We start from the raw sequence: 230,686 nt of genomic DNA on the forward strand, positions 1-230,686 counted from the left end.
TGCAGCACGTTGAACAGCAAAACAGGTTGTTGCAATTCGCGGGCAGCAAGCTGTCGCTTCAAGAAGATGTAAGCCGCTTCCCGCGCTTCCTGGAATGCCTCGTATTGTTGGTAGAAGGTTTCCAAGTTTCTGAAATTGAGTGCGAGCAAGTGACGTGCGTTGTGGACGCCTTGCTCGAGATTGGCACGGTCTCGCGTGACAATTAGCTGGGCAGATCGCAGTGTGGCCCGTTCTTGACGGAGGAACAAAGGAACAGAAAAGTTCACGCCCAGGGCCCAATCGGTCGCCTCATTGCCGCCGGTACCCAGGCGACCACCGTTTGGCATCTCACCTTCCAGGCCATTCCACCGGTAGAGTGCCACGAGGTCGAGGTTGGGCTGGGTTTGATTCTGCGCAAGTAACAAACGCTGCTGATCGGCTTCGATCACCAGCTTCAGCTCGATGAGGTCGGGGCGTCGCTGCTGGGCGATTTGTGTGATCTCGTTCCAATCGAATTCAATGCGATCATTTGTGGGTGGAGTGCTAGGCACAAATCGATCGACGGCACTGGGCGGAATCCCAAGCATGTTTTGCAGCGCTGCCTCGCGCGTTAATAGGTTTGCACGGGACGAGATCAGACTAGCACGAAACTGTGCAAGCGCGGATTGTGATTGGGCTACTTCCGTCACATTTGCGAACCCAGTCTTCTTGCGTGCCTCAGAATACTTCAGCAGCGCTTCGGCTTGTTCTACTTGAATCGTTCGGGCCCACACATCAGTCCGGGCGAACACGACTGCCCAGTAGGCTTCGATGGTTCCACGTACGAGCTCCTGGACGCTATCCCGAAATTGAAAGAAGGAGCGTTCGGTATCGATCCTCGAGAGCACAATGGGCACACGATTTGCCAGGACGCCACTACCACTCAATAGCGGTTGCGTATAACTCAGCTCCGTGGCGTAACGATTCTGCGGACTTAATGCAAAAATCCCTGGAGAGAACGTTGAGGCATCGTTGCCGAAGCGAACACTGGAGGTGCCGCCCGAAAGATTGCGTTGCGAAAGGTCAATTGCGACGTTGTGGTTCTCCGTCTTTATACCACCGAAGACAGCGCGATTGGGGTCCCCCGGATCAATGATAGCTACGGGCGGTTCGTTCTGAGCCCAGGTGTTTCGCACATCGAGTTGCGGATCGAACGCCGCCCGCTGTTGGTCTACTGAGTTATTCGTAATTGCCGGATCGTAAATCGTACGGCCGCTGGAAACCGCTATCGATCCGGCCAGGGTGCGAACCACTTCCGAATCGGCTAGCGCCAGCCGGATCGCCTCGTCCAAAGAGAGCAGCCGATCGGCATCGGAAGGCAAAGGCGAGCTAACGGTTGGAGGTGGCGGGGTGAGCGGTACGTACACGTCCGGCAAGCAAGCCGGATCGCGATAGCGCACGCGACGCTGCTCCTGCTTGATGAATGGGAGAATCGAATCATCATTCTCCGCTTGGCCAATGGACGAACAGATCAGGCACAGCAGCACGGAAAGAAACAGCCGGGACTTCCTGGTGCGGAACCTACCGGATTGGGCGATGCTGACGACGGACCTTCTCATAATCCTGTCAATTCGTCGCAATATGCCGAAAAGACCAGTTATGCAGCCTAAATCCGTACAATCGTCCTAACCGGACCCACGATATCGCCCAGAATCGTAATCATTCACGCTTAGGCTGTCCTAAGCTGCACATTCGCCAAGTTTTGGGACTTTGGGTCTGAAGTCGATTTAGCAGCACACCAGATGTCTTGAGTCGTTATTTCATACTTTCGTTCGTGCCGTCCCGAGGCGGAATGTTCTGGGACTACTGTTAGACGCATAGAAGTTTCAAGGCGACGCTGCAATCTAGTTGCGAGAAGATAAGTCAGTTGGATTCGCCGACTGCCCGAGAGAATGGTCAGTCTGGCTGAGTCGTCGTATCTAGCTCAGCAGCTTGGCACCAAACAGAATCTGCCTCGGCTTGTCCAACTCCAGCAGATTCACACCGCCCCCTAACTGCAGAGGTGCGAAACCCTTAGCTTCAATCAATCACTCTCAATATTGTGCTGTTTGAGCTTCTTCTTAAGCGTGGTGCGATGCAAGCCGAGGGCACGAGCGGCTGGAGCACATTCATTACCAAAACGTTCCATCGCACGGCTAAGCAGCGGTGCTTCCGCCTCCTTAAGTAACGTTTCGTAGACCATGCCCGATGCGGTTGGATCGTCGAGCAGTTCGTTGGCTCGTTGATTGGAGGCATCTGTTAGGCTTGCGCTTCTTGTTGGCGTTGCTTCTTCAGGATTCCAACTCGCTTGTTCTAGGGGTAAATGTTCGGGCAGGATGATCCCTGTGCGTGCCACAACACTAGCATGCTCTATTGCATTGCGTAGCTCTCGCACGTTGCCATGCCAGGGGCGTTGTTTCAAATCAGCCAGGGTGTCTTCAGCCATCGAGAGGGAACCGCCACCTACCTGTGCAGCAAAATAGGATGCTAACAGAGGAATGTCTTCGACCCGCTGTCGGAGTGCCGGGATTTCTATTTCAAATGCAGAGATTCGATAAAACAGATCGTGTCGGAACGCCCCCGCTTTCACCTGACTGTTCAGATTCTGATGAGTTGCCGAAATCACGCGAAAGGAAGTCTTGACTGGCTCGTCAGCCCCGACTGGCAGGACTTCTTGTTGTTCGATTGCACGCAGGAGTTTCACTTGTAGTTGTATCGGGATGTCAGCTACTTCATCCAAGAAAAGTGTTCCACCATCGGCTTGTTGCAATAGTCCAACTCTTGTGCCTTTAGTTCCCGTAAATGCACCGTCGACATGACCAAACAATTCTGATTCGGCAAGATTGGAATTCAAGGCAGCAACATTGACGGCGACGAATGGAAATTCGGTTCTTGGGCTGTAGCGATGGACGGCAAGAGCGGCTAGTTCTTTGCCGACTCCACTTTCGCCGGTCACCAGAATATTCGCTTCCGATTGAGCAGCCAACGCGATTCGCTTGAATAGCGACTGCATAACCGGGGTTGCTCCGACCATTTCACCATGCAAGGCATTGTCCGAGGCATCATGCGAAGGAGCGACAGCAATGTCATCAACACTGCGTAGTGCTCGCTCAATTGCTGCACGCACATCCGCTAAGTCAAAAGGCTTGATGAGATATTCAAATGCACCTCCGCGAACTGCCTCAACTGCAACATCTAGAGCGCCAAAAGCTGTGATGACAATAACGGGAGCACTGCCGATCAAAGCCCGGAATTTATCCAAGGCTGTTAGTCCGTCCATGCCAGGCAATCGCACATCGAGTATCAAGAGATCAGGAGGCAACTGGGCTGCTAACCGTAGTCCTTCTTCAGCAGAGGCTGCTGTCGTAACTTGGTGCCCCATGTTCTCGCCGAGTTTGACGAAGCCCCAGCAAATTGACTGTTCGTCATCGACGACCAAGATTCTAGACATGGTTTACTCCTGCTGTTGCCAACGGCAATCGCATCCGAAATTTTGTGAGACCAGCGGCACGGGTCCAACCGATTTGACCGCCACAAGATTCGACCACTCGTTTGGCGACCGCCAATCCAATGCCAACGCCCTCTGGTTTACTGGTAACGAAGGGCTCAAAAACATTGTCGGCGGCTTTGCCACTGGGGCCGCTGCCGGTATCAGAGACGATCAATTCCGACTCGTCGGCGAAACGATTGACTTCCACTTGGACCGAGCCCACTTGCTCACCCCTGGCTTGGTTCTTGGCGGCAGCGTCGAGGGCATTGAGCAAAAGATTCATGATTGCTTGACTCAGCTGTTCCGCATCTGCTTGGATGGTTACCTCTTCGTCGGGTGGGTCCCAGCTGAGATGAATTCCAGCATGCCGTGCGGCGGGCTGAATCAGGCTGATGGACTCCGAGACGAGCGCCGAAAGATCCGTGAGCCTGTCAGTCGTATCGACCGACGGACGGCCTATTTGCAACAGTTGCTGCAATTTATTCTCCATCAACACCAGCTGACGCCTAGCAACTTCCAGGCTGTCGTCATTTTGCTTTTCACGACATTCTTCAGCATGCAAATCGAGAGCTAGGCGACACCCTGTTGCTGCGTTCCGCATTTCGTGAGCCAAACCAGCTCCCAACATGGCAACTGTTTGCAATCGCTCTGTCCGTCGCAGCTCGACTTCATATTCTGCCAACTGACCAGCTGCTTGATTGATTGAAGTTGCTAAATCTCTTGTTTCGTCGTTCCAAGCAGGTTGTTCAATATCAGTATAGTCTCCTTGTGACAAACGCCTCACATCGCTGCCTAGTTGTGCCAAGATTTTACTGACCCTGCCTGCTACAAGATGGATGACGATGGCAACAGCAGCCAGAGTTCCTACCCCAACTAGAAACGGTGGGAAGAATGCCGCCCGCCAGGCCGCATCGAACTCTTCCTGAGCGAACAAGATATGCAGCACGTTCGGCTCGGCAAGTCGTGTCCGTCTCTGCACCCAAATCGAAGAGTGCAGGTAGGGTTTGGAGTCGATAAGTAGCGGTGGCCCTAGCGTGACGTCCTCGGCAGTTCTGCTCGTCAATCCATTTGGCTCTTGCGTATTAAAACTTGACAGGCCACTAGCCGCCCGTCTTTTCCCGTTGGAGTCGGTCAGTACGAATTCCGCGTTAGCCAGCCCACCCATCTGCTTCAGGACTGAGTTAGTCAGTGGATAGCTACTGTTGGTAAGAACGGAGACGACTCCACGAAGCTGCTGTTCGATACGATTTCTCGTTTGTTGTGTGGCCCAGCGAGCATTGATAATGCCTATTGCCACCAAGCTTGCGACAGCAACTCCCAGCAGCGGTAGCATGAATTGATAGCGAATCGGAATGCGCATCGCTTCTTATCCCTCTACTGCTTTCTTGGGGAGTGTCGATTAAATCGACACTAAGTGTCGAATCGACTGACGCCACTTGCTGCGGACATCATACTGCGGACATCATATTGATGGAAACATTTCATTGTAGATGCTGCCAACGTAAACGAACAGTATGTGAAATCGTCGTATGGCACGAGGATTGCTGGGCATACAAATCCACTATTGGGAACATGCTATGTTCCAATTCTTGAGAACTGTCAGAGGATCAGATGAAGAACAAGAGCACGAGGCTACATCGTAATGCTTTCACACTTGTCGAACTCTTGGTTGTGATTGCCATTATTGGCGTCCTGGTAGGTTTGCTACTCCCCGCTGTGCAAGCTGCGAGAGAGGCAGCAAGGCGTAATCAATGCAAGAACAACATGCGTCAACTAGGAATTGGAATCCTCAACTACGAAAGCACTAGAGGCTACCTCCCCCCAAGTGCTTTGGTCGACCTGAGTGTTACCAGCACTGGCAATAACGGTTCTTGGGGCGTTCACGGTCGCATCCTCAGTTACCTCGAACAAGACAACTTGAGAGATTTGGTGAACATCGAAGCTGCCTGGGATGATCAACAGGCAATTAGCGATGTTCGAATTGCAGTCTTTCAATGCCCCAGTGACTTCAATAGCAATGAGTCCCGTACCTTTTCGGACAATCGTCCAACACTGTGGCCTACGAACTATGGGTTCAACTTTGGAACCTGGTTTGTCTTTGATCCGACGACTCAAGAGGGGGGCAATGGCATCTTTTATCCGAACAGCAATTTGCCACTCGCTCGCGTCACCGATGGAACGAGCAACACGCTGCTCTGCGCCGAAGTCAAAGCTTGGACGCCTTACACACGCAACGGTGGTCCTGCAACAAATGACATCCCCAACACCATCGCCGAAGCGATTGCTGCCGTTAAATCAGGTGCTGACGAAAAAAACACCGGGCATACCGAATGGCCAGACGGGCGAGTGCACCACACCGGTTTCACGGCAACGATGACACCCAATACGGCTGTACCGTACACGATGGGCGGCGAAGAAGTGGATGCGGATTACAACTCTTGGCAAGAAGGTAAAAACGGCAGTGCTGGCGACCCTACCTACGCGATGATTACCTCACGCAGCTTTCACCCAGGGCAAGTGCAAGTCGCTCTTCTTGATGGTTCGGTACAATCGATCGCTGATGAGATTGCCACTGAAGTCTGGCGTGCCATGGCCACTCGTGATGGTGGTGAAATAGTACCTCCGCTTTAATACAGCTTGGTTGAAGCTGAAGTTCACACACCACAACGGCGTGTATTCCCGACCGTTCAAACCTCAGTTAGCTATTCAGCGTCGGAGTGACTCACCAAGGCGGATGACTGCATCCTGCTGCCTAAGATTCCTAGCGTGAGTTCTTTCCTGAATTCATCGAGAGCCCGCAGGAGGGCTACCGATAGCCTGAATCGCGGGTTCCATCAATAGGGGCACTATGTGGGAGCGAACTCTCCGTCGTGCTCATGCAAAGCGGATAGCGCCTCGGCGAAATCGGCCGTATCGCAAATGATCTCACCATCTCGCAGGACCACGGTCCGTCGGGCATTGCGGGCGACCTCTTGATCGTGAGTGACCAGAATCACTGTCAGGCCGTCCTCCTCATTCAACTTACGAAACAGCCCAATCACCTCGCGACTGGTGGTCGTGTCGAGATTACCTGTAGGCTCGTCGCCCATGAGAATGTCGGGCTCGTTGACCAAGGCGCGTGCGATGGCGACCCGCTGTTGCTGCCCGCCAGAAAGCTGACCGGTGTGATGATCAAGCCGGTCGCCAAGCCCCACCTGCTCGAGTAAAGAAATCGAGCGATCCCGTCGCTGCTTGGGCGAGAGGCCCTTGGTGTACAAGAGCGGCAACTCTACGTTTTCAATAGCAGGAGTGCGGGCCAGCAGATTGAAGTTCTGAAACACAAAGCCCATGCGTTTATTGCGAATTTTCGCTCGCTCGTTGCGCGACATCGTAGCGATTTCTTCGCCCGCCAATCGGTAACTACCCTCGGTGGGCCGATCTAAGCAACCGAGGGTGTTCATGAGGGTTGATTTCCCCGAACCTGAGGGGCCGATTAGGGCAACATACTCGCCTTGCTCAATGTTTAAGGTTGTCCCCTTAAGCGCATGAACCTTGACCTCGCCAAGGTCGTAAGTTTTCGATACGTTATTGAGCTCAATGAGTGGCATCATTCCATTCTACTCGCCACACTGATCAGAAGTGTGAGTTCCTGCGTGGCTCAAAAGGCGAGTTGGTGCCTTCCGCCTTGGAAAGTAAGTTCGACTGGCTCAGAATCGATTTCGCAAAGCGGGTGGGCTGCGACTTCCTCACGTAAGTCTTCGCTCACGTAAAGGTGGTCGAGATGCAAGGTATTGGGCACCAGCATGAATCGTTCTGCGCCATAGCGCTCAAATATCTTCTCGAACACAGTCTCGTCGTCGGCAAGGGTGGCGGGGATTTTGGCACGTTCCATGTCGCCTGTGGTATACACGTTCAAGAACGTTTTGGATTCGTCAATTTCGTCACGTAGACGTTGTGTAATGAAATCGGCCAGGCCGACACCGATCGCGTTTCCCTTGGACGCTTCAACGAGCGAGAGAGCCGCGATCACGCTGATGTTTGGTCGGTCGAGATCCTCGTAGCCCTTAACACCGCGATAACCGATCACATTGGTGTCCATGCCGGTTCCGCTGAAAGTCTTGCCGATCGAATCAACGACCAACGTGTTGAGCTCATCAATGGGAATGCCTGGAAAGTACTCGCGGTGCTTTTCCAGCAGTTTGGGTTCGCGATCGAGAATCTCGCCCGGTCGCAATGCGTGTAGTTCGGCAGTCTCATCGAAACCATCTTCAAGGATCGCAAGCCCGGCGAAGATTTTCCCTGAATCGATAAGCACCTGTCCCATCTCTAATAGCATGTGCTTCATCTGTGGCGTCGGGCTGGAATGAAAGGTCTGGGCGGAGGGGGTCTTGCCCATACCGACGACCATCATTTTTGTGATGCCGCTTTGCACGGGACCTGAAAAGCAGGTGTGCAGCTTCACACGATTCAAGACCAGCACGCCAGCCGACTCGTAACAATGGCGATCCATCCACACGTCGCCCGTCTTGACCGACGCGAGCTTCACGCACTCCATGCTACTGCGAATAGGCATGCCCATGGCTGCTTCGCTCATGCCGAGCGACTCGACCATCTGCTGCTGTCCCTCGGCAGTCCCGCCGTTGTGCGAACCCATCGCGGGCACGATGAACGGCTTTGCGCCGTGATCGGCGAGCCACTCGCCCGTGGTTTTGACAATTCTCGGAATGTTAGAAATCCCTCGACTGCCTACAGTAATTGCCACATCGCCTTGGGGGACATCCAGATTGAGCGAATCTAGCTGCTTGCGCACTTCACCGGCCACGTCGGCCAGTGGATTCGCAGCGAGCTTCTGACGTACAGAGAGCAACTTCATAATTTCTCCAACACCGGGTCCTGCGAGTGATCTTTCGTAGCTTGAGTCTCGGGCTGAACGACTTCTACCCAATGCTTCGCTTCGACTCCGAGAAAATCGCTCAGCTGTTGCCGGCACGAGGTTCCACTAGCCAGGATCTGCTTGCCAGCGGCTTTCGCTTCGCGAACGGCAGGGAAGAGCCGATCCTCGCCGATTTGCTCGGATAATTCGTAGTGCGTGTAGCCAAACGAACCCGCCATACCACAGCAACCTGAGTCTACTTCTTCCAGATTAGTTCCATCGACACGGGCAAACAATGAATGAATCGCCTGTGTGCCGAAAATAGCCTTTTGATGGCAGTGCCCGTGCAACAATATTTCATCTGCATCACAGGAAAGGTCAATACCTTCATCCAGCAGGAACGTCTCCAGGAGTTGAATCTGTCCAGCGACGCGTTTGCCCAGCTCTGCATCGTCAATCAAATCAGGCAAGTCCCCTGCCAGGGAGCTAGCGCAGGACGGTTCTAAGCAGAGGATCGGTAAACCTTCGCGGGCGAACTTGTCGAGATTGGTGAGTGTTTTCGTGCCGTGTTCTTTCGCTTCCCGCACGAGCCCCACCGAGATGCGTGGGCGTTGGCAGCAGCCCGCTTGGGCGAGTATCACCTCGTAGCCGAGGCCCTCTAGCAGGTTCACTGCCGCCAAGCCAATGCTTGGCTCCAGGTAATTGGCAAAGGTGTCGTCGAACAGCACGACGCGGCCCCGGGTTGGCTTGGCCGCGGACGTAGAGAGCGAACGCTTTTTGAGCAGCGACTGAAGATTCTCTGCTGCCGGAGCAGGCAGTGGGCGGCGCGGATCGACTCCTACCAATTTATTGATCAACCAGCGAGCCCCTGGCAGCTTGGTGAATAGTGCTGCGACCCTGCCCAAACGCCCAGCAAGTCGGACTTGATCTGGAAAGCCACCAAATAGCCGTGCCGCGCGAGGTACGCCTCGTTGGTCGTAGCGCATCTGCAGGGCATCGGCCTTCATCCGCGACATATCAACCGCATTAGGACATTCGGATTTGCATGCTTTGCAGGACAAACACAGCGAGAGCACATCATGAACTCCGTCGGAGGCGAGCGCAGAGGTTGCGTCCGCCCCCAGCTGACCCGACATCGCCAATCGCAGAGCATTGGCGCGGCCCCGCGTACTGTCCTTTTCGTCGCGAGTCGCCATGTACGAGGGGCACATCGTGCCGGCGTCGATCTTGCGGCACGCGCCGACACCATTACATTGCTCAACCGCCAAGCGAAAGCCGCCCTGGTCGGCGTAGCGAAACGAGGCTGGAATTTCTGCTTCTTGGTAGTTCGTGCCGTAGCGTAGTGTCTCTGGATCGATCATCGAGGGGGCATCGATCACCTTGCCAGGGTTCATCAGGTTGTCGGGATCAAACAATCCTTTGACTTGACGAAACGCTTCGTAAATTTTCTCGCCATAGAATTTCGGAACGAATTCGCCGCGAACTTGTCCGTCGCCATGTTCCCCGGCAAAGGCACCGCCGTATCCGACGACCAAATTGAAAGACTCTTCGGCAATTTCATGCATGTAACGCCGGTGTTCTTCGCGGTGGAGATCAAGCACCGGGCGGAAGTGAATCACACCGACCGACGCATGGGCGTACATCGAGCTGTCTACACCGCGGTCTTTGCAAACCTGCTGCATCTTCGCGATGTACTCCGCGAGGACTTCAACTGGCAGGCAGGCGTCTTCCACGAAGGCTTGGCCTTTGACAGGCCCCTTTACGTTGGAGATCAGTCCCAGACCTAATCGACGTGTATCCCAGACCGCCGTCTGTGCTAGAGGTTCGATCACTACGGGGCAAGAATACCCGTAGTTATTCTCGATGGCCCACTTGGCGAACGTGAGAGCCCTAGGCCCTGCAGCTTGTGGCTGATCGGAAAATTCCACGATCAGAACTGCATTAGGTGCTCCCTCAATCCAGCCAGCAATGTGCTTTGTGGACGCATTAATTTTGGCTTCAATGAGCATCTTGCCGTCGAGCAGTTCCACCGTGGACGGCTTGTGCTCAAGAATTCCTGGCACAGCTTCCAGCGCCGCAATTTCGTCCTCAAAATGCATGAGGCACATAGCAGTGGCGGCAGGCAGGGGAACGATCCGCACCTTCGCTTCCAAAATAGTAGCCAGCGTGCCCTCAGAACCGACCACGAGGTTGGAAAGATTCCAGGGCCGCGTTCCAGCGTTGTCGCGGGGGCCAATCGGGCCCGTGTATCCAGCGTCATCGACGAATTCATCGAGGTTGTAGCCGGCAACTCGCCGCATCACATTAGGATAGCGCTCTAGAATCTCGTCGCAATTCTCAGCAACAATCGTCGACACGCCGCGCTGCAATTCTGCCAATCGCCCCTCGGCAGTATGTTGCCACGATTCGGGAGAGCCTGCAGTGAAATCTAGAATTTCGCCGCTGGCGAGAGCGACTCTCGTTTCAAGCGTGTGGTCGATCGTCTTACCATGAACGATTGATCGCGTACCGGCTGAGTTGTTGCCGATCATGCCGCCAACTGTTGCCCTCGAAGAGGTTGCCGGGTCAGGCGCGAATTGCATGCTGTGTTTGGCCAGCTCGCGATTCAGTTGATCTCGCACCACGCCCGCCTGAACACGCGCCCAGCCCTCTTCGGGATTGATCTCCAATATCTTTGTAAAGTGCCGCGACAAGTCGAGCACCATCCCCGGGCCGAACGTCTGCCCCGAAAGTGCCGTTGCGCCGCCACGGGGAGTAATCGGCATGCGGAAGCGGGTAGCCAGCTCCAGGGCCGCGGACACGTCCGCTTCGTCTAGCGGCGTGACGACGCAAGCCGGATTGATTTGGTAGTGGCTGGCATCGGTAGCGTGAATGCCGCGGATGACTGGATCGAATGAAACGCCTCCGCGAATGCCGCCTATTAGGGCTTCCTTGATTTCCTCAGTGAGGGTCGTGGTCTGCATAGTACGTCAATGGCCCTTGGCTTTACCAACTTAGCTAACAGGCAGAATGATTCGGCTGCCTACGACAGTATCGAACGGGGTGGAATGGATTCATCGATTGGAAGAGCTATCATATCGGATGTGCCCTTGATATTCTACTAATGCTGTGCGTCATCAGAGCCCTCGATTTGCGTACATTGAGTTGAGTAGGCGACTCTACCGAAGCGAGAGAGATCGGCGAGACTAGATCCGTCTGCTATTTAGAACATAGGAGCGACAGCTTGAGCGAACCACGCCCGTACTTGCTGATGGAAGCCAATCACAGGCAACTGTCCGCCGAACCTCCCACCGTCGCCATTCTTCCTTGGGGCGCTACCGAAGCCCACAATTGGCATCTGCCCTACGGCACCGATGTAATCGAAGCAAGCGCTATTGCGGAGCAAGCGGCTGAGCAAGCTCATCAGTCGGGTGCGAGGGTTGTTGTGTTGCCAACGATCCCGTTTGGCAACGACGAACAGCAGTTAGACCAAGTGTGTGCTGTGAGCATTCGTACGACCACAGCACTGGCGATCCTTGGCGATGTGGTACGCTCGCTCAAGAGCCAGGGCATTGACCGGCTAGTAATACTCAACGCCCACGGCGGCAATCAATTTCAGCCCTTGGTGCGCGACTTGCAAAGCGAGCACGGCTCGCTCATTGTGGTTACCAACTTCTTTCAACTGATTCCCGAAGTTAAGGCCAAACTCTTCGAACTGCCCGGCGATCACGCGGACGAAATGGAAACGAGCCTGCTGCTTCACCTGTGCCCAGAACTTGTTGAACTCGATCATGCAGGCGAAGGGCCACGCACGCCATTTGCAATCGATGGCCTCGCACAACCGGGTGTGTGGACGCCGCGACCGTGGTCGCGTGTACACTCTGATACTGGCAGCGGAGATCCCCGCCAAGCAACAGCTGCGAAGGGCGAAAAGTATTTGCAAGCAGTCGTTACCTGCATTGCAAAATTGCTCGTGGAACTGGCAAAGGCGAAAAAAGGAGATTTGCCTTATGTCGATTGAGCTACAGGGGTACGTTTTCTAAGCGATAACTTCTTCGATCACATCGCCATGCACATCGGTCAGGCGCATGTCACGTCCACTAAAGCGGTAGGTCTGTCGTGTGTGATCAACGCCCAACAAGTGCAACATCGTGGCGTGAAGATCGTGCATTCTTCGCTTATTCTCGACTGCCTTGTACCCATACTCGTCGGTAGCACCGGTAATGACACCACCCCGCACGCCGCCACCGGCCATCCACAGGCTAAATCCGAATGGATTGTGATCGCGTCCGTTGGTTCCTTGCGCGAACGGGGTACGCCCGAACTCTCCTGTCCAAACGACCAATGTCTCGTCGAGCATCCCGCGCCCCTTGAGATCGCTTAGCAAAGCTCCGATGGGCTGATCGACAGCTAGCGCATTTTCCGTATGTCCTTTGAAGAGATCGCCGTGCTGGTCCCAACGGTCGTTGCCCTTTGTCTGCGGGCAGGTCAACTCAATAAAGCGAACGCCTTGTTCAACAAGTCGTCGTGCGAGAAGGCACTGGCGACCAAATATTGCAGTGTGCTCATTCTTGCTATCCAAGCCGTACATACTCTGCGTGCGCTGCGTCTCGTCGGAAGTATCGGCCAGCATCGGCACAGAAGCCTGCATGCGAAAGGCGAGTTCATAGTTCGCGATAGCCGACTCGATCGCATCGTTGGCTCCCAATCGAGCTAGGCGATGCTGATCGAGCTGACTGAGCAACGCAAGCTTACTGCGTTGCAAGCTAGGTCGCTTCTCCAACGGCACGACATTCGCCAGGGGAGTAGCGCCCGCCTGGAAAATACTCGCCTGATGGCTGGCTGGCAAAAAGCCACTGTTGAAGCAATCGAGCCCACCGGGCGGAATCAGTCCACCGTTCAACACGACAAACGAAGGTAAATCTTTGCACTCACTGCCCAGCCCATAGCTCAGCCAAGCCCCCATGCTGGGACGGCCTTGCAGGCCGCTACCCGTGTGCAGAAAGTAATTGGCGTTGGTATGCTCAGAGAAATCCGAGGTCATCGAACGAATGACGGCCATGTCGTCGACATGTTGGGCAATGTGTGGAAACAACTCGCTGACCGGGGTGCCGCACTGGCCGTACTGCTTGAACTTCCAAGGACTGCCGAGCGTGAATCCATTGTTGTCGAACTGAGTCGGTTCCATCTTCATCTTAAAGGGCAAGCCGTTGTCTCGCGAAAGCAGGGGCTTCGGATCGAAGGTATCGACTTGCGAGGGGCCGCCATCCATGTAGAGGAAAATTACATTACGAGCGGTCGGCTTGAAGTGTGTACCGTAGGTATCGGTTGGCTCAGCAAGGTTGGCGGCCTGGACTTGTTCCGCCAGTATCGCGGAGAGCGCAACGCCACCAATGCCGCATGCCGCTTGGTGTAGCATGGCACGACGCGTAAGCGGAGGACTCACAAGTCGATGGCAGGGGAACTGGGTCATGGATGGGCAATACGCTCGACTAATCGAGGTAGATGAACTCCTTCACATTGAAGATCACGTGGCACAAATCCGTCCAGGCTTCTTCGGGAACCGATTTCTTGCCTGCGATCGCCTGATGCTGCGCAGCTTGCACCACGAGAAAATCCTGAGCGGCTGCCGCTTCGGATTTTTCTGGTAGGCGAGCAAAAGCTTCGAGATACAGCCGGTCGATGCGCCGCCGTTGATCGCCTTCTAATTCGATGAGTCGCTTGGCAAAGCGCTGAGCCTGCTGTGCGACAAACGGATCGTTCAACAGAACCAGTGCCTGGGCAGGCACGTTGGATACGCTGCGACGTCCCAAGGGTCCGACAGGCTGAGGGGTGTCGAAGGTGAGCATGAAGGGAGAGAGGAAATTGCGCCGTACAGAGATATAAATCGTACGACGTCCTTCCCCGTCGAGCGGCCCGCTGTGAGCCGGACGCCCACGACCATTCATGAACTTCGTCAGATAAGTTGGCACGCTTGGTCCAAATTGCTGTGAATCGAGATGGCCAGCAAGCTTGAGCATGGAATCGCGAATCGCTTCTGCCTGTAGTCGTCGAATAGGCATATGGTGTAACAGCAAGTTCTGCGGGTCCTGTTCGGCTGCGTGAGAGTTCGAAATGCTCGACATCTGGTAGGTTTGACTGAGCATGATCTCGCGCACGAGTGACTTGATCGACCAGTCGTATTCAATGAAACGCGACGCCAAATTGTCAAGCAACTCAGGGTGGGTTGGCGCCTGGCCGAGAACTCCAAAGTTATCAACAGATGGAACGATCCCTCGACCAGTGAGATGATGCCAAATGCGATTAGCCATGACGCGTGCTGGGAATGGGTTACCCTCGTCTAGCATCCGGTTTGCCAATTCCAGTCGGCCGCTGCCACTGGTAATCTTGGTCTGCTGGTCCCCTGCGATTGCACTCAGCAATCGCCGCTCGACCAACGGACCAGGAGTGCGTGTGTTACCACGGATGAGTAGCTGCTCGTTTTCTGAATCACCGTCCCAGATAGCTGGGGCAAGTGCGGACGCCCGCCGCAAATCTTCCAAGACATGCTGTCGCCGCTGTTGGTATTCAGCAAGCGCTTGCTCGACTTTCATGCGACTAGCGGCTGGCCAATGTTGTGGATTTTGCAAAATCCAATCCGCAATCTTGCGATGTGATTCGTCCTCGTCGAGCGTGCCCTCAACGAGCGAGCGCAACGCCTCGCGAAGGGTTGACTGGCTGGGCTTCGTATCAGTAGTACCAGCTGGCAACTGTGGGGCGATATCCCCCTCAACTACCATCGCGATTTCTAAGGGATGGTCTTGATTGGGGCTGATCTCCACATGAACTCGATGCCCGCGATAGGCCCGCAGGTCATGCTCAACCCAGCGCCATCGGTCGGCATTCTTGAAGGTTTTGATTGTGTTTCTATGCAGCGGACCATGTAAGAGTCGATGAGAGTCCACGACAACCTGGACCTGCGCTGCTCCCCGCAGGAGATAGTAGACCTTTCCGCCACGGAGTTCGAAGAGCGGAGTACGTAGCACCCGACCAGGACGCTGGTCCCAATTTTTTCGATGAGCCTCCTCCTTACTCGAGGAGTTCGCGGGATCCGTCTGGCTCTCCGCGGGGATCGTGAGATCAGCGAGATCAGGTCGCAGACGCGCCTGCCCGCGGCCGACTACCTCTGCAATCGTTGAAGTTCCTTCAGTACCGAGCACTAACTGCCCGCGCCGCAAGGGACCTGCGCCGTAGGCGGGGCCATCCGTATACCAGGGAGCGGCTGGGTCCTCGAAGTCGATCACCAACTGCGAAGTCTCCGGCAACATTGGCAGCTTGCTTTTCGGGTGACCTTGCGTGGTGGGCTCAGAACTGTCACATGCAAACTCAACTTGAGCAGCTTGCAAGATTGCTTCCATCTCATCCGCTGAAATGAGCAGCCCCTCGCTTGTAAGTTTTGCAATTCTTCCGGCGTATTCGCCTTGTAGCTGGTCGAGTCGGCTGGCAATCTCGCGATTGTGCTCCAACGATTCGAAACGGACTTGCCGATAGCAGGAGCTTTGCAAGAAGCCTGCCAATGCGTAGTAGTCCTCTTGAGAGATTGCATCGAACTTGTGATCGTGGCAACGCGCGCAGGAAACGGTAAGCCCCAGGAAGGCTTTGCTTAGCACGTCAATCGAGTTATCGATGCGGTCGGCCTCGTCCTTGCGAGTATCCACTGGCGAGTGAATCCAATCACCCAGATACCAGAACCCAGTCGCAAGGATCGATTCGTTACGGTGTTTCGTAGAGTCTGCTCCTTGAGAACTCCTACGCGGTGGATCAAGTAAATCGCCCGCAATATGCTCGGTCACGAATTGGTCGTAGGGAACATCGGCGTTGAGTGCACGAATCACGTAGTCTCGGTATTGCCAAGCATTCGGAGTGTCGTAGTCAAACTCATGCCCACGAGACTCCGCGTAGCGCATTAAATCGAGCCAGTGCCGGCCCCATCGCTCACCGAACTGGGGCGAAGCAAGGAGTTGATCGACAACATGCGCGAATGCATCGGGAGACGAGTCCGCGGCAAACTCCGCGATTGCCTTCGGAGAAGGCGGCAAACCAATCAAATCAAAGTAAGCCCGCCGCAAGAGGGTATGTGGCTGCGCGCGATCCGCCGGAGACAACCCTTCCGCTTCGAGCTTGGCGAGCACAAAGCGATCCAGTGGTTGCTTCACCCAGGAGCTTTTTACTACGTTCGGCAGAGCTGGATTTCGTAAAGGCTGCCAAGCCCAATGCTCGGATTTTCGCTTTTGCAGATCGAATGCCTCGACGTGCGTGCCCCCTCCAGCAAGCTCTTCTTGAGGCCAGGGCGCGCCACGTTGGACCCATTCCCGCAGCACAGCAAGGCTAGCGTCAGGAAGTTTGTTCTGCGGTGGCATTTCGTAGAGATCACCATACTCCACTGCATCAATCAGGAGGCTCTCATCGGGATCGCCTGGAACAATCGCGGGTTGCGTATCGCCGCCCGCCAGGATCGCAGCTCGCGAATCGAGACGCAGGCCTCCTTCAATCGTTTCACTCTGCGAGCTGTGGCACTGGTAGCATTGCTCAACCAACAACGGCCGCACTTTGCTCTCGAAGAACTCGATATCCGCATCAGAAAAGTCTGGCTGCTCGGCTACTTGAGCTCCCATAGCGAAACTTGTGGACAATAAGAAGCTACAACCTGCAAGGATGACCAATGAGCGCACAGCCAGCCTCGCTAGCTGGTGCGTGTTTGCCCATCGAAGGTGAGGTGATCGCTGCGACAACTGCCTAGGATCCGATTGGAATGAAATGCTATTGGGGAGAACTAAGGGGCAATCTTGCCGCCGTTCACAAGGATGTCTTGTCCGGTGATAAACGACGAACTCTCGCCTGCTAGGAACGAGATCAGCCCGGCTAGGTCGTCGGGCACACCGAATCGTCCTGCGGGGACTTTCGTCAGGTATTCGTCCTTGTCTTCTTGAGGATCTTTCTCGTGGCGTTCCACGGGGATCCAACCTGGTGAGACCATGTTGACGGTAATGCCATCGGCAGCAAGTTCAGTCGCCAGGGAACGCGTCCAACCATGCTGGGCGCCCTTCGCGGCAGCATAGGCACTGAAATTGGGCCACGCCTGATGAAACACCTCGCTACCGATATTGATGATCCGTCCCCACTGCTGCTCTTTCATGTGGGGGAGCAGTGTTTGGGCCAGCAAGAACGGGCTCTTGACGAAAAAATCAAGCAACTGTGCGTAAAACTCCCAGTCGTACTCTTCGATGGGCTTGAGCGGCTGCTCGGGTGTCGCACTGATCACAACGATGTCGATGGGGCCCAGCGCATCGCGAACCTCATCGGCCAAACGCTGCACTTCTTCGGGATCGATGACACTTGCGCGAAAGAGCTCGACTTGGAGGCCTGCTTCACGGAATTCCGTAAGCGTCTGCTCCGCTCGTCGTTGATTGTTTGCATAGTTGATCGCGACCCTGGCCCCTGCTTTAGCGAGACTGCGCGCCATCGCTTTGCCCAACCCAGTGGTTGAACCTGTGACGAGCGCCACCCGACCTTCAAGTGAAAGGTGGTCGAAAGTACTACCAGCAGGGTTTGGGGCGATCTCGGCCATCACAAGTCTTATCGTAGATTGATTGTTTTAAGGAATCCAGTAGCGAGTCAGTATAAGCTGCGCGGGCTCTCGTTAGTAGTTAACCACTTAGAGCGATATGTCGTGCAACGCTCATCTCATCGAGGAAATGACGCACGGGCATTCAATTGGCACCGTAGGCGTCGGGAAATGCATTGCGCAAAAAATCAATTGCCTCGCGATTGATCGTCTTGATTGGTCCCAATGCCCGGCTATCGATGAGTGTTTCCGCTGTGGCTTCCAAGACTTCTAAGCGATCAAATACATCCAAGAGGCCCTTCCCAGTAATTAATGCCCCATCGTTGGCAAGAATCGCTATTGGACGTTTAGGGGAAACGAGATGTGCCAGCTCGTGCGGCGATTCAAAGGGTAATTCAAACGGCGCTTGCTGGATATCACGCAATACGAGTAGGCTTTCGGGAAACGCATCGGTCTCAATGGGAACGTCGCCTAGGCTAAACGCTGACACATTCACTGGGTGGGCATGGGCTATAGCTGAGATACCCGGGTTTGTTTCGTAAATCGCCCGGTGACAAGTGACGGCATCACTCGGCTCGCATCGTCCGTAGGCGATGCCGCTTCGTACAGATGTCATGTCGTCGGCATATAAGTCACGCCAATCAACTGCCGCTGGAGTGATCAAGAATGCCGCGTCGTCGATGCGTACGGAAAGGACGTCGGCGGCGGTGACCAGGAGATTGCGTTCGTATCCCCGCCGAGCGAATTCGCACAGCTCACCCCGCAACTCTTGCTCGCGAAGCAAAGGCTTTGCCTGTTGCTCCCCTCTCTCCCATGGAATCGCTTCGCCCTGCCTATGCAATTGCTGCTTGTTAAGTGCCTTCGGTTTGCCTATCGCAGCGGCCCGAATGAGGATTCGCGAGAGCCTCTCCAATGCCTCAAAGCGTCGGTAAGCAATCTCCGGAGTCGCCCCACCTACGACTACACCGTGATTTTCCAAAACTACGCAATTGGCACCGGCTGCAAAGGCCTGGGCGATTTCTTGCCCCAGTTCGGGCGAACCGGGCATACGAAATTTTGTGAATGCCACCTCACCGCACAGCCGATAAACGTGTCGCATCACCCTGGTGTCGGGTGCTTGCTCAACGATGCTGAAAGTAACCAGTGCACTGGGGTGAGCGTGTAACACACAGTGAATATCTGGGCGCACTTGGTAGATTGCCTGATGGAAAGGCAACTCAGAAGATGGCTGCCGCTGGCCCTCACCAGCATCGCCATTGTTGCCGATTTCGACAACATCCTGTGGGCGGAGCTTTCCTTTGTCGAGCCGCGCTGGGCTGATCCAAAGCTTGCCGTTCTCATCAAGGATCGAAACATTGCCGCCAGAGGCAGTGGTCATTCCACGCTGATAGACGCGTGAAAGTGTTTCCACGATAGCCTCTCGTGGGCCCCTTTTTAATTGACGCGACAAGCTTCTCTCCTACGGTAGCTCGAGTGCGAGTCGCTCATCGTTGCTTCCACCCTGCAAAGTGTCTTCTTGTGAGGCTCGAAACAGCAGCGAACCTTTGAGAGGGAAGAGTCACCCAGGCTCGGGACTTCAAGTGCTCGAGGCCTCGTCGCGTGTTTGGTCGCGCTGGGCCTCTGCGCTCGAGTCTACACTGGGTAGCGCGCCGCGGAGCTCCATGTCGTTATTGACCATCTCTTCGGCGCCAGCCTTATCGACAACAGCCTCGTCGACCGACGCATCTTCATAGAGCGTGTTCTCGTCCAGCGAGTCGTCTCGGAAGTCGGGGTGGTACTCTAAACGCGGAGAATCCGGTTCGCTGTTGAACGCTTCTCGGAAATCGTTTTGTACGCCTGTGAGATTACGACGAAGATCGCTAAAAGTCTTGCCCCACTCTTTCGCCACGTCGGGTAGCCTGCCGCCATAGAGCAGCAGCGCGATCACGCCGATGAGCAACATCTCCGTGGGTCCGGGGCTCCAGAAGGCGAGAAACGGAAATGTGATCGGGTCAGTGCCCATAAAACTTGGTCAGCTCAAAATCAAACAGTGCGTTGGAAATCATCGCGGTGGGCAAGTAACTAAGATGGGGATTCTGTCTTTTCCTCGATCTTCTTGCCCTCATCATCGCTGCTCACGCCCTTCTTGAACTCAGTGATCCCTTCGCCGAGAGAGCGCATCACTGAAGGAAGACGATTTCCGAACAGGAGCAAAACGATCAAACCAACGATAAACAATTGCAGTGGACCGGGAGTAAACATGGCAAACTCTCACTTCAGGAGGCGGTAACGTAGCGGCAAGCCAACTACTGTAGGGCAGCTACGGGTGCGGCCGGACTTGGGCTCTCTTTTTACCTAATTCCCGTACTGGCAATGATTTCGAGTGCAGTGGATCGCACGCTATTAATTTTACTGTCACTGGGGTGCAAGTCAAACGAGAGAACGTTAGCAACCGTGTTTCCTAGTGTTTGTCTGCCTGAGAATCACCTCCGACCAGCCCCACCAGCCCGCCAGGGGCGTGCTACTTGCGGGCGAGCGTCTTGCTGCGGCGTTTCACTGACTGGGGCATAGCGGTAGTAGACCTCCAGACATAAGGCGGCCATCGACGTCGTATAAACCCGCCCGCCGTACCCACCCCACACCGTATCGGCTGGCCAACTGCCATCGTTGTTCTGTGAAGTCAACAACTCCGCTACCAGTGCGTTGTTCCACTTCACCCAGGCCTGACGGTGAGGATGCTCCTCTGGCAAATCAATGGACGCTTGGGCATGGTGCAGGGCAAGCGTGGCGTAGTACCAGAAGTAGAGATTCTGCTTCCCTCTGCCGGGCAGACTCCTCAGTAACGAATCGGTTGCCTCGGCTGCGGCCGAATCGGCAATGCCGCCTCGATAACGTGCTGCTATTGACTGGCGGCAAAAGTACGCCTCAGCGGTCATTGTCCGTGAGGGGCGACTATTGGGTGTATAGGAAGCAAGCCCGCCGTATTGGCCTCGTCGCACGTGACGTAGGAAACGATCGATGCGTGTCCATGTCGTTTCCGGCACATCGACTCCGGCAAGTTCCGCACTCTTGAGCGCCATGAGTTGCCACCCCAACTGGCTCGTATCGCCAGCGTCGCCCGGTCGGTAGCGCCACCCCCCATCCACCGGATGTTGAGCGGCGAGCGAGTAACTCACTGCTCGACTTGCCACGGGCAGCAGTGCCTGGTCATCGCTCATGGCGAGTGCTTCATTCACGGCGAATGAAGCCATCGCATGGCAATACATGCGGGCAAAGATTTGTGCGTCGCCATGCAACGCACCGTTAGGTGCCTGGACTCGCTTCAGCGAATTGAGTGCGCGATCGATTTGTACCGCGTAGGGTCCTTGTTGATGCGTGTGTCCCGAACCAAGAAAGGCCAGCAACGCTAGCCCCGTGATGCCTGTATCGCCCTTGAGCCCGGCTCCGTGGCGATTGTGCCCGAGGACAACCTCCTCAGTGCCTGCGCCGTGCCGCGACGCGTTCCAATGGCCCTCTCGTGATTGGGCACCAGCAAGCCAAGCGAGCGCAGAGCGAACCGCCCTTTCACTTGCTTCGTTACCCCCACCGCGAGCGAGTGCTTCAGCGCGTTTTTCCTGGGATCGCTGTTGATAGATCTGAGGGCGTGCTTTAGCTCGTTGAACCGGTAGGGTTCGCGGCGTTGACGGCTCTGGCGAAGTTGTACGTTGCTCTACAGGTTCCTTCGATGTCTGTTCGACGACCGTTTCTTCTGGCGGTGCTGGCTCTGGTTCGTCTTGGGCAACTGCTTCTGGAGCAGGCTCGGGGGGCGCTAGCAACTGTGGCGATTCAAGCGGTGGGGCAGGGGAGGGTGGGGTGGAAGCCTCAGCCGTTTGTTCAACCGTTTCTTTGATTACTTTCTCGATGGTTTCGTCCAGCGCGCTTTCTGCAGGCTCAGTGATTTCCTCGGGCAATGGAATTTCGTCCGGTGCGACCAGGGGCGGATCGGCTGATTCCTCAAGCGGCGGAACTTCTGGGTCGGACTCTTCGGGCACCACTTCGGCGGGTTCGGTAATCGTCTCAATGGCTACCGCGATGCGAATGGACTCCTCAGGGCCCAGCCCTGCGGAGCCAGACACGATACGAATCATCATGGCGAAGCAGGCCAGCAAGACATGGACCCACAGCGAGAGCACCGCACACTTTTTCCAAGCGCGCACATCACGCCAGCGGGTGCGAAACAACACGACCAGCGTCACCGTGATCGCGCCAAGCACAACCCACAGAGCCATCCAGATTGTGAAGTAGCCGACCAAAGGCTCGTTCCTGTGCTGTTCAATACCAATAGCATCACGTTACAATCACCGCGGCGTAACGTGATAGGTTAATGGCGAAGGGTTTCCAAAATGCTGCTAGCGTGTTGTCGTCGTCCCAGCCGCAAGACGCACGCTTACGTTGAGTTGGGTGATCCGCGCCTCTTTACAGGCCGCCATGGCCTGAGCGATGTAGCGGTACTCGCACGAGCCGTCGCCGCGAATAACCACTGCCAGGGCTGCGTATTCCTCCCGAGCCGCAGCAAGTTGACGGGTAAGCTGTTCGGGCTGGACTTCCTCGCCATCGAGTGTGATCTGACCGCTGGAGAGAACAACTACCTGACGCGCATCAGGCTTTGCCGTCAGCGTGCTCGCCTGAGCAACTTCGGGGAGCTGCAATTCGATATCGCGTTCTAACTCCGTGAATTTCGTGGCCACCATGAAGAACACAATCAGCAAGAACACCACGTCGATCATCGACGTGAGGTTGATCTGCGGCTGCTCATCATGTTGCGTTTTTAAGGGCATCGAATTTCTAAACTAGGTTTCAAAAATAGCCGCGGGCTCACAGCCCGCCGGAAAATTGCTGGTGAGGATTCCTACCGAATCCGTTTTCAATTTTGGTTTGACGATTCACTGCCCGTGTGGCTTGCATCGCGGTGCTAGCACCGTGGCGCAATGTAGGATGTGAGTGCTTCGCTTTCTTCTGATGCTCTAGTTTTTAAGCTGCTTTCTTCTTCACCGCACTCGTACGTTTAGGTCGGTTCTTACGATCTTCCACTCCTTCAGCCGAAATCAGGTTCACCAGTTGCTGCCCCTTGCGATCGATCTCCATGGTGAGCATGTCCACGCGTCCCACAAAGAACAGGTACAGAATCAAGGCAGGAATCGCTACGAACAAGCCGGCAGCGGTCGAGAGCAATGCACCACTAATACCGCCGGCAAGCAATTCGGGCCGCCCCATGGCTGAGCTGCCGGCAATTGCGTTGAACGCTTCCATCATGCCCCACACAGTTCCCAGTAGTCCCATTAACGGGCAAACGGTGGCCACTCCGTTGATAACTCTCAGGAATCGCCGCATTTGGTTCGTGGCGCGTTCTCCTTCGTCGAGTACCGCCTGCTCGACTTCCACAGCCGGTTTGCCCCACTTGCGAACGGCCGATTCGAAGACCTCAGCGATGAGGCTTCGATTTTCTCGGCAACGCCTGAGTGCTTCTTCGCGCCCCAGGGCGTCTTCCTCGATTTGCAGTAAGAATCTCTCTACAAACAAACGCGGCGAAACGCGGCTGCGGCGCAAGCTCATGAGCCTTTCAAAAACGGCAAGCAGGAGCACGAACGAACAGACGGCAATCGGAATGAGCAACGGTCCGCCCGCGAGTAGCATTTCCCATAGGCTCGTAGTGGGAATTGCTTCGGCAGCTGCGTTGGCTTGTTCTTGCGCTAAGGCGGTGGCCGGTGGTAGCAGGGCTAGTGCGGCAAAACCACAAGCGTAGCGGAATATCGGTTTGGTATTGGGAACGTTCATGTTGTTCTCGCGATTCTATTTCTTGCTCAAGTGCTGCTGAGTCCAGCGGAGTCGTGCGGCTAGCTCGTCGCTTGCTGTGACTTGCGAATCCTTGGCGAGCGTTTCCTGGTAGAAACTCTGGGCGAGTTCCCATTCTTCGAGCAGTTCACAACACTTACCCGCTTGCAGAGCGGCACGCACGCGCCACTGGGGGTAGCGGTGCTTGTCGATGACCTTTTTGTAAGCGGCTTTTGCGTTGGTGTAGTTTTCCTGATGAAAGTACGTCTCGCCGATCATCCACTGAGCGCGAGCGGCGGTCTCCGAGTCGAGCGCCATGGGGTTGTTGATCGCTTTGCGATAAGCTGCTCGGGCGTCGCTCATCCCCCCCCGGCCGGCCAGGGCCCGGCCGCGCAGGTAATCTGCTTCGTGAATGAGGGCAAACTCCGGATGCTGCTCTTCAAAGTCTTCAAGCAACGAGAGCACACGTTGCCATCGTGCCTTGCGAGCAGCCAATTGTGCGAGCCGCAGCGGCGCCATCGCCGCCCAAGCCGCGTTGAAACTGTGGGCGCGTCGATCAACGATTTGGAAGGCCGCCTCGGCTGCCTCGTCGTTGCCTAGCCGGAACTCACTCTCGGCAAGCCAAAACTCTGCTGCGAGGCGAAGCGGACCCTCGGCGATTTGTTCCAATTGCCTAGCAGAGCGCTCTCGCACCACTGCCCAATCTTCTGACTCCGCAGCTAACTTGATGGATAGTGCCAATGCGTGTTGATGTAGTTCTCCGGCTCGCAGATTGTCGCTCAGTTGGCTTCCCTGTGCTTGCGAATGGGTAATCAACTCGTTGATCCAGGCTTCTGCCTTCGAGGCTTTACCCGTCTCGGCGGCAAGCGTTGCGAGTCGGAAGCGAGCTTCCTGCGCCGCAAGCGAGCCTGGGAAATCTTCGCTCACGGTCTTGTAGCGACCGGAGGCATCTTCCGATTGACCAGACTGCTCATCGAGTCTTGCAAGAGCCAACTGCGCGTCGGCAACTCGGCGATTTGTCGCGCCGCCGGCAACAACTTGCTCGTAGCAGTCTCGGGCATCGGCAATCATGCCCATCTGAGAAAGTAAGTTCCCCTGCTGCCAAGCAACTTCTCCGAAGGCCGTCCCGGGCGGTTGACTTTGCGCCTCAAGTTGGCGATACGCAGCCAAGGCAGCTCCGTGCCGCCCGTCGCGTTGGTGCTTGATTGCTTCCATGTAGAGATGTGCTCGCTCGCTGTGTTGTTGAGCAAGTTGCGAAGAAGCGTAGGGACTGTCAGGAAATTGCTCCCTCAACTGATTTGTCCGCCGTGCCGCGGCAACCAGATCACCCTCGCTGGCAGCCATTTGTGAGAGTGACCACAACGCATCGTCGGCCCAGGGGCTTTGGGAGTCTACCTGGAGTAGTCTTTCCAACCACACACTGGCCGCTGCCAAGTCGTTCTCTCGACGCGAACACTCCCCGGCGTAGTAAAGCACATGGGTGCGCTGCGGAAGGAGATCGGCAACCTCTGCGAATTTCTTGCTCGCCAGCTCCCAATCTTCCAATGCGTAGTCGGCCATAGCCTGCAGGAGGAGCATTTCCGGGTCGGAAGCTATTTTTGCATTCGTTTGGGAGGGCAGCCGGCGAATCGCTTGGTAGTCTTCCAACTTCCAGTGCGCCCAACCAGCGACTAGCGTCGCTTGGCGAGTTTCTTCAGCATTGGGAAAGCGGCGCGTAAGTTTCTCCTGTGCCTCGATGGCTAAGCGATAGTCTTGGGCTAGAAAATGAGCTCGTGCGACCAGCAATAGGGCGTTACAGGCCAGAGGTTCTCGCTGGAGTTCTATAACGTGATTTGCGGATGCGATAGCAGCATCAAATTGCCCCAACTCAAGCAGGGCCCTCGCCAGCTCAACTTGCGCCTTCGAGCGCAACGCGCTGGTGGGGAATTCCTCAACTAGTCTGTGATAGACAGCTACTGCTGTTCGCCAGTTTGCCTCGCTGCTAGCGATTTCGCCCTGTAACAGCAATGCGTAGGGCTCGTAGTGGGATTCTTGTTCGCTACGTAGAAATTGAGAGAGCCTTTGCTTGGCACGGGCCGGGTCCTCTGCTCGCCAAGCGGCCTCAGCCGATCTGAAGAGTGCGTAGGAGAAATAAGGTTGGCTTACTTCCGATGCGATCAGCCGGTTGTAGCGAGCTTCGGCCTCTGCGAATTTGCCTAGCTTAGTTTCCACTTCAGCCGCGAAGAACTGAGCGGCTGCACTTTCTACAGGGCCAAGTGGCTCTTGCAGGCAGCCCTCAAACGCGAGGAGCGATTCTTGCCATTGGCCAGCTACGTAGGCTGAGCGAGCTTGCTCAAACTTCGTGTTATCGACCTCTGTGGCCAGGCCCACCGAACTGGCGCACAAATCCACGCAAGCATAGACTAGCAATAGTCTCAGGTGATGCGTATATGGCATGGTGGTCGCCGCCGTGGGCTTCAATAACACAGAATAAGCTTGCTGAAACTTCCAATGAGAAGTCTCAGCAAGCCGTTCAATTTTCCGGTTTGCACTACCTCAGCTGAGGTTGCTGCCGTTGAAGCAACTCCCGAGCCACCTGAGCAGTTCAATATTCGTGCGAAGCGTAGCTCGCGGGCTCGTGCCAGTGTAGCTCGCACGGTGAACTCGATTACTCACTAGTAGGGACCGGAAGCACCCGAATCGACATTGCCTACCATGTGAAGATGGTTATGGTCGACGTAGATCACCTCGCGGGCGTCCTCGTCTCGCAGCGTGTGCGGAACAGGCCAGCCGATGCGGCGAACGTCTTCGTAATAGACGGTGCATTTGTAATGAGCATGGTGTTGCTGAGCAGGACCGATCATCGGATAAACGCGTGGCGGATCGATGTAGTCGGCAATCTTTTCCTTGACGATGCGTACGTCGTTACGTTGACGTTCCCACAAGAAGGGAATGCCACCCTCTACGGGCTGAGCCTTTTCCAAGGCACGCATGACTTCATCGTCCGAAGGCGGATCTAAAGCGATGATTGTGCCGGAAGTGAGCGGGCCTAGGATCGGTGCCCGATCGTAGCGTTCATGCTCCCAAAAGGCATCTTCCTTTTGTTTTTGGAAGTAAGGGCTGACTGGCGTCGGAAGCGCGAGCAATCCGATATTAGGCCCAAATTGAGTTAGGCCCCAGAAGCAACCGGTGTTGCTCAGGCAGGCGAGTACTAGCGCTGCCGCTAGCGATTTTTGAGTAAGCAGTGAAAAGCGTTTTGTGCTGTCCATCAAATAACCTTGAATCTTGTAGGCTTTTGGACCAATTCCGTGGCGACCCGACGCACCATGCGCTGTGTCACTGTGAATAGTTATCGAGATAGTTTGGGCAAGACTTGCGGGTAAATCGGATTATTCCGAAAAAAGCGAGACTAAGGCCTGCTAGCAGTCCTTCAGCAGGTAACGAGTCGAGAATTACGCAAAGGTCACCCCGAGGGGTACGCAAGCATTCGGGCTGGCGATCCTCGATTGTATAAGCCGAGAGCCGAGGTAACTCGCCTCCGGGGCCAGTGTTCGTGAGACTATCTTGGATTTGCGGTAGGACTACGAAAAACCCCTCGCAGGCATAGAGCTTGCGAGGGGTCGGATGCGAAATTTCGGTCTCTTGCTTCGTAACTGTACGGGCTGCTAGTGGCAGTCTTTGCAGTCCTTGAAGTCGAGAAACCACCAACCGTCGTCCCATTCGAGTGTCACCTTGCGCCAGCCCAGCGGGACCTGCGGATAAGGATAGAACGGGCCGATGTAGGGCCAAGCGGAAGCAGAGTACTGCTTGGGATACGTCAGGGCCGCGTAGTTAGGGTTGGCAGCATAACTTGGCCAAGCGTAGTCGGGCATCTGTGGGTTTTCGTAATTCGTCTGGCCGCCACCAGGCATCGGTCCCATGGTGGTTTGACCCATTGGGGCTCCGCCCATTCCGCCACCGGGGGGGCAGTACTGGACAGGCTGAACTCCGCCCCCAGCACGGCTGGCAAACGGACGAGGCATGTTGTTGCGTGGTGCCGCTTGGCGAGCCTGCATTGGGAGTGCTTGTGGCATGCCTACCGACTGCATCGCGGAGGTAGGCTGGATGTTGCTAGCTTGTTGGTGCTCAACAGTGTTCTCAGGGCTGCCGTTTCCTTGTCCGGTGATCTTCAAACGGTTGACCACTTTTTCGACACCGGCACAGCGTATTGCTAGCTGTTCTGCAGTGGCTTTCTGCCGCGCGTCGGTCACGTTGCCTAGCAACCAGGCAACGCCATCCTGGTACTTCACGCCAACGCGAAAGTCTTCAAGCTGGCCGCTTCCCTTGATTGTTTCTGCAATCTTCTGTGCTGAGTTGCGATCTGCATCGGCATCGGCAACTGCCGGCGCGGCAACACACGCGAGTGTGGCAACCATCGCAAGGCTGAAAAATAGTTTTCGCATCATCCCCTCCAAGATAGGTCGAGCCACGTGTTTTTTCGGTCGCGAATCCCCTCGCAGCCGACGTGCACTCGTGTGCATGGCATAGTTTCGCGAAAAGACATGAGTCGTTCCGCAGGCAGTCGCAGCTCAGGCAGTTTGGACAATTGATCGTCCGCGTCGCGCAAGCAGGAACTACTCAGAAGAAAGGTTTCGGCAATCGAGAGTAGCGAGAAGGAGTATTTTTCCGATTTTGACGATGATTCTGCTCTGGATCGTAAACTGCGCAGTTTAGGAATCCTGCCAGGCAGCAATCAGTCGGTCGCGAATCGTTCCACACCGCCGAATTCGACCAGCACGGCAACGATCATTAGCCCCAAAGTTACGGCAGAAACCGTCCACAAGGGCCAACAGAATACGTGCCCTGCAAGTGTCGCTAGAGCGATGACTGCGAGCTTGAAGAGAAAGAACACCTGGCCCAAGGTTTCCAAACGGGAACCATTCGAAGCCCGAACTCCCCAAGCAGCAACCAGCCCCAGAGCATGGACAAGGAGCCAGAGAAGTTGCAGAGCGAGTTCAGATTGCATGCTGGGCCGTAACAGAAAAGCAGGAAGAAGAAACACGAAATCACGCGGGGCTGCGGATCGTAGTGCAGCGATCAGCGTCAGTCAATCTGAATATCGATCCTTCTGATTCTGGCACGCTAGCCAGCTAGTTATCTTATTCTCGATGCTGGTTTCAAGCTGAGCCTACTTCATGACTTTCTTCAGCTCAGTCTCCAGTTCGGCTGCTTGCACGCTGCGATTGGAAACCTTTCCATTGGCGTCGACAACCATCATGAGCGGTAAGATGTTCACGCCCATCTCATTCGCCAATCGGCTATCGAAGCCGCCCGATTCGTAGACTTGGGGCCACTTCAGCGGGTTTGATTTCAAGTACTGCTCGACTTCCTGACGTGTGTAGTCAAGATTCACGCCGATTACCTCAAAGTTCTTGCCGCCAAACTTGCCGTACAAGTCCTTCAATACGGCATGCTCCGCCTTGCAAGACTTGTAGCTACTGATCCAGTACTGGATGACGACCGGCTTACCTCGGAACATCTTCAAATCGATATCTCTACCATCGACGGTTTTCCCCTTCAGCGAAATTGCCTTCCCTTCGGACGTGAGACGAGTCATTGCCCCCTTGGCTTTACGAGCCTGTTGGCTGTTGGGGAAATTCTTGGCGAGCTGGTCGTACCACTCAAGAGACTCCTCCGTCTCACCGGAAATCTCGCTTGCCATGGCCAGTTGCAAGAGTGCCTCGGCGGCGTGTTCGCTGGAGCCGTGCTTGTCGACAAAGGCTTCCAACTGCTTTAGCCAGGCAGAGTGCACCTTGGAGTAGTCTGCTTTCGGTGCTGCCAATGCCGCACCATAGTCTGCCTGCATACTGCGGAAGATGAAGTACGTTTGGATGTTTTTCGAGGCTTTTTCCTTGGCGAGATGATCGACCCAGCGCTTTAGACGGTCCGCTCCCTCGGGGTAGTTGCGATCTTGTACTGAGGCGCTAAGCATGTCTGCCAATTGACGCAGCCACTGCTCCTTCTCTTCGCCAGGCGATGATTTCGCTACAAGTTCCTCAAGCACATCAGCCCTTTCAGCGATGAGCTTCTTCAAGCTCGTAGGCGAAGCGTTCCCCATGGCGACATCTAGTTTCTCCATTTTGACAAGGATTGCTTGCACTTCATCGCTAGCAGCCTCTCCTCCGCCAGCCATTTGTTGCGCTGCTCCGCCTCCGCCGGTATCAAAGAAGATCGGTGCGGCAGCCTGCTGTGTAGACCCTATGGTTGGGCCGTCGATCAACTTCCACGAATCGTTCACGCGAACCATCGTACCGAGCTGCAGCTGCTCGTGCTTCTGGCCGTCGGAAACCATGGCCCATACGTTCTCATAGACCAGCAAGTCGCCTTTCAGCCCTAAGGTTCCGGCAGGCACCATGCCGGGGCGCATCCCACCGAAGTCGCTGAATGTGCTTTGTTTGCCCACGTCACCTGATTGGACCAGTGCCTTGAAAGCCCCCGCAGAGGAGCTGGCTCGTTTGCGAATGCGGTTTGCTAGCGTTTTTGACATACCCAGTTCTTTGAGGTCCGCCTCGGTAATGAGCAATCGTGCGAACCGGGCTGGGTTTCTGCTGCGGGCCGCTTCGACCGCTTCCTCAGCGACTTCTTCTGGAGAAATGAGCTTCCAGGAATCGATGTTGCCGTCTTCATTCCTGTCGGATCCCCAACGAGAACCGGCCGTCTGGAACCAGCGATACTGGTCTGCTTTGCCGTTAAAATCGCCGTCAATGTCTCGGTAGACCTCCAGGCCATCGAGGAAGTAGCTCCAAGCATCCACGACATTATCGCCGTTGGTGTCGGCAAATTGACGCAATACGTTGCCATTGGGCCCACGGACAACCCAGGCAGTCATGCCGTTGATTTTCTCTGCCTTGATAGCACACTTCTCGATGTCGGAACTTTCCGGAGTATCGTAATCCACCTGGTTTTGCACGGGCTTGAGCTTCAGGGCATCTGCCACCGAAGGGGCAGCTTGAGCGATACCCGCACAAAGGGCGAGCATGCCCAGAGCCACAGTTAGCTGGCAAACCGGTCGGCGGAGTATTCCAACCGCGTGAATAGTAGTCGCATTCATATTATATCTCGTTCCCTGAATTCTCTATTTCCCAGCAAGAAGGCTTTTCTTCCCGGAAGAAAACCGTTTGCCGCCATTAAGGTGTTGAACCTCTCTTTATAGCGGTCCACGTCGAACCGGGGCTAGTCCGATCCGCTCCTGTTAGCGTCAATCCCGCAGCAGGACGTGAAATCCCCTCGGCAAACTCCGCCCAGCTTGTGAGGCTTTGCGTCACCTGAGCCGGAGGCACGTTCGCTACTAGGAAAATCTGTAGGTAGCTCCTACCCGAGACCTGAAGCATCCCTGGAGGTGCGATAGGCGAACTCTCGGCTCGGAAATATTTCCACCAGAGAGTTATGAGCTACACTTTGACAACAGGGCCTTTGACAGCAGAGCAAGGCTGCTTACAATATGTGGCCCGTGTGAGAGAGACGGCCTTGGCCGTCAAGCACGGGCGTGTAGCTCAGTTGGTTAGAGCGCAGCCCTGATAAGGCTGAGGTCCCAAGTTCGAATCTTGGCACGCCCACTATTTACGCTATTAGCTGTTGGCGATTGGCTATTAGTTTGCATTTAACGGCGAAAGCCTTGTGGTAAGGTCACACCACCTGTAGATTGCCACCCTCAGTAGTTGATAGCTAACAGCCAATGGCCAATAGCTAGCAGCCAATTGGGGCCGTAGCTCAACTGGGAGAGCGCCGGCTTTGCAAGCCGGAGGTTAGGGGTTCGATCCCCCTCGGCTCCACTTTGGATTTTAGCCTGCAATCATAGGCTTTTCTGCTACCTGCCGATGTCGGCAGTGCGGCGTTTTCCGCCGAGCGCAAAGCGGTACATACCGGTTTGGCTCCTCTCATGGAGAACGCCCCTATGCCGAAACTCTCAAACTCCCTCCCCAAGTACCGTAAGCACCGCGGTAGCGGACAGGCCGTAGTCACTCTATCTGGGCGAGATTACTATCTAGGCCCGCACGGCACCAAAACTAGCAAGCTAGAGTACGACCGCCTGATTGCCGAATGGCTCTCCTCTGGTCGTTCGCCCGCCTTCGGAACTTCGCAGGACGACCTCTCTATCGCTGAGCTACTCGCGGCCTATCTCCGCTATGCAAAGGACTACTACGGGACTGGCCCCAAGAGTGAGTATTTCCACATGAGGCGTCTGGCTCAACTGATAGCCCGACTCTTCGGACGAACTTCTGCTGCTGAATTCGGCCCGCTTCGCTTCAAGGCAGTTCGAGATGAATTGGTCAGTGGAGGGATCTCGCGGACCTACGCGAACTCATCCATGCGGAGAGTTGCCCGAATTTTCAAATGGGGGGCCGCTGAGGGGATCTTGCCACCAAGCGTCCCACAATCTCTAGCAATGGTCCCTGGCTTGCGGAAGGGAAGAAGTGAAGCCCGAGAAACGGCTCCTGTTGGACCAGTTTCCCCTGAAGTCGTAGAAGCCACCTTAGCTGAGCTTCCAGAGACCATCGCTGACATGGTCCAGCTGCAACTCCTGACCGCTGCCAGGCCCAAGGAACTATGTGACCTCCGCCCCTGTGATCTCGACCGGTCTGGAGAGGTCTGGGTCTACAGACCAGCTTCGCACAAGACCGAACATCATGGGCGAGATCGGACGGTACTCATTGGGCCTCAAGGGCAGGGCATTCTGCTCAAGTATCTGGCCCGCGATCCTGAAACTTGCTGCTTTCGGCCCTGCGATAGTGAGGCTAAGCGGCTGGCTGCTGCTCATGCTTCCCGAGTCACTCCGTTATCGTGCGGAAACCGACCGGGTAGTAAAGCGAAGCGAAGAGGCAAACGTAAGCTGCTGAAACAGCCAGGGGAACGCTACTCAACAGATGCCTACCGGCGAGCAATCCACAGAGCCTGTGATCGAGCATTCCCGCACCCAGAATTTAGCCAGAACCCAACAAATCAACTCACTACCGATGAGCTTGCAGAGCTTAAAGAATGGCAAGCCGCACATCGATGGTCGCCAAATCGTTTGCGTCATACAGCCGCCACGGAGATTCGACGAGAGTTTGGCTTAGAGGCTGCTCAAGTAATCCTTGGCCACAGCGCTGCGGATGTTACGCAGATCTATGCGGAACGTGATCTAGCGAAGGGTTTGGATGTCGCACGAAAAATAGGATGAGGGTCTACACCACATCGAGACTCTACCACTACACCACTAGCCTCTCAGACCTTGCGAGTACTCACGTGAACCAAACTCAGCTCGAATATGACTGCCGCAACAAGCTTGTTGAAGCATTCCATCAAATCGACGGATACCTTGTCATCATTGCAGAGCATCAAGAGTTTCTCGCCTACTCGCTTGAGAAACGCACAGACCTTTCGGTAAAAGGCAGTCTATTCGGTGACTTTGTTGGGATGTTGCGCTCACAAGAGAAGCATGATGAAGCGAAAGCTTTCGGTGAGCTAGTTAACGAAGTTCGCTTGGGACATCATTCTGTGCTTGAAGCGTTAGACGGGATGCCCAGCATCCTGGAAAAGAAATTATCGTCGCTAGCTGGAAAACCCTGGCGAGCTATGGTGCTGGCAGACGCAATCTATCGCATTGCGATCTGGGGGGAGTGCGATCCACACGAGGACTGGTCTGCCATTCGCCGTAACCTCTATCTGTATCAGCGTGATTTAGATGCCGTATTAGCTGATCCATTGGCTGACGGTCCGTTAGATATCGGCCAGTGGGTTCTAAACGGAGAGTTGCTTGAGGCAGAGATGGCCAACGCGTGCTGGAAAATGACTAAATTCCTATGGGATCAGCCCAACAAGCGTTCCAGCTTCGACGACCTAAAGCGGCCGGTCTACGACGATCCGGATCACGTTGCCGATGAAAGCGCCTATGGCTCACTCCGCAGAAAGGCTAACCGCTATTTTTCAGTCAACGGAGTACCTTGGCGGGTGTCACTGAAACAGAACTTCGTACTGTTGAAGCCTCTAGATTCCTAGAAAAAGATCTCCGCAATTGAAAAAAGCCCGCGTTTGGCCCGCGTTTGGCCCGCCCAGATTGCGACACTTTGCAACAGATGGTCCAGATTTCCACTGATCCACTGACTGCGAGGTTTCATAGTGATCCAAGACGAAAAGCTATTCCCTCTCCCCACGGCCTACGAGAAGGCCACAGGGATACGCCCCCATCCCGCCACCTGCCATCGCCACAAAACCTGTGGCATCAAGGGCGTAAGGCTCGAAACGATCAAATGCGGCGGTCGTCGTTTCACCAGCGTCGAGGCGGTCCAGCGTTTCAACGCTGAGATAACCGCAGCCGCTGATGGAGGGCTACCCAAGCCACGCACTGAGCGGCAGCGTGTAACCGCCATCGAAAGAGCGGAACGCGAGCTAGCAAGCGAGAACCTCTAAGCAACTACCGGTCAGGCTCCCATCGCTTCAAACACTGAGGCGATGCGTGCCTGCTCGTTAGTCGAGCCGACCTGGGTCAAAGTCTCTACGGTCGTTAAACCTTGAGCCTGAGTACCTAGACGGACCAGTTGCCGTCTCTAAAATCACGCCGCCTGAGGGCTGGGCTTCTCGCTGTGGTCGTTAAGAGCGATGAGCTGCTATCAGTCGTGTTTCCGATCAGAAAGCCGGGATCACATCCGGTGAAGACTAAGGCCAGGACGGGTTCAGTACTATAAATCGCTTGCACTGCCCACCGCCGCAACAAGCGCCTGAGGAGCTGCCGTCCGCACTTAGCGCGGAGACCAACTACGTGCCGACTTGATGGACCCTCAACAAAGGGGCCCCCTCAGGGAAGGCGGGTGATATGCGCTGGCTCTAGGTTATTCGATGAGTCTATGAAACTAGGCCAGGTGGCCCTGGGTGTTGCCACCCAGGGCTCCCACAGACCCGTACGTGCCCACATTAGAGCATACGGTTCCTCTCATGTTGGATTCGCCATACAGCTAAACGCTGCATGCCCGGAATGCTATCCTGAGCCGTGTCGTTAATACGTAATTCCAAGTTCGAAGCCTCGGACGTATTTCCCGACCCAGGGTCCAACATCAGGCACCCCCTTTCGGTTTTGCCTTCCCTCCACCGGGTCCTGCGGGACCAGTTCCCCGGCTTCATCAGTACTATGCGGGTGCTACGACATCCTACCGCCATCTCGCCGCACTTCGTTTCCTTCGCTTAGCGATACCTCGGCTGCACTCGTTATTTTCGTTCTCTGGCAGACGAGTGCACTGCCAGAGCCTGGAGTTGGTAACCCGGTAGCTCCAGCCGGGAATTGCCGAGGAGCAAAAAAGTAGGACTCTCCCAAGTTCCTGGGAAACCTCAGTTATCCGTTTGCACATGTTCCAAACCGACTCCGGCAGGACTGCTTGCGTCAAACCATTACGACGCAGCAGCGTGGCCCTTGGTATGCAAAAAGCAAAGGCTCCCACGAAAGGCCTTTCGAAGCTCAATAGCATGGCTTTCGGATTCGCTGTGTACGCTTCGTGGAGTGAGTTACCTCAGTACCACGCAACACTCGCTTCCAGTTGCTGGTCAAGCTAAACTGGACGGGATTCTCACCCGCAAGGCTTCGATAAAAGGTTTCAAAGTTGTAATCTACATCTTATTCCCCTTTCCCAAGCTTTGCTTGACGCAATCGCATCAGCTTTGCAATCTCATGCTTACGCTCCGCGCCTCAAAGAAATCATTGTCGGATTGCGTGCGAGGACGCCCGCCCAAACGTCGAAACATTTTTACGCAACTCCACTAGGAGGAGCGTCTTGGAGCGCAAGCTGAAATTGCTAAGTCGCACGGCTGAGGAACTCCTCGTGCAATTCGATCACTAGCTCGAAAGCCCAAGATGATTCAGCCTCTGGCAGGTATTAATTTGCGGAACTTGCAGCGGGCTTCGAACTTAACTGGCCCAATTAGCGACCAAGTATGATTGGCTACTCAAATTACAGATGGCTGACGTTGGCAAAACTTTGCTGTCATCAGAATTGCCCTATCCGCCTCCTGCATACTTCTAGTGGCAGTTGGGATGTCATCGAAGTGACAGCAAGCCTACCCCCTCGGCTAGCCAGCAGGGCAATCGCATCTAATTACGCTTGAATACTCGTGAGAATGGCTTGCAGTGTTTGGTTATTCCAACCTGCGCGGAGTCGTTTACCGCGCAGGCTTTCTTTGAGCGTAGTGTCTCGCTTGAGAATGGAGAGCGCCAAGCGACGCATTCCGGCAGCGATTTCTTGGCCGTTGCCTTTCCGAAGACGGCTTTGATCTTCTGAAAAAGTTACATCCAGCGACCAATGCAGTGAGTTCTCCACGCTCCAATGGTTACGAACATGTCCTGCTAGGGACCTGACCTTGGGGGGCAGGCTGCTGATGAAAAAGGAAGTCTCTTCGCTCAGCTTCTCTCCCGATTTACGATAGCGAAAAACCATGCCAACCGAGCGAAGGTCACGCCACTGCTCAGACAGTTTTGGGGGCGCGGGAGCGACGTAATACTCGCGACGCTCATCGCGGCCGTGATTCTTCTCCACCGTGACATGCCGACGCACGCCACGATAATCCTGATCGCCGTAGTCAATGAACAACTGGAGCAGTTGCTCATGCATCTTTTTTTGATTGCCTTTCACTTGCAAAACGTAATCAGCACCCGCTAGGCGAATCTTCTCAGCAGTTTGCTTCTGGCAATGCATCGCGTCGAGCGTGATGACTGCTCCTTCGATGGCCAGTATCTCCAAAAGCCGTGGTACGGCAGTGATTTCGTTGGACTTTTGCTCCGTCGCGAGTTGTCCGAGCGAGAGATGAAGATCACTGGCCCACGCGTTGACCAGGTGCAAGGCTCCTGTGCCGGACGCTTGGTCGAAAGACCGGCGAAGTGTCATGCCGTCGATAGCCACGGTCTGGCCTTGCAGATCGAGTTGCAGGCTGGCAACCCAGTTCGCTAGGCAGTGGTAGAATTCTTTGGTGTCCAGCAGCGAGAATACGCGACCCAACGTGTCGTGCGAGGGAATGCCATGCTCCAGAGGCAACCAGGTGCGGAACCAGTCGATCTTCTCGTTGCCAAATCGCTCGACATCGGCCCACGAGTCGGCTCCACAGATTGCGCCGCACAAGGCGATAGCCACGATGTCGCTGAGCCGATGTCGCTTGGTCCGTTCCATGCGAGGATCGGTAAGTTCCTCGAAGTGTGTAAGAATGACAGGGGATTTTGTAATCGCCATACGTCGACCTCCGTGCTAGAAATGCTATCGGCGGTTAGATTCCGACCCAACCGCTGAAATGACTTCTACGCAGAGATCGATGTATTCGGTCATTTAGATGCGATTGCCCTGGGCTAGCCAGCCATCGTTTCTTGGGAGTGGTCAAGAACATTTCACGGCTCTCTATCCGGCGTCGGAGAAATCATTCGAAGCGTCTAAATGCAAGCTGCAAAAAAAACCAGCTCTCGTCTATTCCGTTAGTTTTGCGGTCCCTGGCTTGCAGGCGAGGACAGTTAGGTGTTCAACATCTCTTGGCGATATCGTAATTTCGTTTGCAGCAGAGGGAATCAAGAAGCAAGAGCCCTGCTTTAGATCAATGGATTCGTCTTGAACGGTGACTGTTCCCTTACCTTCGGCTACAACGCAGAGGTGAAGGCTGTCATCCTTCGTGAGCCTCGACAAATCTCGACAAGTCCACCGGTCTATCTCAAAACAATCAGTGTGATTGGGGCCAATTAAAGACTCAACAGAATGCGTGGGGCACTCATGAAGCATGGTGGGCACGATTCTGCATTTCTCGGCAATCTCTTCAGCCGAGTAGTTTGTGTGATCAAAAATTGTCATTGCAAACGCGGGGTCCCTTCCCATGAAGCGACCTTCTGGTGGAACTACAATTCCTTCTCTCTCAAACTCGCAGCGCACTACAAGATCGGAAGGTTCCATCACTTCCAACACGAGTAGCCCCTCCCCGATAGCGTGTGGAACTCCGCCTGGCACCAACCAGACTTCACCTGCTTTAACGGGAATTCTCTCAAAACAAGCGTCCATGGCAGGGATATCCTGCTCGAAGACAATTCGGTTCCAGTTTTTAATGTCCTTGAGATTTTGAAAACCAAGTCGCAGGTGCCCTTCGCAGTCATCTCTGACACTGAGAATCACGTAGGTTTCCAGTTTTCCCCAGCGCGAACCCAAGTGTGCTTGTGCGAACTGAGATGTGGGATGCGCTTGCACGTGTAAGCGCATCGAAGCGTCCAATAGCTTTGCCAGGAAGCCTAGTTGCGAGCCCAATTCTTGGTAATGCGCTTTACCTAGATAATGTTCTGGAAATTGCTCAAAGAGGTCCCTTAACAGCAGGGTTTCTCCGTCATGTGTCGTAACGTGTGCCAGTCCTTCATTTTCGATCTCTGGCATCCCCGGGTTACGTGCCAGGATTGTGGAAGCAATCCAGTCTTCAGGGCAGTCCGTGTCACTTGGATTCGGATTGCCTGCGAATTCATCGAGTTGCAATCCTCCTTTGTAACTGCGACGTACTCGGTTGGGCGGCAATTCTATGATCATTCGTTTCATTCGATTATATCCCACACTAGTATCTGGCTCTGCCAGCCCTGTAGGGATGTCTTGATGACATCTCCTCCCGGAATCGTAATCCCAGTGACTAAGTCGCTTACAGTTGTCTCAGCGGGAACATTGTGTAGGACAACATCTTCATTATCACCGCACATATTCAAGACATAGACCAGGTGTTTGCCTCCGGACCTATGGAACCAGACTGAGACATTGTCTGATTTGCTGGCCCAGGGAGAATCTGCTGCGACAGTCAACACTTGCTCAAGAAAGAATTCTTGCTCTGCTGCCGTGATGTGCTTCTCCATCCCCAGCCCCATGAAATCGGCAAAGTAGAATGCTTTTCCTTTACCGTAATTGTGTGCAATTACCATAGGTCGGCCGTCAAGACTTCGACCCAGCACTTCAGCATCGGGCGCAGGCTTAATAATTTGAGACATGAACGAACCGTTTTTCTTTTCGTTGAGAAACTCGAATTCAACAGGCCCATCGACGTCCATCTCATTGAATCCAAACACCTCTGAAAGAATCTTGCCGGGGACACCTTCGGCTGGCACAACGCCGTCATCATCGACTGTTCCGCATCGACAGTCTGCTATTAGTACTCCACCTGCACTGACATAATCAGCAAGCTGTTGTTGCTGTTTCGTGCTCAGGCTTATAAGCGAAGGCAGCACCAAGATCGGAGCTTGTAGGTCATCATCCGAAAGGTCCTTTATTTCCGTAAAAGTTGTCGGGATCGCAGATGACCAAAAGAGGCGATACCATCCGGTCATAGTTTTAGGGTGAAAGCTTGGTGCCCACTCGCCGATGGGTTTTGGTCTGCTGAGGAACGAATCAAAGAAGAGACGCGAGCGGTAACTTGAAACAACTTTCACCGCAGGCGAAACAGGTAGAGCGTTCTTGAAAAGCTCACTATTGTCATTTAGGACGGTAGCGATTGTTTTCATCGCTTCCGCTCTCGCTCCAGGAGTGCCATCAATATGGGTGACTCCTCTGCCTGTTGACTGATAGCCGTGCAAGAATGGGCGCCATCGCCAAAGCTGGAGCCCTCTGGCTCCCGAACCAAAACCTGACCAAACCCACGAGTAGAGCCGCTCAGGAGTTACTTCGGAACCTGGGCTTAATGGAGACGTGGTATGAGTTTGAATCTCATTGATGTAAAAGTCCTTTTCAGCCTTTGCCGCAGCACTGGCGGAAAGGCTGAAATACATCGAGAGATTCCATGGCAAATATAGCTTTTGGCCCCATGATTTGGGATAAAAAGTCGCACCATAGATATCGCATGTCTTGGCGAGATCGAACTCGTCCGAGTTCTTTTCCGTAAGATTGGGTGAAAGCAATGCGTCTGGCAATCCGTCCACAATCACAGGGTGGTTGGTGTCAAACTCTTTAGCGTAGTCTACGTACCGTTTGCAGATGGCTGACAGGTTCTCGCTGCGAAAGCGTTCATACTCCACACCGGGAAGCATGCTGCTCCAAAGACTATATCCTGCATTCCGATCATCAGGGTCTATTTGAGAGAAGTCACGATATCTTCTGTGCCAGCGATAGTTTAGGTTCTCTATCGATTCATACTTTTCTTTGAGCCATTGTCGGTAAAGCTCGGTTGTCCATGGATCGTCCGTGGATAACCTGGCTTCATTAAAAACGTCCCATGCGAGTACCGCGGGGTGATCCTTTAAAGAATTGATTGCTAGTCCGAAGAATTCATAGACACATTGATCCACTTCTGGGTGATTCGGGTTTGCCCAAAAGCAGTTCTTGGGGTGCAAGGCAAGCATTTCGGGTTTCATCAAGCAGTCCGGCATATACTCCTGGCTCTGATTTTGGCCGATCAACTGCATGATCGCTGTGAGTGATCGCTCTTGGCACAAGTCGAGCAACTTGAGTGTGTCATCAAAAACAAATTCGTCAGGTTGTTTTGCGAGCCATGAATTTGCCAACGGCCAAACCGTGATCGTCTCGAACCCTAGGTCCTGTATGTTATCCAGATCCCGTGCGATCTCTCGAAAACTTCTGCCTTGCTCAAGAATGTAAACGGTCCCAAAGACAATATCACCCATGTAAATCTTCCCTTATAGCTCAATTTTGATCTCTTGTTTTGTAGACATAATTAGCCCTTAGACCTTACACGCAGAACCGACGGTAAAGTTCTACTCGGGTGTGGTGGAGCTTTCTCAACCCTCACCACTTCTATCTATCTCCACCTTATTGCTGGCTCCAGGACTGTTGTCCTACCGCATTTCGCACTTCCGCCAAGAATTTTTCCATAAGGGTGTACGGACCATAAGGCGTGCCTTCGAAAGGAAGCGTCTTGATCGGCAGATCTGATGATGTCTCACAAACCGATTCTCATCACTCTACCTAGGAGTTACGGCTGGCTCTTATCAAACTATTCAGCGGGATTCATTTGAGAATGCCTCTAAAATCGACGGAGAAATGCTGATAGACCGTATCCGAAGTACTATTCTCATAAATCCAGTCCTTATAGTCTGCTTGCGTATTTTGGAAGCGAGCCTTTAGAATAGCGCTGCCGAATCCTGGAGAATTCAGGGCGCTTTTCCAAACTTGGGAACGCGCTGTTGAGCTAAGGGATGATAGAACGCTCTCGCGACTGGCAGGGTCTTCATTGTTAAGTACGCGAGTACAGATCCAGGCAGAGAATTCTCTATCGTTTACAGCTGTCTTGAATTCGTCGCTATCCATTAGTTCGAGTAAGACCTGGAATCTGCTTAGTTCTCCAGTTGTGATCTTATTGAGGAAGGTGCCAAGAAGCTGTTTGCTCTCTCCTTGGTCGACAAGTAGTTGAACCAAGAGGGCTGCCACGAAATCGGAGTCGGAAATCCTTGCTACAAATTCAGGGCTGTTTATAGCAGCGGCCAAGACAGAAGATACTTCTGTGTTCTGAAAATTTGCCAGGAGAACGTTCAACTCTTTTTCTGTTGGATTCTTACCTAGAAAGAGTCGGTAGACATCTCTTTGGCAGACAATCTTTGCGAGTGCTTCATGATGAGCCATGTAAGACTCAGTGAGGCTACCGTCCTTTTCGACCATGTAATGATTATTAGTTGGATAGTTAGGTATGATGCACCAGTACAGCGTAAAAGGACATCCCCAACTTGCTGCCGCATTAATACACTTGGTTGTCTCCGCGCCCTTTTTTCGGCCATATTCGCCGACGAAAACCGCCTTTTCAAAGGGCCATTCTCCAGTGAATTGCGCGTGGTCTTCAATAAACTGGAGGTGCTTATGCAATCGACCTGGCAACTCTTTTGTCTGGTTTGTTCCGTTCCACGCTGAGTAAGAGACGGCATCCACTTTTATGTTGGGCAAGACGGCGTTGACTAGACGTGCATCCCCATTGTCTGGAATGTCGTCCATCGCATTCTCAAAGTGATTGACTTCGACGTAGTGATAGACATGAACTCCTTTCGCGTCGGGCAATGAATTTCTAGCGTCTTCAATTGCTTTTTGGCGGTTTGCGAACCAGGCACGCATGGCTTCAATCTTTTCTTGGCTAGGTTCAAACGCTCTTTTATTTTCCTTGCCTTTGTTTTGTGGCAGATGCTCTTGATCTGCCAAGAGAACCCAGTCCCCTTCCCAATTGCCAATAAGAAAACTTCGTCCGGTATTCTGGTACTTTTCAATGAGATACCTGGTGAAATCATAGAGCTCTCTGTACTCAACCTTGGCCTCGGCTTTCGAATAACCGTCGCCCAGATTGATCCCGGCAGCCTTGCCGGTATAAATACCCGTCTGGTCGTTGTTCAGGCCAGCCACAGGAAATGCCCAAATCATTGTGTATCTAAACGGCATGTCCAGGATTTTTCGAAAGGATTCCACATTCTTGGCGCGATCGACCAAAGAGTGAACCGGTTCGCTATGCGGAGGACCTTCCTCGGTGTGAACGTCAGTTCCAGCGTACTTGTTCTTGTACGGCCTGAGCATGAACTTGAAGGTATCGCTGCCTAAGGCAAGCTGGTATTCCGCTTCCTGAATAACCCAGGCTTTCTCTGGATCCATGGTATATATTGCCGTAGATCCCTGGCCCCCGATGCGCGTACTGTATTCGGGGAACTCTACATCACCTGAAACGGTAAGGAGTCTTTCCACCGCACCGCACTCAAGCACTGGGAGCGTTGACGTGCAAGTGAGAACGAGTAGTAAGAATCGACAGCGCTGCAACATTTGTTTCTTCTCTTTCTGTAAATGAGCCCGATGTTCTTGTCTAACTGCCAATAGACAGAGCGACAAAGAAGAGCCCAACAATCCCGAAGGCTGTCAGGACAGAGAGCAGGAATCCGATAGCATCTACTTTGCTCCATTTGCAAAATTCCCAATTCGATTTCGGAAACAATTTTAGGTGATCAAAACGATTCGGCGTTGAGTATGATTTCTCCAAATTCTCTTGATCAGCCTCGTGGTCAGGCAATACTTCTGTTTTCATCTTGACGTAAAACCGATCGATCAATTGCTGATCGTCAGAAGGAGTAACCAGAGCTACGACCACAAATATTCCGAATGGCACAAGTATCCGAAGCACGATTCGCAGCGTTTCGTTGAAAGCATAGGAATTGGCAGACAGATCACAACCAAGCTTGTCGAGAACCACGAGGCCTAGATTTAGCAATCCATGGCCCTCAAGGACCGCTTCCTCATTCGATTGGACTCCTCGTGACCAAAATATGCTCTTTTGTGGCAACTGATAGACTTTGGTGAATCTCTTTCCAAGTTCTATTGGCTCTGGGCGAGGTCCGTTTCCTTTCCCTTCTGCTTTCAACTCGTCCCAGTGGGCGATCTCTGCCTCTCTGGCTTCAATATCCATTTCATGTGCTACGTACGATCTTGAGATTGGCGCTGGGTTCGTGTGGGCAGCAAGATAAGGGTTGGAACTAATCGCTGGATCAATAATAGGTAGTAGAAGTGGCACGACGAAGAATATACTGCAAGTCACAAAGATGGATGCCCACGCTGCCTTGCAGTTTGCCTTGCGCCAAATCATTCCCATCCAAAAACTGGCTGCAAAGATAGAGTTGATTTCCCAGCTTAGTTTTAGCTGTTCAAAGATGCTTGAGCATGTAATCGCTACATAGCCGCCACCTATCACCACTCCAGCACCGAAGATTCTTCCCGCCCATACGTAGTGCATTTCTGAGAAATTGGGAAATAATGGACGGTAGACGTTCTGAGTGATGAGGCCTGCACTTGCAATCATTTGGAAATCCGCACTACTCATGAGCGCCGCCATGAGGCAGGCTATCATGAGCCCCACCAATCCTAATCCAGGCGGCCCCAAAAGATCCAATACGGCATGCCCATAGATTAAGTCGGGGTCTCGTATCGTTTTGCCGTAGAGGAGGACTGCTGCCAACGCAAACATGCCCCAAAGCACAGCACACAGCCGTTTCATGTAGAGACCTACAGTGAATCCAAAACGAGCTGAATACTCGTCTTTGGCAGATCCCGAGCTGACCAACTGATTGGCCAAGACTCCAAAGTTAATTGAGATCATGAATGTCAGTGCGATAATGTAATACCACGTAAAATCGATCGATGTAGGCGATCCTAATATCTCGAAGTAGGATTCCGGCAGACGCTCGTGCATGGTTCTTAGGGCGTCGAACACGCCCTCGCCACCGTAGATCGTGTTTATCTTCGCCCATGCGAAGGGAAGTAACATGATGGACAGAGCCAGGATGAACATACCCTGAATCAGGTCGGTAATGAAAGCAGCTTCTAGACCGCCCGCAGAAGCGTAGAGCAAGACAAGTGCACATACGAAACAAATGAGTGCTTCCCTGCTGATATGAGAAAACACTTTTCGAGGGTTGAGCATACGCAGGTTTGCTAGCTGGTCACGTTGTTCCATGCTCAAGCTAGTGAAATCTGATTGCTCTAGTGATTCCAACTCAAGAGCCTTGTTGTACTCTACTTTCTCTACTTCTGTTAAACGCTCTACGGATTTGGGAGTGAGTGCGACGACAGTCTTTCCCATAGCGTTGAATCCAAGTGAGATCATTACCATGAAGCCCAGGCAGCTCACGATCGCATAAGTACCACTCATGAGCTTTGAACCAAAGCGGTCTTCAAAGTAGTCTCCCATAGTCAGCAGGCGAAGTCGTCGGTACCACACACTAGTAAACCAGTAGAGTGGTGTTCCGAATACGTAATTCAAGGAACTCCAAATGCCTGACGCGCCATTTGCCGCTGTGGTCGTGGTAGCACTAACGGAAGAAGATGTGTTAACGGATTGGCCAAAAGCCGCGAACACCAAGACTAGCTTGCCAAATCGCCTTCCCCCCAGGAAAAAGTCTTCCTTATTCTTGATGCGTCGCATTGCCCAAAGCCCAACGAGTAGGACCGCAATGAAATAGGCAGTGATAACGACGATATCTATTGTGGGAAGACCAAACAACTTTTATTTCCTTACTGAACCTTCAGCATCAGCGCGAGTCGACGGCGCGAATCGCATGATCACATCACTCAAGACAAATCGTCCATTGAATGAAAACAAGTTGCCATCGCCTAACGATAGAGTGGGACTGCCACCATCCCCAAGGCTAGCAAGAGGATTGCAGACGGCTCAGGCACGATCTGCGAGTGTGTTAACGACGAGGGGACAAAACCGTAGTACGTTTCCCAGTCCGTCAATTCAGTATGACTCAGTCCATCTCCTTGCCAAACAAGAAAGTCGAATCCGTCAACGTCACCGTCGAGATCAAAGTCTCCTGGTTGCGTCGTGCTGTCGAGAAATAGCAGTAATTGTGGTCCGCTATTGCCGGCACGCTCTTTGGATGCGATTTGTAGAGAACCGAGACTATCGTCAACGTCTTCACCATCCCAACGTACTTCGCGTGCTACGAGCAACGAAATCAGTTGATCTCCGTGATCGACAAGAAACTCCGTTATATCCAACTGTAAAAGGTCTTCCGAGGAGCTAGAAGTGAGATGGCCTAGGAAGGAAGCTGAGGAACCGATGCCCTCAACGAAATTGTCCTCAATCCCATTCACAGTTCCACTAGACGATTCCAAGTTCGGAGCCGTATTCCAGGTGATCGAGTCTTCATCCCAAGTGTCGTCCATGATGCCATAGACGTGTGATATGACTCCGTTACTACTGATCGCGTCCTCTCCAGTCACTTGAAGTATTGCCTGGTCAATCAAGCTTGTGTCCGTCGCGCCAAGGTCGAACTTCATGAAACTGACGTTTCGGGCTCCAGCGTTTGTTGGATGGTTCTTCACAATGAGATTGTCGCTAGTGCCGAAATTGGAATTCGCGTTGGATCCTGCTTTCACCATGGCGTCATCCGTCGCCCCAAAGACGACCTGCTGCCGCGGGGCACCATCCGGAATTGTGATGAGCCACGTACTCTCCGACGGTTGATCAAGCGAGAGAAGACCCGAGGCAGGAACAGTCAGTAGATGAGCCACTTCACCATGCAGATTTCCGCTTACCTCCTCGACCACAACAGTTGTTCCCGGCATTATGTTCCAAGCGTTCAAGTCGATATCGAGCGTTGTAGATCCACTGGCATTTCCGTTGTTGGCGAGCAAATAATACCGTGCCGCCTCCGCATCATGAGAGGCGGAAAGATCGAGCTCTCCTGCACCAGAACCTGAAGGGCTTGGCGTCCCAAGTAGTGACTTGGCGCCCTTAAACCCCTTCGCAACGAGCCGCGTAACACCTGCCCCTTTTGTTGCGCCACCGACATTATGTGGAGCGTTGTTGTTATCGACGTAATGAGTCCCGTTCTTCTTGATGGTTTCGCCGCCCTGATTGTCCGTTTGGCCAAATTTGAAGACATACATCTCATCGGGTTGGTTATTCAGGTAATTCGTAAAGATTGCCCCAAGCTCCTGTAGCTTTGAGGGAGAGTCTAGCGTCTCACTCATGCCGGCAAAAACCGCTGCACTGTGTACGTTGAGCTCGCCCACCACAATGGGAATGGTGTCCTGGCCCCCGTTGACGTCAATCACGTCTTCCCTGACATCCACAAGCTTGTCACCCGCCTCAGAACCCGTCTTGTTGTAGAGGTGAAAAGTGTACTTTTGCCAAACTTCGTTATTCGGATCAGGGTTGCCGAACAAGTCGGAGTACCTATTGTCTATGACGAGCTCACCCCAGCCAGTAACATCATTGCGGGGTTCGCCGCCAGGTACTGCTTTCACCTTGTTGCCGTTCGAATTTACTGGGGAATGCACTTCTGCAGAGAGCGTTTTGCCAAACATCTGGTTGACATCGGCAAGGGCTGAATTGATTGCGTCCGAAGCCAGTTGCAGACGCTCTAGATACTCCGCTTGGCTCATGTTGATGTTTTCCGACAGATCGGGCTCGTTGTACATTTGATAGCGCTGAACATCATAGTGTCGTCCCATATGAAACGCTTGGGCATAGAAATGCTGCCAGTGCTCCCAGCGATCCTCATAGCCGGTCTGCGTCCCCGTCGCAGCAAAAGGATAAGAGTTTACGCCGCGATGCATTGTGGCCAAGATCTCGATGTCATTAGCCCGCAAACGCTCCATCGCATAGTCCAGATTGACAATATTTCCGGTCGTTGGACTGTTCGCGAACTTGTCTTCGAAGTAGTTCCAGTTGATATACGAAGGGTTCAGTGGATCGGCACGCAAGCTTGCTCGTCGGGCAAGGAACGATGACTCGTCAGTCACGCCGTCTCCCCAAGGCCCACTATCATCATCACCAGGTGGTTCAACTATATTGGGAGTAGACCAGAGACGTGCTCCGTTGACACCCGAATACTGCCACCAGGACTCTGTGTTACTGCCGAACGCAAAGTGGGCAACGTTGTAGCCTATGGTTTTGGGAGTAGAACCAACCACACTCGCAGAAAGCAGAACTTCGGCAGCTTGAGCCGTCGTTGGAGCAATGCTATGTAAGCAGTGGGCGATAAGACTTACAGAAACAATGGCAACGATACGCACTTCAATATTCCTAAGTGAAATCATAAAGCAACCGCCGCGATGCCATACATGTTGTAGCCGGGCAGTATGCTGACACCGTTTCGCATGACCCTCTTCTTGGGTTTCTTGACCGGCCCCAAAGTAATGCTCAACGGGCTAACCACCTCGCGCTTCCAAATTGAGAACAGGGTATCTATGCTTTTTCCGGGACCATCGTCTAAAGCGAGGTCCATTCGGTACGGATTTACACCTTCGTCTAGCCCGATGTCTCGCCCCGTGTCAACATAATCCTTAGAAATCCATTCTGGAACAACTTCGTCGTCGCTGAGAAACAGGTACACAGTAGCAGGCCGCTCCAGAGTCAGCACGACTTCTAGATCTGCGATGAATTTGTCTTCGTTAAACGGCATTACGTAGTCAGCGCCAATAAGGTCCTTAGGGATTCCCGTTGCATCGATTCCGTTCCACTGATGCAAACGGTCTACGAACGCTTGGCTGTCTTCCCTCAGGCCAGATCGTACAATATGATAGTAGTTTCTCATCTCCAATCGTTCTTCACTTATGTTGTCGTAGACAGTGGATACTACAGAATGCTGAATATTAACGGGCGGCAACTGACGAACTTGTGGAAGCTTTATACTGTCGATGGAAAAGAGACGTGAAGACATTCCAAATTGATCAATTCGGAGTCCTTCACCCTGAGTGAGTCGATTCTTCTTAGCGCGAAGCGGGACCCCCGCTTTCCCAGTCGGACTTCCGTATTCCAGATCAACCTCTCCTTCGAATACCGCGATTGATGTCTCGCCGGTTTCCTCAACTTCTACCCCAAAAGCAGTTCCCAAATCAGTCACGCGTGCTACTGAGGTCTCGATCACGAAACCCTTGCCGCGCTCACCAACTCTTGCCGTAATTCGACCATACTTGGTTGATATTTCCCCCGCCCCTTGTATCGTCATTTGGCATGGAGCAATCGCAATCGCCTCGACCCCCGAGTCAAACACTATTTCAGCGCTGCCCTCAAGAAGGCGAAGCTCCTGGCCAATCTTCAGTCGAGTCAAGTCCGAAAGATCTCCGCTGGTGGCGTCGCACACTATGTCAGCGCCATGGACCAATGTGGCTACTTCGGTCGCACTGCTGTCACGCACCGCATGCAGAATGTTTTGACCGCCTTGCACTGTGTGGGCGATGCCATCAGTCGTATCGGAGTCGTGAACCTGGCCATACCAGAATAGCCCTGATAGGAGTAGCATCGCAGCGGTGGCCAAAAACAAAAGCTGCTTGCCGGGGAAGAGTAGGCCTTTCAGGGAATACCTTTCTCCAGAGTGTTTAGTTGCGGGTTGAGAGGAATCAGGTGGGATGCCATCCAGAGTAGCATCGTGGGTGGGCGGTGCAAGTCTGGAGGCAATGCGATACGATTCTTGCATGTATTGCATATACACACGACGGGCCTCAGCATCGCCAGTGACAAGTTTGTGAAGAGCTTGCGCGTTAGCACCTTGCGCATCTTCCTCTAACTGGCAGGTCACCAGTTCGTGGATTCTATCATGCAATTCACTTCGATGGTCAGTCATGCACGTCCTTCCTTCTGGAGACGCAATTCAATGCACCTTCGTAAATCGCTGCGTATTCTCTGAACTGCCTTGTAGATAACGCCTACACTGCAGTTCATAACCGAAGCGATATCCTGAACCTCTTTGTGAGGGGTATAGAATTGACCTATAATACGACGTTTACGGTCGCTTAGTTGTTGTAGGCATTCATCAAGCGCTTTGAGTCGATCTTGATTCTCAGAGGATGCAACATACGTCTGCTCGACTGCTATATCATCAATAAAAGACTGGTCGAACACTAGTTTGTTACGCCCAGCTTTGGTTCTCCAAGTGAGTATTTCGTAGTAAGCTACGCGGATCGCCCATGCCACAAAATTCGATTCTGGTTCGAACTTCTCAAACTCTAACCAAAGGCGAACGCAGGTCTCTTGCCATATCTCATCGGCATCGCCCCAATTGACAACATTCGCGAAGATGTAGCTCTGGATCTCACGCTGATGGCTGGCTACTAGTCTCGCGAATTCTTCGTGTTGCTCACTGAGCGCCATAGATATCCCCTGATCCTTCTAAAGTCATTTGGGTTTCTGTGCCGTCGTCTCCAAAATCTATACTTAGGTTCGACAGACGCTACACCTAACCACTCATAATAGATCAGGACGTTTGATCGGTTTTTAGGACACTTTTTCTGACACGTAAGTACAAAATAGCAGGCCAGCATCACATCTCGACAACGCACAGTGCAGACCCCTCACCTTTTTTTTGTGAACGAGCATAGCGAGAAAAGTCACAATCGCTGCCACTCAGGAGGGTGATACTCAGAACAGCACTCATTCAAAGCACTCGCATTTCGGTTTCGGATTTTCGGATTGTTCCCGAAATCTTTTTGTTTTGTTGTCCTATTGAGGAGAATTCTGTCCTTACCAGCACGAGGCTTCCAACACCTTGCAGGGATTGTAACCCGATGTTTGTCGCAACGCGTGTTAGAGCACTACGTTGGGATAGCGGTTGCAATAAAGCCCTTTCGGCAAGTTAGATGGCCTTTTTCGCTACTTGAGTCGATGTGAGAAGCAATCGCGTGTAGCGCAGATTAGTAGTTGCATTTTGTGAAGACCCGTTAAGGAAGGCTGTCTAATCGGGTTCAGGTGAGATTTCCTTCCGGCGGCAGCTGCTGGCTATGGAAGTGTCCGGCCAGTAAACTAAATGGTGGTGGTTCGCTCGCGGCACCAATGCATTCCATCTTTTCGTCTTTCTCTGAGCGCCAATTCGTATCCAATACACCTCGTCTCTGATCTTATGCAGTGCAAGCTTCTAGGAGAATCGCATAATGATATCCGAATCCAAGCATGATCGTTGCCTCAGGATACTGGCTCATAATCTGTTGGCAGCTTGTGTGCTCTTATCGTGCGCCTCTTCTTCCTTGGCTGCAATTACGATCGACGTCGATGACGTGACATGGCCAACAGAGGGGACGGGCGTCGATATGGCCGAAGTTCTTACTGCCGATCTCACATCAAGCTTTAGCTGGCAATCAACCGCGGATCCTACAGACGTTCCCATAAGTCTTTCTCAAACGTTTCAGGTGACTACTGGCTTTGATCTAAACAGCATTTATATGAATTACAACAGCCTGAGTGACGGCACTCCTATCAACCTGGGGCTAGAGATCTACTCAGTTGCCGATGTCGGCGCGACCCTACTGGAAGATTCCAATGTAAATAACCTCCTCCTGACCGAAATGTTTGCTGCGCCTGACGAAGGTGGCAACACCATCATGAGACTCTTTCTGGATAGCCCACTTACGCTGCCCAGTACTGCAGGAACTGCCGGCTATGCTTTTCGAATTATTGACCAACCTCAAACAGATTTTGAGTGGAGGCGTTCGGGGAATTCGGCAGGCAATGTGTATGCGGGGGGATCGGGCTATATCGGTCCCGATGAGATAGAACCGCTGCTCGGGGGTAGAGATTTCTCCTTGGGCCTTTCTTCGCAAGCTTTGCCACCACCGCTGCCAATATTCGTGTCTGTTCAATCAGGCAACATCAATGATGCATCCACATGGAGTTCAGGGGCAGTGCCTGTCGCCACGCATGCTTACAACATTGTCGGTGGCCACACTGTTGCAGCGAACACCGCCAGCTTTTCTGGAGGCGAAGTGGTAGCTCAGAGCGGCGGAACGCTTGATGTTACTTTCGATGCGGCTGATATACCAGAAATGATCGTGGAAGCAGGGGGAACTCTCGTGAGCTCAGCATCCGGCGATTTCGCACTCGGCAAACTCTCGGCGACTCCCCTCAATGACCTTGATTTAGATGGATCTGCAAATTTTACGCCCGATGCCGGTTCAAGCGTCTTTATGGATGTTGATTTATCCGGTGAAGGCGTCGTCAATTTTCAAGGAAACGGTTCATCTTCGCATCTATGGCTTACCGCTACCGATGGCTTCAAGGGCACCGTAAATTTTAATGGCAATGGAGATGAAGTTCATTTCGAAGATGGTGAGGGAATTGGTGGAACGCTCGTAATGAACTCGACTGGGGCGAATCGGGTCGTTATCGATGGCAGCGCATCTTCGGCAGGCGGTACTTTCGCCTTTAATCAGCCAGGAGAGATCGAGCATAAATCGGACATCGCGACTGGGCGACTCCAGGGGCCTGACAAAATTGTCGCGAATGCGGAGGTGACGGTCAATTTGACCAATTCTCCTCCGGTTGACGAATTACGGCTATTCGTCACCCAAGGCTTGACGGGTTCTGCCAACATCATAGTAAACGGTACGGCAGCAGATCCGACCTTTGCGACACGAACCCGCAATGAATTTGAAATCGGCTCAACAGGTGAGCCTGAGACTCTGCCAGTTGATGACTACTCAGGTACGATTACCACCAACGACTATGTAGATGTAGAGATCCGTCGCAGCCAGCCTAATGCCCAAGTTGTAGTCAACAACAAGGGAACGCTTGAAATGGGGCACGAGTCCGTGACACCCGATCATAGCGTTGCAATCGGCGAAGTGGTTGTAAATTCCGGTGGGATCCTGGAAGTGGGGTATCAGGCGAAAGAGACAGGCGATTGGCGCTACCCCTACCAATTAACACTCACCGATAGCGGTACTCGTTCCGGCGATCTGACGCTTGCCAACGGCACTTTTACCCGTATGCAGGTAAATGGCACGGCAGCTGGGGAATTCGATTCGATTGTTGCAGATGGAACCATCACTCTCGATGGTACTCTGCAAATCTATGTCGATCCGGATAGTAGGCCTGGCCTGCCATTGGAGATCAATCCTGTGTACGACCCCATTGTCGGTGACACGTTTGACATTATCAACATCAGTGGAGGCCCTCTGCTGGCAGCAGACTTCGACGGCAGCGGAACAGTCGATGGACTTGATCTGGCGGATTGGGAAACGGCTTACGGTGTCGATGATAATGCCGATGCCAACGGAGACGGTCTCTCCAACGGACTGGATTTCTTGGCTTGGCAACTTCAATCTGGCGAGAGCAGCTCCGGTGGTAGTGGATCAATCGTGGGCACCTTCGATGGTTTTACCATCGTCGATCCGAAAGGAAAGATGGCAGGCTTAACGTTCCAGATCAATTATGTAAGCTCAACGCTGGTGCAGCTGGAAGTTATTTCGGTATCCATTCAGGCAGTTCCGGAACCCAACACTCTGGTAATGATGAGTATGGCGATTGTCTCTCTTGTTGTAAGGCGACGTCGCTAGAAGTGAGGTTTCTCACGTGTTGCACGGACAATGCTACAGGAGACATCCTATTCCAAAACGATCGATGGAAAGGAAGGATGAGTTAATCATGAGTAGAATGTCGAGAGTTTCTCAGAAGGCGTTTACCCTAGTTGAGTTATTGGTTGTGATTGCCATTATCGGCGTTCTGGTGGGGTTACTACTTCCAGCAGTCCAAGCAGCTCGAGAAGCAGCCCGCCGAACCACATGTCAGAACCAACTTCGACAACTCGGCCTGGCATGCCAGAATTACGCTGACACAAATGAGGGATTCCCCTCCTCGACACGAAATTTGAGCAATGATGCCGTTGGTCAACCTCGCTGGGGATACGCGGTTTCGCTCTTGCCGTTTATGGAGCAGGCAAATCTGTACGATAGGATCAATCCACTACTTAGCTGGGAAGAGGCGGATAACCTGAACCTTTTGCGCAGCACTGAGATGACCCAATTAAAGTGCCCCAGTTACCAACCAACACAAAGACTCAACTACGCCCCATCGGGTTCAACTGTCTGGGAAGACGGGCCGCATGCAATCCATTACATAGGCATCCTCGGAGCAAATGTCACCGAAGACCCCGTGATGCCTCCTCTGCTGTCTGATTGCGATGATCCGGGAAGCCCTTACACCATGCAGAAGGAGGAAGCTACTGGAAGAAGAGAGCCTGATTGCTTCTCTGGTGGTGGTGGGTTCTTTGCCAATAACGGCGTAATCACTCCCATACAAGGTGCCGATTTCCGTAGCATTGCTGACGGTACTACCAATACTTTTGTTATTGGGGAAAACGCTCACGGAGATCCGGACAGGCTTGTTAACCGTCCCTGGTGGGTAGGCGCGCATGTTAGGTATAGTTACTCGGCAAAGAACGTTACTTATCCAATCAACACTGCCCCTGAAGGTAACCTGCGAAACGATGTACCGTTCGGTTCGTCGCATCCGGGGGGGGCCCATTTCGCTATGGCGGACGCGTCAGTGCAGTTTCTTAGTGAAAACATTGAAATGAGAACACTCTTTTACTTTGCTTCTCGCCAGGCGGCAGAAGTCATTCCCGAGTTTTGAGAGATTGTGCTTGCCAAAAGAACGTAGATTCGCAGACGTAGTGAACGTTGATTGAAACCGAATTGATACATTTTTTCGTAAGAGAGCCAGAATGGGACAACTATGTCTGCAGCTGCAGCTACTCCGATCGTGGTGCGGCATTGTAACGGTTGCGTTTCTGGTATTACTCCCCGGTTGCGGGGGCTCTGGTCACGAGTTGAGCGTTGCCCCAGTAAGCGGAGTTGTGACACTCGATGGTGAACCACTTGCGGAGGGGTACGTATCGATCCTTGTTGGAAAGGGGCGGATGGGCAGAGGTGCAATTCAGTCTGACGGAACTTTTGTGATTGGCACGTACGGGGATGCTGACGGTGCACAAGTTGGCAGCCACACAGTTGTCATTAAACCAGTCCCACGAGACGAAGGTGGAGGAAAGAAGAACAGAGTTCCTATTCCGAAGAGATACGGTAAGTCGAATACTTCTGGGCTATCGATTGACGTGAAACCCGGAGAACAAAATAAACTTGTACTGGGACTCACGACTAAGGAGTGAATTCTTACCTACTACGCTGGAAATACTTGCTGGCTGTTAATGCTGTCTGAATGTGGTTAGTGTAAGACGGTAGTCGTAGAGGATGCGCGGTTGCACGTGACTTTGTGAGACTGAATGATCTCAGTGACATCAGTTTTTTGATGTGGAATTCGAGTTTTACCCGCAGAGATATTGTTTTTCTTGTCCTATTGGCCAGGTTTCGGTCCTGTTACTAAGGAAGTGAGCGCACACACTAGTGAGATCTTTCCACCTGGTTGAGTGTTCCTCATTTTCTTTGTGTAAAGGAGTTTTCTTTTCACGCGGAGATCATTCCGCTACTTTTTGGGAGGAGTACTAATGAAGCGACATCCTTATCAAGCGTCTTACCTGGCTTTCCTGGCGGTTCTCTTGCTAGCGGCAGACGCTAGTGCCACAAATGTAACCACCGCGCACGAACCTATTGTATGGTGGCCTGCCAGCCCTGAAGTTGAGACAGCTAACCCGAATATCCACTCTGTCACGCCGGATAGCACTAGCGGTGATCAGTTCGGCACCCTCTCGCAGACATTTCAAGTAAACGCAGATTTTGACCTGCGTTCCATCTACTTGAGATACAAGAACAACGACGGATTTACGGGAGACCTAACTGCAGATCTGACCATCTATGAAGTAGACGACGTGGTTCCAGGTACTCTTACGCTCGGAACACCAGTCCTGACTGAATCTGTGGTGTTTCCTGAACTGTTTAATAATGATACTTCGAATCGTATTGCCAGTATCGTCCTCGACACTCCTCAAACTATTTCGCAGAGAGACAGTGGAGTAACAGGGTATGCACTTCAATTGACTAACTTTGACTCGGTCGATAACCCCGGCGCGACAGGTGGGCTCGCTTGGTATCGCACCGGTAGCACTAGCAACAATACTTATCTTTTTGGAGCAGCCTATGAAGATAGCTCCCCAATAAATTCTGGACAGCGTGAGTTTTCTTTGGCTCTGTCCAGCCAACTTCCCGTACCCGAGCCTAGCACGTTGATGCTCTCAGCGCTACTTTCGCCACTGGCGCTGCTCTGCCGGCGACGACGTGTTTAGCTCAGCGTTTGGACTTCTAGTTCCCCTCACAGGCAACTTGATTTAGGTCTGTGAGATAGGTACATCTATTCAGACAACGGCTCGCGACGAGGGCAGGTCGCGTGCCGTTGCTTTTGATTTCTAAATCAGAGTTGCATGACCTTTCGAGGAATCGTCCAGGTGGCAATCGGATTGTGCGCGAAGGAATCACTATTCGTGGCGGGTCAGGTAAAGGGTTGGGACGTGGGCTGCTGGAGTAAGTGCGTAGCCCGAACGGAAGCAGGGCATCGGACGCGGACTCGAATGGGCTTCCTGCATCCAGCTTTGCAATCCACATTAGTCGGTTCGAGAAGTCGACCTCCTGCAGTTTGAGTTTCTTGCTTTGTGTGAGCGGTTGGGCAACCCGCTGGGTCTTGCAATCTGCACAAACGGCATGAGGTGATCTTCACCTTAGCAGAATATGCAAATTGCTTCGTGCGGCAGGAGCCCCCCACCGAAGTCACGAAGCTGATTCCCTCCCTGCTGGCCGTTGCACCAACGTCTGCAGGTTGCGTGAAACGCTAACTCGCGTCGCTGGTCACAAAGGTTGGGAACGGCAATTTGTTACGCGTGTTGGTGACGCTCATTGGCGCGAAGAGATTCCTTTCCACGCAAATCAATGATGTGCGTTGAACTCACAGAATATCTAGCTCAAGAAATTGCAAACAGTTGCACTGAAAGCTTGCCGCCTTGAAAGATAGCTCTTAGACCTGCCATACTCTAACCATCAACACCAAGAGCGGAATTGTACCCAACCTAGTGACTGGGCAAGCGCGTGGTGAAGAACCTCGGGGCCAGAGTAACCCGCCAAGTCCGACTCACCTTTCTGAGGCTACGGGAGGCGTCGCAGTGCCAAGCAGAAAGAAGCGGAAACGAGACCGTCGAAGGGCGGAGGCGACCGCAAGCTCCTCAAGAACGCATGGGGGCTGGGGGAACGGTTTGCCAGTAGATCGCGGAGACCTGCTCCTAGTTCGTAGAGCAATCCGATACGGATGGCCCGTGCCGCCTGAGGTCAGACAAGCCGTGGTCGATGATCTTTGTGCGAGTTTCGATAAGTGCAACGAAGACGATCGCTTCGCCATGGCCGTGTGCCGGACTGTGATCGCTATGGAAGGCGAGAACCAAGCGCTTGAGCACGCGGAACAAGATCGCACCTGGGCTACGGATTCACCACCCACCGCGAGTGGGTAGGAGGCTGCCTACAGGAGCTGCGCAGAGCCGCTCCAGACCGCTCAGCACTCTGATAGTACATCTCACACTCCTGCAGTGTACGGGCGGCTCTGACGCCCCTAGGCGGCGTCCCTCGCGTACCGCTTTGCGCGATCCGGCTCCATGTAAATACCGCGATTCCCCGATGTTTCTTGCATCCCGCTGCAACTGTTTGCAAGTGCATCGGCATTGGCTATATTGGGCCTAAACACCGAGGGAAACGCCAAAAACTCGTGGTTCTAAGACTATTTTTGCAAGCCGGAGGTTAGGGGTTCGATCCCCCTCGGCTCCACTTATATATTTTGGCTGGTTCATTTGGCTGGCTGTCCTTCTAGGCTGGCTATCTTCGCCGACTGCCTATTTCTACCGTCTCTTTGAGCGTCGGTCCCCGCTATCTGCGGCACCTAGTGCTATGGCGCGGGCTGTTTGACTATTGCTCTGCTAGGAAAAACGTCGATTTTTGGGTGCAAAAGCCGGATGTCTTCGGGGGTTTTTTTCTGTCGTACTGAGGTGGCCCTCTACAACGACCAGTACGGCACGAGCGTCACCCCGGGGACCGGGGATGAGTTTGTAGGTGGTTAGGCGAGCAAGCGAGAAACTGCCGTAGCGGACCAAGCCTTGCCGCGGCGCGGGCACGAAGTGGTACGAATCGACGCTGAATCCGGTCGCTACCGTCCTAATCTTCTTCGTGCAGCTAGAGCACGGAAACACGACCATCGTGCACTTGTCGCACCTTGCATCCTAGTGACTGAAGGATGAACTAGATTATCAGAATTGCACTCCAGGAATTCAGTACGCAAGAATTGAATCTAGTGGCTAGAATTGTAGATGCGGTTACCCCGTTACGATGAAATCGGCTGGGGCGGGAAATCTCGCCCATGCTACATCTCAACTCTGTCTCTCAACTTTGCTTTTCATCGCAAGTCACAGGCCCAGCTAATAGTGAAATCCATGTCAGCATTCGGCTCGCTTCGAGAATACGTAACCATTGCCTTGGTCGTAGCAGGAGTCTTCATGGCGTTTGCAACCGAGCAAGCGACGGCCGTGGTCATTTTTACAAACGACTTTGAAGATGATCCGGTCGGCATCTATACCGTTGGCAATCTAGAAGACGACTGGAACGGCACGACTTCCAACAACGGTGTAGACGAGGGGCGCGTAGCGATCACCGACGATGCCAATGCCTATGGTACGAAGTCGTTGGTGGTGAAGTATCCCCAGGGTGAATCCAACAATGGGAAGTCGCAGTGGAAAGTGCCTTTGGGTACCGACTACGAGGAACTGTTTGTGAGCTACCGCATCCGCTTTGATGACAACTTCAACTTTGTGCGTGGGGGGAAACTGCCAGGTTTCAGCGGCGGTGCGGACAACACGGGTGGCAACAAGCCGACTGGCTTTGATGGCTGGAGCGCAAGAATGATGTGGCGAACTAATGGCTCGGGAGGATCGCCGCAGGGTGATACCACGGTGGCCAAGATCGTGCAGTACGCTTATCATCCGGACCAACCGACGGAATTCGGTGAAGACCTACGCTGGGACGACAATACCGCTGGCCAGTGGCAGGAGTTTGAGTCTGACCAGTGGTACCACCTGCAACATCGCGTGGTGATGAACACGCCCACGCAGCACGATGGTATCGTGCAGGCTTGGCTAGATGGGGAAATGGTCCTCGACAGACAAGACATCCGCTGGCGCGATACAACTGCTTTCGGAATCGACAATTTTTACTTTAGCACGTTCTTTGGTGGCAGTAGTACTATTTGGGAAGCCAGCAAGGATGAGTTCGTTTACTACGACGACTTCATCATCTCCACAGAGTTTATCGGCTCCCCCGGTGACTTCGACCTCGATGGCAATATTGATGGTGATGACCTCACCGAGTGGCAAGCTGCTTACGGCATTACCGATGCTGCGGACGCCGATAGCGATTCAGATTCCGATGGCAGCGACTTTCTCACCTGGCAACAAGCATATGTGGGTGCACCGCAACTCAGCGCCGTGCCCGAACCGACTAGTGCAGCGCTTCTGCTTTTACTTCTTGGTGCCGGATTTTGCTCGCGAGCCCTACACAGCTGAGCTTTGCGATTTAGCCTTGCGCCAGAATTGCACGGCCAGCACTAGCAAGATGTATGCGCCGGCGAACGCGAGCCCCTTGTAGCCGGCGTGCTTCATGATCGCTGAAATGCCCGCACCCGTGGCTGCCAGGGCGGCAACGGCCATGAGCGCGTTCCACACAATCCGTTTCCCGCCGCGGGGGCGTTCTTTGCCGAGCAACAACTCCTGGTTCATGAGCAAGTAGAACGTAACGTACGCAACCGGCAACAACATGGCACCGTAAACGCCTGCCACAATGGTAAGCCACGCCTTGGTTTCGTTAGCCCAGATCAACGGCCACAGCACTCCATTAGCCGACGCTAAGCAGCCGATGCGGAACAACCAACCGATGGGTGGACGATCGGCGAGCTCGCAGATGACAAACCCGGAGATCAGCATCATCAATGAGATGGAAGAAAGCGTCATGCCCACAACACCGACGCCAAATACGATGTTGGAGAACAGCCGGCCCCCGCTGCCTTTGCCATCGGAAAATAGTGTCTCGAGCGATTTCGCGAGGTCATAGGTGTCTCTCTTTACGAGCATGGCCGCGAGTTGCTGCTCTGGCAGCGAAACTTCCTCGGGGAGTTCTCCTGCAGAGAGTGATTCTGAAGACTGCCGCATTTCGAGTAGCTTGCCGTACTTTTCTTCCATGTGCTCAGGCACCTCGATGGTCGTCCCCTGCGCCGTTGCGCCTTCGGGTAGTTGAGCATGAAACTGCGTCGCCGCTGCGATCACGATGCACCCTGTGGCAAGGACGAAGGGTATAAACGTGCCGGTGGCCATATCGAAGATTGTCATGCCGCGAAAGTCTTTTTTCCAGCCCCGCGATAGCAGGTTGTAGGGAAGCAAGAAGGTCATGTTGATTCCTACCGCAGCCGAGCCAGCGCTAATCATTACGTCACGCTGCTGACTCACGATGTAGTCATACCAGTAGGTTCGCGCAGCCGGATCTGCAATGGCATCTAGAAAGGGTGAAAAGGCTTCTGAGGGGGCGTACAAGTGGTGCAGTTTGGGGATCATGCCGGAGAGTACGCCAGCCCAATCTACTCCGTCGCCAATCATGGCCATGCGCGCAACGACGCCAAAGAAACAGACTACAATCACTGCAACAACGACTTTTAGTAGCCCCTCATACAGTTTTATTCCGAAGCTACCGCTGCCATAGCTCCAAGTTACAGATGTGCACAGTACGAGAATGGCGATTGACACTACCCACTTGCCCAAATTGGGGTAGTTTGCCGTTGGAGCGAGCAGCCCATCGCCTGAGAAAACCTCAGGAAACAGGTTTTGTTCTGCCACTGCAAAGCACAGCGAGTACTGCGGCATCGACCACACCATGTTCGCCATAAGTGCGGCGATCAGCCACGACCAGCCGAGCACCGGGTTGATGTGTTTGTTGATCGAGCGGAAAGGCCGCTCACCCGTCGAAAGTGTCACATAGCTGATTGCGCTAAGCATGATGACGCCCAGTGCCATGGCAAACGGCTGAAGCCAGATCATGCTAACTCCAGCGAGTGCGCCGAGATACAAACTGCTACCCATCGTGCCGCCACCCAGGGTCAGAGCACTTTGCATCCATCCGGGACCAGACAGCTTCGTGAAGGCTCCAAGCGTAGCGAGCTTGCCGCGTGAGCGAGCCGATAGGATTGTTTGGCGATCGCGTTCGACGTCTCGGAGGCTTGAGTCGTCAGGGTTTCCATCAGGCATTTCAGACTCAGGAGAATCAGGTTGAGGAGGTCAGCAGTCCGTAGCAGCCTATGCCGGCCATGACCAAGGCGAACAGAACAATCAGGCCTAAAACAATATTCTCAGTCCAACGGTTGCAATGCTCGCCCATGACGGCGGGCTTGTTGAGCAAGTAGAAAAGGCAGATCACCGTAGTAGGCAAGAGCACCGCCCCGAGAGCTTGGGAGGCGAGCATGATCCACACGGGCCGCGCATGAAAGATTGGCACGACAAGCCCGAGCGTCGCCATGCCGGCAACCAGCCAGCGGTCGACAGACGTGGTAACTTCCGCTCCCTCACCGCGATAGTCACGTCGAAGCCAAGCGAACGCGACCACATTGGGGGCCTGCGAGGAAACTCCGGCTGCAGTAATGCCGATCACAAAGATCACGACCGCCAAACTGCCGGCTAACGGCTTGAGCAGTGGGATCATTTCCTTCGCATGCTGCAAGGAAGCTCCTTTAGCGTGTAAACTCCCCGCTGCTGAGGCCATGATCGCACCACTGATCACGAAGATGAGCACGGAGCTAATCGCTGCATCGCGTTTCTGTTGCTTCAAGTCTGTAATACTCCAGTTTTGTTCGCGGACTAATAGCGAGCGGAAGAATAATACGATCGGCGCCACAGTCGTGCCCACCATGCTCGCGGCTACCAGAAAACCAGACGAGCCGTTGCCGTCACTGGTATCCTGTGGAATGCGCGGCACGAATCCTGCTGCGATATCACTGAACGCAGGCATGGTGAGCGCTGCATTGGCAAGAAAGCAAACTCCCATGATGCCAGCGAGAGACGCGAGCAGCACTTCAAAGCTCTTTGTGTTCCCTCGCCAGAGGGCAATAACAATGCGCACGCTTATCAGCGCCGCCCAAACCAGCGCGGGAATGGGGTAGGGGCTCCAGCTCGTAGACCATTCTTCCAACACTTCCGCAATGATTCCCATGACGCCCATGATGCTACCGCTCACGCATACTACCAGCGCGATCAAGATAAACAGGGATACGCCCGGGTGAATGTGCAGCTTGATGGCTTGCAATGCCGTAAGCCGACTTATCGCTGTCAGCTTGCCGAATGCAGTGAACAGCACATACGAGGCAAGGCAGGAAAGCAGCAAAGCCCACAGCAAGCTCATGCCGTGATCGGCCCCGGCCTTCACCATCGAGGTGACGCTACCTGTGCCGATCGTGAACCCGACGAGGAACAAGCCGGGGAGTGCCGAGCGGAAGGTGCGGAGTAGAGATTGGATCAAGAGAAGCGACTCGGGGGTCGGCGTTTATATTGGTAGACGTGACCTAACAAACGGTTTGCATGCCCATGCCGCCGTCAATGGCGACGGACTCGCCCGTTTTCAATTGGTTGGTCGTGAGCGAGCGCACCACTTCGGCCACATCTTCGCTGGTGCCCTCGCGATGCAACTGAATACGATTGGCGAGGTCGTATCTCGGTTGATCGGTGGTCATCTTTTCGTGGAAACGCGTGCGAATGATGCCCGGATTCGCGTGTATGTTGTCGCCTGCCAGGTCGGGGGCCAGCTTACGTGTAAAATGGTAAGATGGCACCTTTGACTGTGCCGTAGGCTAACTCAGCCACTCGCGTAGCACCTTCAAGTCGCGACGCAGAGCATCGATATTCGCCTGGGTGCCTTCCTTGCCGAGGTACTCCACGTGCAGCGAGATCGGTCCTTGGAAGTTGTCCTCTTGGACCAACTCGAAGAACTTGGGATCCACGCGACCGGTGCCCAGGGGAACGTGCTTCGCTTTCTTGCCATCCCACTGGAAATCTTTCACGAATAGCGCACCGATGTGCGGCTTCATGATGTCATAAAGCACAGGCCAAGAGAGTCCGGCTTCGATTGTCGCGTGACGAATGTCGAACGCACTGCCGACTTGGTCCTTGGGGATGCCTTGCAGCAGCGAATGCAAATCCCACAGCGTCGCACCCACAAACTTTGCATCGGAATGGTTTTGATACAACGCGCCAATACCCAGCTGACGATTGAAGTCCGCAAGCTCTTCGACTTGTGGGCGAATGGCGTCGAGCTGCGGCAGGATCGGCTTCTTTAGGTCGTACTGGTAGAAACCCATACGGTAGCTCTTGATTCCTAAACCTGCTGCGGTTTGGAGAACCTTTTCAGTCAGCGGCTGCTGCGGGTTCAGCACGTCTGAGGCCATCGTGGTGACTTCAAGATCCCGTTTTTTGAGCGCCTCAACCAGCTTAGGCAGGTCCTCTTCAACACGCTCTGGCTGGACGTGCCCCTTGTTACGCACGGTTGCCTCAACGCCCACGAAGCCCAGTTCGGCAATCGTGTCCGCGAGCTCGTCGTAAGAGAGATCTTGCAGGAACTTCTCGAAAGCACAGATCCGATAGCTGCCGACGTTAGTCGCTGAAACGCTGGCGGATTCCTTCGCTAAGGTATCGCTTGCTACGCTTAGCGGCCCTGCCAAGGCTACGGCACCGGCGGAAAGGACACCCTGGGAAATAAACTGGCGACGCTCTAGGTGACGACGCTCCATGGACTGGATATCGGACATAGTGACTCTGCGTTGAAGGTGCGAGGAGTTTACGCAGACGCATTGGCTGCGATTTGCTTGTGGCTGATTCTTATGACGAATCCCTTGCGATTGGCTATTGCCACACTAATGCAACTTAACAGGCAAACGAGTGCGAAGAGAGCTAAAAAAACGGCAGCCGATTCAGAAATTTTGACAGCAGCAGTCCCGCCTACTCCTGCACGTCTTGGCCACTCTAGGTGAGCTCAGACTTATCGTAGGGTACTATCCTCACCACGAGAAATGTAGAAAATACGGATGCAAATGCTGAAAAACAGGATTCCCTCAGCTAGTATCTACTGTAGATTCGGCGCATCTTCTCCTTTCTCGCGTTCCTACCATGGCGGATGGACGATCGTGGCTTCAGGCAAAATCCCACACGTGGCACTACTCATCGAAACCTCGCGCGAGTACGCGCGCGGCCTCTTGCGTGGCGTCGCCCGCTACCACCAAGAACATGGACCCTGGTCCATATACTTCGAACCTCACGGCCTGAACGACCCAGCCCCTACTTGGCTAAAGAACTGGCAGGGCGATGGCATCTTGGGTCGCATCCAAGACCGGCACATGGCCGACGCGATTATCGAATCGGGAATTCCTGCCGTCGATCTGCGCGGCGTGCATCCCGATCTGGAATTCCCATTTATCGGTGTCGATAACCGGCCCGTGTCCGAACTCGCTTTTGATCACCTCCAAGATTGCGGACTTCGGCACTTCGCATTTTGTGGTACGCCGCGCGGCGAGAATCCGAACCAAGACCGGCGCTGCGATTACTTTGTCGATCATGTTGAGCAGGCCGGCTTCCAGTGCCAGGTATTCCTCGACGAGCAAAAGCCTGGAAGCTCAATGAGCTGGGAGCGTCAACAGGAACGCATTGCCAAGTGGCTCGTCAAATTGCCCAAGCCGGTTGGAATCATGACGTGCCACGACGATCGTGGGCATCAGGTTCTCGATGCGTGTCGTCGGGCGGAACTGCGGATCCCCGATGAAGTCGCCGTGCTGGGGGTCGATAACGACGTGTATCTTTGCAAGTTGGCGACACCTCAATTGAGCTCCATCGATGTGAACCCCAGTCGTATTGGCTATGAGGCCGCAGCGCTACTGGCTCGAATCATGGATGGCGAGAGTCCTCCGACTGAGCCCGTACTACTTGGTCCCCCGCGGGGCGTGGCGGCTCGGCAATCGACCGACATGCTTTCGGTTGAGGACGAGGAGGTTGCTATCGCCATTCGTTACATTCGTGAACATGCCATCGAAGGCATCAAGGTGAGCGAAGTCGTCCGTCGTGCCAAGAAGTCTCCGAGCACGCTCGAACGCCGCATAAAGCGGCTTCTTGGTCGTACGATCAAAGCAGAAATCACGCGTGTGAAGCTAGTTCGTGCCAAACGCCTGCTAAGCGAAACGGAACTACCAATCGCTAAGATTGCCATCCGCAGTGGCTTTAGCGAGCCGAAGTACTTTTGCGATGTGTTCCGCAAGAACGAGGATATGACTGCGACGGCTTATCGGAACAAGTTCCGCGATTTGGAGTGAGCCCAGCGACAGAAATTGCCGTACTTTCCGCGACAAACAAAAAAAAGCCCGACCCCAGCTAGCTGAGGTCGGGCTTGCGTAGTTAATGGATTAGACTCTTGCCTACTTGCGACGAATAGCAGGAATCGCAAACATCGCACCCATCAGCAGAATCATGCTCGAAGGCTCAGGAACTTGCGAGAACTCGATCTTGATGTTCGAGAAATCGATACCGTTGTCAGCATCACCTGCGGAGTTTGACGAACCAAACTTGTTCGAGTTCGTGTGGAAACCGAGGAAGCCAAATGAGTCCGAGTCGAACTCATCGGTTGTCGTGTGACTTGCACTGAATGCTCCGCTTGTACCAACGCTCGTACCGGACAATGTTGCTGTCAGTTCAAATTCGGTTGCACTGATGCGAGTGACCATGAACGAGCCCTCGTAATCCGTGTTTGGAGAGAACGTGTAGCCCACGTCCGGACCACTGCTTGGCACACTGTCAAAGCCCGATGTTGTAGCCATCAGGCGACCTGTTCCGGTAACCGTGTTGCTAGCGTGTGCGCGGAAGTTTAAGTCCGACTCGGTGGCATTGGCTGCTTCTCCGTCGTTGAAGACGTCCATATCAAGCATGTAGCCTGGTATAGCTAATGTGCCGGGTCCACCAACAGCTATTCCCCAGCCGTAGAGATCGTTAGGGCTGCCGGAAGAAGCACTTATATCTGCATCGAGTCCAGCGCGACCCAAGGTGTCGTATAAGCCGATTCGAAGAGCACTGCCATTGCCGCCCGAAGTGTCAATGGTCGCAGGCGTGGTAAAGCTGTAGCTCGCCTTGAGACTGTCGCCGATATTCGTAAGTGATTGTGTTGGGAAGACTGTGTGAATACCTCGACCCGAGGTGCCAGTTACCAAACCGAGCGAACCGACCGAGATTTCCTTTCCTGAACTGGAAGAAGAGGTCCACCAGTTGGTGTCCAGAGCGCCGGTCTTGGCGAAATCGCCATCGGCAAAGCTATCGTCGACGATCGTGGTCGTCGCAGCTCGTAGAGAAGTGGCGAGCATGCATACAGCGATGCAAGCCGCCAACGACAAAAAGAAACCCCTGCGTTGTGCACTCATTAGAACAATCTCCCTTGGAACATGAGAAAACAAGACCGTGTGAATCGCATATGCGAACACACGTGGCCACAGATCTGTGAAAAACCTCCCCCAGACGCGGCTTCCGATAAGCTTCCCTTTCATTAAGTGCTGCAGCTCGGAATGCAGCAATCCAATTTTACAGATTGGTACTCCGATTTTCCCGTTATTTCCCGCTAAACATCGTCGCCCAGTGCCTTCCAGTCGAGAACTTCCCCTGCATCCACTGCACCCGCGAGGAGAACATGCGCAATTACTAGCCTCAACAGGGCCAAGATTATGATTCACCGCAATTCCAGGCACTAGATTAGCAGCGGAGCCCCTAGCGGCAATCAATTGAAAGGGCGAATCTGCCACTGTCCGCCCCGTGAAATACAGGAATCTGCTGACTTGTTTTCTGTATAATAATCGGAAGCGCAATCCGTGTAATTGGATTGCTGCTTTTGTAGTATTCAAGCAATCTAAGGGTACGGAAATTATCTTCTCCTGTAACTTCTCCTGGACAGAGTTCTACGCAGATTAAATCAGTTGTCAGCCTGGGTGCGTCTTGTCGTCTCCTGGTGTCGAGCTGAATCCGAATTTGCACCTATACTTTGAAAGGCTTTTCCCGATGCGCGTAATTCACACTCCGATTCTGAAATTCTCTGGTGTCGTCCTCCTCGCGGTCGTTGCATTCGCCGCCGTCACACCTACGCAGGCGTTGGCTGGTGTCGTCATTTACGATGGCTTCGGCGATGGAGACATCAATAACGATGGCTTGGCATTTGAGGGTGACGACGTGTACGGCGACTACATACCCTTCTATGACACTGTGAACATGGTGCAAAATGATTCACCTGCTATCTATGCCCCTAACACGATGGTTGTCGGCCCTGATATTACCGACAGTGTGTACGATGCCAGTGACACAGGAATTCGTTGGCTGACAACAGCCGGTTTCGGGTCTACTGGTTCGGGATCGCCATCGGCTCAGGCAAGGATCATCAACGACTCGGCAGGTTATCTCCCCGAGACAGTTGGCAATCAAGGGTTCTTGAACACGATCCCGAGCACCAACGAAATCCAGCATGTCCCAGCTCTTGGCAAAGGTTACGCGCTCACCGCTGAGGTGAGAGGGCGTGGTCGTTCCTTTAGTGGATTTTTCGAAACCGATGGCGACTACTCCAACGGCAAGCAAGGCACTATCGAACTTGGCCCCAAAGTGGGTGACGAGGTTAAAGTTAGCTTTGATTTTCGAGTGTGGATGAGCGCCCCGAACTACAACGGAGCCAACGCAACGAATCAAGTCCCCGATTTTGGTCAACTGCGATTCGGTTTGTACGAGGATACTGATAACGAGTTGGGGCAAAGCAACGCGTTCGCAGGCCTCGGTTTTACCCCAGCAGTTTGGGGCTTAGAGAATGGGTTGTTCCGGGGCGACCTTGCGGTGTTTGGCGGTGGCAATCGGCCCGATGGAAGCGGTGACGCGGGCTGGTACGTGCGGCTTCCGTTGCAAGATGAGGCTAGCACCAGAACGGACATCGACTTAATGACCGGCATCGATCAGCAAGCCAATGGTAATTATGCTCGCATCAACGAAGAGACCAATGAGGGGGACGCCGAAGAGTGGCTGTCGGGTACTGATAATCAGACAGTAGCCTTGCCAGACGATGAAGCGCCGGTCCCTGAATTCCTCAACATGTCCAACACCAGTCGCTACAATATTTCACTCTCTCTGGAGCGTTTTGACGAAACGGGCGGTAGTACCGATCCGATGGTTGATGGCGATAACATCAGAGCCACGGTGACCGTCACCGACCTTGATGATCCTGCTGAGACTTACTCACTCAGTGGCTTTGATTCACTGAGCGAAGGTATCCTCTCAGCTGGATTTTCTAGCGAAAAATGGGATTACTTTACTATGGCGCTCGCCGGTGCCTCGGACTCAGATGAGTTCGATTTTCTGATCGACGATTTCACTGTTGAGGTGAACGGTAGCAATGCCCCTGAGGGTGGAATTGATACCGAGCCAGATGGTGATGTGGATGGTGCGGACTTTCTGAATCTTCAAGTCAATGATTCGAGCCTCATCCCTGACTGGCAAGCAGGCTACGGTGCACCACCAGCAACCGCCAGTGCAGGAGCGGTCCCTGAACCCTCATCACTCATCAGCTTCTGCCTCGGCACCTTGCTCTTGATGGGCACTCGCCGTCGTCAACATTGAGTCGCCCCAATACGAGGCGACTGTGTTGGATCCAACTCCGCACCTACCACGTTAGTTGCGACTCGGTAGAAAACACGAATTGAACCCGCATCCTTAGCCAAGGATGCCAACAAAGGATTAACCATGAAGAAATCCAAAGGCTTTACGCTCGTCGAATTGCTTGTCGTGATTGCGATCATTGGTGTATTAGTTGGCTTATTGCTACCCGCTGTGCAGGCTGCGCGTGAGGCCGCGCGGAGGATGACTTGTCAGAACAATCTCAAGCAAGTTGGGCTCGCCGATCTCAATCGCGAAAGTGCCGTTGGTCATTTGGTCCCTGCTCGCCTGGGTCCGGATTCGACCAGCTCAAAGGAGATGGCGCATTTAACAACTGCCGTGGGTCGCTCTGGTGCGAGCGGCTTTGTCTTGCTGCTCCCGTTCCTCGAGCAAGAAAACCTTTTCGACCGGTTGGACATTTACAACAACGAGAGCATCTGGCCAGCCAAAGACTATAGCTCCGGGGTGTGGAGAACCGATGCGCGTGAGGAGGCGATGTCTGAAGTGGTTGGATTCTTCGTTTGCCCCTCTGAGGGAAGCGAGTCGCATTTAGAAACTTATACGGGTTCCGGACCAGCGCCCGCTGTTGGGTCTTACGCATTTAACGGCGGACACCGAGGTGGCAATGGCAACAGCCTGTATAGCTCAGTGAATGCATGTATGGTGAAGCATCATAATACGGGTCCGCATCTGTATTACACGAAAGTCAAACTCAAACAAATTCAAGATGGCACAAGCAATACCTATTCTGTGGGTGAAGTCATCGAGACATCCGTTGGGGTAATGAATCCAGATGATGCAGCACTGGTAGTCGACTCACGAAATGTTTGGACTAATACGCTTCGTTATCTCGACAGTTTTCGATTCACTGCCGTAGCACTGAACTCACCGCCATGGGCTGAAGCAGTCGTCCTCGATGAAAACCAAAAGGCGAACGGCGCGTTTGCTAGTCGTCATCCTGGGGGTGCTCATTTTGTCTTGGTGGATGGTCATGTCGAGTTTGTTAGCGAATCGATTGATTTCCAACTGTATCAGAACATGTCGACCATCGATGGCGATCCTACCGTGACTGATACGGGAGGGCCGTTCCCGACTCCTCCGCAGATTGATGTGGACGACAAAGAGTTCTGCGCTGGCGATTGACGCAACCATAACTGGAATTTTAGAAGTCACTGCAAGACCCGTGAACTGCGTGAAATCATGAAACAGAAGAGCGACGCAAATTGCCTATTCTGGACTGTCTTTGTGTCTTTGCTTTTCTGCTCATTCACAGCGGGGTGTTCACGGAACAATCGAAATGAGGGACGTGTCCCCGTTGCGGGTGTGGTACTTCTTGACGGCAGCCCACTAGAGAGTGGATCCATTCGATTCGTTCCCACCGGCGGAAGACCTGTTTCGAGTCCCATCGGTAAAGACGGGTCGTTCAAGTTGCAAGAACTCTCCGTCTCTAACCCTGACAATGAACTAGATATCTTACCCGGGCGCTACCAAGTTGCTGTTTCAGCGTCTGAAATGATTGGCGAAGAGGCAAAAGAGATGCGCTGGCTAGCGCCAAGCCACTACGCAGATTATCGAACTTCTGGAATAGAAGTAGAGATCGTATCAGCCAAGAGCGATTTGCAAATTGAGCTGAGCCAGGTCGTCAGAGAGTTCCCTGAACAATCTGAAGGAGCGGTTGAGACAGAACCAATTGCTACTGGAATCAATGAAGCGCCCAACAAGCAGAAAAATCAAAAGGAGCTGCAAGAAAAATGATAGGAGAAACGCAACTTCATTCCCGAGACTCGTGCCTAGCAGGTCTGACAACTCCTAGAACGGCGGCGGCCCTGCTTTCATTAGGTCTATTGCTCTCCGTGGGGTGCGATGATGGTCGACCAGAACGAGTGCAGGTCTCGGGGCAAGTGCTTATCGACGGGCAGCCCTTGAAATCAGGCAACCTGAAATTTGTGCCCGAAGGTGCGCGGCCTTCGACTGGCCGATTAGACGATCAGGGAAGATTCAAACTCACGTGCTACGACGGTAATGATGGTGTGGTTCTTGGGACCCACCGTGTGCAAGTTTCCTCTTACGAATTAGCAGGCCCGGCAAAGGTCCGGTGGCTTGCGCCGCCGCAATACGCAGACTTCCGCACTTCTCGGTTGAAGTACGAAATCACTGAAGCGACCGATGACCTAAAGATCGAACTCACTTGGAACGGCGGCAAGCCGTTTGTCATGAAATAGTTATCATTGAAGGCATAGCACTTTGCGGAAACGTCCACGACCTACTGAATCACCAACAAGGCAACTAGTACTGAGCACAGCCCTCGTACTGTGTCTCGCTACCTGTGCACCCGCAGCTGACTTCTTCGTTTCCAGCGCCTCTGAAATCACCAGCGTGCTCAACACCCAAGCCGGGCCGGGTGACACGTTGATCATGACCAACGGCACGTGGACCAACCAAACGATCAACTTCTCTGACGATGGCACCTCGGCCAATCCGATCACCCTCCGTGCCGAAACACCCGGTGGGGTGATTCTCAACGGCAACTCCACGCTCAACATCTCGGGCGATTGGCTCGTGGTCGATGGGCTGCGGTTTGAAGGAGGGGCCCTCAACGACGGCTCCAACGCCATCGTGGAGTTTCGCGGCAACAATGGCGAGGCGACCAATAGCCGGTTCACCAACTCAGCCATCGTCAATTACAACCCGACCAACGTCGACGATCGCTACCACTGGTTGGAAATGTTTGGGCAGAATAACCGGGTGGATAACAATCGCTTTGAAGGGCAAAACCACTCGGGCGTCACGGTCGTGGTGCGTCTAGACGATAATTTGAGTCTGTCCCAGAACCACCAGATTGATCGCAACCACTTTGTCGATCGACCGGAGCCTACTAACCCCAGCAGCTCCAATGGTTTCGAGACCATTCGGATCGGTACGAGTGCGCGTTCAATGGGCAATTCGAACACGGTGGTCGAGAACAACCTGTTTGAACGCACCGAGGGCGAAGTCGAGATCATCTCCAACAAATCGGGCAGTAACACTTACCGCTACAATACCTTTCGCGAGTCGGCGGGTACGCTGACCTTGCGACATGGCAACGATACGCTTGTGGAAGGCAATTTCTTCCTTGGCGAGAATAAGAATGAGTCGGGTGGAATTCGCGTCATCGGCGAGCGGCAGACGATCGTCAACAATTACATTGCGAATGTTGATGATCGAGCCGGTGCCGCGATTTCTATCTCTGCAGGGGTGCCCAATTCGGAGTTGAACCAATACTTCCAGGTGAAGGGTGCCCTGATTGCTCACAATACGATTGTGAATACCCTCGGCAATCAAATCACTTTCGACGATGGGCTAGGCAGCAGCGGTCGCACGCTATTGGCAGAGGATGTAACCATCGCCAATAACCTCTTGAGAAGTTCCGGGGCCACGATCTTTGAAGGCAACGAAGGTGCCAACTGGACCTGGGAAGGCAACATCGCCTTCGGTGGCAACCTGGGACCCAAGGCAGGTGACTCGGGCATTAGCGTTGTGGATCCCCAGCTACAACTCGCCGCCGATGGACTGTGGCGGCCCAACAGTACCAGTCCCGCAATCAACGCCGCCCAAGGAGATTACTCCGCCCATTTGATCGACGATATGGACGGTCAACCGCGGATTGGCGTGTACGATGTGGGTGCGGATGAATTTTCCATGTCGACTATCGTGCGCAAGCCGCTTTCCGATGGCGACGTTGGTCCTTCTTGGATCACCGACCCGATCAATCTACCTAGTGGCGGCGGCTGCGGCCCCAATGGTTGTGCGATTCAAGCAGAGGACTACGATGCGCTGCTCGACCCTGATAACAACAGCCTCACTTGGACCGTGGAAAACGTTGCCGAGGCACTCGGCGGCGAGGTCCTTAAGGCCCCAAGTGGCAATCGGACTGACTTGCCCAGCGACACTCACGATGCGATAGCCGTTTTCGATGTTACCTTCGAGCAGGCGGGCACCTACAAAGCTTACTATCGGGCCCGTGGTTTTAGCGGCAGCTCGGACAGCATCTTCACACCCGATGATTTTGGGACGGATCCAGACAACCAGCAGTCGCTTTCTTCAGACGGAGAATTTCTCTGGGAAATAGGGGATTCTTTCACGATCTCTTCTGGCGAGGTTGATGTCCCGTTGGAGTTTCGCATTGGCAGGCGCGAGGGGCTGGCCGAACTCGACGCACTCGTTTTGAATTTAGATGCGAACCTAACGCCCTCAGAACTCGACGCCCTGTTCGACATTACGATTGCCGCCAGCGACTTTGATGAAGATGGCGATGTCGATGCGGACGATCTGGCCGCTTGGCAAACAGGCTTCGGCACCGCTAGTGGTGCGTTGCAGGGCGACGGCGATGGTAACGAAGATGGGGCCGTCAACGGGATTGATTTCCTCAATTGGCAACTCGACTTCAATCCAACGGCAGCCACGGCTGCGAGCTCCAGTGTGCCCGAGCCTTCAAGCTTGATCCTGCTGATATGTCTCGGAGTCAGCGGTTGCCTAAAGCGGGGGCAACGCCACCCCGTGCGAATGATTCTTGAACGATTCGAAACTCGAAAATAGGAAGATCCTTAACGATGCAAAATCCAGCAAAAGACAACTCACAGCGCCAAGCTGACAGCACTCTGAACCGTCGTTCGTTCTTGAAAGACTCCGCGTTGAAGAGCTCGGCTCTAGCTGCCGCGGCGGCAACGCCCTACTTTGTGCCGTCCTCGGCATTTGGTGCTAATGCGCCTAGCAACCGCGTCACCATGGCATGCATTGGCGTGGGCAATCAGGGCTTCCCCGTGATGCAGCGGTTCCTGGGCTACGACGATTGCCAAGTGCTGGCTGTGTGCGACGTGAATAAAGGTAGCAACGGCTACAAAGAGGAAAAGCACTATTACGGACGCGAGCCAGCCAAGCAAGAAGTTGAGAAGCACTACGGAAAGCAGCGTGAGAGTGGCACCTACAAAGGTTGTGATGCCTACAACGACTTCCGCGAAATCTTGGAGCGGAAGGACATCGATACGGTCGTCATCGTCACGCCCGATCATTGGCACAGTGAAATGACGATCCGTGCGGCTGAAGCTGGCAAAGATATTTACTGCGAAAAGCCGCTCGGCCTGACCATTACTGAACAGCAAGCGATGATCGAGGCTGTGCGGAAGAACAATCGCGTTTGTCAGACCGGCAGCCACGAACGTTCGAACCCCAACGTGATGAAGATGATCGAGTTGGTGCAAAGTGGTGCCATTGGCGACGTAAAGCGAGTCATCTGCAACATTGGCCGGCACAATAAGGTGGGTCCGGGCCCCGGCTGGAAAGAGATGCCGGTGCCTGAAGGGTTTGACTACGACATGTGGCTTGGCCCCGCGCCTCACGCACCTTTCCACGAGGACCGCTGCTTGTATCGGTTCCGGTTCAATTCGGACTATGCGGGCGGACAAGTGACCAACTTTGGAGCTCACTCTCTGGACATGGCTCAGTGGGGCCTGGGAATGGATAAGTCCGGGCCAGTGAAGGTGAAGCATGTCTTCGCGGAATACCTACCCGAGGGGAGCCTTTATAATGCTCCGACCTTCGCACACTTCGAGGCGGAGTACGCCAATGGTGTGCAACTGGTTTGTCGCACCGCCGAGCCCTCAGTCCGTTGCCAGTTTGAAGGGACCGATGGAATCGTTCGCATTGAAAACCAGGGGCGGAACTTTGCCACGATTCCTTATTCCATCAAGGAAAAGCGATACGGCTCCGATGTGCCCGAGGTCTACAAGAGTAACGACGACCACCAACGCAACTTTATTGATTGCGTGAAATCGCGTGATGAGCCAGCAGCACCGATCGAAGTAGGGCATCGCAGCGCGACCGTCTGTCATCTGGGCAACATTGCGATACGCCTGAAAAAAGAACTGAACTGGAACCCTGAGAGTGAACAATTCGTTGGCAACGACGCAGCAACAGCTCTCATGAGTCGTCCTGCCCGCAAGACTTGGCAAGCTTAGAACGTAATTTTTGATTTACCTGAACCCCACGGCGCTAGCGTCGGGTAATCAAGCTATCCGGACATGAACCCGGGCCAACCGAGGCTAGCGCTACGGCTCCGTATTTTATTTTGCAATTTAAAACGCCTACTTACCACTAAACCTTAGTAGCGAGACAAGCCCGGAAAGCGAAGCACCAGTGAATCCTCAGCCGCTCGAAATCGATGCACAAAAGAAGAATCCCGTGGCGAAAGTCACCGATGTGCACGTGCGCGGTGTGGAATTGTTCTTCCTACCCGTACGCACACGTGTCCCGTTAAAATTTGGTCCGGAAACTCTGACCGAAGTTACCTGCGCGCGGGCTAGAGTATTCGTTGAATCGACCGATGGTAAGCTGGCCGAAGGCTGGGGCGAGACTCCACTAAGCGTACCTTGGGTGTGGCCGTGTGATATGAGTTACACCTCACGCGACCAAGCTTTGCAAGACTTTTGCATTCGCCTGGCCAGCGCCTTGTCAGGGTTCGAGGTCACCGGCCACGCGATGGAGATTGGCTACGATTTTCAGCAGTCGATCTTGCCGGTACTTCTCGCCGAATTCAATCAAGATCGCGACCCGGCCGAGCACATGCCCTTGCTGGCAGCACTGGTTTGCTGCTCGGTATTCGATATCGCGATACACGATGCTTACGGTATCGCAAACAAGGTGCCTGTCTATCAAACTTATAACCGTCGGTACATGAATCGCGACCTCTCGCGCTACCTGGCAGCGGCCGACGATGTCAACATTGATTTTTCTGATCGTTATCCCGAAGACTACCTGATCATTCCTCCCGAGAAGAAGTTGCCCGTGTGGCATCTCGTCGGCGGCCTCGATCCTCTGGAGGTATCGGAACTGAATGGCAATGCACCGAACGATGGTGAGCCTTTTCTGTTAGAAGATTGGATTAAAAGAGATGGAATCACCTGCCTGAAAGTGAAGCTGCGAGGGAACGACCAGGCATGGGACTACCAGCGTCTCGTTCAAGTGGGGCATATCGCCAAGAGTCATGGTCCCTTTTGGCTCACTGCCGACTTCAACTGCACGGTCACCAACCCTGACTACGTGAACGAAGTCTTAGACCGACTACGCGAAGAGCAACCAGCCATTCACGACGCGATCCTCTATGTCGAGCAGCCATTTCCTTACGATTTGGAAGCAAACCGCATCGATGTGCACAGCGTTTCCGAGCGCAAGCCGCTGCTCATGGACGAAAGCGCACACAACTGGGAACTCGTGAAGCTGGGACGAACGCTTGGCTGGACGGGGGTTGCTTTAAAGACCTGCAAGACGCAAACGGGCGCACTGTTGAGTCTCTGCTGGGCACGTGCACATGGCATGGATTTGATGGTCCAGGACCTGACCAATCCCATGCTTGCACAAATTCCTCATGTTCTGCTGGCGGCTTATGCGGACACACTCATGGGGGTCGAATCCAATGCGATGCAGTTCTACCCTAGCGCTTCGTTGCCCGAGGCGAAGGTTCATCCGGGCCTCTATCAGCGACGCGGTGGGCAGCTTGATTTAACCTCCATCGAGGGCCCCGGCTTCGGCTATCGATTGAGCGAAATCGAGCGTGAGCTTGGAGCGCCTGCCGCTAGCTTCGGCGTCGCCTCTGCTTAACATCGTCTCCCCAAACCATGCCTTTCTCGAACTGTTGCTTCTCGAGTCGACTCCTCAGCTCTTGAGGCCAGTTTCTCAGGAAACTATCATGCACCGCATACCCCTTCGCTGCTGGCTAGCCTTGGCCAGCATGGGATTTCTCGCCTGCGCCGCTCAAGCAGAAGATCCGCGAACCGTTTATTGGGAGTCGTCGCATCTCGTTGCAACTAAGAGTCGCCTGTTAAAACTCGATGAGGAGCGGCAGCCCGCGGTCTTGAAGAGGCTGCGTAAAAGTGCCGCCCTCGCTCTAGAGCGAGGCCCTTACTCCGTCATGAATAAGAGGGAAGTGCCGCCCAGTGGTGACAAACACGACTACCAGAGTTTTAGCCGCTACTGGTGGCCCAACCCCGATACCCCGGATGGCCTGCCGTATGTGCGGCGCGATGGCGAAACAAATAGAGAGATTCGAGCAAGGGGCGATCGTGATGCCATTGGCAAGCTGGTTCGAACTATTGAAGTACTCTCCCTTGCTTACTTCTTTTTCGAGCAAGAGGAGTATGCGGAACGTGCAATACATTTGATACGCACGTGGTTTCTCGAAGAAGAAACCCGCATGAATCCTCACTTGCGGTTTGGTCAAGCCGTGCCGGGTAGAAGTGATGGGCGTGGCGTAGGGATTCTTGATACACGAGGATTCATACTATTGCTGGATTCGGTTGCTCTGCTGGAACATTCCCGTAGTTTCACCACTAAGGACAAGCAGCAATTGCAAGCTTGGTTTAGCAAGTATCTCCGGTGGCTTCGCGAGAGTGAACTTGGGCGTGAGGAGCGATCGGCAAAGAACAACCACGGAAGTTGGTACGATGCACAAACCGCGCGGATCGCGATATTCGTTGGGGACAGGAAGTTAGCACGAGAGATCGTTGAAGAGGTCAAAACGAAACGCATCCCGATGCAGTTCCAATCAGATGGCAGCCAACCGGCCGAGGAAGCACGAACTCGATCCCTGCACTACAGTTTCTTCAACCTCACGGCGCTGGCCGTGGTGGCCCGCGTTGGAGAACAGTTTGGTATTGATCTCTGGCAGGCGGATGCACCGGAAGGTGTCAGTCTTTCGGACGGCTTAAGTTACCTTCACCCCTACCTTCAGTCGCCGGGCAATTGGCCCCACCAGCAGATTGGTCAATTTACACTCTCACCTCATGTGATCGAACTGTTGCGCATGGCTTCAGTCAGACTAGGAGAGCCGGCTTATCTTAAAATAGTTTCAGATGCCAAACAGCGGAACAAGGAAGGAAATTACGCGGAGCTGCTCCATGCAGCTCAGAAGGCAGAAGGCGTCGGTGTTCCGCGAGACAATACTGGTCGAGTCCGCATTAGGAAAGGTAGTTTACTGACAGGCGACGAGCACTCTATTGATTCACCCAAGGAGCTAGCAGCCCTCCTTGAGTCGGGCAAGTTAACTCCAGGAGATACTATTCTCTGGGCGAGCGGCGAGTATCAGGACATAGCGATCAATATCGAGGGAATCGACGGTACGAAAGAGCAACCGATAACTCTGCGAGCCGCCACCCCAGGCGGAGCCATATTTCGGGGGGCATCGCAAATGCGAATCGGCACCCAGTGGTGGGTCATCGAGGGGTTTCACTTCGATGGCACGACCGGGAGTGCCAATAGCTACAATCCGTTTCAATTTCGATCTCTAAGCGGAACAGGCGCCCAGCACGTGCGGCTGATCAACTGTGCCATGACCAATCTGACAACCGATGAGGAAACCTCCAAGTGGGTGCTCTTCTATGGACGCAACAACTCTATCGAGCATTGTCACTTTAGCGGAAAGCGCAGCAAAGGTGCCTTGATTACCGTAGAGTTGGGCGACTTGAAGGGAGACGAAACGGCTGAGCACCGAATTGAGAATTCGTATTTCGGCGATTTCGCGTATCAAGAAGGAACCGACAACGAGACGATTCGCATCGGCTCAAGTGGCGATCAAAACAAGCCCGCATCGTGTCTGGTACAGAGAAACCTGTTCGTCGGCTGTGACGGCGAGAATGAAGTCATTAGCAGCAAATCGAGTCACAACAGGGTTCTAGCCAACACTTTTCGACAGTGCAACGGTGCGTTGGTTCTCCGTCATGGGCATCATGCTCGCGTGGAGGGAAACTATTTCTTCGGAGACGGGGCACAGCACTCGGGCGGCATTCGTGTGGTTGATAGCGACCATTTGATTATCAATAACTATTTGCAGGATCTGGAGGGTGACGGTTGGAACGCAGCTCTCTCGATCATGGGCGGCAAGCAGCGTTCAACCGGCTCCAGCGACGGTTATCAAGCAGTAGACCGAATCGCAGTGATGCACAACACGATCGTGAATTGCAAGCGTAGCATTCTGCTCAACGACGAAAAAGGCTCGCGTGCTCCTACCGGTACACTCGCAAACAATCTCATCTCCAGTTCAAACGGGCCGTTGATCAGTGGGGAATTCTCTCCCAGCAAACTTGTATGGGTGAGAAATCTTCTGCATGGAGCCTCTGTGGGAGCTTCCGTGGGAGCGGCGACTTCAGATCCCGAACTGTCGTTGAAGCACGGATTACTGCGACCGTCACCAACAGGCCCTGCCGCCAACGGAGCGGTTGACACTCCCCTAGAGCAGCTACCGGAACTGCAGCGTGACATCGACGGCCAGCTTCGACCCAGCACGCAACGAGACATCGGGGCAGATGAGGTTTCCGGAGCTCAAGGGAAAATCACTTCCCCGCCTCTTACTCCGGAAGACGTGGGGGCGAATTTCCTCACAGGCGAAAGCTCACATCAACCGAACAAGGAATAACTACAATTAACAACTATTTCTTCATCGCTGTTTTCATCAGTCTTATGGCCCCGCTCTCGCCGTCAGCAAATGCGAAAGAGGCGGTAGTCGTCAATTCTATAGATGAATTGCGGGAGGCGATCAAAGAGACGTCTCCTGGGTCGGTCATCGAGCTGGCCGACGGTGTTTACGATCTTCAGCGTGATCTCGAACTCAAGAGACAAATAGGCACGTCCGCCGCACCAATCACGATTCGTGCTCAACATCTCTTGAAGGCTGAGTTCAGCGGCAATCACATTGTGAAATTACGGGACTCAGAGTACCTGGTGCTGGAAGGATTCCGCTTCACCTTGAAAGCGGACGTCCATGGAAAAGGAGGCGCTCTCAGCGTACGAAACTGTCATCATTGCCGAATCACGCGCAACGACTTCGAGCTAGCCGAACAGGACACCGGTGACAAAAACCAAACCTGGCTGACCCTGGACGGGCTCAAGAGCGGACACAATCTCATTGATCGGAATCGATTCTCAAACAAGAAGAAGCCAGGGCATTTCATCTTTGTCACCGGTGAAGATGAGTACGTCTCTCAGCAAGACATCATTGAGCGTAATCACTTTGCAAATCGGGCGTATGGAAACGACTCCAATGGGTTTGAGACCATTCGTGTCGGCGAGAGTCGTATCGGGAACGCGGGGGGGAAGTCATCGACGACCATTCGAGACAACCTTTTTGAAAAGTGTCAGGGCGAAGATGAAATGATCTCGTTTAAAGTCGGCGGAGGCTCGTTTACTGGCAATACCATTTTGAATTGCCACGGGAGCGTCGTCTTTCGGAACGGCAACGATGGAGTATTTGCTAACAACATGATTTTGAATACCTATGCTAAGCGTCCCTTCGAAGCCTATCGCTCAGGAGGCATTCGATTCTATGGCTCTGGGCATCGCGTGTTTAACAATTATTTTGAAGGGCTGGATGGCACTTCGATGAAAGCGCCCTTGGCGTTGATGCACGGAGCGCCGGCAGGCAGTGGCTCACTGGGGGTCGCTGACGGACTACCGGCGGTCGATTGTCAGGTGGTCCACAACACTTGGGTGCGCTGTGCGCAACTTCGTATTGGTATGTCTTCGAAAAAGCGTCCGCTCAAACCTCAGGATTGCATATTTAGCAACAATCTCGTGTCCGAGACGAACGATGATCGCCTGCTGGAACTCTACGAAGCCGAGGGCGTTCAGTTTCGCGGAAATATTCTTCACGCCACGAACGGCAAAGAAACGGGAGTCGAAGGGATGACCGACAAGCAGGCTTTCCAAATCGCCGATCCTAAGCTGAATCGCACCGGCAAGGTAATGCGCCTCGCACCTGGCTCGCCGGCAATTGACAACGCATGGAGTGCTTTTCTTTACGTCCATGAAGACATGAATGGTCAGCCGCGAGACGATAAACCTGACGTTGGAGCTGATGAGTATTCCCCGGGATCGAGCGTTGAAAGAAATCCACTTACTCCAGATGAAGTCGGGCCTCACACCGTCGAGTAGGCGTCTAACCCCACGATAGCCGGCCTGTAAAACAAGCAGATCACGGTGTTCTCCACCGTAGCCTGCCCCTAGGAATCCAGATTCTGCGTTGACTAGCGGCGTCGGCGAGCGACTCCTTGACCACCGCAAACCCAGTAGTAGTGCACAGGCCGGTTAAGGAACGCTAATCGTGTCGATAGCTACCCCAACGAGGTCGTCGGCAATGGCGGCCAAACACAGAAATGCCAGCTACGAGCCGCCAAAAAGCACGAGACCACACTATGCCATCACTGATCCCATCAAGAAAGTGAAAGTAGTGCAGACGCCTGCTTGCAGACGCTGAGCCCCCCTCCCTCTTTAGCCCAATTGCTGAATTCCAAAACGGCTTGCCGCACCACGCCATAACATGATCAGGGGGGGAGTACGAACATTGCTGCTGTAAGCAGCCGATCTGGCCCCAAAATCACGGGCCAACAGGCACGTGGATATCGGTGAGGGCTCATCGCTTCTGCACCAGCCAGCCTCCGCTCGCTCTGGGCCACGGGTAGCCGCAGTAGGTGCGCTGGTGCGACCGGTCTAATCCCACCACAGAAGCCGAGAACGTGTCGAGTTTTTCATCAGTGGTTTTCCGTAGATTTGACTCACTAACACCGCAATCTATGGTTTCACATGGCATTCGGCACCAGCTGACTGCTTCTCGGAAACCCGCAGTTACGCACCAAACGAGCCCGCACCATGCTTCTCGGCATTGCCTTTACTAGTGTATTGATCGACGTCGGCCTCTCTTTGATTGCCGTCGTGGTCGGATTCTTGGGCGCGTATTTCTACCTACAACACACGGCTCATGCTAACCTGAAAGAGGGCGTTTCGGACCTGACCGAAGCTGAGCAAGCGCAGGCGGAGAATGATGCGGAACGCGCCAGCATGGCGGTCGATCAAGTTCGTGACCTCACCCGTGCCGTGGCAAGCGACGTCACTGAGCACAGTTCAGTAATCGAGGGCATAAGTAACCAGCTCAATGCCATCGACCAGACGAGTAAAGACTCCAGCCTAGCAATAGCCAATGCGATTGCCCAAATGCTGGGGGCCAACGGACAATTGCAAGCTCGCCTGGAAGAAGCAGAGCAAAAGATTAAGAACCAAGCCGAAGAGCTGCGAACACAAGAGACCGAGGCTCGCACGGACTCCCTCACAAAACTGGCCAATAGAAGAGCCTTCGATCACTCCCTAGAGCACAATCTTGAGAAGTTTTGCAAAGAGCGAGTTCCGTTCGCAATGATCTTGCTCGACGTAGATCACTTCAAGAAATTCAACGACACCCACGGCCACCAAGCAGGTGATGAAGTCTTACGTGTGGTGGGTCGGACACTCAATGACGTCGTCAAAAAAACCGACTTACCATGCCGCTACGGCGGGGAAGAGTTCGCCATTGTGCTACCTAGCACGAATGCTCAACAGGGCCGCGTGGCTGCTGAACGCGTTCGCAAGGCCATTGAAGCGGCAACCGTGCCATTTGAGGGCAAGAACCTCAAGGTGACCGCCAGTGTAGGCCTCACCGAAGTGGCCCGGGGCGACCAAACAGATCAAATTATTCGCCGTGCCGACGATGCGGTTTACGCTGCCAAAGATAACGGACGCAATCGCAGCTACTGGCAAGACGGCCTAGAGTGCCTGCCTATCGTTAAAGGAGGCGGGCAGCTCCACTCGACTCAATCCACCAAGAAAACTGCTACTGTGAATAGTGGCAGTCTAGCTTCCCTCACCGATTCGGATGCTTTTGTTGATGAACTCAGTCGCCGCGTGGCTGAAAACAATCGCTATGGGGTATCTCTCTCGGTGATGCACCTGCAGATCTGTGACTTCGCGGAGCATCAGGCCAAATTTGGTGAAGCTGTGGGCGAGTTGCTGATCGAATCCGTCGGTGGCTACATTAGAAGCACGTTGCGCGAGATGGATCTACTGGGCGATCTCAGCAACGGTCATTTTACGATAATGCTGCCGGGCAGCGGCGAACACGAAGCAAAGCTAGTTGGCAAACGTATCCAAACTGCGATCTCCAACTGCGTGATTCCTATGGGCAAGAATCCGTTGCGACTTGAGATGAATCTCGGAGTTGCAGTTGTGGAACCTGACGACGATGCCGTCTCGCTGTTGGACCGCGCCAGAGAGCTCATGGAACGAACGGCCAAGGGTTTACCTATCGACGTCTACGAACAGGTCGCGGCAAGGGTGTGAGGGCAATAGTCAGCCCTTCGCTTCTGCCTTCTCAGTCACCGACTATTCCATAAGACACTGATTATTCTTCGGCAGTTGCTATAATCTCGCTATGCCCAGCGAAACCAATCCGCCGCCAATGCTCCCGCCAGAAGCGAAGATGATTGGCACGGCGGCCTCAAGAAAGCCGGGAATTCGGTTCAGCATGAAGTCTTTGCTGATTGCAATGACCGGCGTAGCTGTGATTTGCGGCCTTTCGATTGCTTTGCCAGCCGAGATTTCACTAGTCTTCGTTGGCCTGATTTGGTTCGCGATCACCGGATTGATCTTTACAACTCTTTTCTTCGCGAGCGGGGAAATGCGCGCCTTTAGTATTGGTGCAGCAATTGTGGCCTCCTCGATGTGGACCGGCATTGGTGGGCAGTTCTTCCAAGGAATCCATCGAGTCCTCTACTTCCTGCTGGGCGGCACTGAGGTGCCACGTGGCTTAGCCGCGTGGGTCGACCTGCTGGTAATCATCGTCGCAGCAATTGCCAACGCAGTCTTCTGCGTTCACGTCAAACGCTTCATTGATCGACACAACCAAGGTGAGAAGTAGCTGTAAAAGCTTACCGCTTTTACCATCGCCGCACGGCTCCGGGAAAGCTTTCTGTAAATTCTTCCTAACTCCCCTTGAACGATGCTCACATGCCCCTACAATTCGAGCCGATGAACGGGGAACGCTAGCAAAACTTGCTGGCCCCGATCATCCCAAGGCTTGGAGGCCTTCTTGCGACCACTCTGGTTCGTGAAATTTTCTCCAAAAAACTTTCTGCGAGGGGTTTCACTCCCCGGACAGATCGCTAAGATTTAGGATTCCCGCCCACAAGTTGGTGCAAGCAGTAAGAGTCGCGATTTTTTGAAATCGACTCTTCCCGCTTCCCCTCACTTGTGAGAGGTAGGCTCTCCCTGAGAGCCACGGCAACAGCCAATAGTGTTACTTCAACTGTACGACTTCCGTCGACGACTTTAGTGACATGCGGCTTAGCCAAACGATCTTTGACAATTTGGTGTTTTAAGCAAGAGTGGCATCTGAAGATTCACGATGCTTCTGGAGCGGCGAGTTTCACGACTCGTTTAGCAAGAGAAGCGTTAAGTGATTTTCCTTTGTCCTTAGACAAGATAATTTGAAGCGTTACTCAAGAGATCAACAGTGGCTTAGGCGCCACTGCCAAATCTCTTTGTAGCTTAATCATTTGTCGAATTGCTGGATGCTCACTGCGGAGACCTTCGGGTTGATGGAGTGCTAGCGGAGAGCTTTTGATAAATGTGGTCAAGCTATGAAGGGCGTATGGGGGATGTCTTGGCATCAGAAGGCGATGAAGGGCGTGGAAGTCTGCGAAAAGCTCGGGGGAGTTGACAAACAAATGATGATCCCGAGATTCCTGAATTGACGCATTGTGAATAAATAACTTTGCGTGGCTAACGTGGGGAACTGAAACATCTAAGTACCCACAGGAATAGAAAGAAAAATCGATTACGTCAGTAGCGGCGAGCGAACGCGTAATAGCCCAAACCGCGGGGGTTTCCCCTGCGGGGTTGTAGGGCTCTTCACATGGGAGTCATAAACTTGCTCATTAATAGAATGGTCTGGAAAGGCCAACCACAGAGGGTGACAGTCCCGTACATGAAAGTGAGCAAACTCCCGAGGAGTACCTGAGTAGGTCGGGCCACGTGGAATCCCGACTGAATCTACGAGGACCATCTCGTAAGGCTAAATACTCTCTGATGACCGATAGCAAACTCAGTATGGTGACTGAAAGATGAGAAGAACCCCTGTTAGGGGAGGAATGTGAACCTGAAACCATACGCCTACAAGCGGTCGGAGCACTATGCCCTTCGGGGAATGTGTGACGGCGTGCCTTTTGCATAATGATCCGGCGAGTTACCGTGTGCGGCTCGGTTAAGGACTTACGGTCCGAAGCCTCAGGGAAACCGAGTCTGAATAGGGCGACAATTGGTCGTACGTGGTAGACGCGAAACCAGGTGAACTACCCATGAGCAGGTTGAAGCGCGGGTTAAACTGCGTGGAGGACCGAACCCACTTAGGTTGAAAACTGAGGGGATGACTTGTGGGGAGGAGTGAAAGTCTAATCAAACCTGGAGATAGCTCGTTCTCTCCGAAATAGCTTTAGGGCTAGCCTTGAGCAACTATGTAGCGGGGGTAGAGAGACTGATTTGGTTTGGGGCCCTTCCCGGGGTACCCTGCTGAGCCAAACTCCGAATACCGTTGCAACTATCTCAGGAGTCAGTCCGCGGGGGATAAGCTTCGCGGTCGAGAGGGAAACAACCCAGACTATCTGCTAAGGTCCCGAAGTCATACTCAGTCACTAAGGAAGTTGAATTGCTGAGACAACCAGGATGTTGGCTTAGAAGCAGCCACCATTTAAAAAGTGCGTAACAGCTTACTGGTCGAGCAATTCTGCGCCGATAATGAACGGGAGTAAGTATGACACCGAAGCAGTAGATTCAGTGATCCTTCGGGTGATCTGAGTGGTAGGAGAGCGCTGTACATCAGATACAAGGCGTACCGTAAGGAGCGCTGTCGGGGTGTACAGGTGATTATGCCGGAATGAGTAACGATAAGGCAGGTGAGAATCCTGCCCGCCGAAAGCCTAAGGTTTCCTGGGGAAGGTAATTCCGCCCAGGGTTAGCCGGTACCTAAGTCGAGGCCGAAAGGCGTAGACGATGGATAGCAGGTCAACATTCCTGCGCTACTAATGTGGACCGATGGAGGGACGGCGTTTGAATGGTGAGGGGACGACTAGAAATGTCCCTCGACGGGTGAGGCCTAGAGCATAGTTAAATGCGTGCTCGTTCCGGCCGATCCCGGACAACCTCATTTATGTTGGGTATGTCATCTGAAGAACGTCCAAGAAAAGCTTCTAAGGGTTGAAGCATTGGTAACCGTACTAAAACTGACACAGGTAGGCGAGACGAGTAGTCTAAGGCGCTCGGGAGAACACTGGTTAAGGAACTCTGCAAAATGATCCCGTAAGTTCGCGATAAGGGATGCCCCTGGTGGTTTACGCTGCTGGGGGCCACAGTAAATCGATTTCTCCGACTGTTTATCAAAAACACAGGTCTCTGCTAACACGTAAGTGGATGTATAGAGACTGACGCCTGCCCGGTGCTGGTAGGTTAAGGTAAGAGGTTAGTTATTTATAACGAAGCTTTTGACCGAAGCCCCAGTAAACGGCGGCCGTAACTATGACGGTCCTAAGGTAGCGAAGTTCCTTGTCGGGTAAGTTCCGACCTGCATGAAAGGCGTAACGAGAGAAATACTGTCTCAACCAGTGACCCGGTGAAATTGTAGTCGTGGTGAAGATGCCACGTTCCCGCAGCTAGACGGAAAGACCCCGTGAACCTTTACTGTAGGCTGATATTGGGCTGTGCTATGTACTGTGTAGGATAGGTGGGAGGCTTTGAACTCCGGTCGCCAGATCGGAGGGAGCCATTGGTGAAATACCACCCTGTTCATGGTTTAGTTCTAACTTTGATTCCCGTGAAACCGGGCAAAGGACAGTGTCAGTTGGGCAGTTTGACTGGGGCGGTCTCCTCCTAAAGAGTAACGGAGGAGTCCAATAGGCGCACTCAGCCTGGTTGGCAATCAGGCATCGAGCATAAAGGTAGAAGTGCGCTAGACTGCAAGACTTATCAGTCGAGCAGGTGTGAAAGCAGGGCTTAGTGATCCGGTGGTTCCGTATGGAAGGGCCATCGCTCAACAGATAAAAGGTACTCCGGGGATAACAGGCTTATCGCTCCCGAGCGTCCATAGCGGCGGAGCGGTTTGGCACCTCGATGTCGGCTCATCACATCCTGGGGGTGGAGAAGCTCCCAAGGGTTTGGCTGTTCGCCAATGAAAGTGGTACGTGAGCTGGGTTCAGACCGTCGTGAGACAGGTCGGTCCCTATCTACTGTGGGCGCACGAAACTTGAAGAGGTTCTTCTTTAGTACGAGAGGATTTAGAAGGACGACCCTCTGGTGTTCCTGTTGTCGCGCTAGCGGCACGGCAGGGTAGCTAAGGTCGGAACGGATAAACGCTGAAAGCATATAAGCGTGAAGCCCGCTCTGAGATTAGGTTTCGTAACCCAATGGGTGAGAGTCCCCTGGAAGACGACCAGGTTGATAGGCCGGATGTGTAAGTACAGCAATGTATTCAGCTAACCGGTACTAATGGACGAACGCTTGACCACATTTATCAAACGCTCTCAAACTTTGTTTGAGGACGAAGGATAAGAAGGTCCACTCTTGCAAACAAAACACCAAAACGTTAGGTGGCATCGGTCGACAGGTCGATGTCATCTTTTCTGGTGACCATATGTACGTGGAGACACCTGTTCCCATTCCGAACACAGTAGTTAAGCGCGTCCAGCCGATGATAGTGAGAGCACTCGCGAAAGTAGGTATCGCCAGGTTTTATAAAACCCACCCGGGAGAAATTCCGGGTGGGTTTTTTTATTGCGCTGAGGTCTCGAAAACAGCCGCTCGCCGGCTTAGCCGCTAACCAAGGCGCTCAAGTCCCGTTGGTTAGGAAGCTCGCAGAGTGCAAGGGCAAAGTATTGTAACGCTCAAATAACCCGTTAGGATGGGGGGGGTTGGTGGAGTTCTGCAAAGACCTGCTGTCTTCCGCTATTCATACAGGGGCAACATCTTTTATACGGAGCAGGCTAATGACACTCAAAACAAGCAATTCGACGGCAAGACTCACTCTCGTGCTGATCGCCGTGGCAATCTTGACATGGATTCTAACTTCTAGGGCTGAGGCAATCGTCGATGGGCAGCTAAACCTTCGCTACGCCAACCCGGCCGACGAATCGGCAGGCGGAACGTGGGACTTATTATTTCAAAGCACTGCTCCCGGTGGAGTATCAGGAATCCAGGCCCTCATCGGAGGTGCAACCGGCGTCACCGGGGTCGATACCCCGATTAATGCAATCGTTCCCAACACCGACGTTTGGGACAATTCGGGGGACACGATTTTTCGTTTTCAGCCCATTTCTGGTGGTGCTGAAGTCGCCGCTGGCGACGCACTCTCGGGAGTCCTGCTCACGGGCATCGGCACTGGTGGCATGACTGCGGGCAACATTCCCGAGGACGATCTCTTCCCCAATAACGTCGTAGGCGATGATCCTTGGGACAATTCCGCATTGATCGCCTCGGGCACATTCGGTTCTAGCCGACCCAGCCTCACGATCGTCGCCAATGAGTTTGTGGGAGGAAGTGCAGTCTCCGCCACGATCGGCGATGTTGCAGTCCGCGGCGATGCTGCCATTGATGGCTTTGGAGCAGAAGAAATGCTCCTCGGAGATGCGGATCGCAGTGGCACTATCGCCAACAACGACTTCAACATCGTCATCAATAACTTCAACACTAGCGGCAAGGGCTGGGACACGGGTGATGTCGACGGGACCAGCACGGGGCTAGTCAACGAAGATGATCGAAACATCGTCCTCGACAACTTTTTCCAATCAGCCGCAGATCCGAGCAGCGGATCTCTGGCATTGAATTCAAGTCCAGCCAACACTGCCGCGGCAGCTTTCCCAGTTCCATTTACCTTGGACGCCAAAGTTACTGCTGCATTCGATCTGAGCAACACCCCCGTTGCGCTGCCGAATTTCAATCAGCCGGTCGGAACGCCCCTGGTTTATCAGGTCGAGTTCAGTGTCGAGACGTTGGCAGTTTTCCCCGGCGAACTTGGTTTCGCCAATGTCGGGTTTAGCATTGTCACGGACAATCTGGACGACAGTTCTTCCGACTGGACACCGTCTGCGGAATCCGCCTTACTTCTCGAAACCAATCTGGATGCGGGTCTCCCTGACGACCTGGAAGGCATCCTCGCCTCGATCGCAGGTGGGTTGGACGATCCCTTGGACCTACGCACTCAGATCGGCCAGAACGGAGCAACCGTCATCGGATCGATTCTTGTCGAGTGGGATGGCGTGACGCCAGCCTCGTTATCCACTGCCGGAGTCTTATTCTCCGCTAACTCATTCAACGGTCAGTTCTTGCCATCAGTAGGCGGTGCCTCGACCACAATTCTGTTTGGATCCGTGCCCGAGCCCAGTTCGCTGATGTTACTCGTGACGACCATTTGTGGATGCCTAGTGACTGGTCGCAAGAGATCGTAGTTGGTCATGCCTAGCTTCTCATGAAACTGGAATTACTCTCGGAATGCGTTAGCATTACTTCCGGAGAACGATTCCCGAAATTCAATCGTGCTTGAGTTGCCCCGCACTGCCCAGCGCCTCATAATGCGTTTGAAATGGTGGTCGGATTGAATTCACCGGGGCTACAAGTCAGGGGGAGAAATCGTGAAGGACTGGTCAGAAAGTGATATCCAAGCACTCAAATCGCAACAAGCCAAAGATTTAGCGATTGAATTCTTGCAGCAACTTCATGCCAAACAGCAGGGACCACATCTGGGCATGGGACTTCATGTTTAACAAGACCAGCGGCGGCAGCCAGTTGAAGTGGCTAAGTATCGTGGACGAGTACTCGCGAGAATGTCTCGCGTTGAAGTGCGGCCGTAGCATCACCAGCGAGGATGTGATCGATACGCTGGCGGAGTTGTTCGCGATGCGTGGCGTTCCGCAGCACATCCCTAGTGACAATGGACCAGAGTTCACGGCCCAGGCAATTCAGCGTTGGCTGAAGCAGCTTGAGATCGAAGCGTTGTACATCGAGCAAGGCAGTCCGTGGGAAAATGGCTATGCCGAGAGTTTCCACAGCCGCCTGCGAGATGAGTTTCTCGCGTTGGAAGAGTTTGAGAGTTTGGCCGCAGCACGGCAGCTGACCACGGCATGGAAGGACGATTACAACCATCATCGGCCACATGGCTCACTGGGGTACGTTGCCCCAGCGGAGTACGCGGCCCGCTTGGCAGCTTCCGTTCGGACTTCGGCTACGCCTCAGTCCTCAATCCAGCTGGCACGGGTGAAATAGGCATGTTTTTTTGCGGAACTCATGGCTTAATACCAGCTGTTGGTGAGTATCATAACTCATTGAGCCTCAATCATTCCTAGTAATGTCTATGCAGCATGAACCAAGTACTACCATCACGATTGGTCTTGCTTCTGGCTCTCCTACTCGCTGAGCAGGCGATAGGGAGTGAGCTTGTCACCATGACCGATTGGGGGTCTGCAACTCTACAAGATGGCGTCTACGGCAATTTTTCTGGGATCTACAATCCCCGAACCACTTATTCCTACGACAGGGAAGTCTTTGATAGAGACCCGTTGAGAAATCGAATCGACTGGGCCTTCACTGTCCAAACTCCTGAGTACCAGCGGATGGAGTGGAATTTCGATGCCTACAGCACATTTTCTCCTGAAAGAACACTCACTGATCGGTTTGGCAATACAACCACCTATCCTGCTCATTACGATTCCACAGAGCTGACTGCTGAGATCCCACTCGGTTTCAATGAGCCTGTGTATGTACGTGTCTCTTTGGAAGCCGCAGGAATTCGTGGAGTTGAGCGGTTGTCCGTCAACTACTTCGGAAGGTCTTTCACCTACGAGGCATCTCCCGCTACGCAAGAACTACTACCCTCGACCACTTTGATTCCAGACGGCACAACGACTGATCCACTAGACGTGCATAATTTTGTTGACTGGTTCGAAACTTCTGAGGATGGCGTGATCAATGTGGAACTTGAATCCGCCTATACCGAGGACGGAACTTTCCTTGATGGCGAGCTACGCCTAATGTTCGATTTTGCGCAAGCCATCTCCTGGCAGGGCGACTATAATTTCGACGCGTTAATTAACGGCAGCGACTTTCTAGAGTGGCAGCTACGCGATAGTAACACTACGGCACTACAACTATGGCAAACTAATTATGGAATCTTGGGGCCGCCGTCTGGCGGTGGTCCGGCGGCCGCTATGCTCGTACATCAACGGTCTGTGCCTGAGCCATCACAGATGGGGTTACTCGCCTTAGCTGCCTTGCAGCTTATCTTTCCGAGAGCTAAGAGACGCAACCTTTTTTTCTAGGGTAGATTCTAGTTTCGGGAATCTCCCTTAAGTACCAAATCTCCGCGGCTCGTTGCTAGCAAAGCAAGTATCGCGGCAGTGAGGCAGTTGCATTAAAGTGCTATTCGCACGTTCACTACTTTTTTCGTGTTCCGACGTAGCATATTTCGCCGAACTATTGGGAATATGTCGCTTTCCCCCCTTAGCCCGGTTACTGATTATCAGTCGATGCTCAATCGCATCTTTTGGTTCACTTCAGGCGCTGCGCTAGCGGCGGTTTGGTTGTTGCGTACGAATCTGCCTTGGCTTGATGTGGCTTTGAAACAGGTAGATTTTTCGTTGGAGTTCGGTGGCGACAAAATTTTGCCGGTGCCAGGGGGTTACCTGCTGCCGGCGCTTGCCGTTGGACTGTGCTCGCGAATCTTCCGCATCCATGGCAAATTGGCAGATTGGCTAGGCATTCGCGAACGGTTTGACTTGGATGTGATCATAGGCGAATTGGCTCATCGCACAGGTGTTGAACTCGAAGGATATTCAGACGAGCAACTAGTTTCTCATCGGCACGATCTCATGCGCGGCGCTTTCTATCCGTTCGTGAGTGGGCGCGATCCACAGATAGACGAGACGCTCATTTACCGAGCTCGCGATCTCTGGTCGTGGCTATGGATTGGACTGGAAGCGACGACCATTTTCGTTGCCACGGGCATGATGCTCGTTGCCACGGGTGCCCAGCAGCCAGGAATCACCGTGATGCTCACGACACTAGCGTTTGCTGCGGTAGGCCTACCGGCAGTGAGAAATGAATGCCGACGTCACGCTGTTGCTCAGGTGAGGGAGATTGTGCGCGATCCTGTGCGAGCGGAACTAGTACGACTGGCATTTCATGCGACGCTGTCTCAGCCGTTTGCCGCTAGGTTAGCCGCGTAGGGTCCGCTGTGAGCTTGTGAATTATTCAGCTACCTACTCGGCAGCTAAGAATTTAGAATCGGTGACTGCTTTGATTCTAACATGCTTTACGATGGAGGTTCTTGATGGAACGTACCACACAGACCGGCACGGCCCGTTTTCAGCGTGCTGAGCGACGACAGATCGAGTTTCGCCCGCTCGCACTCGATCAATTGCTTGCTGAAGATCACGCAGCGCGACTGATTTGGGCCTACGTGGAAGGACTCGACCTGACGCTCTTGTATCAGAAGATTAAGGCGGTGGATGGGAATGCTGGTCGCAATCCGATCGATCCAAAGATTCTCCTCTCGTTGTGGCTCTTCGCCACCGTCGAGGGAGTCACCTCCGCTCGTCGACTCGCTAAGCTCTGCCAAGAACACTTGGCTTACCTGTGGATCTGTGGCGAAGTGAGCGTGAATTACCATACGCTGAGCGACTTTCGCACCCAACACCATGAGTTTCTCGACGACCTGCTCACTCAAAGCGTGGCCACGCTGCTGCACCAGGGACTCATTGAACTCAACAGCCTGGCCCAAGACGGGATGCGTGTTCGCGCATCGGCCAGTTCGAGTTCCTTCCGCAGGAAGCCCACCCTCGATGAATGCCTCGCCCAGGCGGAGCAACATCTGGAAACACTTCAGAGGGAGAGCGAAGAAGATGTCGGGGTTGAGAACCGTCGTGAACAGGCAGCACGGGTGCGTGCGGCTCGTGAGCGGCAGGAGCGTATTGAAGCGGCTTTAGAAGAGCGTGAAACGCTCGTTCCGAAAATGGAGCGTCGTAAGAAGGGTTCTGGTAGCGAAGCACGCGCTTCGACCACCGACCCCGAAGCACGCAAGATGAAGATGGCCGATGGGGGCTTTCGTCCGGCCTATAACGTACAGTTTGCGACGACCGATACGCTGGTGATTGCTGGTGTGGAGGTGGTCAATGCGGGGACTGACGGCGGTCAGATGAAGCCGATGATTGATCAACTTGAGCGGCGCTACCAGCAGGCTCCCGAGCAGTACCTGGCCGATGGGGGCTTCGTGAAGCTGGACGACATTACTGCCCTTGAGCAGGCGGGGGTCGAAGCGTATCTGCCGATCATGGAGCAAACACGTAAGGAGTCCAAGGGGATCGACCCGTTTGCTCCGGTGAAAGGCGATAGCGAAGAGGTCAAGCGGTGGCGTGCCCGGATGGGCACTTCCACAGCGAAAGAGATCTATCAGCAGCGCAGTGCGACTGCTGAGTTCCCCAACGCCGGCTGTCGGAATCGGGGGCTGGGTCAGTTCCCGGTTCGAGGGTTGCTGAAAGCCAGAGCGATCTGTTTATGGCAGGCACTAGCGCACAACTTCCAGAGAACACTTGATTTACGGCGGCAAGCGACCGGGTAAGCTTGTGATGATCAGGCAAGGATGCCAACGCCATCGGGTCGTCAGCATCCCAAGCAACTTTAGCAAACAGGGGTGTTTAACAACGACACAACCAACCTTTCAAGAAAGCCCCCCCCGAGCACTAGGACCTCAGGCCCGGTTGAGAAAAATTCACGGCCTCTGTGCGGACCATCTGCTTCACGCAAAGCAAAACGTTGCTTTATGGCTCTCCAGAGCTCTTGGTCCGCACAGCGGACCCTACTTACCTATTGCAGCTAAAAACTCCTGTCGCTTCCCATCGACCATTTTCGTGTAGCGGTGATACAACCGCCCATCGGCAGGCGTCGGAGTGGCGAAGGCTTCATCGCCGAGCTGGTTTTCGCCAAGAGATTGAAACTCTTCTGGGTTGGCCTCGTACACGAAAATCGTACCCTTTTCGCTCGCAACGTAAATCTCGCTGCCAACAAGAACCGGCGAAGAACTGAAGCTACCACCGATACGCTGCTTCCACATTTGCTCGCCATCTCTGGCTCGCCAGCAGTAGGCGACTCCGCGATCCGTCACCGCGTAAAGATAGCCATCGGCGAGGAGTAGCGATTGCTCGTAGCACCTCGCCTGATTCTTCCAAACAATCTTGTGCTCGCCGCTCATTTCGACAGCTAAAGTAAACGTTTCAGGAAACCCGCCGCTAGCGAATGCTAGGCCAAGCCCTTCGTCCCAGACCATGGTGCCACAAGTAGCGTAGGTAGTGCCGGGCGTGCTCCACAACTCTTCACCTGAGGAGGGCTCGTACGCTGCGATCTGCTGATTGCCACTGAGCATCAATTGCAGCTTCCCGCCTGTCTGGACGCGGGCTACAGATGAGTAAGAAAGTGATTCGGGCCGGGGTGTTTTCCAACGCTGCTCTCCACTGGCACAATCAAACGCCACGAGACCGCTCTCTGGGCCATCGTACTCGCTGGTTACGATAACGAGCCCGTCGGCCACAACCGGCGAAGAACCAAACCCGAACTTGAACCGCTGCGGGTCGAACTCGAGGGCTCGTTTTTGCCAAATTTGCTGACCCTCTAGAGTGAATGCTGTGATCCATGCCGCGTTGTTGTTATGAAAGAGCGCAAACACACGTTTGCCGTCGGATGCCACGGTTGGACTGGCGTTGGTGTTATTCGGGTGGACGTTCTGGGAAAGCCCACCCTCGTGAACTACTGGCTGGGCGAGGAGCTCGCCGGTTTGCCGATCAAAGATCAACAGCGATTGCGTGCCCGCCGCATCGTCGGCCGTCGTTAAGTAGATGCGATTTCCAACCAGAGTAGGAGAGGAGTGCCCCCGCCCCAGCACAGGTGTCTTCCAAGCCAGCCCTTCCGATTCGCTCCACTGGTTAGGAGCTGTCGCTCCTGCGGCCGCGTGATTATCGCCTGTGGGCCCCCGCCATTGGGGCCAATCTTCGGCTGCTAGCTGACTTCCCAACGTGATAAAAACCGCAACAAAGTAAGCTGGTAGAAGTCGCATTAGTCTTTCGCCGAAGGGGTGTACCGCCGTTTTATACCGTTTCCTTTCCCTCGGATAGTATCGTGGTTCGCCGCAAGAATGGCTGCACGAGTGCCGAGAAACTGCTATCACCCGGGGCGATTGACCTTGAAGGGTGCCGGAATATTGTCTCGAATCCTTCGACCCTGAGCCTCGCTACGGTTTGTCGTGTGAGCTCCTATCCATGTCCCCGGCTACAAGGCACCATGTTCTTAAACGCTCCATTTCAGTTTCTCTCCACCACTTCCTGTCGCAAGCTGGTTGTTGCGGCGTGCGCTGCTTACTCTTTCACATGCCTAACTCCGACCATATCGTGCCTCGGGGCAGAGCCAGATTCGCCACAAGTATTGCCAGCGAAAACAGAGGCAAAGCCTGAAGTGAAGCCCGAGGCCGAAGCCGCTCCCAAGAAGCAAAAGCAGGTGATAGGCGCCATCGCAAAGGTAGAAGAGAAGCAAAGCGATCTGACCTTCACCGCCCGCGTCGACACTGGGGCTACCACGTCCTCAATACACGTCGAGCAGTGGAACATTGCCGACAGCGCAGAAAAGATGACCAAGAATCTTGGCAAGAAGATCCGCTTCCAAATCAAGAATGGCGACGGCGATAGAAAATGGCTCGAACGGAAAATCGAAGCCATCTCCGTAGTAAAGACTTCGGAGCGCGAAGAAATGCGTTATAAGGTACCGGTCACGCTTACCTGCAACGGAGTGAAGAAGCGAGTGCTCGTATCGCTGAACGACCGCTCCCACATGAAGTTTCCCGTACTCCTGGGACGCAACTACCTGGAAGGCGACTTCCTAGTGGATGTTGAGCTGAGCAAAGAGTAATGCGTAGCTGCTCAAGCGGTGTAAAAGCACTTTCTGAATGTGCACACTGCCTGCGATCTTCTAGCTGACCCCCGAGTACACGGTCTTTGATGGACTGTGAACTTAGGTAATTCACGTCGTGATTTCTCAATATCACGGTCGTGCGTCACATACTGGAAAGTTCGATATTTTCGTTCGTAATCTCCGATGCGAATAGTACGGCCGTATCACTCGGTCTTGTTGCGTTCGTTCAGTCCGACGATGAGGTCTGGTTTGTGAATGCTCGCTTGTAACGACCCTGCGTTCGTTTCTTGGAGATTGTATCGATGAAAGCCAGCAAATTCACTCAATTTAAACGCGTGTTAGCTCCGCTGACTCTTTCCGCAGTACTGGCAACGCCAGTGGCAGCTCAGCAAGCGTTTTCTTTCGTAGAGGCAGAGCCTGCCGCTGAGCCGACACTAGCAGACACAAGTCCTGCAGAGATTTCATTCAGTCCTAGTACTATTGAAGATGACTTTGAAAATGCATCGGCGGGCGGAGAGACGGAGACATTTATTGAACGTTATCCCGACGGCAAGCCTCATATTGAACGTGAAGTGACTCTCGATCCACAGGGCAACTATATCAACCACGGACAGTGGAAGATGCTCAATCACGAAGGTGCCGTGGTCGCAGAAGGCCGCTACGAGATGGGCCAGCGCGTTGGTGTTTGGTCGCGGTGGCAAGACCGCAAGTCCTCGCCTGCGTTTAGCCAATCACCTTACAATCGCTTCAAGGCGCCGTTTCTTTCGCAGGCGACTTTCACCAACGGGCAGCTCGACGGCGAGTGGTTGATCTTTGATTCCAACCAAAGTAAATGCAGCCAGATCTCAATCAGCAACGGCCAGCGCCATGGCATGGCCGTGCTGTGGGACGCAAGCGGCAAAGTAATCCGAGAAACGCAATACAAGCAGGGTGTTCCCGTGGGCGATGTTATTCAGCTTGATCAACAAACTGGCCAGCCAAAGAAAGTAGCCACCTACCTAGACGGGCGGCAGATCGTGTCGAAGAACACCAACTTCGCACGCCGCGGTGGCAAAAAAACGGAAGCCCAGTACCTAGCACCCCGAACCGTCGTGACCACACCAGACAGTTTCTGGGACATGGAGTTCGCTAAGTATGAGAACACAGGCGAACCCCTGCGTCATGGTAAGAGCCGAGCGTGGCACGCGAATGGTCAAATACAACTAGAAGGCCAGTACGAACACGACAAGCGAACCGGTCACTTCACCTACTGGCACCCCAATGGCCAGAAAGCGGCTGAGGGGACGTTCCGCAACGATGTGAACGAAGGCACTTGGGTCTGGTGGCACGAGAACGGACAGAAGGCAGCCATCGGTCACTATGACGGCGGATCACTCATCGGCCAGTGGCGTTGGTGGAAGGAAGACGGCAAACTCGCCAAGCAGAAAACCTACGATACACCTCAGCAAGTCACATCCGCTGACGAGTTGAAGGATCGGGTTGACGTGGGTGCGTTGCCTAGTAACGACTTGCGATTAGTGCGCTAGATTCGTTTAATTTGCCTACGATAGTAGGTAGACTAGAACGGCGAACTTCCAGCGATGGAGAACAAGAGCTTGTCGAGCGATAATCGCTCGACAAGCTTTTCTTATTCAGTTCCTATCTCGGAGCCTGATTCTGGAGCAAGACTCACGTCGCCATCAGTTCGGAAAGCCAATGGCACCTACGACGAAGGATCCGTCACCCTAATTCACTCTTCCTGTTTTTCAAGCACCCAGCGAGTGAGAATTCCCGAGGCGTCCTCGAAATATCTCCAAGAAGCGGCGAAGAAAGTTACGTAGCGATTGTAGGTCTTCACATCCACAATCTTCAGCGCCGCTTCGCGATTCTCCACAAGCCGATCAAACCACGCTCGTAGGGTAGGGCGGTAGTCGTGGACTGAGCAGTGCGCCACGCGAAAACCGGCTTGCTCAAAGGACTCTCGATGATGCCGGAACGGCGCTCCCATCGAACCGGGAAAATATATCTGCGAAGCAGCGGCTCCCGCGATCAGATTATCTTGAGTACGACAGAAGAAATGATGCACCATTCGTCCGTTGGGCTTGAGCGATCCGTAGAGTTTCTCCACGAGTTGGGGAATCTCACCTTGGCGAACATGTTCCCAGGCGCCTATCGAGTAAATCGCATCATACTTATTCGGCTCGTAGTCACGGGTCACAAAGTTGTCGTATTCGACATTGAATCCATTGTGTTGCTCGTTGTAAGCCAGTTGCTCACGAGAGAGGGTAAGCCCATAAAGGTTCTCCTTATCGCCAGTCTCTTCGGCAATACGCTTGAGCATCGGGCCCCAACCACAACCGAGTTCCAAGATTCGCTCGCCCGGCTTGGGATCTATCAAACCTAGTATGTGATCCGCTTTGTGTTGCTGAGCCTCTTCGATCGTTTCGTCCGGGCTGTGAAAGTCGGCACACGTATAGAACATGTACCTGTGATCTAGAAACAGCTCATAAAAGTCATTGGACACGTCATAATGCTCGGCAATGCCCAAGGCATGATCTTGCTTCATTTTTGCACGGACCAACAGCGGGCGCAATGGTGCCAGTGGCCAGGCGGTACGTATCCACCTCAGTCCATAGGGAAGCTCTGTCGTCAACGCCGTCCACGCCTTCTCTTCGTTGAGCGGCTTGGGAGAGCGAATGAGAAATTGCAAGTACGCGTAGGAAATGCCGTAAACAAACCACTCGATGAAGAAAATCGGAACACGCAACATGGAACACTCGGGGGGCCGAAGGCGACTTGAGAATGGCAGTATGGTTCGGGCAACCGCAATGAACAAGTCATCAGTCCAGAGTTTCTAGCGAATTTGATTGCGGAATGAGAAAGAAAATATTTGACGAAGCTATGCCAACATGCAACATTGCATCCACACCCCCCCTCGGGATAGGTCTATCGTAGCTTCAGAGAGCGAGAAACGGATGAGCATGCCCAAGAATGTACTTGGTGAGGAACTCCAACCTTGTTGTGGGGATCCGATGACTGGTTTCTATCGCGACGGCTATTGTCGTACGGGACTCGGCGACGATGGTGTTCATACCGTGTGCATAGAAGCGAATGAAGGATTCCTGGAATTTTCCATGGCCTGCGGCAACGATCTCTCGACGCCTATCCCTGAGTACCAATTCCCGGGATTAGTCGCAGGCGATCGTTGGTGCCTCTGTGCCCAACGTTGGCAGCAGGCGTTCGAGGCGGGCATGGCACCGGCTGTGCTGCTTGCTTCAACACACATTTCGACACTCGAATTCGTCGATCTAGAAAACCTGGAAGCACACGCCCTGGACGCTGAGAGACGTTCTTAGCACGACAAACGTGACATTCTTGTGAGAAGTAGCCCGCGCGAACTACGCCCCATGCTACATGCCCTGGGTACTTCACACTGAAGGTGGAAAAACCCACCTCGGCTTGAAAATGCCGGAGAGTGGAGATCATGGGGCCGCTACGTATAGTGATCCACAGGGAGAGCTGTTTAAGCTGCCCGACGGAGAGATCGAAATGCGAGCACCCTCAGATGTCTCGGTCATGCCAGCAGGTCTGGAAAAAACTCTGTCCGTTGAAGATTTCCGCGACTTGCTGGCGTTTTTATCTGGCGAATCGAATACTTCTGAATAACCCATTTAGACGCTGAGCTTGCTCTCCGCTGGTACCAATCCTCGAACTAATGGCAGAGCGAGCTCAGCCGCTAAATTCGACTCGCCCGTTGAGAGATTATCGCTCACGGAATAGAATTCTTCTTTAGGCGTTGCAAGTTCCCCCCTGCCTCCCACTCTCCACGTCTGGCTTCCCCCCCCGAATGAGCGAATTGCACCACGAATGTGGCGTTGCGGCGATCTATCACTTAGGTACTCAGCAGCAAGACGGACCCGTCAGCGACCTTAGCCCTCCGCAGGGGCCGGCCGAGATCTCTCGGCTAATGCCGCGTATGTTGCTGGATATTCAAAATCGCGGGCAACTTTCGGCAGGTATGACGACTTACAATCCGGCTCGTCAGCAGTTGATCGATACCCATCGTAAGCTGGGCACGGTGAGCGAGGCGTTTAGGTTGAATCACCGCGGCAAGTGCGAAAGCCTCATGCAACAGTATGCCGGCTGTGCGGCCATCGGTCACGTTCGCTACGCCACCTGCGGGAAAGAGGACGAGAGCTACGCCCAGCCGTTCGAGCGCCATCACCTGCAGAAGCACAAATGGTTTAGCTTCGCTTTCAACGGACAATTGGCCAATTACGCTCAGCTGCGCGATAAGCTACTCGCCGAAGATGATCATCACCTCGCGCGTGCGACGGATACAGAGATCATCATGCACGAGATCAGCCGCGAATTATCTGGTGATCGCCGTATGCCGCTGATCGACGTGATGCGTCACTTGGCCACTCGTTTCGATGGAGCTTACAGTTTGGCGCTTCTCAACGCGCAAGGCCAGATGCTCATCGCTCGCGATCCACTGGGCGTGAAACCGATGTGCTACGCAATTGAGGGGTCGTTGCTGGCTGCTGCGAGTGAAAGCGTGGCGTTACTAAACCTTGGCTTTCAGGCGGAGTCGATCAAGTCGCTGGAGCCTGGCACAGCCATTGTAGTGAACGGGAATGAGAAGTCTGGCAAAGAAATAACCATCGAGCGATTCAGCGACAACCCACGTCGTGCGCATTGCTTTTTTGAGTGGATCTATTTTGCCAATGTCGCCAGTAACATGGACGGACGCAGTGTGTATTTGTCTCGCAAGGCACTTGGCGAGGAGCTCGCCTTGCTAGAAGACGTGCCCAGAGACGAGGACACCATCGTAGTACCCGTGCCGGACACCAGCAAAGCGGCGGCCGACGCGATGGCCTACAAGCTGGGGATACCGAGCATCGAGGGGCTCATCCGCAATCGCTATTCGGGGCGGACCTTTATCGAGGGGGGGGCAAACCGCAAGGCGAAGGCCGCGATTAAATACACACCGCTCCCTGAGGTACTAGCCGGCAAACGCGTGCTATTGGTTGAAGACTCGATCGTACGCTCTACAACCATGCGAGTCCTCATTTCCAAGATCCGCGAAGTGGGCCGGGCCAAGGAAATCCACGTGCGCGTGGCCTGTCCGCCGATCACCGCCCCCTGCTTCTACGGCATCGACATGTCCACGATCAGCGAGCTTTTTGCGCCAGCCTTTCTACCCGTAGGGAATGATCATTTAGCCGAAGGAAAAGACCGCGAGGCGATGTTCGCGGAAATGGCTGAAGAACTGGGGGCAGATTCTGTTCGTTTCCTCCCCGTGGAATCAATTGCGCGAGCTATTGAGAAACCAGTGGACAGTCTTTGCCAAGCTTGCCTCACCGGGGAGTACCCCACGGCTTGGGGTCAAAAGCTGTACGACATTGCTTTGACTGCTGAGAAATCGAGCGACGATGATTCAACACGCACTTATGAAGTAGCGACGACTTAATCCCTTCTCCCGTTCTCCGGCGAGCCGTTGGCTCGCGGCTACTTTGCGAACCGAGAATTGAAGAATAGCCGCGGGCCAACGGCCCGCCGGTGCCCCTTCGCAAACGCCTACCTCTTCACGAACTCAGCCCGATAAACAGGCTCGTCATTGAGCCGCGTGCGTCGCTCGAAGTGCGTGCGATAGTCGAGATCGTGCTCTGCTGGTTTTTCGTTAACATCAACCGGCCCCTCCAGCGCTATCTTCTCCGCGATGAGTTCAAGTGTGGCGTCGAAATACCTCTGAACATCGGTCCAAAAGTGTAAACGCCCGTCGGGCAGCAGCGTGCGTACAATATCGTTGAGAAACGCCTCGTTGAGTATGCGACGTTTGCGATGACGAGTTTTCCACCACGGATCGGGGAAGTAAACGTGCACCGCCGCCAGGGACGCACTGGGGATGCACTCGCGAAACATGCGCAAGCCATCGCCATACACCGCCATGCCGTTCGTCCGACTCCCGCGAGCCAGCCGGGCGGCAGCGTGTAGGGCATATTTTTGCCTCACCTCGACACCTAGGAAATTGTGCTCGGGGCACACCCCTGAGGCCGTCTGCAAGAAGAGCCCCTTGCCGCTGCCCATCTCTACTTCTAGGGGCTGCTCTTTGGCGAATAACTCAGCAGGGTTCCACGGTGCTGGCAGCTCCTCCACGGTACGGAAGTGCCCAGAGAGGTCGATCTTGGGATCAAGTTTTTTGAGCGCACGGCGACCCATGAATCAATACTCTTTTAATGTCGCAATACTTACTACAAGCCCGCAGCGCAAGCGAGTGAATTGAAAAACTCTGACTCGCTCGCTTGCGATTCGGGCTGGTACCATTGACTAGAGACTATCAACTGGCAGCGGGATTCCGCTCAGCTCACCGTCGCATTTGAGATCCGTACCCACGAAACACTGGAAGCGACAAGTGATCATGCGACCGCGACGCAACTTCAGTTTCTCGCACATCACGAGCAGGCGATCCCCTGGACGGACAAGTCCGCGAAACCGCACCTTATCCAATCCGCCGAAGCCCACCATCACCGCGCCTAGCAAGTCGTGCCGCTGCGTGTGAAAGGAGCAAACTTGCGCCGCCGCTTCGCACATTACTACGCCGGGCATCAGAGGCATTCCGGGCATATGCCCAGCGACCCAAAATTCATTCGGCGTTAAATCGCGATAGCCGGCACAGATGCCGCGCTCCGGGTCATCGACCACGATGGCCGAAAGCTGCTCCATGTCGCCGCGTTGCGGATTGTGCGAGCGAATCTCGTCGATATCAGCAACGATGGTTTCGTAGTCGATCTCAGCAGGATCGAGAATTGCGTCACGAACTGGCACTACCGAGAGAACTCCCAACAACTAAAACCGATTCTGCGGGGAAGGCAACGGCTCAGGTCTTCACCTTCTGGCGACGACTCTTACGTGGGCGGCTGCAAGCTGGGCGCTTGCCGTGGTTCGCTTTTTTGACTTTTCGTCCTGGCTTAGCCATGGGACACTCTCCTCTGGATATGGACTTAGTACTGAATTGGTCGCGTAAGTGTACCAGTTGAGACGTTCTGGGGAAAGCGGCGGTGAAGCTGGGTAGAGCCCCCCATTCATTTCAGCCCGACAGCCATCTCAGCGGCGGAGGAATCGGCCCGACCTCATAACCGACGCTGATTTCTCGGTCGCCGGCCCTTGGCTGAAATGACAAGACTTGCCTCTATTTCCCCTTCAAATCCCAGGCATCGAGCCATTCGATGGATATGGGGACCATCTTAAAACGCTTCTCCATGCGATCGTGCATGTCCGAAAGGTGCCCGGCACCGTAGAAAATGGCCAGTCGCTGCTTGCCTTCAGCCAGTTGCTTTTCCAAGACATCCAACGCGCGGATGTTTCGCTCCGTGATAATCGTCGAGCCATCAGGGCCAGCGAAGCCCATCATTACGGTTTCCATCCCTTCAAACTGCTTAGCCATGGCGATCTTCAGCTTGCGAGGCCGGTCTTTGGAGAAAAAAGCGGCAAATAGTTCGGCATCCGTCGACTGTCCTTGAGCCGCTTGCTGGCTTTGCTGCGCTAACGATGCACCCATCATTTTGGTGAACATGGTTAAAAAGCTCTCGTCGCGGCTCGCCATCTTTTGGCTGAATTCGGTGGGCGAAAAGTCGGCATGTACGAAATTCGGCTTCGTGTAATCGATCTGCTCCAGCTGATGCTCAACGAGCAGCATGTTCTTCATGCCATTTTGGACGGCACCCAGCGGGTGGGCACTGGAAGTGCCTCGCCCCTTCTGCACGACAGTTCCTTTGGGAGCCACCAACTCGTACAGCACGCTATCGTACTCTTCAAATCGCTTGTTGAGGGCGTCGTAGTAGCTCTGATCCCCGATGTGGACTGCCCCAACCAAATCCACGAAGCGAGACGGCTTGGCACCTTCCTTCTCGTCTGCAGGGATGTAACGCACGATGGCCGTCTGCATCGCTAGCGGCTTGCCAGCTTTGTCCTCTAGCAACCGGACCCACTGATCGCCCAGCTTAGGAGCCTCTTCGGAAGACTCAACCTTCGCCCCCGTGGCTTTCACCGCGGCCGGGGGCTGTGAATGAGCCTGCTTGGCAAACAGGCCTGTGGCAGCAAGCACCGCCACCAGTAATCGCACGGCCAGTCGAAAGGAAGCAAGACGCCTCAAGAGGTGGAAATAGTAGCTGCGGTTCTCTCTACCCATCAGATGGGGTCCTTCAAACGGGGGACATTGGTGACGCTAGCGAAAGTATATCTTCAGCAAGCACTGGGGACAAATCGATGTAGGGTCCTCTGTGCGGACCAATGGGACCCGCAAAAACATCGGAGTGCGGGCTCAATTTCTAGCGCGGAACCATTTGAACTCATCAGTCCCCACAGTTTGAACCAACTGGTCCGCTACTAGCCGCGTTTCAATAGTGCCCCCCCGAACAAGATGCTAGCACCCATCGAACATTAAAACCGTTAATTTCGTCAGAGTTTACCACTCTTTCTCAACCGGAGCTTCCGAAGGGGACGATACTACCGGCACAGATGATCTCTTTTTCCTTATGGAATCGTCCATCAGGGGAGCGGGAACCGACCATTGTTTCGCGGTGCAAAAGCCGCGTCCACGAGGGGAAGCACGAATCTTATGACTGCTCGAAACACTAATTTACTCTTGGCCACCACGCTCTTGTTGCTCTCCGCACGGACAGCCACAGCCCAAGTCGAAGACGGCTTTTGCGAACCTGCCTGCTACTCAGACGCGCAGTACTTCGCACCGGTCGACTTCGACTACGACTGCAACCCGATTCGCAAGGATTGCGGTTACACCTTCTCCTACGATCGCATCGCGTGGTACGGAACGGGCGAACGGCATCCACTGGGGCTACAAGGGGGCCAAGCCGACGGTTCATTTAATCCGTTCCGAATCTTCGAGACGGGCCAGCAAGTGGTGCCTATCGACCCGGCCGATCCGGATAGCGACTTGGTATTGATCCCGGGCACCGTCGTCGATATTCCTACCCCGTTCCGACCTAACGGAATCATGAATGCGGCCCCACGAGCAGAAATGGGTTATGGTCACCGCTACGAGCTGGGCTACTTCAGCGGCGATGCGGGTTGGTTGGTCGGGATACTCGATGGGCCTGATATCTTATCAGCTCAGGACTTTGGTTTCGGCTACACTCCCCAGGACAACACGAATGCAGGAGATTTGGGATTACCAAGCGACATCCCCAACAATCCGAATAACCAATTGCTCAGCCCCTTCGGTTCGGTCCATATTGTATTCGAAGACCCGGACGACCTGATGCTGGGCTTCATCGACGTGTACGATGCCCTGAGCTTTGGTAACCAGCCTGGCAATATTCTCGCAGCTGATACGGACGGCGATGGTGTTCTCGACGGGGACGGTTTTGCCGACGACATCGACAACGATGGCGTCCACGGTCCAGATGGCTTCGATTCAGAAGAACCCGGTGATGTCCCAGATAGTGTTGGCCCAGGCGTAGCTCCCGACTTCGACGATCTCGTACGCTTGCCGACGTCCTGGCAGTCGGTTCAGGTGCGGAACCGCACTCAAATCGATGGAATCGAGATCATGCGGACCCATCGGCTCAGTAATCGTCACAAGATGGCCAAGAACCAGAACAGCTATATGCAACTTGGCTACGGTGTGCGTTACTACCAACTCGACGACAAATTCCGTGTCGATGGGCAGGGGGGTGTCATGGGCGATAGTTTCTGGGACACCTCGATTGTGAACAACATTGTCGGGCCACAGGTTGCTCTGAACTACAAGGTCCAGAAGAAGCGATTTCTGTTCGACTTCAATGGTCGCTGTCTGCTCGGGTACAACATTCAGAACATGGATCAGACCGTCGGCATGGGCGAAGATCTGATCTACGCCCAGAACAACCACCCATTGAACCTCCACCCCACCTATGCCAACCACGGCAAACAGGAAGAAGACTTCTCGCCGGTGGTAGAAATTAGGGCCAACGCCAGCTACCAAGTCACCGGGGCCATCGCCCTGCGACTCGGCTACACGGGCACCTTTGTGGACAACATCCGCCGGGCATCGCAACACGTTCGCTACCGCCTACCCGACATGGGTTTCCGAGAAGGCGCCGGCACGCAAGACATATTCATAAACGGTGTGAACGTGGGGGTCGAAGCGGTTTACTAGGGGGTAGCGGTTATTAACACTCAATTGACGGGCCTCGTTCAACTCAGTTGAGCGAGGCCATTTTTCATTACCACTGAACGGTGTTCTATTCGAGAGAGCCAAAGGACAGTGCCCGAAGAATTGGCAAAATTGATATGCCGTGAACCAAAAGCTTCTGTTTCCCCAGTCGGCGATCTTTGCCCCGGTTGCCTAGCCTCACCTCTAGTTGATAATGGAAAAACCAAGGGGTCACCCTCGGAGCGTTGACATATACCCAAGCAGGAGCGGCTTTCAGGCCGGCCAGATTGAAGCCTAAGATTGACTACTTCTCAAGCGAATCGCTTCGTCACGATCTGAAGGGCAAGACCATCCGGGGGGGACTGGCCACGGGTATCGCCCAGGCGCTTCGCATTGTCATCGGGCTTGGTACCATTCCTGCGCTGGCCCGCTTACTGCAACCAGAGGACTTTGGCCTAGTCGCCATGGTAGGTTTCTTTACAAATTTCGGTGCAATGTTTGTCGACGCCGGATTGTCCAAGGCAACCGTTCAGCGCGAGGACATTACTAAATCGCAAGTCAATACTCTGTTCTGGATCACCACGTCCCTTGCTATAAGTCTTGCCCTTGGGGTGGCTGCTATGTCACCGCTGATTGGCCGATTTTATGGCGAACCTCGACTAGTCCCTATCACCCTCGCATTGACGATTTCATATCTTTTGAACGGGCTGACTGTACAATCACAAGCGCTACTCCGACGGGGTATGCAGTTTAAGAGCCTTGCGTTTGCGGATGTATTTTCTCAGTTGATTGGTCAATCCGCAGGCATTGCCTGGGCATGGCGCTATTACCAGCAGCCGAATGACTACTGGGCATTGGTACTGATTCCTTTGGTGATTGGTTCGGCGCGTTTGGTAATCATATGGATTGCCTGTGGATGGCTACCCTCGAAACCTGGTTACGACAAGACGGTCTGGCCTATGCTCTGGTATGGGCTTAATCTTAGCGGCGGCAACTTTACTAACTACTTCGCGCGTAACGGAGATACGGCGATCATAGGTTGGTATTGGGGAGATACACCTTTAGGTTTTTATGAGCGTGCCTACAAACTGCTGCTTTACCCTCTGAACCTGATTAACGGTCCTCTGACAAGTATCGCCGTACCAGCACTGAGTCGACTGAAAACGAACCCTGCTGGGTACCGTAGATTTTTTCGTCGTGGTGTGCAGCTATCAACTAGCATTTTTATTCCACTTGTCATAGCTTCGTTCGTATTGGCTGAACCACTTGTGCTCACACTGCTCGGTTCTGGATGGGAAGAGTCGATCCCCATTTTCCTCGCCCTATGCCCAGCCGCGTTAGCTACCGCGACAGCCCCATCCTCCACTTGGGTTTATCAGTCTTGGGGGCACACTGGCCTGTTTTTCAAGTTCGTCCTAGTAAACACCTTTTTTACTTTGCTAGGGTTTGTGATTGCCGTGCCATTCGGAACCTTTTGGGTTGCGGTAAGCTACTCCGTAGTTACTTGTGTTCTAAGAGTTCCCTACGTTTTCCTCTGTGTACGGCCAACTCCCTTGAAACCATCCGATCAATTCGGCCCAATGGTCATTCCAACCGTTGCTTCCATCGTTGCAGCTCTGGCGGTGTACTTAGCCCAAACGTGGTGGAGCGATTTTGAACTAAGTTTCGTGCAACTCATCGCAGGATCATCCGTATTCGGTGCCACCTACATGGGGAGTTTCGGAATCACCCCAGCGGGAAGAGAGTACCTACGCGAGATGATTTCGACCTTTCGCCCTAAAAAACGCACGCAAGCCTAGTACAATGCATCGTTTGTTTGCTCGCATCATGCCTAACCGCCACTCCAGATTGGGTCATCCATGCTGAGTTCCGCCACTAAAAGCCTGAAACGATTCGTAAAGCCATGGTTTGCGAGTATCGACCTTCGACTAATGGCCCTCTGCGAGAAGTTCCCCTACTTGGCAAACATCTATTTCTGCCTCGATCGCAGCTTCGAAAGAGAGCACCATGCTGTGGTTGCCGGACGCCGACGCTATGAGAGGAGTATACAAGGAGCCTCAACAGCAAGCCATGTTTATCGCTTGCGCCGGAACACCCACCGACTGGAGAAGGGCCTGATCTCGCGCCCGCTACGTGAAGTCTTTGCCTTGACATACCTTCAAGAAACCATTGAGTCCTTCGTCACACTCTACCAAGACCACCCTACCGAAGCTGACGATCCTCTCTTGCAGTGGTCCCGCTCAGTGCTTAGTGAATATTTCCGAGCTACTTCCCAGAGCAACGCACCGACGCTCGAAGAGTGCCGCCACAATTACGAACAACTCATCGAGCGTCTTCATCCGTCAACGTGTGAGAAAAAACCTCAGCGCCGAGATACTACACCACTCTCAACGTCCATAGAAGATATGCAAAAGTTGGCGATCCGCCGCCGTAGTGTCCGCTGGTACGATTCGACACCAGTGCCTCGCGATGTAATAGACAAGGCGGTCGAGGTCGCAGGCCTTTCGCCCAGCGCATGCAATCGACAGCCATTCAAGTTCCGCATCTTTGACGATCCCAAGCTGGTCACCAAGTTGGCAAGCATCCCGATGGGCACACGCGGATTTAGCCACCAGTTCCCGGTCTTCATAGTCATAGTTGGTGAACTCCACGCCTACCCATTTAGTCGCGACCGTCATGTAATCTATATAGACTCCTCGCTTGCCGCGATGGCCTTGGAATTCGCCCTCGAAGTGCAAGGCATAGCTACTTGCTCGATCAACTGGCCTGACATTCCTCACCTTGAAAAAAAAATTGCCGAGGCGCTCAATCTATCTCCCGATGAACGCGTGATTATGTGCATGTCTGCTGGCTACCCCGACCCCGAAGGGCTGGTTCCCTATTCTCAGAAGAAAACCTTAGACGAACTCCGGAGCTACAACCAGCAATGACCATCGAAATCTTTGGGGCTGGATTCACTAATAAGGGCGCTGAGCTAATGCTGCGGACGACAGCGCAGAGGCTCCGCCAACAGAATCCCGACTTGCGACTCGCGATTGAGCCCGATGGCAATACGCCTTACGAACGCACTAGTGAGCTTCAACTGGCGCAGATTTTTCCCGCAAAGGCAACTTTCTCCCCTCGGGTTCGCCAGTTGATAACGCGGTCGTCCTGGGCGCAAAAACTGATCTACTCCGTTTTAAACGCGGTGATGCCTGACCAGTCTGAGCGGGTGCTTGGGTTAGTCAACCGAAAGCACGCGGATGCACTTGTGGACATTTCGGGCTATGCTTTTGGTGATGGGTTCTCGCCACTCAAATGCAGGAACGCGGCAGCACGCACAGGCATTTACGCTCGTCGGGGTAAGCCGGTGATCCTCATGCCGCAGATGTTCGGGCCGTTTGAGAATCCGAACACGCGACGACATTTTAAGTCATGTTGCGACAACGCCACTCTCATCTACGCGCGTGAGCAGGCTTCTTTTGACGCGGTCCGCGAGGTGATTGGAGACGACCCACGCCTGAAGATCGCGCCGGACATTACAATTTTCAGCTCGCCACCTCAAGGACTCAAAACTTCCGATCTACCGACCACTAATCGGCCGTACGCCGTAATCGTCCCAAATTTGCGAATGCTGGATCAAGGTTGCCAAGAGTGGGGAGAGAGCTACATTGCCCGATTGGTCGCTGCCGGTAAGCGTATGATTGAGCTCGACATCGAGCCGATCCTGTTAGTTCACTCCAATGAAGCTGGCGACTACGACCTTGCGAAACAGGTGGGCAAGACGATTGATGGTTCAACTGACCGCGGACCAGCAAGGATCTTTACTCATCCCAATCCGTACATATTAAAGAAATTCATCGCCGGAGCTCGATATCTGATCGGATCCAGGTTCCACAGTCTCGTGGCTGCCCTTTCTAGTGGCGTGCCTGGGGTTGCACTTGGTTGGGCTCATAAGTACGACATGCTAGCCAGCGACTTTGGAGTCCCGCACCTTATCCATCGCGGCACTGACAAATCGAATGCTCTAATCGCTCTGATCGATAGTCTCTCAGTTGAGCAGCAAAATGCAGAAATCCGTACTATTTTACAGCAGCAGAAGGACGCGATGCAATTGCAATCAGACTCGATGTGGGCGGAAGTTTTTCAAACGCTTAGCGTTGAGGGCTCTTCTTCATGAAACGCCTCGCAAGCGCTCCGCAAAGCTCATTATAATTGCGAATTGAGCCGGTTGTGCGTGGAGCGTGATACCCTTCGCATAGGGAGTAAGTGCCAAACCAAGAAGCGCGTACCGGCACCTTTCCTTACTCAGCACACCAATTTCCCTCTAGTCGCCGCAAGTATATGTTATTCGAAGATACTAACTCCCTAGCTGATCAGACGTTCGACCCGAACCGCGTAGTTATAATCGGCGCCGGGACCGTGGGAATTCACCTCGCTGTTCAACTTGCTCGGCAAGGGCGATCAAGTTTAGTGCTTGAGTCAGGCGACCAAACACTCGGCAACTACTCTTCGGATAGCTACGCGGTCGTTGGGCGAAAGAACGAGGGAATTCGGCTCGGGCGAAGCGTTGCCCTTGGGGGCACTTCGAACCTGTGGGGCGGTCAGCTTGTCGAATTCAATCCAACCGACCTCAACGGCAGGCACTGGCTGGAAGGCTCGAAGTGGCCAATCAGCTATGAGGAATTAGCAGCCTACTATCCCGCAACCTATGACTCGTTGGGAATTGATACAAGCCTGCAAAATGACGAGGACGTCTGGAGAGAATTAGGGACGGAACCTCCTGTACTGGGTGAGGGAACTGAACTGTTTCTATCTCGATGGATGAGAATTCCAAACATCGCAGCGCTATTTCGTCATGAAATTGAGACCAACCCAAAACTGCAAGTTGTGCTTAATGCAACAGTGACTGGGTTCGAGGGAAACGGCAGTCGCATCACCGGAGTCCAGATACTGTCCAGTAACGGCCAAAGAGAAATTATGAGCGGTTGTGACTTCGTACTTAGTGCAGGTACTGTAGAAAATTCCAGATTGTTGCTTCACACCGCAAGCGATCCGACCTGGCAATGTCCGTGGCGTGAGAACGACAATGTCGGGCGTTATTTCCAAGATCATATTGGTGGGCGTGTTGCCATGATTAAGCCCCGCAATACCAAAAATTTTTATGATCTCTTCAGCACGATCGTCTTGCGCGGACATAAATTTCAACCCAAAATCCGTCTTCAAAACGAGCTACTAGTCGAACAACCGACACTCAACACCCAGGCATGGATTGCCTTTGAAAATTCAATTAAAGAGAATTTTGTATTTCTAAAGCAGTTTTTCCAAGCAGCTGTATACAGCAGGAAAATTGGCTCTCTTGGTGATTTTCTACGCAATGTGTTCGCGTGCTCTCGTCACATGATACCCTTGATGTGGAAGTATGTTGTCGAGCATCGCATTCTCATACCGAGTGGTTCGCGAATTGCCCTAACGGTTCAGTCTGAAGTTGAACCATTGCGTGAAAGCCGCATTACGATCGATCCAAACACTTGCGATGAGTTCGGACTTCCTCAGGCAATTCTCGACTGGAATCTAGGTGGCCGTGAGTTCGAGTATATCATGGATTTCACGCGCAGAATTGACAAGGCATTGAGAGATTCTGATCTAGGCGAGCTAGTCCTCGACGAACAGCTAGCCGCAGGAGACCCAAGCTTTCTCGATAAGCTCCACGACACGAATCACCACTCAGGGGGCTGTGTCATGGCAGACTCAGCAGAACAAGGCGTAGTCGATCTGAACCTTAAAGTCTTTGGGACGGATAATCTGTATGCCAACGGCGCCTGTGTCTTTCGTACCAACAGTAATGCCAACTGCACTTTTACCGCCATGGCTCTAGCCACTCGATTGGCAGACCATCTGGGAGTAGCAACCGATGCAACAGGTTGAGTTCAAAGCACTCGGAAGAAGAGTCTCCTGCTTGGGATTTGGGTGTGCTGGTTTGGATGGACGTCTAGGGCTACGTCGATCGACGAAGCTGCTGGAAACTGCCCTGAAACTAGGAATCACCTATTTCGATGTCGCTCCTTCGTATGGGACAGCAGAAGAGGCCATTGGTCACGTGATTGGCAATTCCAAGGAGGTTGTGATTGCCACGAAAGTGGGTCCGCCACGACGCCCTTATGATCTCGTCAGTGCCTACGCCAAGTCCGTTCTCAAACCAAATATCGATCGAATTCGAAGGCTAAAAATCCTCTTGCGTGGAGTCGTAGCACCACCCCGGAATCAAAAAGTTCGACCTCGCTACGATTTTTCTTACGAAGCGCTGAACCGATCAATCGAAACGAGTCTCAAACACCTGCAACGCGACCATATAGACGTCTTTCTAGCACATGAACCTCACCGAGAAGACTTAGTTCCTGAAGTGGAAGAACGATTTCAATCGTTAGTAAACGGCAAGACGATCGGGGCTTTCGGCGTGGGAATCGGTGCTCGTGAAGACTCTTGGACTAAATTCGGGTCCATTTGGCAGTCAGCATGGCCGGCGGACCACATCTCTACCTACGACAAGGATATCTCGTACCTATTCCATCGGGTGATACACAATGCTGCTCAGGATCGCTTCGGCCAAACGCAGGTCCCCGTCCCAAAACTTATCCAAGCTGCTCGCCGTCAAAGCCCCAATTCGGTGTTGATTGTTTCGGCATCAACGCCAAAACGTCTTGAAGAATTGGTGAATGCGTCCGAGTTGATGGAGTAATGCCGTTACATCTATGCCGCGATTCTCTCCCCGGCGTGCCTAACCGGCTACTCAGACTTGGGGCGAGGCCCCTTCCAATGAAAAACAGAACCAGCTGCAACACGAAAGGCAGACTGCAATGTCATCAAAGCATGCATCTACTATCACCCTTTCAGTGATCATCCCCGTATATAACCAAGCTGACTACCTCGAACAATGCCTTGACGCACTCGCGCATCAGACGTTGCCAAGCGACCAGTTTGAAGTGATTGTAATTGATAACGGTTCGGACGTTCCTCCTAGAGAAATAGTAGAGAGCCATAACTTTGCACGGTACGGCGTTGAACCACGCCCCGGTTCATTTGCTGCGCGAAACCATGCGATACCAATGGCCAAAGGAAAAATCTTAGCTTTCACGGACTCAGACTGTTTGCCTCACGCTGATTGGCTGGAGGCCGCGATCACTGCACTGCAATCTCCAGCGAGTATTGATGTTGTCGCAGGACGCATTGATGTGGTCAGTAAGGACCCCAATCATCCCTCCTCAATAGAACTTTTCGATATTGCGATCCGACTTGACCAAGAGTCACGAGTTGCTGCGAGCAATGGTGTGGTCACCGCCAACATGGTTACTCGTCGTGAAATGTTCGATCGAGTTGGGCAGTTCGACGACTCGCTCATGAGCGGTGCAGACGCGGAATGGTCTCAGCGTGCCGCCGAGAAAGGCTACAATGTGAAATTCGTAGATGAGGCTGTCGTGGTCCACCCCGCTCGAACAAGCTTGACTGAGGTTTTAACCCAAGTGCGACGGAGGGCTGGAGGACGGTTTGATATGCATTCGGGTAGAACGAGAAAGCTGACGCTGTTCGAAACGGCTCGATCCGCAGCAAAAAAATTAATGCCTCGGATAGCAGGCCTATGCGGCGCGCGACGACGCCTTCAGCAGCGAGGCTACGGTTGGTGGTCCTGGCTTCGTATCATTCCTATCGTCCAACTCGTTCATTACTCGGCTTTAATAGAAATCGTACGGCGGAAGTGTGGCTTTGAGGCAGAACGTCGATAACCCCACAGCCCACGCTTCAACTTTTTCCACAATGCGTGCTCCCGTAACGCTGAAACAACGCTCTGCACAAGCCGTGGCCGTAGTCGCGGCTGGGGGGAACCAGTCGATCAAGGATCGCCGGCATGTCTTCCTCCAGGCCGGGCTCGAACTCAATCGTGCCCACCACCCCTGTGCTGCCTACGTTAAACACATGCACCACGCCAGTCGAGATACCGCTGGCAGTAACCACTTCACCGATTTGCTTCGTCAGATCGTGCATGTGACCGTGGCCACGGTTTTCGACGGTAATTTCTTGCTGGTAGGTCATTTGCTTAGCTCGCTCTGTGTGAAAATACCGAAAGCCGAGACGTGTAGTCTTACCATGCCGCGCACGGTATCTTGGGATACAGAACTCCTGAGCCGACCGTGCGACAATTGACTATTCTTTGCCCTTTTCTACACCGAGACAACCCAACCAACTCATGCACGTTGAACCGCCAGCCACAATTGCCATCATCGGTGCTGGCCCCATCGGCCTGGAAGTAGCCCTCTACGCGCGGTATCTCGGCTACAAAGTAACGATTTTTGAGCGAGGGGGATCGCCGGCGGCGAATGTGCGCGAGTGGGGCCATGTGCGATTGTTCACGCCGTTTGGCATGAACGCCTCGCCACTGGGCGTGGCCGCCTTGGAGGCCCAGGACCCGGAGTTTCAGTCACCTAGCGCTCAAGAGGTTCTCACCGGCAACGAACTTTGTGATTCCTATCTCGATCTCCTGGCCGCAAGCGACTTGCTGATCGATTCAATAAGGCTCGACACACGAGTGATTTCGATTGGGCGACCGAATTACAGGAAAGGGCAGGGCACGGGCAAGCCTGAGCGAGCAGAGCACGGCTTTCGACTGCTGGTTGAAAACCGAGCAGGCAACGACGGAGAACACAATGAGGAGTTCTTCGCGGCTGACATCGTGATCGATTGCAGCGGCACCTTTGGCAACGCCTGCGCGATAGGGCAGGGGGGGGTGCTTGCTAAAGGTGAAAGGCAGACACGGGAGCGAATCGAGTTCGGTTTGCCTGACTTGCTCGGGGCGCAGCGTCAGCAATACGCCGGCAAGCACACACTTGTCATCGGCGCGGGCTACTCGGCTGCCACCAATGTGACGCTACTGGCAGACCTCGCCGAAGGCGATCCCAGTACGCAAGTCACTTGGCTGACACTCGCTAGCAACCAAGAGTTGCCCATCAGCAGAATCCCAGATGATACCCTCATCAAGCGCGATTCGTTGGCGCAACAGGCGAACCATTTCGCATCAAGCCCTGGCCCCGTCACTTGGAAAACAACTGCCGGGATCACTGCCGTCACGTATCGTGAGCAATCTTCCGACTTCGAGATCCAACTGGCGGAAGAAGAACCTCCTATCATCGTCGACAACATCATCGCGAATGTGGGTTGCCAACCAGACAGCTCCTTTTTCCGTGAGCTCCAAGTCCACCAATGCTACTCCAGCGAAGGGCCCATGAAGCTGGCTTCGGCGTTGCTAAGCGACAAATCGGAAAGCGATGATTCTACGGATTGCCTAACTCAAGTGTCGCATGGCGGGGAATCTTTGCTTACCTCCGAGCCCAATTTCTATATTCTCGGAGCTAAGAGTTACGGCCGCGGCTCCAACTTCCTTCTACGCACCGGGCTGGAGCAAATCCGTGACCTGTTCACGCTCATTCGTGGCCGCGAAGACCTCGATCTTTATGCGACAATGCCTGCGATCCGAACCTGACCTAACTTCAACAAACTAACCACGAAGAGCACAAAGGACGCGAAGAAGCCTTGTATTAGTGTTCAATGCAACAATAGGCTTAGTGCTCTTTGTGTCCGTAGTGGTTACCTAGTTAATGACCGAGCGAGCAACTCCCACCGTTGAACTTTCGCACTTAGACCACCTGTGGTTTCAAGTTGCTGGGACGCTTTGCAATTTATCATGCCACCACTGTTTTATAAGCTGCCATCCGAAGAACGACTCGTTCGGATACTTATCGCTTCAAGAAGTTAGACGACGACTGGAAGAATCAGTACCGCTGGGCGTGAAGGAATATTACTTCACGGGGGGCGAGCCATTTCTGAATCGTGACATGACCGACATCCTCGTCGAGACGCTCCGCTATGGGCCTGCCACGGTGCTCACCAATGGAACGGTTCTCAAGGAAGAATGGCTGACCCGCTTGGCCGAGGCGGAAGCGATCAGCCCCTACTCGCTGGAGTTCCGCGTTTCGATTGATGGCTTCTCACCGGAGACGAACGACCCGATCCGTGGCGAGGGCACGTTCGAGCGGGCAATTGCTGGCGTACGCAAGCTTGTGGAGCACGGCTTTCTGCCGATTATCACTGCCGCCCGGACTTGGCCGGATGAGGACGATCAACGGATTGTCGCCGAGTTCGTCGATGTGCTCAAAGGCGTTGGCTATTCGCGACCACGCTTGAAAATTTTGCCCGCCCTGCAGATGGGAGCCGAGGAAGAACGCACGCATGGATACCGCGAGAGTGAGCGGATCGACCAGGAGATGCTCGCCGACTACGACATGAGCCAACTTGTTTGTGAGCATAGCCGCATTGTTACGGATCGCGGCGTGCATGTGTGCCCGATTCTCATCGAATCGCCAGACGCCTTGCTAGCGGATACACTTGCCGAAGCGGATCGCCCCTTCGCGCTCAGCCACGGTGCCTGTTATACGTGTTACCAGTACGGAGCCATTTGCTCCAACGCTTCAAGTTCTGTTCAGGGAGATAAGTGACCGCCGTGGTTCATTCACACGTGATTCAATCAATAAAGCCAACTCTCACAATCGCTTTCCTGTTTTCGATCGTAATGGCACCGTTCTGCAAGGCGAAGGAATCAGCTGTGGCTTATCCAGAAACTAGACGTGTCGATCAGACCGATATCTACCATGGCCGCACTGTGCCCGACCCGTACCGGTGGCTGGAGGAAGATGTCCGCGAGTCCGCAGAAGTTGCCGCGTGGGCGAAGGCACAGAACGAAGTCACGCGCAAGTATCTCGACGCGATCCCCCAAAGGCAGGCGATTCATGATCGACTTACGGAGTTGTGGAACTACGAGCGGCAGTCCGTCCCCTGGCAAGTCGCCGGGCAGTACTTCTATTTCAAAAACGATGGTCTGCAAGACCAGCCGGTGCTGCTTACCGCCAATTCCTATGACGAGGAAGGTCGCGTGCTGATCGACCCCAACAAATGGTCAGAAGATGGCACAGTCGCGTTGGGGCGGACGGTGGTCAGTGAGGACGGCCAGCGAATGGCCTACACACGCAAGGAAGCAGGCTCCGATTGGTCAACCGTGCGGTTCATCGAGATCGACAGCGGCAAAGTCCTGGAAGACAAGCTCGAATGGGTCCGCCACGGCAACTTGGTCTGGAATGCAGCCTGCGATGGGTTGTACTACACGCGTTACCCCGAGCCACCGGAGGGAGAGAAGTTTCAGGCGCTATCGCTCAACCCAATGATCTACTTCCATAAGCTGGGCACGCCTCAGTCGGAAGATACGCTCATCTTCCGCCGACCAGACGAGCCGAATTGGAGCTTTTGGCTGCGGCGCACAGAAGACAATCGCTACCTGGTACTCACTATTCACCGCAGTACCGATCCGCAGAGTCGTGTGTACTTGCGAGAAGTGGGTGCCGCCGCCGATGCACCTTGGAATAAGCTGATCGATAACTTCGACCACGAGTACAGTCTGATCGGCAATCGCGATGCGACGCTCTATTTCTATACAGACCGCGACGCACCGCGGAAACGTGTCATTGCCATCGACGCCAATGCGGAAGACTCGTCCTCGTTCACAGAAGTCATTCCCGAGCGAGAGCAGGGGGGTACGCTCGAATATGTTGCACTTTTCGGTGACGAGCTCATCTGCAATTACCTGTCTGATGTGACCACTCGTCTTTTCCGCTACGACCTTGAAGGTGAGGAACTGGGCGCGATCGAGTTGCCGGGCTTAGGTAATGCCAGCGGCTTCGGTGGAAGGCAGGACGATACGGAGACTTTCTATTCATTTACTAGCTACACCATGCCGACCGCGATCTACCGTTACGATGTGACCAGCGGCAAGAACGAGCTGATCCGCAGCTCGAAAGTCGACTTTGATCCCAAGCTCTACGAATCGAAGCAAGTCTTTGCCACCAGCAAGGATGGCACTCAGGTACCAATCATTGTTTCTTACAAGAAGGGCCCCAGTGGCGCGGCTCGTAAGCTCGATCACAACAATCCCACACTACTCTACGGCTACGGTGGCTTCAATATCTCGCTAACGCCTTCGTTCGCGGTTACGAATGCTGCTTGGATGGACATGGGGGGAATCTATGCCGTTGCGAATCTGCGTGGTGGGGGCGAATACGGCGAGGCGTGGCATGCCGGCGGAAAAAGTGTGAATAAGCAAAACGTATTCGACGACTTCATCGCCGCCGCGGAGCATTTGATATCCACCGGCTACACCAAGCCTGAGAAGCTGGCCATCATGGGCGGCAGCAATGGCGGGCTGCTCGTGGGTGCCGCCATGACGCAACGGCCCGAGCTATTTGGTGCCTGTTTGCCAGCCGTTGGCGTGATGGACATGCTCCGCTTCCAGAACTTCACTGCCGGCCACTTCTGGCGACACGAGTACGGCACAGCAGACGACCCAGAAGAATTTGCCGCGCTGATTGCTTACTCTCCCTACCACAACCTGAAGCCCGATACGCACTACCCGGCAACGCTCGTCACTACAGCCGACACCGACGACCGCGTGGTTCCCATGCACAGCTTCAAATTCGCCGCCGAGTTGCAACATGACCAAGCGGGTGATGCACCGGTCCTGATCCGTATCGAAAGCAAAGCGGGCCACGGAGCCGGCACGCCGGTGAGCAAGCGAATCGACCTCGTGGCCGACAAATGGGCGTTCCTGTGGAAGTCTTTGAAGATGGCCGAGTAGCCCGTAGGGTCCGTTGGGCGGACCGAGAGCCCTACCAATCAAAACTGCACAATGCTGGCTAGAAGCTGGCTCGATTTGTTCTTGTGCGTTCAGAATGGTCCGCACAGCAGACCCTACACCCGCAGCTCGCGCGGCAACGGAAACGAGACATTCTCTTCCCGTAGGGTACGCACCTCGACTTCTGCGTGAAAATTTTCGCGAAGATAGTCAAGTACGGCTTCGACGACGACTTCCGGCGCACTTGCACCAGCAGTCACGAGCACGGTATCCACACCGGTGAGCCACTCGTCCTGGATACACTCCTGGCCATCGATGAGATGTGCCTCCACGCCAATCTCCCGAGAAAGTTCTGCCAGCCGCTGGCTGTTCGAACTATTTTGGCTGCCGAGCACCAGCGTCAGTTGAGCCTGCCCGGCAAGTTGAGCTACCGCTTCTTGGCGGTTCTGCGTGGCGTAGCAGATATCGTCCTTCGGGGGCGAGTGAATCTGCGGGAAGCGTGCCCTCAGGCGATCAATGATTCGGTTGGCATCGTCCACGCTGAGCGTTGTCTGCGTAAGATATGCCAGCTTAGCCTCGTCGATGACCTCTAGCGTGTCGACGTCCTCCGGCGTTTCCACCAGGACAATGGCCTCTGGTGCTTCGCCCATGGTACCGATGACTTCGTCGTGGCCCTCGTGACCGATCAGGAAAATCGTGTAGCCGAGTCCCGCGTACTTAATCGCTTCGAGATGAACCTTGGTTACCAGCGGACAGGTAGCGTCAATGGCTTTGAGGTGCCGGTCGCGAGCCAATTGGCGAATCGCGGGTGAGATGCCGTGGGCAGAGAAAAGCAGCGTCGAGCCCTCGGGCACTTCCTCAAGTTCATCGACAAAGGTCACGCCACGATCGAGGAAAGACTCCACAACGTACTTATTGTGGACGATCTCGTGATAGACATAAATTGGCGGCGGCAGGCGTTCCAGCGCCAGATCGAGCGCCTCGATCGCCATATTCACACCCGCGCAAAATCCTCGTGGGCTGGCAAGTAAGACTTTCATCGGAGGCGTATCTCATGCGAAGGGCAGGGGCCCGGTACGAAAAACCGAACAGGTCTACTATCCTACCCTCGAAACTGAGACCGCCTCAACCGGTCGCTCATCAGGTTGACTAGCGAGGCTTGTTCGGCTTGGGCTGCCAAGACTTGCGAAACTCACTCGGCCCGAGCTTCGCAACGACCCCGTGGTGGTCTTCCAGTTCGTGCAGGCTTTCGCTTAGCTTGTGGCCAAATTCGGCCAATGCCTCGGTATTCACCGGAATAGGCGGCAGCATCTGGCTAGTCCGACTGTGTAGCGGTGCGTATGCGCTCATGGTGTTTTCTTTCCAAAAGCACCGCAATCTATGCGGCTGCCTGACATGTCTTCTCTGGACCGTGGCAGGCTATTTTCGTGGGCAACAATCCCGATGCCCACAAGTAATGGAAGAGAGCCCTCACGTCAATGAACGCGGTGCTCCTGCTAACCGCTGGACAACTCGTCTCTTCCAGTGGTCGGTACTCTCATGCCTTCTATTACGAGGGACTCCAATAGTCAGTTCGTGGTTCGCGACGTTTAATTCCTGAGATAATGCAAATCGTTTGGGTTGTGAGATTCACGAACACATCCTGATTCCCCGCTATTTCAGCTTAATCAAAGGTGATCATTTCGTATCTGAATTGTCATCGCGATGGCAGCGATTTGCGGAAAATACTTAATTCGGGGCTTATTTCACCGCATTCGTGGAGCCACGAAAGCGCTTTCGATAAGAAACCCACGATCAGCTATCAGTCGATGATTCGCCTTGACCCAAGTTTCGAGCTGCCGCTACGATCTGTGACGATACCGTTCTTGAGCGACCTTCTGACGTAAGATCAGCCCAGTAGTAGTGAACCTCGTAAGCTTTGTGCCGTAATACAATTAACTGCTGACTTACAATCAGTTCGAGAGTTGCCGGCGGAATAATCTGCTCTAGCTGAACACCAGCACTTAGAAATGAACCCGAAACGCAACAGAGAATCGTTCGAGCCGTCGCACGCTGACCCCAATCGCGACTGACGCAGGCACGATTGGCACATCCCTTACAAAACTTGCTTGCGTAGCGACCCTACGTTTATAGCATTAGTTGAGAAAACACAGCACCTAGCGACGATCTCACCTTTAGTCACAAGTCACACCCAACGAAAACGCTTCTCCCCCAACCAATCTTCTCACAAAAAGCCTGATCCATTGCCCGCAGCAATGTTTCACTCGGAGACCCAACACCATGCAAATTCACGGTCCCAGCCAAGTTCACGGTCCTCAAGGCATCCAAGGTCCACAGGGTAGCCGCCCAGTAGGCAAAGCCCAGCCCGCTACTCCGACTGCTAAGGCAGACCGGGTGGATATCTCTCCCGCGGCCGAAGCGGCCGCCAGTGCCGCCGAAGGCGACATCCGTGCTGACCTCGTGTCACGCGTGAAGAGCGAAATCGCCTCAGGTATGTACGAAACGCCTGAGAAGCTTGATGCAGCACTCGATGGCTTTCTGAATGAGCTTGTGTAGAGTCGCCTCTTGTCCTATCAAACGAGCGGCAGCGACCGAGAAATCTAGATCGCACTCTAAGTTGAGTTGCGCTCCGAGGACTTGCCATCCCTTGAGGAATGACTGCCAAGCAGCAAATACCCGGTCTATTGAGACTCAGGCCCCGAGCGGGTAGAATCAATAAGCAGGGCACAGAGGCGTTTTTTCGCTGTGCCGTTTACTATGGGCGGGAATCGCGTGTTCTCAATAACGCCCATAACCATTGCTTACTGAGACAAGCCACCGCCAATTGACGGGGAAGAATCATGGATACTGCGAGCGCCGATTCCGCGCAGAGCGCCTACGCCCTTGGGGCCGTGACTGTTGCCAGCTCGCCCCAGGAACGATTTAGCGAGTATCTGCAGAGCAAAGGGAAGAGAATCACCCAGCAGCGTCGGATCCTGGTCGATCACGTGTTTGAGCGGCACGACCATTTCGATGCGGACGAGCTAATCGCCAATCTCAGCCGAAGCCAACAAGAATGCGAAGAAGGCCGCAAGGTAAGCCGCCCGACGGTTTATCGCACGCTTAACGAGCTCGTCGAAGCGGGTCTATTACGGCGCATGACCCTCAGCGGCCGCAGCGTGTACGAGCACGACTACGGCTACCCTCAGCACGATCACCTTCACTGCACCAAGTGCGACAAGCTGATCGAATTCCAAAGCGAAGAGCTAAAACAGCTCCGCCAAGCGGTGGCCAACGAACACGGCTTCCGCGTCACCGGCCACCGACTCATCGTTAGTGGCATCTGCGAACCGTGCGGGCGGAATCGGCACCGTGGGAAATCGCCGCTTGATTTGATTTAGAGTTAGGCTCAAGCCAAATACGTCGTTGCCTTCGATGTACAAACTCACACCTTTAACTCGGCCGCTCCAACTTGGCTGCCCTTGTAACGCTCGCGAATTGGCTCAACGACATCTGCGATAAATTCATCGACCTGCTCCGGACTGCGGCCCACAAGATCAATCGAAGCTGTAGCTGCGTTCAAGTCCACACCTGCAAAGGCTTCATCAGCAGCAAGGCGCGCCATTAGGTCGTTCGGCTTGCCCTTCTGCTTCACTTCAGCGGCAGCGGCTTGGGCGTGTTGGCGGATAAGCTCGTGAAGCTCTTGGCGATCTCCTCCTGCGGTAACAGCGGCCATGAGAATGTTCTCGGTGGCCATGAAGGGGAGTTCCTCGCCAAGATTCTTCGCGACGACTTCCGGGTACACCACCATGCCGCTCGCTACGTTGTGATAAATCGTGAGTACGGCATCCACGCCAAGGAAGGCCTGTGGGAGCGTCAGACGGCGGTTGGCGCTGTCGTCCAGAGTGCGTTCCATCCACTGCACAGCATGCGTTTGCACGGCGTTGGGGGCGAGGTTCATGACAAAGCGAGCGATACCGCCGATGCGCTCGCTACGCATCGGGTTTCGCTTATAGGGCATGGCGGAAGAACCGATCTGAGACTTTTCGAAAGGTTCTTCAAGCTCTTTTCGCATGGCGAGAATGCGGAAATCGGAGGTTGCTTTATGAGCACTGGCAGCAACGCCGGCTAGTGCGTCGAGAACGAACTGATCTACCTTGCGAGAGTAGGTTTGCCCAGTCACCGCGTAGGCCGAATCGAACCCCATCTTTTGCATGACCAGCTTCTCCAACTGGCGGACCTTGTTGTGATCGCCATCGAAGAGCTCCAAGAAGCTCGCCTGAGTACCGGTGGTGCCCTTGGTGCTCCGTGCCTTGAGCGTGGCGAGACGGTGCTCAATCTCTTCGAGGTCCATGACCAAGTCATAGCACCACAGTGTAGCTCTTTTGCCAACCGTCGTTGGCTGGGCGGGCTGCAAGTGTGTGAAACCGAGGGTCGGCAGTGCCCGATGTTCCGCGGCAAACCTAGCCAATGCATCAATCACTGCGGCTAGGCGGCGCGCCACGAGCTGTAGCGAGTCTCGCATCAGCATCAGCTCGGTATTGCAATTCACGAACTGGCTGGTCGCACCAAGATGGATAATACCCCTGGCCGAGGGACACTGATCGCCATAGGCGTGGACATGTGCCATGACGTCGTGCCGCAGTTCGCGTTCGTACTTAGCGGCTGCGTCAAAGTCGATATCGTCTACGTGAGCTTTCAGCTCAGCGATTTGCTCAGGCTTGATCGGTAGCCCCAGTTCAGCTTCCGCTTCAGCCAGCGCAATCCATAGTCGCCGCCAAGTGCTGTGCTTGCGCTGGGCACCCCAAAGCTGGGCCATCTCGGTAGAGGCGTAGCGCGTGATCAGCGGGTTTTCGTAACGGTCATGCGACATGGGAATTTCTAGAGTGTCTGAGGAAGTTTTTACGCAATTTGAAATGCTTCGTTAGCCGTTGAGCTTGCTCGCCGTGGAGTCCCCGCGCCGAGCAAGCTCCGCGGCTAATGAAAGTTTCCACGACTTCAATACCACTCACATATTCGTCAAATCATCTTCGCCTCGACTACCGAGCAATTCATCAACCGCTCGTCCAACTGCGGCTGCTTGCTCACGTGTCGCATCTTTTCGCAAATAGACGCGACACATCTTGTGGGTCACGGGCATTTGGTTGAAAAGTTGATCATCAGTCAGCGGGCGAATGGATCCAGTCGCAGTATGGAACAGGAAGTTCTGCCCCGCGGTAGCAGCACGTGCGTCGGGTCGATAGATGTGACGCGGCAAATCGATCTGCATTTCCAGCTCGCGATTTTCCTCTGGCAACTTGCCTCGGATAGCTTGCGTCACCAATTCCACACTACTAAAGATGCTACTCTGCTCCGAATCGTCCGCCTTGAAAGCAAGATTTCGTTCATAAACAGATTCCCATTCCACTTGCCGACTCAATAGCTTCTTCCAACGTTCGCCAACGCTGCGCAAAGCCACGTTGTCGCTCTTGTGCCAGCGAGCCACATCGATCAGCAACGACCACTCGGTGAAGCCTTGATAGTCGTCTAAGTCATCGAGCGGATTGCCAGGGAACAGGTGCTCCTTGCTATCGCGAAACAACCCTTCGAGTGTCTTATCGATCGCTCGTACCGTGCGATGGAAGTAGACGGCGCGAAACAATTCGCTCTTTGTCTGCATGAATCGCAGCAGGGCGTTCAAACCGCGTTGGTGGATCGTGAGACCTCGCTCACTGAAGAAACTGTATCGCAGCAGTCGATCAAGATCGTAGGCTTTCTCGCTGTAGCCGCTCATGTACGCGTCCCGGAGTACGAAATCCATGTTGTCCACGGTATACAGACCGCAGAAGAGACTACGAAGCATGACTAGCCAACGAGGCTTACCGTCCGTGTCATCCCCTTTAGGGCGCATGATGAGCCACGCGATTTGCTCAGGGTCAAGTTGCTCACCGGCTTCGAGTTCACTGTTGGGACAACGCCGCACCTCGGCTAGCAGCTCTCCTAACTCTTCACGAATGATGTGAGCGCCAAGTGTTTCGTGCGTGAGCCCGTGGTCCTTGAGGAAGTGCGTATCGAAAAAATGTCCGAATGGCCCGTGTCCCACATCGTGTAGCAACGCGGCCATGCGACACAGGCATTCCACGTACCCACGACTGGGCACGTCAGGGCAGATCTCCTGGAGGCTTGGGTAGAGCGACGCAACCGCCCGCCCGGCCATGTGCATGGAACCAACCACGTGTTGAAACCGTGTATGTTCTGCCGACGGGTAAACCCACCAGGCGGTTTGCAGCTGATGAATCTGCCGCAAGCGTTGCAACCAGGGATGGTCAAGCAGCTGACGCTCTGAGGTCTCGCCGGGCTCGACCACAGAGATGAAAGGGATGTACCCGTGAATCGGGTCGTGGCAAAGGCTTTCTCGCTGAATATGCTTCATCTTTTCTATTGTGAAGCTGTTAGAGTAAATCGGCAATGGGCTAGTAGATCGATGCCTCTGGCCTACATGATTTCCTACTCAGCCAGGATGGCCGAGCTACTTGCTTGCCACGTTCGCCAAGGGTGATAATCTAGGGAGTATGCAACTCTCCCAAATGAACACTTATCAGGTGAACAAACGGCTGTTTCTACTGTGTGCTATAATGTGTGCCGCTGCGTGTACGGCATCCGCGCAAGACACAATCACTCGGCTGCGGCCGATCGATGTCTCTGGCACACTTCGAAGCATCGAGCCTGGCAAGCTGGCGATCGTGGATGCCCAGGGCAAGACCTATGCCTGCAAGATTCAGGAAGCCGACGCCAAGTTCGTTTCCCTAGCCGGGCTGAAGTTCGGCGTGAAGCTGCCGCCTGAAGTCAAAGTGACCGGCCAGCGAGCACTTGACTCACTGAAGCCGGGTGTGCTCCTGCAGTGCACTGCTGAAGTCAACCGGCTCGGAAACAGCAAAGGTGTTGTCACGACACTAAAGCTACTCGACGATGGCGCGGTCGAGCCTGGTATCAAGCTACAAGGAAAGCCGGCCTCTCGCCGTGAGCATACCTCGGCAGAAGTTACCGGGAGGCTCGCGAAAGTACGCCGCGATCGGGTAACGCTCGATGTGGGCAAGTCTGAGATCAGCCGTAGCGGCCAAATCACTCTGCGAGTTGGCTCAGAGATGGCACTCGTCAGCAGCAAGAATCACCAGCGAGCAGCGGCAGGCGATCAGGTTGTCGCTGCGACACTCATTCCATTTAGTAATGGGGAGTATGTCGTCCGGAGCCTTGAAATCCTGCTTGGCTCTGAGCAAGCGATCGATAGCGCGGAAACAGCCATGCTGCGCAAATACCAGAATCTTTCCGACGAGAGCACAACGCCGCGAGATGAACGCTCGAAGCACTTTCTCCTCCATACGGATATCTCGCCACGCAGCTCCGCCATCCTGCTGGAGCGGTTGGAGCGCATGCTTGAGCTTGTGTCGCGCTACTTCGGGCGGCCGCCTGATCGCTTGATCGAATGCTACGTGGTTGCGGATCTGAAAAAGTGGCCACCCGACGCGATAGATCCGGCAGGCGTGGCGAAGATCGCTAGCGGCGAAGGGGTAACGCTCTCACGAAGCTTGGGTAAGCAGCGGCGCTCGGTCGTGTATTCGAGCAAGAAGCATGGCATCGTGCAGCATGAGGCAGTTCACGCGTATTGCTTCCAGACATTTGGAAGCACAGGCCCCACTTGGTTTGCAGAGGGGGTGGCCGAGATGGGCAACTACTGGAAGCAGGGAGAGCTGGCGGTGAATATCAACCCTGTGGCGATCGATCTCATCCAGAATGGTCAGCCCGAACCGCTGCTAAAGATCGTCGCTCCTGGACAAGTGACAGGCGACTCCTGGAAAGCGTACTGCTGGCGTTGGGCGTTGTGTAACATGCTGGCAAACAATCCCAACTACTCCGGTCGTTTCAAGGAATTGGGCATCGCGATGATGTCCGGTAAGCCGGTAAGCTTCGAGACGGCTTACGGCGCGGTCGCTAAGGAAATCTCGTTCGAGTACCTCCAGTTCGTCAAGCATGTCGAGAATGGTTACCGGAGCGATCTAGCCGCCTGGCAATGGGGGCGAAAGTTCTCGCCGGTGGGAAGCACTCGCCCACGTCGAGTGAAAATACGAGCTGCCGCGGGGTGGCAGGCCTCAGGCGTGAGCGTCGAGTCCGGCGGCCAATATAGGATAGAGACCAAAGGCACCTGGACAATCGGCCCCGGCACGACAGTCACCCCAGACGGCGCCGCGGGAGGTAGAGGGCAACTGCAGGGTGTCGTTATGAACGACTGGAAACTGAGCAAGCCGTTTGAGCTAGGCACAGAAGCGACCTTCACAGCTCCAATCGACGGCAATCTTTACTTGCGCTGCCGCGATGCCTGGAATGAACTGGGCGACAACGACGGAGAAATCCAAGCGTCAGTTCGGCGAGCGAAGTAGATTGTCGAGCCTTCGCTCCGTGAATCTTGCATCACTGTAGAAGGGTTCCCGAGACTCGCGGAGCGAGTCTCGACAATCACACCGCTGGCGGCGGATCATCCAAAGAGCGAACCGCCAACACAACCACCAACGCCGTAATGCTGACCAACCACAGGATGCCAGCACCGCGTCCGATCTGGTTGACTACATTGGCTGTTGTCTCATCGCCAATAGAAGTGAGCAGCCCGGCTACCCACACCAGCAAGGTCTGCAGCACGGGCAAGCCGAGGGTTGTGATGAGCAGAAATTTTAGTGCGCCGCGCAGGTTCATGGCATAATCGTGTGCAAAGTTGTCCAGCGGAGGCGCCCGTTCTAGCGAACCGGCTGACAAACCGTAAAAACGGAAAATTCCACCCAAGCGGCCCAATCTTCGAGCGGTTTGCCAGCAATGTCAAGCGCCTAGCTGTTTTCAGGCCCATGAGGGCAATGTTTTCCGTGATTCGCCAGCTTGTTGACTCCTCAGAGCAGCTAGCAAAAGTAAGATTAGAGAGTCACCTCCAAGTACTTCGCCTGCAACTCCACATGCCCAGCCAATATTCATCCTGGAAACTCGTAACACGAAAAGCACTCGCTAGGTGGCTTTTCGTCGCATTGGTGGTAGCCCTGGGTTCGGGAGAGCTGGCTTTTGCTCAGAGATTACAACTCAAAGATGGTCGCGTGCTCACCGGCAGAATCGCTAAGACGAGTGGAGTGGGCGACACTTCGGACTCGGCCCCCTCGCACGCTGGAGAAATCGCCACCCAGCCAATCTACGTGATCGACGACGATTTGCGCCGGGTGTTCATCTCGAATCAACAAGCCAATCGCCTGATTGATGAAGCACCCGAGAAACAGGTAAGCATCAAGCTTTGGCAAAACATTGCCCAGGGATCCTCTGGCATTGCAAGCGTAGGCCCCAGCTTGGGCATCACGCCGTTTGATGAGTACGGTCGTCGCATCTACAAAATGCAAACCGGCCGGGGCCCGCTTTCGGTCATCCAAGGAATCACCGAACTTACACCACGCTATGCCCGCGTAGAGGCTTTACTCGGCCAGCCACGATCACCGGTATGGGATTGTCGGATCGCTACAAGCTCAATCCCAAGCGCGACCGTCGCGGCAATCCTCAAGCAAACGCTCCCTCAAGACGATCCCGAGGCGCGTCTGCAAGCGGTGCGATTTTACGTGGACTCCCAGAAGTACGCCGATGCAGGCAAAGAATTAAAAGCCATCATTGCCGACTTCCCAAAGATGAAGGACCTTGAAAGAGAGCTGAAACAGATCAACCAGTTGGCCGCTCGTCGCATTCTTACAGAAATCCAACTCCGCAAAGATGCCGGCCAGCACCAGCTTGTCCATGCGCTACTGCAGAACTTCCCAACGGAAGAGGTTGCCGGCGAAACTTTGCAGCAGGTCCGCGAGCTCATCAGCAAGTACGACAAGGCCCAGCTGCGAATCGATGCCACCAAGAAAAACATAGCCAGCATCGTGGCGGACATCTCTGACCCGGATGACCGCGGAATCGCGGCTCCGTTGATGGCCGAGATCACCGGAGAGTTGAGCCATAATAACATCGATCGCCTCGCGCCATTCAGCCAGTTTGTCGACGACGCTTCCATGTCAGCCGAAGAGAAGGCGGCCCTCGCCCTCAGTGGCTGGCTGTTAGGCGCCGATCAAGCGACGCAAAAACTGGCAGTGGCGATCTCGCTAGTAAAGATTCGTGATGGGGTGATACGCTACCTGCGCGAGCCTTTGGCTCACGAGCGTTCTACCATTGTGGACAATCTGCGCAGCCTGGAAGGTGCCTCGGTCGACAGAGTAGCGAGGCTGCTATCGATGATCAAGCCACCTCTCCATGACAACGAGTTGGTGAAACCTCCTTCGGCTGAAAATGGTTTTGGCTCGCTCAGCCTTGCCGCCCCCGGGCAAACCGAAGATGGAGACTTTCAGTACCTGATTCAGCTTCCACCCGAATACGACCCCCACTTGCGCTATCCGACCATCATCGCGCTCAACGGCGCATACAACAGCCCCGTGCAGGAACTCGATTTCTGGGCCGGTTCGCCGCGAGTAAACCAAGCGGGCCAAATCGTCGGTGCACGACTCGGCCAAGCAATGCGGCGCGGGTACATCGTGATTTCTGTCGATTGGCAAAAACCACAACAGTATCGCTACGAGTACTCCGCCCGCGAACATGTTGCCGTGCTCACGTGCCTGCGGGATGCTTGTCGGCGGTTCAGCATTGATACAGACCGGGTGTTTCTCACAGGCCACGGTACGGGGGGCGATGCCTCCTGGGATTTGGCCCAGTCGCACCCCGATGTGTGGGCCGGTGCCCTGCCGTTTGTAGCACAGATCGGTAAGTACGGCAGCTACTACTGGGAGAACGCTCGCTACGTGCCACTCTACTTCGTGGCTGGCGAGTTAGACGGTGCGAAGATGAAGCAGAATTCGACGCTGTTCGATCGTTTTCTAGGACGCCGTTTCGATGCCACGGTCGTGGAGTATTTGGGACGCGGACACGAGCCATTTCACGATGAAATCCACTACGCTTTCGAGTGGATGAACCGACGCCGACGCGGGAAGATTCCTGAAGAGTTCACCTGCTCGACATTACGCCCCTGGGACAACTTCTTCTGGTGGATCGAGTGCCAAAAATTCCCGGTGAAGTGGATGATTCATCCAGCAGAATGGACTGGTCGCGGAGCCCGCGCCACGGAAGTCGAAGGGAAGTTGCTCGCCGGCAATCGCTTGCTCGTAAAGACGGCCGCAGAAGGAGCTACCATTTGGCTCAACCCAGAGATGGTGGACTTCGACGAGCCAGTGCGGGTCACCATCAACGGCAACAACGTGCGCGGAGCGAGAGAGTCGATCAGCCCGCAGATCGATGTGCTACTGGAAGACGCCCGCACCAGGGCGGATCGGCAGCGGCCTTATTGGGCGAAGCTCGTGTGGCCTGCGGAGGAGAGGTAAGCCCCTCAACCAAACACCCTCTCCAATAGCTCATCGGAGAGCCACGCCGACTCAGTACCTTCCTCAGCCTCGCTCTCGAAAGGTTCCCGCTCGCCGGCCGCAATAGCCGTCGGCGCAAGCCGTGCGGTTCTGAATCTGCTCGCGGGGATTAGCTCGCCAAACGCACCAGTCCCTTCAAGAACCGCAGCCTCGTCTTCGGTCTCCGCCCCAAGCCACACGGTGGCTAGTGCTGCATCGACAAGCGCGGCTCGGTTGGCTTGCAGTGTCGAGACAGGCGGCGCACTACTTGCTGCCGCTACGCTGGTGATCCCTGTTGCTACGCCGGAGAAAACCGTGCCGTAGTCGGTTTGCCAGATGCCGAGGTCTACCGCATCGACGCTGCCATCATCATTGGCATCGCCATCGGCTAGCGCAGGGTTGCTGGTGCCGAAGCCGAGTTGCCAGGCGAGGAAGTCGAATCCATCGACGCTATTGTCTTCATTAAAGTCGGCCGACGCAACGCTCGTGACATCGAAATCGGACTCGAACGCTCCGATATCGACCGTGCCGAATTTGATGCGCGCCTCGCCCCGCTGATCGGTCGTCACCCCTGCGGCGATTTCGGCATTGCTGCCGCGGTTGATGGCCAAGCTTCCAGGAACCAAAGCATGTGTCAGCGTAGGTCCACCGTTGTCGGCGAGCGTCGTGTTCAGGATCGTCGTAATCGGGATCGTCCCCCCTCCGTTGACTCCGACGATGTTGCCGTTAATGCCATGGAAAATGCTTCCGCTCTCGACGTCTGCGGAGCCGATCAGGTTGTGGGAGAAATCGTTGAAGAGGGCTTCGGTGCCCATATCACTGGGCGTGGTGCCCGTGCCCTTGAAATTGCCAGCGACGATCGTGTTGTGCATCGTCAGTTGCGCGACGGGTGCGTTGATGCCGCCGTTGAATCCCGCGCCGTTGCCGTCGGAGTCCGCTCGGTTGCCGGTGAAGGTTGAGTTGCGAATCACCGTGGGGCCGCTAATGACTCGCAAACCACCGGTATCGCCTTCGGCTAAGTTGCCACTAAAGGTTGAGTTGATGATGGTCGTGCTGCCTGTCGATTCCAGTCGATAGAGCCCGCCGCCAGCTACTCTGGCCTTGTTGCCGGCGATCGTGCTACGATCGATCGTAATTACAGTCGTCAGCTGAGCGAAGATCGCGGCACCGAGGTTGCCTTGGTTGGCTTCGAGAGCTGTGTCTCCGCCCAGCGTGCTGCCGTTTTGAATATTCAGCGTTCCGGCGAGCATTGTGATTCCGCCACCATTGGTATCGGCAATGTTGCCGCTGACGGTGCTGGCGTCGATCGTGACCACCGAGCCGCCTTGTGCGAAGATCGCTCCGCCATTACCCACGGCGTGGTTGGCTTCGAGAGCTGTGTCTCCGCCCAGCGTGCTGCCGTTTTGAATATTCAGTGTGCCGCTGATCATGACGATTCCGCCGCCGTCGGTATCGGCGATGTTGCCGCTGACCGTACTAGCGTCGATTGTGACCACCGCGCCGCTTTGTGCGAAGATCGCTCCGCCATCGTCCATTGCCTTGTTTCTTTCGGCTTCCGTATCGCCGCCCAGCGTGCTGCCGTTTTGAATATTCAGTGTGCCGCTGATCATGAAGATTCCGCCGCCGCTGGCATCGGCGATGTTGCCGCTGACCGTACTGGCGTCGATTGTGACCACCGCGCCGCTTTGTGCGAAGATCGCTCCGCCACTGTCCATTGCCTTGTTTCTTTCGGCTTCCGTATCGCCGCCCAGCGTGCTGCCGTTTTGAATATTCAGTGTGCCGCTGATCATGAAGATTCCGCCGCCGCTGGCATCGGCGATGTTGCCGCTGACCGTACTGGCGTCGATTGTGACCACCGCGCCGCTTTGTGCGAAGATCGCTCCGCCACTGTCCATTGCCTTGTTTCTTTCGGCTTCCGTATCGCCGCCCAGCGTGCTGCCGTTTTGAACGTCCAGCGTTCCGCCAGATATAAAGACGCCGCCGCCTTTGTCATCCGCGATGTTGCCGCTGACCGTGCTGTTGTCGATCGTGACCACCGAGCTTGCGTCCGCAAAAATCCCGCCTCCGTTGACCCCCGCTTTGTTGGATTCACGCGGAATAACGACACTCGCATCCCCCCCCACGACGCTGCCGCCCGTTATGTTCAGTGTTGCACCGGTGACGACAATGCCGCCGCCTTTGTCATCCGCTTCGTTGCCGCTGACCGTACTGCCGTCGATGTTCACCAGAGTGCCCGTCGATGCAAAAATCCCTCCGCCATCGTCGGATGCCGTGTTCAGCTCGATCGAACTGCCGCTCATGACATTGACGGTCCCGCCGGTCACATAAATTCCACCACCATCGGTATCGGCGATGTTGCCGCTAACCCTGCTGCCGTCGATCGTGACCACCGAGCTTGCGTCCGCAAAAATCCCGCCACCGTTGACCCCCGCCTTGTTGGATTCAAGCGGAAGAATGGCATCCGCATCCCCCCCCACTAGGCTGCCGCCCGTTACGGTCAGTGTTGCACCGGTGACGACAATGCCGCCGCCTTTGTCATCCGCTTCGTTGCCGCTGACCGTACTGCCGTCGATGTTCACCAGAGTGCCCGTCGATGCAAAAATCCCTCCGCCATCGTCGGATGCCGTGTTCAGCTCGATCAAACTGCCACCCGTGACGTTGACGGTCCCACTGGTCACAAGAATTCCGCCACCATCGACGTTCGCCGAGTTATCGCGGATAGTGCTGTTGTCGATCGTCACGCTGCCACTGCTGACTGCGATCGCTGCCCCGTTTTCTGCCGAGTTATCCGAGAACGTGCTGTCCGTAATGAGTAATGTGCCGATGGAGTGAAAAATCCCGCCACCGTCTCTTTCAGGGATCGTCGCGCCTGCACGGAGCGTGGTGTTGGAAGTCACCGCGACACCGTCGAGCGTCAGGTTCTCCGTGTTCCTGATTCCGGCTCCCTCTTCGCCATCCACGATATTGGAAGGCCCCGGTGCGGTATTGCCATCACGAATCGTCAGGTCACGGAGGGTGACAGCGATCTCGGTGTTGTCGTTGCCGTTGTCAATCAAGAACACGCGGCTGTTGTCATTGCCGCTGACGGTGACCAGATTTGCACCCAGCCCATTGATGACAACCGAGTCGGTGATCTCCAGCTGGTTGGTTCCCGGCACGCTGAGCGTAATCGTTCCGCCAGACGCGAACACGCTCGGCTGGAACGTGATCGTCTGAGAGCCAGCGGTATCATTGGCAAACGCGATCGCTTCCCGCAGCATGTTGTGGTTATCGTTAGCGGCAAGCGTGCCGGTGTTGGTGTCGCCGGTGGAATCAACGTGCAGGCGGTCCTGAATATCGATCGTATAGGAGCCCGTCGAATTGCCATCGGTGTCGCCCAGGCCGGTATTGATATCGTAGCTGCTGTTTTGGTAGGCGGAAACGCCCGCGTAGTAAATACCTGGGGCCAGCGACATGCCGAGGAAGGAATCTCGGGGAAGAGCGCCGGTCTCGCCGGGCGCATTGGCGTCGTCATTAGCGGCGATTTGCACACCATTGGCATCGAACAGTCTCAGTAGCGAGTCGACCCCGCCCGTGGGTCGATCGACATCAATCTCAACAAACGAACCAGCGCGACCGACCTGGAACTTGTACAGATCGACATCCGCAGCGGAGTCAATTTCGCCGCCGTTAAATACCGTGCCAACGGTGAACAAATCCCCTAAGTCAACCGCGTTGGAGATGCGGTCGTTGGAATCGAGTGAGACCTCGGTGGCAGTGATAGAGTAGGAACCGGTCGAGCTGCCTTCGGTATCGCCGGTGCCCTCTTCGGCGTCGTAGCTCGTGTTGCCAAAGCTGGAGACGCCAAGGAAAAAGTCGTCGGTGTCACCGAACGTGAACGTCAACTCCGAATCGCGATTGCCTCCGCCGTCGTCATTGAAGTCAAGCTGATTGCCGTCGTTGTCGAACAGGCGCAGGTAAGTGTCTAACCCCGTGGTGGAATCGACAAAGTCGCCATCCACCTCGAACCGTATCGACTGCCCATCGATTCCCTCCCAGCGAAAAAGATCCACGTCGGTAACTAGATTGATTGAGTTTCCACCGGAAAAACCATCCAGTAGGGCGTCGCTCGCTTCATCGATTTGGTCGTTGGTATCCTCGAACGTTACCTCGTAGGGACCTTCCGAACTGAAGTTACCCGTATCGTCTCCTTCACCGGTGACGACACTGTACTGTTCATTGGAACTGGACGAAACGCCCAGGTAGTAGGTGCCGGAGGAAGTGAACGTGAAGTCAATCAGCGAGTTCACGCCCGGACCGCCATCTTCGTCGTCCTCGAGTTCAACGCCGTTGTCGTCGAACAAACGCAAGTAGGTATCGAGCGAACTTCCGGGCGTCGCATTGGCGGTGAAGGTGATTTCTTTACCGACGAGGGATGAGCTAATACTGATCTTGTACAGATCGACGTCGGTCAACCCTTGGGGCCCGCCGATAGCAGCGGTAATCGTTTGCCCATTCCCGAGTGTAGCGATCGGTTCGCAAATCTGATCGTTCGTGTCGCCATCGGGCCCCGGATTGGTGCAGGCGAGCAGCCGTCGCGGTTCGAGCGTTTCAAAACCCACGAGTCGGCGGTGCGTGGCGGATTGCGTTTTGCGGACGCGGCGAGACTTGTGTGAACGATGCTTCGACATAATGGGCTTTCCGAGGACCGAGAGAGAGTGGCAAGCGAAGCTGGCAACGACACGGCTGCAATGTGGGCAGTGCCGAGAGAGAAGCATCCAGAACACGACGCTTTACGAGATACCTCCTCCCCAGGAGCATCCACAGAGTATAGCCGCGATTGCGGGAAACAACCACAAAAAAGCAGGTGGCATTCAGCTAGCCCGCGAGCTACGTCTCGCGCGGTTTCAGAGCGGTTACAGTAACAGAAAGTGTTCTCTGGAGCAGGCTCTGTACGCGCCGGCAGGCCAGAAATCCGGGCGAGGCGTAGCTCGCCGGCTAGTGGCAATTGAGACTTTGTAGGCGATTCTTGCTGGAACTTGCTCCACTCGTTCCGGCCTACGACTGTCTCCGCTAGAGAAAAATGGTCTCAGCGAATCTTGCTCGTACTTGCCGAGGGGATGCTCCCCGCACGAGCCTGGCCTTGGCGCTTGCTGAGCATCGCACCGACGACAAACCAGCCGTCTTCGTCGCTGCGCACGACGGTTCCGCCGGGGCTGAAGTAGCGACGCACGACTTCGAAGCTGGGCAGCGTACGACCATCGATCTTTTGCTTGCGGAGAATGCCTTCGTCTTCGTCTTCAGGCGGAGTAAGCATGCGATTGAGCACGCGTCCCAGCAACGTTTTCGAGCGAGGCATGGCACCCTGGCGAAGCAGTTCGTAGGTAGGGCGATAAGCTTCGTCGCTGCGGATGAAACAGCGAGCACATACGGCACCCTGCAGGAGCTGGCGCATGGCAGCGTCAACCTCATTAAAATCGCCGGCGCCGGCGAGCGTTTCCTCGGTTGGTTTGTCTTGAAGAACCTTCCTGAGAAAGTCCATATGCGAAGCGACCATGAGCTTACCGTCAGCTACACAAACGGCTGAAGCCTGCGAAATGCCGCTGGCAGGAGCCTCGTCTACTACCTCTGGCTCGGCCGGTGCGAGCGGGTCGAACTCGACGATGCCGATTTCGAGATCCTCGAAATCGTCCTCAGGTTCCATGATCTCCCAGACTTGGTGCCCATCTAGGGTACGCAAGTGGGCGTCAGGGTCGGCTTCCATGAATTTCTTCACTGCGTTGGCAATTGCTTGCTGATTAGTGACATCGATCGAGAACAGGAAGCGTTCGCTACTTGTCGTGATCGGCAACTCGTAATCGGTCACGAGCGTAAGCCGCTGGCCGAGATGTTGGATGAACTCGTCGCGAACCTTTACGCGAGGACCATAAGGGTCTTCTTCCAAGCCCTTGATCATACTTGCGAAAGCATCGTCGTAACCGGCGATGGCATCGAAGAGGCTATCGAAATTGTCGAACGCTGCTTTCAAATCTACATTAAATGTTCGATAGCTGGCCAACTTACGTGGAATTGACTCTTTGGGAAGCAACTCGCCACCATTGGGGAAGTTCATCATTCGCATCGCAAGCGTGTACTTATCGTCACCAGTTGTAGTAGCCGGTGCGTAGACCGCCGTGCGATGGAGGATCTCATAGTTGCCTTGGACCGCCAGGTTCACGAACCCGCCGGCTCCTTGAACCGCACCGAAGCCCTGTTCGGTGAGAATTTTCAAATAGTCCTTGCCCATTCGCTTGCGGCCTGGGTTCAGCGAACGTACGGCACGTGCATAACCAAAAGGATCGATGAACCAGCGGAGCTCAGGTGAAAGATTGCCGGATTCCTGGCTGCAGCGCCGCATGGTTTGTTGATAGGGGACGACCTCCGTGAGCGTGTTCGTATCGGCGTTGCCGAAGCGAGCAATCATTTCCACAGCTTCCGTCTTGCTATCGCTCGCGCAGAGCATCTCTTGGTGGATAAAGAACACGGCCTCGCGAGTCTTGCCATCGCGACGACTATTGGGAACATTATAGATGGTGAGCGCAATTCCATCGTGCGGCGTTATCTGCTTAGTCGCTTTTCGATTTGTCAGTTCAACTTCAATCTTTTCCAAGAGTTCTTCTGCCTCAGCCAACCGACCGGTAACATCCACGGTCATCACCATAGAGGCTCTCTTACCTGATCGTTCGACCATACCGAGACCTACTTCGCCGCTGGCGACGCCCATAAGGTCGCTCAGTTCGAGACCCAGCTTATCTTTTACGCCTGATAGTTGACGCTGCAACTGGCGTTTCATGTCTTGAACGAACGGCTTCATAGCCTCGTCCTTCACAAGTTGCCCCAGTTGGGTTTGGTTCCAATTGTCGGCCAACTTCGCCATATCGGCGATAGAGGCAAACCCGCGCGTGTTGGCGCTCATCAGCGAGTCCGCAGGAACGGCCGCCTCGAGCTGAGCTGCTTGCGGCAGGATTGCCAAGAGCAATGTTGCCAAGAGAAAGGCGGCCGCCAAGGTCGTGGCGTATGAAGACGTGCGCGTCGAAGTAGTAATAGCCAAAATCTCATTCCTGCTTGTCAGGACCGCCAAAGCGGCCAAAGTCGTGGATCGTCAGCAGAGCAGGGCCCAACAGAAACATGCTCTTCGAAGACTCAGTTTGGGAATCAGTGCGCGGAGACTGTACTCATTCATCGGCTAGCTGGCAAGGTTTATCTCTCTTCGCTCGTCCGCACACCTAGAGCTTACCCAATGACGGGAATAGGTCCCATCGACATAAGCTGACGTTTTGGGAAGATAGGCGAAATATTTCGCTTGGGTCAGGTGGATTGCGGTGATTCGCATACATTCCACGATTTCCAAGACCGCTGAATCCTGCATGCGCAAGCCTTCCCGAGGCGACATACTTAAGCCCTCGGGTGATAGCGTATCCTGGGTTCAAACCGGCGGCTTACGCATGTCGGCTCGGGAATCAGAGAGCAGAGCAGTCCGATTCGCTAGCTCACGATGTCCCGTCGTCTAGCGAGGTAATCCCAAACCACATAGCGGTCTAAATCGTTTCCGGCCGTGAAGAACACTCGCCCCTGGGTCGATTCGGCCAAATTGTAGGCAAATCGCACGTCCTCCTCAGTTTGCGACCAACTGGGCAGCAAGAAGAGGTTGATCGTGATATCCTCCCGTCTGCAAAGCTGCCCTTCGCGCATGGTTGCGGACTCGGTGCGTGGATCTGGCGGATAGAGAAGGTAGAGCATCTCCTCTTCGAAATGAGCCGTTGGTAGGCCGTCGGTGATGAGCACGATCTGGCGATTGGGTGTGTCCTGCTGAGCGAGCATCTGCCGCGCGACGGCCAAGCCATGCTGGACATTCGTAAAGTGAGGAGGAATCTGATATTCGCTCACCTCGTCGCTGCTCATATCAGCCTTGAGCCGCACGACCGGATCGTGCAGCGTCACCGGCTTGGGCATGAGCTCGATAACCTGCCCTCGCTCTACTCGTTTGGCGAAGCTGTACATTTCCACGAACTGCAAAAAGTCGCCCGGGTACTCACTGCGGATCAACCCTTCCAGTGCCAATGCCATCCGCTTCACATTGATGTACTGCCCGTCGTAGCGCATCGAACCGCTCATATCCATGACTACGCAAGTGGCACACTTTGGGGAATTGCGAGTTAAGTGTATCTGTAAGTCGTCTTGCCCGAGGCGCACCGGCAGTCCTGGTCCTTGGCGAATGAGCGCGTTTATAAAGGAACCGGGGATATCTAGGTTCGTGACCGAATCGCCGAACTCATACTCCTTGGTCTGTTGCATTTCGACAGCGCCTTCACCCACCGTGGGACCTTGATGTCGACCTGTGCGCGAAGCTTTGAGCTCACTGAACAATCGCTCCAGCAGTTTCCCTTGAAAGATGCGATACGCTTTAGGCGTAAGTTGAAAGTTGCCACCCTTTTGCTGGAGTCCTTGTTGCTCTGCCACTTCGCGCAAGTAGTCCTGCACTTGTTGCTGGAGGGCGCTTAGTTGCTCGACATCGCCTGGCTCGGCGAATTCGGCGAGCGCGTCCATGTCGATCAGGCCAATCTGGGCCGTCTCGGCGGCTTCCTCAAGTTGCCGAATCAGTTCATCGATTCGCTCTAGTTCTTCTTTGATCTCTAATGCTTGCGGCACAGTCATCGACTCGCGGCCGGTAAACTCGTACTTCGCAGCCAGTTGCTCGACTTGATACTTGTTTCCCAATGTTTCGATGAGCCCCACTAACGCCCTGGCAAGCGGCGATTGGTCGTCGCCCGTGGCATACCACAGGCGCTCCAAGTCGCGGATTTGCTCGTACTTGACGGCTTGCTCGAAGCGCTCGCGATGTGGCTTAGGCGGCTGAGTCTTACTTGCCTGTTCGCGAAATGACTTCGCGGCGCGCTTGCGGACTTTGCGGGTCTCATACTTGTCCAAAATTTTCCGCTTACGTTCACGGAGCATGGCCAGTAAGGCATCGATACTAGGGCCCAACCCTTGGATTTGGCTCGGATCGATTCGAACCGCCCGCGCAAGTTCCTCCTGTGTCAACTCCCTTCGCTCTCCGAACATGAGCATATGCTCGAAGGCGGAAGACACCATGTCTGGTGGCGGTTGCGTAGGGCTGGGGAATCGCTGGGGATCGTACTGCTGGTAGGTGTGGATGACACCTCCCAGGCTCTTGCGATCGGCCATAGGATGCTGCTTTGGGAATTTGATGTGTTGGGGAACGAAATCGCTACGAGTGCATCGTAGTGGCCATAGTCCCAGCAGGCAAATCACTCGCAACTACAGCAATTCCGGGAAGCTCGCATTCAGAAATTCTTGAGTATCTCGTGCACATGCCACTTAAACATGGTGACGTGCCCCGCCTTGGGATCAATCGTCAAGGTGCTACCCGGCAGTTGCGAATGAAAGTAGTGAGCCATTGAAGGCGTCACGATGCGATCGCAGCCACCTTGCCAGATGGAGACATCCACACCGGCAGCTTCAGCCACGGCAAATCCCCAGCAGCTTCCCAGTAATCCAATATCTTTGACGAGTCCCTGCGGGCCGCAAACCGTTGCCTCACGCAAGTTAGCAACGAGCCGGTTCTTCAGCTTGGGATTGCAAAGCACGAGCTTGCGGTCCGCAGCCGTCCAACTCTTGGTGACTTGCTTGACGATACTGTCGGGCTTGCGATTTAGCCGACGATCAAGCAAGCCTATACCAAAGTTCCCTAGTCGCGGACGACGGCGCAGAAGATCGATCATATCGTCGGAGTTGCCACGCACTACTGGCGCTCCTGGAGGAGTATGCCCTGAGACGAGTGCCAAATGCGTCACACGCTCTGGCATCGCGCGAGCCACTGCGAGACCGTAGGGTGCCCCACCAGAAAGCGCGATAATACCAAATGGTGCTCCTTCGATCCCCATGGCCGCCAGCAATTGGTCAACGTCGGTAGGCCAGTCGGTAATCCGACGACAACCGTAATACGTCGAATTGCCTATGCCGGGGCGATTGATCGAAATCAAACGGATTCCCGACTCATCGAGTTCCTCATCGCAGAGACCTACCTCAAGGTGCGAACCCGGAGTTCCATGAAAATAAAGCACCAAGTTACCTGTCGGGACACCGTACTCTGCGTAGTGGATATATCGACCATTCGCCAAACGCACACGCTTACCCGGATGGAAATCGAGTTCCGCTTGGGCGTTGCTCGTCGCCAGGAGCGTGATCAATAGGGCAAGGTGTGGCAATACAGAACGGAGCAGCGAAAATTTCACTGGAAGGGCTTTCGAGAGGGATTCAAAGCGTGGGTGAAATCCGAGACTCCTTCAGTATATGTCGCCTGCAGTTGCAGTGTGGAATAAATTAAGAGATCGCGATCACCTGGAGACCGGCCGACCGGGAATGGTGTGGTAACGATTAGAGCGCCTATAGCAGGCGTCCTACGAGAGACCATGTGGTCCGCTGGCGAACGATGGCGATGCAACCGAATAGCAGCAAGAGCCCCGATACAGGCTCTGGTATCGCGATCAACTGCCCGACAGGTGAGTATTGCTGCTGCCAAACGAGGAGATCTCCGCCATTGCTTCTGCCATCGCCGTTGGCATCAGCGGCTAAGGCACCGCCATAGTTCGCCTGCCATATCGCGAGGTCGTCGCCGTCTACAACATTGCTGAAATTAAAGTCGGAGGACAAGAATTCGAGTTCGGACTCGTACAGAAATAGTCCGCTCCCTCCACTGGCAAACTCGGCTAGAAACACGACATCACCGGCATCACTGAGCCCTCGCGTTCCGGCGGCGTACCCATCGGCAAGTTTTATGGATTCAATCGTTTCGCCGGCGAGCACATCGCCCTTACGCGCAATTAGCATTGAACCACCTTGGGTATCGATAAGCCAAAGTCCTTGATCGTTGTTGGAGTTGACGCTTCCGCCAACGGCAAGTGTTGCTGAGAGGGCAACCTGCCCGAGGGAGTTGAAGGCCGAAGAGTCAAAGCTACTAAAGTCCGCACCGGGCATATCCGGCACGCCACCGCTTCCAAGACGCGCAATCAGCTGGCTCTGTGCTGGGTCGGCTTCCAGTAGCCAGAGGCCGCCTGCATCCGCAGCAGTTACTCCGCCGACGCCGATGTTGAGATCTGCTTGCACGAGAGTTTGACCCACGTCATTGAGCCGTGGCGCAGAAAACCCCGCGAATGTGGCAGCAGGTACCTCAGGTACGCTGTCGCCCTCGCGTGCCAATAAGGTCGAGGCACTGCCATCGTATAACCACACGCCACGATCGTTGGATGTCGTAGTGCCACCACCGATTTGTAACGTCGCGTCAAAAGCTACTTGTCCCGAGCTGTTGATCGTTGCTGTGTCGAAGGACCCAAATTTGCTGGCGGACACTCCGGCTACTGCGTCTGATTGGCGAGCCACCAAAGTACCGCCTGAGGAATCCATGCGCCAAAGTCCAAGGCGGTTTGAAGCGGCAACGCCCCCTGGTCCTTCCTCGAGTCGACCGTAAACCATTGATTGACCGTTCTCGTTAGCCGCCTGCAGAACCAAGTTTGAAAAAGTACCGCCTGGCACCGCAGGCGGGGATGTCACATTTGTTCGGGCTACAAGCGAAGAACTTTGATCAGCTGAGTGAGTCCAAATACCTTTGTCGTTGGTAGAATCGACGTCGGGAACCGTCAACTGCAAGTGTGCAAGCGTGGCTGCAGTACTCCCAGTAAGCAATGGAGCGCCAATGCTTGTGAAACTTGAACTGGACACGCCAGCTGGGATCGTCGCGCCGGTGCGCACCAACTGTGTGCTAGACGCACCAAGGTCCCAAACTCCATCGTGGTTGCTGGTCGTGATTCCACCAACGCCCGTCTTTAGTTGGCCATGGACAAGCACCTCGCCACTCACTCCGAGCGAGGTGGCGAGAAAGCTGTCAAACCGAGCCCCAGAAGCTCCTGGAACGCTGCTGAGCCCCTCACGTGAGACTAAGCTGGTTGCCCCCGATTTCCAGGCCCAGACGCCCGTGTCGTTGTCCGTAGTCACAGAGCTCACACCAGTTTCGAGGTTCCCCATAAAGGCAACTTCGCCACCAACGATGATCACTGGTGCTGAGAAACCCGCAAATATCGCAGCGTCATCAGCAACGTCGCCACTCTGCACAAGCAACGAGGGAGTCGCTGCTCGAGTTGACGTTGCTGCTGAACTTATGGCGAGGGAGAGGAGTGCGTAGCAGAGAAGCGACTGGGCACGGCGCGTTCTAGAGAAGCATAAGTGCATCGTGGCAAAATCCGAATCAAGAGAAGTGATTGACTGTGGATTTTTGCTAAGCTAATCGAGCAGCAGACCGAATGCAAATTTTTGCCTGCGTAGGGCTTTATGCTTCTCGTAGGCCCTCATGATTTCGCCAGCTATTCAGAGGTGCCGAGTTGCCGTAACCGTTGAGCACGCAACAGGTTGCCTTGGTGCTGCGGTGAGCCCTCGCAGCAATTTTGTAACACCTGCACTGCCTTATCAATTTCGCCCAACTGTTCGTAAGTCCGAGCAAGATTGTAACTAGCGGCGGCAACAAGGATGACGTCATCAACCTTATCCGGGTCGATCGATTCGAACCAAAACTGGGCCGTCTCGTAGCGTCCTTCATCGTAGGACAACTGACCGAGCCATAGACTGGCTAATGCTTTGGCTTGCTCCGCTACTGAGCGAACTTGTGGAGGGAGCTTGCTCAGCGCTTCGCCCGAGGGACGCACACGCTCATTTTGATACAAACGGATTGCATCGCGATGGCCTTCGCGAGGCTCTGCCAGCTGACTCTTGCGATCGCTTCGTAACGGTGGCTTCTTACCCTGAAAGTGTAATGCCCGCGCTTTCCATAGCATCGGTTCTTGACGAAAAGGATCGAACGCTTTCGCCGCAAGGCGTCGCTTGCTGATCTTGATCGAGTGCTCATCGACAATCGATTGAAATGGCAACGGCCATAGCTTCACTGCTTGAATCGAGTGTTGCTTTTGGAGTTCACTCTGCAAGTCCGCAAGATCGGAACTCAAGAGTACTATCTGCTCATCTTCGAGAGCGTTTTCCAAGAGGTGCGATCGCCCAGTGAGCTGGAACGGCGAGGCAACGATCTGTGCCTCGACGCGACTGAGATCATACTCTGCGTAGAGACTTGGCAATAAATCAGAATCCGCCTGAACTCGAGCGAGCGTGAGTACTTCTTGGGTTTCACTGTTCACCACCGGAAGGCCCAGCCTTGTATCGTACAAGTACAGCTCCCCTTCAATCAGTACGGCAGGCAGCCAAAACTCGGCCGGCGATTCGTCGCCTGAACTCACAGCCAAGACAACGGCTGCAAGCTGTTGCTGGCGACAAAGCTCTACGAAGACCCACGCACGATCTTCCACCGTGCCACGTCCGTAGAGCAACGCCTGCCAGGGATGGTGAATATCGACCGCCTGTTCGGCAGTAACCGCCCAAACATTCCTTACGGTCCAGTCGAACAGTGCCGTTGCTGCTTCCAGATCGGTAACCGCATCGCCCCGCGCCCAGTCTGAAATATCGCGCAACCAGATAGCCTCTTGCAAGGCTCGTCCTTCGCCGGGCGCCAAGCTGTCGTCCAGCAACGCCGCTTCTGAGATCCTATCGGCGAGTTCCTCGTCCTGCCTCAAGCCTTGAGGCAGTGTATCAATGAGTTGTAGAGCAGCCTTCTCATCAATTTTTGCCTGGCGATTACGCAGCCAGCGATTGGCCGTATCCACTAGCAACTCCAACTCGCCCAAATCAGGCGTAGGCGCCCAATCCACGGGCGGCCTACGGAGTTTTACGTAGTTTTCTATCGCATTGCGAATGGTCTTGGCGCGACGATTAGAAAATCTCCAAATCTCGATGCGTTCGGGATTCACCAATGGATTAGGAATATCGACATCAAGAATCAACGCATTCTGTGGGTTGCGATCGTCCAAGCGGCGAACCTTCAGCGAGACATACGACCGCTCCTCGAGGCCGCGCTGCGCGCTTTCGCTAGTCGGATCTACGTAGTAGAGCCGCACAATGTCGCCCGGCTTGACCTCTGCATCGTGAAAGTTCGCGTTGTTGAGCGGTACCTGAAGATAGTTATTGCCAGCACCCAATGCTTGTGGGTTTGAAGTCACTACCGCAAGCACTTCGTTTCCGTCAGCGCTATTGGTCGCGTCGAGGATTTTTTCTTCGCGCACTAGGTCAGTATCTACCCGATTCGCAAGATCATTCAGCGTACTCGCAAAACTACTGATTAGTACTTCTGCCTGAGCACCCTGATAAGACTTTTTCGCGTTTGATTTCTTGGGCCTGTGTGCTGCTGGTCGTCGCTCGTTGCACCCGGCAATGATTAGCAATCCGATTAGCAGCGTAACGATCGCACGTGGATGACTCCTGGTAGCTAGGCGTTTCACGAAAGGACTTCCTCCGTTGCGGCGCGAATGGCCAGCACACGTCGCATGAAACCTTCCATCTGGTCGAGTGGGATCATGTTGGGTCCGTCGCTAGGCGAGAGATCAGGATTGGGGTGCGTCTCACAAAACAGCCCGTCGATTCCCACAGCCATTGCCGCCCGGGCAAGTGGTTCGACCATCTCGCGATTGCCACCCGTTGCTCCCCCTAAACCGCCCGGCTCTTGTACGCTGTGTGTCGCGTCAAACACGACCGGAGTACCGAAGGCTTGCATTTGTGGCAGCGCTCGCATGTCGTTCACGAGCCGGCCATACCCAAAGAAAGTGCCGCGCTCGCAGAGCAAGAGGTTCTCACATTTCGCATCGCGAAGTTTCTTGACGACATGCTGCATATCGCCGGGGGCCATGAACTGCCCCTTCTTCACGTTGACTGCCTTGCCTGTCTTGGCGGCAGCCAGTAGCAAGTCCGTCTGGCGAGCCAAGAAGGCAGGGATCTGCAACAGGTCACAAACCCCGCCCGCAACTTCCGCTTGGCTAGCCTCGTGAATGTCGGTCGTCACCGGTAAGCCGGTGGCGTCTTTCACTTCGGCTAGCATCGCAAGCCCATCGACAAGCCCCGGGCCGCGAATGGCATTGCCGGAAGTGCGATTCGCCTTATCGAAAGACGCCTTAAAAACCAACTGCACGGGCAAGTCAGAGGCGATTCGCTGCAATTCTTCTGCGATTTCAATCGCTGCGGCGGCCGTTTCCAGCACACACGGGCCGGCGATCCAGAGGAGTGGCTGTCCGGCGCCGCAGGTATAGGGCCCGACGTGGGCTAGGGTTTTGGTCACGATATTGGCTCTTCGCTTCGTTCCAGATGGCTGATTGCTCACACTATAGCGGCGGTTTTCTATACGTAGAACAGCCACTATCCGGTTCAAAATCCTATTGGCTGGTGCGTCTCACCATGAGATCTGCGTGTCTTGCGAGCACTCGCTCAATTCTTCAGTCGGATGCGTAGAGCGAGTCTTTCAGCAACTCCAAGAAAGCCACAAGTCTTTCATGGCAAGTGCTTTACGACGAGAGGCAGATGTCAATCTCCCATTTTGGGACGATCTTGCGACTGCTTGGAGCGGAGGTTGATGCTATCGATGTTTTGAAGGCTGTTTTGCTTCGTTTTGTGCCAAGATCAAACAGTACTTTGAGGCTTCCCAAGCCGGCAGTGGTTTACTGGACCCGATACGGAAACTAAATCGTCTCACGCTAACATGCTTAAGGGTAACAACTTACAAAGACTGCGACACCCAAGTCAGGCGATCCCACGAAACTTTCGGCACGATTGCTGCTTTAGTACAAAGCGTGGACATGCAGCTTACCAATGGTTTCTGCGGCCACTCAACCTTGCTGGCCCGCGGGGCCTCGAACGAAATTGTTTGGTGAATCAGTTCAATTGCCCCTGACTGGTTTGCTGAGCCGAACTGTTTTCGGCTCGTTCGAGGCCCGCTTTTTTATGCGCGAAGTCGAGAACCCAGCAAAGCAGAGTCTACCAGCCGGAACCAACTTGGCGGCCCCAAACGCTCCCGGGCTGCTTGCTGTGGTAGGGGCGGGCTTTCTGGAGAGCCAGGGCCTTCATCGTGCCGGTAATCTCTACCCGCTTGAATCGCCCACCGTTGGCTGCAGCAATTTCTTGCAATTGCTGAGAAGCTTGACTCGTAGAGCTCGTGCCCATGCCAAAAGTGTGGATCACGAATTGACGCCCGCGTGTATCTAATAATGCTGCCAACTTGCGGCCGTCTTTCGTTGTATTTACTCGCCCGTCAGTCAGCAGAAAAACCGTATCTGGCCGCGTCGCTCTTGCCGCCGCAAGCCCCTGGTCAACCGCGTTGCCTGTACACAGTTCAACCGTGTCGAGCCAAGCCGCCAGTTGCTTCTTGTTCTCGGTGGTAGGGCGAATGAAATCACGCGCTGGTCGGGGGAAGAACATGGGGTAAGCAATATCGCTATAGAAAATGACGTAGAAGCCCTGTCGAGGCGTGAGCAGATTGACAGTTCTCAGCAACTCGTCGATTAGTGTTTCCAGTCCGCCGCCATTCATGCCGCCAGAGTTGTCAACGAGAAACACAATCCGACGTCCTTCGATCTTCTCGCCAAAGAAAGTCGCTAGGGGTTCCAAAGCAACCTCACTAGCTAAGCCGCTCTGATCGATCCCGTCCGTACCCAGCCCTTCCAGCCCCATGCCACTACCGAATAATCCGGCAACCTCCCCACTGGAAGTCTGACTCGTTTCGCTGAGCTCCGCAAAAGACGTGTCGGATAGCAAGTCGCTGGCGAGGACTGTCTCCTCAGTCAGAGATACCTCTTGAAATTCGGCTTCCAGTCCTTCAGTCAACTCGTCCAGAGACTCTGCATCGAGCTCTAAATCGATCTCCAACTCATCGTCGAAGAACGAGGGCGCAGAGGAGAGTTCGAGTGATTCCACTTTTGGCGGTAGCTCAAGCGTGAACATGCTCAAGCATACGAGCGCTGCCATGTGGAGGATGAAATTGAGACTGAGATAATGAGGGCGTTTCTTTTCCTTCTTGCGATTCCTGCTGCTAAAACGATCGTCCATGCGGAGGATCAGGTCAGTCGCGTTTTCGCTGCGAGGGTTCGGAGAACTTGGTTCTCTCTTGTCTTCAGTCGGCAGGCTCTGAGCGGCTTTCTGTTCTTGGGATGCCGCAGTGGTGGTCGCGACATCTCTCGGTCGCTTAATCGACAATGAACTAGCAGCACCGTTTGTAGGAGCAGCTTGGGTGGTCGCTTTCTTCCCTGCTGAGACTTCAACAACGAAGGTCTCAAGAACTGCTTCATCGGCCTCGTCGCTAGCTTCGGCGAGCGCAGCTTTAGACGAGCGCGGCAAATCCGAACGCGGGATCTTCACCGTGGGCGCGTGAGGAGAAATGTCCGAGTGACGGCGAGGCATACAACTGTTGAAGCTAGCAGTGGTGGGAAAGCGGCCCTGCCGAACGCCTCCTTGTGACGGCCTGTCATGCAGTTTCAGGCGCGAATGCGACTGCTGGGCATTCTAACAGAAATGCTAGCAAAACCGAAATCTATTCTCTTTGGGAATCTGACGGGGAACTTCGACAGAAAAGAGGCAACTCGCCACGGGTGAAATTCCGATATCCGTTGGTAGGCGATGTCTCGTAGCAGTCCCGGAAGCAGGAACCTCTTAGGGATCTGAGCTCTCGGCGATCCAGGTTCTCAGCAACCTTCGCTTCATCGGCAACGCTCACTACCCGCTATTGCGCTGCTCAGGCAGCACTCAAATCCCGGAACTTCAGCGACCCAGGACACCATGAATCTCCATCCAAAAGTGCGCCCTTTGTGGCAGCGCGCCGCCATTATTCCGCCCCTTGCCGGACTCATGGCATACAAGGCTTCCCATCTACCTAAGTCAATCCTGCCGCGTGATCTCAAAGCGATCGTCAAGAACTGGGACTACTCGCAATTCTGGATGCTGCTTAAGAGTGGGCTCACGCGCGCTTACATTGATCAACCCTGCGACTTCCGCATGCCAGATTCGTTTGCTCCGCTTGCGAAAGTGGCACCGGAATTTCAGATGACCGAAGAGCAGATCAAGTCGTTCTACACCGACGGATTCATTGGTCCGTTCGACGCGTTCACACAAGAAGACATGGCCGACTTCCGTGAAGAGATGCTGGCTGTCGAAGACGTGCGCTCAGCGACCTACGGGTTCAAGACCCCCCGCGATCGCCATTTTGAAATGTCACGCCTGTGGGAATACATGAAGGCCCCTGCGATAACCGAGCGACTTGCACAGCTGTTGGGTCCCGACCTCTTGGTGTGGCGCTCGCAGATGTTCTACAAGGGCCCCAAGGCACCCGCTATTCAATGGCACCAGGCGAGCACTTTCATGGTAGAGGATTACCTCGACCCAGCCATCCATCCCAAGGATCGGGGCGAGATGTTCCAGCTGACTGCCTGGGTAGCCGTTGATGACTCGACGGAGGAAAATGGTTGCATCGAATTCTATCGCGGCTCGCACGACAAAGTGCGCACGATCAAGTTTGGCGGCGAAGAGGGATTCTATAACGCGAACTTCTCACTAGAGTTCGATCGCGATCCGGAACGCATCGTCAAGCTACCTGTCAAGGCGGGGCAATTCATCATTTTTGCCGAGCGCTGCATTCATGGCTCCGGCCCAAATACGACTGATCGTCATCGCCTTGCGTTCAACTTGCGCGTGGTTCCTACGAATGTAGCCGTGTATCCCAATAAGGAAAAATATCGGTCTGTCTACAACGGCGGAAAGTACCACCTGAAAAAGTGGGGTACAGCCTTGCTACGGGGCGAGGACCGCCATCAGCTGAGTCGCTCAGTCGATCCCGTCGAAACGGCGGCCCGCTACGAAGCTGAAGCCGCTGCGAAAAAGCAAGATAACCTCAAACAGGCCGCGTGAGGAATCGTGGTCGGCACCGCGGACCTTACGGAACCAATTCCATCGCTTACCGGGGAAAGACCATGCGACAGCTAGAGGGGAAAATCGCACTTGTCACGGGGGCGGCGTCCGGCATTGGGCGGGCGATCACACGGCGGCTAGCAGCCGAAGGTATGCGTTTGTACGTGCTCGATGTGAACGCACAAGCACTCACCGAAACCGTTTCCGAAGCGAAGCAACAAACCGGCGATGTCCTCGGGCGTCACTGCGATGTAAGTCAGCCCAAGCAAATCACTGCGGCTGTACAGCATCTGCTCGATCGCTGGGGCGGCGTCGACTTGCTGGTGAATAACGCCGGCATTACCTATTACGGTCGCACCGATGAAATGGCCGACGAGCATTGGGAGCGTCTGATGGCGATCAACTTGCATGCTCCTGTCCAGTTCACACGCGAACTCCTGCCGACTCTTTTGAGTCGCGATGAGTCGCACGTACTCAACATAGCCAGCATCTGCGGCTTGGTTGGCTTAGGACGGATATCTGCCTACACGACCAGCAAATTTGGCTTGGTGGGCTTTAGCGAGTCGTTAAGAGCCGAATACGGACGGCGCAGCCTCGGTGTCACGGCCATGTGCCCAGGTTTGGTCGACACCAACCTGTTTACTTCAGCACCACTTGCTACCAAAGCCGCAAAGCACAAGACGCCACCAAAATTCCTGCTCTGCACACCCGAGAAGATCGCCAACCGCTGCGTACGTGCCGTCAAGAAAAATCATGGCACCGTCGTCATGCAGCCCTACGCCCGGCTCTTGCACGCAACTAAACGGGTTACGCCCGGGTTGCTCGACTTTGTGCATCGCTTCAGCCGGAAGAAAAAGAAACCGACAGTTTCTCAGCCGGTTGTCACTGCGTCCTCGCGACGGGCTGCTTGAACTTGTCGCACGGGCGCCGCTTTCGTTTGGCCGTCGAGCTTGCTCGCCGCGCGGTCTTTACGGCGAGTAAGCTCGACTACCAACAAGTGCTGCTGGCCGAAGACTCTTCACCTGCACCTATCCCTGCACAATGTGCGCCCCGCGAGCTGGTTTCGTCACAAAGGGCGTTGCCTCGATTCCGGTTTCCTTCTGGTAACCTTGGCAGATTTTGTCTGCGATTTCGCGTTCTTTGCCCGCAGCCACTAGTGTGACCGTACACCCGCCAAACCCTCCACCAGTCATGCGCGAACCGATGACACCGCCTTCGGTGCCAACGCGGTGTGCTTCATTGACAAGCACATCAAGCTCGGGGCAGCTCACCTTGTAGTCGTCACGTAGTGAATTGTGGCTCGCGTACATCAGCTCGCCAACATCCTCCCAATCGCCCGCTCGCAACGCTTCGGCCGCTTTGAGAACTCGTTCGTTCTCACTCACAACGTGGCGAGCACGGCGGAAGAGAACCGGCTCTAACTTGTCCGCGTAGGCTTCCAGCTTTTCGAGCGTAATGTCTCGCAAAGCTTTGACGCCCAGCTCCTTGGCAGCGGCTTCGCACTGGCTGCGTCGCTCGGCATACTCGCCTCCGGTGAGCTCGTGTTTTACGTTGGTATTGATGATCAGCACGGCAACATTCAGATCGTCTAGAGAAACCATCTCTGCGGTTTCTGTGCGACAATCGATTAGTAGTAACTTGCCCGCTTCGCCAAGGGAAGAACTGAACTGATCCATGATTCCGCACGGCACACCGGCATAGTCGTGCTCAGCTTTTTGACAAAGCCGTGCCTTATCCACGGGGTCCAGTTTCTTCCCCGTGACCGCTTCGATCATCGTAGCCGTGGCCACTTCCAGCGCTGCGCTACTGGAAAGCCCCCCGCCGAGCGGCACCTTCGAGTCGACCGCGAGATTCAGCCCGCCCGGCTCCATACCGCGTTCCAGACAGCCTGCAAACGCTCCGCGAATGTAGCTCGTCCAGGTGACTTCCTCCGGCTTCAAATCGTCAAGCGAAAAATCAACGGTTTCATTGAGCAGCGTGCTGTGAACCTTCACCAGCTTCGACCCCTGCTGCTTAGGCCGCCCGCCCGCGATCACCACGTAGCGCTCGATCGCCAACGGAAACACAAACCCCGCGTTGTAGTCGGTGTGCTCACCAATCAGATTCACCCGTCCAGGGGCGGCCACGATCCACTCCGGCGGTACATCAAAGGTCCGCTCGTAATCTGCGCGCACGGTGGCTATCTGTTCGCCAAAGGAGGGAGTCTCGAATTCTTCCTCAGCTGGGGCACCTGTGATCGACTGCTGGGTCATGATTTCGAAGTCTCCTGTCAGGGGTGCTGTGGAGTATCCTCTTTACGATCTGCGGACGGTTGGGTTTCGAGACGCACACCATCGTGGGGCACGCGCATCCTAGTGCAGAGAGTGGCAGAATTCAACGCACCAGGGCGTTGAAATGAGGCATTGCAGGCCTTGCCCACAACTGCTTCCGCGGGTATTATCTGGGATTCTCAATAAACCGCTACTGCGGGCTGTGTTCCAACTCATAGCCACTAACGCTGAGGACCGCAAACCATGCAAGCTGACATCCATCCTGAATACCACGACACCCAGGTCACCTGCGGCTGCGGCAACTCGTTTCAAACTCGCAGTACGCGAGAAGAACTGAAGGTCGATATTTGCAACATGTGCCACCCGTTCTACACGGGCAAGCTCAAGTTCGTAGATACCGCCGGTCGCATTGAGAAATTTAAGAACAAGTTCTCCAAGGCTGGCTACGCGAGCCTCAAGCGTGGGAAAAAGGGTGCCGAGGCGAAGGCAGCAGACGCGAAGTAGCTTGCATCTCGACGTTGCCCCTCTAGCCTCTAGCGCAAGCTAGAGGTTTTGTTTTTCTGTAGCATAATAACCCCACGGCATGAGCCGGGGGCTAGTGCAATCCAACATCATCCACGAAGCGCCACCTCCCAGAGTAATCGTCCATGCGAGACATGCTTGAAGAGAAGCTCGCCCGCTTCGAGGAACTCGAAGGATCGCTCGTTGATCCTGAGGTGCTGTCCAACTCCAACAAGCTTGCAGCCGTAGCTCGCGAGCATGGCTCGCTAGCGAAACTGGCGGGCAAGTATCGCACCTTCAAGGAGTTGGCCAACGAGATTCACGAAACGCGTGAAATGGCTGCCAGCGAAGATGGCGACATGCGTGAGCTCGTCGAGGCCGAGTTGGAAAAGCTAGTCGAGCAGCGAGAAGCAATTTGGGCCGAGCTACTCGAGATGACTATCGGCGGCGAGGATGCAAATCGCACGCGCTGCGTCATGGAAATCCGTGGCGGTGCTGGCGGCGACGAGGCGGCCTTGTTTGCCCGTGACCTGTACGAAATGTACAAGCGTCACGCGGAATCGAAGCGTTGGAAAGTGGAGATTCTCGATCATAGCCCGACCGAGCTGGGGGGCTTTAAGGAAATTTCGCTCGCCATCGCCGGTGAAGGGGTTTATCGCGAGCTGGCTTACGAAAGTGGCGGTCACCGCGTACAACGCGTACCGCAAACCGAAACACAAGGTCGAATCCACACCTCTGCAGCCACGGTGGCCGTGATGCCTGAGCCAGAAGATGTGGAGATCGAGCTCACTCAGGAAGACTATCGCATCGATAAGTTCCACGCCAGCGGCCCCGGTGGGCAGCACGTAAACAAGACGGAATCTGCCATTCGGCTCACGCATCACGAGTCCGGCATTCAGGTTCAGTGTCAGGATGAGAAGAGCCAACACAAGAATCTTGCCAAGGCGTTGCGTGTGTTGAAGTCGCGGCTGTACGATGCGAAGCGGGAAGAGGAAGACAAGAAGCGGGCCGACCAACGCCAAACGCTCATTGGCTCTGGCGATCGTAGTCAGCGTATTCGCACCTACAACTTCCCAGACAATCGCTTGACCGATCACCGCATCGGCTTCACGGTTCACAAGCTCGACCAAATTCTCGCCGGCGATATGCAAATTGTGACCGACGCGCTGATCGACTACGACCGCCAAAAGCTGCGTGACGCATTCGCCGGTAATCAAGATTGAGCATCAATGTCTGACGAGCCCGAGTCCAGCGAAACTGTGTCCGAACCGTCCTGGACAATCGGCCGATTGCTCAACTGGACCACCGAGTTCCTCACCGAGAAGGGCATCGATAGCCCGCGTCTCGAAGCGGAAGTCTTGCTCGCTCATGCCCGCAGTTGCCAACGCATTGAGTTGTACGCAGCCTTCGAGGAAGCAGCCGAAGAACCGCTCCGCGAACGGTTCCGGTCACTCGTGAAAGAGCGAGCTGCCGGCAAGCCAGTTGCTTACTTGGTTGGGCAGCGGGAGTTCTACTCGTTGTCGTTCCAAGTAACCCCCGACGTACTGATCCCGCGACCTGAAACGGAGCAGCTTGTACTTCGGTCGCTAGATATCGCTAAAGGTATCGAGGCCGACCCCCTTCGCATCGCGGACATCGGCACCGGTAGCGGCGTACTGGCGGTTTGCTTGGCGAAGTACTTACCCGAGGCGCGAGTTACTGCTGCGGATGTCAGCCCAGCGGCTCTTGAGGTTGCTCGCAAGAATGCTGAGCGCCACGAGGTGAACACACGCATTCGATTCGTCGAGAGCGATCTCTTCGGACAGGTCCCTGCTGAAGTAAAATATGAAATCATCGTTAGCAATCCTCCTTATGTGAAAACTTCCGAGCTAGCTGAGTTGGCCATCGATGTTCGCGGCTACGAACCGGCCCTCGCACTCGACGGGGGAGAACAGGGCGTCGATGTGATTTCGCGATTGGTCGCTCAAGCGGCTGAGCGGCTGAACCCTGGCGGCTGGTTACTCATGGAAATCGGTCCCAGCACCGTCGAAGACACTGAGCAGTTGGTGAGAGACACCCCAGGGCTGGAGCTTAAGCCTACACTCACTGACGATGCTGACCTGCCTCGTATTGTTCAGGCACAGCGACAGTCCTGATTCTCTTAATTACCACGACCCACACGAAGAACACAAAGAAACCTAAAGTGTTTTTTGCTTAGCGCTCTTTGTGTGCGTCGTGGTTACTGAGTTCTTCGTCACTTTACTGAACACCCAATCCGTTAGATTAATCTTAGAATGAGCAATACTTCACTTCGATGGTTGTCACTCGTCCTACTGGATCAACCCAAAATGCCCGCGGGCGCTGCGCTGGAGCAAAGTTTTCAAGAGCTATTCCCCGGCGAGGTGAAGCTTACTGTTAGCAGTGCTGCGGAGCGGATTGTTATATGTACCTTGGGCCAACAAGCAGACGATTTCACAGCAGCCATCACACTCGTCGAGCAACCAGTGCCCTGGCAGCAACTCGAGGGACCGTGCGAAACCGCCCGGTACTGGCCTGAGGCAGTGGCAACACTGAAAGATCATCAAGCTCACCTGATGGTCACCCTCATCGACGAAGGTACGAAGTCGCTTGACAAGAGCATCGCCCTCACACAACTGGTCGCTGCGACAGTCGCCGCAAGCGAATCTGCAACCGGAGTGTTTTGGGGCCCCGGTCGTCTCGTTCACCCGCGAGACGGATTTCTCGGGCAAGCGGAACAAGTGCAACCGGAGAACCTCCCACTCTTTCTCTGGATTGATTTTCGAGTCGAAAAGGTTGAGGCAGACGGTACCGAAACGGTGCGGCTCTACACAACTGGCCTCGAAGCGCTCGGCCAAACTGAGATCGAAGTCGATCAGTTCAACGGCACACCGCAGGAACTGCTTGAATACGCATACAACATCGCCCACTATCTGCTGATTGGCAGCAAAGCCGTGGAAGACAGCCACACCATCGGACTAACCGACGAACTGCAAGCCGTGGTCACACGTGGCCCTTCGTTTCTTGATCCTGAATTGGAAGTGTTGCAACTGCGTTTGGAAGTTCCGACCGAATAGAATTTTGCTTACCACATATTTTGGAACCACAGAGGACACGGAGAGCACGGAGTTTTGTTGGGAACCTTAGAATGAACTCAAAGCTCTTTCTATAGTCCAGCTGCTCTTGCTAGAGTAATTTTCGACAACAATAGCAACAGTGATAAAAGGCCGATCTCGATGGTTCAGTGCAGTAGTTCGAAGTAGTCATGCTCACGAGGCTCTAGCAATTTTGAAGCTACTGTAACGGTTCAGCGTTGAGTTCGGTGCAAGCACCGCGGCAAAATGTCTTTTGTGAGTCGCTACAGCAATCTCAAAAACGTTCCAACACTGCTTCTCCGTGCTCTCCGTGTCCTCTGTGGTTCAAAAACCATTTCAATCGGTATCGTTCTCAATTTACTCGCCGCGGAAAATGCTTTGCCGCAACAAGTTCCGATTACTTGTGAAAGGTCCGTCGGTGGTGTCTTCTTCGAGCACGCTGAACATCATCTGTATTTTGGCGTCACTGTCATCCGCATAGTGCACCAGCAGCGCCTCAGGCGTCATCGGCGGCTTAGGTGCGCCCCATTCCGGCAATCGCTGGTGGGCGATGATAATGTGTTCCAGCCGAAGTAGTTTCTCGGCGTCGATCTCGCTATCGACGGCCGCTTCTCGCAGAATATCCCGCCCTTGCAGCATGTGACCGATGAGTGTGCCCTCAGGCGTATATTCCGCTCCGATGGGCGTGGCGCGAAGTTCTCGTAGTTTGCCGATGTCGTGCAGTACGCCGCCTACGATTACCAAGTCCGTATCAAGGGCCGGCTCGAGGTCGGGAAACATATCTGCGTACTTCTCAGCCAAATGGACACACGTCTTGGTGACGCTGAGCACGTGCTCTAGAAAGCCCCCTGCGTAGGCGTGATGATTCCGCGTCGCAGCGGGTAGTCGAAGTAACGTTTTGCGATTCTCATTGAGGATCGCCGAAGTCAGTTCGGCCAGTGGCTCATCGGCCACTTTCTCCTCGACAATCGCGAGTAGCGAGTCAAACAATTCCTCAGGATCGACGCGCGAGCGGGGCAAGCACATCGACGGGTCGAAACCCTCTTCGGAGTCCTTTTCTTCGACCGAACGAATCTTGCGAATTTCTAACTGCGGTCCGAAAGTCGTCTCGCGCAGCTTAGCACGAATCTTGTAAAACTCGCCTACCTCCCAACGCTCGCGACACTCTTCGGCCAGTGGCACGTCGTTCCAGACCGGAAAACTCACCTCACGTTCCGCATCTCGAAACGCCACACGGTGATACGGCTTGCCATCCTTGGTGGTAAGCGCTTCTTTTGCGGACATTAACGCAAAGAAGTCGCCTTCTTGGCCATTTTCGAGTTCGGAAAGTTTGATGAGGGTTGTTGGCATGTGAGTAAACTCGGATTTTATTCGTGAGACATGTCTTTTCGAATTCTACAAGAAAGGAACAACGTCCCACTAGGAGTTTTGCTTTTTGCTCGAAACGTGTTTTAGCGAGCAATAGTCCGGAGCGTGAGGGTAGTACTCTATACGTTTACCTCTATGTTTCTCGCATTTCTTGATCGGCCTTGCGCGCTGGCAGCATTGACTATTGGCATGCAAAAGTCGGCGGCTCGAGCGATGTGCGTGAACCCGTTGGCCTGCGAGAACGGTGCATTGACAGTGCCATTTTATCTCATTTCTTGGCACAATTTCTACGGAAAAGAAGGTCCGCGCGGCAGGATCTTTGCGGTTATCATTTAGGAGAGCTCAACCGTCCGACTTGAGAAGCAGTGGTGGTATGTGTAAACCCGACCAATCGCTTAGAAAGCCCCGACTGGCAGATCTAGGGGATGACCTGCTCGAACTTACCCTGTGGCAACAAGTGAGGGCAATCCTCCTGCCTCTCGGATCTTTTGCAGCATACTGGCCTCTTGCTTACTCGGGCCACTGGGTGCTGGCCGTACTTTCATTGATGGTTTTGAGCTTTACGACCTATGGCTCCACATCGCATGACCTCGTGCACCGTAACCTGGGTCTGCCTCCTTGGTTAAATCAGCTACTCTTGTCGATAGTCGAAGTTCTAGCTCTCCGCAGCGGCCACGCCTATCAGGCGGCGCATCTTCATCACCACGCTCGATATCCACATAGCGACGACATTGAGGCCGATGCGTCTCGTATGACTTTTTTGCGTGCTCTGTGGGAAGGTGTTATCTTCCAAGCTCGTATTTGCAAGTGGGCTTGGAAACATGCACCAGGGCAGCGAAGGTGGATTGCTATCGAAGGAGCCGTCGTTACGTGCTCCGTAGTTGCAAGTCTGCTCGCGACTGAGTTTACGCTAATTCCATTCGCCTACGTTGTTCTCATGGTAGCAGGCAGCTGGATAATTCCATTGATAACTTCCTATCTGCCACACGACGCTCATGGTGACAGCGAGATTGAACAAACCCGTCGCTATCGAGGGACTCTTATCCGGTTGCTCTCCTTTGACCATCTCTACCATTTAGAGCACCATATGTATCCTGCAGTTCCTCACGTGAAGTGGCGGATACTTGCCGGACGCCTCGATCCGTGGCTTGATAAAGCAGGCGTTCAATCAATTCGTTTGTGGTTTTGAATCAAATAGGATAGATCACTATGGTGCGAAAATGGCTGCGATTCCTGCTCTGGCAGCCGTTCTCGATTTTCTGTCGGCGGTTTCCATTGTGGCCTTTTCGGGCCGAGGTGACTTGCCCGACGGATGGAGTTGTGTGTATACGAATCGATAATGCGATTACACGTCTGTTGAGTCGATTCAGTGGTGGCTACGATTATGCTGTTGCTTATCTGGTGGACGGTTCGCTCTTGATCGACACGGGCTTTCCTTGGGCACGTCGTCGCCTCGAGAAAACCCTCGTGGAACTTGGTGCAGATCGATCGATCGCAACTGTAGTGAACACGCACTACCATGAGGACCACACCGGAAACAATGATCTTCTTGTCGAACTATGCGGGGCGACGATTCTGGCACATCCGGAAGCTGTGCCCGAGATACGCTTTCCATCAGAGCTGCCGTGGTATCGGAGTTTCCTGTTCGGGGACTCTCAGGTTGTAGAAATTTCTGCCCTCGACAGTACAGTCAAAACTTCAAACTACAATTTTGAGATCATTGATACTCCAGGGCATTGCCCTGGCCACATCTGTCTGTTTGAGAAGCATAAGCGTTGGCTGTTCAGTGGCGATCTCTACGTTGCCGCAGACCTCGACAGCCAACTTGGTGACGCGGATGGCCCCGCTTGGATCGCCAGCATTGAAACCGCTCTTAAGCTCAATTCCGAATGGATGTTTGATGCACACGGCAGCATCTTCGTTGGAGAGAAAGCCGTCCGTGAGCAACTGGAGCTGAAGCTGGATTTTCTTATCGCGATTCGCCAGCGCATTCGGACGCATGCAACTCAGGGGCAGAGCATTCAGCAATTGACGCGAAAAGTTTTCGACCGACGCGACCTAGTAAGCCTACTTTCTTTCAGCGATGGCTGGATGTCTTTGATCACGGGTTCAGACTTTTCGCGTGGAAATCTCATTAAGTCGTTTCTGCGGGAACTAGATAACTAGAGACTCTAGCGTTTCGTCGCCATGACGATCACGCCAACAGATATGAGAGCAATTCCCAGCCATTCTCGACCCGCTGGACGTTCCCCGAGAAACACTACGGCAAAGAACGCAATGAGTACAAGGCTCAACTTGTCGACCGGGGCGACTTTTGAGGCTTCGCCCAGCTTCAATGCTCTGAAGTAGCAAATCCACGACGCGCCCGTTGCCAAACCCGACAAGCCTAAGAAGATCAGCGCCTTCGAGGAAAGGGCAGTCGGGTTGCTCCATTTTCCGGCCAGCCAAACGAACGCCGACAGCGGCAGCAATACGACCACCGTGCGTATGAGCGTAGCGAGATCGGAATCGACGCCCTTCACGCCCACCTTGGCAAAGATTGCCGTGAGCGCAGCGAACAGGGCGGAGAGCAATGCCCAGTAGAGCCAAGGAGCAGGGGAGGGCATCAATCTACTCCACGTGTTTGAGTATTTGTTGGCCCGCACAGCGGCCCCTACACCCGTACCGCTTCTTCGCTCAACTTCGACACCATGCTCTGCAGTTGCCCGCGTAGGTTGTCCATCACGGGGTCGCCCTCGGCGCTACGATCGCGACGGCTCGCCACCTCAATCGGGTCGCCCACTTGCAGGACCACTTTCAGCGGGCCGTGGATGCGAACTTTGTCGGTGAAGTCTTCCTCGAAACGCTCGACGGTTTCTAAGATGTGCTCCTGGATGTTCTTTTCACTCATTCGCACGTAATTCCTCGGGTAGTGCGACATCTGCTGCACATAGTAGCACGCGGCCAATTGACGCCAGCGGTCTTGGCGCTCCTCCTCGTTGAGGTTGTTTTCGATGAGCCCGGGCAGGATGGTTGAACGTAGAGCCTTAACCCTCGCAACAATGCTCTCTTCAGAGCTATCCTCTTCGCCGTGCTTGATCCCCCAGCGCTGTTCCAACTTCTCCAGCATGTCGTGGATGAGTTTATCCACACGTTCGTAAAAGTCGCCCGTGCGGGCCCAGCCGAAGTACTCAATCTCTTTGAGCGAGAGCAATGCCTGACCGATTTGGCGGATGCGTTCCACGAGCGGTTTTTCCGTTTGGGAAAACCACGAGAAGTGCGATTCGATTTCGTCGAGCACCGGCTTCACCGACTCTTCCAAGTTGCCTTGAAAGAAATAGCGTATACCGATGGGGTGGATCACTACTCCGCCATCGACGCCTGCCTTTTCGCGGCGCTTGGCTGCTGTGCGCGCTATGAACGACACCCCACCAATCAAGGGCATGAGGCGGTCATTATGGCGGGAGATGGCACCTTCTGGGAAAATCACCAGCGGGCGGCGACCCTCAATGAGTACTTCTACAGCTTGGTCGATCGCTTGGCGGTCGACCCCTTCCCGGTACACACTAAAGCCACCCATACGGCGCATGACGAATTGGGCGAGCCAACTTTGCTTGAACAAATGCCAGGAAGCCATTGAGTAGAGGTGACGATCAATCTCGCGCGAGAGCATGCCCATCGTTAGGGGGTCGGACATGCGGCAATGGTTAGGCGAAATGATAATGCCGTGTCCCGCTTCGACCGACGCCCTCAGCTTTTCAGCATCGCGGACTTCCACCTCATGGATTCCATAGGCCTTTCGCAAATGGCGTGTGAGATAGTACTGAATGAGCGTAGGCCACCATTCGGCTTTCACCGGCGGGACAAACTCGTAGGGTTCGTCGATTACTACCCGCTGCATTGATGTATCTCTAAAGGGCTACTGGCTGTTGGCTCTGAGAATAGGCTAATCGTTAAAGACTGGCTGATCCTAACTATTTGAACTTGGATGCAAGGATAACGCAGAACATAGCTCGTTGCCCAGTGCAGGTTAGGCTCGAAGACGGGGAATTTCGCTCGCCTGGGTCGCAGAATGGTCGATACGATCCATACCATGAAGAAGCAAATTCGCAAGAAGATTACTCCACGAAGGGAATCGGCCGCACAAACGACTGCCGCGTGGCAGGAGAACTTTGTGCGTTACCTGCGGACCGAATGCCACCTCGCCACAAACACTGTGGATGCCTATGAGCGAGACATGGCGCGATTCTTCTCTTGGCTGGACAAGCGGCGCTTGCAGCAGATGAGTGTGAGCGAGTTGGCTGGCTATAGCGGTTGGTTGGCAGAGGAGTCGCTTGCTCCGGCTAGCATCAGCCGGCACTTGGCTTCCCTGAAGGTTTTCTTCCGCTTTCTGCAACTCGAAGGTGTTCTCAAGGACAATCAAGCGGAGTTACTCACAAGCCAGAAGCTGTGGCAGCGCATTCCGCAGGTTCTCTCTGCCGGCGAAGTCGATGAGCTGCTCACAGCGCCGAAGCCGTTTGACGGACTTTGGCGGCGTGATCGAGCCCTGCTAGAAATGCTGTATGCCACGGGATGCCGGGTTTCGGAGCTGGCGAATCTCAAGCTGCGCGATTTGCATTTGAAGGATCGCTATTCTCAATGCCGCGGCAAAGGTGACAAGCAGCGCATTACACCACTCGGCATGAGCGCGATTGAGGCCGTTGAGAAGTACATCGCGGAAGAGCGGGAAGCCTTGGCAGCGAAGAAGTCGCCGCCTGAGCCCTATCTGTTTCTCTCCTCACGCGGGAGACGCCTGAGACGCGAGCGAATTTGGGAGCTGCTCAAGCGATATGCGGCCCGGGTTGGCGCGCCAGAAGAGATCAGTCCCCATTCATTGCGCCATAGTTTTGCCACCCACCTACTGGCTGGCGGGGCCGACCTGCGGCAAGTGCAGGAGATGTTAGGACATGCGAGTATCGCCACGACGCAAATCTACACCCATGTAGATCACACACGATTGAAGAGCGTGCATGAGACGTTTCACCCGCGGGCTTAGAGGTCCGCTTGCTGATGAACTGAAGAACACGACAGCTAAGCCGCAAGCGGCCGGTTCTACTCTTTCAATGGAGCAAAACGCACACGTTCGATCAGCTTGTGTTGCACACCGTTTTCTTGGTATCCCGTGATGGCTGTCATGGCGTTGATCGCGTATTGATAACGCAAGTCGAAGTCGGCATCGATTTCGACTTCCTGATCGGTCGTGCCGGGTCCGCCCGAGTCGTCGACCATGCCGCGGATGGCGTTCTGCAAATCGAGGAAGCTCGCATAAGGTTGATCTCCGAGTTGGATTCTTGCCAACTCGCGATCGGCCCCGGCAACAAGCTTCACTTTCAACAACGGCGTTTCGCTGGGTTGTGCGCTCGAACCGGCCGATGCGGGCATGCGGATATTGAAGTCGCCCTCGGGCAGCACAATCTTGAAGGTGAATACAAAGAACACCAGCAGCTGGAACACGATGTCGATCATCGGGGTCATCTGCAGAACAATATGCTCACGGTGTTCGGTGTTGCGTATCTTCATAATTGGCTTAGACGATAGAGCCTAACGGAGTACAGTTTTTTACCACGGAAGGCGCAGAGAGCACGGAGGTTTGTTGGGTATCTCGCAAAGGCGCAAAGAATTTCACAATCTACTTACTCTAGCTGATAATCAGTAAATGTCATGGACAGCACAACTGTCTACAAAGATAGGTCTGCTGTGTCACGGCGAAAGTCACAAAAACTTCTTCTCTATGTCCTCCGCGCCCTCTGTGGTTCAAAAAAAACAATTTCGAGTTGCTCACTACTCTGGTTTCCCCAAGGTCGGGACTTCGCTCTGTTTTCCGCGGAGGGCGAATCGCTCGAATTTTAGGTCTTGGCAAGTGTCTATGATTTTTTGCACATTGCCAGTGCGGGCATCTTCATCGGCTCGGATGATGACTGTGACGTCGGCAAGGCTCTTGGTCGTGTGCCGCTGTATGATTTGGCTTTCTAGCACCAGTGCGGCGCGTAATGAATCCGTACTGGTCAGATCGCGACCCGCGTAAAGGAAATCGCCGGAATCAGTGAGATGGATGGTCAGCGGGTGCTCGTAGGGAGCGACCGGTGGCGTGGCCAATTCGCTCGCGGGGAGTGTGACGCGTTGATCTTGCTCGACGTCCGAGAAGTTGATTACTAACATGAAAAAGGCAATCAACTGGAACGTCATGTCGATCATCGGCGTGAGATCGCCTTCGACAATGCCCCTGTGGCCTCTGTTCTTGATTCTCATAGCGACCTTCTCGTAGCGACTACGCCTTTGCCGGTTCAGCCGGTTTCTGGAAACGGTTCATGAGGCCTTCGCTCACGATGCCGACTTCCAGTGCTAGCCGGGCAACACGATTGCGCAGGATGTTGTAAGCGGCGAGCGCGGGAATGGCGATAGCCAAGCCGATGAACGTAGTGAACAGTGCGGTAGATATACCTTGAGCGAGCGCCTGAGGATCGGGGGCTCCGGTCGCGGTATTGGCAATCAAACGGAAGGAGGTGATCATACCGCTAACCGTGCCGAGCAACCCGATCATGGGGCTCAGCGTACCGATGAGCGCCAGGTAACTGAGCCGATGCTCCAGCCGCATGTTTTCCTCTTCGCCAACTTCCTGCATGGCTTCGATCGACTCGCTGTAACCACTAGAAACCTTCGCGATTCCAGCAGAGAGCACGTGTCCCAGGAAGGATTCGTCCGCTTTGGCCAGTTCATATGCCTCTTGATACTGTTTGGCGTTGAGGTGTTCTTCGAATCCATCGACCAAATCCGTCGGAACAACATTCTCTCTACGGGCAGTGAGCAAGTTCATCACGAACAGCGCCACCAGGGTAAAAGAGATACCCAGAAATACGAGCCCATAGAACCAGCCCACGGCACCGGCTGCCCAACTAAGGTAGCTAATGTCATCCCGGTCACTGGAAGGCGCTTGGACATCCTTCTCCGTAGAGGCGGGCGTGTCGTTAGCTTCCTGAGCGAATACGGCAGGGCTGCTCAGACTGAGACACGCCACCACGAATAGGAGAGCTGCTAGAGCTTTGAGCAGCCGAGTCGTTTCTTGCATTTCAAGATTTCTCGCAACGAGGAGCTTAAAAAAATTGATGGTTTACCTGAACGTGCAGTTCGAAGTAGGAATTTCTGTTTCTCTAATGTAATTGCGGCGCACCATATATCCAACCGGGATTTCCGGTCGAGCGTTCTCTAACGTGATGCCCAACGACTGCTGGGGTACTGATCGGCTAGTTTCTTGGCAGCCTGTTCTGCTCGGTCCGCCTTGCCCATGCCCTGCCAGAGTGATTTCAATTCAAATAGCGCTCGGGCGTGTTGCTCAGGCGACGTAGGGTAAATCAAATCCACTCGAAGGAAGGCAAATAGTGCGGCTTGCTTGTCGCCAGCCTTCAAGTAGGCTCCGCCCAGCGCATTGTAAGCCTGGGCAAGCAGGTCGGCGTCATTCTGGGGGTCGGCTTCGGCAATGATCTTCTGCAGCGTCGCTACCGACTCTTTCACATCGCCGCCAGCAGCTTTGCTGACGGCCAACTCCAGAGTTGCTGCCAGCTTGATCGGCTCAACAACCGCGCCTTTTTCTGCGGAGCTTACCACCGACTCAAATGCCGCAGACGCCTTGGCATCGTCCCCCTCGGCTTGCCAAGAGCGACCGATGAGCAAGCTGGAGCGAAGCTTGTAGTAGGGCGAATTAACGCGAGCAAGTTTCCCATAATTCTCACGTGCAGCTTGATAGTCTTCGTCAGCAAGAGCCAAGTCTCCTATCAATTCAAATGCCGGTAGCACTTGAATGCTGGATCTGTTGCTGGACAAGAATGATTTCAGCTCGCCTTGGGAGGATCCTAAGTCACCTTGTCCCGCCAAGGCAAGGCGCGCATTGGCAAGAGCAGTGACAAAAGCCACCTCACTGCGAACCTCGTCGCGACGAATGGCTTTGGTGTTGACGCCCTTGAGTGCCCTTAAGGCTTCTTTGTACTTTCCACGCTCGACAGCCAGCCGAGCGGCGTTGAGCTCAGGCGGCTCGCCGGAAAAGTAGACGCTGACGATGTCTTCAGTAGGAATCTGTTTTTCGACGCCACCGCGAGATAGCTTGATGCCCTGTGGTGAAGTCCCCTCAATCTTCCCTGTATCGACACCACTGCGACGACGCACACGATCAAGTGCGCCCTGGGCGATGACAGGCTCTGATATCAAGACCAGAGATAGTCCTGTCAAGAAGAGACGCAAGGTGGGCAAACTGCGAAGGGAGGTTCTGTTCATGAATTTCTGATGTTCTGATAGGCGTGATCAAATTCAATTGTGAGGGCGTTGAACAGGAGACAACAGGGGAAGCGGAGCAGCGGCTGCCAATTGAGCTCCGTTCTCTCTGTTTCCTCCTGTTAACACTTGAGTGATTTTCTATTGGGCTTCTTCAATCTGCTTAAGCAGATCCTCAAAGGCGGCTTTCCATTTGGGACCACCGAGATCGGGATACAAGTTTTTCATCGATTGAATGTTTTTCTTCGCGGAGGAAAGCTGTTTCTGTTTCTCGCTAGGCGAGCCAATGAGCCCGGACTGGAAACGCGCTTTGGCAATATTAAAGCGTGACTCGAAAAAGAGCGACTCGTACCGTTTCGCGTTGGCGGCTCCTTTGGGGCCAGCTGCTAGTGAGCGTTTCTTGAATTGGTCTCCCACGGAGGCAAGCTTCAACCAGCCCCAGATGAGGTTCTTGCCAGCCTTGGGCTTTGCACCACGAATGGCCTGTTCGAGTTTCGCCGGCTGCTTCTTGGCAGCGCCTTGCTGCTGGAGGGTTTCTGCGGCGACAACTTGCAACTCCAGCAGGCTCGACTTCTTTTCGAGAATCTTCACGTAGAGATCGAGGGCCTGATCGTAGTTGCCGAGTGCCCGTTCACAATCAGCCAATTTTTTCCGGACAGCTAGCAAAGAATTCGCATTGGGTGCGTACTTTTCATCTTGGGCTGCCGCTAGGAGAATCTCGTTGTAAGCTTGCTGAGCACGCTTGATGTACTGATTGGCCGCATCGCCCTGCAGGCCCTCGCCGAGCTGCAGATAGGTTTGAGCCACCCAGTTGCGGATCGCCCAGCTATCGGCATCGTCGCGACTACTGACGCGCTGAAGTACGTCCTCAAAAGTCTCAGCGATCGCTTTAGCTTCGTTGGTCTTTCCTTGGGCGTTCAGTTCCTTCATCTGGCGTTGCATCTGTAAGCCCAGGCCAAGATAGATCTTGGTTAAGGCAGCGCTGTCCTTAGACGATTTCTCCAGTGATTCCATGATCTTCTTTGCCCCCGCCCGACGTGGCGGCTGAGCAAACAACATTGCCCTGAGCGCTGCCTTATACACTTCCTCCACAAATCTCTGACCTTTGGCGGCCGGTGACTTAGTCTCTACCAAGGTCAATGGCCCTACTTTCTTGTCTTGCAGGACTTCCAATGCCGTCTTGGGGTCGCCCAGAGCGAGCCGGTACTGCGCGAAATAAAGGATGCCCGCCGCGGCACTTTGGCTGGGCTGTCCGGCTTTCTGTTGACCTTCGTAACCCTTCTGAAGGAGCATGCCGGCCTGTTTCTGCAAGTTCATGACTTCTGCGGAGGGCTCGCCATCGACTCCACTGCTGGCAGCCAAGTACTTCGTCCACAATGAAGCGCCCAATGCGAGCTGCGCTGCCGCTCGATTGCCAGCGGGTAGTTTTTTTAACAGTAGTTCTGCGTCCTCCACACGATCGTCCTTCAAGGCAATCTTCATGAGTAGGTTGACTGCGGCACCTGCCTCGGGCGATTCGGGCGCGCGCTCCGCCACTGCTTGTGCCAGGCTTGCGAGTTGACTAGTGAGGAAGCCACCAGCTGAGTCACCAGCCTTCTTTTGTGACTGGTTGTAGAGTGCTTCGTACGCAGCAAGAGCGACTTTCGCAGCGCCCGACTGGTACTTGCTGTCGGGGTAGCGCAGGGCCAAAAAATGCCCCAACACGGCTGCTTCTTGAAGACGTTGCTGCTCCCAGTACATCCACGAGAGGTAGTAGCGCACGGAATTGAGCTCGTCGAGTGGAGTCTGCGTGCCCGCCAGAGCTAGTGCCGATTCAAAGGCGCTGAGCGCCGCGGCGGCATTGGCTTGACTCGACTGCTCAAGCTCTGGCACGGCACTCGGATTGTTCTCTTTAGCGAGTCGTACTGCCATCTGGGAGGATTTCATCATTTCCAATGAATTTTTCCCTGCGCTCAGAGCGTCTGCAAACGTGTTAAGTTTGGAGACCGATGCCGGGGCGGAACTCATGGACACGAGCAGCGCACGAGCTTCCTGCTGAAATTCGTTAGGTTTCCGTGAGACATCTCGCAGTAAGAGCCGTATTTCTGACTGGAAGTCCTTGCTCGTATCCTTCTTGGATTGTGCTTGCATTGCACCGGCAAGCCGGTAGGTGACCTCCAACCATTCCGGTTTGATCGCCTCAGCGGTTTCAGCCGACTTAAGCCACGCGCGGGCGTCGGTAATGGCTTCATCGTACTTTTCCTGAGCGATTAGGCACTCAGTCCGACCGCGATGGGCTCGAGAGATTGCTCTACGAAACTCGGCGTTCGAAGTGGGCTGAGCGACGAGATCTTCATAGCAGCCGAGTGCTTTGTTGTACTCACCCGCTTCCTGAAAACAGCGACCCTGGTAATACCGGCCGTAATAGCCGACTAACGTATCGTCGTAGTCGTCAAACAGCTCGCCAAAAGCCTTGCCCGCCGAGGCGAGCTTTGCCTTCGCTTTGTCTGAACCGGCCTCGAAGGTGGTGGCCTGCTCAAATGCCACCTTGGCAATGAGGAACCTGGATTCTGCGATCGTGCCCCTTAGTCGACTCCGTTCGGCCTTCTGCTTGTTGTTCGCTTGCGCCGGCTTGGGTAATTCAGACAATCTCTTTTCTGCAAGCTTGCTCAAGCTCTGGGTCGCGCGGCTTGCTTTTTCGAACCGAATATTCGCTTCGGCGAGCAGTTGTTTGCGCTGCGCTCCGGCTTGGGCGGGCAAGCGATTGGCGCGGGCCACTTCGAATAGGGCCAGCTCCGAATAGATAGTAGCCGCCTGACTGAGAGCATCGGTGGTGAAATCAGCATCAGGTTGATCTGCGGCAAGTGACTCAAAAAGCTCCGCAGCATCTTGCAACTGCTTCGCGCGCTGTTGTTGTGATCGAGAAGCACGTGCCTGAGTGGCTAAGCTCATGGCACGCTGGTAGGGAATGCTCTTCTTGAATGCAGCGTCCGTGAAAGGCTGCTTCTCTGCCCAGTCGAGATAGCCTAAAGCTGTATCGTGCCAACCATGCTCGCGTAGAGATTCGACAAAATCGGAATCCGGTCCAGCGAATGCCGTGGGACTGCTCATCGCCAGCACGATGCAAATCAGGCAACGCACGACCATGGGCGGCGCGAAGGTTGTGTCTCCTAGTAGGGACATGGACAATTCGATCGAGAGTGGGGAGTCTACGCAGCGTCAGTTTGGTTACCTATCGGCTTAGTCTTTCGACAGGCAAGAAAATAGCGCAAACAAAAAATAGCTGAGTGATCGCTTCGCTCCGCCAAAGGAGGAAGCTCACAATAGTGTTCCGTACAGCACGCGATGCTGCCGCTGTATTGTAGCTATCGCCAATAGATTCGACCACACCCGGGGAAGACGGCGTTGAAACTTGGGGAAGGTCAATTCGTGGCGGTGTTGTGAACTTTTATGGGTGAGGAAAGTGGGGATGCGAATCCAGGGGAGGGGAACTTTAAGCGGTAACTTGACCTTTCCGCAATGCTAAGTGCCTAGGCGAGGCGGAGCTTGCGGGCTATTGGTACAATAGGAGCCGACTTTCATCCCGAAGCACGCCTCAAGTACTTTGCCGCAATGCGTTTCCAATCGAGTAAACCTGATCGTGTACAGCCCGTGTCTCGCGGCTTGCGGCTCAAGCTATGGTTGTTGCTAGGAATGTTGGCCATGGTGGGCATGATGATGCGACACCTGCAGCAGCCAGCTACGGCTGAAAAACTGGGGCGGTTATTCTCCTTGCAGGAGAACGCCAGCCCTGTCGGGGAGGAGCGGAAAAGAATGCTCTCTGATGAGCTTGATTTTCGAGAGAGCGCAGCTAGCGACGTGCTCAAGATAGATCCTAGTAAGGAGCCACATCCAGAGGAGAGTGCTAACGGCGAAACCACTCGGGTACGCATGAAACAGGCTGCTAGCGTCACGGACGAATTGAGGGGCGACGATGACCTCACGTCGCTGCTAGACAATGTGGAAGATAACGCCCTCTTCCTGAAGTCGGAAGAAGAGGCATGGCTAGCAGTACTGGAAGCGGTGCGAAGTGAGGGAGTCGATGGGTTATCCGAGAAGAGCATCGGGCAACTGGCCTACGCGCAACTCATCGAACAGCCAAAGGTATATCGCGGCAGAGTGGTAACAGTGCATGGCACAGTTCTACGAGAGGAAGAGCTCACACCAGTCGACAATGAACTGGGCATCGCCAACTATCACCGTCTGGTAATAAGCCCCACGGGAGGCGGCCAGTGGCCGTTTGTAGTTTATGCGATCTCGTTGCCGGAAACTTTCCCGCGGGGCGAGAAGTTGCGTGAAGAAGTAACCGTGCACGGCTACTTCTTTAAGAACTGGTCCTACCCCCACTCACAGGGCTACGGTCTGGCACCGATCGTGGTTGCGAATTCCGTCGAGTGGCAACCGAGGCCCCCGTCCGCTGAGTTAAAAGTAAAAAGCACAGCTGAGCTGCCTCCATGGTGGGCCATCGCCAGTGTCGCTGTTGCTGCGCTGTTGTTGGTCAGACTGTTGTCTTGGAACACGCGCCGCGTTTCAACGGTTAGTAAAGCACGAGAGGCGGCCAATGCTGCCAGCTTGCAACGACTGGCAGAGAGGGAGACTGGCGATTGAACACTCGATTCGCAATGGTCTGTATCCTACTGAGAGGCTCCGCTGCAAGCATTTGCTGGGTTTGCTTCACAGCAAATGCTCAAGTAGACCTAAAGTCCCCCGGCTTTGCTGAAGTCCTGCGTGACGCTGACATCGGCGAGCCCAAATATCGTCTGTTTGAAACATGGGACGGAACATGGTCCCACTCTCGGACAGAGCTCGCAACACAGATTCTCTACTGGTTCGAAAGATTTGATGCCTCGCAGCATAAGAACTGGGAAATTCCCCAACCTGGTGAAAGCATCAAAGATTGGATTGCACATCGCGGGGAACTTGTTGAGATCACGGGCCTAGTCGTTTCCGCCCGACAACTGACGAGCGACCAGCCGTGGTACTCGCTCGTCGTTCAAAGCGATGCGTTTCCTTTTCCCGCGGCCATTCTCACGAGAAAAATCCCGGGAGCTTGGAGCCGATCAGAAGATTCGTCACTTGCTCAGCCGATTTCCTGCCGCGGAGTGATTCTTGGCAATCAGGATGTTGGCGACAAGCCTGCTCTCGTGTTGCTGGCTGATCATGTTGCCTGGCATCCACAAGGTAACGTGCCTGCCGGTTGGTTGGAGCTTGCCAAACTGGGCTACGATGTGAGCTTGCTGGACGAAGTTCGCCACGCTCAGCCGTTCGTCACGAAACAGGTGAGTGAGGAAGCCGTTGCGTTTCGCGCGGCGCTCAAGGCAGTAGCAGCGTCGGACCACAAGAGCCTGAGCTCGCTAGCTAAGCAGGTTCTTAAAGAACGGCAGACCGAGTGGCGCAAGCTGGCTAAACTAAAACAAGTTGAACTCAAAGAGCAGGCTACCAACCGAGGAACGCCGGAGGAGTCGAAGCTACTAAAGCGGGAGTACGGCGTCGCGCTGGCGGCCCTCGAACGTGGCGAACAGGGCCTCTCTTCGGTGGCACCCTTATTTCTCACACCGCAGGAGGAAACAGGAAGGCTTGTCTTGCTGGAGGGCACCGCACGGCGAGCCGTCAAAATTGTGTTAACCGAAGGAGATGGCCAGACAGGCGACTACTACGAGGTCGATCTCTTCACAACTGATTCTCAAAACTTGCCGATCACGTGCTGTGTCGCGAGATTGCCCAATGGTTTCCCCGAAGGCGACTCGATTCGTGCCCCCGTACGGGTGGCTGGCTTCTTCTTCAAAAAGTGGCGTTATCGTTCACGCAAGCCCGAAGAACCCAGCCCCAGAGAACACAGCCCCAGAGGATCGCCCCAAGGTCAGAGGGCCGATTTCTCGCCGATCGTCATTGGACCGACCGTCCAGTGGGTACAACCACAGACTCCCGCAAGCAATAAGTCTTGGGGAGTATTCGCCGGAGTCGGATTCTTAGTTTTGATGGCGTTACTTTGGGTGTGGCTCACGAAAATAAGTCGGCGTGATCGAATAGCCCGCAACCGCCAGAGCCGCTACGATGTTGGTCTGTGACCAACACTTTTGCTATTTGCTCGGCTACCGACGCGAGACATTCCTCTCAGGACCATGCTTAGAACATTGCGGAAACGAACTGCCAAGCAACGAATTGCGAAGCCGCGTCGAGAACGCGTCGTAAAGAATCCGTTCCCGTGGTACACACCACGATTCTGGCATGGCATGAGAGCTGGAACTTGGTTTGGCCATTTGGCAAAGCATCGCTTCTCGATGTCGCCCACCCGAGTGCCCATGTGCTTAGCCGTTTCGGCAATGAGCTTCGTGAATTCGGGACTCGCGTTAGGGGACCGGGCTTGTTACTCTCGAAAAGTCTCGCGGGTAACTTTCGATAAGCCGCCGGTGTTCATCCTGGGGCATTGGCGCTCGGGGACCACCTTCCTGCACGAGTTGCTCATTCGCGATCCGAGGCACAACTACCCAACGACCTACCAGTGTTTCGTTCCGCATCACTTTTTGTTGACGGAAAAACTGATTGCCCCGTGTACTGAGTTCCTGCTCCCACGTCGTCGCCCGATGGACAACATGGTTGCTGGCTGGCATCGCCCGCAGGAAGACGAGTTTGCGCTACAGATCATGGGAGTGCCTTCGCCCTACGCTTCGATGATGTTTCCAAAACACGGAGAAGTGCATCGTGAGTATCTCACTTTGAAAGAGCTACCCGAGGAGCATCGCACCGCATGGAAGCGCCAGCTGATGCAGTTCTTTCAACGCATCGCACTGCGAGATCAACGACGACTCGTAGTCAAGTCGCCACCGCACACAGCCCGCCTAGCCACACTACTGGAGATGTTCCCCGATGCCAAATTCATTCACATAACGCGTCATCCGGCTGAGCTTTTCGCGTCGACAGTGCGACTCTGGCGTTCACTCAACTCAGTGCAAGGCGTACACGTGCCAAAAGACGAGGCTTGGGTAGAAGATTATGTAATCGATTCATTCGAGCGAATGTACGAAGCCTTTGCGGAAGATCGTGCCCTACTGGGGAACGACCAACTTGCGGAAGTGCGCTACGAGGACCTTGCCGCCAACCCCAAAGCAGAAGTCCAGCGAGTGTACGAGGAGTTGGACTTGGGCGGTTTCGATCCTGCCGAGCCGACGATTGATGCCTACCTAGATCAGATAAGCAATTACAGGCCCAATCAACACGAGATCGATGAGTCCATTAGCCAGAAATTACAACAGCGTTGGGCTTGGTACTACGAAGAGTACGGCTACGAACTTGCAGCGAGTGACAGAGACTCAACCGCTAGGCGTTAGCGTCCAGTTCCAAGGCCTAACCGTTGCCAACGCCTAGCGACTGAAAAATAGGCAAAACTCGGCTACGCAACTTTCGCGTGCGGCAGTTCGGGCATCTTCTTGCCCTTGAGTTGGTAGACATACGCCAACACTTCGGCTACGGCGGCGTAGGCGGCGTCGGGCACGGGGTGGCCCAGCTCAACGTCTTTGTAGAGCATGCGGGCGAGCGGCTTGCGCTCGACCACAGGGATGTCGTTCTCTAGAGCCAACTTTCGAATGCGTTGGGCGAGTACACCGGCTCCTTTGGCTACGACCACCGGGGCAGCCATTTCCAGCGGATCGTACTGAATGGCGATGGCCAGTTCAGTGGGGTTCGTGACCACGACATCGGCCGTGGGAACTTTTTCGCCAATCCGATTGAGCGCCATCTGGCGCTGCACGGCACGACGACGGGCGATGATTTGCGGATCGCCTTGGAGGTTCTTCATTTCTTCGCGCACTTCCTGGTGCGTCATCTTCATATCCTGCTCGTGCTTCCAGCGTTGAAACGCATAGTCAAGAATAGCCAAGAGCAGCAGCGCCACTCCCACCCAAAGGGCCGTCTTCACAACGAGACTGGACATGAATACGGCCATCGAAATGATAGCCATGCCACTAGAACCGGCGATCTGCTCGCGTGATTGATAGAGCACCACCGCTGCCGTGACGGCAACGATCAGCACTTTGAACATTCCAAAGCCTAAGCGGGCAACCCCCTGAAGTGAGATGATACGTTTCATCCCCGCGAGCAAGCTTAAGCGAGAAAAGTCGGGCGCTACTCGACTGGGAACAAACAGAAAGCCAACTTGAACGAGGCTCACTGCAACGCCCGCCACGAACAATAATCCCAATACCGGAAGCAAGGCTTTACCCACATGCCCGCCAAGAAGTGTAGCGATTTGGCCCATGTGGCTAGGCTCGACAGAAAGTGGGCCGACTGCCTCAAGCTGACTACGTACCATTTGGGTACATGCTTCGGCTATGTCTCGGCCGTAGTACATAAGGAGCAACGAGCCAGCAACTAGCAAACCGGCTGAGCCCAAGTCTTGACTAAATGCAACCTGCCCCTGTTCGCGAGCTTGTTGCTTGCGATGCGGGGTGGCATCCTGCGTCTTGTCGCCTGCTTGGTCGGCCATGGTTTACTTGGAGAGTCGCGAAGTCGCTAAGCTTTGGGTAGGGTTTGCTTAATGGCGTCGCGAAGGATATCAATTGCCTGCCCCGCTTGCTGGGGGAATGCCCAAGCGATGGCACCGAGTGAAACAAAGAGGCAGCCGAGCGTAAGCATGGCGTTCACGCCAAAGCCAATCACCAGGATGTTGATCTGCGGCATCGTGCGACCGATCAAGCCTAGCACTAGAGTGGACAGAAACAGTGCGATCATCGCCGGTGCGGCTGCGCGGATCCCCAACAGAAAGCTCTGCCCTAGGATACTTGTCAGCGCTTCCACGTACGACGGTCCGAGAGCTGCCTCACCGGGGGGAAGCCAAACGTAGGTGTCTAGCAAGGCGCCGATGAGCAGGCGATGCCCATCAAGAAGTACAAACATGGTAAGCGTTAGGAAGTAGAATAACTGCGAGTACACGGAGACATTCGTGTCGAGCGTCGGATCGAACGCTTCAGCCACGGCGGTACCGCCCATTTGGCTCACAATCTGGCCGCTCACTTGCACGCCGGTGAGCAAAATCATCACGCCCAAACCGAGGAGTAAGCCCACAAGCATTTCATTGACAACCGCTTTGCCAAACAAGAACAAGTTGGTCACATCCACCGGCGAGGTCGTGGAGAACATTGGTGTCACTAGCATCGTCAAAGCAATCGCCAGAAAAGCGCGGAACTGCATTGGTGCCGCTTTGGTCCCAAAGATGGGGGCCGTAGCGACGAGCGCTCCTACGCGTGCTAACACCAAGATGAAAGCACCAAAGTAATTTAGCAGGAATGTCTCGATCAACGACACAACAGTGCGGGGGCTTGAGTGGTGAACTTTGCAGACTGCTGGACGAGCTAGCAGCGGCACCTGTTGCCCGGCTAGAGCGTTTGGGGGATGTTGGTGATCAGTGTGCGCGCGTAGTCGAGCAGTTGCGTAAGAATCCAGGGCAGGGCGACTGCTAGGGCGACAACCATGGCCAAGAGTTTGGGAACAAACGCAACCGTTTGTTCTTGAATCTGCGTGAGTGCCTGCAACAGCCCAATGCCCAGGCCGACAATCATGCCCGAGAACAACACGGGCGCGGCAACTAGCATCGCTACGCGAAGCGCTTCGCGTCCTAAATCAACAGCGTCTTGTGGTTCCATGTTTCGTGTCTCTTCGTTTGAGGAATGCCACGAAGGACATTCGCTACAGTCTAGGGGTGGAAGCTAAACGAGGACTTGGAAACTTTCGAGTAGCATTTCGACGACGAGTCTCCAGCCATCGACAAGTACAAAGAGTAGCAGTTTGAACGGCAGGGATATCAAGACCGGTGGCAGCATGAGCATGCCCATTGAGATGGTCACGCTCGCAACAACAATGTCGAGAATTACAAATGGTAAATAGATCTGGAAGCCGATTAAAAAGGCGGTCTTCAATTCGCTCAGCATGAAGGCGGGCAACAATGCCTGCAGCGGCACCTCGCGATCACCTTCCTTGGGATCGAAGTACACGTAGTTGTCGTAGAGTTCACCGGTTTCTGGATCGATCTCGCTCTGCATGTACTTGAGAAACAGATGGACGTCCGAATCGTTATGCGTTTTGCGAATCTGATGAAACATGAACTCGCGTACCGGCTTCGTGCCCAGTTGCCAGGCTTCGTCGAGACCGATTTGCTTCTCTGAGTAGGGTTTGATCGCCTCTTCGTAGACCTCGGTCCAGACGGGCGTCATGAGCAGTGCCGTCATGAACAGCGCAATCGAGGTAAGCACCTGGCTAGGCGGCAACTGCTGGGTGCCGAGAGCTTGCCGGAGCAGGCCCATGACAATCAATATACGCATGAAGCTCGTCGTCATGAGCAGCACCGCCGGGGCAAGGCTCAAGACAGTCAGCAGCAGCATGACCTTTAGTGTCGAGCTAATTCCTTCTGGGCTGGTCCACTCTTCTGGGCCACCGATTCCCTCAGGCAATAGTGAAATTCCACTTTGCGCAAACGCCGGCATCGCGATTGCCTGTAAGCAGGCAACGATGGCTAGCGGAACCAGTTTGCGTAGGAGAGGATTCATAGGTTTGCTTGTTTGTCGAACTAGGACGATTCTCTTCCGAGAAAACCGCTGGCAGGTTCGCTGGCGAGCTTACGCAGCACTTTCTGAAACTCTGCCGTCGAACTGGCCGCGCCGCCACCCAAGCACAGACCGGCTAAGCGATCGACTTCGGCTGGATCGGTGACTTCGGTCAAAGGCTGCAAGCCTTCGGCCGAAACTGCTACTAGAACGAGCTTGTTACCAACACGAATCAGCTGAGCGGTTGTGCGACCCATCAATGGAGCGCGACCTAGCACGCTGAACGCTTCTTGCGGAAGCGGGGAGTTGGGATTCGGCCGATTGCTTCCACCGCGCCAGAGCCATGTGCAGATGAAGAACAGGCCAATAACAATGGCGAGGCCTGCACCGGCGGTTGAGATCAATTGCTTCACAGGCACTGCGAACGGGAGAGCCGACTTGGTCGATGTCTTACTGCCAGAGTCGCCCACTCTTACTTCTTGGGAGGGCGCCAAGCGGCGCGACTCAGCCTCAATCGCCCTGGGTCTTGGGGCTTCTGCTAGCGATTCATCTGGCAAGTTGCCCCGGAACACCGTCTGGGGAGCTGTCGCATTGCGGTGGGCGATCCGCTGGGGCTGGGCTTGCTGGGCCTGAGGGAAGGAACGATTGCCGAACGGGTCGGACTGGGCAGTGATCGGTTGGGCTGCACGGGTCTGGCTTGCGTTGGGCCGGCTTGCCCGCGGCATGACGGCAGCGGGAGCCTCCTGCTGCGTCTGGTCGCTACGGTAGGAGAGCAACGACTTTGCGGCGTGGGCTTCTAGACTCGCAGTTCCCAAATGCAGTACTAGCAACAACGCAAGCGCGTGCTGAGATAGCCGGGTGCTTCGATCTGAGAACCGGCAGCGTTTTAAGAACCTTAGGGGCACAGGTAGTTCTTACTGTTCGTAGGGAGCCACAAAAAGCACCGACAAGGGTCGGTACGTCGGCAATGCTTATACGAATCGTTAAGAAAAATCGCCAGATCAATCAGATTTCTGGCGGTGGCGTGCTAGCAGACTGAAATACTAAGCCGAACTCGCTGACGTCCGGAAAACTATCAGTCCTCAGAGTCACCTTCGATGAGTTCAGCGACGCGCACGCAGAAGTTATCGTTGAGAACGAGCACTTCGCCGCGGGCTATGAGACGGCCGTTGACGTAGATGTCGGCCGGGTCGCCTGCTAGCTTGTCGAGCGGCACAACGGCGCCCTGCTTGAGCTTCAGGATGTCCCGCATCTCCATGTGCGTGCGGCCTAACTCAATGGTTAGATCGAGCTGGACGTCTTTCATGAGGTCCAGCGAAGCGGCCTCACTATTGGCGGTAGAACCCGAAAAATCTTTCAATTGAAAATCGCGAACGCCAGGCATGAGGACGTCGCTGTCAACCTGATCGATCGACTCTAGCGCCTCTTCCGCCTTATTGAGAAGGAGCTCCATGTCGGCTGGCGACACAGCAGGCTCTAAGGTCGCTGGACTCTCTACAGGGAGCTCGCTCTGCGCTGGCTCAGCTTGTTTGGTTTCTTCAGACATGGAATCCTTCCAAGTGAATCTAGGCAATACGTTCCAACACTGCTACTCAGCGTTCTAGGAACGAAAACTCGACAATCAAAGCATCATGCAATAATGGCTTGCCGAGTGCGCGATTGGTTTTCTCCAATATCTTCCGTTTGATCAAGTCCAAGTTGGGATCGGAGAAGTCGCTGACATCCATTCCGCGGATCGTAATCGTGACCTGCTCGCTGATTCTCTGCTGGTTGGTCGTATAGAGATCATCGAACTCGGTTGCTTCGTCTGCTAGCACGGTTCCCCATAGATCGAAATCGATATTGAGGCTCGTACCCGTTTCGGGGCTTGTGTGGCGAATATGATAAGCGCCGAGATTGACCTCGACCATATTACCCAGTGGCGAATCCTCCGAGGAGCGATCCCCTTCGAGTTCTGCATCTTGGTCCTTCTCATCATCTGCTTTGGCAGCAGCCAGTTCTTCGCCAATTGCCTGAGTTGCTTCGGCATCGGGAATCAGCATCGATGCTGCGGCCATCTCCAAGAGAACCACGATCGAAATGCATGCCACTGCCTTGATGATGGTCATGAGACCGCCACTCTTGGCGGGGGCGGCTTCCTCAGGTTGTACTATTTCGTCGGCCATGGTTTGTCAGGGGGTTGGGTCGGTCGCTCACGTGCGCTGTGCAATCGGTGCTATCGAAGTTTAGGTCATAATCCGGCGTCAGGTTCCAGTGCCACTTCGCTATCTGCTTCGAGATCTTTCACCCGCTCGTCCCACATCAGGATCTGTACTCGTGAGTTTCTTGCCAATAGGTCGGGATCGACTCCGTCGTAGAGGGGTTCGCTCGCACCGGCACTACTGATGCGGATGCGTTTGAGATGAATTCCTGATTCCACGAGAAACTTGGCGGTATTCCGGCTCCTTGAATAAGCAAGGTCGGTGTGATCGCGATTGCCACTGGCTGGATCGACGGGCCGCCGTGAGGTGTGTCCGCGGACCTCTACTTTTTGCGGCTTGCCGGCAATCTGATGGATAATACGGTAGAGGTTGCGTTTATTTTCTTCTGAAAGTTCGGCGGAATCTTCATCAAAGTAGATGAGACCACCGATCGACGAGTCGTCACCCGGACGAACGATTTGTACTTTTTTGTGCTCGCCAACAACCGACTTATTCTCTTGCCCGCCGCTAGCTTTGTCGATCTTTTTGGCACGGCCCGATTCAGCAAGACTGGGGTTTTGCGAGTTTCTAGGACGGATGTCGCCCGGCACCATTGAGGCCATCGAACTGTCGTGGCCGAACTGTTCGCGGATCGACTCGACCATCGCCTGGTACTGCTCGTCCTCTTTAATCTCGCTCATCGACACCAGCATGATGAAGAACGTCAAGAGCAGCGACATCATATCGCCGAACGTAACGACCCACTCGGGTATCCCAGGTTCTGGTTCTTCTTCAATGGCCATGATTTGTTAGCACGGAGAGCACGGCTTCAGACATCGGGCCTCGGACTTCAGGTCACAAGGGTAAGCCCTGCAGTCTGATCCCTCCTCCACCTTCTAAGTGTTCTCCGTGTTTTCTGTGGTTCAATAGGTTGCACTACTTGGCCTAGGCGGCTTGACCTTCGGTACTGCGTTGGCTGGCAGGGATGAAGGTATTAAGCTTTTGTTCGATAACGCGGGGGTTTTCGCCTGATTGAACTGCCATGATTCCGCGGACGATGATTTCCATCGCGAGTAATTCTTGTTTATTCGTGAATCCCAGCTTTTCTGCAAAGGGCAGGAACACCACGTTCGAGGCGATCGCGCCGTACATGGTGGTAAGCAACGCCACGGCCATACCGGCACCAATTTTTGAAGGGTCGCTCATGTCGCCCAGCATGATAACGAGCCCCATGAGCGTGCCAATCATGCCAAACGCAGGGGCGAAGCGGCCCATACAGTCCATGAGGCTCTTGCCGTCGCGATGGCGTGTGGCAACAGCGTCGAGCTCGGTACGCAAGATGTCTTCCATCACCTCGGGGCGGGTGCCGTCGACAGCCATTTGAATGCCTAGGACCACAAACGGATTCTCGATTTCTTCAATCCGGCCTTCCAGAGCGAGCAATCCGTCGCGCCGAGCTGTTTCCGCAAGGCTAACGATCTCTTCGATGAGCCGAGGAATGGAATCCAACTTGTAGAAAAACACCTTCATGACCACTTTGAACACGCTGAAGAAGTTTTTCATGGGGAACGAAATCATTGCCGCCGCAATCGCCCCACCGATCACCACCATCAAAGAGGGATAATCAATGAAAGAACCGATTGCACCACCGCCGATTACGATTGATCCGAGGATCAAACCGCAAGCGAGGATCACACCGATGACAGTTGCTAAATCCATGAAGTCAGGGGGTTGCTAACAGCGTGAGGAAGGCGGGGTAATAGAGAGAATTTCTTCGGGAGAGGCGTACTTCGGCGTGCGTTGCGTGGCGGCAACATGGTTTTCAAAACATAGCTTTCTTCCAACACCACCGTCGCTTTAATGTAGTAGTTTGCCAACCAGTGAGGCCGTTTTCTCAGCCTGACCCCGACCATCCCTACAACCCTCAGCGACTTGCCGCCTCGGTAGGAAGTAGTCGCTTGGTGCGGTGGTACTCTACGGCCCGATCGAGGACTTCCTCTGGAGACTCGGCTACCACGAGGCGGTCGTTCGATACAAGCGTAATAAACGTATCAGGCCGTTGTTCGACGTATTTGATGAGTTCGGCATTCAGGATGAATGCCTCGCCGTCGAGTCGAGTTAGTTTGATCATGGTTTCCCTCGCGACATTCAAGGCACCGGAGCAATGTCGGCTAACTCATGCTCCAAGGAGTGGTGGTTTATCTACTAATAGCGAGCAACTCATCGAGCAATTCTTGAACTGCGGTAATCACCCGCGCGCCGCCTCGATATTGGGTGGAAGCAAGTATCAGTTCAATGAGATTCTGGCCAATGTCTGAATTAGACAGTTCCACCGCACCGGAAGTGATTGAGCCAATACCTTGTGAGCTGGGGACGTCCTGAATCGGCAGACCTGAGTTCACACCAGCAGCGAAGAGATTGTCACCAATTTGTTCTAGACCATTGTTGTTCGCAAACCGTGCCATCAAAACTTGGCCCAAGGTGCGCGAGCTACCATTACTGTAGACGCCCTCGATACTTCCCGATTCAGTGATCGAGAAACTGGTTAGTGTACCGGCTGGGAAACCATCTTGCCGACTCACATTAAGGCTGTCGTTACCGTCTTGGGCGAGACCATTGACTTGCGAGAAGTCCAGTTCGAACTCCAACGGTGAGGCAGCCGGTGAATCACGACGGTCCACAGCGACACGATTATTGGAAACTGCCGTAACATCGCCGTTGCCATCGGTAGTAATAACGCCCGTGCCAACGACCGTGCCGACGCCGAGTTCCGGTTGGTTATCCGGCGAAGTGGCGACCCAGCGGAACTTCGCGCTGGTTCCAGATCGTTCTTCCAAGACGGTCGTGACGCGAACCCGTATCGGCGAGCCCAGGCTATCGTAAACGATGACATCTGCCGAATCTCCGGACCCGTTAGATTGGCCCGGAACGGTTGAATTGAACTGTATTGGCACGGAGTCTGCCACACCGCCCGAAGCGGGAGTCAGCTGAAACGCAGACAGATCGATTGACAGTGCGTTCTCGACGCCCAGGTTCGATGTGAATTGGATCCGGCTATCGGAAATCGTTCCGCCATAGTTGCCCGCAGGGAAACTATCTTCTAGAGCTGTCTTCACGATACCCAGGGAATCTTCCATAAAGCTGATCAAATCCTGAACCGTCGTCGTGCTCGTGATCGTAAGATTCCGCGTCGCTAGACTACGATCTGCTTTACCGCCGGTAAAGGCAAGCTCACCCTCCTCAAAGAGATTTGTGTAGGTGCTACCCTGGCGCGACACAACATCGACAAGCGGCAATCCAAAGGAAATATCAGGCCCCTCCAAGTCGACTTCTGCATTTGCAGCAATCACTGCATCAGGCGTATTGTCAATATAAGAAACTCCGGAGGAGGCAGCGGCAATTTCAGCAGGCGTGATCGAATCTACGAAATGAAAGCTCTCACTGTTTCGCAGCTTCCGGTATATTCGCACACCGTCGTAACCGCCTGTTGTAGGATCGGTCGAAGGTTCAGGGAGATTGTCGAGCCGAATTCTTGGTGCGTTAGTGCCATCAGCCGTAACCGGGCCAATACGTGCGGTGGGACGACTCTCTTCGCCACTCACTGAATTGTAGTAGGTGACATAGTAGCTGTAGGCTCCGCTATCGAGCCCAGTATTGTCCAACGTTGTACCTAGGGAGCCATCAGCACTACCATCACTGAAGGTGGTTGTACCGGCAGCAACGGTTCCGGCCAATTCGTAATCTGTGTTGACGGCTGAGTTGTTGCGGTAGACGTTGATCGTGGAAAACTCACTACCGCCTGACGGCTGGGGAATATTGGTAAGATCGATGGACCCGCCAGCACCGGCAACCACTAGCGATGCCGTGACATTCGAGGCGGGGCTTTCGTTGCCATCGTTGTCGACAAACGTTACACGATAGCTGTAGGTACCCGGAGTGACTGCGCCCGGAGTTGCACTGGAAGCGATTGTTGTGGACTCTAGGGGCAGCGTGAGCGCAGTGAGTGTCGAACTGCTGGAATCAGGCACTTCTTTCGAACCGTCGATAAGGACGCCTGACTGAATGACCTCAGAGATTGTGCCAACCGTGCCTTCCGCATCAAGTCCGCCAGTAAGGATGACGTTTTGCGTCTCTTGAGCAACCGCCGACTGGCCCAAGGGAATTTGAAGAGGCTGCAAAACAGTTGATTGCACGTTGAAGTCCGCATCGACTCCGTATCCGAGAACTCGCTGACCGGTGATGGTCACGATTTCGTTCTCGGCATTCGTCTTGAATTGGCCGTTGCGTGTGTAAAGCTGCTCGCCTTGTGAGCCTTCCACAATAAAGAACCCGTCTCCCTGAATGGCTAGATCCAGCGGGTTAGAGCTGATTTCGATAGTGCCCTGATTAAAGTCCTGAGCGATTTCGGCAACTTTCACGCCCAAGCCCACCTGGCGAGGGTTGGTACCACCGCGACCATCGGTCGGGGCAGAACCGATACTTTGCGTTTGCAGGAACTGCGTGGCAAAGTTCACGTTCGACTCTTTGAAGCCCACTGTGTTTGCATTGGCAACGTTGTTGCCTACAACGTCGATAGAGGTTTCGGCAGCGTTCATGCCGGTGAGGGCTGTGGTCAGTGCTGATTGAAGACCCATAATATTCTCTCCCTAGTGGGGGTGTTTATTCTCAAATTTTGTGCTTTAGTTCCGAACTTCTGCTTCGCGTCGTGTATCCCGGGTCGTCTCTTGTAATCCCCTAGCCGCGGTCCAACGAACCGCCGGTGGTATCCACCTCAACAATGTCGCTTATTGCGGTGGGCGAATTTCGGAGATGTTCGTCAGGCTAATCTCATAACTGCGTTGCGGTGTAATGAGCTGTGGTGTTCCTGAGAGTATTGCGGCCCCTCGATCGGCATCGGCCTTAGTATCGAGGAAGGTGGCCTGATCGACGTCGGTGAGTGAGCCAACATGTCGGTACTCGCCGGTGCCGGTGCGGTCCGTCCGGTATATTTGCTTAGTACTTGTGGAGCGTGGCAAGTTGCTCAGCAGCGCAGAACTGCCTCCAGCCTCACCCACCAGCAACTGGCCGCCGGATTGGGCTGCGGGATCGACGCCGAACAGTTGACCGTCTTCTTCCCAAACCACACGGTACTTGTAGGCTCCCTGTTCGAGGTTGCCGGGCTCCTCATCCACGTCCGCGCTGGGATTCAAGTCGATATGCAGCTTAGGTTGGCTGTTGGAAACCGAAATGCGATCAACAATTCCTTGCACACGCTGGTTGTCGTCCGACAGGGCTTCGATATCGGCACCAATGAGATTGGTGGCGCTCGTGATATTCTGCCCAAGGAGCACTGCGTCAAGTGTCGCGGTGAGTTTATCAGTTGCACCTACCTCGCGAATCTGACCAATCTGCGCAATAAGCTCGTCATTCTCCAGCGGATTGAGTGGATCTTGATTCTGTAGTTCCGCGATCATGAGATCAAGAAAATCATCGATATCCAGATCGTTGAGCGAGTTGTTGTCACCGAACGGTTGGTCCGATGTTGCGCCAGTTAATGCGCTTGTGACGTTAGGAAGTTGTGCCATTTTGCTCTCGATAATATGTGACTGGGTCTGTCTGTTTACTCTTTACACGCGGATGTCTAATCCCGCGTCGGTGGTAGCAGTTGTGGTTTCGCCGGAAGGCTCACTACCTGGGCTGGAGTTACTCACCGTAATGCCAGCGCGAGCGGGTGTTCTCCTCGGGTTCTGCGACTGGCGCTCACCAGGTAGTTCGTGATCCGGCGATTGCTGACCGTCACGACGGACGTCGACGTCGAACTTCTCGACGCGGATATCTTGCTCTGCCAGTCGCTCGCGGAGGGCGGGCAAGTTATCAAGCAACAAGTTCTTCGCCGCGTTGGTTTCTGTTTCTAAGGAGGCAGTAAGCGAACCTTGCTGCACGCTCAATTCGATTCGCAGCAGGCCCAACTCGGGTGGAGCAAGTCGTACTTGAATCCGTCCGTCCCGCTGCTGTGCCGCCTTCAGAGCCCCGCTCACCCGACCGAGAAAGCGATTCTTATCAACTGTCGGTGTATCGCGAACATCGGATTCTGTCCCCGTTGCCTCCGTTACGCTGGGTGTTGTTGTCGTGCTAGAATTGAGCACCGCGGCAGGGTCTGCGCCTTGTGTGGAGTTATGCTGCGTAGATTGCGAAGCAGTGAGTTGTGTGCTGTCGATCTTTGCAGCCTCTAATTGGGCCTGGTTCTCAGCTTTCGTGGCGGCCGGCCCCACCTCTGCAACCTGTGCATTTTGGGTTGTCGAGGAAGCTCTCCGCGATCCGCGATCATGCCGATTGTGCGGCCCGTGCGAATTCAAGTCCTCCTCGTCCAGTGCTAGTTCTCCAATCACTTGATCGGGGTCAGAGGTATCGGTACCTGTATCGGTCGCTTCTTGTTGCGTTCCGCTCTCCTGATCGTGGCCTCGGGCATCGCCCTTGATCGTCTTATCAACTGCATCGCGACTTGACTCCGCGTTTGATCGCTCGTCAGAGTCGCCATTCGGACTCTGTTGGGCGGTTTCACCTAAGGAGTTCTTCAGCTCAGCTTCGTTTTCTACTTTTGTACCGGCTGGTTGATCTCCTTCTTCGCCGCTGGCTAATTCTTGATTTTGGTTGACTGCGGATTCTCCGTCAGCTACTTCTCCCAATAGTTCTGCGGAAGTTTCCGCATCCACCGATTGCTGGTTGGCGGCTACTTCTTCAGCGTCCTTCTGGTTGGCAGCGGCTTCTTCTGAAATCTCGACCTCGTCGCTGGAATCCTCGGCACTGGCAGCCTCCTCCTTGGATTCGGTCTCAGACTTGGGCTCACTAGCAGAGAATTCTTCCGTGGTATTCTCACCTGGGTCGCGATCTTCGGTGACTTCCGAAGATGCGCTGGCTGCTTCATCTGCAAGCGCTGTTTCCTCCTCGTCGGTAGCTCGCTCGGGCTGGGCACTAGTCGTAAGTGCCTGCTCAAACAAATCACCAAAGCCTCCGGGTCTGGGCGCATTGCCAACACTCGACGGGGTGGTCGGTGCGAGACTAATCAGTGGATCAATCGAGGATGTAGACATTTCGGATATTAGATGTTCGTGTGGAAGCCCACTTAGTTGTCGTCTTGCTGCAGCTTGCGAAGATCGCCAAGTTTGTCGTCGATGTACTGTTTGGTTTCCCCGCCGGCGAGCATTTCTTGGGTTATGCGATAGAGAATATCGATGTCTTCATCGGTACCCACAAACGTTTGCAGGATGGTTTGCTGTTTTCGCTTAGCCATGCTGGAAAGAATCTTGATAACGAGGTCAATTTCTCCTTCGTCAATCATCTCTTTGATGATTGGTTTCGACTGTTTGCTGGGAATCATCATCTCGATCGCTTCACGACCTTTGCGTACCGACTCCGTCATGAGCGATTCACGTTGCCTTTTTAGCTCTGCTTCGACTTCTCCGGCCAGCTGGTTGTAGCGTCCAGTGGCCGCATTGAGCTTCTTGAAGTCGTAATCGAATGTGGCCAACGACTCTGAAAGTTCTTTCTGTTTCGCGTCGAACTGCAAAGTCGCTATGCGGAGCTGCTCTTGTTGTTGCTCGTAGGACATTTGCTCCTCAGGCACGACGGTCTCTGGCCGCTCCTGGGCGTGCTCGATAGCGTTGAGATCGACATCGTGCAACACGGCCAAGACTTGCAGCATGCGTTCGTCATCGAGCTTGCCGGTCTGGCGCAGATAGCCATACCCGAGAACGCCGGTGATGACTGTGGCAACTGACAGATAGCCGATGAGTGGGAACAGGATACGAATCATGAGAACGCACCTCCGTGGCGACGTAGGCCAATTTCGTCTAGTACCTTGGCTTCGTCCCGCTGTCGCTCGAGCCGGTGCTCACCATGCCGGCGCTCGTCTAACTTGTCGAGCACTCGCACTTCGCGATCCGCTTCGACCAATGCTTCACGACGACGCTCGATCTCTTCATTGAGGGTACTTGCCTGCTGACTCATGACTTGCAGCTGTGATTCCAGTGATGCTTGGTAACGCTGTGACTCTAGGAGCTGTGTGGTGTTCATGTTCCCGCTCTCAACAATCCCTCGCTGGTGGCTGCGCAGTTCGACGATTTCCTGATCGATCTCGCTGCGACGATCCGCGAGGATTTGCTCCGCGCGAAACGCTTCCGCAAGTTTCAGGCTGCGCTCATCACGATGGCGCTGGCGAAGCTTTCGCAAGGTTTCAAGTTGGAATTGGTAACGAGCCATGATCTAGTGATAGAGAGTAGCGGCGATTAGGCAGCAGGGTTCTCAAGGGTTTCCGTTGGGAAATCTGGGGCTACTGGGTTAACTGAAACTTGCGCAGCCAGCTGAACTAACTGCTGCTGAGCATCCGCAAGCGTGTACTGCTCGCCAATTTGTTGGCAGAGGAATGCATTGATTGAATCACGCATCGCCACGGCAGCATCGAGCCGCGGATTGGCACCTTTGCGATAGGCACCAATCGTCACCAAGTCCTCGTTCTCAGCGTAGACAGCCAACAGTTCGCGGATGATTTGCGCGGCCTGCTTCCCTTCTGGAGTGGACAGCTCGTTCATCAAGCGGCTAATGCTGCCAAGCACGTTGATCGCCGGGTAGTGGCCGCGTTCGGCCAATTTGCGTGAAAGCCAGACATGTCCGTCCAGTAGCCCACGCATGGCATCGGCGATCGGTTCATTCTCGTCGTCGCCTTCGACAAGCACGGTATAAAAGGCGGTGATGCTACCAGTAGAGGACCTACCCGCCCGCTCCACCAGCTTAGGTAGGATAGCGAATGTCGATGGCGGAAATCCGCGCGTGGCGGGGGGCTCGCCGGCGGCAAGTCCGATCTCGCGTTGAGCGAGGGCAAAACGCGTGACCGAGTCCATAATCAGCAGGACGTTCTTTCCTTGGTCGCGAAAGTACTCAGCAATGGTTGTGGCTGCGTAGGCAGCTTGCACGCGGAGCAGGGCAGGCTCGTTGCTGGTAGCAGCGACGACTACACTGCGGGCCAAACCCTCAGGACCAAGCTCGCGTTGAATGAATTCATTGACTTCGCGGCCACGCTCGCCTATCAGGGCGACCACCGTGACATCGGCTTCGGTATGCTTGGCCATTGTGCCCATGAGCACACTCTTGCCAACGCCCGAACCGGCAAAGATACCCAAGCGTTGTCCTTGCCCGGCGGTGAGCATTCCGTCAATTGCCTTCACGCCGGTTCCCAGTGGTGTATCAATTCGCACGCGCTCGGTTGGCACTAGCGGAGGCGCTTCCAGTGGCAGTCGCTGGCGAAGCATGGGTTGAGGGCGACCATCGATGCAGCGGCCGCGGGCGTCAACAACTCTTCCGAGTAGTCCGTCTCCGACTTTGAGGGTGCGCGACGTGCGCACAAGTTTCACTCGACTACCACGACGAATGCCTTCGAGGTTGCTCAATGGCATGACAAGTGTGTGATTCTCTCGAAACCCAACGACTTCTGCTTCAACTTGCTCGCCTGCCTGGCGATCGATGCTCACCAACGCGCCAACGGGAACGGGGAAATCAGCGACTGCCGCGGTCAAGCCGATCGTTTGAACAACGCTACCGGTCAAGCCGGAGAGCATGGCGTCATTGACGTGTTGGGGAAGGGAGTTCACTGGGGGCTTCGCTTTCAGGCTCTGCTAGCTGAGTTCTTGTTGAATGCGATCGAGTTGCGTTTCTAGTTGTTGATCGATGGAACCGAACGACGTTTCGACACGGCAACCACTCAGGGTGATCGACTCGTCTGGCTCGATTTTTGCGTTTGCTAACGGATTGAATGTGGCGGCGAGCTGTTCGACTTGCTTCGCGATGGTCGCATGATCTTGGGGATGCAGGCGGATAGTCAGCTCGCTACTACCGGCGGCCAATTCCAAGGCTTCGCGCATCCACTCGATACTTATTTCAGGGCGTTTGGCGATTTCTGCGCGAACGATTCGGCCTGCAATAGCTGCGGAAAGCCCCACTGCCGAGGATTCCCAATGCTGTAGCCACTCCTGTCGCGACTCTTCAATTTGCTGAACTGCCCCTTGGAGAGCCGGCTCGAGCGTTTTCATCTGCTGGGCGACCTTCTGATCGAGCACACGCTCGATGGCAGCTTCCGCCGCGGCGCGACCTTGGGCTTCTGCTTGAGTGCGAATTTGCTTTGCTTCTTGTTGAGCCTGCTTGATAATTTCGGCAGCTCTCGCTCGCACATCCGTGAGCAACGACTCCGCTTGCCCCGCCATGTCGGTCAGGTTGTACGCCACCCCCGTCAGGCGCGAACCGTCGGGCGTTTGCTGATACTCACGTTTAATAATGGTGGCCATGCGTATTGTTTCTGCAAGCAAGCTCAGGAAGACAATCTCAGGATGTAAGTGCACCGTCGAGCAGTCCTGCTCGGTTGGCGATTTCCAGGAGCGACTGTGTGGCTTGGAAAATGGTTTCTTCCTTAGCTGGCTTACTGCTGTGTAGTTGCTTCCGCAAGCGTTTTGCTTCACGCCGAGGAATGCCACTGGTGAGCCGACGGAACCGATGTTCGCTAGTTGTCCCCAAATAAATTTGCACCGCCTGCGGGTTGGCAACAGCAAGCAGGGCCTGCAGAGAACGATCGTCGAGGGCTTCCAGCAGGGCTACATCGTAGAAGCTAGTTGACTTGCTGACTTCTTCGTCAGGGCCGGTATCTTCGACAATCGCCTCCTCCTGCTCCAAAGGCATGGAGGCTATGGACGCAGGGGTAGGGGACGTAGAATTTACAGACACTGGCTCTGGGGAGAACAATTCTTGTAGAGGCGCGCCCGGAGCGTCAGCGACGGAAGGTTCGTTTGTTAGTGCAGCCACCATCGTAGGATCGCGGCGTTGGAGCGAATCGAGAATGATGGCTCGTTCGGATTCCGACGCTTGCTGCAGAATCCGTTTAGCAAGTTGGCTGCCGGACTGGAAATACTCTTGGTGGCGCCTGCGTTGGAGCAACCGCTCAGCGAGTTGCGTTTCCAACTCTTCGACCGCTTCGTCGACTGCTGGGTACGAGTAAACCAATCGTTCTACGACTAGCGATTTCGTCGAAGTCGGCAAATGGGCGAGTGTCTCAGCCGCTTTAGTCTCGCTCAATCGTGAAAGCACCAGGGCAACCGCTTGAGGATGCTCGTCACGAAGCAATTCAGCAAGATCATGCCCACTGGCGGAGGCGAGCAATTCTGTTCTTTGGGCCAGGTCGATCACGTCACATGCGGAGGCGGTCTGCTGCTCGTTCGACAATTGCTGTTGCTCTTCGTACTGGTCGAGCAACTCGATTTGCCGTTGGAGCGACTCGTCGATTTCCACCGCCACATTGTCGGAAATGCGAGAGAAATCCTCGTCCTGCTTCTGCGACTGAATGTCTTGAAACTGCTGGAGCACGTCTTGCTGCTCTTCGGGATCGATCTCGCCTAGACGATCGACCAACTCGCTGACTCGAGCCGCTTCGTGCAGAGGCAATTCAGCAAGTAACTGCTCAGCCAACGGACCGTCCACGCTGGCCACGAGGATGGCAACTTTTCGCAGATTGTCGGGGCGTTGGTAGGGTGACATGTTCGTTTGGTTCTAAGTGTGTTGAACTATGTGTACTGGCGGTTAGCCGGCGTTTGCAATCCAGGTTCGTAAGATGGCGGCGGCCGCGTCGGGGTCTTCTTTGACGATTTCCGTGAGATCGTCTCGCAAGTTCGACCCCTTCTTGAGCTTCAACTTGGGCCGTCGCTCTTCAGCGGTTTCCTTAGGTTCCGCTGCTTCAGCGACTGCGTTCTCTTCTAGTGCAATGTCGGCAGCGGCAATCGTGACTGGCGGTTCAGATTTAGGAATCGACTTAACCATGGAACGCAACATCACTAGCCCAACGAGTGCGAAGCAGGCGGTAAGTAGCGTGTTCAAGTGACTGCTCGCCCAGAACAGGCCTTCCGTAGCCATGGAAGGTGCTTCGATGGGGTCGGGCGTGAGCGACGGGAGAAATGTCACCTCGACATCGGAATAATTTTCCTGGGCAACACGTTTTGGCAGCAACTTGGAGACGCTCGTCTTGATCTTGCGGGCTGTGTCTTCTTCAATCTTAGTAAGCAAGTCGGCCGGTGGTTGATCTTCTGGTGCAGCGTCAGGATTTTTCTGTCGCCACACACGGTCGAGGTAATCCATCGGTACAGAGATCGATGCCTGCACGTTGGTGGGAGTGAGTCCGCTTTCGCTGAGGACTTTTTCCGAGGTGGGCACAAAGGAGCTAGTGTCTGAGTCCTGCGTCTCTGTTTTGCTGACGATTTTAGCAGTTTCTTCATCCGGTGCGGCACGACCAGGGCCTTGAGCGGTGATGCCGGGCTGCTGTCCTCCCTCGATGCGCTGATTGCTGATTTCTTCTTTTTGGATGCGTTCATGCAGCGCGACCGCTTCACCCTGCGAAGAGAGAGTACGTTCCTCAAGCGTTAGCGTCTTGTCAAGTTCCGCATTTACCTGCACGCGAATTCCAGGAATGCCTCGTAAGAGATCCTCAATTCGAGTCTGCATGAGATACTCATATTTGGAGCGCGTACGGTAGTAGCGATCATCGAAGTCCTCGGCGGACACGCCCGCCCCGCCGGCAAATTCCGATCCGCTCGATTGGTCGAGAATCGTCACATCAACGGGGCTGAGCCCGGCGATGGCACCTGCCACTGCGGCGCGGATGAGTTTCTGGCGGCGTCCATCAAGAGTCTCGCCGCCGGCAGGTCTGACACTTACCGTAGCGGAGGATTTTTCCTTCGAGAAGCCTTGCGATTCGCGAATGTCGTACATGACCTTCGCGTCGGCGATGCCATCCATGTTGCGGACGATCATTGAAAGTTGGCGTTCGCGTGCCGACTTCAGTTTTTGCAATTGAAGCTTGTGCGGCATAAACGGGCTGACTTCCAACGCGTCATCCATGAGCGTGTCGAAGTTCGCTGGTAGGACACCCGCGTCGGCGATAGATGCCATGCATTCGAGTTTCTTGTCACTGGGAACGAGAAAACGATTCCCCTTGCGCTCGATACCGTCGACCTTCGCCTTAGCGAGCGCTGCTTCGATGGCATCTGCCTCCCGAGGCTGGAGCATTTCGCCATTGAAAAGATACTCGTCTGCTCCGGTGCTGTGATGCTGAAAAAGGTATCCGAAGCTCACTACGATTACACCCAGCAATAGCGCTGCCGTGACACGCGCCGCGGGCGTCATTGATTGATAGAGATCGCGGAATTGTTGAATCGAGTCGTTCAAAGCGTCCGTCCGTGGAAGCTGGGGGTATCGGTGTTTATTAACTGTTGAAGTGGCATCGGGCCGATGCGGGATAACAGGTGGTATCAAAGCTTTTAGTTAACTTTAGATTCTGATGTCCTTGATTTCTTGGTAGGCCTGCATGGCTTTGTTTCTCATTTGCAGCATCATGCGAAAGGCCATGTCGGCCTTTTGCACTGCGGTGAGTACGGCTGCCGGATCGGCATCGCCACCTGTCATGAGCGATTCCACTGCGGTGTCGGCTTGTTGTTGCATGGCATTCACATCTTGGATGGAGTCAAGCAGGAAGTTCTTGAACGAACCTGCTTCACCTGCTCCTGCAGCACCTCCGGCGGGGGAGGGCATCGCGGGCAAGCCCCGTACTGATTGACTCAAGGCAGGGCTGACGATCGGGTTGCCAATGGTATTCATTAGTGTGAATCCCTTTGCCGCCTTGCTTGCTAGCAAACTTTACTGGTTTGCGCTAGTAGCAAGAAATGGCGACTCGTGGCGTTGGCCCCCCAACGTCGCGGTTGTACGTCAACTCCTGTTCATGTTAGTTCTAGTGGACGGTTGATACTCGACAGCACGGGCTCAATGCTATGCCAATACACAAATGGGAAGCACCTAAGCTAAAATCTGTAGTGTCCGCGCTCCCAGGTCTTTTGTAACTTCAATAACGCCAAGATTCGCTTCGTAGGCCCTGGTAGCTTCCAAGGCATCGACGAATTCACTCGTCATATCTATATCTGGGTAGGCAACGTACCCGTTCTCATCGGCGTCTGGGTGACCCGGCTCGTATTTCATTCGTGGGGCGGAGTCCGAGTACTCCACGCTACCCACCTGCACGCCCACGCCACCGCCGGAGGTGGCCAACTCCGTATCGGTCTCAAACGTGACATAGCGAGGAACATAGGCCTGCGCTTCGCCACGCTCGTTCCGTGTGGTACTCATATTGGCGAGATTTGACGAAATCGCGTTGAGTCGCGTCCGTTGGGCGATCAGGCCACTCGTACTCACGTCGAATGCACTAAACATGGGGATCTCTTTCTCTAAAGAGTGGCTTGTGTAGTTACGCCTGACGCCCCAGGCCGGGTGCATCAGCCCCCCGGGTCAGGAGATTGGATTCAACGTATTAGGCTCGTTCAGTGATAGCAGCCCGTAGTAGACGAAACTGCGCCGTCATGAGGCTGAGGGCTAAGTTGTGTTTTGCTTGATTCTTGGAAATTGCTGCTACTTGTTGTTCGAGGCTCACATCGCTTTCATCGTGGTAGAGGATGCTTTTCATGGAGTCTTCAACCTTTGTGAAATCGGCATCTTGTTGGAGCGTTGCAGGAACCCCGTATTGATTGCCATATTGGTTGTACCCAGTGACGCTAGGCGAGTGACGTTTCGCTGCGACAGCTTCCTTCAAACTAGTTTCGAACTCCTGCTGCGACAGATCACGCGTGCGATATCCGGGTGTATCAAGGTTCGCCAGGTTCCCAGCTAGCACGCCATGACGGGCTTGTGTGAAATTGACGACCTGCTCAAGCACTGGCACGGTCGATGAATCGAACAGGTTGGAGATCATGGGTTACCGTGCCTTAATAGCAATTCGCGTGCCACCGAGAGTGACAGCCTGCCTTATTGTTTTTAAACTTCCTAAACTTCGCGTTCTACCTGTGGTGTTTGCTTTACGTGGTTCCTCGTTTGAGTTTCTTTAGAGATCATTCAACTAGGCCGCTCTGTTGACGCCTACAGTGTGAGAACCGGCAGAAACTGCCGATTCAAGTGGCACAATCTGCCGACTGGCGTCCTGCGCTGGGGAAAACTGTTTCGTGCGTGGAGCGTAGCCGTAGGAACGCAATTTGCCGCTGAGCGTGCGCACGCCAATGCCCAGTGCCTCGGCAGTTTTCCCGCGGTGTCCTTCGTAATGTTCTAGCGTGGCGACGATCATCGCCCGCTCGACTTCTTCCAAGCTGGAACCGACTGGTATGGCATTGCCTTCAGCTGGCAGGTCGCAATTCTCTGGCTGCTGCAACCAAGGGCGTAATTCAGCGGCGGTGATTGGCTCGCCCTGGTTGAGGACGCACGCCCGTGTGATCAAGTTTTCGAGCTCCCGTACATTACCGGGCCAATGATAGACGGCGAATAGCTCACGCGCATCGGCGGCCAAATCACACTGTTTACGGCCTAAGCGGTCCGCTGATTTCTGCAAAAAGTAATCTGCCAGCAATTGGACGTCGTCACCGCGCTCTCTCAATGGTGGAAGTTCCAACGGCACAACGGCCAATCGATAGTACAAGTCCTCGCGAAAACGCCCGGCGGTAATCTCTTCAGGCAGAATGCGATTTGTGCTGGCAAGAACACGCACGTCCGCCTCGAGAGTTTTGCTTGAACCAACAGGCTCGAAGGTACGCTCTTGCAGCACTCGCAGCAGCTTGGCTTGCAGGGGCAAATCGATCTCAGTGATTTCGTCCAGAAAAATCGCGCCACCCGCAGCCAGCTCGAAGCGGCCCGTGCGATCGAGATCTGCGCCGGTAAAAGCGCCGCGTTGATGGCCGAACAGCTCACTCTCAGCCAACTGTGGCGAGAGAGCAGGGCAGTTGAGGCTGACGAGCGGCCCATCAGCACGACGGCTTGCAGCATGAACCGCACGAGCAACCAATTCTTTTCCGGTGCCGCTTTCGCCGCAAATCAGAACCGTTTCGCCGGTGGGTGCCACTTGGGCGATGCGTTGCCGTAGTAGCTGCATGGCAGGACTATTACCCACCATGTTGAAATCGGCATCGTTGATGTCAGTATTTGCAGTGGAAGTTGCAGCAGATGATTCTTGACTTGATTTTCCACCGTCCAACAAACGGCGACGCTGCAGAGCCCTGGCAACCAGCGTCTCCAGCTGGTTCACATCAAAAGGCTTCTCCATGTAGTCGAACGCACCATGGCGAATCGCTTCCACAGCCGAGGAGATTGTCGCGTGTGCCGTAACCATGATGGCTTGTGCCTGAATTCTTCGCTGCGACATCTCTTGAATGAACTCGAGTCCGTCCATACCGGGCATTTGGAGGTCTGTCACGACCACGTCGAACGACTCGCCATCCGTTTGGGCAGAGTCGAGTACTGGCAGCGCTTCCACAGCGCTCGCAACGCTCGCGACGGCATAGCCGGCGTGGCGAAGCACGTCCGTCACCGATTCGCGCGCGGCGGCGTGATCGTCAACGACCAGCACACGGCCTTCCACTCTTTTTTGCTTGACTTGGCTCACGCGGCTGCTCTCATTGATTGACGGGGTAGCTGGATTGTGAACGCTGCGCCACCCTCGGGGCAGTTCATGGCCGTGATATGCCCACCGTGAGCGGTGACAATGCGTTGTACGATTGAAAGCCCGAGTCCTGTGCCCGTGCTCTTCGTGGTGAAGAAGGGTTCGAAGAGCTGTGATAGCTGCTCTTTGGTGAACCCCGGGCCGCTATCGGCAACCTCCAGCTCGAAACCTTGTGGGCCGTCGAACGAGGTGACGACTAACTCTCCGCCGGCATCCATGACGTCGATCGAGTTGAGCGCCAAATTCAACAACGCGCGGCGAAACATTTCTCGATCGGCGCTAAGAGTTACTTCTGGCGGTATGTCGATGGAGGTGGCAATGCCTTGCGCTTCCATCTGCGGTGCCAGTGATTGGCAAACCTCATCAACGAGATCGCGCACCAGGAAGGTACGCCAATCGGGCTCACGGTGGCTTGTGAAATTCAGTAGATCATTCACGGTCGTGTCGAGGGCGGTAAACCCTGCCTCCACTTTAGTAAGGATGTCTGAGCTTTCGGTGTCCGCTGCAAGGCGACGCCTTAACAGACTCAAATACAACGTGACCGGCACTAGGCTGTTGCGTACTTCATGAGCAACGTGCCCGGCCATACGGCCCAAATCAGCCAGACGCTGCTGGCGGGCTAATTCTTGATTTTTTGCTTCCAGTTCGTTCGTAAGTCGTGCAACTTCGCCTTGTAGGGTTTCGTGCGTTTGCTGGAGCCGAAGTGTGGCGTCGCTCCAGGCAGCAAGAATTGTTTCTAGACTCGCGTCAGGCGTGATTCCAGCAATGGCCATCGGTGCGGCCTCGACCAGATCAGCCGGGACGTATTCATCCGCCTGGGACAATTCCTCGGGGACTACCAGGCGCAAGGCGACGCGATCGCCTTGCGGCAAGTAACCTGCTTCGTGTTGGTTTCCAGAGGCTGTCATTGAGGGCAATTTGCCTTGAACTAGGAATTGGAACGGAGGTCCAGTGAGGCGCTGTTCGTTTGTAGATTATGGTTGTGAGGGTTCGCAGGCGATCTGGTGTCCGTACGGTACTGTTGGGCTTGGTAAGCACCATGCACTTTGCTGGCGCTGGCAGCGGTGTTGATTTGCGACGCAGTTTGATCGCGGCGGATTGTCATTTGCTGTTCGTTAGCTTGTTCGAGTGCCATAACCTCAGCGAGTAGTTTTTGACAAACCTCAGCCTGGGCTGCGCATTGCTGGCGAGCCTGTAGCGAAGGCCAAACTCGTGACTCGGGATGTTGCTCGTGAAAGGGTTGTAGCTCTCTCTCGATTGCTTGCAATGCGAGAATTAGACGCTGCTTCGTGGATATAAGCCGCAGCAGATCACCAATCTTGTCTGCGGCGATCAATTCCGACTGTTTCCGACCAATGGCGCACAGCTGCTTCAGGCAAGCAAGTCGCTTGCTGACGAGTTCTGCTAATTTGTCGGTCGTAAGTTTGTCCATGATTTGGGATTTGCTCGTTTATCTGCTCTCTACCACTTGCTCATTTGGTCGAGGATCAAGCCCCATTGCTGCCGAGTGAAGTTGGTAGCGACACGAAAGTCGGCATCTGCGGGCAATCGCTCAAGCACCTGCTTGGCCTGCAGCAGCGTGCCGCGCGCCTTGGTGGGCTCGTTCAATCGACGGAAACAGTTGGCAATTTTTACAAAACTCTCCAATACAAACGGCTCGTTTTGATACAAAGTCGATACGTTCGCATAGGCTTGGCGTGCTTCCTCGAATCGATTGAGATCGAACAATACGGAACCTTGCATCATGTAGCAATTGCGTAGCAGCGTACGATGCAAGGGATCGCTATCGCCATAGCCTTCGAGTGTGATAAGCCGTTGGACTTCGACATAGGCTCGGTGGGCTTTTTCTAAGTCGGAAGTTAACTGCTTACGACTCTGTTGCCGTTCGGACTCGGTATTCGCTGCTGCCAGCCTCTTCTGTGGTTTCTCTGAATCGCGGTGGTGAGCACGGGCAATTGTGTACATGGCGAGCATCGATTGCTCGTCACGTGGGTAGCGCCCTACCGCTTCGCGAAGATGCTTAACCGCTGGTTCGTATTGGTCCAGGTCGTACAGCAACCGGCCGTAGGCGAATAGCGAATCGCGCCACTCAGGGCTTTTGGGCGTGAGTTCCTCGCCCGTGAGATTCGACTTCAATAGTTCTAAGGCTGCTTTGGAATTCCCCAATTGCTGGTGTGCGCGAGCACACTCGAGTCGCGACTGGTACACGACCGCGTCCCGCGGATACATCTCCAAGCATTCCTCGAACGCCTCGATCGCGTCAGCCGGACGACGTAATGCAAGGTACGATTGCCCCATGCGCAGCAGCGCAACACTGTTACGCCGGCGTACTTCGTGGTGGAGATACTCTCTGAGTGTACGAGCAGTGTTTGTGTAGTTTTGGCCACGGTAGTAGCAGTCTGCCGCCTGCCAGAGATCGTCCGTGTAGAAACGTGTTGCGTAGCGAACTTGGGCGAGCTCCTCGTAGGCTCTGCCGGCGGCGCGCAGGCGATGACGCCCTTGCTGGCGAGTCTGCCGTGCATGCCAACGATCATCACTACGAGCTTTCTTCAATAGCGACTCCCCCCAGGCTTCTTGTGTTCTCGCGGTGAGTTCAACCAATTCTCCTTGATCAAAAACCGTGTTGAATTGGTCTACCAGTAGAGCCGCCTCTGCAAAGCGACCTTCATCCACAAACTCTTGAAACGCTGCCAACAAACGTTTTCTCAATTCGGGGAGCGAGAGTAGTTCATTCACGTAGGTTGTCGGATTGCTGACAGCTTCCAGTGCTGTTCGATAGCCGGCAAGTGCTTGCTGGTAGCGTCCCTGGGCAAGGTTGAGGTCAGCCTCAGCAAGTGTCGCAGCGATCCCTTCGTTGGTATCGCCAAACTGTTTGCTTACGCGATCGAACTGGTTGACTGCCGACTGCAGTTTGCCGAGTTCTTCCAAGGCGACACCGATTTCGTACATCGCACGGCGAGAGTTCCTGCCCATGCGCGGGTCATTGCGTTGAGCTTCGCGTAGTTCATTGATGGCTTCGTTGAGGAGCAATTTCCGCTGAGGATCTGCTTTGGGAAGCTGTCGGGCAGTCTCGATGGCAAGACGTCCTTCGAGAACTTGCTGCACGACGCTTTTCTCTGACTCGTTGAGGAGGTCTGACGCGGGAGGCATGAGACTATCAACGACTTGACGTGCCAACTGAGCCTGGCCAAGCCGCAGGAATATGTCTCCTTGGGCTAGCTTTGCTTTGTAGAGTTCACGGGGCGTTGCGTGTGCTTTCTCAACGGCAAACTTCGCGTGTTCCAGAGCTTTTTCAAGTCGAGGGTTCGGACTGTCGAGATAAGCCTGCATGAGGAGTGCGTGGCGTTCGGCTTCGGCAGAGGCGTCTTCTCCTAGGACGGTGTGGGGAATGTCGCCGAGTTCCTCGAAAACCGCAATCCCCTCGCGAGGTTGGTTGCCGAGGATGAGACTACGCCCTAGCTGGTAACGGGCTGCTGCTTCGCGCTCATTAGGCAACCCTATGGCCAGTGCCTTTTGCAAGTAGCGACTGGCCACGAGATGCATGGCGCGACTTCGCCCTGTCGACCACTCGTCGTCGGCTTGCTTGGCTTTCACGACGCCTAAGATGAAAAGTGCGCTGCCAAAGGAAAGCGACTGGGCAGTTTCGTTTTGCAATTCGCCAACGATGGTGCGTGCTCGTTCATAGCGACCGTCGTCGAGTGCTTCGTATGCCTGCCTTAACGTGACGCGGTCGTCGTGACCGATTGCTTCGTGAGCAAGAAAACTCCACAATGCAAAGACAACTCCTAGAACCAGCAACGATACACACCCGACAATGATCGTGCGCAGACGACTGGTACGCATCCAGTCAATCAGCTTGACCGGTATGCCTTTCAGCCGACTCACTAGCGATACGCTTGGCGCAGCGCTTGAGTCATCAGAGTGTGATTGCGTAGTTTCAGCCATGCTAACGCGGTGAATCCTGCCGTAATTGTGCTTGCTCTCTTACTTCTGCCCCCGGTAAAGGGGTCAACGAACTTAAGAGAAAATCGCACCGCTTGTACAGAATTTTGGGAGAACCTGTCAATCTACGTTGGGGAGGTCTGCTAGCAGTGCTGAGGGCGCGGTCCTATTGTCGCGCAGTAGCAATCAATAGCAATGTCCCACACAGAGTCCCAGAGAACGCAGAAAAAAGATGGAGCTTGCTGATGCAAGACTTGCTTCTATGCGGCAAGGTAGAGTACCGCGCGAAGCGTAGCTCGCGGGCTGCTGTCGCTTGATAGAGGCAAGCTCAAAGTTCCATTTTGGGGATGTCTCAGATGGCTTGAGCAGTCGCGGAGCCTGAACACACGAAGTTCATGATCCAGGAGTTGATCTCTTTGAGCATGGGGGTTCGCAGCTCGTCGCCCGCGTTGAAGTGGCGGACATCGAGCTTGAGTCCAGCTGTTTGCAGCAGTCGAACGTCCTGGTAGACGGCATCCAGGTCGTAAGTCTCGCTTTCCAATCCGCTGCCCATGAGTATGGGCAGTCCTCGCGAGTGATTTACTCGCCCCAGGGGCGAGAAACCGGTAGGCATGGGACCATTTAGCGAAATAACGCCGGCGAACCATTCTGGGTGACGTAACCCCAAACGAAGTGCCATGGTTCCGCCAGTGCCGAAACCAGCCAAGAAAATACGGTCGCTGTGGACATTACGGATTTGTTTTGCAATGCCGATGCACTGTTCGACGCGTTGGGCTGCCAGATCAATATGGGTGGGAGTCTGTCGCCAGGTGAAGACTTCCTCGTCACGCGAGATGCGCTCAGTGCCACGAGGCGCGATCGCTGTGTGATTCTGCAAGCTTAGTTGCGACATCACGTTGGGCAATTCGAATTCGCTGCTGGCGTGGCTGTGCAACCACACGATCAGTGGGTAGCGGTACCCAGCTTCGTAGCCAACCGGCGTGAACAAGTGCTCCGGAGCGCTGCGGTCCTCAGCTCGTCCAAGGTTGCGATCGTGCCAAGGGCTGTCGGAATCAAACTCCGACGTTTTTGATCCAAGTAAGTTGGCAGGAAGAGAAGCGAGAGCTGAAGACAGCGTTCGATTCATATTTCACCGGTGGGGTCTGGAGGGAGGGAGGACGGATACCCGAGGCGGGAGCAAAGGATAAATAGACTCTAATTAGACTCCTAGGAGCGGCACAGCTCTACCAGAGGTAATGCCTCCAAGCGACCGGACAAGCCGAGCCAGGGGTGGTTTTTAAGGGAGCCCCGTTGGAGTGTCAACGGCATTCCTTCTGGAACGAGAGACTCTTTTTTCGCAAGACCAATCAGGCATAGTCGCTGCTAGCAGCAAACTCTCGACTATCTCCCAGTCGCTGGAATTCCTGTGCAATAAAGAAGTCTGAACGGTACGCTTAAACCAAGCCGGCCATGACTTCTACGAGTTCCTGAACGGCGTCAACGCTCTTCTGGAACCCAGCCTGCTCGCTGTCGGTGAGTTCTAGCTCTACGATGCGTTCTACTCCAGCAGAGCCAAGCACTACCGGTACACCCACGTAGAAGCCGCCCACGCCGTATTCTTTGTCGCAGTAAGCTGCGCAGGGGATGAGCCGCTTTTTGTCTCGTACGATGGCTTCCACCATCTGAGCAGTTGCAGCCGCCGGAGCGTAATAGGCGCTGCCTGTTTTCAAGAGGCCCACGATTTCCGCACCACCCTTACGGGTACGGTCGATAATCTCCTCCAAGCGATCAGCCTTGATGAGCTGCGATACGGGAATACCGCCCACCGAGGTGCAGCTGGCCAGTGGCACCATGGTGTCGCCGTGGCCACCCATGAGCAGTGCAGACACGTCCTCGACGCTCACGCCGAGCTCCATGGCCAAAAAGGTGCGATAACGGGCTGTATCGAGCACCCCAGCTTGGCCGAGCACACGCTGGGCTGGGAACCCGGTGACTTGATGGGCCCGCTGGACCATCGCGTCTAGTGGATTGCTCACTACGATGACAATCGCGTCGGGACTGGTGGCCTTGATTTGCTCGCACACGCTGCCCATGATTTTCGCGTTGGTGCCGAGCAAATCGTCACGACTCATGCCAGGTTTACGAGGAATACCGGCCGTCACAACCACCACGTCGCTACCAGCAGTGTCGGCATAATCGTTGGTGCCAGTGATCGAAGAGTCGTAGCCCATCACGGGTGAGGCTTGCATGAGGTCGAGGGCCTTCCCACGGGGCATATCAGCAAAGTCGCCCGGGATATCCACCAGAACGATATCGCCCAGTTCTGCAGCCGCACACCAGTGGGCGGTTGTGGAACCTACGTTGCCGGCTCCGATGATGCTGATTTTTGCACGCCTCATGACAAATCATCTCCCAAAATGCTTAACTTGCGTTACTTACCGATGGAACGACGGCACGGTGTCCCAAAAGCGGACATAGTTATCGCCGAGCGAACAAAGTATCGCGCTGCCAGCGGGGGCACGCAAGGGCCCCGAGAGGGGAGACTAGAAAGTGGGCCGGTTCAAAGACTCTGCCGCACAAGATTCTGCTCTAACGAAGCTTCTTAGAAGCACCGTCAAGCCAGGCGAATCGCTGCAGGGCCGCATTCATGCCCTGGAGGAGTTGCTCGGAGGTCTGCTTGCCTTTAAGAGTTTGCAAGGCTTGGCCAGTGGGAGAAAAAAGCTTGATCGTCGGGAAGCCGGTCACCGAATAGCGCTGGCACACCTGCGGCTCTGCATCGGCGTCGATCATAATACAGGTGAATTGGTTTGCGAGACTCTGCACGCGCGGATCGCGGAACGCGTCGTCTTCCATCTGATGGCAGTAAGTACACCAATCGGCCGTGAAGAACAGAAGGATTGGTCGCCTAGCGGCTTGCGCATTCACTTGGCCTTGTTCGAAGCCGGCCACGAACTTCAGCCCTCCTTTTTGCACTTTCGGAAGGTTCTCGAACTGCTGTGTAGTATCGCTCGCCTGGCCACATCCGGCAGTGATCAGCAGAACAAAAAGGACGAAAAACGTTGAGAGCGGTGAGCGCATAACGAAGGACTTCTCAGCTGGCGGTGCTAGCAAGTTGGTGAGACAAGAGGACATTGCCTTACCTCACCTATCGCCAACCTTGGCTCGACTCTTCACACATTGCCAGTCGGTCACACATTTCCTGCGAGTGAATGCCCTCAGTCGCTCTGGACAGTAGAAGCCAGCATTTCTACGATCCGCCCGCTTGATTGCCCCCCTACTTTGTCTGGGTTGCAATCGGACAACGCGTTTGGGGGAACGCCGGAACAGTTACCAAACCTTCTGTTGTTGCGGAGTGGCCGTTGGCTACGAGTGCGTCCCCACAATCTGTTCTCGCAGGAAATCCCTTGCTCGCTCGCGTGCAGGATTTAATTCTGCCTGTTGCGCTCATCACCAGCATTCTGGTGATTCTGGTTCCTTTGCCCACGCAGCTGATGGATGTGCTGTTGGCAGCCAACATCACCGTGTCGGTGATCGTGCTCCTCACAACAATCTACGTGCAGACGCCGCTGGAATTCAGTATCTTCCCTTCGCTCCTGTTAGCGACGACGCTCGCGCGGCTGGTGTTGAACGTCGCGACGACTCGGCTCATCCTCACTCGCGCTGCCATTGATGGCGAAAATGCTGCCGGTGGAGTGATTACTTCGTTCTCGCAGTTTGTAGCCGGCGACCAGATTGTTGTTGGGCTGATTATCTTTGTAATTATCGTGCTCATCCAGTTCGTGGTGATCACCAAGGGTGCTACGCGCATCAGCGAAGTAGCTGCTCGGTTCGCCTTGGACGGAATGCCGGGCAAGCAGATGGCGATCGATGCCGACCTGAACGCCGGCATCATCGACGAGCACGAGGCCCAACAGCGTCGTGAGGAAATTACTCAGCAGGCAGACTTCTACGGGGCCATGGACGGTGCCAGTAAGTTCGTCCGCGGCGATGCTATCGCTGGCATCATGATCACCGTGATCAACGTCGTGGGCGGGCTGGTTATCGGCATGTTCAGCTACGGCATGACGATGAGTGAAGCGGCAACGCTGTTCACGCAGCTCACCATTGGCGATGGGCTCGTCAGCCAAGTGCCGGCTTTTCTCGTTTCGCTTGCCGCTGGTTTGCTGGTGACTCGCAGTACGCAGAGAACGAATTTGCCGCAGGAATTTCTTGGGCAGCTATTCTCTCGCCCGCAGGCACTAGCGGTCACGGGTGCCTTCCTGGCGATCCTGGTGACGACCGACCTGCCACGCACACCCCTACTAGTTCTTGGCGGCGCGTGCATCGCCATGTCGCGCATGCTCTCCAAGAAAGAAAGCCAAGCAGAAGCGAAAGCGGTTATCGACGCTGCGAAAGCTCAAGACGAGGCGCCCGAGGAGCGTATTGAAGATTACTTGACAGTCGATCCCATGGAAGTGGAGGTCGGCGTGGGGCTGATCCGCCTGGCCGACCCCAAGCGTGGCGGCGATCTGCTGGACCGCATCCAACGCGTACGACAGAGCGTAGCCAGTGAAATCGGCATCCTCATGCCTAAGGTTCGCATCCGTGACAACATGAGTCTCGACCCGAACGAATACCTCATCAAGATCGCGGACCTCGCCGTTGCCCAAGATCGTGTTGAGCCGGGCCATGTCTTAGCCATCGACTCCGGCGTCACCACGGGCACCGTGCAGGGCATTCCAACTAAAGACCCCGCTTTTGGTGCCGATGCCAAGTGGATTCATCCTTCGCTGCAAGACGAAGCCGAAATGCACGGCCATACCGTCGTGGAGGCAGGCGCCGTAGTGGCCACGCATCTCACGGAAGTTTGCCGAAAGTACGCGGACGAGATCCTCACACGCGATGCAACGAAACACTTGATCGACGAGCTCAAGCAAACGCAGCCAACTGTCGTGGAAGAGCTGATCCCCGGCGTGATGACACTGGCGGAAGTGCAGGCGGTATTACATTCGCTGTTGCGAGAACAAGTATCCGTTCGCCAACTGGGGATCATCCTGGAAACACTCGGCGACTACGCGCCGCGCACGAAAGACACCATCCTGCTTACCGAATACGTACGCCATCGCCTAGCTCGGCAGATCTGCACTCGTTATCGCGATGCAGAGGCTCAATTGCACGTCATCGCTGTGGACCCCGCTATGGAGGACCGTATCCGTGCCGGGTTCGAGCACAGCGATCGCGGACTATTCGTACGCATGTCGCCCCAGGCGGTCGAAGCAACCTGTAACGCGATCAAGGAGCAACTCAGCAAGCTGACCACGGCAGGGCATACGCCAATCATACTTGTGAGCCCGCAAATTCGCGCTGCGATGAAGCGCATCGTGGAGAATCACCTGCCACAACTTGTCGTACTGAGCTTTAACGAGGTTACCAGAGACACGAAGATCGTCACGCTCGGCTTGGCGAGTGACGCTTAGAGAAACAACCAACGAAAGCTAACCGCCAACCTTGGTTGACGGTGAGCGTTTACTAGAGACTTATCATGGAAATTAAAACCTACAGAGCGAAGACCATGCAGCAGGCGCTCCAACTCGTGCGCAGCGAGCTGGGACCTGAAGCCAATGTGCTACACACGCGTGAGCTGAATTCTGGACTTATGAAGCGCATGCTGCTAGGTCGCCAATACGAAATTGCCGCGACACCAGCGACCGCGTTGGTGCATGCTTCACCCACAGAGCAGCAAGTCGCTAGCTTCGAGGTCGAAACACCCGACTTCGTTGTGCCGCTGCCAGTAGAGGTCGAACCTTCAATAGCGGTTGAATCGCCAGCCCAAGAATTTACCGGTGAGTATCGCCAGCGTTATCGCGACGACCTACTACGTGCCGACCGAAGAGTTGCGGAATTACAAGCGTTAGTCGAACAGCTACAAGAACAGCGTCCGGACGTTTCTCAAGCAGAGCTTCCCGCTCAGCTGTTCGAGCTGTTTACCGAACTTGTCGAGGCCGACCTGGAACCAGACACGGCTCGCGAGTTAATCGAGCGAGTTCGCACCCAAGAGGGAGTCGACCTCCACTCATCCCTGGCAGTACGAGCGCAGGTAGCGCGCATGATCGAGGCGGAGCTTCCAGTAACCGGCCCGATTGCGACTGGCCCAATTGTGACTGGCTCAGTTGCGACCGATCAGGCAAAGCCCCGCGTGGTAGCACTTGTAGGCCCTACAGGTGTGGGCAAGACCACAACCATCGCCAAGCTGGCGGCCGATTACCGTTTGAGAAAGGGTCTCAGCGTTGGCTTGATCACCGTAGACACGTATCGGATCGCAGCGGTCGAGCAACTCCGCACCTATGCTGAAATCATCGATTTGCCAATGGAGATTGTCTCTACGCCTCTGGAAATGCGAGCTGCCGTTGAAGCCTTTGCCGGGTACGATCTCGTGCTGCTCGATACCGCGGGCCGTTCGCCACGTGACGAAACCAAGGTCGCCGAATTGCAAACCGTGTTGGCAGAAGCAGAGCCTGATGAAGTGCAGCTTGTGCTCAGCGCCGTGAGCAGCGGCCCTAGTCTGGTCGCCACGGCAGAGCGATTTGCTCCGGTTGGCATTACTTCGTTGCTAGTGACCAAGCTAGACGAAGCGCTATCGCTGGGAAACATTCATTCGCTCGTTCGCAGTTCAAAATTGCCACTTAGCTACGTAACCAATGGGCAAAATGTGCCGGACGATATTCGTGTTGCCGAACCTCGCGAATTGGCCATGGCCATTTTGGGGATGCACGCGGAGTTCTAGCTAGAAACTCGTTCGGTATTTTCCGGGCGAGGCGTAGCTCGCGGGCTAGCTGTTTCCTAACAACCTAATACCTAATCCCCTAACACCTACCTAAATGCCCGATCAAGCTACTCAACTTCGCCAGCTGATTCGCGACGTGAAAACGAACCCTTCGCCAGGGATTGCGCTTCCGCCTGTGGTGGCAGTTGTTTCTGCACAATCGGGTGTCGAGACGGCACAGATCGCGTTTGAGCTGGCGACGGCCCTCTCGGCCATGCAGCGCAAAGTGTTGCTGGTGGGTGCCGATTCTTTCTATTGCCGCCCACCCGTCAACGACTTGCTTTCGATTGCTGCGGTCACAGATGTTAGCAAGCTCTACTCGATGCACGATGCGGGTCAGCTACCCGTTAGCGTGGACGTGGAAATGATGCTCGTCGATGGCGAAGACGCAGATCGCGCCCAGTGGCTACGCAACGCACACCAAATCGTGCTTGCGATGCCTCCGACCACCGAAGCAGTAGTGGAAAGCTACGCGCTTGTAAAACGTTTGGCCGAAGAAGGCGTGGTTACCCACGAGCAAATCCGCCCCATCTTGGTAGATTACGCTCCAGCAGCAGTGGCATCCAAATTACTAAAGCAATTCGCTAGCACTTGTGATCGATTCCTCAACTTGCGTGTTGCTAGCGGTAGCCTGCTAGGTGGCGTTGATCGTCAGCAAACGTTGCAAGCGACAGCAACCCTGGCGCACGAGCTAGCAACTGAGTGCCTGACGTCCGCTAATCGTCTGCCAAATGTACATCACACCGAAGCCAATCAGGAAATTCAGGAAAACTTACGAAATCAGCTCAACCCCATCCCGCAAAACTGACGAAGGAGAATAGTAGTCGATCTGTCGTGGCAATCACTGGTAAACTGCGGTGTCTGCAACGAGTTTAACGAGCGTTGGGTTTACCACCAACTTTCGCCGTGACTCCAACACAATAGGTCACAACCGCCTGAGGTACCTGCTCCAGTGGCCATCAAGTACGCAACCGTTCTGGCACTGACAGGCATGGCCGTAGTTTTGATTCGTTCGCTGCGAGGCGAGGCGAGTTTCGATACGGCGATTACCGAGGCTGCTTGCTGGATGGCATTTTTCGGAGTCGTTGGTTGCCTGATTGGCGCGATTGCCCAGGCCACCATCGATGAGTCGGTTCGCTTGCAAATGGAAAAGCAACTGGCACAACTGGACGCCACACCATCACAAAACGCATAACACGAAACACACGTTGCTGACCTCTCGCGAGATTCAGCCTGCGTGACTTATCAGAACATAACTATTCAAATCATACGGCGAGAAGGATTCTCGCTGGCCAAGCTTTCTTGAAGGCTGCTCAGCCCTCGGGGAAGACGATCACGGAGGATTGCATGGCATTGCTGGCTGCACGACAGAAGATGGCCCCCCAGGAAGAAATCGACCTGGTGTGGAACGAGTACAAAAAAGATCCTAGCAGCCGCGAAATGCGGAACAAGCTGGTGGAGAACTATCTCCCGCTCGTGAAGTACAACGGCGAACGCATCTGGTCGCGTCTGCCGGATGGTGTCGAACTTGACGATCTAATCTCCGCCGGTGTGTTTGGCCTGATGGATGCGATCAAGGCTTACGATCGCTCGCGTGGCGTGAAGTTCGAGACCTACTGCGTGCCGCGTATCCGCGGTGCTATGCTCGACGAACTTCGCAGCATGGACTGGGTGCCTCGCTTGGTTCGCTCCAAGGCCAGCAAGTTGGCTGCCGGCGTGAAGAAGTTGGAAACCGAGCACGGTCGCAGCCCCACGATTCATGAGCTGGCTGCTCACATGGAAATGACCGTGCCCGATCTGGAAAAGATGGTTCGCGAAGCAAATGCCGTCGGCCTGATCAGCTTGAACAAGAAATGGTACGAGACGGACAGCTACAAGGACGTCCGCGAGATCGACGTTCTCGAGGACAAGAAGGGCGAAGATCCGACACGCCGAATTCAGAAGTCCGACCTTATGCGATTAGTCACCAAGGGCTTGAATCGCAACGAACGCCTAATCATCATCCTTTACTACTATGAAGAGATGACGATGAAGGAAATCGGTGCCACGCTCGACCTGAGCGAAAGCCGCGTAAGCCAAATGCACTCGGCAATCGTGTCTCGACTCCAGGGCCAACTGGGTCGTCGCCGGCCTGAGTTTGGAACCTAGGAGATGAGAGACGAGAAGCCAGAGGAAAGAAATATCCAGGGCCGGAGTGCTAGAGCACTCCGGCTTTTTCGTGCGCCTAGTCACTCGTGAAATACGTTGAGACTTCGCTAGCCCGTGAGCTACGCCTCGCGCGGCAACTCTCTAGCGATTCTCCGCGCGAGGCGTAGCTCGCGGGCTATTTTCACGTTTCTCGTCGAAAAACCGCCAACTTCCGTGTGCCGAACAGTGGAATTTGACCGGTGTAGGCAATAGAATAGAGGCAGTCAAGAACCGGCACGATTTCAGGGCTCGTGCGGTTCTCTTTGTGGAATAGTGCAAATCACCGACTGCTGCCGGTCTGCCTTCGCGTAGATCGACCATTCTCATCGGTTAGTCAGAGGCCCCGCGGTTACCCTCGCGGTCGAAGGTTCGCACGTCAGGAGCAATCACAGATGCCGTATCACTGGCAATCGATTTTAAGAATCAACACCCAAGTTTCTCGCTTGCGGTCTGCCTCGAGCACAGCTGGGGGGCTTCGCCACGCATTAACGCTTGTCGAAATGCTGGTCGGCATGGCGATCACGCTGGTCATGATGGCCGCGGTCGTGAACCTGTTCGCCAACATCAGCGGCGGCGTGCGCGTGCGCCGCGCCGCCATCGAGATGGACAGCACCCTGCGTCAAGCTCGTAAGCAGCTCAAACGCGACCTCGCCGGCGCGACCTGCCCTGCGGTGCCCTGGCAGAACCCTGAATCGGGGAATGGGTACATCGAAATCATCGAAGGCCAGTGGTCGGATAGCAACCCGAGTTCGCTTGTTGATGGTGACATCAATGGGGCTAACGGCGAGCTCGATTACGCAACTTCACTCATTCCAACTAGTCAGCGAGTTGATACTTCGACCGGAAGTGTGACCGATGGAGGCGGACTTGGTGACTATGATGACATTCTTGCGTTGACAGTGCGGAGTTCCGGTGAGCCGTTTGTGGGCCCCGGACAAATTCAAAACGCGGGCGGCGTTTGGGTAGATGGCGCTACTGAATCGACAGAGGCCGAAGTCATTTGGTATTGCATTGAAAACCCAGCAGATGGATCACTCGGAGAAGCTGGGCTGCGGACCGTCTACCGGAGAACTCTGCTCATCGCTCCGTGGATTCCTCCAATTACGTTCCCAAACAATCCTGCTGAGTTCTTTCAGAAGTACGACATATCTGCTCACTTCGACATCACCTTGAATCAGTGGGTACCCAACACCCTGAGCGATCTGACGAAGCGTGAGAATCGTTTTTTCAGAAGCACGGCGTCAATCTTCCCGCACGTTTTACTGGACAAAGGAACCGGGTTTAGTGTTAACACTACGGTCAGTGCAAATGTGCAACGTAATCCCGCCGACAGCTATTCCGCTGATGCGACCGTCACGGCAATCACCGACTCCTTTGGACAAGTCTCAGGATACTCAGTGCAGGCTGATCAAGGAGGCGTATACGACAGGCTACCACTGATCAACATCCCTGGGGGTGCTACAGCCCCAACGGCGCGTCCCGTTATGCAGCGACTAGGCAGTAATCCTGATTCCTGGAAGATCGCCCACGTCACCAATGGCCCCTCACCTCTGACTTATGATCGCGAAGGCGAGGATGTCATCCTCAACGACGTACTAGCATGGGACGTTCGTGCCTTCGATCCAAGTGCACCGTTGATAAGTCGCAATGGAATCGTGCTAGCCCCCGGGGATTTTGGTTGGCAAGCGGTTGTGAAATCAGCTTCTGATACTTCGGGATTTGATACACCCGCCACTAACTCAGACCCAGCCCCTTATGCTTGGCGGACTGTCTATGATGGCTTAGTCGGTTACGGAGCGTTTGTCGATCTCGGGTGGTATGTGAATTTCGGCGAAAGATTGCCTGTAGCTCCAAGCTCTCCAATATTCTGGGGCAACATGGATCCTCGTTCTCAGCTCGCCAGCTTCACGCCACGTGTCTACGATACATGGTCCACCCACTACGAAGCCGATGGCCTCGACCAAGACAATAATTCGATTGCGGGACTTGAATGGCGGAATTCTGTCGACCAAGGCACCAACGGTTTCGACGACAATAATCAAGATGGTGTCGATGATGCTAGTGAGCGAGAAACCTCTCCGCCCTACGACGTCCCGCTCCCTGCGCTGAAAATCATCATGCGTTCCTACGAGCGCGACTCGCGCCAGATTCGGGAAACTTCAGTCACGCAGTCGTTTTAGGCTGTAGGTGTTTAGACTGTAGGCTGTAGGGCGCTAGGTGATTAGATTAACACCTCCAGCCCTAAAGCCTACAGCCTAACTCCCTACAGCCTCCCCTCCCCATGTTTCTCGCTCATTCTTTCCGCCTCCGGCACCCCTGGGATCAAGAGACCGGCGAAACGTGCGACTTCACGCGTTGGTCGCGGGGGTTCCACAAGCCGACCGGGCTGGAACCCAGCGACCGCATGTGGTTGGTCGTGTCAGGCTTGCCCGCGGGCTGCACGGTTGTCGTGAACGAGCAAGAACTTCCAGCACCTGCGGCCAACAAGCCGGGGCAGTATGAGGTGACCGAGCTGCTTGGCGATACGAACCGCATCGAGATCACGGTGCCTGCAGAGCACGAGCAACCGGTGCCATTCCCCTACGACGTGCGGTTGGGAATCGTCGGGTGCGAATAGGTCGGGTATACTCTGTGCTTACCTGCTCACTGTGATTGAACCTCAGAGAGCACATCTCCGCGCGAGGTGTACCTCGCGTGAAATTCCGTAACCATCTTCAAATCGGAAAGATCTGACATGCCGCTTCGCTACTTTTTAGTTCTCTTCTTTCTTGCATTAGCGACCTCAGCGAGTGCCAAGGAGACAGCATCCAAACACAACACGCTTACTTCTGAGCAAGCCGCCGAGGGTTGGATCTCGCTCTTCGATGGCGAGACGCTCTTCGGCTGGACACCCACAAGCGCTGCCAACTGGAGCGTGAAAGGCGGCACCATACACGTCGATAGCGGCAAGTCTGGCTTCCTCATGACGAATGCACAATTCGCCGACTTCGAGCTTGAAGTCGAGTATCGCTGCCCGCCGGAAACCAATAGTGGCATATTTCTGCGAGCGTCTCGCACACCGAAAGACGCAGCAGCCGATTGCATTGAGGTCAACATCGCGCCGCCTGAGGATGCTTCGCCTACCTCGCACTTGGTTGGTCGCGATACCATCTACGATAAGGAGCTCCCCCGTTTCGAAAAACTGGACAGCGGAGAGACGGTCAAACTGGACCCCTGGGATGGCAAATGGCACACACTGCGGATCGTAATTAAGCAGATGCCCGATGGCCCCGCCAGCACGAGCTTGCTGGCCGTCGTGCTAGATGGCGCTCCCCAGTCGCTCGCTACTATCTCGAAATCTACAACGGGACATATCGGCTTGCAGTTCCGCAGGGGGGAAATCGCGTTTCGCAACATTCGCCTGCGCCCGCTCTCCTTAGAATCAATCTTCGACGGAAAATCTCTCGCCGGCTGGAACACAGACAAAGCCGAGGCAAGCGAGTTCAAGATTACCGACCAAGGCGAACTGCAAGTGCTCAATGGTCGTGGCCAGCTTGAAAGCGACAAGTCCTACGGCGACTTTCTGATGCAGTTCGATTGCCGCGTCGATGGCGACGGGTTAAATACCGGCATGTTCTTCCGCTGCATCCCCGGCGATTTCATGATGGGCTACGAATGTCAAATCAGTAACGCCATGAAAGAGGGCGACGCGACTCAGCCGTTTGACTGCGGTACCGGCGGCTTCTTCCGTCGCCAGAACGCGAGACGCATCGTGGCGAAAGACCATGAGTGGTTCACACTCACGCTCAGCGCTACCGGCCCCCAGATGGCGGCTTGGGTGAACGGCCACCAGGTGAGCGACTGGACCGACGAACGCCAAGAACACGAGAACCCAAGAAAAGGACTGCGAACCAAGCCCGGCACATTGGCGATCCAGGGGCACGATCCGACGACGGACATCCGGTTCCGAAACGTGCGAATTGTGGAACTGCCTGAAACAAATGATCAATGACCAAGCCCAAATGACCAAACGCAAGCGGTTATTCAACGAACTTTGGTCATTGGCCGTTGGTCATTGGTCATTAACTCGCTGCCGCTTGTAACCCGGCAGAGTCCGAACCAAAATACTGTCTGTAATCTCTCAATTTGCCCATTCCTTTAGCGAGTTTTACGATGCCTAGTTGCGTTCTAGCTTATTCCGGCGGTTTGGACACCTCCGTCATTCTTGGTTGGCTTCAAGACGAAGGGTACGACGTACATGCCGTGTATGTCGACCTCGGCCAGCCCTGCGAGGATCGCAAGGCAATCATGCAGAAGGCGACCGACAACGGTGCCGTCTCGTCCCGCCTGATCGACGCTCGCGAAGAGCTGTGCCGCGATTTTGCTTTCCCTGTTTTGCAATGGCAGGCGAAATACGAAGGTATCTATCTGCTGGGCACTTCCATTGCTCGACCATTAATCTCCAAGGTGTGCTTGCAAGTTGCTCGCGAGGTGGGAGCGGTCGCCTACGCCCATGGTGCCACCGGCAAGGGCAACGATCAGTGCCGCTTTCAGCTGGCGGCTGAAGCACTTGATCCGAACGTGAAGATCATCGCGCCGTGGCGCATCGAAGAATTTCGCAATAGGTTCCCCGGCCGCACAGAGATGATCGACTATTGCGACGTAAAGAAAATTCCCGTGAAGGCGTCGATCGAGAAGCCTTACAGCTCTGATGAGAACTGCCTGCACATTAGCTACGAGGCGGGAAAGCTGGAAGAAGTGGAAGTCAACGGTCTGGAGATCGTGGACTTCGGCATGGGCGTTTCGCCGCAAGAAGCGCCGGACAAAGTCGAGGAAGTTACCATCGGTTTTGAGTCGGGTGTGCCTGTATCGATCGACGGCAAGGCGAAATCGCCACTGGAGATGGTCGAGGGCCTCAACGAAATCGCCGGACGCAACGGCGTGGGTCGGATTGACATCGTTGAGAATCGTTTCGTAGGCATGAAAAGCCGCGGCGTTTACGAATCACCCGGCATGACGGCGCTGTATGCCGCCCACCTCTCGCTGGAGCAACTCACGCTTGACCGCGATCTGGTACATCTGCGCGATCAGCTCGCCCCTGTGGTCGCCGAGATGGTGTACTACGGCTTTTGGTACGTCCCCAAGATGGACGCACTATTGGCGTTCATCAAGGAAGCTCAGCAACCGGTAACGGGCGAAGTGACGCTCGGACTTTACAAGGGCAACGTCATGATCCACAGCCGTACCAGTCCTAATAGTTTGTACGATGCGGAGATCGCCAGCATGGAAGGCGGCGGCAGCTATGACCAAACGGATGCGGAAGGGTTCCTAAGGATCATGGGCTTGCCGAGCCGAGTCGCAGGGACGGTGCAACCGCGGGAGTATTGAGGGGTTAGGCGGTAGCAGAATTGAACTTAGAGAAATATGCGGTCTATCAAGATCGTATTGATCGCAGAATTTTGGACAAGTAGCCAGCGGAGTCTTCCCCGAAGGGATTCGTACTATAGCCCAGGGCAACCGCCGCGAGCCTAAGCGAACAAGGGACGCCCTGGCTCAGGTTGCCACCAGCCGGAGCGACCTTCGACCTCGATTCAATTTTAACGCTGTGTGACACTTTATGCTCGGTCGATGATATGATGACACCCGTTTCCCAGGGTAGGCCAAAGCTCGCTGGGGCTCGCTGTTGCCCAACCCTGGGCTATGTTGCGCAACGCCTTCGGCGTAATTCGCCAGTTCAACTTTGACTGCTACAATCACGCACCGCCGAAGTCCCCCTCCTTATGTACGTCCTAGAAAACCCTGTCTTACAACGCGAGCTTGTATCCAACTTGCGCATGGCACGTAGCTTCTTGCTGCTGGCGGCGTACGTGGGATTGCTGGGACTGTTGGTTTATGCGGCTTGGCCGGGCGAGCAGACCCTAGACTTGGCTCGGCCGGATAAGGCCAAGAAGCTGGTAAATCTGTTCTTCTTCGGGCAGTACTTGCTGGTGTCGCTGATGACACCCAGCTTCGCCGCGGGGGCAATCACTGGGGAGAAAGAGCGGGAGAGCTTTGAAATGCTCATGGCCAGCCCCCTCAAGCCGGGTGCAATTGTCTTCGGGAAACTAGCCGCTTCGCTGACGCACTTAGCGATCTTAATGGTCTGCTCGCTACCGATCGTCATGCTTTGTTTGCCGTTAGGCGGCGTGTCACTATACGAAGTGTTTGCCGCATACATCGCGATGATTTCCTCGGTCGTGCTGTTCGGCATGATCAGCTTGTGGTGCAGCAGTTTTTTTGCTCGCACGAGCGCGGCGCTGGTGGTTTCCTATTTAATTCTGTTGCCGCTGGTGATGGTGGGTGTGCTGATTTGGCAAGCGTTTGAGCAGAATGCCGATTTACGGCTGGTAATCTTCACCACGCTCGTGCCCGTCGCCTGCTGCTCTGTTGCAGCGATGCTTTGGTACGACATTACGCGACGACTCTTGAGCAGCCAGGACTTGGGCTCCGAAGGGAAGCAGACAATCGACTTAGAGACCGAAGCCAAGGAAGCGGTCGGCCTGTATATCAATCGCGAAGATTGGCCCGACAGGATGTTTGCTCCGCCGAAGCGAACGACTTTCCTGCCGGAAAATGCCAACCCGATCTACGACAAGGAAATCCGCAGCGAAATCTTTAGCCAAGGCACACTCATGCTGCGGCTAGTGATTCAGATAAGCATGTTTCTGGCGCTGTTTGTCATGGCCGTCTGCCTGTACATACGTCCTCAGCACGCCCCGTGGTACATCGCTTACGTGCTCATGTTCAACCTGCTGGTGGGTCCTGTGTTCTCATCAGGTAGCGTAACCAGCGAGCGCGAGCGCCAAACGCTCGACCTGCTACTCACCACTCTCATTACGCCCTGGCAGATGTTGTGGGGAAAACTGCTCTCGGGCTTGCGTGTTTCGTCTGTGCTGACAAGTTTCCTGCTCTGGCCGGTGATTCTCGCGTGCATCATGCCGAGCGACTATTGGTCGAACCTGCCTACGATGGGCGGCTATTTGTTGATTGTGGCCTGCACGGCGTTAACTACCGCGATGGTGGCACTGTTTTGCTCGACGTTGTTCCACAAGTCGGCCACGGCGCTGATGTGTTCTTACCTTGTGCTGAGCACGCTGTTTCTCGCGCCAACGGCGGCCAATGTGTTCACAGGGATATTTCTCCCCAACTCGGATGCCGATGCTATCGCGGAAGTGACCCAAGTCACCAGCCCCTTTGCCGCCGCATTCAACTTGCCGCTCACGGTCACCAACAAGGAAGAGGTAGTTGCGAATACCGATCGCATAGACGTTCGCATTTTCTGGGGCTACCTGGCGTTTACGTTATTGCTCAATGGAGCTCTGCTACTGACCATGATGTGGCTGTTCAACGTACGCTGGCGAGTTTCTGAGTGATATCTACTTGAGGCAGTACCTAAAACGACAACCATGATCATCCTCCTTTCCCCCGCCAAGACGCTCGACTTCGAGTCTCCTTCGCCGGTCAAACAATCGACAAAGCCAGCCTTCCACAAAGATGCAAATCGGTTGGCCGCCCAGGGGAAGAAGCTCTCCGTTGCCGAGCTGCGCAAGCTGATGAGCATTAGCGAAAACCTTGGCGAGCAGGTTCAAGAGTATTTCGCTAATTGGTCGAAGCAAGCTGATACAGAGCGAGCGAAGCAGGCACTTTTCGCATTCCGCGGGGATGTCTATCGCGGCTTCAACGCGGACACACTAGAAGATAAAACGGTCGATTTCGCACAGCGGCACCTGCGGATTCTGTCGGGGCTCTATGGTGTGCTGCGACCGCTGGATCTCATGCAGCCTTATCGGCTAGAGATGGGGACCAAGCATGTTGGCAAGCATGGTAAGGACCTCTATGAGTACTGGGGCGACCGCATTGCCAGGGAGCTTGACCGTACGCTTGAGGAATTCGGAGATCGGCTTTTGATCAACTTGGCTTCGAACGAATACTTTAAAGCAGCACAAGCAAATCAAATCGACTGCCAGCTCGTCACGCCGGTTTTCAAAGAGTTGCACAAGGGCAAGTACCAAGTCCTGAGCTTCTTTGCCAAACCGGCACGCGGGATGATGGCTCGGTATTTGTGCGAGAAACAGATCGACTCGCTGGCTGGGCTGCGACGTTTTCGACGCGAAGGGTATCGCTACAACGCGGAACTTTCGACCGAGGACAAGCCAGTGTTTACGCGTCCCAAGCCGTGAACCAACGGGCAGCGCAGAGCTTGCCAATGCAGGCTCTCTGTGCGATGATCGACTTCAGAGCACTGCTTCCCTCCACGAGATCGTCCGATGTCACAAAAGCCCTCACCTAATCCGCAACCGACGCGTGACGAACTCGATTTGCTGCTCTACCAGTCGCGTATTGATCGCCCGGTGCGTATGAAAATCCCTGAGTTGAATCGGGAGGATCGGCCGCGCCACGTGATTTTCGGCCGGCAATTTAGTGTCGATATGCTGGAAAGCGTTGCAAGTACCGCAGACGAGATTCGACAGATTTCCAAGAGTCGTGAGGGGCAGGATTTTCTCATTAACTTGCTGCATCACAAACGGGCGATGTTGTACTTCACGCAGCCCTCGACGCGGACGTTTCTCTCGTTCATGTCGGCCTGCCAGATCCTTGGTATCACGTGCAACGAAGTTCGCAATCCGGCCACCTCGTCGGAAACGAAGGGCGAAACCCGTTTCGATTCGCTGAGAATGTTTAGCAGCTATTTCGATCTGATCATTATGCGCAGCCCGGTCGCTCGCCTGGCGGAGTCATGCGCCTATTTAATGAACGACCTGGAGACCTCCGGCAATCGCAGCGTGCCGATCATCAACGCCGGTTCGGGAGCAGATCAACATCCCACTCAAGCATTGCTGGACGTTTACACATTACAGCGGACCTTCCAGTTCACCGACCCGCGTGACTCGCCAATTTCAACACGCTTCGAGCAACTGGTACGCGACTACCCCAGTCTTTGCAAGGGACTATCCGGGAAAGTCTACGCCTTTTGCGGTGACATTGGCCGCGGGAGAACAGTGCGATCCCTTGCAACGCTGCTTGCTCACTACAAGAACGTGACCCTTGCGTTCGTTTCGCCCGATCACCCGAAGCTGGTCATGGGTGACGATTTGCGTCAGCACTTGCAAAATTGCAACGTGCAAATTCTTGAAGTTGATTCCTTAGAAGCCCCTCTGGAGGGGAAACCCCTGATCGAGCAACTCGACGCTTTGTATATGACACGTATTCAAAACGAGCACAATAACCAGGAAGATGAGGCCGCCTTCGCACAGATCGACTTCGGCCGTTACAAGCTCACAACTGGTTTGGTCGCGCGTATGAAACGCTATGCACCTATCTTGCATCCGTTTCCGCGAGATCAACATTTTAAGGAGATTCCAACCGAGATCGACGACGATCCTCGTGCGATGTACTTCCGTCAAGCACGTAATGGCATGTGGGCACGCGCTTCATTGCTTGCACACGTGTTTAGTGTCGAACATCAGATCTCGCGTTTCTTCCGCGATCAGTACGGAGACTGGCAAGGAACGGCTGGCACGCTGGAAGCAAGACTTGCCCGCTAAGCTAACCGGCTTCTGCAAAACCGCATCATGGCCCTGCTGATCGATGGCTACAATCTGTTGCACCAAGCTGGCATCTTCGGCCCTGGGAGAGGAGGGGCAAGTTTACAGAGATCGCGCGAGGCGTTGCTGCGTTTCCTCGCCGCCTCGATAGCTCCCCCAGAGCTGCCTCGAACAACCATCGTATTCGACGCTGCCGAAGCACCGCCTGGCTTGCCTCGAACGATCACACACACCGGGATGACCGTTCACTATGCGTCGGAATACGAAGATGCCGACGCAATGATCGAAGAACTGATCGCCGCGGACCATTCGCCACGAAAATTGCTGGTGGTCTCCAGCGATCATCGTTTGCAGCGTGCTGCCAGGAAACGCCGGGCGCCGTTCATCGATAGCGACGTTTGGTACGCCCAACTGATCCGTGATCGAGAGCGTCGCGGAAAATCAGCAGAGAAGCCAAGCCCCTCGAAACCGTCGGGCCAACTCTCCTCCAAAGAAGTCGAATATTGGCTTGAAGAATTTCAAGTCGAGGAGGGTGAGAAACCGCACAAATCACCGGACCGGCCAGCGAAGCCTCCAGCGGAGTTGCCGCTCGACAACCCCTTTCCTCCAGGCTACGCGGAGGATCTCTTCGATGACGAGAACGGAAGTGGTTAGCCGGCGAGCAAGCTCGACGTGAGAATCGCATTCGTTAGAACCCTACGTTCTCGACAGGTCTCACATTCACAGGTGAGTGCAGCCCGCGCGACAGCTTTCTCGCCGGCTAACGAGTCTTTTGCTTGGTGGGAAGCGAGATACTAAATATCGCTCCTCCGGCCTCGGGCGACTCAACTTTGATTATGCCGCCGTGCTCGCTCACAATCCGCCAGCACTTAGAGAGACCAAACCCGAGCCCTCGGCCCGCTTCGCGCCCCGAGTAGAACGGCTCGAACATGTGCTCGCGAATCTCTGGGGGAATTCCGGGGCCATCGTCTTCGACGAGGACCTTTGCTTGCTCTTTCTCAATTCGTGCTGAAAGCTTAATGTTACCGGCCGTGCCAATCGCTTCCAAAGAGTTGCGCACTAGCGCACCTATGGCGATTAGCAGTTGGGAACGATCCGCCTGAATAGTAGACGGCTCAGCTTTAACCACTAACTCAATGCCTACTTCGTGTAACTGAAGGACTTCCTTGGCTTCGTCTGCAGATTGCTTTATTAACGCTGCAAGATCGACTTCGGTGTACTCCAGCGCAGGGGGACGAGAGAAGAGCATGAGATCGGATATCATCTCGTGAGCTCGAAGCGATTGCTCGTTGATGGCTTCTATGGTGCGGCGGCGATCAGGGTCCTGCTCGTCCCGTAGTAACGCCTGGGCACGGGCTGAGATATTTGCAAGTGGGTTGTTGATCTCATGGCTCGCACCGTAGGCGAGTTCCTTCATGGCATCGAGCTTCGCACTCTCAAGTCTCGCTTCGAATTCTGGGCTGGCCTGGCTCATGATCTCAATCATATCGTGTAGAAACATCGTGTAGAGACATAGCGCAAAAAAATCCCCCGGCTAGGCCGAGGGGGGAGCGAGTTCGTCAAATTTACTTGCGTCTGGCTGCTTAACAAGTCACTAAGCTACTTTGCTGGCATGACTTCGACTTCCAGCAGTTGGCAAATCTTGGCGACAAGCGTATCCACATCAAACGGCTTTTTCATGAATTCGTTCGCACCTGCCTCGTGGAGCTCCTGAATCTTGTCTGCCTCGACCATGCCTGAAATACAAATGACGCGCACCTCGTCCATGCTCTTCTGCGAACGAACCAAACGGCAAACTTCTTTTCCGTTGATATCGGGTAGCATGACGTCCAGCACGATCAAATCAGGCGTGAATTCCTTGATTTGCATGCCTGCACCGAAGCCATTGTTCACGCTACGAACTTCGAATCGACCATCGCGTTCAATCGCATCGACAATCAATTCGACCAAATCTTCATCATCGTCGACGACGAGGATTTTGCGTTTACCGCTGTCAAGTGCATCGGTTGGGATGCCGTTGTCGCGCATAAACGAGTAGAGCTGCTCACGCGGAATGCGGCGGAAGCGACTGCCGGGAACTCGAAATCCCTTGAGTTGCCCCGAGTCGAAGCAACGGATAATCGTTTGCTGGCTAACTTTGCAGATCTTCGCTGCTTCGCCAGTTGTAAATACAGTTTTCATGACAAAACCACCTCTCTCCTTAGTCGATGGTTGGAGGCGTTAACGATCGATGCCACCGTGACCCTAGTTGTGGTAAACCTACGCCCATCTGTGCCAGTTTGTTAACCGGCAAGACAAAGCCTGCAATTGAGTTTCAATGACATGCGATCAATGGGCTTCGCTCGCGGACCACGGGCTAAGCTAGTTGAGTGCTCTAGGTCATGTAGCGTCCGCCACGTCCCCGGCACCTTAGTCCCCCGGGTATACGCAGACCCTCAATCCTTCCGATGCCAACTCAAAGTATCGAAGCTCTTCAGACGGTAATATCCGCCGGAACAGCCAATTCCCCCTGAATTGCCAACTGCGGAATTATAACGGGCTGAAAGGTCGCGTCAACATCGGTTGTAAATCCGTAAATCTTTGGTAGAGAACACTTTACAGCGAAATAGCGGTTTGAGTTCTATTTTTCCCAAAAACCGCAGATTGGCAGATTCACCGAGAAAGCGTGACAATCGCGAGGAGACAGCAAGAGAAAGTTGGGCTCTCTGCACCATTGGCCGAGCGTCTCAGCGGTCGAGGTAAACCATCAGCAATGCTATATCTGCTGGCGTAACACCACTGATGCGGCTGGCCTGCGATAGATCCGCTGGCCGAATCTGCGTGAGCTTCTCACGCGCTTCGGCGCGCAACTGAGAAACTTTCTCGTAGTCGAAGCTTCCGGGAATGCGCTTCGCTGAGAGACGCGATTGGCGATCGATTTCTACCTGCTGGCGCGCAATGTAGCCGGCGTACTTCACGTCGTTCAACACTTGAGTGCTTGCGTCGTGGGCAAGGCTAGCGAGTTCGGGCAGTTGCTCGACCATGTCCGACCACTCGACTTCTGGTCGGCGAAGATACTTCGACAACGGGGAGCCTTGATAGTAAGTATTTTCCAGCAGATTTGTAGCACTTTCTACGGCAGATACTTTTTCTTCCAAACGTAGTCGACGATCTTCCCCAACTAGGCCGAGCTTTGCAGCGAGCGGGGTAAGGCGTCGGTCCGCGTTGTCCTGTCGTAATAGCAGACGGTACTCCGCGCGACTCGTGAACATGCGATAGGGTTCATCAACGCCACAAGTCACAAGATCGTCGATCAGCACGCCGATATAGGATTGATCCCGCGTGAGCACCAGTGGCTGGCGACTAGCAAGCTTGAGAGCTGCGTTTGCTCCGGCGACGAGTCCTTGGGCTCCGGCTTCCTCGTAGCCTGTAGTTCCGTTGATCTGGCCTGCTAGATAGAGCCCTCCGGCGAGTTTCGATTCCAGCGTGTTGGTGAGCTGATCGGGCGGAGCAAAGTCGTACTCCACGGCATAGCCGTAACGCATGATCTCTGCGTTTTCTAGCCCTGGAATCAGCCGGAACATAGCGTCCTGCACGTCCCTCGGTAGGCTCGTGGACACGCCGTTTACGTAGACTTCCAGCGTATTGCGGCCCTCGGGTTCTAAGAACAACTGATGCTGCGACTTATCGGCGAAGCGAACGATTTTATCTTCGATGGAAGGGCAATAGCGGGGACCGTTGCTATCAATCTGGCCGGAGTACATGGGTGCCCGCGATAGATTGTCGCGGATGAGTTGGTGTACCTGCTCGTTCGTGTAAGTAATATGACAGGGCATCTGTTCGACAGAGAGCGTATCGTTCAAGAACGAAAACGGCTGGGGGGCATCGTCGCCGGGCTGTAGTTCAGTCTTTGAGTAATCGATCGTGCGACCATTTAGCCGTGGCGGGGTGCCCGTCTTAAATCGCTGGAGCCGCATGCCTAGTCGCTCGAGTGCTCCGCTGATGCCGCTACTGGTTCCTTCGCCCGCCCGACCGCCGGAGGTTTTCTCTTCGCCAGTGTGCATTAGCGCTTGCAAAAAAGTGCCCGTAGTGAGAATCACCGCGGGCGCTTCGTAGGTGACATCGCCACGGACACGTACGCCAACAATACGCTGCTGACCATTGATTTTTTCTAGCAACAAGTCCTCGACCGCTTCTTGTCGCAGCGTGAGGTTGGGTTGCTCTTCGACCATGCGCTTAACCTGTGCCTGGTAGAGTTTCTTGTCCGCCTGCGCTCGCGGACTGTGCATGGCGGGGCCCTTGCGGCGGTTGAGCATGCGGAACTGAATACCCGTGGCATCAATCGCCTGGCCTATTGCTCCGCCGAGCGCGTCGATCTCCCGCACGATCTGTCCCTTGCCCACCCCTCCGATGGCCGGGTTGCAACTCATCTGGCCTACGGTGTCGCAATTAGTGGTGAGCAATGCCGTGCGGGCCCCCAAACGGGACGACGCTAAGGCAGCTTCTGTGCCTGCATGGCCAGCGCCAATCACTATGACGTCGTATTGGTAGGCCGTCTGGTAGGTTCGTGCTGGCATGCATTTACCCTAACCGGGCAGTGGGTTTGCTGAAAGTCCGCAGTCGGCGGATTCTGACATCTGCCGAACCTTTAGTCACGTTCATTCGTATTCACGCTGGGCCCTGGGGCAAGGCTCGGCTAAGATAGAACGCCGCTCAGCACAATACCTTGAACCAACGTCTGTACCCGTGAGCTGCTTTGCAGCGGGAGTCCCCAAATGACACGCCCTATTTCTTTGCTGCTTTCCGCCCTTCTGTTCACAACAATCCTCGGTTGCGCCTCCACGCCAACCCAGGCTCAGGGGGGACGCTTACTGGGAATCGGAAATAAAGCCATCGGTGGCGGCGCGTTGACTTGGTCGGACGAGGTCATCTACAACGGCTGGCGGATTCAAAAGCACGCTGTCATTGGCCATTACCGCCTGCTTGACCCCAAGGGCTACAAGGTTGCGATTGGGTCGTTTGAAAACTGCGAAGAGAAATTCTACGAAGCGCGCCGTGATCAGGCGATTCCTGAACTGCCCAAGCACGTTGTCATAGTGATCCACGGACTAGGGGCAACTCGGAATTACATGCAAGGGTTGGCCGACGAACTCACGGAGAAGGGCAACTTTGCCACGGTCAACGTTGGCTACCCTTCGACGATGGGAAAGATCGAAGACCATAGCGACTCCCTCGCGAGTGTAATTCGACATCTCGAAGGAGTAGAGACCATCGACTTCGTGGCCCACAGCATGGGCAACATTGTGACGAGGCACTACCTCTACGATTTGTCTCAACTTCCTGAGGACCAGCGGCCGAAAGTCAAATTCCGTCGCATGGTGATGATCTCACCACCAAACCACGGTGCTGGCATGGCCAACAAGTGGGCAGGCAACAAGCTGGCTCAAATGTTTGCCGGCGAACCGCTCAATCAGTTAGCTCCCGACCTAGGCTGGCCTGAGCTGGAGAAGCAACTGGTTACGCCCGACTTTGAATTCGGCGTCCTAGCCGGTGGAAAAGGCGATGAGGAAGGCTATCTCGCCTCCATCCCAGGCGACGACGACGCATTGCTAAGCGTGGAAACCATGAAGCTGGCAGGCGCCAACGACTTCATCCAGGTGAAGGGCATTCACCAGTTGATGGCCAAGTACAAGTCGGTGCGAGAGAATACCCTAAATTACTTGCAGAACGGCTATTTCCATACCGCTGAGACGCGCCAGCCGATCAACTGATCGCCCAAGTTCATTGCCGTCTGAATAGCTTCGCCTTCGGCTTCTGCGGTCATGTTCTCGTAGCAAGCAGGGCAGCTAGGAAACGCTACGCAACAAATCATGTTGAGCAGTCGATTGCTGTTGAGATGGGGCTCAATGTAGTGACTCTTGCCGACATCACGAGTCATGGTGATCTGGCACAATTTGTTATAATACTGCCCCAGTCGATTTGCGTTGATGCCCGTGACGCCGATTGAATTACGACCGTACATCGAATATTTCGGCCAGTTCATCAATGTTTTATCCGCTTCGTTGCGCGTGCTGAGCACCTTTTCTGAAGCAACGAATGATTGCCCGTAGCGGCGTCCGGGCAGCATCGCATCGTTGTCGAAAGCACCTGAGATGATTGCTAGGCGCAGGTTATCCTTTTCGATTGGTTGGCTCCCCTCGAGCGCCAAGCAACGGAGGCTACCGCCTCCTAAGTAGTGAGCCCCAGCAGCGGCTATGATTCCGCCATAACTATGCCCGCCGAGTGTCACCCGTTCGCTGAAGGTCATTCTCTGAGCGAACTTTGCCATGTAGTACCCTTGGTACTCCGCGTATTTGAATTTGGCCTTCAGATTCTTTTCAACCAATTGTCGTGGCTTGAGAATGGGCCTCTTGAAAGCCACTTGAGCTGGCCAAGACCAGTAGACCAGTCGCTTCTTACCTGGGCAACACTTGAGTTTGCATTGCACGAGCCACATTTGCTTCAACGCACCTTTATGTTGGAGCGTGTTGCCATGGGAAAATAACATCGTGGGCATCGGATTGGCTTGTTCATGTGCGAGAAACGACTCATACGTTTCTCGAACCCAAGTGCAACACTCCCGGTCGTAGCGTTTGATGGAGATGCGCTCAAATCCTGCGTCCAGCCCGCAACACTTTGGCAAACAACGAGTGTTCACGAGCCACAACTCTGGCGCCTCGTGGCAGCAGCTCAAGCAGTTATTGCACAGGTCACAGATATCGCATTGGTCTGGCGTGCAATATTGGGCCGTTGCTGCTGACGAAAGCGTACTCGCAATCAGGCCGCAAACTATTAGACAAGCGGCTGTGCGGAGGGCGAGAGTTGCGAGACGGTTATCCATGACTGTACTTCCTGCTAGCAATCACGTGGTTGTAGGTGGGAAGCCTTGGCCCGGGTCAGCAGCGGATCTTCGTGAATCCTTGCTGCGGTGCATCTCAATCAGCGCACCGCGTGCCGGGCTTCGGCTCTGCACAACCCTACAACCTGAAACCCACTGGGTAGGGCGATTACCGGCAATCAAACTGAGAAAACTGCGGTCCTTTTCTTGTGCAAACCTTGCGAAAGTCACGTCCCCAAATTTTCAGGAAAGACTGAAGTTGCGAGCCAGACGGCGCGGCAACCTAGGCAGTCTAGCGAAGGCAAACGCTTCGTAGAGGTCTTACTGGGGCTACCGATCATCGGAGGTCGATTAGACCGATAATAGGAACTTTCTAACCTCACTCTACGCCCATTGCGACACATGCTCGTACTCCATCAACTCATCGCAGTTCGCCGTATGGCTACATCACTGCTCACCCATCGAGTTCACTTGCTGCTTCTGCTAGTGGGAATTGGACAAACGACTGCCCACGGGCAGGAGGAAGTTTATCTTAACGAGGACCAGCCAGCGGGGCCGCTTGCGGTCGAGGCCTCGCTAGCCGACGAGACATTCCAACCGTATGGAAGCTACGAGTCGGCCTGCAGCGGTTGTTCCGAGGGAGCATGCGCCGGGGGATGCAGCCGCTGCGGGTGCAATACCCAGTATTTCCACTGGATCAAGGGGCCTGGAAACTGCGATGAGTGGTGTCTTGGACCGCACTGGGAAGTCGAAGCCAGCGGGCTCATGCTCTATCGCGAAGATGCGGATTGGAGCCGCGTCACAGCTGATGTGGGTGTCGCACCGGAGTTCATCAGCCAGTTCGATCACAGCCCCGGTGCTCGGGTGTTCGCTACCGCTTACAACGAGCACGGGTACGGGCTGCAGATTGGTTACGAGGGAGTCGGTGCCTGGAATTCGCGGGCAGAATACGATCTGGGCGGAGCGACAAGATCATTCGACTACCAGACTTCACTCAACTCAATTGAAATCAACTTCCTCACGCAGCGGCCTTCCACTTGGAAGTTTTTTGCCGGATTCCGCTATGTAGAATTGGATGAAGATTTCCGCGACTTTACGGCAAACGATATCGCGAACCCAGCTCCGGCAGATCCAGCAGCAGCTCCATTCGCAACGATAGACAATGGCCAAGATTTTATATTGGAGAATCGTCTGATTGGATTTCAACTCGGCGGACTTCGCGACACTTGGCAAGTGAATAGCCGGTTTACTTTGGAACCCTTTGCCAACGCAGGCGTCTATTGCAACATGTTCAAGCGTGCCGATATCACGCGCACAGTGACCACAATCACCGCTGGCGACGATCTTTCCACGCCCCTCGTAAATGAATTCTCGCAGAGCAGCAGCGAAAGTCGCTCGACCGTTCGGCGTGACTTCGCTGAAGCGGCCTTCCTCGGCGAATTGGGGCTCACCGCGCAGTTGCGAATCAACCGATGCTTGGCGCTCACCAGTGGTTACCAGGTTCTCTTCGTCGATGGCGTCGGCGAAGGACTCGACGCGGCTTTCTCGCCCGACTTGATCTCTACCTCGCTGGTCTATCACGGCCTGCAGTTCGGCCTAGAGTATCGCCGCTAAACTTCTTTGAGGCAAAGTCACTAAGAACGCTAAGCATCAAAAAAGACGCGTTCTCTCATCATGCTCTAATGGAAAACAATAATGACTAAGCTCTATCTTACGTTTGTAAAAGGCTATTTCCTGAGTCTGCTTTCTGCGATTCTCTGCGTCCATAGCGTCTTTGAGTCAAAAGCTATCCCAGGATCGATTCCAGTTGATTGAGCAGCGAATCGACTTGCTCGTCAGTTCCTGCTGTAATGCGGATACCTTCGCCCCAGTCGGGGTACTTCATGTAGCGCACTAGAATGCCAGCCGCTTTGAGCTGCTCGTACAATTCGCCCGGCGGCTTTTCAGGGTGATTGCACCATACGAAATTCGCTTGCGAATCCACACACTCGAAGCCTAGCTCTCGTAGCGCCGCCAGCATGCGCTTGCGGGTGGCAAGAATCGTGGAGCGCATCTCGTCGAACCACGCGCGATCGTCAATCGCCGCGGTCGCACCGGCGATAGAAATTGCATCGCAATTGTAGGAGTCCTTCACTTTGGCAAGCTGCTCAATGACCTGCGGCTGCGCAATCGCATACCCGAACCTGAGGCCCGCTAAAGAATACGATTTGCTCATCGTTCGCGTGACAATTACATTCTCGTTTTGCGACGGCAGCGAAAGGCAACTCTCGTCCGCAAAGTCCACATACGCTTCATCCACGACAAGTGGACAGGGCAGGGCAGTGGCAATTCGTAAAACCTCGACCGGAGGCAATATGGTCCCCGAGGGACTATTGGGGTTCGCCAGAAACGCCAGCTTGAGCCCCTCTCGATCAGAGCTAAACTCCAATGGCAAGGTCCAGTCGGCATTAAAGGCAACGCGGTCGCACACCGCTCCCTGGATCTCGGCCAGCGTGTCGTACAACACGTAACTCGGCAGCGGAAACCGTACCGTATCGCCTGCGTCCACGAACGCTCGAGTGATGATGGTGAGCAAATCGTCACTACCGTTGCCGCACAGAATCCAATCCGGCGTGATGTTCGGACACTCACTACTGAGCAGTTCTGCCGCGCGTAAGCGGAAGTCCTTGGCCGTAGGTTCGGGGTACTTTTGTAGCCCAGTCTGGCAAACACGACCGATGGCTGCCTTCACCTTTGGCGAACAGGGATACGGGTTTTCGTTCGTGTTGAGTTTAATACACGTGCCACTCTGGGGTTGTTCTCCAGGGACGTAGCCACGCATCGCTGCGATGTTGGGTTTTACTTGCATGGTGACACTTACTACTACCGGTTCTCTATGAACCACGGAGGACACGGAGGTTCACAGAGGAAAGGAATGGGACGCGGATTGGGCGGATATTTGCAGATTGTGTTCTGTAGGGCGATAAAAGAATGACTCTGGTACGTCATGAAACAGCAAATGAATGAAGTGCTAGGACGAGAGTCACGATGGAAGCTGCTTCAAGCGTACGTTCGGCATTCCTCATCAATCTTGTCTCTCACTATTTTACTCTGTGTACCTCCGTGTCCTCTGTGGTTCTTAAGAAAATAACTCTCAAAGGTTCTCCGCGCGCAGCCTGATCGCAACGCTCTCAGCATGGGCAGTGAACCCTTCCTTCTCGGCCAAGGTCTTCACGTCAGCAGCCACTGAGTTCAGGCTGTCTCGCGTGAAATGAATGACACTGTTGCTGCGTAAGAAATCGTTTGAAGAAAGTCCGCTGGCAAATCTTGCCGTCGCCCCGGTGGGCAACACATGCGAAGGACCTGCGGCATAATCGCCCACAGCCACGGGTGAGTACGGCCCCACGAACACGGCGCCTGCATAGCGAATCTCTGCGAGCAAATCTTCCGCATCGTCACACTGGAGATGTAAATGCTCTGTGGCAAGCTCGTTAGCCAAGTCTGCCGCTTCAGCACGATCTTGCACGAGGATCAGCGCGCCGAATGATTCTAACGCCTGCTGGGCTAACTCGCCGCGAGAGAGTGTCTGCCGTTGGCGATTGAGCTCGTTCATCACTTCGTCGATGAGCGGTGCGTGCCAGGTAATGAAAATGCTGGAACCTGGCGAGTGTTCTGCCTGCGCGAGCATGTCAGCCGCTAGATAGTCCGCCTTTGCTGTGTCGTCGGCAATGACAATGACTTCGCTCGGCCCGGCGATGGAGTCGATATCGACGTCGCCGAACACATGTTTCTTGGCAAGTGCCACGAACAGGTTGCCCGGACCTACGATCTTATCGACGGCAGGCACGCCTTCTACGCCATAGGCCAAAGCAGCAACCGCCTGCGCACCGCCCATGCGATACACTTCGGTGATGCCCAACTCGTGACACGTTGCTAGGAGATCATCGTTGTAGGAACCAAACTCTGTAGGCGGAGCGACCACGGCTATTTGCTCGACGCCCGCGGCCTGGGCGGGCACAGCGGTCATGATGACCGTCGAGGGATAGGCAGCTGCACCGCCAGGAACGCACACGCCGATGCGTTTCAACGGCAAGTAACGCTGGGTAAGAAACCCGCCTCCTGGCACATCAATTGTGACGTCCTGGTGGAGAATGGCTTCTTGAAATCGCAAGACGTTCTCACGAATCCGGCGCACCGCAGCCAGCAATTGAGGATCTGCCCCACGATGGGCCGCTTCCAGTGCGTCGCCACTAACGCGCAACTGCGAATCAGAGAGATCCTTCCCATCGAGCTTACTGGTGTACTCCAGCACAGCCGCCAAACCGCGATCACGCACGTCGCCGCAGATACGCTCGACTACTTCCACAGGTGAGAGTGGCTCGCCAAACACCTCGATCGTCTTTTGGCGCCCCGCTTCGCTGACAACATTCCCCTCAGGGGCCAGCTTCGCTCGCAGCGCAGCAATCTGCTCTCCCGAGGTCGGCTCGCTCGTGTCGATTCGTTCAATATTCATGGCAGGCAAGAGAGAGTAAGCTATTGGACTATTCTGATAAATTCAGTTTATCGTGTCACAGTAAGGGCCTCTAGGCTCCAGCTTTGGATTGGACATCCACTAAGAGGAATAAGTTCATGATTGATCTTCGTAGCGACACCGTGACTAAGCCGACTGATGCGATGCGAGCGGCCATGGCTACCGCTGAGGTGGGCGACGATATGTTTGGCGAGGACCCAACGGTCGCCAAGCTCGAAGCGACAATAGCCAAGCGCCTCGGCAAGGAAAGAGCCCTGTTTGTCCCTTCGGGTTCGATGGGAAACTTGCTGGGCATCCGCGTCCATTGTGGCCCTGGTGATGAATTTCTCGCCGAGGAAAGCTGCCACATCCTCCGCTACGAGCAAGGTTCCTATGCTCAGGTCTGGGGAGTTGCTGTCCAAGCAATTCCCGGCCAGCGGGGAATTCTGGAGCCTGAGCAGCTTGTCGATCGCATTCGCCGCGTGGATATGCATTGTGCACAGACACGGCTCGTGTGTTTAGAAAACACCCACAACTACGGTGGTGGTACGATCCAGCCCATCGAAGCCGTCCAAGAAATCTGCCAGTGGGCCGCAACGCACGGCTTGAAGCGTCACCTCGACGGGGCACGCTTATTCAATGCAGTCGTTGCCACCGGCATTGCGGCAAAGGATTGGGCTCAGCACTTCGATACCGTGAGCGTTTGTTTCAGCAAGGGTTTGGGCGCACCGGTCGGCTCAGCATTGTGTGGAACCGCCGAGCATATTGAACGTGCCCGCTGGCATCGCAAAGCACTCGGCGGAGCCATGCGCCAGGCAGGCATCTTAGCTGCCGGTGCGCTGTACGGTTTGGAGAATCACACCGATCGACTGGCCGAAGATCATGCTAATGCTCTAACGCTTGCTCAAGCGATTTCTGAAGCCGAGGGGCTCACGCTCGCTGGCGAGGTGCAGACCAACCTGGTTTTCTTTGACGTTGATGAGCGGCTCGGTACGGCTGAGCAGTTCAACGCGAAGCTTGCCGAGCGAGGCGTGCTGATGTTCGACGTGGCACCACAGAAAATGCGTGCTGTGACGCACTTGGGGGTTACAGCTGAGGAAGTACGGCAGGCGGGTGGGATACTCAAGGAACTATCGCGATAGCCTCTGTATTCGCAACTAGCATGACCAAATCGAAATCCACTCCCGTGAAACCACAGATTAGTGTGGCTCAGCTATTGCTTTCGATTACGTTCGTTGCAGTTGCAATCACCGTGGGACTCGCTGCAGAGAGTGCCACCGATGATGAGTGGCTTGCTGACAATACGCATGTGTGGTTGGTGCAGGCACTCTTCGCAGCGGCAGCAACGATAGTTTCTGTTCAATTGCTACAGGAAGTGGTTCTTCTCGCACAGAATTTACTCTCTCAGTCATCCCAAGGCAGCCAGCGATTCGCCGTCGTATTCGGAATTGCCTGGAGAACTTCGTTTTCATTGCTGCTCTTTTTTTGCATCATGCTGCGACTATTGATTGACCGTGGTGTCTTAGCTTTCGGTAGCAATGAAGACTTAACACATGTATACGACGAAATATTCCCCAGCTTCATTGTGAAGGCAGTGATTGGAATTTGGTTGCTTACCGTAACCGAAAACACTCGGCCAAGCAGGAACCAATCTTTTCTACCGCTCCAATTTTCTATCAACATCGTGGTTTGCTTGTTGGTAGTGATCTACTTAGCGATAATGCTCGTCGCGCAAGGTCTGACTCGCGCTCTCGTTCACTTCGCCATGGAAGGTGTCGAGATAGGTCATGGCCTGCTATTTCAGCGACCAGGGACTTATCTCTCTCTCCCGGGAGCCGATACACTATTCTTCTATCTATCGCTTGCGGTCGCAGTCTCATGGTTTATTTCGGCCTGCTTAGCAGCTTACTATTTTTCTACTACACATCCTGCCAAGCGGCGCTCCATCGCTGCCATCAGTTCCTTCGCGTTGGCTTGTTGTGCAGTTGGATACTGGTACTGGTATCACTCCGAAGCTTTCCCACTTGCATCACCCGATTTCGCAAGCGAGGACAAACTACCACCGACGGACAATTTGATCGCTTTTGCGTTTTTGGCGATTATTCTGAGCGTTACGATTGCTTATCGACTGGTGACCCTGCGCGAAAATTCGCCATCTGTAAGTTACTATCCGGAGAGGCCACGAGCTCCAATACTGGCTCTTTCAGCGGCAATAATTGCTTGCTGCGTCGAAGTATTTGACTACTGCAGAGTTTCGAGAGTTGCCTTTTGGGAGGAGCTCGCCTATTTACTGATTTGGCCACCAATTCTAATTGACTTTGCAATCAGTGCGCTCTCATTAATTATCTTACACAAGCGATGGAATAATGATCCGAACACTAGGAAGCTAGAACTGAGACCGCTACTCGCCAAGCGCTTTCTGACTACTGTGGTGGCCACTTTAGCTTTGATGATCCTCGGTGCCCTTATAGCTGATGCTTTCACCTTCAGTTACTGGGTTGGCCCTTGGGCTCGCTGGTAAAGCACTCAAGTCACCCCGCCCAGCGTCACCGCTTTCGCGACACGCTGAATTCCCAGCATGAACGCGGCGGTGCGCAGGCTTACTTTGTGTTGGCTCGCCAGTTCCCAGGTGGATTCGAACGCTTGAGAGAGCACGCGGTCTAGCTCGCCGCGCACACGGTCGAGCGTCCAGTTGTAGTACTGGCGGTTCTGCACCCACTCGAAATAGCTAGCCGTCACACCACCGGCGTTGGCAAGGATGTCAGGCAGCACGTGGACGCCCTTCTCATCGAGAATGGCATCGGCCGCTGGAGTTACCGGGGAGTTGGCGGCCTCGATAATTATGGGGGCCTTCACTTGCGCGGCGTTTTCTTCGCTGATCACCCCGCCCAATGCGGCCGGAATGAGTACGTCGACGTCGAGTTCCAGCAGTTCTTCATTCGTGATCAGTTCTGCACCCTCGTAGCCTTTAAGTGATCGCTCGTGCAGGTTTGAATAGCGGATGGCATGCATAATATCGAGGCCTGCTTCATCGTAGTACGCGCCGCTTACATCGCTAATGGCCACAACTTTCGCATCCGCCTCGCGCAGGAACTTGGCGGCGTGCAGCCCCACGTTACCGAAACCTTGCACAGCAATGGTGCAGCCGATAGGGTTTTTGCCGATTCGTTTCAAGAGTTTAAGAGTGAGGATACCTACGCCGCGGCCAGTCGCCTCCTCGCGACCACGCAGGCCGTACAGTTCCACCGGCTTGCCTGTGACCACTCCGGGATTGAAACCGTGGTACTTGCCGTACTGATTCATGATCCATGCCATCACCTCAGCGTTGCTACCCATGTCGGGTGCGGGAATGTCGGAATCGGGACCGATAACATCGTGAATCGCGTCGATGAATTTGCGTGTGACTCGTTCTAATTCCACACGACTGAACTCACGAGGCCGAATGGCGATCCCGCCTTTTGCGCCGCCGTAGGGGATATCCACAACAGCTGTCTTCCAAGTCATGAGCGACGCCAGAGCACGGACCTCATCGAGATCGACCTCGTGATGGAAGCGTAGCCCGCCTTTCATAGGCCCGCGAGCACTATTGTGTTGCACACGAAACCCTATAAATGTATCGACCATGCCGTTGTCGCGTTCCACGGTGACTTGGACCCGCACTTCCCGATTGGGCGTCAGTAGCACCGTTCGCATGCTATCGGCCATGTCCAGCTGGTCGGCCGCCTTGTTGAAATATTGCTGAACCGCTTCAAAAGCTTGCATGGGGTTACTCGAAATGCGATCGGTCGTGTGAGATGATAATGGCAGTTGCACGATTGTGGGACGTGCGTGGATAATAGAGCCTTTAAGCGGAATCGACAAGCAAAGCTGACAGCAATGATTGGCAAGCTACTCCAGCGTGATTTTTAGGGACCACGAATAACGCGAATCTTACGAATAGCTCTCAAGGGTGCTGACTGGCACAGAGCAGCGACTCCCATGAGGCGACTTTTTCCACCTTCGTTATTCGTGCCATTCGCTAAATTCGTGGCTAAGAAGAATATGCTTGGTACTTGCGCAAGGCACTCAAAGGTGAGGAACGGTCAATGGCAGACAATGAGTTCAACATCAAAGTCGATGAGACGACCGTCCGTAGCCGAACGTCTCGAGGCAAGAAGCAGCCAAAGAGCAAGCTGCCGCTCATCATCGGTGGAAACATTGCGCTGGCGGCCTTCATTGTTGGCATCTATTTTTTCGTAATTCGCGGAGGCCCCGCAGACGCTCCGCTAGCTGATGCGAGCATTAACGTACCGGTGAAGGTTGCCCCGCAAATTCAAGAATCGGCGATTTCTGAACCGAAGCCAGCGGAGCCCCCGCCAAGAGAGACCATCCTCGACGATGATGGTGAAACCCTGTGGGCTTCGCCGACAACAGGCGAGCCGATTTCGCTACGCTTTTTTCCACCGGGCACGCCCTTGCTGTTGCAGCTTCGACCGGCTGAGTTGCTGGCTCACCCTGAGGGCGGGAAAGTGATCACTGCGCTCGGGCCTTGGGGTGAAGGTGCAACGAAACAACTCGAAGCGTTACTCGGCTATGAATTGAGCG

At 54.5% G+C, this 230,686-nt stretch carries 177 protein-coding genes, 2 tRNA genes and 2 rRNA genes (2 of these 181 running past the window's edge); 83 read left to right on the forward strand and 98 right to left on the reverse strand.

Annotation, left to right across the window (positions count from 1 at the left end; genetic code table 11):
* The 3 genes from HG15A2_RS15335 to HG15A2_RS15345 form a co-directional block, all read right to left on the reverse strand.
* Window positions 1-1,577 carry the 5' portion of a TolC family protein gene (locus tag HG15A2_RS15335; RefSeq protein ID WP_145061062.1) on the reverse strand. 436 nt of this gene lie to the left of the window's left edge, so the window shows 1,577 of its 2,013 coding nt (coding positions 1-1,577); its start codon is at window positions 1,575-1,577; its stop codon lies beyond the left edge, outside the window.
* Window positions 1,578-2,041: 464 nt separating this feature from the next.
* A complete protein-coding gene (locus HG15A2_RS15340; protein ID WP_145061063.1) occupies window positions 2,042-3,448 on the reverse strand; it encodes a sigma-54-dependent transcriptional regulator in 1,407 nt (468 codons plus the stop codon).
* Window positions 3,441-4,847 carry a sensor histidine kinase gene (locus tag HG15A2_RS15345; protein ID WP_145061064.1) on the reverse strand — a complete coding sequence of 469 codons (1,407 nt, stop codon included), beginning with the start codon at window positions 4,845-4,847 and terminating at the stop codon, window positions 3,441-3,443. The genes HG15A2_RS15340 and HG15A2_RS15345 overlap by 8 nt, the downstream gene beginning before the upstream one ends.
* A gap of 251 nt (window positions 4,848-5,098) precedes the next feature.
* On the opposite strand from HG15A2_RS15345, the gene HG15A2_RS15350 reads away from it, so the two are divergent.
* Window positions 5,099-6,118 (forward strand): DUF1559 domain-containing protein, encoded by a 1,020-nt coding sequence (locus HG15A2_RS15350; protein WP_145061065.1) that lies wholly within the window; start codon window positions 5,099-5,101, stop codon window positions 6,116-6,118.
* Window positions 6,119-6,333: 215 nt separating this feature from the next.
* Here the strand turns inward: HG15A2_RS15350 and HG15A2_RS15355 are convergent, their stop codons facing one another.
* The 3 genes from HG15A2_RS15355 to HG15A2_RS15365 are packed head-to-tail and all read right to left on the reverse strand — an operon-like array spanning window position 6,334 to window position 11,302.
* A complete protein-coding gene (locus HG15A2_RS15355; RefSeq protein ID WP_246117752.1) occupies window positions 6,334-7,077 on the reverse strand; it encodes an ABC transporter ATP-binding protein in 744 nt (247 codons plus the stop codon).
* Between the two features lie 47 nt (window positions 7,078-7,124).
* Window positions 7,125-8,339, reverse strand: a complete 1,215-nt coding sequence (locus HG15A2_RS15360; protein WP_145061066.1) for a DUF2088 domain-containing protein — start codon at window positions 8,337-8,339, stop codon at window positions 7,125-7,127.
* Window positions 8,336-11,302 (reverse strand): FAD-binding and (Fe-S)-binding domain-containing protein, encoded by a 2,967-nt coding sequence (locus tag HG15A2_RS15365; protein WP_145061067.1) that lies wholly within the window; start codon window positions 11,300-11,302, stop codon window positions 8,336-8,338. The genes HG15A2_RS15360 and HG15A2_RS15365 overlap by 4 nt, the downstream gene beginning before the upstream one ends.
* A gap of 260 nt (window positions 11,303-11,562) precedes the next feature.
* On the opposite strand from HG15A2_RS15365, the gene HG15A2_RS15370 reads away from it, so the two are divergent.
* On the forward strand, window positions 11,563-12,339 hold the full coding sequence (locus HG15A2_RS15370) for a creatininase family protein (RefSeq protein ID WP_145061068.1): 777 nt from the start codon (window positions 11,563-11,565) through the stop codon (window positions 12,337-12,339).
* 18 nt (window positions 12,340-12,357) lie between these two features.
* On the opposite strand, the gene HG15A2_RS15375 is transcribed toward HG15A2_RS15370, so the two are convergent.
* The 10 genes from HG15A2_RS15375 to HG15A2_RS15420 form a co-directional block, all read right to left on the reverse strand.
* Window positions 12,358-13,737 carry a DUF1501 domain-containing protein gene (locus HG15A2_RS15375; protein ID WP_145064093.1) on the reverse strand — a complete coding sequence of 460 codons (1,380 nt, stop codon included), beginning with the start codon at window positions 13,735-13,737 and terminating at the stop codon, window positions 12,358-12,360.
* Between the two features lie 73 nt (window positions 13,738-13,810).
* Window positions 13,811-16,972 (reverse strand): PSD1 and planctomycete cytochrome C domain-containing protein, encoded by a 3,162-nt coding sequence (locus tag HG15A2_RS15380; protein WP_145061069.1) that lies wholly within the window; start codon window positions 16,970-16,972, stop codon window positions 13,811-13,813.
* A 158-nt stretch (window positions 16,973-17,130) separates the two neighbouring features.
* Window positions 17,131-17,925 (reverse strand): SDR family NAD(P)-dependent oxidoreductase, encoded by a 795-nt coding sequence (locus tag HG15A2_RS15385; RefSeq protein WP_145061070.1) that lies wholly within the window; start codon window positions 17,923-17,925, stop codon window positions 17,131-17,133.
* 142 nt (window positions 17,926-18,067) lie between these two features.
* Complete coding sequence (locus HG15A2_RS15390) at window positions 18,068-19,333, reverse strand: class II aldolase/adducin family protein (protein ID WP_145061071.1); 1,266 nt, start codon at window positions 19,331-19,333, stop codon at window positions 18,068-18,070.
* A 165-nt stretch (window positions 19,334-19,498) separates the two neighbouring features.
* Window positions 19,499-19,924 carry a twin-arginine translocase TatA/TatE family subunit gene (locus HG15A2_RS15395; protein ID WP_145061072.1) on the reverse strand — a complete coding sequence of 142 codons (426 nt, stop codon included), beginning with the start codon at window positions 19,922-19,924 and terminating at the stop codon, window positions 19,499-19,501.
* 59 nt (window positions 19,925-19,983) lie between these two features.
* Window positions 19,984-20,163, reverse strand: coding sequence for a Sec-independent protein translocase subunit TatA/TatB (locus HG15A2_RS15400; protein WP_145061073.1), 180 nt, complete (start codon window positions 20,161-20,163; stop codon window positions 19,984-19,986).
* A gap of 221 nt (window positions 20,164-20,384) precedes the next feature.
* Window positions 20,385-22,193, reverse strand: a complete 1,809-nt coding sequence (locus HG15A2_RS15405; RefSeq protein WP_145061074.1) for a prenyltransferase/squalene oxidase repeat-containing protein — start codon at window positions 22,191-22,193, stop codon at window positions 20,385-20,387.
* A 96-nt stretch (window positions 22,194-22,289) separates the two neighbouring features.
* The gene (locus tag HG15A2_RS15410) at window positions 22,290-22,718 is read right to left on the reverse strand and encodes an ExbD/TolR family protein (RefSeq protein ID WP_145061075.1); all 429 of its coding nucleotides are present in this window, start codon (window positions 22,716-22,718) and stop codon (window positions 22,290-22,292) included.
* A 193-nt stretch (window positions 22,719-22,911) separates the two neighbouring features.
* Window positions 22,912-23,715 carry a MotA/TolQ/ExbB proton channel family protein gene (locus HG15A2_RS15415; protein ID WP_145061076.1) on the reverse strand — a complete coding sequence of 268 codons (804 nt, stop codon included), beginning with the start codon at window positions 23,713-23,715 and terminating at the stop codon, window positions 22,912-22,914.
* A 15-nt stretch (window positions 23,716-23,730) separates the two neighbouring features.
* Complete coding sequence (locus HG15A2_RS15420; RefSeq protein WP_145061077.1) at window positions 23,731-26,178, reverse strand: tetratricopeptide repeat protein; 2,448 nt, start codon at window positions 26,176-26,178, stop codon at window positions 23,731-23,733.
* Between the two features lie 24 nt (window positions 26,179-26,202).
* Here HG15A2_RS15420 and HG15A2_RS24140 point away from each other — a divergent pair, with 24 nt between their 5' ends.
* Entirely contained in the window at window positions 26,203-26,370 is a 168-nt protein-coding gene (locus HG15A2_RS24140) for a hypothetical protein (RefSeq protein ID WP_218932000.1), read from the forward strand.
* Here HG15A2_RS24140 and HG15A2_RS15425 read toward each other — a convergent pair.
* The 4 genes from HG15A2_RS15425 to HG15A2_RS15440 all read right to left on the reverse strand — a co-directional run bounded on the left by HG15A2_RS15425 (window position 26,367) and on the right by HG15A2_RS15440 (window position 30,781).
* Window positions 26,367-26,960: a hypothetical protein gene (locus HG15A2_RS15425; protein ID WP_246117753.1), complete on the reverse strand. Its 594-nt coding sequence runs from the start codon at window positions 26,958-26,960 to the stop codon at window positions 26,367-26,369. The genes HG15A2_RS24140 and HG15A2_RS15425 overlap by 4 nt on opposite strands.
* A gap of 396 nt (window positions 26,961-27,356) precedes the next feature.
* Complete coding sequence (locus tag HG15A2_RS15430) at window positions 27,357-28,160, reverse strand: BON domain-containing protein (RefSeq protein ID WP_218932001.1); 804 nt, start codon at window positions 28,158-28,160, stop codon at window positions 27,357-27,359.
* Between the two features lie 263 nt (window positions 28,161-28,423).
* The gene (locus tag HG15A2_RS15435) at window positions 28,424-28,696 is read right to left on the reverse strand and encodes a hypothetical protein (RefSeq protein ID WP_145061079.1); all 273 of its coding nucleotides are present in this window, start codon (window positions 28,694-28,696) and stop codon (window positions 28,424-28,426) included.
* A gap of 162 nt (window positions 28,697-28,858) precedes the next feature.
* Complete coding sequence (locus HG15A2_RS15440; RefSeq protein ID WP_145061080.1) at window positions 28,859-30,781, reverse strand: thioredoxin-like domain-containing protein; 1,923 nt, start codon at window positions 30,779-30,781, stop codon at window positions 28,859-28,861.
* 431 nt (window positions 30,782-31,212) lie between these two features.
* On the opposite strand from HG15A2_RS15440, the gene HG15A2_RS15445 reads away from it, so the two are divergent.
* The 5 genes from HG15A2_RS15445 to HG15A2_RS15465 all read left to right on the forward strand — a co-directional run bounded on the left by HG15A2_RS15445 (window position 31,213) and on the right by HG15A2_RS15465 (window position 34,119).
* Window positions 31,213-31,286: transfer RNA gene (locus HG15A2_RS15445), tRNA-Ile, on the forward strand.
* A gap of 143 nt (window positions 31,287-31,429) precedes the next feature.
* Window positions 31,430-31,502 (forward strand) — tRNA-Ala (locus HG15A2_RS15450).
* A 122-nt stretch (window positions 31,503-31,624) separates the two neighbouring features.
* Window positions 31,625-32,890: a tyrosine-type recombinase/integrase gene (locus tag HG15A2_RS15455; RefSeq protein WP_145061081.1), complete on the forward strand. Its 1,266-nt coding sequence runs from the start codon at window positions 31,625-31,627 to the stop codon at window positions 32,888-32,890.
* 65 nt (window positions 32,891-32,955) lie between these two features.
* Entirely contained in the window at window positions 32,956-33,708 is a 753-nt protein-coding gene (locus HG15A2_RS15460; RefSeq protein ID WP_145061082.1) for a hypothetical protein, read from the forward strand.
* A gap of 120 nt (window positions 33,709-33,828) precedes the next feature.
* Entirely contained in the window at window positions 33,829-34,119 is a 291-nt protein-coding gene (locus tag HG15A2_RS15465) for a DUF1580 domain-containing protein (RefSeq protein ID WP_218932002.1), read from the forward strand.
* A gap of 1,673 nt (window positions 34,120-35,792) precedes the next feature.
* Here HG15A2_RS15465 and HG15A2_RS15470 read toward each other — a convergent pair.
* From HG15A2_RS15470 to HG15A2_RS15505, 8 genes are all read right to left on the reverse strand, one after another.
* Window positions 35,793-36,917: an ISAs1 family transposase gene (locus tag HG15A2_RS15470; protein ID WP_145061084.1), complete on the reverse strand. Its 1,125-nt coding sequence runs from the start codon at window positions 36,915-36,917 to the stop codon at window positions 35,793-35,795.
* Between the two features lie 228 nt (window positions 36,918-37,145).
* Window positions 37,146-38,243 carry a class I mannose-6-phosphate isomerase gene (locus HG15A2_RS15475; protein WP_145061085.1) on the reverse strand — a complete coding sequence of 366 codons (1,098 nt, stop codon included), beginning with the start codon at window positions 38,241-38,243 and terminating at the stop codon, window positions 37,146-37,148.
* Complete coding sequence (locus HG15A2_RS15480) at window positions 38,240-40,306, reverse strand: beta-galactosidase (protein WP_145061086.1); 2,067 nt, start codon at window positions 40,304-40,306, stop codon at window positions 38,240-38,242. Before HG15A2_RS15480 ends, HG15A2_RS15475 begins: the two co-directional genes overlap by 4 nt.
* A gap of 343 nt (window positions 40,307-40,649) precedes the next feature.
* Complete coding sequence (locus tag HG15A2_RS15485) at window positions 40,650-42,266, reverse strand: DUF4214 domain-containing protein (RefSeq protein WP_218932003.1); 1,617 nt, start codon at window positions 42,264-42,266, stop codon at window positions 40,650-40,652.
* 205 nt (window positions 42,267-42,471) lie between these two features.
* A complete protein-coding gene (locus HG15A2_RS15490; protein WP_246117973.1) occupies window positions 42,472-44,580 on the reverse strand; it encodes a sodium:solute symporter family protein in 2,109 nt (702 codons plus the stop codon).
* A gap of 188 nt (window positions 44,581-44,768) precedes the next feature.
* Window positions 44,769-47,183: a CBM96 family carbohydrate-binding protein gene (locus HG15A2_RS15495; RefSeq protein ID WP_218932004.1), complete on the reverse strand. Its 2,415-nt coding sequence runs from the start codon at window positions 47,181-47,183 to the stop codon at window positions 44,769-44,771.
* A 20-nt stretch (window positions 47,184-47,203) separates the two neighbouring features.
* Window positions 47,204-48,733 (reverse strand): FecR domain-containing protein, encoded by a 1,530-nt coding sequence (locus HG15A2_RS15500; protein ID WP_145061090.1) that lies wholly within the window; start codon window positions 48,731-48,733, stop codon window positions 47,204-47,206.
* On the reverse strand, window positions 48,730-49,260 hold the full coding sequence (locus tag HG15A2_RS15505; protein ID WP_145061091.1) for a sigma-70 family RNA polymerase sigma factor: 531 nt from the start codon (window positions 49,258-49,260) through the stop codon (window positions 48,730-48,732). Before HG15A2_RS15505 ends, HG15A2_RS15500 begins: the two co-directional genes overlap by 4 nt.
* A gap of 776 nt (window positions 49,261-50,036) precedes the next feature.
* Here HG15A2_RS15505 and HG15A2_RS15510 point away from each other — a divergent pair.
* From HG15A2_RS15510 to HG15A2_RS15535, 6 genes are all read left to right on the forward strand, one after another.
* Window positions 50,037-52,436, forward strand: a complete 2,400-nt coding sequence (locus HG15A2_RS15510; protein ID WP_145061092.1) for a PEP-CTERM sorting domain-containing protein — start codon at window positions 50,037-50,039, stop codon at window positions 52,434-52,436.
* 88 nt (window positions 52,437-52,524) lie between these two features.
* A complete protein-coding gene (locus tag HG15A2_RS15515; RefSeq protein WP_218932005.1) occupies window positions 52,525-53,511 on the forward strand; it encodes a DUF1559 domain-containing protein in 987 nt (328 codons plus the stop codon).
* Window positions 53,512-53,602: 91 nt separating this feature from the next.
* Window positions 53,603-54,043 (forward strand): hypothetical protein, encoded by a 441-nt coding sequence (locus tag HG15A2_RS15520; RefSeq protein WP_145061094.1) that lies wholly within the window; start codon window positions 53,603-53,605, stop codon window positions 54,041-54,043.
* 336 nt (window positions 54,044-54,379) lie between these two features.
* Complete coding sequence (locus tag HG15A2_RS15525) at window positions 54,380-55,114, forward strand: hypothetical protein (RefSeq protein WP_145061095.1); 735 nt, start codon at window positions 54,380-54,382, stop codon at window positions 55,112-55,114.
* Window positions 55,115-55,981: 867 nt separating this feature from the next.
* Entirely contained in the window at window positions 55,982-56,323 is a 342-nt protein-coding gene (locus HG15A2_RS15530; protein WP_145061096.1) for a hypothetical protein, read from the forward strand.
* 969 nt (window positions 56,324-57,292) lie between these two features.
* Window positions 57,293-58,417: a polysaccharide lyase gene (locus tag HG15A2_RS15535; protein WP_218932006.1), complete on the forward strand. Its 1,125-nt coding sequence runs from the start codon at window positions 57,293-57,295 to the stop codon at window positions 58,415-58,417.
* Here the strand turns inward: HG15A2_RS15535 and HG15A2_RS15540 are convergent.
* Genes HG15A2_RS15540 through HG15A2_RS15555 form a run of 4 tightly spaced genes read right to left on the reverse strand, consistent with a single transcriptional unit; the run spans window position 58,406 to window position 62,691 of the window.
* Window positions 58,406-60,145: a hypothetical protein gene (locus HG15A2_RS15540; protein WP_145061098.1), complete on the reverse strand. Its 1,740-nt coding sequence runs from the start codon at window positions 60,143-60,145 to the stop codon at window positions 58,406-58,408. The two genes, HG15A2_RS15535 and HG15A2_RS15540, sit on opposite strands and share 12 nt — an antisense overlap.
* 16 nt (window positions 60,146-60,161) lie before the next feature.
* Window positions 60,162-61,409 carry an NRAMP family divalent metal transporter gene (locus HG15A2_RS15545; protein ID WP_145061099.1) on the reverse strand — a complete coding sequence of 416 codons (1,248 nt, stop codon included), beginning with the start codon at window positions 61,407-61,409 and terminating at the stop codon, window positions 60,162-60,164.
* A gap of 43 nt (window positions 61,410-61,452) precedes the next feature.
* Window positions 61,453-61,719 carry an SDR family oxidoreductase gene (locus HG15A2_RS15550; protein WP_145061102.1) on the reverse strand — a complete coding sequence of 89 codons (267 nt, stop codon included), beginning with the start codon at window positions 61,717-61,719 and terminating at the stop codon, window positions 61,453-61,455.
* Window positions 61,720-61,737: 18 nt separating this feature from the next.
* Complete coding sequence (locus tag HG15A2_RS15555; protein WP_145061104.1) at window positions 61,738-62,691, reverse strand: sugar phosphate isomerase/epimerase family protein; 954 nt, start codon at window positions 62,689-62,691, stop codon at window positions 61,738-61,740.
* 375 nt (window positions 62,692-63,066) lie between these two features.
* Between HG15A2_RS15555 and HG15A2_RS15560 the strand changes: the two genes are divergently transcribed.
* Window positions 63,067-64,242: an AraC family transcriptional regulator gene (locus HG15A2_RS15560; RefSeq protein WP_218932007.1), complete on the forward strand. Its 1,176-nt coding sequence runs from the start codon at window positions 63,067-63,069 to the stop codon at window positions 64,240-64,242.
* 102 nt (window positions 64,243-64,344) lie between these two features.
* Here HG15A2_RS15560 and HG15A2_RS15565 read toward each other — a convergent pair whose 3' ends face one another.
* Complete coding sequence (locus tag HG15A2_RS15565; RefSeq protein ID WP_145061108.1) at window positions 64,345-65,337, reverse strand: PEP-CTERM sorting domain-containing protein; 993 nt, start codon at window positions 65,335-65,337, stop codon at window positions 64,345-64,347.
* Window positions 65,338-65,965: 628 nt separating this feature from the next.
* Here HG15A2_RS15565 and HG15A2_RS15570 point away from each other — a divergent pair.
* The 19 genes from HG15A2_RS15570 (at window position 65,966) to HG15A2_RS15655 (ending at window position 92,075) form a co-directional block, all read left to right on the forward strand.
* Window positions 65,966-67,558 carry a PEP-CTERM sorting domain-containing protein gene (locus HG15A2_RS15570; protein WP_145061110.1) on the forward strand — a complete coding sequence of 531 codons (1,593 nt, stop codon included), beginning with the start codon at window positions 65,966-65,968 and terminating at the stop codon, window positions 67,556-67,558.
* Window positions 67,559-67,681: 123 nt separating this feature from the next.
* A complete protein-coding gene (locus HG15A2_RS15575) occupies window positions 67,682-68,737 on the forward strand; it encodes a DUF1559 domain-containing protein (RefSeq protein WP_145064095.1) in 1,056 nt (351 codons plus the stop codon).
* A gap of 285 nt (window positions 68,738-69,022) precedes the next feature.
* Window positions 69,023-69,349 (forward strand): hypothetical protein, encoded by a 327-nt coding sequence (locus HG15A2_RS15580; protein ID WP_145061112.1) that lies wholly within the window; start codon window positions 69,023-69,025, stop codon window positions 69,347-69,349.
* Window positions 69,346-69,816: a hypothetical protein gene (locus HG15A2_RS15585; protein WP_145061114.1), complete on the forward strand. Its 471-nt coding sequence runs from the start codon at window positions 69,346-69,348 to the stop codon at window positions 69,814-69,816. The genes HG15A2_RS15580 and HG15A2_RS15585 overlap by 4 nt, the downstream gene beginning before the upstream one ends.
* 22 nt (window positions 69,817-69,838) lie before the next feature.
* Window positions 69,839-72,169, forward strand: coding sequence for a polysaccharide lyase 6 family protein (locus tag HG15A2_RS15590; protein ID WP_145061115.1), 2,331 nt, complete (start codon window positions 69,839-69,841; stop codon window positions 72,167-72,169).
* Window positions 72,170-72,183: 14 nt separating this feature from the next.
* Window positions 72,184-73,587: a Gfo/Idh/MocA family protein gene (locus HG15A2_RS15595; RefSeq protein WP_145061117.1), complete on the forward strand. Its 1,404-nt coding sequence runs from the start codon at window positions 72,184-72,186 to the stop codon at window positions 73,585-73,587.
* A gap of 178 nt (window positions 73,588-73,765) precedes the next feature.
* A complete protein-coding gene (locus HG15A2_RS15600) occupies window positions 73,766-75,226 on the forward strand; it encodes a mandelate racemase/muconate lactonizing enzyme family protein (protein WP_218932009.1) in 1,461 nt (486 codons plus the stop codon).
* An 88-nt stretch (window positions 75,227-75,314) separates the two neighbouring features.
* A complete protein-coding gene (locus HG15A2_RS15605) occupies window positions 75,315-78,035 on the forward strand; it encodes an alginate lyase family protein (protein ID WP_145061120.1) in 2,721 nt (906 codons plus the stop codon).
* Window positions 78,036-78,079: 44 nt separating this feature from the next.
* The gene (locus HG15A2_RS15610; protein WP_145061122.1) at window positions 78,080-79,549 is read left to right on the forward strand and encodes a polysaccharide lyase 6 family protein; all 1,470 of its coding nucleotides are present in this window, start codon (window positions 78,080-78,082) and stop codon (window positions 79,547-79,549) included.
* 714 nt (window positions 79,550-80,263) lie between these two features.
* The gene (locus HG15A2_RS15615; RefSeq protein WP_145061124.1) at window positions 80,264-81,763 is read left to right on the forward strand and encodes a GGDEF domain-containing protein; all 1,500 of its coding nucleotides are present in this window, start codon (window positions 80,264-80,266) and stop codon (window positions 81,761-81,763) included.
* 91 nt (window positions 81,764-81,854) lie between these two features.
* Entirely contained in the window at window positions 81,855-82,340 is a 486-nt protein-coding gene (locus HG15A2_RS15620; protein ID WP_145061126.1) for a hypothetical protein, read from the forward strand.
* 712 nt (window positions 82,341-83,052) lie between these two features.
* A 23S ribosomal RNA gene (locus HG15A2_RS15625) occupies window positions 83,053-85,977 on the forward strand.
* 113 nt (window positions 85,978-86,090) lie between these two features.
* Window positions 86,091-86,199: ribosomal RNA gene (gene rrf, locus HG15A2_RS15630) — 5S ribosomal RNA — on the forward strand.
* 255 nt (window positions 86,200-86,454) lie between these two features.
* Window positions 86,455-87,912 carry a PEP-CTERM sorting domain-containing protein gene (locus tag HG15A2_RS15635; RefSeq protein ID WP_145061128.1) on the forward strand — a complete coding sequence of 486 codons (1,458 nt, stop codon included), beginning with the start codon at window positions 86,455-86,457 and terminating at the stop codon, window positions 87,910-87,912.
* Window positions 87,913-88,095: 183 nt separating this feature from the next.
* A complete protein-coding gene (locus tag HG15A2_RS24855) occupies window positions 88,096-88,227 on the forward strand; it encodes a hypothetical protein (protein WP_261342132.1) in 132 nt (43 codons plus the stop codon).
* Complete coding sequence (locus tag HG15A2_RS15640) at window positions 88,220-88,726, forward strand: integrase core domain-containing protein (protein ID WP_246117754.1); 507 nt, start codon at window positions 88,220-88,222, stop codon at window positions 88,724-88,726. The genes HG15A2_RS24855 and HG15A2_RS15640 overlap by 8 nt, the downstream gene beginning before the upstream one ends.
* 95 nt (window positions 88,727-88,821) lie before the next feature.
* Entirely contained in the window at window positions 88,822-89,778 is a 957-nt protein-coding gene (locus tag HG15A2_RS15645) for a hypothetical protein (RefSeq protein WP_145061132.1), read from the forward strand.
* 165 nt (window positions 89,779-89,943) lie between these two features.
* Window positions 89,944-90,684 carry a hypothetical protein gene (locus HG15A2_RS15650; protein WP_145061134.1) on the forward strand — a complete coding sequence of 247 codons (741 nt, stop codon included), beginning with the start codon at window positions 89,944-89,946 and terminating at the stop codon, window positions 90,682-90,684.
* Between the two features lie 104 nt (window positions 90,685-90,788).
* Window positions 90,789-92,075, forward strand: a complete 1,287-nt coding sequence (locus HG15A2_RS15655; protein WP_145061136.1) for an IS1182 family transposase — start codon at window positions 90,789-90,791, stop codon at window positions 92,073-92,075.
* 237 nt (window positions 92,076-92,312) lie between these two features.
* On the opposite strand, the gene HG15A2_RS15660 is transcribed toward HG15A2_RS15655, so the two are convergent.
* Window positions 92,313-93,563 carry an outer membrane protein assembly factor BamB family protein gene (locus HG15A2_RS15660; RefSeq protein WP_145061138.1) on the reverse strand — a complete coding sequence of 417 codons (1,251 nt, stop codon included), beginning with the start codon at window positions 93,561-93,563 and terminating at the stop codon, window positions 92,313-92,315.
* Between the two features lie 62 nt (window positions 93,564-93,625).
* On the opposite strand from HG15A2_RS15660, the gene HG15A2_RS15665 reads away from it, so the two are divergent.
* Both HG15A2_RS15665 and HG15A2_RS15670 read left to right on the forward strand, forming a co-directional pair.
* Window positions 93,626-94,408, forward strand: coding sequence for an ATP-dependent zinc protease family protein (locus HG15A2_RS15665; protein WP_145061140.1), 783 nt, complete (start codon window positions 93,626-93,628; stop codon window positions 94,406-94,408).
* Window positions 94,409-94,713: 305 nt separating this feature from the next.
* A complete protein-coding gene (locus tag HG15A2_RS15670; RefSeq protein WP_145061141.1) occupies window positions 94,714-95,937 on the forward strand; it encodes a toxin-antitoxin system YwqK family antitoxin in 1,224 nt (407 codons plus the stop codon).
* Window positions 95,938-96,140: 203 nt separating this feature from the next.
* Here the strand turns inward: HG15A2_RS15670 and HG15A2_RS15675 are convergent, their stop codons facing one another.
* Complete coding sequence (locus HG15A2_RS15675; protein ID WP_145061143.1) at window positions 96,141-97,160, reverse strand: class I SAM-dependent methyltransferase; 1,020 nt, start codon at window positions 97,158-97,160, stop codon at window positions 96,141-96,143.
* A gap of 205 nt (window positions 97,161-97,365) precedes the next feature.
* On the opposite strand from HG15A2_RS15675, the gene HG15A2_RS15680 reads away from it, so the two are divergent.
* The 3 genes from HG15A2_RS15680 to HG15A2_RS15690 all read left to right on the forward strand — a co-directional run bounded on the left by HG15A2_RS15680 (window position 97,366) and on the right by HG15A2_RS15690 (window position 99,863).
* Complete coding sequence (locus HG15A2_RS15680) at window positions 97,366-97,746, forward strand: DUF2237 family protein (RefSeq protein WP_145061145.1); 381 nt, start codon at window positions 97,366-97,368, stop codon at window positions 97,744-97,746.
* A 58-nt stretch (window positions 97,747-97,804) separates the two neighbouring features.
* A complete protein-coding gene (locus HG15A2_RS15685) occupies window positions 97,805-98,056 on the forward strand; it encodes a hypothetical protein (RefSeq protein ID WP_145061147.1) in 252 nt (83 codons plus the stop codon).
* A gap of 181 nt (window positions 98,057-98,237) precedes the next feature.
* Window positions 98,238-99,863, forward strand: coding sequence for an amidophosphoribosyltransferase (locus tag HG15A2_RS15690; protein WP_145061149.1), 1,626 nt, complete (start codon window positions 98,238-98,240; stop codon window positions 99,861-99,863).
* Window positions 99,864-99,970: 107 nt separating this feature from the next.
* Here HG15A2_RS15690 and trmB read toward each other — a convergent pair whose 3' ends face one another.
* From trmB to HG15A2_RS15705, 4 genes are all read right to left on the reverse strand, one after another.
* A complete protein-coding gene (trmB, locus tag HG15A2_RS15695) occupies window positions 99,971-100,612 on the reverse strand; it encodes a tRNA (guanosine(46)-N7)-methyltransferase TrmB (RefSeq protein ID WP_145061152.1) in 642 nt (213 codons plus the stop codon).
* A gap of 108 nt (window positions 100,613-100,720) precedes the next feature.
* The gene (locus HG15A2_RS15700; protein ID WP_145061154.1) at window positions 100,721-101,218 is read right to left on the reverse strand and encodes a 3-hydroxyacyl-ACP dehydratase FabZ family protein; all 498 of its coding nucleotides are present in this window, start codon (window positions 101,216-101,218) and stop codon (window positions 100,721-100,723) included.
* A gap of 52 nt (window positions 101,219-101,270) precedes the next feature.
* Window positions 101,271-101,369: a 50S ribosomal protein bL37 gene (locus tag HG15A2_RS25160; protein ID WP_391483901.1), complete on the reverse strand. Its 99-nt coding sequence runs from the start codon at window positions 101,367-101,369 to the stop codon at window positions 101,271-101,273.
* Window positions 101,370-101,582: 213 nt separating this feature from the next.
* Complete coding sequence (locus HG15A2_RS15705; protein WP_145061156.1) at window positions 101,583-102,581, reverse strand: hypothetical protein; 999 nt, start codon at window positions 102,579-102,581, stop codon at window positions 101,583-101,585.
* A gap of 429 nt (window positions 102,582-103,010) precedes the next feature.
* On the opposite strand from HG15A2_RS15705, the gene HG15A2_RS15710 reads away from it, so the two are divergent.
* The 7 genes from HG15A2_RS15710 (at window position 103,011) to HG15A2_RS15740 (ending at window position 112,306) form a co-directional block, all read left to right on the forward strand.
* Window positions 103,011-104,549 carry a BBP7 family outer membrane beta-barrel protein gene (locus tag HG15A2_RS15710; protein WP_145061158.1) on the forward strand — a complete coding sequence of 513 codons (1,539 nt, stop codon included), beginning with the start codon at window positions 103,011-103,013 and terminating at the stop codon, window positions 104,547-104,549.
* Between the two features lie 284 nt (window positions 104,550-104,833).
* A complete protein-coding gene (locus HG15A2_RS15715; protein WP_218932010.1) occupies window positions 104,834-106,345 on the forward strand; it encodes a lipopolysaccharide biosynthesis protein in 1,512 nt (503 codons plus the stop codon).
* A 60-nt stretch (window positions 106,346-106,405) separates the two neighbouring features.
* Window positions 106,406-107,476 (forward strand): nitroreductase family protein, encoded by a 1,071-nt coding sequence (locus tag HG15A2_RS15720; RefSeq protein ID WP_145061162.1) that lies wholly within the window; start codon window positions 106,406-106,408, stop codon window positions 107,474-107,476.
* Window positions 107,473-108,705 (forward strand): polysaccharide pyruvyl transferase family protein, encoded by a 1,233-nt coding sequence (locus HG15A2_RS15725; protein WP_145061164.1) that lies wholly within the window; start codon window positions 107,473-107,475, stop codon window positions 108,703-108,705. The genes HG15A2_RS15720 and HG15A2_RS15725 overlap by 4 nt, the downstream gene beginning before the upstream one ends.
* A 164-nt stretch (window positions 108,706-108,869) precedes the next feature.
* Window positions 108,870-110,453 carry an FAD-dependent oxidoreductase gene (locus HG15A2_RS15730; protein WP_145061166.1) on the forward strand — a complete coding sequence of 528 codons (1,584 nt, stop codon included), beginning with the start codon at window positions 108,870-108,872 and terminating at the stop codon, window positions 110,451-110,453.
* Complete coding sequence (locus HG15A2_RS15735) at window positions 110,440-111,264, forward strand: aldo/keto reductase (RefSeq protein WP_145061168.1); 825 nt, start codon at window positions 110,440-110,442, stop codon at window positions 111,262-111,264. The genes HG15A2_RS15730 and HG15A2_RS15735 overlap by 14 nt, the downstream gene beginning before the upstream one ends.
* Window positions 111,265-111,382: 118 nt before the next feature.
* The gene (locus HG15A2_RS15740) at window positions 111,383-112,306 is read left to right on the forward strand and encodes a glycosyltransferase (protein ID WP_145061170.1); all 924 of its coding nucleotides are present in this window, start codon (window positions 111,383-111,385) and stop codon (window positions 112,304-112,306) included.
* Window positions 112,307-112,322: 16 nt separating this feature from the next.
* On the opposite strand, the gene HG15A2_RS15745 is transcribed toward HG15A2_RS15740, so the two are convergent.
* A complete protein-coding gene (locus HG15A2_RS15745; RefSeq protein WP_145061172.1) occupies window positions 112,323-112,613 on the reverse strand; it encodes a YjbQ family protein in 291 nt (96 codons plus the stop codon).
* 154 nt (window positions 112,614-112,767) lie between these two features.
* Between HG15A2_RS15745 and HG15A2_RS15750 the strand changes: the two genes are divergently transcribed.
* The 3 genes from HG15A2_RS15750 to HG15A2_RS15760 all read left to right on the forward strand — a co-directional run bounded on the left by HG15A2_RS15750 (window position 112,768) and on the right by HG15A2_RS15760 (window position 117,255).
* Window positions 112,768-114,057 (forward strand): FAD-dependent oxidoreductase, encoded by a 1,290-nt coding sequence (locus tag HG15A2_RS15750; protein WP_145061174.1) that lies wholly within the window; start codon window positions 112,768-112,770, stop codon window positions 114,055-114,057.
* A 115-nt stretch (window positions 114,058-114,172) separates the two neighbouring features.
* Window positions 114,173-115,069, forward strand: coding sequence for a radical SAM protein (locus HG15A2_RS15755; protein ID WP_145061175.1), 897 nt, complete (start codon window positions 114,173-114,175; stop codon window positions 115,067-115,069).
* Window positions 115,070-115,176: 107 nt separating this feature from the next.
* The gene (locus HG15A2_RS15760; protein WP_246117755.1) at window positions 115,177-117,255 is read left to right on the forward strand and encodes a prolyl oligopeptidase family serine peptidase; all 2,079 of its coding nucleotides are present in this window, start codon (window positions 115,177-115,179) and stop codon (window positions 117,253-117,255) included.
* Window positions 117,256-117,368: 113 nt separating this feature from the next.
* Here the strand turns inward: HG15A2_RS15760 and ispH are convergent, their stop codons facing one another.
* Entirely contained in the window at window positions 117,369-118,292 is a 924-nt protein-coding gene (gene ispH, locus HG15A2_RS15765; protein ID WP_145061177.1) for a 4-hydroxy-3-methylbut-2-enyl diphosphate reductase, read from the reverse strand.
* Between the two features lie 109 nt (window positions 118,293-118,401).
* A complete protein-coding gene (locus HG15A2_RS15770) occupies window positions 118,402-118,602 on the reverse strand; it encodes a hypothetical protein (protein WP_145061179.1) in 201 nt (66 codons plus the stop codon).
* A gap of 930 nt (window positions 118,603-119,532) precedes the next feature.
* Here HG15A2_RS15770 and HG15A2_RS15775 point away from each other — a divergent pair.
* Together HG15A2_RS15775 and HG15A2_RS15780 are read left to right on the forward strand one after the other, a co-directional pair.
* The gene (locus HG15A2_RS15775) at window positions 119,533-119,808 is read left to right on the forward strand and encodes a flagellar biosynthesis anti-sigma factor FlgM (RefSeq protein WP_145061181.1); all 276 of its coding nucleotides are present in this window, start codon (window positions 119,533-119,535) and stop codon (window positions 119,806-119,808) included.
* A gap of 284 nt (window positions 119,809-120,092) precedes the next feature.
* Window positions 120,093-120,632, forward strand: coding sequence for a Fur family transcriptional regulator (locus tag HG15A2_RS15780; RefSeq protein WP_145061183.1), 540 nt, complete (start codon window positions 120,093-120,095; stop codon window positions 120,630-120,632).
* A gap of 44 nt (window positions 120,633-120,676) precedes the next feature.
* On the opposite strand, the gene purB is transcribed toward HG15A2_RS15780, so the two are convergent.
* Window positions 120,677-122,104, reverse strand: a complete 1,428-nt coding sequence (purB, locus tag HG15A2_RS15785) for an adenylosuccinate lyase (RefSeq protein ID WP_145061185.1) — start codon at window positions 122,102-122,104, stop codon at window positions 120,677-120,679.
* A 135-nt stretch (window positions 122,105-122,239) separates the two neighbouring features.
* Complete coding sequence (locus HG15A2_RS15790; protein ID WP_145061187.1) at window positions 122,240-123,643, reverse strand: HD domain-containing protein; 1,404 nt, start codon at window positions 123,641-123,643, stop codon at window positions 122,240-122,242.
* 154 nt (window positions 123,644-123,797) lie between these two features.
* Between HG15A2_RS15790 and HG15A2_RS15795 the strand changes: the two genes are divergently transcribed.
* Window positions 123,798-125,645 carry a hypothetical protein gene (locus HG15A2_RS15795; protein ID WP_145061188.1) on the forward strand — a complete coding sequence of 616 codons (1,848 nt, stop codon included), beginning with the start codon at window positions 123,798-123,800 and terminating at the stop codon, window positions 125,643-125,645.
* Window positions 125,646-125,721: 76 nt separating this feature from the next.
* Here HG15A2_RS15795 and HG15A2_RS15800 read toward each other — a convergent pair whose 3' ends face one another.
* Entirely contained in the window at window positions 125,722-126,042 is a 321-nt protein-coding gene (locus HG15A2_RS15800) for a hypothetical protein (protein ID WP_145061190.1), read from the reverse strand.
* A gap of 164 nt (window positions 126,043-126,206) precedes the next feature.
* Here HG15A2_RS15800 and HG15A2_RS15805 point away from each other — a divergent pair, with 164 nt between their 5' ends.
* A complete protein-coding gene (locus HG15A2_RS15805) occupies window positions 126,207-128,636 on the forward strand; it encodes a peptidase (protein WP_145061193.1) in 2,430 nt (809 codons plus the stop codon).
* 5 nt (window positions 128,637-128,641) lie between these two features.
* Here the strand turns inward: HG15A2_RS15805 and HG15A2_RS15810 are convergent, their stop codons facing one another.
* The 8 genes from HG15A2_RS15810 to HG15A2_RS15845 all read right to left on the reverse strand — a co-directional run bounded on the left by HG15A2_RS15810 (window position 128,642) and on the right by HG15A2_RS15845 (window position 146,006).
* Complete coding sequence (locus tag HG15A2_RS15810) at window positions 128,642-133,324, reverse strand: beta strand repeat-containing protein (protein ID WP_218932011.1); 4,683 nt, start codon at window positions 133,322-133,324, stop codon at window positions 128,642-128,644.
* A 398-nt stretch (window positions 133,325-133,722) separates the two neighbouring features.
* Entirely contained in the window at window positions 133,723-135,723 is a 2,001-nt protein-coding gene (locus HG15A2_RS15815) for a hypothetical protein (RefSeq protein WP_145061197.1), read from the reverse strand.
* A gap of 434 nt (window positions 135,724-136,157) precedes the next feature.
* Complete coding sequence (locus tag HG15A2_RS15820; RefSeq protein ID WP_145061199.1) at window positions 136,158-137,858, reverse strand: VWA domain-containing protein; 1,701 nt, start codon at window positions 137,856-137,858, stop codon at window positions 136,158-136,160.
* A gap of 119 nt (window positions 137,859-137,977) precedes the next feature.
* The gene (locus HG15A2_RS15825; RefSeq protein WP_145061201.1) at window positions 137,978-138,928 is read right to left on the reverse strand and encodes an alpha/beta fold hydrolase; all 951 of its coding nucleotides are present in this window, start codon (window positions 138,926-138,928) and stop codon (window positions 137,978-137,980) included.
* Window positions 138,929-139,079: 151 nt separating this feature from the next.
* On the reverse strand, window positions 139,080-140,807 hold the full coding sequence (locus HG15A2_RS15830) for a DUF7453 family protein (RefSeq protein WP_145061203.1): 1,728 nt from the start codon (window positions 140,805-140,807) through the stop codon (window positions 139,080-139,082).
* 242 nt (window positions 140,808-141,049) lie between these two features.
* Window positions 141,050-143,065 carry a transglutaminase-like domain-containing protein gene (locus tag HG15A2_RS15835; RefSeq protein WP_145061205.1) on the reverse strand — a complete coding sequence of 672 codons (2,016 nt, stop codon included), beginning with the start codon at window positions 143,063-143,065 and terminating at the stop codon, window positions 141,050-141,052.
* Window positions 143,062-143,898 carry a 3-deoxy-8-phosphooctulonate synthase gene (kdsA, locus tag HG15A2_RS15840; protein ID WP_145064099.1) on the reverse strand — a complete coding sequence of 279 codons (837 nt, stop codon included), beginning with the start codon at window positions 143,896-143,898 and terminating at the stop codon, window positions 143,062-143,064. Before kdsA ends, HG15A2_RS15835 begins: the two co-directional genes overlap by 4 nt.
* 689 nt (window positions 143,899-144,587) lie before the next feature.
* Window positions 144,588-146,006 carry a vWA domain-containing protein gene (locus HG15A2_RS15845; RefSeq protein ID WP_145061207.1) on the reverse strand — a complete coding sequence of 473 codons (1,419 nt, stop codon included), beginning with the start codon at window positions 146,004-146,006 and terminating at the stop codon, window positions 144,588-144,590.
* 375 nt (window positions 146,007-146,381) lie between these two features.
* Between HG15A2_RS15845 and HG15A2_RS15850 the strand changes: the two genes are divergently transcribed.
* Together HG15A2_RS15850 and HG15A2_RS15855 are read left to right on the forward strand one after the other, a co-directional pair.
* Window positions 146,382-147,506 carry a phytanoyl-CoA dioxygenase family protein gene (locus HG15A2_RS15850; protein WP_145061209.1) on the forward strand — a complete coding sequence of 375 codons (1,125 nt, stop codon included), beginning with the start codon at window positions 146,382-146,384 and terminating at the stop codon, window positions 147,504-147,506.
* Between the two features lie 62 nt (window positions 147,507-147,568).
* The gene (locus HG15A2_RS15855; RefSeq protein ID WP_145061211.1) at window positions 147,569-148,417 is read left to right on the forward strand and encodes an SDR family NAD(P)-dependent oxidoreductase; all 849 of its coding nucleotides are present in this window, start codon (window positions 147,569-147,571) and stop codon (window positions 148,415-148,417) included.
* 117 nt (window positions 148,418-148,534) lie between these two features.
* Here HG15A2_RS15855 and galK read toward each other — a convergent pair whose 3' ends face one another.
* Window positions 148,535-149,758, reverse strand: coding sequence for a galactokinase (gene galK / locus HG15A2_RS15860; protein ID WP_145061213.1), 1,224 nt, complete (start codon window positions 149,756-149,758; stop codon window positions 148,535-148,537).
* Window positions 149,759-150,019: 261 nt separating this feature from the next.
* On the opposite strand from galK, the gene rpmE reads away from it, so the two are divergent.
* The 4 genes from rpmE (at window position 150,020) to HG15A2_RS15880 (ending at window position 153,351) form a co-directional block, all read left to right on the forward strand.
* Complete coding sequence (rpmE, locus tag HG15A2_RS15865) at window positions 150,020-150,280, forward strand: 50S ribosomal protein L31 (protein WP_145061215.1); 261 nt, start codon at window positions 150,020-150,022, stop codon at window positions 150,278-150,280.
* A 143-nt stretch (window positions 150,281-150,423) separates the two neighbouring features.
* Complete coding sequence (gene prfA / locus HG15A2_RS15870) at window positions 150,424-151,500, forward strand: peptide chain release factor 1 (RefSeq protein WP_145061217.1); 1,077 nt, start codon at window positions 150,424-150,426, stop codon at window positions 151,498-151,500.
* 6 nt (window positions 151,501-151,506) lie between these two features.
* Entirely contained in the window at window positions 151,507-152,412 is a 906-nt protein-coding gene (gene prmC / locus HG15A2_RS15875) for a peptide chain release factor N(5)-glutamine methyltransferase (protein WP_145061219.1), read from the forward strand.
* Window positions 152,413-152,550: 138 nt separating this feature from the next.
* Window positions 152,551-153,351: a DUF4261 domain-containing protein gene (locus tag HG15A2_RS15880; RefSeq protein ID WP_145061221.1), complete on the forward strand. Its 801-nt coding sequence runs from the start codon at window positions 152,551-152,553 to the stop codon at window positions 153,349-153,351.
* 375 nt (window positions 153,352-153,726) lie between these two features.
* Here HG15A2_RS15880 and HG15A2_RS15885 read toward each other — a convergent pair whose 3' ends face one another.
* Window positions 153,727-154,719: a 3'-5' exoribonuclease YhaM family protein gene (locus HG15A2_RS15885; RefSeq protein ID WP_145061222.1), complete on the reverse strand. Its 993-nt coding sequence runs from the start codon at window positions 154,717-154,719 to the stop codon at window positions 153,727-153,729.
* 391 nt (window positions 154,720-155,110) lie between these two features.
* Here HG15A2_RS15885 and HG15A2_RS15890 point away from each other — a divergent pair, with 391 nt between their 5' ends.
* Together HG15A2_RS15890 and HG15A2_RS15895 are read left to right on the forward strand one after the other, a co-directional pair.
* Window positions 155,111-155,926: a fatty acid desaturase family protein gene (locus HG15A2_RS15890; protein ID WP_145061224.1), complete on the forward strand. Its 816-nt coding sequence runs from the start codon at window positions 155,111-155,113 to the stop codon at window positions 155,924-155,926.
* A 20-nt stretch (window positions 155,927-155,946) separates the two neighbouring features.
* Window positions 155,947-156,903 (forward strand): MBL fold metallo-hydrolase, encoded by a 957-nt coding sequence (locus tag HG15A2_RS15895; protein WP_145061226.1) that lies wholly within the window; start codon window positions 155,947-155,949, stop codon window positions 156,901-156,903.
* A gap of 5 nt (window positions 156,904-156,908) precedes the next feature.
* Here the strand turns inward: HG15A2_RS15895 and HG15A2_RS15900 are convergent, their stop codons facing one another.
* Both HG15A2_RS15900 and HG15A2_RS15905 read right to left on the reverse strand, forming a co-directional pair.
* Entirely contained in the window at window positions 156,909-157,343 is a 435-nt protein-coding gene (locus HG15A2_RS15900) for an EamA family transporter (protein ID WP_145061228.1), read from the reverse strand.
* Between the two features lie 47 nt (window positions 157,344-157,390).
* Complete coding sequence (locus HG15A2_RS15905) at window positions 157,391-158,617, reverse strand: lysophospholipid acyltransferase family protein (RefSeq protein ID WP_145061230.1); 1,227 nt, start codon at window positions 158,615-158,617, stop codon at window positions 157,391-157,393.
* 192 nt (window positions 158,618-158,809) lie between these two features.
* Here HG15A2_RS15905 and xerD point away from each other — a divergent pair, with 192 nt between their 5' ends.
* Complete coding sequence (gene xerD / locus HG15A2_RS15910; RefSeq protein ID WP_145061232.1) at window positions 158,810-159,751, forward strand: site-specific tyrosine recombinase XerD; 942 nt, start codon at window positions 158,810-158,812, stop codon at window positions 159,749-159,751.
* A 56-nt stretch (window positions 159,752-159,807) separates the two neighbouring features.
* Here the strand turns inward: xerD and HG15A2_RS15915 are convergent, their stop codons facing one another.
* The 5 genes from HG15A2_RS15915 to HG15A2_RS15935 all read right to left on the reverse strand — a co-directional run bounded on the left by HG15A2_RS15915 (window position 159,808) and on the right by HG15A2_RS15935 (window position 166,179).
* Window positions 159,808-160,275, reverse strand: coding sequence for an ExbD/TolR family protein (locus HG15A2_RS15915; RefSeq protein ID WP_145061234.1), 468 nt, complete (start codon window positions 160,273-160,275; stop codon window positions 159,808-159,810).
* Between the two features lie 261 nt (window positions 160,276-160,536).
* Window positions 160,537-161,004 carry an ExbD/TolR family protein gene (locus HG15A2_RS15920; RefSeq protein ID WP_145061236.1) on the reverse strand — a complete coding sequence of 156 codons (468 nt, stop codon included), beginning with the start codon at window positions 161,002-161,004 and terminating at the stop codon, window positions 160,537-160,539.
* A 19-nt stretch (window positions 161,005-161,023) separates the two neighbouring features.
* Entirely contained in the window at window positions 161,024-161,821 is a 798-nt protein-coding gene (locus HG15A2_RS15925; protein ID WP_145061238.1) for a MotA/TolQ/ExbB proton channel family protein, read from the reverse strand.
* A 137-nt stretch (window positions 161,822-161,958) separates the two neighbouring features.
* On the reverse strand, window positions 161,959-163,020 hold the full coding sequence (locus HG15A2_RS15930) for a tetratricopeptide repeat protein (protein WP_145061240.1): 1,062 nt from the start codon (window positions 163,018-163,020) through the stop codon (window positions 161,959-161,961).
* Window positions 163,021-163,158: 138 nt separating this feature from the next.
* Window positions 163,159-166,179, reverse strand: coding sequence for a tetratricopeptide repeat protein (locus tag HG15A2_RS15935; protein WP_145061242.1), 3,021 nt, complete (start codon window positions 166,177-166,179; stop codon window positions 163,159-163,161).
* 429 nt (window positions 166,180-166,608) lie between these two features.
* Here HG15A2_RS15935 and HG15A2_RS15940 point away from each other — a divergent pair, with 429 nt between their 5' ends.
* From HG15A2_RS15940 to HG15A2_RS15950, 3 genes are all read left to right on the forward strand, one after another.
* A complete protein-coding gene (locus HG15A2_RS15940) occupies window positions 166,609-167,643 on the forward strand; it encodes a hypothetical protein (RefSeq protein ID WP_145061244.1) in 1,035 nt (344 codons plus the stop codon).
* Between the two features lie 14 nt (window positions 167,644-167,657).
* Complete coding sequence (locus tag HG15A2_RS15945) at window positions 167,658-169,103, forward strand: hypothetical protein (protein WP_145061246.1); 1,446 nt, start codon at window positions 167,658-167,660, stop codon at window positions 169,101-169,103.
* A gap of 213 nt (window positions 169,104-169,316) precedes the next feature.
* Window positions 169,317-170,363: a sulfotransferase family protein gene (locus HG15A2_RS15950; RefSeq protein ID WP_218932012.1), complete on the forward strand. Its 1,047-nt coding sequence runs from the start codon at window positions 169,317-169,319 to the stop codon at window positions 170,361-170,363.
* Window positions 170,364-170,425: 62 nt separating this feature from the next.
* Here the strand turns inward: HG15A2_RS15950 and HG15A2_RS15955 are convergent, their stop codons facing one another.
* The 29 genes from HG15A2_RS15955 to HG15A2_RS16095 all read right to left on the reverse strand — a co-directional run bounded on the left by HG15A2_RS15955 (window position 170,426) and on the right by HG15A2_RS16095 (window position 199,337).
* The gene (locus HG15A2_RS15955) at window positions 170,426-171,517 is read right to left on the reverse strand and encodes an EscU/YscU/HrcU family type III secretion system export apparatus switch protein (protein ID WP_145061250.1); all 1,092 of its coding nucleotides are present in this window, start codon (window positions 171,515-171,517) and stop codon (window positions 170,426-170,428) included.
* Window positions 171,518-171,543: 26 nt separating this feature from the next.
* Window positions 171,544-172,335, reverse strand: a complete 792-nt coding sequence (gene fliR / locus HG15A2_RS15960; RefSeq protein WP_218932013.1) for a flagellar biosynthetic protein FliR — start codon at window positions 172,333-172,335, stop codon at window positions 171,544-171,546.
* Between the two features lie 71 nt (window positions 172,336-172,406).
* On the reverse strand, window positions 172,407-172,673 hold the full coding sequence (gene fliQ / locus HG15A2_RS15965; RefSeq protein ID WP_145061254.1) for a flagellar biosynthesis protein FliQ: 267 nt from the start codon (window positions 172,671-172,673) through the stop codon (window positions 172,407-172,409).
* Window positions 172,674-172,736: 63 nt separating this feature from the next.
* The gene (fliP, locus tag HG15A2_RS15970; RefSeq protein ID WP_246117975.1) at window positions 172,737-173,510 is read right to left on the reverse strand and encodes a flagellar type III secretion system pore protein FliP; all 774 of its coding nucleotides are present in this window, start codon (window positions 173,508-173,510) and stop codon (window positions 172,737-172,739) included.
* 83 nt (window positions 173,511-173,593) lie between these two features.
* Complete coding sequence (locus tag HG15A2_RS15975; protein WP_218932014.1) at window positions 173,594-174,403, reverse strand: FliO/MopB family protein; 810 nt, start codon at window positions 174,401-174,403, stop codon at window positions 173,594-173,596.
* 242 nt (window positions 174,404-174,645) lie between these two features.
* Window positions 174,646-175,116, reverse strand: coding sequence for a flagellar motor switch protein FliN (gene fliN, locus HG15A2_RS15980; RefSeq protein ID WP_145061260.1), 471 nt, complete (start codon window positions 175,114-175,116; stop codon window positions 174,646-174,648).
* A gap of 46 nt (window positions 175,117-175,162) precedes the next feature.
* Window positions 175,163-175,735, reverse strand: a complete 573-nt coding sequence (locus tag HG15A2_RS15985; protein WP_145061262.1) for a hypothetical protein — start codon at window positions 175,733-175,735, stop codon at window positions 175,163-175,165.
* Between the two features lie 65 nt (window positions 175,736-175,800).
* A complete protein-coding gene (locus HG15A2_RS15990; RefSeq protein WP_145061264.1) occupies window positions 175,801-176,553 on the reverse strand; it encodes an OmpA/MotB family protein in 753 nt (250 codons plus the stop codon).
* Window positions 176,554-176,695: 142 nt separating this feature from the next.
* Window positions 176,696-177,469: a motility protein A gene (locus tag HG15A2_RS15995; RefSeq protein WP_145061266.1), complete on the reverse strand. Its 774-nt coding sequence runs from the start codon at window positions 177,467-177,469 to the stop codon at window positions 176,696-176,698.
* A gap of 205 nt (window positions 177,470-177,674) precedes the next feature.
* The gene (locus HG15A2_RS16000) at window positions 177,675-177,881 is read right to left on the reverse strand and encodes a flagellar FlbD family protein (RefSeq protein ID WP_145061268.1); all 207 of its coding nucleotides are present in this window, start codon (window positions 177,879-177,881) and stop codon (window positions 177,675-177,677) included.
* 67 nt (window positions 177,882-177,948) lie between these two features.
* On the reverse strand, window positions 177,949-180,384 hold the full coding sequence (locus tag HG15A2_RS16005) for a flagellar hook-basal body complex protein (RefSeq protein ID WP_145061270.1): 2,436 nt from the start codon (window positions 180,382-180,384) through the stop codon (window positions 177,949-177,951).
* A gap of 150 nt (window positions 180,385-180,534) precedes the next feature.
* Window positions 180,535-181,314, reverse strand: coding sequence for a flagellar hook capping FlgD N-terminal domain-containing protein (locus HG15A2_RS16010; protein WP_145061272.1), 780 nt, complete (start codon window positions 181,312-181,314; stop codon window positions 180,535-180,537).
* A gap of 42 nt (window positions 181,315-181,356) precedes the next feature.
* Window positions 181,357-182,820 carry a flagellar hook-length control protein FliK gene (locus tag HG15A2_RS16015; RefSeq protein ID WP_145061274.1) on the reverse strand — a complete coding sequence of 488 codons (1,464 nt, stop codon included), beginning with the start codon at window positions 182,818-182,820 and terminating at the stop codon, window positions 181,357-181,359.
* Window positions 182,821-182,852: 32 nt separating this feature from the next.
* Window positions 182,853-183,542 (reverse strand): hypothetical protein, encoded by a 690-nt coding sequence (locus HG15A2_RS16020; RefSeq protein ID WP_145061276.1) that lies wholly within the window; start codon window positions 183,540-183,542, stop codon window positions 182,853-182,855.
* Window positions 183,539-183,988, reverse strand: a complete 450-nt coding sequence (gene fliJ / locus HG15A2_RS16025) for a flagellar export protein FliJ (RefSeq protein ID WP_145061278.1) — start codon at window positions 183,986-183,988, stop codon at window positions 183,539-183,541. The genes HG15A2_RS16020 and fliJ overlap by 4 nt, the downstream gene beginning before the upstream one ends.
* A 26-nt stretch (window positions 183,989-184,014) precedes the next feature.
* On the reverse strand, window positions 184,015-185,373 hold the full coding sequence (locus tag HG15A2_RS16030; protein ID WP_246117757.1) for a FliI/YscN family ATPase: 1,359 nt from the start codon (window positions 185,371-185,373) through the stop codon (window positions 184,015-184,017).
* 24 nt (window positions 185,374-185,397) lie between these two features.
* Window positions 185,398-186,063: a FliH/SctL family protein gene (locus HG15A2_RS16035; RefSeq protein WP_145061279.1), complete on the reverse strand. Its 666-nt coding sequence runs from the start codon at window positions 186,061-186,063 to the stop codon at window positions 185,398-185,400.
* Window positions 186,064-186,100: 37 nt separating this feature from the next.
* Window positions 186,101-187,303 (reverse strand): FliG C-terminal domain-containing protein, encoded by a 1,203-nt coding sequence (locus tag HG15A2_RS16040; RefSeq protein WP_145061281.1) that lies wholly within the window; start codon window positions 187,301-187,303, stop codon window positions 186,101-186,103.
* Between the two features lie 42 nt (window positions 187,304-187,345).
* Entirely contained in the window at window positions 187,346-188,983 is a 1,638-nt protein-coding gene (locus HG15A2_RS16045) for a hypothetical protein (RefSeq protein ID WP_145061283.1), read from the reverse strand.
* Window positions 188,984-189,085: 102 nt separating this feature from the next.
* Complete coding sequence (fliE, locus tag HG15A2_RS16050) at window positions 189,086-189,412, reverse strand: flagellar hook-basal body complex protein FliE (protein ID WP_246117758.1); 327 nt, start codon at window positions 189,410-189,412, stop codon at window positions 189,086-189,088.
* 195 nt (window positions 189,413-189,607) lie between these two features.
* A complete protein-coding gene (flgC, locus tag HG15A2_RS16055; protein WP_145061285.1) occupies window positions 189,608-190,018 on the reverse strand; it encodes a flagellar basal body rod protein FlgC in 411 nt (136 codons plus the stop codon).
* 97 nt (window positions 190,019-190,115) lie between these two features.
* Complete coding sequence (locus HG15A2_RS16060; RefSeq protein WP_145061287.1) at window positions 190,116-190,553, reverse strand: flagellar basal body rod protein FlgB; 438 nt, start codon at window positions 190,551-190,553, stop codon at window positions 190,116-190,118.
* 144 nt (window positions 190,554-190,697) lie between these two features.
* Complete coding sequence (locus HG15A2_RS16065) at window positions 190,698-192,227, reverse strand: sigma-54-dependent transcriptional regulator (RefSeq protein ID WP_145061289.1); 1,530 nt, start codon at window positions 192,225-192,227, stop codon at window positions 190,698-190,700.
* Window positions 192,224-193,192 carry a sensor histidine kinase gene (locus HG15A2_RS16070; RefSeq protein ID WP_246117759.1) on the reverse strand — a complete coding sequence of 323 codons (969 nt, stop codon included), beginning with the start codon at window positions 193,190-193,192 and terminating at the stop codon, window positions 192,224-192,226. Before HG15A2_RS16070 ends, HG15A2_RS16065 begins: the two co-directional genes overlap by 4 nt.
* Before the next feature lie 20 nt (window positions 193,193-193,212).
* On the reverse strand, window positions 193,213-193,716 hold the full coding sequence (locus HG15A2_RS16075; RefSeq protein ID WP_145061291.1) for a hypothetical protein: 504 nt from the start codon (window positions 193,714-193,716) through the stop codon (window positions 193,213-193,215).
* Window positions 193,717-193,745: 29 nt separating this feature from the next.
* Window positions 193,746-196,229, reverse strand: coding sequence for a tetratricopeptide repeat protein (locus tag HG15A2_RS16080; protein ID WP_145061292.1), 2,484 nt, complete (start codon window positions 196,227-196,229; stop codon window positions 193,746-193,748).
* A gap of 349 nt (window positions 196,230-196,578) precedes the next feature.
* Complete coding sequence (locus HG15A2_RS16085) at window positions 196,579-197,352, reverse strand: alpha/beta hydrolase (protein WP_145061294.1); 774 nt, start codon at window positions 197,350-197,352, stop codon at window positions 196,579-196,581.
* Window positions 197,353-197,659: 307 nt separating this feature from the next.
* The gene (mdh, locus tag HG15A2_RS16090; protein ID WP_145061296.1) at window positions 197,660-198,604 is read right to left on the reverse strand and encodes a malate dehydrogenase; all 945 of its coding nucleotides are present in this window, start codon (window positions 198,602-198,604) and stop codon (window positions 197,660-197,662) included.
* 190 nt (window positions 198,605-198,794) lie between these two features.
* Window positions 198,795-199,337 (reverse strand): thioredoxin family protein, encoded by a 543-nt coding sequence (locus tag HG15A2_RS16095; RefSeq protein WP_145061298.1) that lies wholly within the window; start codon window positions 199,335-199,337, stop codon window positions 198,795-198,797.
* 284 nt (window positions 199,338-199,621) lie between these two features.
* Between HG15A2_RS16095 and flhA the strand changes: the two genes are divergently transcribed.
* From flhA to HG15A2_RS16160, 13 genes are all read left to right on the forward strand, one after another.
* Complete coding sequence (gene flhA / locus HG15A2_RS16100) at window positions 199,622-201,661, forward strand: flagellar biosynthesis protein FlhA (protein WP_246117760.1); 2,040 nt, start codon at window positions 199,622-199,624, stop codon at window positions 201,659-201,661.
* A gap of 65 nt (window positions 201,662-201,726) precedes the next feature.
* Window positions 201,727-202,968, forward strand: a complete 1,242-nt coding sequence (gene flhF, locus HG15A2_RS16105) for a flagellar biosynthesis protein FlhF (RefSeq protein ID WP_145061302.1) — start codon at window positions 201,727-201,729, stop codon at window positions 202,966-202,968.
* Between the two features lie 94 nt (window positions 202,969-203,062).
* Complete coding sequence (locus HG15A2_RS16110; protein ID WP_145061304.1) at window positions 203,063-203,815, forward strand: MinD/ParA family ATP-binding protein; 753 nt, start codon at window positions 203,063-203,065, stop codon at window positions 203,813-203,815.
* A gap of 144 nt (window positions 203,816-203,959) precedes the next feature.
* On the forward strand, window positions 203,960-204,202 hold the full coding sequence (locus tag HG15A2_RS16115) for a hypothetical protein (RefSeq protein WP_145061306.1): 243 nt from the start codon (window positions 203,960-203,962) through the stop codon (window positions 204,200-204,202).
* A 152-nt stretch (window positions 204,203-204,354) separates the two neighbouring features.
* Window positions 204,355-205,155, forward strand: coding sequence for a FliA/WhiG family RNA polymerase sigma factor (locus HG15A2_RS16120; protein ID WP_246117761.1), 801 nt, complete (start codon window positions 204,355-204,357; stop codon window positions 205,153-205,155).
* 482 nt (window positions 205,156-205,637) lie between these two features.
* Window positions 205,638-207,374 (forward strand): PulJ/GspJ family protein, encoded by a 1,737-nt coding sequence (locus tag HG15A2_RS16125; protein ID WP_218932015.1) that lies wholly within the window; start codon window positions 205,638-205,640, stop codon window positions 207,372-207,374.
* A gap of 101 nt (window positions 207,375-207,475) precedes the next feature.
* The gene (locus tag HG15A2_RS16130) at window positions 207,476-207,811 is read left to right on the forward strand and encodes a hypothetical protein (protein WP_145061310.1); all 336 of its coding nucleotides are present in this window, start codon (window positions 207,476-207,478) and stop codon (window positions 207,809-207,811) included.
* Window positions 207,812-207,928: 117 nt separating this feature from the next.
* A complete protein-coding gene (locus tag HG15A2_RS16135) occupies window positions 207,929-209,185 on the forward strand; it encodes a 3-keto-disaccharide hydrolase (RefSeq protein WP_145061312.1) in 1,257 nt (418 codons plus the stop codon).
* A 161-nt stretch (window positions 209,186-209,346) separates the two neighbouring features.
* Window positions 209,347-210,561, forward strand: coding sequence for an argininosuccinate synthase (locus tag HG15A2_RS16140; RefSeq protein ID WP_145061314.1), 1,215 nt, complete (start codon window positions 209,347-209,349; stop codon window positions 210,559-210,561).
* A 392-nt stretch (window positions 210,562-210,953) separates the two neighbouring features.
* Window positions 210,954-212,585, forward strand: a complete 1,632-nt coding sequence (locus HG15A2_RS16145; protein WP_145061316.1) for an ABC transporter permease — start codon at window positions 210,954-210,956, stop codon at window positions 212,583-212,585.
* Between the two features lie 33 nt (window positions 212,586-212,618).
* A complete protein-coding gene (gene yaaA, locus HG15A2_RS16150) occupies window positions 212,619-213,392 on the forward strand; it encodes a peroxide stress protein YaaA (protein ID WP_145061318.1) in 774 nt (257 codons plus the stop codon).
* An 87-nt stretch (window positions 213,393-213,479) separates the two neighbouring features.
* Window positions 213,480-214,757 (forward strand): aspartate/ornithine carbamoyltransferase family protein, encoded by a 1,278-nt coding sequence (locus HG15A2_RS16155; RefSeq protein ID WP_145061319.1) that lies wholly within the window; start codon window positions 213,480-213,482, stop codon window positions 214,755-214,757.
* A 27-nt stretch (window positions 214,758-214,784) separates the two neighbouring features.
* The gene (locus HG15A2_RS16160) at window positions 214,785-215,411 is read left to right on the forward strand and encodes an NYN domain-containing protein (protein WP_145061321.1); all 627 of its coding nucleotides are present in this window, start codon (window positions 214,785-214,787) and stop codon (window positions 215,409-215,411) included.
* A 106-nt stretch (window positions 215,412-215,517) separates the two neighbouring features.
* On the opposite strand, the gene HG15A2_RS16165 is transcribed toward HG15A2_RS16160, so the two are convergent.
* From HG15A2_RS16165 to mnmG, 3 genes are all read right to left on the reverse strand, one after another.
* Window positions 215,518-216,258 carry a sensor histidine kinase gene (locus tag HG15A2_RS16165; RefSeq protein WP_145061323.1) on the reverse strand — a complete coding sequence of 247 codons (741 nt, stop codon included), beginning with the start codon at window positions 216,256-216,258 and terminating at the stop codon, window positions 215,518-215,520.
* Window positions 216,259-216,356: 98 nt separating this feature from the next.
* The gene (locus tag HG15A2_RS16170; RefSeq protein ID WP_145061326.1) at window positions 216,357-216,938 is read right to left on the reverse strand and encodes a response regulator; all 582 of its coding nucleotides are present in this window, start codon (window positions 216,936-216,938) and stop codon (window positions 216,357-216,359) included.
* A gap of 545 nt (window positions 216,939-217,483) precedes the next feature.
* Entirely contained in the window at window positions 217,484-219,313 is a 1,830-nt protein-coding gene (mnmG, locus tag HG15A2_RS16175; RefSeq protein WP_145061328.1) for a tRNA uridine-5-carboxymethylaminomethyl(34) synthesis enzyme MnmG, read from the reverse strand.
* Window positions 219,314-219,511: 198 nt separating this feature from the next.
* On the opposite strand from mnmG, the gene HG15A2_RS16180 reads away from it, so the two are divergent.
* A complete protein-coding gene (locus tag HG15A2_RS16180; RefSeq protein WP_145061330.1) occupies window positions 219,512-220,507 on the forward strand; it encodes an esterase/lipase family protein in 996 nt (331 codons plus the stop codon).
* Here HG15A2_RS16180 and HG15A2_RS16185 read toward each other — a convergent pair.
* Entirely contained in the window at window positions 220,468-221,616 is a 1,149-nt protein-coding gene (locus HG15A2_RS16185; RefSeq protein ID WP_145061332.1) for a hypothetical protein, read from the reverse strand. The two genes, HG15A2_RS16180 and HG15A2_RS16185, sit on opposite strands and share 40 nt — an antisense overlap.
* Window positions 221,617-222,015: 399 nt before the next feature.
* On the opposite strand from HG15A2_RS16185, the gene HG15A2_RS16190 reads away from it, so the two are divergent.
* On the forward strand, window positions 222,016-223,227 hold the full coding sequence (locus tag HG15A2_RS16190; RefSeq protein ID WP_145061333.1) for a BBP7 family outer membrane beta-barrel protein: 1,212 nt from the start codon (window positions 222,016-222,018) through the stop codon (window positions 223,225-223,227).
* 172 nt (window positions 223,228-223,399) lie between these two features.
* Here the strand turns inward: HG15A2_RS16190 and hisC are convergent, their stop codons facing one another.
* Together hisC and hisD are read right to left on the reverse strand one after the other, a co-directional pair.
* The gene (gene hisC, locus HG15A2_RS16195) at window positions 223,400-224,461 is read right to left on the reverse strand and encodes a histidinol-phosphate transaminase (protein WP_218932016.1); all 1,062 of its coding nucleotides are present in this window, start codon (window positions 224,459-224,461) and stop codon (window positions 223,400-223,402) included.
* A 285-nt stretch (window positions 224,462-224,746) separates the two neighbouring features.
* Entirely contained in the window at window positions 224,747-226,105 is a 1,359-nt protein-coding gene (gene hisD, locus HG15A2_RS16200; RefSeq protein ID WP_145061335.1) for a histidinol dehydrogenase, read from the reverse strand.
* A 116-nt stretch (window positions 226,106-226,221) separates the two neighbouring features.
* Here hisD and HG15A2_RS16205 point away from each other — a divergent pair, with 116 nt between their 5' ends.
* Together HG15A2_RS16205 and HG15A2_RS16210 are read left to right on the forward strand one after the other, a co-directional pair.
* Window positions 226,222-227,244 (forward strand): threonine aldolase family protein, encoded by a 1,023-nt coding sequence (locus tag HG15A2_RS16205; protein WP_145061337.1) that lies wholly within the window; start codon window positions 226,222-226,224, stop codon window positions 227,242-227,244.
* Between the two features lie 20 nt (window positions 227,245-227,264).
* Window positions 227,265-228,623: a hypothetical protein gene (locus tag HG15A2_RS16210; protein WP_145061339.1), complete on the forward strand. Its 1,359-nt coding sequence runs from the start codon at window positions 227,265-227,267 to the stop codon at window positions 228,621-228,623.
* Window positions 228,624-228,628: 5 nt separating this feature from the next.
* Here the strand turns inward: HG15A2_RS16210 and HG15A2_RS16215 are convergent, their stop codons facing one another.
* Window positions 228,629-229,864, reverse strand: coding sequence for a Glu/Leu/Phe/Val family dehydrogenase (locus tag HG15A2_RS16215; protein ID WP_145061341.1), 1,236 nt, complete (start codon window positions 229,862-229,864; stop codon window positions 228,629-228,631).
* A gap of 323 nt (window positions 229,865-230,187) precedes the next feature.
* Here HG15A2_RS16215 and HG15A2_RS16220 point away from each other — a divergent pair, with 323 nt between their 5' ends.
* A protein-coding gene (locus tag HG15A2_RS16220; protein ID WP_145061343.1) for a hypothetical protein crosses the window boundary here: on the forward strand, window positions 230,188-230,686 show its start. 1,208 nt of this gene lie beyond the right edge of the window; only the first 499 of its 1,707 coding nucleotides appear in the window; the start codon lies at window positions 230,188-230,190; the stop codon falls past the right edge of the window.

Origin of the sequence: Adhaeretor mobilis, assembly GCF_007741515.1 — a bacterium.
Lineage (GTDB): Bacteria > Planctomycetota > Planctomycetia > Pirellulales > Lacipirellulaceae > Adhaeretor > Adhaeretor mobilis.

Coding starts and splice junctions, on each gene's coding strand:
- HG15A2_RS15880 (WP_145061221.1), top strand. CDS start 152,551: ATGAGCAATACTTCACTTCGATGGTTGTCACTCGTCCTACTGGATCAA.
- HG15A2_RS15360 (WP_145061066.1), bottom strand. CDS start 8,339: ATGAAGTTGCTCTCTGTACGTCAGAAGCTCGCTGCGAATCCACTGGCC.
- hisD (WP_145061335.1), bottom strand. CDS start 226,105: ATGAATATTGAACGAATCGACACGAGCGAGCCGACCTCGGGAGAGCAG.
- flgC (WP_145061285.1), bottom strand. CDS start 190,018: ATGTTTAGTGCATTCGACGTGAGTACGAGTGGCCTGATCGCCCAACGG.
- HG15A2_RS15685 (WP_145061147.1), top strand. CDS start 97,805: ATGCCCTGGGTACTTCACACTGAAGGTGGAAAAACCCACCTCGGCTTG.
- HG15A2_RS16120 (WP_246117761.1), top strand. CDS start 204,355: ATGGCATTGCTGGCTGCACGACAGAAGATGGCCCCCCAGGAAGAAATC.
- HG15A2_RS16070 (WP_246117759.1), bottom strand. CDS start 193,192: ATGACAGCCTCTGGAAACCAACACGAAGCAGGTTACTTGCCGCAAGGC.
- HG15A2_RS16160 (WP_145061321.1), top strand. CDS start 214,785: ATGGCCCTGCTGATCGATGGCTACAATCTGTTGCACCAAGCTGGCATC.
- HG15A2_RS15365 (WP_145061067.1), bottom strand. CDS start 11,302: ATGCAGACCACGACCCTCACTGAGGAAATCAAGGAAGCCCTAATAGGC.
- HG15A2_RS16020 (WP_145061276.1), bottom strand. CDS start 183,542: ATGATTCGTATCCTGTTCCCACTCATCGGCTATCTGTCAGTTGCCACA.
- HG15A2_RS15805 (WP_145061193.1), top strand. CDS start 126,207: ATGCCCAGCCAATATTCATCCTGGAAACTCGTAACACGAAAAGCACTC.
- HG15A2_RS15670 (WP_145061141.1), top strand. CDS start 94,714: ATGAAAGCCAGCAAATTCACTCAATTTAAACGCGTGTTAGCTCCGCTG.
- HG15A2_RS15540 (WP_145061098.1), bottom strand. CDS start 60,145: ATGCCTGATGGAAACCCTGACGACTCAAGCCTCCGAGACGTCGAACGC.
- HG15A2_RS15950 (WP_218932012.1), top strand. CDS start 169,317: ATGTCGCCCACCCGAGTGCCCATGTGCTTAGCCGTTTCGGCAATGAGC.
- HG15A2_RS15915 (WP_145061234.1), bottom strand. CDS start 160,275: ATGAAGATACGCAACACCGAACACCGTGAGCATATTGTTCTGCAGATG.
- HG15A2_RS15480 (WP_145061086.1), bottom strand. CDS start 40,306: ATGGGTGATATTGTCTTTGGGACCGTTTACATTCTTGAGCAAGGCAGA.
- HG15A2_RS15535 (WP_218932006.1), top strand. CDS start 57,293: ATGTCAGCATTCGGCTCGCTTCGAGAATACGTAACCATTGCCTTGGTC.
- HG15A2_RS15555 (WP_145061104.1), bottom strand. CDS start 62,691: ATGTCCGATATCCAGTCCATGGAGCGTCGTCACCTAGAGCGTCGCCAG.
- HG15A2_RS15930 (WP_145061240.1), bottom strand. CDS start 163,020: ATGAACAGAACCTCCCTTCGCAGTTTGCCCACCTTGCGTCTCTTCTTG.
- HG15A2_RS15705 (WP_145061156.1), bottom strand. CDS start 102,581: ATGGGTAGAGAGAACCGCAGCTACTATTTCCACCTCTTGAGGCGTCTT.
- HG15A2_RS15355 (WP_246117752.1), bottom strand. CDS start 7,077: ATGATGCCACTCATTGAGCTCAATAACGTATCGAAAACTTACGACCTT.
- HG15A2_RS15485 (WP_218932003.1), bottom strand. CDS start 42,266: ATGGATCCAGAGAAAGCCTGGGTTATTCAGGAAGCGGAATACCAGCTT.
- HG15A2_RS16005 (WP_145061270.1), bottom strand. CDS start 180,384: ATGGGTCTTCAATCAGCACTGACCACAGCCCTCACCGGCATGAACGCT.
- HG15A2_RS15655 (WP_145061136.1), top strand. CDS start 90,789: ATGGAACGTACCACACAGACCGGCACGGCCCGTTTTCAGCGTGCTGAG.
- HG15A2_RS15690 (WP_145061149.1), top strand. CDS start 98,238: ATGAGCGAATTGCACCACGAATGTGGCGTTGCGGCGATCTATCACTTA.
- ispH (WP_145061177.1), bottom strand. CDS start 118,292: ATGAAAGTCTTACTTGCCAGCCCACGAGGATTTTGCGCGGGTGTGAAT.
- HG15A2_RS15455 (WP_145061081.1), top strand. CDS start 31,625: ATGCCGAAACTCTCAAACTCCCTCCCCAAGTACCGTAAGCACCGCGGT.
- HG15A2_RS16075 (WP_145061291.1), bottom strand. CDS start 193,716: ATGGACAAACTTACGACCGACAAATTAGCAGAACTCGTCAGCAAGCGA.
- fliJ (WP_145061278.1), bottom strand. CDS start 183,988: ATGGCTCGTTACCAATTCCAACTTGAAACCTTGCGAAAGCTTCGCCAG.
- HG15A2_RS15415 (WP_145061076.1), bottom strand. CDS start 23,715: ATGAACGTTCCCAATACCAAACCGATATTCCGCTACGCTTGTGGTTTT.
- HG15A2_RS15400 (WP_145061073.1), bottom strand. CDS start 20,163: ATGTTTACTCCCGGTCCACTGCAATTGTTTATCGTTGGTTTGATCGTT.
- HG15A2_RS15710 (WP_145061158.1), top strand. CDS start 103,011: ATGACTGCTCGAAACACTAATTTACTCTTGGCCACCACGCTCTTGTTG.
- HG15A2_RS15680 (WP_145061145.1), top strand. CDS start 97,366: ATGAGCATGCCCAAGAATGTACTTGGTGAGGAACTCCAACCTTGTTGT.
- HG15A2_RS16035 (WP_145061279.1), bottom strand. CDS start 186,063: ATGGCCACCATTATTAAACGTGAGTATCAGCAAACGCCCGACGGTTCG.
- HG15A2_RS15940 (WP_145061244.1), top strand. CDS start 166,609: ATGCGTTTCCAATCGAGTAAACCTGATCGTGTACAGCCCGTGTCTCGC.
- HG15A2_RS15660 (WP_145061138.1), bottom strand. CDS start 93,563: ATGCGACTTCTACCAGCTTACTTTGTTGCGGTTTTTATCACGTTGGGA.
- rpmE (WP_145061215.1), top strand. CDS start 150,020: ATGCAAGCTGACATCCATCCTGAATACCACGACACCCAGGTCACCTGC.
- HG15A2_RS16210 (WP_145061339.1), top strand. CDS start 227,265: ATGACCAAATCGAAATCCACTCCCGTGAAACCACAGATTAGTGTGGCT.
- yaaA (WP_145061318.1), top strand. CDS start 212,619: ATGATCATCCTCCTTTCCCCCGCCAAGACGCTCGACTTCGAGTCTCCT.
- HG15A2_RS15520 (WP_145061094.1), top strand. CDS start 53,603: ATGGGACAACTATGTCTGCAGCTGCAGCTACTCCGATCGTGGTGCGGC.
- HG15A2_RS15615 (WP_145061124.1), top strand. CDS start 80,264: ATGCTTCTCGGCATTGCCTTTACTAGTGTATTGATCGACGTCGGCCTC.
- HG15A2_RS25160 (WP_391483901.1), bottom strand. CDS start 101,369: ATGGCTAAGCCAGGACGAAAAGTCAAAAAAGCGAACCACGGCAAGCGC.
- HG15A2_RS15945 (WP_145061246.1), top strand. CDS start 167,658: ATGGTCTGTATCCTACTGAGAGGCTCCGCTGCAAGCATTTGCTGGGTT.
- HG15A2_RS15475 (WP_145061085.1), bottom strand. CDS start 38,243: ATGAAACGAATGATCATAGAATTGCCGCCCAACCGAGTACGTCGCAGT.
- HG15A2_RS15375 (WP_145064093.1), bottom strand. CDS start 13,737: ATGCTACACCAAGCGGCATGCGGCATTGGTGGCGTTGCGCTCTCCGCG.
- HG15A2_RS16185 (WP_145061332.1), bottom strand. CDS start 221,616: ATGGATAACCGTCTCGCAACTCTCGCCCTCCGCACAGCCGCTTGTCTA.
- HG15A2_RS15395 (WP_145061072.1), bottom strand. CDS start 19,924: ATGGGCACTGACCCGATCACATTTCCGTTTCTCGCCTTCTGGAGCCCC.
- HG15A2_RS16085 (WP_145061294.1), bottom strand. CDS start 197,352: ATGAATCGAACGCTGTCTTCAGCTCTCGCTTCTCTTCCTGCCAACTTA.
- HG15A2_RS15780 (WP_145061183.1), top strand. CDS start 120,093: ATGGATACTGCGAGCGCCGATTCCGCGCAGAGCGCCTACGCCCTTGGG.
- HG15A2_RS16170 (WP_145061326.1), bottom strand. CDS start 216,938: ATGAAAACTGTATTTACAACTGGCGAAGCAGCGAAGATCTGCAAAGTT.
- HG15A2_RS15350 (WP_145061065.1), top strand. CDS start 5,099: ATGAAGAACAAGAGCACGAGGCTACATCGTAATGCTTTCACACTTGTC.
- mnmG (WP_145061328.1), bottom strand. CDS start 219,313: ATGCCAGCACGAACCTACCAGACGGCCTACCAATACGACGTCATAGTG.
- HG15A2_RS15725 (WP_145061164.1), top strand. CDS start 107,473: ATGACCATCGAAATCTTTGGGGCTGGATTCACTAATAAGGGCGCTGAG.
- HG15A2_RS15565 (WP_145061108.1), bottom strand. CDS start 65,337: ATGAGTGCACAACGCAGGGGTTTCTTTTTGTCGTTGGCGGCTTGCATC.
- HG15A2_RS15775 (WP_145061181.1), top strand. CDS start 119,533: ATGCAAATTCACGGTCCCAGCCAAGTTCACGGTCCTCAAGGCATCCAA.
- HG15A2_RS15620 (WP_145061126.1), top strand. CDS start 81,855: ATGCCCAGCGAAACCAATCCGCCGCCAATGCTCCCGCCAGAAGCGAAG.
- HG15A2_RS16000 (WP_145061268.1), bottom strand. CDS start 177,881: ATGATCAAACTAACTCGACTCGACGGCGAGGCATTCATCCTGAATGCC.
- HG15A2_RS15410 (WP_145061075.1), bottom strand. CDS start 22,718: ATGCCCTTAAAAACGCAACATGATGAGCAGCCGCAGATCAACCTCACG.
- HG15A2_RS15595 (WP_145061117.1), top strand. CDS start 72,184: ATGCAAAATCCAGCAAAAGACAACTCACAGCGCCAAGCTGACAGCACT.
- HG15A2_RS15790 (WP_145061187.1), bottom strand. CDS start 123,643: ATGAAGCATATTCAGCGAGAAAGCCTTTGCCACGACCCGATTCACGGG.
- HG15A2_RS15995 (WP_145061266.1), bottom strand. CDS start 177,469: ATGGATTTAGCAACTGTCATCGGTGTGATCCTCGCTTGCGGTTTGATC.
- HG15A2_RS16135 (WP_145061312.1), top strand. CDS start 207,929: ATGCCGCTTCGCTACTTTTTAGTTCTCTTCTTTCTTGCATTAGCGACC.
- fliQ (WP_145061254.1), bottom strand. CDS start 172,673: ATGGAACCACAAGACGCTGTTGATTTAGGACGCGAAGCGCTTCGCGTA.
- HG15A2_RS15845 (WP_145061207.1), bottom strand. CDS start 146,006: ATGCCTCGCCGTCACTCGGACATTTCTCCTCACGCGCCCACGGTGAAG.
- HG15A2_RS15385 (WP_145061070.1), bottom strand. CDS start 17,925: ATGGCCGAGATCGCCCCAAACCCTGCTGGTAGTACTTTCGACCACCTT.
- HG15A2_RS15380 (WP_145061069.1), bottom strand. CDS start 16,972: ATGGGAGCTCAAGTAGCCGAGCAGCCAGACTTTTCTGATGCGGATATC.
- HG15A2_RS15605 (WP_145061120.1), top strand. CDS start 75,315: ATGCACCGCATACCCCTTCGCTGCTGGCTAGCCTTGGCCAGCATGGGA.
- fliP (WP_246117975.1), bottom strand. CDS start 173,510: ATGCCGGCGTTTGCGCAAAGTGGAATTTCACTATTGCCTGAGGGAATC.
- galK (WP_145061213.1), bottom strand. CDS start 149,758: ATGACCCAGCAGTCGATCACAGGTGCCCCAGCTGAGGAAGAATTCGAG.
- HG15A2_RS16190 (WP_145061333.1), top strand. CDS start 222,016: ATGCTCGTACTCCATCAACTCATCGCAGTTCGCCGTATGGCTACATCA.
- HG15A2_RS16015 (WP_145061274.1), bottom strand. CDS start 182,820: ATGTCTACATCCTCGATTGATCCACTGATTAGTCTCGCACCGACCACC.
- mdh (WP_145061296.1), bottom strand. CDS start 198,604: ATGAGGCGTGCAAAAATCAGCATCATCGGAGCCGGCAACGTAGGTTCC.
- HG15A2_RS16205 (WP_145061337.1), top strand. CDS start 226,222: ATGATTGATCTTCGTAGCGACACCGTGACTAAGCCGACTGATGCGATG.
- prfA (WP_145061217.1), top strand. CDS start 150,424: ATGCGAGACATGCTTGAAGAGAAGCTCGCCCGCTTCGAGGAACTCGAA.
- HG15A2_RS15510 (WP_145061092.1), top strand. CDS start 50,037: ATGATATCCGAATCCAAGCATGATCGTTGCCTCAGGATACTGGCTCAT.
- HG15A2_RS15490 (WP_246117973.1), bottom strand. CDS start 44,580: ATGCGACGCATCAAGAATAAGGAAGACTTTTTCCTGGGGGGAAGGCGA.
- HG15A2_RS15585 (WP_145061114.1), top strand. CDS start 69,346: ATGATAGGAGAAACGCAACTTCATTCCCGAGACTCGTGCCTAGCAGGT.
- HG15A2_RS15990 (WP_145061264.1), bottom strand. CDS start 176,553: ATGGCCATTGAAGAAGAACCAGAACCTGGGATACCCGAGTGGGTCGTT.
- HG15A2_RS15920 (WP_145061236.1), bottom strand. CDS start 161,004: ATGAGAATCAAGAACAGAGGCCACAGGGGCATTGTCGAAGGCGATCTC.
- HG15A2_RS16110 (WP_145061304.1), top strand. CDS start 203,063: ATGCCCGATCAAGCTACTCAACTTCGCCAGCTGATTCGCGACGTGAAA.
- HG15A2_RS15650 (WP_145061134.1), top strand. CDS start 89,944: ATGTCGCTTTCCCCCCTTAGCCCGGTTACTGATTATCAGTCGATGCTC.
- HG15A2_RS15515 (WP_218932005.1), top strand. CDS start 52,525: ATGAGTAGAATGTCGAGAGTTTCTCAGAAGGCGTTTACCCTAGTTGAG.
- HG15A2_RS15890 (WP_145061224.1), top strand. CDS start 155,111: ATGTGTAAACCCGACCAATCGCTTAGAAAGCCCCGACTGGCAGATCTA.
- HG15A2_RS15855 (WP_145061211.1), top strand. CDS start 147,569: ATGCGACAGCTAGAGGGGAAAATCGCACTTGTCACGGGGGCGGCGTCC.
- HG15A2_RS15795 (WP_145061188.1), top strand. CDS start 123,798: ATGAACACTTATCAGGTGAACAAACGGCTGTTTCTACTGTGTGCTATA.
- HG15A2_RS16180 (WP_145061330.1), top strand. CDS start 219,512: ATGACACGCCCTATTTCTTTGCTGCTTTCCGCCCTTCTGTTCACAACA.
- HG15A2_RS15935 (WP_145061242.1), bottom strand. CDS start 166,179: ATGTCCCTACTAGGAGACACAACCTTCGCGCCGCCCATGGTCGTGCGT.
- HG15A2_RS15905 (WP_145061230.1), bottom strand. CDS start 158,617: ATGCAGCGGGTAGTAATCGACGAACCCTACGAGTTTGTCCCGCCGGTG.
- HG15A2_RS15745 (WP_145061172.1), bottom strand. CDS start 112,613: ATGACCTACCAGCAAGAAATTACCGTCGAAAACCGTGGCCACGGTCAC.
- prmC (WP_145061219.1), top strand. CDS start 151,507: ATGTCTGACGAGCCCGAGTCCAGCGAAACTGTGTCCGAACCGTCCTGG.
- HG15A2_RS15645 (WP_145061132.1), top strand. CDS start 88,822: ATGAACCAAGTACTACCATCACGATTGGTCTTGCTTCTGGCTCTCCTA.
- HG15A2_RS16215 (WP_145061341.1), bottom strand. CDS start 229,864: ATGCAAGCTTTTGAAGCGGTTCAGCAATATTTCAACAAGGCGGCCGAC.
- HG15A2_RS15720 (WP_145061162.1), top strand. CDS start 106,406: ATGCTGAGTTCCGCCACTAAAAGCCTGAAACGATTCGTAAAGCCATGG.
- HG15A2_RS15850 (WP_145061209.1), top strand. CDS start 146,382: ATGAATCTCCATCCAAAAGTGCGCCCTTTGTGGCAGCGCGCCGCCATT.
- HG15A2_RS15810 (WP_218932011.1), bottom strand. CDS start 133,324: ATGTCGAAGCATCGTTCACACAAGTCTCGCCGCGTCCGCAAAACGCAA.
- HG15A2_RS15575 (WP_145064095.1), top strand. CDS start 67,682: ATGAAGAAATCCAAAGGCTTTACGCTCGTCGAATTGCTTGTCGTGATT.
- HG15A2_RS16060 (WP_145061287.1), bottom strand. CDS start 190,553: ATGATCTCCAACCTGTTCGATTCATCGACCGTGCCAGTGCTTGAGCAG.
- HG15A2_RS15735 (WP_145061168.1), top strand. CDS start 110,440: ATGCAACAGGTTGAGTTCAAAGCACTCGGAAGAAGAGTCTCCTGCTTG.
- HG15A2_RS15955 (WP_145061250.1), bottom strand. CDS start 171,517: ATGGCCGACCAAGCAGGCGACAAGACGCAGGATGCCACCCCGCATCGC.
- HG15A2_RS15755 (WP_145061175.1), top strand. CDS start 114,173: ATGACCGAGCGAGCAACTCCCACCGTTGAACTTTCGCACTTAGACCAC.
- fliN (WP_145061260.1), bottom strand. CDS start 175,116: ATGTCTGAAGAAACCAAACAAGCTGAGCCAGCGCAGAGCGAGCTCCCT.
- HG15A2_RS15925 (WP_145061238.1), bottom strand. CDS start 161,821: ATGCAAGAAACGACTCGGCTGCTCAAAGCTCTAGCAGCTCTCCTATTC.
- fliE (WP_246117758.1), bottom strand. CDS start 189,412: ATGAATACCATTGGCAACCCGATCGTCAGCCCTGCCTTGAGTCAATCA.
- HG15A2_RS15435 (WP_145061079.1), bottom strand. CDS start 28,696: ATGCAATCTGAACTCGCTCTGCAACTTCTCTGGCTCCTTGTCCATGCT.
- HG15A2_RS15440 (WP_145061080.1), bottom strand. CDS start 30,781: ATGAATGCGACTACTATTCACGCGGTTGGAATACTCCGCCGACCGGTT.
- HG15A2_RS16165 (WP_145061323.1), bottom strand. CDS start 216,258: ATGTTTCTACACGATATGATTGAGATCATGAGCCAGGCCAGCCCAGAA.
- HG15A2_RS15570 (WP_145061110.1), top strand. CDS start 65,966: ATGCGCGTAATTCACACTCCGATTCTGAAATTCTCTGGTGTCGTCCTC.
- trmB (WP_145061152.1), bottom strand. CDS start 100,612: ATGGGTCGCCGTGCGCTCAAAAAACTTGATCCCAAGATCGACCTCTCT.
- HG15A2_RS15640 (WP_246117754.1), top strand. CDS start 88,220: ATGTTTAACAAGACCAGCGGCGGCAGCCAGTTGAAGTGGCTAAGTATC.
- HG15A2_RS16080 (WP_145061292.1), bottom strand. CDS start 196,229: ATGGCTGAAACTACGCAATCACACTCTGATGACTCAAGCGCTGCGCCA.
- HG15A2_RS15900 (WP_145061228.1), bottom strand. CDS start 157,343: ATGCCCTCCCCTGCTCCTTGGCTCTACTGGGCATTGCTCTCCGCCCTG.
- HG15A2_RS15750 (WP_145061174.1), top strand. CDS start 112,768: ATGCACGTTGAACCGCCAGCCACAATTGCCATCATCGGTGCTGGCCCC.
- HG15A2_RS15895 (WP_145061226.1), top strand. CDS start 155,947: ATGGTGCGAAAATGGCTGCGATTCCTGCTCTGGCAGCCGTTCTCGATT.
- HG15A2_RS15730 (WP_145061166.1), top strand. CDS start 108,870: ATGTTATTCGAAGATACTAACTCCCTAGCTGATCAGACGTTCGACCCG.
- HG15A2_RS15610 (WP_145061122.1), top strand. CDS start 78,080: ATGGCCCCGCTCTCGCCGTCAGCAAATGCGAAAGAGGCGGTAGTCGTC.
- HG15A2_RS15740 (WP_145061170.1), top strand. CDS start 111,383: ATGTCATCAAAGCATGCATCTACTATCACCCTTTCAGTGATCATCCCC.
- xerD (WP_145061232.1), top strand. CDS start 158,810: ATGAAGAAGCAAATTCGCAAGAAGATTACTCCACGAAGGGAATCGGCC.
- HG15A2_RS15885 (WP_145061222.1), bottom strand. CDS start 154,719: ATGCCAACAACCCTCATCAAACTTTCCGAACTCGAAAATGGCCAAGAA.
- flhF (WP_145061302.1), top strand. CDS start 201,727: ATGGAAATTAAAACCTACAGAGCGAAGACCATGCAGCAGGCGCTCCAA.
- HG15A2_RS16155 (WP_145061319.1), top strand. CDS start 213,480: ATGTCACAAAAGCCCTCACCTAATCCGCAACCGACGCGTGACGAACTC.
- HG15A2_RS16010 (WP_145061272.1), bottom strand. CDS start 181,314: ATGGCACAACTTCCTAACGTCACAAGCGCATTAACTGGCGCAACATCG.
- HG15A2_RS15770 (WP_145061179.1), bottom strand. CDS start 118,602: ATGAGCGCATACGCACCGCTACACAGTCGGACTAGCCAGATGCTGCCG.
- HG15A2_RS16095 (WP_145061298.1), bottom strand. CDS start 199,337: ATGTCCTCTTGTCTCACCAACTTGCTAGCACCGCCAGCTGAGAAGTCC.
- HG15A2_RS15500 (WP_145061090.1), bottom strand. CDS start 48,733: ATGACTGACCATCGAAGTGAATTGCATGATAGAATCCACGAACTGGTG.
- HG15A2_RS15675 (WP_145061143.1), bottom strand. CDS start 97,160: ATGTTGCGTGTTCCGATTTTCTTCATCGAGTGGTTTGTTTACGGCATT.
- HG15A2_RS15340 (WP_145061063.1), bottom strand. CDS start 3,448: ATGTCTAGAATCTTGGTCGTCGATGACGAACAGTCAATTTGCTGGGGC.
- HG15A2_RS15525 (WP_145061095.1), top strand. CDS start 54,380: ATGAAGCGACATCCTTATCAAGCGTCTTACCTGGCTTTCCTGGCGGTT.
- HG15A2_RS15345 (WP_145061064.1), bottom strand. CDS start 4,847: ATGCGCATTCCGATTCGCTATCAATTCATGCTACCGCTGCTGGGAGTT.
- hisC (WP_218932016.1), bottom strand. CDS start 224,461: ATGCAAGTAAAACCCAACATCGCAGCGATGCGTGGCTACGTCCCTGGA.
- HG15A2_RS15985 (WP_145061262.1), bottom strand. CDS start 175,735: ATGGCCGACGAAATAGTACAACCTGAGGAAGCCGCCCCCGCCAAGAGT.
- HG15A2_RS16130 (WP_145061310.1), top strand. CDS start 207,476: ATGTTTCTCGCTCATTCTTTCCGCCTCCGGCACCCCTGGGATCAAGAG.
- HG15A2_RS16145 (WP_145061316.1), top strand. CDS start 210,954: ATGTACGTCCTAGAAAACCCTGTCTTACAACGCGAGCTTGTATCCAAC.
- HG15A2_RS24140 (WP_218932000.1), top strand. CDS start 26,203: ATGAGAAGTCTCAGCAAGCCGTTCAATTTTCCGGTTTGCACTACCTCA.
- HG15A2_RS16040 (WP_145061281.1), bottom strand. CDS start 187,303: ATGTCACCCTACCAACGCCCCGACAATCTGCGAAAAGTTGCCATCCTC.
- HG15A2_RS15470 (WP_145061084.1), bottom strand. CDS start 36,917: ATGGCGATTACAAAATCCCCTGTCATTCTTACACACTTCGAGGAACTT.
- HG15A2_RS15635 (WP_145061128.1), top strand. CDS start 86,455: ATGACACTCAAAACAAGCAATTCGACGGCAAGACTCACTCTCGTGCTG.
- purB (WP_145061185.1), bottom strand. CDS start 122,104: ATGTCGCATGACCGTTACGAAAACCCGCTGATCACGCGCTACGCCTCT.
- HG15A2_RS15505 (WP_145061091.1), bottom strand. CDS start 49,260: ATGGCGCTCAGTGAGCAACACGAAGAATTCGCGAGACTAGTAGCCAGC.
- HG15A2_RS15425 (WP_246117753.1), bottom strand. CDS start 26,960: ATGGACAGCACAAAACGCTTTTCACTGCTTACTCAAAAATCGCTAGCG.
- HG15A2_RS16140 (WP_145061314.1), top strand. CDS start 209,347: ATGCCTAGTTGCGTTCTAGCTTATTCCGGCGGTTTGGACACCTCCGTC.
- HG15A2_RS15820 (WP_145061199.1), bottom strand. CDS start 137,858: ATGGCCGATCGCAAGAGCCTGGGAGGTGTCATCCACACCTACCAGCAG.